At 49.0% G+C, this 230,686-nt stretch carries 166 protein-coding genes and 2 pseudogenes (2 of these 168 cut by a window edge); 104 read left to right on the plus strand and 64 right to left on the minus strand.

The features are described 5' to 3' along the window. From Q4E93_RS20510 to Q4E93_RS20525, 4 genes are all read right to left on the minus strand, one after another. Window positions 1-127: the 5' portion of a response regulator transcription factor gene (locus Q4E93_RS20510; RefSeq protein ID WP_303588421.1), read on the minus strand. Its footprint begins 521 nt before the window's first position; only the first 127 of its 648 coding nucleotides appear in the window; it begins with the start codon at window positions 125-127; its stop codon lies off the left edge, out of view. Between the two features lie 10 nt (window positions 128-137). Then, window positions 138-791: a sensor histidine kinase gene (locus Q4E93_RS20515; RefSeq protein WP_303588422.1), complete on the minus strand. Its 654-nt coding sequence runs from the start codon at window positions 789-791 to the stop codon at window positions 138-140. 104 nt (window positions 792-895) lie between these two features. Beyond that, a complete protein-coding gene (locus Q4E93_RS20520; RefSeq protein WP_303588423.1) occupies window positions 896-1,543 on the minus strand; it encodes a hypothetical protein in 648 nt (215 codons plus the stop codon). Between the two features lie 18 nt (window positions 1,544-1,561). Continuing rightward, the gene (locus Q4E93_RS20525) at window positions 1,562-2,113 is read right to left on the minus strand and encodes a hypothetical protein (RefSeq protein WP_303588425.1); all 552 of its coding nucleotides are present in this window, start codon (window positions 2,111-2,113) and stop codon (window positions 1,562-1,564) included. 362 nt (window positions 2,114-2,475) lie between these two features. Here Q4E93_RS20525 and Q4E93_RS20530 point away from each other — a divergent pair, with 362 nt between their 5' ends. The 5 genes from Q4E93_RS20530 to Q4E93_RS20550 are packed head-to-tail and all read left to right on the plus strand — an operon-like array spanning window position 2,476 to window position 14,379. Beyond that, window positions 2,476-4,005 (plus strand): hypothetical protein, encoded by a 1,530-nt coding sequence (locus Q4E93_RS20530; RefSeq protein ID WP_303588426.1) that lies wholly within the window; start codon window positions 2,476-2,478, stop codon window positions 4,003-4,005. A gap of 4 nt (window positions 4,006-4,009) precedes the next feature. Continuing rightward, window positions 4,010-8,536: a F0F1 ATP synthase subunit B family protein gene (locus tag Q4E93_RS20535; protein WP_303588428.1), complete on the plus strand. Its 4,527-nt coding sequence runs from the start codon at window positions 4,010-4,012 to the stop codon at window positions 8,534-8,536. Window position 8,537: 1 nt separating this feature from the next. Continuing rightward, window positions 8,538-12,911 (plus strand): hypothetical protein, encoded by a 4,374-nt coding sequence (locus Q4E93_RS20540; RefSeq protein WP_303588430.1) that lies wholly within the window; start codon window positions 8,538-8,540, stop codon window positions 12,909-12,911. Window positions 12,912-12,921: 10 nt separating this feature from the next. Beyond that, window positions 12,922-13,806 carry a hypothetical protein gene (locus Q4E93_RS20545; RefSeq protein ID WP_303588432.1) on the plus strand — a complete coding sequence of 295 codons (885 nt, stop codon included), beginning with the start codon at window positions 12,922-12,924 and terminating at the stop codon, window positions 13,804-13,806. A gap of 18 nt (window positions 13,807-13,824) precedes the next feature. Then, on the plus strand, window positions 13,825-14,379 hold the full coding sequence (locus tag Q4E93_RS20550; protein ID WP_303588433.1) for a hypothetical protein: 555 nt from the start codon (window positions 13,825-13,827) through the stop codon (window positions 14,377-14,379). A gap of 85 nt (window positions 14,380-14,464) precedes the next feature. Here Q4E93_RS20550 and ade read toward each other — a convergent pair whose 3' ends face one another. Next, on the minus strand, window positions 14,465-16,177 hold the full coding sequence (ade, locus tag Q4E93_RS20555; protein ID WP_303588435.1) for an adenine deaminase: 1,713 nt from the start codon (window positions 16,175-16,177) through the stop codon (window positions 14,465-14,467). A 77-nt stretch (window positions 16,178-16,254) separates the two neighbouring features. Between ade and Q4E93_RS20560 the strand changes: the two genes are divergently transcribed. The 9 genes from Q4E93_RS20560 (at window position 16,255) to Q4E93_RS20600 (ending at window position 27,029) form a co-directional block, all read left to right on the plus strand. Further along, window positions 16,255-17,001: a hypothetical protein gene (locus tag Q4E93_RS20560; RefSeq protein ID WP_303588437.1), complete on the plus strand. Its 747-nt coding sequence runs from the start codon at window positions 16,255-16,257 to the stop codon at window positions 16,999-17,001. A 110-nt stretch (window positions 17,002-17,111) separates the two neighbouring features. Further along, on the plus strand, window positions 17,112-17,351 hold the full coding sequence (locus Q4E93_RS20565) for a hypothetical protein (RefSeq protein WP_303588439.1): 240 nt from the start codon (window positions 17,112-17,114) through the stop codon (window positions 17,349-17,351). 10 nt (window positions 17,352-17,361) lie between these two features. Beyond that, complete coding sequence (locus Q4E93_RS20570; RefSeq protein WP_303588441.1) at window positions 17,362-18,165, plus strand: SAM-dependent methyltransferase; 804 nt, start codon at window positions 17,362-17,364, stop codon at window positions 18,163-18,165. Window positions 18,166-18,179: 14 nt separating this feature from the next. Next, on the plus strand, window positions 18,180-20,015 hold the full coding sequence (locus Q4E93_RS20575; RefSeq protein WP_303588443.1) for a RiPP maturation radical SAM C-methyltransferase: 1,836 nt from the start codon (window positions 18,180-18,182) through the stop codon (window positions 20,013-20,015). Between the two features lie 11 nt (window positions 20,016-20,026). Further along, window positions 20,027-20,257: a hypothetical protein gene (locus tag Q4E93_RS20580; protein ID WP_303588444.1), complete on the plus strand. Its 231-nt coding sequence runs from the start codon at window positions 20,027-20,029 to the stop codon at window positions 20,255-20,257. A gap of 30 nt (window positions 20,258-20,287) precedes the next feature. Further along, entirely contained in the window at window positions 20,288-21,124 is an 837-nt protein-coding gene (locus Q4E93_RS20585) for an SAM-dependent methyltransferase (protein WP_303588446.1), read from the plus strand. A 35-nt stretch (window positions 21,125-21,159) separates the two neighbouring features. After that, window positions 21,160-24,909: an ATP-dependent DNA helicase gene (locus tag Q4E93_RS20590; protein ID WP_303588447.1), complete on the plus strand. Its 3,750-nt coding sequence runs from the start codon at window positions 21,160-21,162 to the stop codon at window positions 24,907-24,909. Window positions 24,910-25,369: 460 nt separating this feature from the next. Then, window positions 25,370-26,605: an IS256 family transposase gene (locus tag Q4E93_RS20595; RefSeq protein WP_303588449.1), complete on the plus strand. Its 1,236-nt coding sequence runs from the start codon at window positions 25,370-25,372 to the stop codon at window positions 26,603-26,605. A gap of 91 nt (window positions 26,606-26,696) precedes the next feature. After that, entirely contained in the window at window positions 26,697-27,029 is a 333-nt protein-coding gene (locus tag Q4E93_RS20600) for a hypothetical protein (RefSeq protein ID WP_303588451.1), read from the plus strand. 11 nt (window positions 27,030-27,040) lie between these two features. Here Q4E93_RS20600 and Q4E93_RS20605 read toward each other — a convergent pair whose 3' ends face one another. Beyond that, the gene (locus Q4E93_RS20605; RefSeq protein ID WP_303588453.1) at window positions 27,041-30,301 is read right to left on the minus strand and encodes an SNF2-related protein; all 3,261 of its coding nucleotides are present in this window, start codon (window positions 30,299-30,301) and stop codon (window positions 27,041-27,043) included. 281 nt (window positions 30,302-30,582) lie between these two features. Here Q4E93_RS20605 and Q4E93_RS20610 point away from each other — a divergent pair, with 281 nt between their 5' ends. The 7 genes from Q4E93_RS20610 to Q4E93_RS20640 all read left to right on the plus strand — a co-directional run bounded on the left by Q4E93_RS20610 (window position 30,583) and on the right by Q4E93_RS20640 (window position 42,071). Continuing rightward, window positions 30,583-32,670, plus strand: coding sequence for a DUF5723 family protein (locus tag Q4E93_RS20610; RefSeq protein WP_303588454.1), 2,088 nt, complete (start codon window positions 30,583-30,585; stop codon window positions 32,668-32,670). Window positions 32,671-33,048: 378 nt separating this feature from the next. Continuing rightward, the gene (locus tag Q4E93_RS20615) at window positions 33,049-33,783 is read left to right on the plus strand and encodes a DUF4397 domain-containing protein (RefSeq protein WP_303588456.1); all 735 of its coding nucleotides are present in this window, start codon (window positions 33,049-33,051) and stop codon (window positions 33,781-33,783) included. A 363-nt stretch (window positions 33,784-34,146) separates the two neighbouring features. Further along, window positions 34,147-34,752 carry an RNA polymerase sigma-70 factor gene (locus Q4E93_RS20620; protein WP_303588458.1) on the plus strand — a complete coding sequence of 202 codons (606 nt, stop codon included), beginning with the start codon at window positions 34,147-34,149 and terminating at the stop codon, window positions 34,750-34,752. Window positions 34,753-35,184: 432 nt separating this feature from the next. After that, window positions 35,185-35,790 carry an RNA polymerase sigma factor gene (locus Q4E93_RS20625; RefSeq protein WP_303588460.1) on the plus strand — a complete coding sequence of 202 codons (606 nt, stop codon included), beginning with the start codon at window positions 35,185-35,187 and terminating at the stop codon, window positions 35,788-35,790. 119 nt (window positions 35,791-35,909) lie between these two features. Then, a complete protein-coding gene (locus Q4E93_RS20630) occupies window positions 35,910-37,121 on the plus strand; it encodes a FecR family protein (RefSeq protein ID WP_303588462.1) in 1,212 nt (403 codons plus the stop codon). Window positions 37,122-37,436: 315 nt separating this feature from the next. Beyond that, window positions 37,437-40,664 carry a SusC/RagA family TonB-linked outer membrane protein gene (locus Q4E93_RS20635; protein ID WP_303588464.1) on the plus strand — a complete coding sequence of 1,076 codons (3,228 nt, stop codon included), beginning with the start codon at window positions 37,437-37,439 and terminating at the stop codon, window positions 40,662-40,664. Window positions 40,665-40,682: 18 nt separating this feature from the next. After that, window positions 40,683-42,071: a RagB/SusD family nutrient uptake outer membrane protein gene (locus Q4E93_RS20640; protein ID WP_303588465.1), complete on the plus strand. Its 1,389-nt coding sequence runs from the start codon at window positions 40,683-40,685 to the stop codon at window positions 42,069-42,071. A gap of 9 nt (window positions 42,072-42,080) precedes the next feature. Here Q4E93_RS20640 and Q4E93_RS20645 read toward each other — a convergent pair whose 3' ends face one another. Then, complete coding sequence (locus tag Q4E93_RS20645) at window positions 42,081-42,383, minus strand: hypothetical protein (RefSeq protein WP_303588466.1); 303 nt, start codon at window positions 42,381-42,383, stop codon at window positions 42,081-42,083. A gap of 230 nt (window positions 42,384-42,613) precedes the next feature. Between Q4E93_RS20645 and Q4E93_RS20650 the strand changes: the two genes are divergently transcribed. The 7 genes from Q4E93_RS20650 (at window position 42,614) to Q4E93_RS20680 (ending at window position 50,269) form a co-directional block, all read left to right on the plus strand. Then, entirely contained in the window at window positions 42,614-43,096 is a 483-nt protein-coding gene (locus tag Q4E93_RS20650) for a hypothetical protein (protein ID WP_303588467.1), read from the plus strand. 81 nt (window positions 43,097-43,177) lie between these two features. Further along, window positions 43,178-43,549: a hypothetical protein gene (locus Q4E93_RS20655; protein WP_303588469.1), complete on the plus strand. Its 372-nt coding sequence runs from the start codon at window positions 43,178-43,180 to the stop codon at window positions 43,547-43,549. A gap of 60 nt (window positions 43,550-43,609) precedes the next feature. Beyond that, entirely contained in the window at window positions 43,610-44,119 is a 510-nt protein-coding gene (locus tag Q4E93_RS20660; RefSeq protein WP_303588471.1) for a hypothetical protein, read from the plus strand. A gap of 191 nt (window positions 44,120-44,310) precedes the next feature. Then, window positions 44,311-44,916 carry an RNA polymerase sigma factor gene (locus Q4E93_RS20665; protein ID WP_368501887.1) on the plus strand — a complete coding sequence of 202 codons (606 nt, stop codon included), beginning with the start codon at window positions 44,311-44,313 and terminating at the stop codon, window positions 44,914-44,916. Window positions 44,917-45,005: 89 nt separating this feature from the next. Continuing rightward, the gene (locus Q4E93_RS20670) at window positions 45,006-46,229 is read left to right on the plus strand and encodes a FecR family protein (protein WP_303588475.1); all 1,224 of its coding nucleotides are present in this window, start codon (window positions 45,006-45,008) and stop codon (window positions 46,227-46,229) included. Window positions 46,230-46,343: 114 nt separating this feature from the next. Then, a complete protein-coding gene (locus Q4E93_RS20675) occupies window positions 46,344-49,583 on the plus strand; it encodes a SusC/RagA family TonB-linked outer membrane protein (RefSeq protein ID WP_303588477.1) in 3,240 nt (1,079 codons plus the stop codon). Window positions 49,584-49,771: 188 nt separating this feature from the next. Continuing rightward, window positions 49,772-50,269: a DUF4143 domain-containing protein gene (locus tag Q4E93_RS20680; RefSeq protein WP_303588479.1), complete on the plus strand. Its 498-nt coding sequence runs from the start codon at window positions 49,772-49,774 to the stop codon at window positions 50,267-50,269. Between the two features lie 159 nt (window positions 50,270-50,428). Here Q4E93_RS20680 and Q4E93_RS20685 read toward each other — a convergent pair whose 3' ends face one another. From Q4E93_RS20685 to Q4E93_RS20710, 6 genes are all read right to left on the minus strand, one after another. Next, window positions 50,429-50,746, minus strand: coding sequence for a hypothetical protein (locus tag Q4E93_RS20685; RefSeq protein WP_303588480.1), 318 nt, complete (start codon window positions 50,744-50,746; stop codon window positions 50,429-50,431). A gap of 348 nt (window positions 50,747-51,094) precedes the next feature. Then, the gene (locus Q4E93_RS20690; protein WP_303588482.1) at window positions 51,095-51,352 is read right to left on the minus strand and encodes a hypothetical protein; all 258 of its coding nucleotides are present in this window, start codon (window positions 51,350-51,352) and stop codon (window positions 51,095-51,097) included. A gap of 865 nt (window positions 51,353-52,217) precedes the next feature. Further along, window positions 52,218-54,056: an ATP-binding protein gene (locus tag Q4E93_RS20695; RefSeq protein ID WP_303588484.1), complete on the minus strand. Its 1,839-nt coding sequence runs from the start codon at window positions 54,054-54,056 to the stop codon at window positions 52,218-52,220. Between the two features lie 3 nt (window positions 54,057-54,059). Then, window positions 54,060-55,289 (minus strand): hypothetical protein, encoded by a 1,230-nt coding sequence (locus Q4E93_RS20700; RefSeq protein ID WP_303588485.1) that lies wholly within the window; start codon window positions 55,287-55,289, stop codon window positions 54,060-54,062. A 310-nt stretch (window positions 55,290-55,599) separates the two neighbouring features. Beyond that, the gene (locus tag Q4E93_RS20705; RefSeq protein WP_303588486.1) at window positions 55,600-55,938 is read right to left on the minus strand and encodes a hypothetical protein; all 339 of its coding nucleotides are present in this window, start codon (window positions 55,936-55,938) and stop codon (window positions 55,600-55,602) included. Window positions 55,939-55,991: 53 nt separating this feature from the next. After that, window positions 55,992-57,158: a hypothetical protein gene (locus Q4E93_RS20710; protein ID WP_303588487.1), complete on the minus strand. Its 1,167-nt coding sequence runs from the start codon at window positions 57,156-57,158 to the stop codon at window positions 55,992-55,994. Between the two features lie 153 nt (window positions 57,159-57,311). Here Q4E93_RS20710 and Q4E93_RS20715 point away from each other — a divergent pair, with 153 nt between their 5' ends. From Q4E93_RS20715 to Q4E93_RS20795, 17 genes are all read left to right on the plus strand, one after another. Then, window positions 57,312-57,896: a Crp/Fnr family transcriptional regulator gene (locus Q4E93_RS20715; protein ID WP_303588489.1), complete on the plus strand. Its 585-nt coding sequence runs from the start codon at window positions 57,312-57,314 to the stop codon at window positions 57,894-57,896. 264 nt (window positions 57,897-58,160) lie between these two features. Then, window positions 58,161-58,499 (plus strand): DUF4134 domain-containing protein, encoded by a 339-nt coding sequence (locus tag Q4E93_RS20720; protein WP_303588491.1) that lies wholly within the window; start codon window positions 58,161-58,163, stop codon window positions 58,497-58,499. Window positions 58,500-58,509: 10 nt separating this feature from the next. After that, the gene (locus tag Q4E93_RS20725) at window positions 58,510-58,845 is read left to right on the plus strand and encodes a DUF4133 domain-containing protein (RefSeq protein WP_303588492.1); all 336 of its coding nucleotides are present in this window, start codon (window positions 58,510-58,512) and stop codon (window positions 58,843-58,845) included. After that, a complete protein-coding gene (locus Q4E93_RS20730; protein WP_303588493.1) occupies window positions 58,830-61,958 on the plus strand; it encodes a TraG family conjugative transposon ATPase in 3,129 nt (1,042 codons plus the stop codon). The genes Q4E93_RS20725 and Q4E93_RS20730 overlap by 16 nt, the downstream gene beginning before the upstream one ends. Window positions 61,959-61,969: 11 nt before the next feature. Beyond that, window positions 61,970-62,524, plus strand: coding sequence for a hypothetical protein (locus tag Q4E93_RS20735; RefSeq protein WP_303588494.1), 555 nt, complete (start codon window positions 61,970-61,972; stop codon window positions 62,522-62,524). 54 nt (window positions 62,525-62,578) lie between these two features. After that, entirely contained in the window at window positions 62,579-63,217 is a 639-nt protein-coding gene (locus Q4E93_RS20740; RefSeq protein ID WP_303588496.1) for a hypothetical protein, read from the plus strand. Beyond that, window positions 63,214-63,849 (plus strand): TerB family tellurite resistance protein, encoded by a 636-nt coding sequence (locus Q4E93_RS20745; protein WP_303588498.1) that lies wholly within the window; start codon window positions 63,214-63,216, stop codon window positions 63,847-63,849. Before Q4E93_RS20740 ends, Q4E93_RS20745 begins: the two co-directional genes overlap by 4 nt. Next, complete coding sequence (gene traJ / locus Q4E93_RS20750) at window positions 63,836-64,822, plus strand: conjugative transposon protein TraJ (RefSeq protein WP_303588500.1); 987 nt, start codon at window positions 63,836-63,838, stop codon at window positions 64,820-64,822. Before Q4E93_RS20745 ends, traJ begins: the two co-directional genes overlap by 14 nt. 2 nt (window positions 64,823-64,824) lie before the next feature. Further along, window positions 64,825-65,442: a conjugative transposon protein TraK gene (gene traK, locus Q4E93_RS20755; protein ID WP_303588502.1), complete on the plus strand. Its 618-nt coding sequence runs from the start codon at window positions 64,825-64,827 to the stop codon at window positions 65,440-65,442. A 198-nt stretch (window positions 65,443-65,640) separates the two neighbouring features. Further along, window positions 65,641-67,230 (plus strand): conjugative transposon protein TraM, encoded by a 1,590-nt coding sequence (gene traM / locus Q4E93_RS20760; protein WP_303588504.1) that lies wholly within the window; start codon window positions 65,641-65,643, stop codon window positions 67,228-67,230. Further along, window positions 67,217-67,564, plus strand: coding sequence for a hypothetical protein (locus Q4E93_RS20765; RefSeq protein ID WP_303588506.1), 348 nt, complete (start codon window positions 67,217-67,219; stop codon window positions 67,562-67,564). Before traM ends, Q4E93_RS20765 begins: the two co-directional genes overlap by 14 nt. After that, window positions 67,539-68,657 (plus strand): relaxase/mobilization nuclease domain-containing protein, encoded by a 1,119-nt coding sequence (locus Q4E93_RS20770; protein ID WP_303588508.1) that lies wholly within the window; start codon window positions 67,539-67,541, stop codon window positions 68,655-68,657. The genes Q4E93_RS20765 and Q4E93_RS20770 overlap by 26 nt, the downstream gene beginning before the upstream one ends. Next, window positions 68,654-70,618 carry a YWFCY domain-containing protein gene (locus tag Q4E93_RS20775; protein ID WP_303588510.1) on the plus strand — a complete coding sequence of 655 codons (1,965 nt, stop codon included), beginning with the start codon at window positions 68,654-68,656 and terminating at the stop codon, window positions 70,616-70,618. The genes Q4E93_RS20770 and Q4E93_RS20775 overlap by 4 nt, the downstream gene beginning before the upstream one ends. Window positions 70,619-71,010: 392 nt before the next feature. After that, a complete protein-coding gene (locus Q4E93_RS20780; protein ID WP_303588512.1) occupies window positions 71,011-72,297 on the plus strand; it encodes a FecR family protein in 1,287 nt (428 codons plus the stop codon). A gap of 223 nt (window positions 72,298-72,520) precedes the next feature. Further along, on the plus strand, window positions 72,521-75,916 hold the full coding sequence (locus tag Q4E93_RS20785) for a SusC/RagA family TonB-linked outer membrane protein (RefSeq protein ID WP_303588514.1): 3,396 nt from the start codon (window positions 72,521-72,523) through the stop codon (window positions 75,914-75,916). A 20-nt stretch (window positions 75,917-75,936) separates the two neighbouring features. Further along, window positions 75,937-77,346, plus strand: coding sequence for a RagB/SusD family nutrient uptake outer membrane protein (locus Q4E93_RS20790; RefSeq protein WP_303588516.1), 1,410 nt, complete (start codon window positions 75,937-75,939; stop codon window positions 77,344-77,346). A gap of 754 nt (window positions 77,347-78,100) precedes the next feature. Beyond that, window positions 78,101-79,471, plus strand: coding sequence for a redoxin domain-containing protein (locus Q4E93_RS20795; protein ID WP_303588518.1), 1,371 nt, complete (start codon window positions 78,101-78,103; stop codon window positions 79,469-79,471). 364 nt (window positions 79,472-79,835) lie between these two features. Here Q4E93_RS20795 and Q4E93_RS20800 read toward each other — a convergent pair whose 3' ends face one another. The 4 genes from Q4E93_RS20800 to Q4E93_RS20815 are packed head-to-tail and all read right to left on the minus strand — an operon-like array spanning window position 79,836 to window position 86,530. Then, complete coding sequence (locus Q4E93_RS20800) at window positions 79,836-82,484, minus strand: class III lanthionine synthetase LanKC N-terminal domain-containing protein (protein WP_303588520.1); 2,649 nt, start codon at window positions 82,482-82,484, stop codon at window positions 79,836-79,838. A gap of 2 nt (window positions 82,485-82,486) precedes the next feature. After that, the gene (locus Q4E93_RS20805) at window positions 82,487-82,972 is read right to left on the minus strand and encodes a hypothetical protein (RefSeq protein WP_303588521.1); all 486 of its coding nucleotides are present in this window, start codon (window positions 82,970-82,972) and stop codon (window positions 82,487-82,489) included. A gap of 16 nt (window positions 82,973-82,988) precedes the next feature. Continuing rightward, window positions 82,989-83,447: a MauE/DoxX family redox-associated membrane protein gene (locus tag Q4E93_RS34465; RefSeq protein WP_368501890.1), complete on the minus strand. Its 459-nt coding sequence runs from the start codon at window positions 83,445-83,447 to the stop codon at window positions 82,989-82,991. Then, window positions 83,444-86,530, minus strand: coding sequence for an NAD(P)/FAD-dependent oxidoreductase (locus Q4E93_RS20815; protein WP_303588525.1), 3,087 nt, complete (start codon window positions 86,528-86,530; stop codon window positions 83,444-83,446). Before Q4E93_RS20815 ends, Q4E93_RS34465 begins: the two co-directional genes overlap by 4 nt. Before the next feature lie 165 nt (window positions 86,531-86,695). Here Q4E93_RS20815 and Q4E93_RS20820 point away from each other — a divergent pair, with 165 nt between their 5' ends. Beyond that, a complete protein-coding gene (locus Q4E93_RS20820; RefSeq protein WP_303588527.1) occupies window positions 86,696-88,309 on the plus strand; it encodes a DUF8728 domain-containing protein in 1,614 nt (537 codons plus the stop codon). Between the two features lie 2 nt (window positions 88,310-88,311). On the opposite strand, the gene Q4E93_RS20825 is transcribed toward Q4E93_RS20820, so the two are convergent. Then, entirely contained in the window at window positions 88,312-89,916 is a 1,605-nt protein-coding gene (locus Q4E93_RS20825) for a hypothetical protein (RefSeq protein WP_303588529.1), read from the minus strand. 188 nt (window positions 89,917-90,104) lie between these two features. Then, a complete protein-coding gene (locus tag Q4E93_RS20830; protein WP_303588531.1) occupies window positions 90,105-90,494 on the minus strand; it encodes a helix-turn-helix domain-containing protein in 390 nt (129 codons plus the stop codon). A gap of 444 nt (window positions 90,495-90,938) precedes the next feature. Between Q4E93_RS20830 and Q4E93_RS20835 the strand changes: the two genes are divergently transcribed. Further along, window positions 90,939-93,635: an outer membrane beta-barrel protein gene (locus Q4E93_RS20835; RefSeq protein WP_303588533.1), complete on the plus strand. Its 2,697-nt coding sequence runs from the start codon at window positions 90,939-90,941 to the stop codon at window positions 93,633-93,635. Here Q4E93_RS20835 and Q4E93_RS20840 read toward each other — a convergent pair. Together Q4E93_RS20840 and Q4E93_RS20845 are read right to left on the minus strand one after the other, a co-directional pair. Beyond that, a complete protein-coding gene (locus tag Q4E93_RS20840) occupies window positions 93,632-94,600 on the minus strand; it encodes a helix-turn-helix transcriptional regulator (RefSeq protein ID WP_303588535.1) in 969 nt (322 codons plus the stop codon). The two genes, Q4E93_RS20835 and Q4E93_RS20840, sit on opposite strands and share 4 nt — an antisense overlap. 56 nt (window positions 94,601-94,656) lie before the next feature. Further along, the gene (locus Q4E93_RS20845; protein WP_303588537.1) at window positions 94,657-94,887 is read right to left on the minus strand and encodes an HTH domain-containing protein; all 231 of its coding nucleotides are present in this window, start codon (window positions 94,885-94,887) and stop codon (window positions 94,657-94,659) included. Window positions 94,888-95,235: 348 nt separating this feature from the next. Between Q4E93_RS20845 and Q4E93_RS20850 the strand changes: the two genes are divergently transcribed. The 6 genes and pseudogenes from Q4E93_RS20850 to Q4E93_RS34570 all read left to right on the plus strand — a co-directional run. Next, complete coding sequence (locus Q4E93_RS20850) at window positions 95,236-95,949, plus strand: LolA-like protein (RefSeq protein ID WP_303588539.1); 714 nt, start codon at window positions 95,236-95,238, stop codon at window positions 95,947-95,949. A 430-nt stretch (window positions 95,950-96,379) separates the two neighbouring features. Continuing rightward, window positions 96,380-97,600 (plus strand): hypothetical protein, encoded by a 1,221-nt coding sequence (locus Q4E93_RS20855; RefSeq protein ID WP_303588541.1) that lies wholly within the window; start codon window positions 96,380-96,382, stop codon window positions 97,598-97,600. Between the two features lie 975 nt (window positions 97,601-98,575). Then, window positions 98,576-101,488 carry an alpha/beta hydrolase family protein gene (locus Q4E93_RS20860; RefSeq protein ID WP_303588543.1) on the plus strand — a complete coding sequence of 971 codons (2,913 nt, stop codon included), beginning with the start codon at window positions 98,576-98,578 and terminating at the stop codon, window positions 101,486-101,488. A 189-nt stretch (window positions 101,489-101,677) separates the two neighbouring features. Next, window positions 101,678-102,310, plus strand: a pseudogene (locus Q4E93_RS34565) (IS256 family transposase); the annotation flags it as partial. 101 nt (window positions 102,311-102,411) lie between these two features. Beyond that, entirely contained in the window at window positions 102,412-103,623 is a 1,212-nt protein-coding gene (locus tag Q4E93_RS20865; RefSeq protein ID WP_303588544.1) for an IS256 family transposase, read from the plus strand. Window positions 103,624-103,737: 114 nt separating this feature from the next. After that, window positions 103,738-104,013, plus strand: a pseudogene (locus Q4E93_RS34570) (IS256 family transposase); the annotation flags it as partial. A gap of 120 nt (window positions 104,014-104,133) precedes the next feature. Here the strand turns inward: Q4E93_RS34570 and Q4E93_RS20870 are convergent. From Q4E93_RS20870 to trmD, 3 genes are all read right to left on the minus strand, one after another. After that, window positions 104,134-105,099, minus strand: a complete 966-nt coding sequence (locus Q4E93_RS20870; protein ID WP_303588545.1) for a glycosyltransferase family protein — start codon at window positions 105,097-105,099, stop codon at window positions 104,134-104,136. 368 nt (window positions 105,100-105,467) lie between these two features. After that, a complete protein-coding gene (locus Q4E93_RS20875) occupies window positions 105,468-106,268 on the minus strand; it encodes an MOSC domain-containing protein (protein WP_303588547.1) in 801 nt (266 codons plus the stop codon). Window positions 106,269-106,276: 8 nt separating this feature from the next. Next, a complete protein-coding gene (gene trmD, locus Q4E93_RS20880) occupies window positions 106,277-106,954 on the minus strand; it encodes a tRNA (guanosine(37)-N1)-methyltransferase TrmD (protein ID WP_303588549.1) in 678 nt (225 codons plus the stop codon). A 279-nt stretch (window positions 106,955-107,233) separates the two neighbouring features. Between trmD and Q4E93_RS20885 the strand changes: the two genes are divergently transcribed. From Q4E93_RS20885 to Q4E93_RS20925, 9 genes are all read left to right on the plus strand, one after another. Continuing rightward, window positions 107,234-109,342, plus strand: coding sequence for a hypothetical protein (locus Q4E93_RS20885; RefSeq protein WP_303588551.1), 2,109 nt, complete (start codon window positions 107,234-107,236; stop codon window positions 109,340-109,342). A 19-nt stretch (window positions 109,343-109,361) separates the two neighbouring features. Continuing rightward, complete coding sequence (locus tag Q4E93_RS20890) at window positions 109,362-110,201, plus strand: glycosyltransferase family 2 protein (RefSeq protein WP_303588553.1); 840 nt, start codon at window positions 109,362-109,364, stop codon at window positions 110,199-110,201. 67 nt (window positions 110,202-110,268) lie between these two features. Then, window positions 110,269-110,556: a hypothetical protein gene (locus tag Q4E93_RS20895; protein ID WP_303588555.1), complete on the plus strand. Its 288-nt coding sequence runs from the start codon at window positions 110,269-110,271 to the stop codon at window positions 110,554-110,556. Between the two features lie 142 nt (window positions 110,557-110,698). Then, entirely contained in the window at window positions 110,699-111,127 is a 429-nt protein-coding gene (locus Q4E93_RS20900; protein WP_303588557.1) for a very short patch repair endonuclease, read from the plus strand. Between the two features lie 4 nt (window positions 111,128-111,131). Further along, the gene (locus Q4E93_RS20905) at window positions 111,132-112,625 is read left to right on the plus strand and encodes a DNA cytosine methyltransferase (protein WP_303588559.1); all 1,494 of its coding nucleotides are present in this window, start codon (window positions 111,132-111,134) and stop codon (window positions 112,623-112,625) included. After that, window positions 112,585-113,712: a DUF3883 domain-containing protein gene (locus tag Q4E93_RS20910; RefSeq protein ID WP_303588561.1), complete on the plus strand. Its 1,128-nt coding sequence runs from the start codon at window positions 112,585-112,587 to the stop codon at window positions 113,710-113,712. Before Q4E93_RS20905 ends, Q4E93_RS20910 begins: the two co-directional genes overlap by 41 nt. 87 nt (window positions 113,713-113,799) lie before the next feature. Further along, window positions 113,800-115,263 carry a hypothetical protein gene (locus Q4E93_RS20915; protein WP_303588563.1) on the plus strand — a complete coding sequence of 488 codons (1,464 nt, stop codon included), beginning with the start codon at window positions 113,800-113,802 and terminating at the stop codon, window positions 115,261-115,263. 50 nt (window positions 115,264-115,313) lie between these two features. Continuing rightward, window positions 115,314-117,938 (plus strand): glycoside hydrolase family 78 protein, encoded by a 2,625-nt coding sequence (locus Q4E93_RS20920; protein WP_303588565.1) that lies wholly within the window; start codon window positions 115,314-115,316, stop codon window positions 117,936-117,938. Between the two features lie 273 nt (window positions 117,939-118,211). Continuing rightward, window positions 118,212-120,047, plus strand: a complete 1,836-nt coding sequence (locus Q4E93_RS20925) for an ATP-dependent nuclease (RefSeq protein ID WP_303588567.1) — start codon at window positions 118,212-118,214, stop codon at window positions 120,045-120,047. Window positions 120,048-120,175: 128 nt separating this feature from the next. On the opposite strand, the gene Q4E93_RS20930 is transcribed toward Q4E93_RS20925, so the two are convergent. From Q4E93_RS20930 to Q4E93_RS20975, 10 genes are all read right to left on the minus strand, one after another. After that, entirely contained in the window at window positions 120,176-122,941 is a 2,766-nt protein-coding gene (locus tag Q4E93_RS20930; protein ID WP_303588569.1) for an ATP-binding protein, read from the minus strand. Then, the gene (locus Q4E93_RS20935) at window positions 122,934-124,109 is read right to left on the minus strand and encodes a hypothetical protein (protein WP_303588571.1); all 1,176 of its coding nucleotides are present in this window, start codon (window positions 124,107-124,109) and stop codon (window positions 122,934-122,936) included. The genes Q4E93_RS20930 and Q4E93_RS20935 overlap by 8 nt, the downstream gene beginning before the upstream one ends. After that, on the minus strand, window positions 124,106-125,041 hold the full coding sequence (locus Q4E93_RS20940; protein ID WP_303588572.1) for a ubiquitin-conjugating enzyme E2: 936 nt from the start codon (window positions 125,039-125,041) through the stop codon (window positions 124,106-124,108). The genes Q4E93_RS20935 and Q4E93_RS20940 overlap by 4 nt, the downstream gene beginning before the upstream one ends. 9 nt (window positions 125,042-125,050) lie before the next feature. Continuing rightward, the gene (locus Q4E93_RS20945; RefSeq protein WP_303588574.1) at window positions 125,051-125,854 is read right to left on the minus strand and encodes a hypothetical protein; all 804 of its coding nucleotides are present in this window, start codon (window positions 125,852-125,854) and stop codon (window positions 125,051-125,053) included. Between the two features lie 6 nt (window positions 125,855-125,860). Next, window positions 125,861-128,260: a COR domain-containing protein gene (locus tag Q4E93_RS20950; protein ID WP_303588576.1), complete on the minus strand. Its 2,400-nt coding sequence runs from the start codon at window positions 128,258-128,260 to the stop codon at window positions 125,861-125,863. 1 nt (window position 128,261) lies between these two features. Then, window positions 128,262-129,428, minus strand: a complete 1,167-nt coding sequence (locus Q4E93_RS20955; protein WP_303588577.1) for a ThiF family adenylyltransferase — start codon at window positions 129,426-129,428, stop codon at window positions 128,262-128,264. A gap of 7 nt (window positions 129,429-129,435) precedes the next feature. After that, complete coding sequence (locus tag Q4E93_RS20960) at window positions 129,436-130,104, minus strand: hypothetical protein (RefSeq protein WP_303588579.1); 669 nt, start codon at window positions 130,102-130,104, stop codon at window positions 129,436-129,438. A gap of 31 nt (window positions 130,105-130,135) precedes the next feature. Further along, window positions 130,136-130,981: a CHAT domain-containing protein gene (locus tag Q4E93_RS20965; RefSeq protein WP_303588580.1), complete on the minus strand. Its 846-nt coding sequence runs from the start codon at window positions 130,979-130,981 to the stop codon at window positions 130,136-130,138. Between the two features lie 125 nt (window positions 130,982-131,106). Continuing rightward, complete coding sequence (locus tag Q4E93_RS20970) at window positions 131,107-131,652, minus strand: hypothetical protein (protein ID WP_303588583.1); 546 nt, start codon at window positions 131,650-131,652, stop codon at window positions 131,107-131,109. Between the two features lie 472 nt (window positions 131,653-132,124). After that, window positions 132,125-132,664, minus strand: a complete 540-nt coding sequence (locus Q4E93_RS20975; RefSeq protein WP_303588585.1) for an RNA polymerase sigma factor — start codon at window positions 132,662-132,664, stop codon at window positions 132,125-132,127. Window positions 132,665-132,831: 167 nt separating this feature from the next. Here Q4E93_RS20975 and Q4E93_RS20980 point away from each other — a divergent pair, with 167 nt between their 5' ends. Together Q4E93_RS20980 and Q4E93_RS20985 are read left to right on the plus strand one after the other, a co-directional pair. Continuing rightward, window positions 132,832-133,959, plus strand: coding sequence for a FecR family protein (locus tag Q4E93_RS20980; RefSeq protein ID WP_303588587.1), 1,128 nt, complete (start codon window positions 132,832-132,834; stop codon window positions 133,957-133,959). Window positions 133,960-133,964: 5 nt separating this feature from the next. Beyond that, the gene (locus tag Q4E93_RS20985) at window positions 133,965-137,141 is read left to right on the plus strand and encodes a SusC/RagA family TonB-linked outer membrane protein (RefSeq protein ID WP_303588589.1); all 3,177 of its coding nucleotides are present in this window, start codon (window positions 133,965-133,967) and stop codon (window positions 137,139-137,141) included. Window positions 137,142-137,144: 3 nt separating this feature from the next. On the opposite strand, the gene Q4E93_RS20990 is transcribed toward Q4E93_RS20985, so the two are convergent. Continuing rightward, the gene (locus Q4E93_RS20990; RefSeq protein WP_303588591.1) at window positions 137,145-137,528 is read right to left on the minus strand and encodes an RNA-binding S4 domain-containing protein; all 384 of its coding nucleotides are present in this window, start codon (window positions 137,526-137,528) and stop codon (window positions 137,145-137,147) included. Window positions 137,529-137,729: 201 nt separating this feature from the next. On the opposite strand from Q4E93_RS20990, the gene Q4E93_RS20995 reads away from it, so the two are divergent. Then, the gene (locus tag Q4E93_RS20995; RefSeq protein WP_303588593.1) at window positions 137,730-138,929 is read left to right on the plus strand and encodes a hypothetical protein; all 1,200 of its coding nucleotides are present in this window, start codon (window positions 137,730-137,732) and stop codon (window positions 138,927-138,929) included. A 24-nt stretch (window positions 138,930-138,953) separates the two neighbouring features. Next, window positions 138,954-139,997 (plus strand): M35 family metalloendopeptidase, encoded by a 1,044-nt coding sequence (locus tag Q4E93_RS21000; RefSeq protein WP_303588595.1) that lies wholly within the window; start codon window positions 138,954-138,956, stop codon window positions 139,995-139,997. Between the two features lie 15 nt (window positions 139,998-140,012). On the opposite strand, the gene Q4E93_RS21005 is transcribed toward Q4E93_RS21000, so the two are convergent. The 7 genes from Q4E93_RS21005 to Q4E93_RS21030 form a co-directional block, all read right to left on the minus strand. Continuing rightward, the gene (locus Q4E93_RS21005) at window positions 140,013-140,267 is read right to left on the minus strand and encodes a hypothetical protein (protein ID WP_303588597.1); all 255 of its coding nucleotides are present in this window, start codon (window positions 140,265-140,267) and stop codon (window positions 140,013-140,015) included. Continuing rightward, window positions 140,215-140,418, minus strand: a complete 204-nt coding sequence (locus Q4E93_RS34480; protein WP_368501892.1) for a nucleotidyl transferase AbiEii/AbiGii toxin family protein — start codon at window positions 140,416-140,418, stop codon at window positions 140,215-140,217. Before Q4E93_RS34480 ends, Q4E93_RS21005 begins: the two co-directional genes overlap by 53 nt. Window positions 140,419-140,427: 9 nt before the next feature. Next, window positions 140,428-140,556 carry a hypothetical protein gene (locus Q4E93_RS21010; protein WP_303588598.1) on the minus strand — a complete coding sequence of 43 codons (129 nt, stop codon included), beginning with the start codon at window positions 140,554-140,556 and terminating at the stop codon, window positions 140,428-140,430. Beyond that, window positions 140,537-140,953, minus strand: coding sequence for a DUF6088 family protein (locus Q4E93_RS21015; protein WP_303588600.1), 417 nt, complete (start codon window positions 140,951-140,953; stop codon window positions 140,537-140,539). Before Q4E93_RS21015 ends, Q4E93_RS21010 begins: the two co-directional genes overlap by 20 nt. A gap of 340 nt (window positions 140,954-141,293) precedes the next feature. Next, window positions 141,294-141,767 carry an RDD family protein gene (locus Q4E93_RS21020; protein WP_303588601.1) on the minus strand — a complete coding sequence of 158 codons (474 nt, stop codon included), beginning with the start codon at window positions 141,765-141,767 and terminating at the stop codon, window positions 141,294-141,296. A gap of 4 nt (window positions 141,768-141,771) precedes the next feature. Then, entirely contained in the window at window positions 141,772-142,920 is a 1,149-nt protein-coding gene (locus Q4E93_RS21025) for a hypothetical protein (protein ID WP_303588602.1), read from the minus strand. Further along, complete coding sequence (locus tag Q4E93_RS21030) at window positions 142,907-143,896, minus strand: DUF2157 domain-containing protein (RefSeq protein WP_303588603.1); 990 nt, start codon at window positions 143,894-143,896, stop codon at window positions 142,907-142,909. Before Q4E93_RS21030 ends, Q4E93_RS21025 begins: the two co-directional genes overlap by 14 nt. Before the next feature lie 171 nt (window positions 143,897-144,067). On the opposite strand from Q4E93_RS21030, the gene Q4E93_RS21035 reads away from it, so the two are divergent. Continuing rightward, the gene (locus Q4E93_RS21035; protein ID WP_303588604.1) at window positions 144,068-144,382 is read left to right on the plus strand and encodes a hypothetical protein; all 315 of its coding nucleotides are present in this window, start codon (window positions 144,068-144,070) and stop codon (window positions 144,380-144,382) included. Here Q4E93_RS21035 and Q4E93_RS21040 read toward each other — a convergent pair. Beyond that, window positions 144,370-145,182: a hypothetical protein gene (locus Q4E93_RS21040; protein WP_303588605.1), complete on the minus strand. Its 813-nt coding sequence runs from the start codon at window positions 145,180-145,182 to the stop codon at window positions 144,370-144,372. The two genes, Q4E93_RS21035 and Q4E93_RS21040, sit on opposite strands and share 13 nt — an antisense overlap. Window positions 145,183-145,522: 340 nt before the next feature. Between Q4E93_RS21040 and Q4E93_RS21045 the strand changes: the two genes are divergently transcribed. From Q4E93_RS21045 to Q4E93_RS21095, 11 genes are all read left to right on the plus strand, one after another. Beyond that, complete coding sequence (locus tag Q4E93_RS21045; RefSeq protein WP_303588606.1) at window positions 145,523-148,549, plus strand: RHS repeat domain-containing protein; 3,027 nt, start codon at window positions 145,523-145,525, stop codon at window positions 148,547-148,549. A 34-nt stretch (window positions 148,550-148,583) separates the two neighbouring features. Continuing rightward, window positions 148,584-154,325 (plus strand): T6SS effector amidase Tae4 family protein, encoded by a 5,742-nt coding sequence (locus tag Q4E93_RS21050; protein ID WP_303588608.1) that lies wholly within the window; start codon window positions 148,584-148,586, stop codon window positions 154,323-154,325. A gap of 9 nt (window positions 154,326-154,334) precedes the next feature. Continuing rightward, entirely contained in the window at window positions 154,335-155,066 is a 732-nt protein-coding gene (locus Q4E93_RS21055) for a hypothetical protein (RefSeq protein ID WP_303588610.1), read from the plus strand. A gap of 69 nt (window positions 155,067-155,135) precedes the next feature. After that, on the plus strand, window positions 155,136-156,551 hold the full coding sequence (locus Q4E93_RS21060; protein ID WP_303588612.1) for a hypothetical protein: 1,416 nt from the start codon (window positions 155,136-155,138) through the stop codon (window positions 156,549-156,551). Between the two features lie 52 nt (window positions 156,552-156,603). Next, window positions 156,604-157,104 carry a hypothetical protein gene (locus Q4E93_RS21065; protein WP_303588614.1) on the plus strand — a complete coding sequence of 167 codons (501 nt, stop codon included), beginning with the start codon at window positions 156,604-156,606 and terminating at the stop codon, window positions 157,102-157,104. A gap of 40 nt (window positions 157,105-157,144) precedes the next feature. After that, the gene (locus tag Q4E93_RS21070) at window positions 157,145-160,447 is read left to right on the plus strand and encodes an ATP-dependent helicase (protein WP_303588616.1); all 3,303 of its coding nucleotides are present in this window, start codon (window positions 157,145-157,147) and stop codon (window positions 160,445-160,447) included. A gap of 25 nt (window positions 160,448-160,472) precedes the next feature. Beyond that, the gene (locus Q4E93_RS21075) at window positions 160,473-160,889 is read left to right on the plus strand and encodes a hypothetical protein (protein WP_303588618.1); all 417 of its coding nucleotides are present in this window, start codon (window positions 160,473-160,475) and stop codon (window positions 160,887-160,889) included. Between the two features lie 74 nt (window positions 160,890-160,963). Continuing rightward, window positions 160,964-162,094, plus strand: coding sequence for a chymotrypsin family serine protease (locus Q4E93_RS21080; protein WP_303588619.1), 1,131 nt, complete (start codon window positions 160,964-160,966; stop codon window positions 162,092-162,094). Between the two features lie 9 nt (window positions 162,095-162,103). After that, window positions 162,104-162,346: a hypothetical protein gene (locus Q4E93_RS21085; protein WP_303588621.1), complete on the plus strand. Its 243-nt coding sequence runs from the start codon at window positions 162,104-162,106 to the stop codon at window positions 162,344-162,346. 21 nt (window positions 162,347-162,367) lie between these two features. Then, window positions 162,368-163,714 carry a phospholipase D-like domain-containing protein gene (locus tag Q4E93_RS21090; protein WP_303588623.1) on the plus strand — a complete coding sequence of 449 codons (1,347 nt, stop codon included), beginning with the start codon at window positions 162,368-162,370 and terminating at the stop codon, window positions 163,712-163,714. 507 nt (window positions 163,715-164,221) lie between these two features. After that, complete coding sequence (locus tag Q4E93_RS21095; protein ID WP_303588624.1) at window positions 164,222-165,139, plus strand: DUF4062 domain-containing protein; 918 nt, start codon at window positions 164,222-164,224, stop codon at window positions 165,137-165,139. A gap of 83 nt (window positions 165,140-165,222) precedes the next feature. Here the strand turns inward: Q4E93_RS21095 and Q4E93_RS21100 are convergent, their stop codons facing one another. The 6 genes from Q4E93_RS21100 to Q4E93_RS21125 form a co-directional block, all read right to left on the minus strand. After that, window positions 165,223-166,587 carry a dipeptidase gene (locus Q4E93_RS21100; protein WP_303588626.1) on the minus strand — a complete coding sequence of 455 codons (1,365 nt, stop codon included), beginning with the start codon at window positions 166,585-166,587 and terminating at the stop codon, window positions 165,223-165,225. 36 nt (window positions 166,588-166,623) lie between these two features. Continuing rightward, complete coding sequence (locus Q4E93_RS21105; protein WP_303588629.1) at window positions 166,624-168,135, minus strand: hypothetical protein; 1,512 nt, start codon at window positions 168,133-168,135, stop codon at window positions 166,624-166,626. 37 nt (window positions 168,136-168,172) lie between these two features. Then, entirely contained in the window at window positions 168,173-169,312 is a 1,140-nt protein-coding gene (locus Q4E93_RS21110) for an acyltransferase family protein (RefSeq protein ID WP_303588631.1), read from the minus strand. Further along, entirely contained in the window at window positions 169,309-170,673 is a 1,365-nt protein-coding gene (locus Q4E93_RS21115; RefSeq protein ID WP_303588633.1) for a DUF8728 domain-containing protein, read from the minus strand. Before Q4E93_RS21115 ends, Q4E93_RS21110 begins: the two co-directional genes overlap by 4 nt. A gap of 81 nt (window positions 170,674-170,754) precedes the next feature. Next, window positions 170,755-173,628 carry a glycosyl hydrolase gene (locus Q4E93_RS21120; RefSeq protein ID WP_303588634.1) on the minus strand — a complete coding sequence of 958 codons (2,874 nt, stop codon included), beginning with the start codon at window positions 173,626-173,628 and terminating at the stop codon, window positions 170,755-170,757. 66 nt (window positions 173,629-173,694) lie between these two features. Beyond that, a complete protein-coding gene (locus Q4E93_RS21125) occupies window positions 173,695-175,542 on the minus strand; it encodes a glycoside hydrolase family 9 protein (protein WP_303588635.1) in 1,848 nt (615 codons plus the stop codon). 85 nt (window positions 175,543-175,627) lie between these two features. Here Q4E93_RS21125 and Q4E93_RS21130 point away from each other — a divergent pair, with 85 nt between their 5' ends. Beyond that, window positions 175,628-175,987 carry a hypothetical protein gene (locus tag Q4E93_RS21130; RefSeq protein WP_303588637.1) on the plus strand — a complete coding sequence of 120 codons (360 nt, stop codon included), beginning with the start codon at window positions 175,628-175,630 and terminating at the stop codon, window positions 175,985-175,987. Here the strand turns inward: Q4E93_RS21130 and Q4E93_RS21135 are convergent. Then, window positions 175,965-177,326 (minus strand): hypothetical protein, encoded by a 1,362-nt coding sequence (locus tag Q4E93_RS21135; RefSeq protein ID WP_303588638.1) that lies wholly within the window; start codon window positions 177,324-177,326, stop codon window positions 175,965-175,967. The genes Q4E93_RS21130 and Q4E93_RS21135 overlap by 23 nt on opposite strands. A gap of 3 nt (window positions 177,327-177,329) precedes the next feature. Continuing rightward, window positions 177,330-179,477, minus strand: a complete 2,148-nt coding sequence (locus Q4E93_RS21140; RefSeq protein ID WP_303588639.1) for an ATP-binding protein — start codon at window positions 179,475-179,477, stop codon at window positions 177,330-177,332. A 309-nt stretch (window positions 179,478-179,786) separates the two neighbouring features. Here Q4E93_RS21140 and Q4E93_RS21145 point away from each other — a divergent pair, with 309 nt between their 5' ends. The 8 genes from Q4E93_RS21145 to Q4E93_RS21180 all read left to right on the plus strand — a co-directional run bounded on the left by Q4E93_RS21145 (window position 179,787) and on the right by Q4E93_RS21180 (window position 192,654). Continuing rightward, a complete protein-coding gene (locus tag Q4E93_RS21145) occupies window positions 179,787-181,400 on the plus strand; it encodes a DNA cytosine methyltransferase (RefSeq protein ID WP_303588641.1) in 1,614 nt (537 codons plus the stop codon). Beyond that, the gene (locus Q4E93_RS21150) at window positions 181,357-182,958 is read left to right on the plus strand and encodes an ATP-binding protein (protein WP_303588643.1); all 1,602 of its coding nucleotides are present in this window, start codon (window positions 181,357-181,359) and stop codon (window positions 182,956-182,958) included. The genes Q4E93_RS21145 and Q4E93_RS21150 overlap by 44 nt, the downstream gene beginning before the upstream one ends. 2 nt (window positions 182,959-182,960) lie before the next feature. Then, entirely contained in the window at window positions 182,961-185,597 is a 2,637-nt protein-coding gene (locus Q4E93_RS21155; protein ID WP_303588645.1) for a Z1 domain-containing protein, read from the plus strand. 156 nt (window positions 185,598-185,753) lie between these two features. Next, window positions 185,754-187,181: a hypothetical protein gene (locus tag Q4E93_RS21160; protein ID WP_303588647.1), complete on the plus strand. Its 1,428-nt coding sequence runs from the start codon at window positions 185,754-185,756 to the stop codon at window positions 187,179-187,181. 21 nt (window positions 187,182-187,202) lie between these two features. Next, a complete protein-coding gene (locus tag Q4E93_RS21165) occupies window positions 187,203-189,248 on the plus strand; it encodes an amidohydrolase family protein (protein WP_303588648.1) in 2,046 nt (681 codons plus the stop codon). Between the two features lie 51 nt (window positions 189,249-189,299). Beyond that, window positions 189,300-191,261 carry a T9SS type B sorting domain-containing protein gene (locus Q4E93_RS21170; RefSeq protein ID WP_303588650.1) on the plus strand — a complete coding sequence of 654 codons (1,962 nt, stop codon included), beginning with the start codon at window positions 189,300-189,302 and terminating at the stop codon, window positions 191,259-191,261. An 88-nt stretch (window positions 191,262-191,349) separates the two neighbouring features. Next, complete coding sequence (locus tag Q4E93_RS21175) at window positions 191,350-191,619, plus strand: HU family DNA-binding protein (RefSeq protein WP_303588652.1); 270 nt, start codon at window positions 191,350-191,352, stop codon at window positions 191,617-191,619. A gap of 558 nt (window positions 191,620-192,177) precedes the next feature. Next, entirely contained in the window at window positions 192,178-192,654 is a 477-nt protein-coding gene (locus tag Q4E93_RS21180) for a hypothetical protein (protein ID WP_303588653.1), read from the plus strand. 120 nt (window positions 192,655-192,774) lie between these two features. Here Q4E93_RS21180 and Q4E93_RS21185 read toward each other — a convergent pair whose 3' ends face one another. Next, a complete protein-coding gene (locus Q4E93_RS21185; RefSeq protein ID WP_303588655.1) occupies window positions 192,775-193,800 on the minus strand; it encodes a cation diffusion facilitator family transporter in 1,026 nt (341 codons plus the stop codon). Window positions 193,801-193,821: 21 nt separating this feature from the next. Next, window positions 193,822-195,603 carry an LptF/LptG family permease gene (locus tag Q4E93_RS21190; RefSeq protein WP_303588657.1) on the minus strand — a complete coding sequence of 594 codons (1,782 nt, stop codon included), beginning with the start codon at window positions 195,601-195,603 and terminating at the stop codon, window positions 193,822-193,824. A 41-nt stretch (window positions 195,604-195,644) separates the two neighbouring features. On the opposite strand from Q4E93_RS21190, the gene Q4E93_RS21195 reads away from it, so the two are divergent. Next, window positions 195,645-196,310: a hypothetical protein gene (locus tag Q4E93_RS21195; protein ID WP_303588659.1), complete on the plus strand. Its 666-nt coding sequence runs from the start codon at window positions 195,645-195,647 to the stop codon at window positions 196,308-196,310. A gap of 2 nt (window positions 196,311-196,312) precedes the next feature. Here the strand turns inward: Q4E93_RS21195 and Q4E93_RS21200 are convergent, their stop codons facing one another. Then, on the minus strand, window positions 196,313-196,693 hold the full coding sequence (locus Q4E93_RS21200; protein WP_303588660.1) for an START-like domain-containing protein: 381 nt from the start codon (window positions 196,691-196,693) through the stop codon (window positions 196,313-196,315). A 326-nt stretch (window positions 196,694-197,019) separates the two neighbouring features. Between Q4E93_RS21200 and Q4E93_RS21205 the strand changes: the two genes are divergently transcribed. From Q4E93_RS21205 to rimM, 4 genes are all read left to right on the plus strand, one after another. Next, window positions 197,020-197,895, plus strand: a complete 876-nt coding sequence (locus Q4E93_RS21205) for a sigma-70 family RNA polymerase sigma factor (protein WP_368501893.1) — start codon at window positions 197,020-197,022, stop codon at window positions 197,893-197,895. 317 nt (window positions 197,896-198,212) lie between these two features. Beyond that, complete coding sequence (gene ffh, locus Q4E93_RS21210; protein WP_303588661.1) at window positions 198,213-199,541, plus strand: signal recognition particle protein; 1,329 nt, start codon at window positions 198,213-198,215, stop codon at window positions 199,539-199,541. Window positions 199,542-199,760: 219 nt separating this feature from the next. Next, on the plus strand, window positions 199,761-200,213 hold the full coding sequence (gene rpsP, locus Q4E93_RS21215) for a 30S ribosomal protein S16 (RefSeq protein WP_303588662.1): 453 nt from the start codon (window positions 199,761-199,763) through the stop codon (window positions 200,211-200,213). A 90-nt stretch (window positions 200,214-200,303) separates the two neighbouring features. Beyond that, the gene (rimM, locus tag Q4E93_RS21220; protein ID WP_303588664.1) at window positions 200,304-200,822 is read left to right on the plus strand and encodes a ribosome maturation factor RimM; all 519 of its coding nucleotides are present in this window, start codon (window positions 200,304-200,306) and stop codon (window positions 200,820-200,822) included. Between the two features lie 389 nt (window positions 200,823-201,211). Here rimM and Q4E93_RS21225 read toward each other — a convergent pair whose 3' ends face one another. The 6 genes from Q4E93_RS21225 to Q4E93_RS21250 all read right to left on the minus strand — a co-directional run bounded on the left by Q4E93_RS21225 (window position 201,212) and on the right by Q4E93_RS21250 (window position 207,905). Continuing rightward, window positions 201,212-202,060 carry a nucleotidyl transferase AbiEii/AbiGii toxin family protein gene (locus Q4E93_RS21225; protein ID WP_303588666.1) on the minus strand — a complete coding sequence of 283 codons (849 nt, stop codon included), beginning with the start codon at window positions 202,058-202,060 and terminating at the stop codon, window positions 201,212-201,214. Then, window positions 202,038-203,060 (minus strand): type IV toxin-antitoxin system AbiEi family antitoxin, encoded by a 1,023-nt coding sequence (locus tag Q4E93_RS21230; RefSeq protein WP_303588667.1) that lies wholly within the window; start codon window positions 203,058-203,060, stop codon window positions 202,038-202,040. The genes Q4E93_RS21225 and Q4E93_RS21230 overlap by 23 nt, the downstream gene beginning before the upstream one ends. A 127-nt stretch (window positions 203,061-203,187) precedes the next feature. After that, a complete protein-coding gene (locus Q4E93_RS21235; protein ID WP_303588668.1) occupies window positions 203,188-204,333 on the minus strand; it encodes a S41 family peptidase in 1,146 nt (381 codons plus the stop codon). Next, window positions 204,330-205,055: a porin family protein gene (locus Q4E93_RS21240; protein WP_303588669.1), complete on the minus strand. Its 726-nt coding sequence runs from the start codon at window positions 205,053-205,055 to the stop codon at window positions 204,330-204,332. Before Q4E93_RS21240 ends, Q4E93_RS21235 begins: the two co-directional genes overlap by 4 nt. Beyond that, window positions 205,056-206,594 (minus strand): hypothetical protein, encoded by a 1,539-nt coding sequence (locus Q4E93_RS21245; RefSeq protein WP_303588671.1) that lies wholly within the window; start codon window positions 206,592-206,594, stop codon window positions 205,056-205,058. It abuts the gene before it with no gap. A gap of 96 nt (window positions 206,595-206,690) precedes the next feature. After that, window positions 206,691-207,905 carry a DUF4272 domain-containing protein gene (locus tag Q4E93_RS21250; RefSeq protein ID WP_303588673.1) on the minus strand — a complete coding sequence of 405 codons (1,215 nt, stop codon included), beginning with the start codon at window positions 207,903-207,905 and terminating at the stop codon, window positions 206,691-206,693. A gap of 159 nt (window positions 207,906-208,064) precedes the next feature. Here Q4E93_RS21250 and Q4E93_RS21255 point away from each other — a divergent pair, with 159 nt between their 5' ends. The 9 genes from Q4E93_RS21255 to Q4E93_RS21295 all read left to right on the plus strand — a co-directional run bounded on the left by Q4E93_RS21255 (window position 208,065) and on the right by Q4E93_RS21295 (window position 222,015). Beyond that, window positions 208,065-208,967, plus strand: a complete 903-nt coding sequence (locus tag Q4E93_RS21255; protein ID WP_303588674.1) for a hypothetical protein — start codon at window positions 208,065-208,067, stop codon at window positions 208,965-208,967. Between the two features lie 185 nt (window positions 208,968-209,152). After that, the gene (locus Q4E93_RS21260; RefSeq protein WP_303588676.1) at window positions 209,153-209,752 is read left to right on the plus strand and encodes an RNA polymerase sigma-70 factor; all 600 of its coding nucleotides are present in this window, start codon (window positions 209,153-209,155) and stop codon (window positions 209,750-209,752) included. Window positions 209,753-209,818: 66 nt separating this feature from the next. Then, window positions 209,819-211,072, plus strand: a complete 1,254-nt coding sequence (locus Q4E93_RS21265) for a FecR family protein (RefSeq protein WP_303588678.1) — start codon at window positions 209,819-209,821, stop codon at window positions 211,070-211,072. Between the two features lie 224 nt (window positions 211,073-211,296). After that, the gene (locus tag Q4E93_RS21270; protein ID WP_303588679.1) at window positions 211,297-214,662 is read left to right on the plus strand and encodes a SusC/RagA family TonB-linked outer membrane protein; all 3,366 of its coding nucleotides are present in this window, start codon (window positions 211,297-211,299) and stop codon (window positions 214,660-214,662) included. Between the two features lie 11 nt (window positions 214,663-214,673). Then, window positions 214,674-216,068, plus strand: a complete 1,395-nt coding sequence (locus Q4E93_RS21275; protein WP_303588681.1) for a RagB/SusD family nutrient uptake outer membrane protein — start codon at window positions 214,674-214,676, stop codon at window positions 216,066-216,068. Between the two features lie 23 nt (window positions 216,069-216,091). Further along, window positions 216,092-217,039: an ABC transporter ATP-binding protein gene (locus tag Q4E93_RS21280; protein WP_303588684.1), complete on the plus strand. Its 948-nt coding sequence runs from the start codon at window positions 216,092-216,094 to the stop codon at window positions 217,037-217,039. Beyond that, the gene (locus Q4E93_RS21285) at window positions 217,036-219,327 is read left to right on the plus strand and encodes a DUF4350 domain-containing protein (RefSeq protein ID WP_303588685.1); all 2,292 of its coding nucleotides are present in this window, start codon (window positions 217,036-217,038) and stop codon (window positions 219,325-219,327) included. Before Q4E93_RS21280 ends, Q4E93_RS21285 begins: the two co-directional genes overlap by 4 nt. A gap of 1 nt (window position 219,328) precedes the next feature. Beyond that, entirely contained in the window at window positions 219,329-220,699 is a 1,371-nt protein-coding gene (locus Q4E93_RS21290; protein ID WP_303588686.1) for a MutS-related protein, read from the plus strand. Next, window positions 220,696-222,015: a MutS-related protein gene (locus Q4E93_RS21295; RefSeq protein WP_303588688.1), complete on the plus strand. Its 1,320-nt coding sequence runs from the start codon at window positions 220,696-220,698 to the stop codon at window positions 222,013-222,015. The genes Q4E93_RS21290 and Q4E93_RS21295 overlap by 4 nt, the downstream gene beginning before the upstream one ends. A 227-nt stretch (window positions 222,016-222,242) precedes the next feature. Here the strand turns inward: Q4E93_RS21295 and Q4E93_RS21300 are convergent, their stop codons facing one another. Next, on the minus strand, window positions 222,243-223,331 hold the full coding sequence (locus tag Q4E93_RS21300) for an outer membrane protein assembly factor BamB family protein (protein ID WP_303588690.1): 1,089 nt from the start codon (window positions 223,329-223,331) through the stop codon (window positions 222,243-222,245). A 267-nt stretch (window positions 223,332-223,598) separates the two neighbouring features. Further along, window positions 223,599-223,910 carry a winged helix-turn-helix transcriptional regulator gene (locus Q4E93_RS21305; RefSeq protein ID WP_303588691.1) on the minus strand — a complete coding sequence of 104 codons (312 nt, stop codon included), beginning with the start codon at window positions 223,908-223,910 and terminating at the stop codon, window positions 223,599-223,601. Window positions 223,911-224,060: 150 nt separating this feature from the next. Here Q4E93_RS21305 and Q4E93_RS21310 point away from each other — a divergent pair, with 150 nt between their 5' ends. Then, window positions 224,061-224,813, plus strand: coding sequence for an SDR family NAD(P)-dependent oxidoreductase (locus tag Q4E93_RS21310; protein WP_303588692.1), 753 nt, complete (start codon window positions 224,061-224,063; stop codon window positions 224,811-224,813). Between the two features lie 62 nt (window positions 224,814-224,875). Continuing rightward, complete coding sequence (locus Q4E93_RS21315; RefSeq protein WP_303588694.1) at window positions 224,876-225,499, plus strand: NADPH-dependent F420 reductase; 624 nt, start codon at window positions 224,876-224,878, stop codon at window positions 225,497-225,499. 57 nt (window positions 225,500-225,556) lie between these two features. Here the strand turns inward: Q4E93_RS21315 and Q4E93_RS21320 are convergent, their stop codons facing one another. Next, a complete protein-coding gene (locus Q4E93_RS21320; protein ID WP_303588695.1) occupies window positions 225,557-228,004 on the minus strand; it encodes an ABC transporter permease in 2,448 nt (815 codons plus the stop codon). Window positions 228,005-228,143: 139 nt separating this feature from the next. Continuing rightward, the gene (locus Q4E93_RS21325) at window positions 228,144-228,692 is read right to left on the minus strand and encodes a CPCC family cysteine-rich protein (protein ID WP_303588697.1); all 549 of its coding nucleotides are present in this window, start codon (window positions 228,690-228,692) and stop codon (window positions 228,144-228,146) included. Window positions 228,693-229,481: 789 nt separating this feature from the next. On the opposite strand from Q4E93_RS21325, the gene Q4E93_RS21330 reads away from it, so the two are divergent. Further along, on the plus strand, window positions 229,482-230,686 hold the 5' portion of the coding sequence (locus tag Q4E93_RS21330) for a hypothetical protein (protein WP_303588699.1). 133 nt of this gene lie beyond the right edge of the window; 1,205 of the gene's 1,338 nt are visible here — the first part of the coding sequence; it begins with the start codon at window positions 229,482-229,484; its stop codon lies off the right edge, out of view.

Here is a 230,686-nt window from a genome sequence, read left to right on the forward strand (position 1 = left end):
CTTTCAATTGTATTCCACTCTTGGCCTGAAACAGCACTTCTATGAAATCATATTCTCTTAACAAGTTGACCAACCCGTCCCTGAAAAGTGTATGATCATCAACGATGGCCAGCGTTACGTTTTCCATACTTTTTGGTTTATAGAGGAATGTTTAAGGTTGCCGTGGTTCCTTTCCCTTCTTCAGAGGTGAGGGTTAGTTCACCTTCGATCATTTGCGCCCTCTTAAATAAATTATTCAAGCCCATACCCCGTGAATCGGCCACGGCCTGCCTGACGTCAAAGCCTTTTCCATTATCCCTGATCTGAATTTCGTAGGCTTTTTCGAGGTATTGGAAATCTACGTTGATCGCTGTTGCTTCCGCATGTTTGATGATGTTGTTCAGCAACTCCTGGATCAGACGGAAAGCAATCAGCTCTTTTTGGGGGCTTTGCATGGACTTTCGATCTCCTGTGCAGCGCCACGTGATCTCAAAGCGCTCGCTTTTAGCTAACCAGCCTAGTTCGTTCTCTATTGCTTTTTCAAGGCCCTCCTTCAGCAGGTTTTCGGCATGGACGACGGAGGCAAGCTGCCGGAGGTCTTTAATGGACATGCCTAGCAGATGCAGGGCGGTGTCGATCTTATGTTGCTCTTTAGGCGAGCCGCCGCCGATGGCGATAGTGCTTAAAGTCACTTTTGTAAGGCTTAACAGCTGGCCGATGTTGTCATGAATGTCTGAACCGATGGTTTGGAGGGTTTGCTCCTGTACTTCCATTTGTGATTTAACCAGCTCCTCTTCAAAAGACCGTTTCATTTTTTCTTTTTCTTCGGCATGCCGCTTTTTTCTTTTGTTGTACAAGCCGATATATAATATCAGGAAGCAGCCTCCCAAAAGGAAAATAAGCGTGATGATGCTTACTAAGAGGACAATTTGGTTTGTCGATACTTCCATCTGAACGCAATTATCCAGGACCCATAGAGGATGCCGTTTAAAACTGTCAATATTATATATCGAAGATAGATCCCTTTGGCGATGTTGATCTCCATCAATTCCGTGAAAAAAATATTGATAGCCGTGCTCACAAAATAAAACAAAAAAATACCAGTGACAAGCCAAAATGGCGGATGGGTGGTAAGATCGACAAAAGATTCTGCTTGCAGCAGCTGAAAAAAGAACAGCCCGGATGCAATTACAAAGATCACTGCAGCAAGGGAATCGCTGAGATCGATGTAAATTTCATAATTATAAAGGTATCCTTCCGACAGAAAGATGAAAGTGTAAAGGACGGCGGCCGCAGACAGCCAGAGTGTCTTGTGGAAGCTGCCTGTATATAATTTGTAAAATAGCCAGCCGATGAAAAAGACTTCCACCGGCTGCTCGATGTTGTAAACCCAATGATTGTGTCTTTTGAAAAAGACGGCTATCACCCAGCCCGCGCCGTCCAAAAGCGTCGTTGCCAACATAAACCAGATCAGGGCGTACCAATGAATGTCTTTATCCTTCCGTAAATATCGCACGGCTGCCAGAAAACAAATCAGCTCAATTAATAAGGTCGATGGGAACATACCAGGAATTTATACAAGTTAGGGCCAGAGGTGACCGGCATCATAGCCCGGAATAGTATTGGGGGTAAGGTTTACAGGGTCCTGCGCCGAATTTGTCCTTCGATATCTATGCGCACTGTCGATATAATCATACACTATGTGGTCAATAGTGTCATAGGCGGCAGGGATGACAAGAAAGTCCATTCTTTTGTGCGTGACAGAATCTATCTTTTTCATAAAATAGAACCCAACGACCCAGGTGCAATGATCGGGTAAGGTATATAAATTAGTAACACTGTCGTACGTAACGTTGACATAATGCAATATCTCTTCTTTCGTGTAATAAACACCATATGACCTTTTGGTGGTAACCGGAAACGAGGGGATATCACGGTAGTTCTTAACCATCTTATAGGCAGTAGCCGGGTCTACTGGGTCTACAAAGCTTGGTTTGTGGACGACGGAATATAAAAGCGCCTCCTTTCTGTATAGGTAATAAATGCTTATACCTAGTAAAACCAGCAATATTGCTATAACGATCAGCAGCTTTTTACTCAGCCGGCGGTAGAATTCGAGCGATACTTCAGCCATAGAATAGCGTTTAGAGAGTTAATAAAAGAAGAAAAACATGTTGCAGTAAAGGTATCGGCGTTTCGTTTTCGCGAATGGGGTATAAAAACTCATTTTTTAGGGTATAAATACGGGATAGGTAATATTTAAAGATGGCATTTTACAGTGGTGGACGAGGAGAAGGTATTCATTCTTCCCGGTCTGAAAAACGTGAAAAACACCCTAATTTCCTTGTCTCAAACCCTTTAAATTCACCGAATAGTCTGATATGTGCTCCTGTCATAACCGCTGTCATACGTCTGCCGTATCCCCCTGTGTAATTGTATCTGATCCAGCTCTGCCCGTCAGATGAATAATATCTCTAAACTCAAACCGACATCCATATGTTCCGGTACAGGATATTTTTATGTCTTTTACAGCTGGCCGTTTTGGCTGCCAAGGCCCAGGATGCTGACTACATCCGGGCGCTGAGAAATTATAGCACCGTCGACCTTTATTCCGGCAAAATGGCAGACATCGGCGGAAGTAACCACCTGGCTATTCCTGTTAAAATAAAAGCCGATTCCGTCTCCGACTCCTGGATCCTCTATGACGCCACGGCGCAGAAGCCGTTGATAAAAGACACCTTTGATTTTATTTTTGACTATTCCATCAGCAGCACTCTCTCCGGTGTTCTCTATAAAAAAACGATCCAGGGAAAACAAGCGCTATTCTATCGTACATGGCCCGGATATCCAGGTACAGCTGATGCTGCTACTACGATCGACATCGATGTGCTGCATCAAGATAAGTTTGTCCATGACTATATTGGAATAACCGAGACTGGGAAGCAGCAACCCTGCTACCTGCATATCAGTGGTAATCGCGTCCAATTACCCCAGGTACCCGACAGCGCCTACCTTTATCCTTTCAAAGATGATGTTTTCCAGGTTGTTGGCGTTCCGGCCGGCCCCCTGCTGTTGCTGGTGAACAAACTGAATTATACTACTTATACTTCCATCAGCGCCCAGCCTGATAATATACTGCTGGTGAACAAAAACAACAGGTATTGGTACCTCCGTTTTGCCGGGGGGCACCTGGATTCTATCGGCCCGTATACAGCCGCGCAGGATTTCGCTGAAGACCAGGATTACGGCATCGTCAAGGATGATAAGGGTGTTTACGAGATAGTTTCACTCAATAATTTCACGAGCTACCCTATTCCCTGGCAGGCTGGAGAAGAAGTCGATGCGTTGGTCAGGCTAAAGGATACCAATCTGATTGCCTGCAAGTACCGGACTCCTGCGCGTATCTGGAGACTGTTCAAATGGGCCGGCACCCATTTGGATACCGTGGATCGCGATTTGAAACTTTCGTATGACCAGGATATTTTCCCTGTGTACAAAGCTGCCGTAGTAGTTAGCGATCCCGGGGGAGACCCCTTGCTGTTACCAGCTATCGGCAAACCGGGGGGGGCGGCCGAATCCCTTCCCGGTGTCGCGTTCTCTTCTCTCGGCATATACCGGCACTATTATGAGATCCCACCCCCTATAAAGAAAAAAGGAAAACTCATGGCCGTGTCGATCGTCGTTACAGGGCAAAATGTCAATGACAACTCACTCAAAAATTTATATTTTATTCAAAACGGAAAGCTCCTGGCTCATAAGGACAGCGTCTCGGCGCTTTCTTTTCCGGGGGGACGTTTTTTGGTCTATAAAAGGCGGAATAACTGGCATTGGCAGGATGTCGAATCACCAACTACGAACCTGCGACAGGCGGGAACTTATAGGTGGATAACGCCCTTTATCGCCCTGGAAAGAACAGCCCCCAGATATTTTGCGACGGCGTTGAAAGACGATATTCCCGAACCCAAAGTCGTCTACCTGGACGAGAAGGAAGAACTGCTGGATACCAAAACCGAAGTAAAAAAATAACCCCATGCCTGGTAAACCTACTATTCATAGAAGAGCTTTCCTGAAAGGCATTTCGCTAACGGGTCTCACCATTTTGCCGGGTGCGAAAGTTATCGCAGGGCTTGTCGCGGGCGCTCACAAAGCCGATACTTCTAAATTCGTGCAACACGCTGTTCGTCTTATGCAATATGAGAACCTATTGCACCTGGAGTTCTATTTTATCAATGTCACCGAGAGCGAGGGTTGGATAAGCCCAAGAAAATACGGTTCGGACGATCCTTATTACGACCAACGTGAAAGTTATATGGTCGTGAGGCTGCCTCAGCAGCACATTGCCGAAGAATCGTTTAAAATCGACGGTCAGCATCCCCTTGCATCCCCTGTTTATGCGAGTACAACCATCTCCGGCTATAGCTTCCTGGTGTTCCGCATTTTCTTCGACCGCCTGCCCGCCAAATCCCAGGGCAGGCTCCGGCAGTCAGTTGAAGAGCTCATGAATTGGAACGCTGCGCATTTCAATCTTATCGTACGTAAAAATATAAGAGACTATATTTTCCAGTTGGATGGAACAAAGGCAGAGAATCAATACCCGCTTGGTTATACCAAGAATGCCGCCGGCGTAAATACGTTCGATCCAGAGAATATTCCAAAGGAAAAACACCTTTCCATTTCCTGGAAGGACCGGCAATTCGGCGATTCTTCTCCTTTTACGGCTATCGAAGTTCCCTGGGGACTTGTGCTCAGCCCGGCTTTACCCGACCAGACCCATTTCAGGTTTAGATGGAACTTTACGAGCAACGGCTTGAAAAAAATGCCGGCCGGCCCGGTGAAGGCCAGCGAGCTATGGATGGCCACCCTACAGGTGGAGCGAATCAAACAGGCAGCCTTGACCCTTGCAAAACCGGAAGTGAACAAGAATGCGCCCAACGCAACCAAGGAGAACCCTCTCGTGGCGGCGGAATTCCAAAACAGCGGCGACAACCTGATGCAATTGTTGCTTGTAGGAGTCTATTATGATGAACCGTTAAAGGGTCCCCAAGCCTTATACCTGCCCTCCAAGGACGACAGGAAAAACCTCGTCGATGCCTACCTCCGCTTCCACATAAAGGCCAGCACCCGAAAAATGGCATTTACACCCTTGGGTATCTCGACTGAAATGAAATTCCGGAATACCCATGCGGACACGGATAGCATCAATCTCTTCGGCTGGCGTCAATCCATTTCTTTTGGCAGAGACCAGGAGGTAAAAGTCGCCCACCTCTTTGTCGACTCGTGTTTTGGACTTAAAATGCTGGTCGTCTCCTGCACCAAGCGTCGCACCATACGAGGGGTGGCCATTCTGGAATACTATACGCTGCTGATGCCTTTGGAAATGGAGAAAGACTATTCACTTTATGACAATAATAAGAATATCAAGAGCTATCAGACCGACAATTACAAATACAACACTTCCTATAAAAAGATCACTTTTGGCAGTCTGACCCCCAAAAGGATACAGGACCCCAAGGATGATCGGATAAATAATGTACTGGATGGAGATACCGTCCTTGCATTTTGGGCCAAAACGCCTCAACTGCTGGACCTGGAATGGGATTTCATCGCAACAGACTGGCACGGCAAGGAACGTCCATTCAAAAGCAAACTGTTCTTGCTAAGTCAATCATTGGCGGATAAGGTCTCCGACACGCCCAAATACCCTCTTCAATTCGATAGGAACATTCTTGCTATGGGCGACGATATTAAATCCAGGATCGCCCAGTTAAGCGCCGGCACCCTGCTGGATCTTGAAAGCATTGACCATGCCATCACGGAGTATCAAGGCGCTATAGCAGCATCGGGCAATTTCTGGCATAAGATCGAGAACGCTTCCGGCCAGTTCAAACTTGGAATTGCAGACCAATACCGGGATATCCTCACGGCGCTGCTGGCGCAGATCGAGTCAGGTATCCGGGCCAAAGCCTGGCAGATCGAGGACGAGATCATGGAAGAGTATATGATCTTTAAGAAGCGCATTCTCGATATCGGCGCAGTCATTTGGGAAAACATCGGCGCCGCGCAACAACAGGCATTGGCGATCATCCAGGCCCTGCAAAATAGCCTCCACCCATTGCCTGACCCGGACGGGATCAAACGGTCGCTGCAGGGGTTGGCCGATGATATACAAACAAGACTTCGCACACTTGCAGACTGGGATGCCTTACAGACGGCTATCGATGATTATATAAAGAGGCTAAGCGACCAGATCAATGTCTTTCTCGCCAATGCCGATGCCGCCATCCGGCAGATGGTCGACGAAATGAATAATGTGCTTGCTGCCGCGAAGAGCTACCGGGTTAAGGATTATTTTGAAACGGAGAAACAACGGTTTCTACGTGCGATCCCGCTTGCCGTCAGGGGCAGTATTATCAAGGACTTTGACGCCAAAGGAGCGAAAATAAAAAACGCGCTGGAGACCATCCGGTCTACTGAAGCCGGCTTCAAAGGCCGAATCGATCTTTATGGGAAAGAACTAGGCTACGCCGTATACGGGGTAGAGGAGGAATTGGAGAAAATGAAAGCGGCCATTATCATTAAATTCCCGGATGACTGGCAACAACGATATGAAGATTTCCGGCAGGAATACCAAAAGGAAAATGCGAAGATCTCCAATCTGAAAACCGACTTTATTATCTTCCGGAACAACTATCGTCAGGCGGAAGGCCAGATCTTGTTCGATTTTCACCAGGACTATGCCTGCTTTCCGCAGATGCACACGGCCCAGGTGTATGTGCAGACCATCACGGATATAGTCCACAAGGAGATCCCCATCCGGATGAAGTTTGCCGAAGACTACTACAAAAACCAGGCAGACGATTTTGTACTCGAGACCAAGCATAATGTAGCCCGGGTGTTCGCAGAGATAAAAGCCGACACGAAAGAGCTCGTAAAAACCTCGATGCGCGAAATAGCGCATGAACTGGGCGGGCTGGTGAACCCCGAATTGGCCGCCGACTTTATGACCTATATGAAAGACGGTCGCGATGCCGCCACCAACATCCTGGCAAATGCACAGAAAGAAGGACGGCAGCTGGAAGACAGTGCAAAAGCGCAGCTGCAGGCTGCAGCCGATCATTACGCCAACAGTGAGGTGGTAAATAATCTGAAGCGACAATTCGGGGACCTGAAGTCCCTCATCGATGAGCACGGCAATGATCTCCGGCAGGCCCAACAGGCGTTGATCTTGATGGGCAAGGAGGCCAAAGAACAGATCAAGAGCAATGTGAAGGAGATCGAGATCCAGGCCCAGGATTATTTCAAAGGACTCGAGGCCAAGATCCTGGGGTCCATCCATCTCAAGGACATCCTGGGGGTGGGCTTCGAGTTGCCGAAGATAGACCGTCGAACGAAAGAAATATCCTACCAATTCATCACGGAAAAATTACAGCCCGTGTCTCTCGGGCCTTTTGCTTTCTACAACAAATCCGCAGGCAAAGCTTCCCGGCTGACGGCCTTCTTCAAAAAGCAGCTGACCACTGGCGGCCAGTTCTATTCCAGCACAGCGCTCACCGATTTCAGTGTCGGTATTTTTGACGACCGGCTGCTCGTGTCCTTTGAGAAGCTCGAGATATTGACGAACAACGATGTTAAGAACAAGGTCTCTGTGAAGATTGCCGACGTACAATTTCAAAAGGAATTGGCTTTTCTGCAGGCGTTGTCAAAAAATATCCAGGTACCCGGCACGGGCATCGTATTGAACATCACGCCTCAGCAGATCAGCGCGGAATATGCGTATACTTTTCCTGCCATCAGCGGCGGCGCTTTTACGATGGCCAATCTTAAATTCCGGGTGGGGGTGATCATTCCCCTGTCCATTGGCGGCAGCAAATCGACCACACCCATCATTGCTATGTTTGGAATCAACGGGCCGGATGATAAATTCGTCGTTGCGGCCGGCATCTATGGCGGGAGGGGGCATTTCGTTATTGAAACTACGCCAAAATACCTCCGGTCTATCGATACCGGCATTGAATTCGGGGGATATTTCGCTCTCGACCTGACCATTGCAAAAGGGGAGGCTTTTTTGATGGCGGGCATCCGCTTTGTATATACCCGGGATGATATCGGGAACACCACTATCGACCTTTATTGTACCCTTTCCTGCGGCGGCTCTGTTACCGTCTTCGGCTTTATTACGGTGTCAGTGCTCTTCATGCTTATTCTCCACTACCAGCAATACCAGGGTGGTTCCAGCCTATATGGCATCGCCAGCGTTTCGTATTCCATCAAGATCGGGTTTTTCAAGAAATCGTTCACGCTGAGCTATACCAAACGATTGGCGGGAACGGACTCCCGGCAGTCACCCTCCGATACCTCCCTGAACAGGCCGCCTGTCCGTTATGAGGCCTACCTGGTGGCTGGGAGGGACACTGACCCGCCTTTGTACATCGAGCAAGCGGACTACCGGGAAGAAGCGTGGATCAACAAAAAGCATGGGCTTAAGAAAACCTATGCCGGCAGCAGATGGACAAAATTCTGCCGGTGCTATAAATTAACCTGCAATACCAACCAGTAGTATGGGAAAAAATACAAAGATCATCGCTACAGCTATACCCACCAGGATGGGACCCAAACCGAATTGCATTACATTTCATGTATTTTTGTCTCCCCGGCTTCCGGACTCGGGTCTCCTCAGCGATTATTACGAGATCTATCATTGGCCAAAATTTGTCGATCATCTGAAAACGCGCCTCATCGGGCTCAACTTCTTTTTCCTTAAATACGTCGTAGCTGAAGATGGTACGGTGGGATATACCAATCCCATTGGAAGACCGCTGAAAGACGCCATCCATGTTGAAGTAAACCAGGATCCTCGCATCCGATACCGTTTTGATGACGGGTCTTTCTTTTATTCCGACAACGACGGCGGGTATCCCCTTTCAAAAGAAAATCCAATTTCCGAGGTGTTGTGGAAGCAAATGTTCCGGCCGGAAACTCCCGTCAGCGGATGGCTGACCAATGAGGTGGATTTCGAACTGGCTGATATCCTGGGAAGGAAACAACTAAAAAACAATATTTCGGCGGCCATCGACAGAACCATTGAAGAATTGCTCTCGTCCGGCGACTACAACGATACCCCGGACCCTTACCATCCTGACCATGAAGCTTTCCGGCAAACAAAAAGTGAGATCTCCTCGTTTATTTTTTACTTGCAGCAATTGAAGCAAAAAGAGCCGGAGGTTGTGCTGCAAGACCCCCTTTTAAAAGATAACCCGGTGAATAATATGCATCGCCGGCTGATAAAGAACCTGTCCGGCACGATGAATAGTTTAAACGAAGATTACCGAAGGCAGTTAATTGACCTTTCCATCCGGATCTCGGCGCAGGATCTGGAACAACAAAATAGTTATGAAATGGGAGAATTCCATAAGAAATTCTCCGCCTATTCCAATTATCCCTTCTTGCTGCGAAACACCGGGTGGATATGGGAAGTGACGGTCGACCTCGACAAGATACGCGACGAGGAACTCCTGCGTCTGCTTGACCGATCGGCGGATGATACCTTGAAATTCCTTCAGTTGGAGTTCGATGACAAGTTTCGGGACCAATTCGAAGTCGATGAAAAAACTGAACTGGATGTCCTGGATCCAAAGGACGTGCCCGGGCATATTCGCGAGGTCCTATTCGACCGGGAAATCGATGTCAAATGCCCGTACACTTGTTTTGAGCTCGACAGGAAAGAACAAGTATTTACTCCGGGGGTAAGTCCGGAATTTGGGCAGGAATATTTCCAGGTAGATCATGGATTTGTCCGGGTGCGAAACGATCAGAATAATGCCGGTGCTGATTACGGGCTGACCCCCTCCCTGGTGGATAAGGACCAACTTATGGCGAAGATCGGCGATATCGTGCGCAACAATAAGAACTTTTCCAAAGATGACGGGCAGCCTGCGGATGACCAGGCAAATTCCCAGGCGATGCAGGAGGAACTGAATACGATGGCGGGCCAGTCGCGAAGCTCTTCGGCGGGCAACGAATATGTATCCAACGGGATCGCCCTTTCCATCAAAGGGCTTAGGCACATTCTAGCCAGTCTGAAAAATGCCAACCCGGATGCCCAATCCGACCGTTTAAACGATGCCATCCGAAATGCCTTGATGGGAGTCAAGGAAGGACTGGTGTACTCACACAATTTGCACGTGGGCTACCGGGTAGACGTTGCTCGTGTCGAAGGACGAAAATTCCTGCTGATGGATTCGCTTTGCCGACGGGACGAGTTCTACTGTGTGTGTGCGAGTAAACGCCGTGTATGGGCCGAAACCCCCTTAGGCACTGCGGAAGGATGGCTGATGGAGTCCACGCAAGCCAGTCAGTCGGGTCTCACTTATGTGGATGAGGAGCTCTTCCGGTGGAATGACTGGAGTCTCGTCTGCCCCCAGATCGGCGATCATGAAGATGTCCAGCATAAGAATAATGACGACAGTGATCCCGCGCCGCTGGTGATCACGGAGGTGCCCCCCGATTGCAGCCTGGTTCCCCTACGGTTCGGCGGCTACTATCGGTTCCGGCTGCGGGTGGTCGATCTCTGCGGCAATAATTCGGGCTACCGGGAGGAGTACGTCATTCCGCAGGAAGAGATAGACAATTATTGGACTACCCCCATTCAATACCAGCGCCAGGATCCCGTCAACACGCCCATTCTTATCCCTGGCATGCGGATCTACAGCGGATACGAGCGCGTGGCCGGCGACCCGGAGAAAAAAAATCTCGTTTGGAATCATAAATGCTGGGGAGAGAGCGTCGAAAAACTAGTGATCCGGGCCTATTATAGCAATGGTAAATTAACGACCGAGCAGATCAGCATCCGATATATCGGCCCTCCGAAGGCCAACCTGCAATTTGTCATAAAACACGGCGTGCTGGATCCTTTTCTTGGCAACGAATTTAAGGCCGAGGCCATACGAAACGAATTATTCGAATACGCCGACCGGGAAACTATGCCTTCCGAGATCTATTACAAAAGGTCCCAGGAGGAGATCAATTATCTCTTCGACCCCATGGTAAGAGGATTTGAAATTCTTTACGACAGGAAACAATATCAAAAGGAAGTGACTACCCTTTTCCCTTTGCAGCCTACGGCTGACCCTTATTGGAAGAATTGGCAATATCTCAAGCTCAGCCTCCAGCGGTTGGACCCTGTTACTATAGGAAGCCCCGGGCCCAGGGTAATGACCGATCCTGGTGGTATCCGTAGCCATGAAATGGTTTTTGCGCTGAAACAAGGCGTCGAGACGGATTTCCTGCTGGGATGCCTCTACTTTCAACAGATGGAAGGCTGGCTGCATGAATGTGTGGACAAGGTCAAGAGATCACGGCTGCAGCTTGTGCACGCCGTGCAGAAACCCTGTCTTATCGACCATGATTATGGGCAGGGGTCAGGATCATTTAGTGAGCATATCCCCTGCCAGATCCTTAGCGATGCCGGAGCCCGGATGCCTGAGACAAAGGACTTTATTTTCCGGATGTATTTTTCCCTCTACCCGGTGTATACGGCCGAAGCTACTACGTTGGAAATACAGTACGTTGATATTGTCAGCGACCGGACCACGACAACGGGCTCCAAGCTTGAAATCGTGGAAAAGGTAGTAAAAAGCGGGCTGCAACCACCGGCCGGGGCCACGGAAAAGGACATTTTTTTCAATGGACTTGCCTTTACTTTCCCAGATACCAAATTCAGGCGGGTGAACTTCCGGCTCGAAATTCCGTCCCGGTTTAAACAATATTTTAAAAACGAGAATGACTTCAGCATTTTTGCCGGCGCCGCAACCTGGATAGAACCTAAGGGCTTTTCGTCGCCGGATATTCTGAGCGATGGGACGAGAGACAAATGGACAAAAGTGTTGAATACGAACCGCCCCGAACCTATTGTCATTGAACGCATCGTGCCTATCCTCTCCTGGGCCGTTGGCGGCGGCAGCAATACGATCGTCGAGCGGTATACGGATACCATCCGCATCTATTTCGACGGGGATTGGTATAGTTCGGGAGAGGGAGAGCAGGTAGCATTATTTTTCCTGGCCGAAGATGGCGTCAACAGTACCTGTGTCCCGATTGAATTCGAATCCATCATCAGCCAGTTTGGCGTCGACCCTGCTGCCGAACCCCAGGAACTGAGCGACCGGCTGGATATCCTGAATTTATTGAAGAGCCAGACGATGTTCCTAAACGCCGCCAGCTACCTGGACAATATTAAAACCGAAGGGCTGGAATTCGACCCCTCCCCCGATGCCAGCGGTCAGCTGTTTTGTCATCCTAAGGATCTTCCTTCTGCTGTCAGCGCGGCCATCTTTCCCGTCGACTTTGATCCGGCGGAAATACCAGGCCAGAACGGAAGATTCTTTATCGATGTAAAGATCAACAGGCTGCTGTCAGAAAACCTATATTTCCCTTTTATCCGCTTTGCCGTCGCCCGATACCAACCGAATACGGTGGAATCGCAGACCGCCCCGGACCAGACAACGAAAAATTACCCATTCTCGAAGATCACCATTACTGATTACGTGCAGCCCCTGCCTCATCGCAAGATCGAGATAAAAGACGGCATCCCTTTCAAATATCATGCGAAGGCGCGCAGAAAAAATTCTGATAGGGCCGGCACCAATAAGATCTATGTGTTTGCTGAACAAAACTTCGACGGTGGTGGGGAGCAGCTATTCGACCCGATGAAAGACCCTAAACTCCTGGTGATCTCCAAAGACGGCAACAGCCAGAGCAAAATAGTGGATCGCGACGCAACTGATATTGAAATCCAGCAGCCACAAGTGCGACCGTATAAATACATCGTTGAGGAATATGAGGAATATGAAACCAAGCTGACGGTGGACCAGAAGCCCGGACCCAGAAACGATTTTTCTCAACGCCTGGTGTTTTCTTATGTCATTGACCTATAAATCGAATATCGTGAAATCTTTTGTTCTGCTGATAGGGCTTTGTTCTTACCGATTGCTGCTTTGCGGCCAACCCGTCCAGCCTTCGCCGCGATTGGTGCTGCCCAAGCTAATGCATTGCCTGGATGATGTGACGGCAACGGTGGATCCGGCTCAGCCCGGCATACTTGTCCGAAGTGATGTCGACGACAGCAGCTTTGTAACTGATGGGGGCCTTCACTTCTACCTGGGACACTTGAAGGGGCCCGGGCTTTATACTATCCGGGAGGACAGCGTCGATTTTCATTATTTTGTTTTCAGCTGCCGGGATCATACGGCCAGCGATTCCTATTTCCCGCTGACCCGGCTGCCTCGCATTCAAAAGGATACGATCGACCTTGCCGGCGTCCTGGACTCGATGCGGGTGGAAGCATTGAAAGGAAAATCCGACTTTCTTTCCGATGTGGACAATGTTAATTCAACGTTGTCCAGCTTTGTCGATTCCGGGCAGGTGATGAAGCTCGCGGTTTTCTTCGATAAGGCCGCGGGTTACATCGGGGTGACGGTGGACAATTCGGCTTCAGTGGTCGTGCCGGACAGAGACAAAATCGTTGCCATCACCGACAGCTTTTTTATCCGGCTGTTCCGCCAGCGACACCCGGAGCGGGCTGATCTTAACAACCAGGAACTGGCTGTCTTAGATTTGGCTATGAACATCGTATTGCCTCCCGGAAGGGGCTTGGAGAGGTCGCCCAACTTCCGCTATTCGAAATATCTTGTTGACGATCTTCTTTCTTCCAGCCGACGCCTGCCATTGGACCCAAATTCGGCATTGGCGAGTGTGGGTTTCGACAAAAAGTATTTCGAGCAGATGGTTTTGTTAATCAGGATCTATCAAATTCCAAAGGTTCAACAATAATAACTAAATACATTCAACATGAAAAGTATCATTATCTTCTCCACTATCGCGCTATTGCTGTCCTTTTCGCCTGTTTCCAGCAGGCCGGATGACTGGCAGCAGGATGTCCAGTTGATGTTGGGCGAGTTCCTGACTTGCGGGGGGCCAACTCCGCCGAGCACTCCTTGCAATATGTTCCTGGCCAGGGCGCTTAAGCGGGTGTACAACATCAATGATTTCGATCGGCCGGGGGGCGGCTATCTCACCGCCAATGAAATGGCCGATTATGTGCTGATCCATACGGACCAGTGGACCTCGCTGGGAGATGCAGGTACACAGTCGGCACTGACCCAGGCACAAGGATATGCGAACCTGCAAAAGGCCGTCATTGCTGTCTTTAAAAATACAGCCGGAGTTGGACATGTGGCGCTGATCGTCCCGGGAGCGCTTCAGCATTCTGGCGCGTGGGGCCTCGATTGTCCCAATTCCGCCTCCTTCTTTTTGGACAGGCCGGCGAAATCCTATATATCGAAGCATCTTGGATATGCTTTTCAGCAACCCGACAACGTCGTCATCTATGGAAGGAATTATTAAGCGTCATTGAACCGACCAGGTGACCTTCAATGGCATGTAAAGAGTGGTTCGATGATAACATAGTGTTTTTTTCCGAATTTAAGTGTCACACCAACCTAAACCCATCCCCATCAAACAAACCCAGATCCCCCAGCTTCAAATGTGGGATGACTAGCAAAGCCATGAATGACAAGGTCATAAAAGGCGCCCGGAGCTTTGAACCCAGCTCCTTCGCCATATGATCAATAGCCGTGTAGGCTTCGGCTACGGCAAAGCCGTCATTCAGGCTCATGAGTCCCCCGACAGGGAGTGGAAGGATGAGCTCTTTGACTTCCGCGCCCGGGTCCACGCAAGCCAGGCCACCTTTCTGGGCGATGATGAGATTGACGGCTTTGCAAATACTTTCGTCATCTACACCGACGGCGACAATGTTATGGCTGTCATGGGCGACGGAAGAGGCTATGGCGCCCCGTTTTAAGCCGAAGTTTTTGACGAAAGACTTGGCGACGGGGGCTGGTCCATAGCGGTTGACTACCACTATTTTCAAGATGTCTTTTTCGACATTGCTTTCCAGCAGGCCGTCGTTGGGATTGACTTCCACCACGGGTGCAATGAGCTTATTGGTGATCAGCTGTCCGTCCAGGGCTTCGATGACGTAGACCTGCTCGACATTCTCCTGCTCCCCCCATTTATCCAGGGGGTAGGCGAAGTCGGCGACGGTGCGGGGCGCAGCATTGAAATTATTTATCGGATCAGCTTCCAGCATAGAGGGGCCTCCGAGAGGTGGGGCAGAGGGTACGAGGTGGGTAGACGCGATCCTGGGATTGCCGTTTTCCGCCACTAACTGGCCTTTGACAAAAGTCTTTAAGACTTTGAACTCCTTTAGGTCTTCCACCATGATGCAATCCGCCGGATCGCCTACGCGAAGGAGGCCGGAATCCAGCTTATAGTGCAGGACCGGGTTGAGACAGGCGGCTTTCAGTACATTGAATAAGGGGATGCCCTTGGCGATGGCCCGGGCACAGAGCTGGTCAATATGTCCCAGCAGGAGGCTGTCCGGGTGTTTGTCGTCACTGCAGAGCATCATCTGGTCGGAATGATCGTTTAACAGCGGCGCCAGGGCGTCGAAATTGCGAGCAGCGCTGCCTTCCCGGATGAGGATTTTCATACCGTATTTCAGCTTATCCAGGGCCTCCTCGGCCGTGACACACTCGTGGTCGGTGCTGATGCCGGCGTCGATGTATTGTTTGGCTTGCTCGCCCAGGATGCCGGGGGCATGACCGTCCACTGGCTTACCCAGGTCGCGGGCGGCAGCGATCTTAGACATGACTTCCTGGTCGTGGTTCAGCACACCGGGGAAGTTCATCATCTCGCTGAGGTATTTTATCTCGTTCCTTTGTAATAACTCCTTGACTTTCACGGCGGATAAGGCAGCCCCGGCCGTTTCGAAAATGGTGGCGGGCACACAGCTGGGAGCGCCGAAATTGAAGTAAAAAGGGACCGTATTGCCATTGCGGATCATAAATTCCACGCCGGGCAGGCCACAGACGTTGGCGATCTCATGGGGGTCGCTCACCGTGGCGATGGTGCCATGGATGGTGGCCATGCGGGCAAATTCAGAGGGTATCAGGAGCGAACTTTCGATATGGACGTGTGCGTCGATGAAGCCGGGGAGAATATAGGGGGATTGTTGGGAGTATCCTTCGTCACCGGGTTTCAGTGGGGTGATGGATTGGACTTTTCCGTCTGCTAACACTACTTCTGCGGGAAAGATCTTCTCTGCGAAAATGTCTACTAACTGGCCTGTGATCCGGATCATGTAAGTTATTTATATATATGTAGCTTTCTGAGTGGAAAATTAAAGAAATAATATCTTAGTGGCATAAATCTTATTACATGAGCGTGTTTAGAATATCCATAGCTTTTTTTGTATGCTTATTAGCAGTAGCGGCTAAGGCCCAGACGGCCGACGAGATCGTTGCCAAACATATGGAAGCCCTGGGTGGGAAAGACAAGTTGCTATCCATCAAATCCATCTACATGGAAGGAGTTGCTGTCATGGGGAACGGGAATGAGATCGATTCCAAAACATGGCAAGTGAAGGATAAGCTGTATCGGCAGGAGATCTCTTTCGGCATGGGCAATGTGGTGGTTATCGTTACGCCTACCAAAGGCTGGCGGTCCGACCCCAGGAATGGCGGCGCTTTTTCGCCTATCCCGGATTCAATCATAAAAAATATGCAGTCGCAGCTCGACCCGGCGGGTCCGCTGGTGGACTATGCGGCCAAGGGAAGTAAAGTCGAGCTGTTGGGTAAGGACACGGTGGGGGGCAAGGCCTGCTATAAATTGAAGCTGACTTTCGCCGCGGGCAATTATGCTACTTATTTCATCGATGCGCAAAGCTATTATGTGCTTCGTGTGGCTCGCAAGGGTGGGGGCATGATGGGCGGAGGCGGTGGTGGCGGCCGCCGGGACCCCAATGCAGAATTCAATATCGACTTTGGCGACTATCAGAAGACCCCGGACGGGTATATCTTTCCTTTTACCATCGTGGCCGGAGGGTTTGGAGCGAAATCGAGCGTGGAGAAGCTGGAGGTGAATAAGCCGGTGGATGAGGAGAAGTTGGGGAAGCCGGGGAATTAAGGAGCTTCTTTGGAACGGATATAAAAAAGGGTGTTTTTCCCGTTGTAGCAGAATAGGAAATCTCATAGCTTTCAGGAGTCACTAATTACTTCACCATTCAAATCAAAGCTATGAGCCAGTTAACGAATTTCCTATTGAAAATGGCTACCGATGAAACGCTAAGAAAAGATTTCAAGCATAATCCTGACGCTGTTATGGAAAAAGCCGGACTATCGGACATGGATAGGAAGGCTATTCTTTCAAAGAACAATGACGCCATTTCAAAAGCCGTCGCCAAGGAGAATCAAATGACGGAAGACGCCAGCGCCTTCAACTGGGTAATAGGAATATTTATTACGATCAAGTTCTAATTCTATTCTTATGCCATTGCAAGGAAAACTTACCGTCGTAGGGACGGGTATTACTTCTTTTGCTCATATTAGTGCAGAAACCAAATGGGCCATTGAAAGCGCAGATAAAGTATTTTTCATCGTTTCTGATCCCCTCACCCAAATTTGGATAAAACAATTACACCCGCAAGCGGTAAGCTTGAGTACGTATTACGCCGAGGATAAGAATCGATTTGAAACTTACCAGGAAATGGTTCAGACAGTTATAGATGCACTGGTGGCCGGAGGAAATATTTGCCTGGTCTCCTATGGTCATCCTGGGGTTTTCGCTTATCCTACGCATGAGTCAATACGACGAGCTACCAGCATGGGCTTCGAAGCCAAGATGCTTCCGGGTATTTCCGCGGAGGATTGTCTCTTTGCCGATCTGGGGATCGACCCCGGATCATCCGGATGTCAAAGTTTTGAAGCCACCGATTTTCTAGTTTATACAAGGAACTTTGATCCCTATGCCTCATTGATATTATGGCAGCTTGGCGTCATAGGCGTGCAGGAATATCGCTATTCCAATGAATTGTGGAATCGACGAGGCGTTCAAATCCTTACCGACTATTTGAAACAGTACTATCCTGGTTCTCATGTGGTCTATATTTATGAAGCTTCTATTTATATGGTAAGTGATGCGAAAATTGTTCCTTCGACCTTAAATGACCTGGCAATCAGTGATATCAGCGCGATATCCACACTCTATGTACCCCCGGCGGGCAAAAAACAACCTAACCAGGAAATGATGGATAAGTTGTTTGTAAAGCAAGGTGCTGCTTCAACGGTTTAGCTAAATATTTTTACGTGAGACTTCCCCATATCAGATTTGTGGCGACTCCATTCCTGCCGGAATACCAACCTGCCCTTGGGATAAGCAATTTGCTGTCAATCGTAAAAAGAAATGGTTATCAAGGCGATATTAAATACTTAAACCTGGATTTCGGTAAAAAATTCGGCTGGGATCTATATAATTTCATCGCGGTGGAGACGCCTCCTGAACTACTCATTGGAGAATTTCTTTTCACCAAGGCATTGGGCATTTGTGACGACCATGCTTTTGAAATTTATTTTCAAACGCTTTTTGAGCAATGGGGATCGACATCGTCGCCTCGCATCCCTTTTTCCGAGTTGAAGATCGGAATGAAATTCTTGTTTGACGTATGTCCAAGAGTCGTTGAAAAGTGGGCCGATGAGTTGTTGGCGGACGACATTCAGGTGGTGGGTTTCACTTCTACGTTTCAACAAAACGTTGCGTCTCTTGCCGTCGCAAAGGTTATTAAGCAGCGTAAGGGAGACCGTGTCAAGATCGTATTTGGCGGCGCCAACCTCGAAGACATAATGGGGAAAACACTTTTTAAAGCATTCGACTTCATCGATTATGTCATCTCGGGTGAAGCGGAAAGTAGCATCCTCCCACTCCTTTTTCGATGTACGCAGTCTTTGGGGGGAATGGATCGAGCCTATATCAATGGCGAGATGGTAACGGATATGGATTCGATCCCCCTTCCGGATTTCGATGATTTTTTTTCATCCCTGCCCAACTCAAAAGTCGAAAGAGATGTTTACTTAAGCTTTGAATCCTCCAGGGGTTGTTGGTGGGGAATGAAATCGCATTGCACCTTCTGCGGTTTGAACGGGAATACCATGCAATATAGAAGCAAGAGCCCTGGTTTGTTTGTTCAACAAATAGAAAACCTAAGTACGCTTTATGGAAATAATAGTTTCATGATCACCGATAACATTCTTGATCTATCTTATATTAAGAATGTGTTTCCAGCCATCGCCGCGTCGAAACATCGGTATAGTTTATTTTATGAAACCAAGAGCAATCTCAGGAAAGATCAATTACAAATCATGGCGGCTGGCGGGGTCAACTGCTTGCAGCCAGGCATCGAAAGTCTGAGTACTTCGATACTTAAGTTAATGGGGAAGGGTACGACCAAACTTCAGAATATCCAGATTTTAAAGTGGGGCCGTGAGCTCAATATCAACATGATCTGGAATCTTCTTTTTGGTTTTCCCAACGAAGATGTTGAAGAATATTCAAAAATGGTGCAGCTCATTCCTGCATTGGTGCATTTGACACCTCCCGTGGGATATGGAAAGATCAGGATCGATAGGTTCGGCCCCTATTGGAAGGAGCCGGCAAAATATGGCATTCATCATTTGCGGCCTGTATGGTCATACGAACATGTGTATAGGAACTTGCAAACTGACTTGCATGATATCGCTTATTATTTTGAGTTTGATTATGCGGATGAGCAGCACAACTTATCCTATGTCACAAGGTTAGTACAGGAGCTCAACATTTGGAAAGAAAGCGGGTCTGACGCCGTATTAGAGCTTGTTCAAGAGAATGGAACTGTATACATATCCGACACAAGGCCATGCGCTTTGCATCCAACTTATTGTTTGAATGAATTGGAATATGCCATACTTCTTTGCCTGGATGCTGCTATGACGGGTGTCGCTATTACCCAGCATATTAAAATTGAACATCCTTCTCTGGCGGCCTGTGAAATGGAAAATGAAATATCCTTCGTGCTGACCCGGTTCCTGCGCTATAACTATATTGTCGCCGAAGGCAATAAATATTTCAGCTTAGTCTTGAATCCTTCTACAATATTTTTCACTCATTAAAAAAAACAATCATGGCACAGCTATTGAAATTTCTAAAAGACACAGCCGGCAATGCTGAATCCTTAACAGCATTCCAAAAGGATCCCGAAGCCGCAATGACAGCAGCGGGTCTTTCCGACGCGGAAAAGAAGGCGATTAAAAGTGGCGACAGGGCCCAAATTGCCAGCTTGATCGAACCTGGCGCACATGCGGAGGGCGCTTTTCTCAATGTTACAGTTCAACTTATAATACAAATTAGTTAAACTTCATTTAACGCATTTAAATCAGAACCAATGAATGGATCGATCATTGTTGCCGGGAGTGGTATCACTTTAGGGCAAATGACCATGGAGACTCAGAACTATATTAAAACAGCAGATGTTGTTTATTATGTACTTACGGATATCGTTACTGAATCTTGGGTGACTGAAAATGCCAGGATCGCCCACTCTATGAAAGAGTATTATGAGGAGGGGGTAGGTAGGATCCATACTTACATCAAAATGGCCAATACCGTTCTTGATGCAGCGCGTCAAGGACACAACGTATGTGCGCTGTTTTATGGGCATCCTGGCATATTCGTCACTCCATCCCATGAGATTGTCAGGATTGCAAGGGCAGAGGGCATTCCTGCGCGAATGCTGGCGGGTGTGTCTGCCGAGGACTGTCTGGTTGCAGATTTTGGATTTGATCCGGGGAAGACGGGTTGTGCTGCTTACGAAGCTACTCAGTTGCTTGCCTACCCTAAAAAGTTAGACACGGCTGCGTGGTTGATCATATGGCAACCTGAAGCTACTGGCGATGTAGCCTATACAAAAAATCGGCAGTATGCCCAAAAGGTTCAAATATTGCGGGATTACTTGTTGAAATTCTATCTGCCTGATACAAAGGCGGCTGTCTACGAGGCTAACACTTATTCAATTGGCGCGCCTAAAATTGAATGGAAGATGATCAAGGATCTATGTGACTTTGAATTATCGGGCATTAGTACGCTCGTAATACCTCCTGCGACCAAGGCCGAAATGGATTTGGAGAATGTTTACGCTTTAGGTATTCCGGAGGTTGTTAGCAACAGGCATACGTCCGACTATTCGACGGAGTCTGAAGCAGCCGAATGGAATACACCGTAAATTCAGGCCTAAAACTTAGGCAATAACATAAACTTATGAAGAAGAATACCAGATACCAGCTGAAACACTTAAGTATCCGTGTGCCCTGGCATGATAATGCCTGGAATGGAGCAGTGTGTACAAACCCCAAAGCCAATGGCGCCTGTCTTACCCTAAGGAATTGTGCTCTTAGCCGGAATGATGAGCAGGAAGAAGCAGTAAAAGGGCAATTGTTAAAAGACCTGGACGAAGAGCAGTATCCGGCATGTGTGGGTGAAAGAGCTACTTTTATGGCTCCCTTTCCTTTTTACAAAACCTTAAGTCATCCGTATGCCGAAAGTTCGCCTGGTACGCATGGCCATCTCAAACCCACCAAAGTACAGTTTCCCGCATTTTCAGCCGCCGCCGTCCCTTATCATTGGATGCTAAAGGAAAATGCAAAAGAGAAAACAGCGCTATATGCTCTGAACTACGAAGAAAGCAAAGAGCCGCAACTCGACTGGGCGGCCGATGGCAATGACAACTGGGTGCAGGAAATAAACAACCAACAAGCCCTTCTCAATTGCTTTTTTGAGCATTTGGAAGCAGAGAAGTCGCTGGTATTTTTCTATGCCAAGCAAACCCCGTTTGTAGAAGAATCGGGCAGGGTACTGGTAGGCGTAGGCAAGATCAATAAGATCATTCCTTCGGAAGCATACGATGGGAGCAACAGCCGTTTTGGGGCAGCTTATTGGGAACATATGATTCTACATTCTATTCGACAGGGGAATTCAAATGGGTTTTTACTACCTTACCACGAAGCCTTGGCGTATCAGAAGGAAAATCCCGGTTTTGATGTGGCGAATCTGGCGGTAACTGTCCCAAACGACAAACGGTTTGAATTTTCGTATGCGGCTGAACATGTAAGTAATGACAGCTCAATAAGAGTCCTATTGGAATGCCTGCGTTCATTAGAACGAGCTGAAGCATTGGGCATTGGCGAGAAAAATGTAGCTAAAATCCAGTGGATACATAATGAAGTCGCCGCGCTTGAAAAACTAAGGGGGGCTTATCCTGGAATGGGAGCCGCCCTTTGTGCATTTGGCATAGAAAAAGGGCATTTCGTGGCTGCCGAGATTATCAATCAGTTGCAGAACCTGGAAGACAATCCATGGCATTTATTTGAAAAGGCATTAGACGATTCTAAAGGCATCTTATCCAATGCGGTGGCGGCATTAATTCCTTTTAACAGCAAAAAACTATATCATCTTTTAAAGAACAAAGGTACACCAACTCGGATATGGTTTCTGCATTTATTGAGTCGTTTTGACCTTAGCATCGAGCAGACTAAAACCCTATATGTGCAGGAAGTAAGAGAAGAAATGGGTATTGAACGAAGTGATGAACAATATCTTGAAAATCCTTATTTGATTTATGAAGACCTGCGATTAACAGCGGATCCCATTGCACTAAGTACAATTGATTTGGGATTATACGTTAAAAATCCCCCTAACAATCTCTTGCCCAATGGCCTGGTATTCCAGGACCCGTTTGAATTTGCCCGTATCAGGGCACTAACGATCCAGCAATTGGAGAGGGCTTCATTGGCAGGACATACACTGTTGCCACGCCAGGAGATCATCAGGCAAATCCGGGAGCTTTCAATAACACCTGCCTGTGCTGTCAATAGTGATTATTTTGAATTGGCTGAAGAAGTGTTTGGCGGCGCTATTGTGTTGGAAGAAATGAAAAAAGGTGATCGGGCTTATCAGTTGCATCGGTTTTCCGACACACGAAAGATCATCAATGAAAAGGTTACTCAACGTATCAACGCCAGGCGACTTGAATTAAAAGCGAATTGGACTGCCTTAATGGATAAGGCATTAAAACCTTTTACGAAAGGAAAGCCTGATGAACAGGAAATAAAAGCCCGCAAAGAAAAAGCTGCAGCCCTGAAAGAAATTGCCGAAAGCAGGTTTTCAGTACTGATAGGTCCTGCTGGGACCGGCAAAACAACCCTACTTACCATTCTGGCAGGGCAGAAAGAAGTGGAAGAAAATGGAGTATTGCTATTAGCGCCTACCGGGAAGGCAAGAGTGCGTATGGAAGAAGTTGCAAAAGACCTTTCGGTAACAGCAAAAACATTGGCTCAATTCCTTTCCGGTTTTGGCAGATACGATGGGGATATTCAACAATATGTTTTCTCGGACCAACATTGTGAACAATATGAGACCGTAATAATGGACGAAGCTTCTATGCTTACGGAGGAAATGCTGGCAACAACCCTGGATTGCCTAAAAGGGGTAAAACGCTTTATTCTGGTAGGTGATCATAGACAATTGCCGCCTATCGGCTCAGGCAGACCATTTATAGATATCATCCATTTTCTAAAACCTGTGGGCATAGAAACAACCTTTCCAAGAATTGGAAAAGGATATGCCGAATTAACCATCAAACGTAGGCAAGGCGGTGGGAAAAGAGAGGATATGCAATTGGCGGAATGGTTTAGCGGTGAACCGCTGGAACCAGGGGCAGATAGTATCATAAATCACATTATCACTACTCCCGATTCTGCATATCTTCGGATCGAATATTGGGAAAATGAAACAATCTTCGAAAAGAAATTCGAAGAAGTATTGGTAGCAGAACTGGGAATGGAGTCGTTGGACGATGTGGAAACATTCAACAAAACATTAGGCTCTGCTGATGGTACGTATTTTAATTTCAAAGAAGCAGCCAATAAAGCAGAAAACTGGCAGATACTTTCACCGGTGAGGGAGAAAGCATTTGGTGTAAGAGCGCTGAACAGAAAAATACACAAGCATTTCAGGAAGACCAACGTGGAATTTGCCCGAAATCGGAATGGGAAGACCCCTGCTCCCATTGGTTTGGAAGAGATCGTTTATGGAGATAAGATCATAAATCTGTATAATAGCCGCAGATATTTTAAAGATGTCTATCCGCAGGAAGATGCATTGAATTTTGTTGCCAACGGTGAGATTGGAATGGTGATTGGGCAATTTAAGAAGCATTTTCATACATTTCCCGGTAGGCCTAAGAACACCGAGATTGAATTCACTTCACAGAAAGGATATAAATACACCTTTAAGAGCAAAGAGTTTTCCGAAGAAGCCAATAATCCACTGGAATTGGCTTATGCGCTCACGGTTCACAAGGCACAGGGAAGCGAGTTTGGAAAGGTCTTTATCGTCATTCCCAACCCTTGCTTCCTATTGTCAAGGGAGATGCTTTATACAGCCCTTACAAGACAGAAATATAAAGTAATATTGCTGATACAGGGCAATGCATTTGATATTAAAGGGTGGGGATCTCCCGCCAGATCAGATGCGCTTAAAAGACTAACCAACTTGTTCCACAAACCCGAATTGGTCGATGTTGACGGACATTACTTAGAGAGAAATTTAATACACCAGGCAAGCGATGGGAAAATGCTTCGTTCCAAAAGCGAATTATTGATTTATCAACGATTAGTAGATAAGAAGCTGAACCCCCTATATGAGAAGAAGCTGACGATCAAAGAAGTGGAAAAGCTACCCGACTTCACCATCGAAAATGATGACACCGGCGAGGTGTATTACTGGGAACATTGCGGCATGCTTTACGATATAGAATACCAACAACGATGGGAAGAAAAATATGCCTGGTACAGAGAGAACGACATACTACCATTTGAGGAGGGTGGAGGCAAAAATGGAATTCTCCTTGTTACTGAAGACAAGCCCATTGAAATTGAAGATGGCAGTATTCGTGGCGCCATCTCCGTAAAAGAGATCGATGAGATCATAAAAAAAGTATTTGATAGATAAACAGTTGAAAATAACTTCTTCCGCATTCTCATGCGCAATACACTTAGACCTTAAAAAAATAGCATGGTAAATATAACGGAAACGATCAGAATCAATTCCGAACATTCTATCGAGTTTGGATCAGCGCGTTGGGACCACAGTGTTGCGACGATAAGGAGAAGAAAAAATAGAGCAGATGGGTCTTATGATCCAATTAGTTCAAGTGAAATCCCTATTAATGAGGGCTTCCTTGATATTGGGAGATTGGTTTGCGAGTGCTTACAGAGGGATTTGATAACCGGAACTGATATGGCGGAAATTTTAAGAGAAACATTAGCCTCTGCCGTAAGGCAGGGAATGGTAATTTCTTTGGTATGAAGAGATTATATGGGATTCAGTGAAGCTGATTATTTACGGCTTTTTCCGAGAGTGTAAAATAAACTGTGTCGAAAGTTAAATTCTTAACTTCAAACACAGTAAAATGAAAAAGAAAGTCCCATCACCTTCGGAACCATTCGATTACGAATTAGCCAAGCAAAAGGTAAAGGAACAATTACGTAGTGGCAAATCTTTATTCGGTAAAGATGGTGCCTTTGCGCCGTTATTGCAAGAGATGCTCAACTCGATCCTGGAGGGCGAGATGGAGGGCCACTTGGATGAGGAAGAACGGGATGCCGGCAACCGCAAAAATGGGAAGACCAAGAGGCAACTGAAGACGTCCTCCGGCACTATCGAAGTAACGACCCCGCGGGACCGTCTGAGCAGTTTTGAGCCGGAGATGGTCAAAAAGCGGGAGACGATCATGGCGCAGAACCTGGAAGATAAAATCGTTGGCTTATACGGTTTGGGAACAAGCCTCCGTGATATCAGCGCCCACATCAAAGAGACATACGATACGGATATCTTTGCAGCTACCCTGAGCGCCATTACCGACAAAGTCATCCCCCTGGTGAAGGACTGGCAGCAGCGACCGCTGGAAGAGCTGTATTGCATTGTATGGCTCGATGCGATGTACTACAAGGTAAAGGAGGAAGGCCGTGTCCAGACGCGGTGCGTCTACAATATCCTTGGAATTAACAAGGAGGGCAAAAAGGATGTGTTGGGGATGTACGTTTCCCAGAGCGAAGGGGCGAATTTCTGGCTCGGGGTGATCACCGATCTGAAGCAAAGAGGAGTCATCGATATCCTGATCGCCTGTATTGATAACTTGAAGGGCTTTGAGGAGGCGATCCGGACGATCTACTCTGCTACAGAGGTCCAGACCTGCGTAGTGCACCAGATCCGCAATTCACTGAAGTATGTGGCCAGCAAGGACCAGAAGGTATTTATGGCTGATTTAAAGCCGGTTTATCAGGCGATGAATAGAGACCAGGCCGAGGCCAACCTGCTGGATCTGGAAGAGAAATGGGGCAGGAAATATCCAGTGGTGATCGATTCCTGGAGGCGTAACTGGGATAAGCTGACCACCTACTTCCGGTATCCAGATGCGATTCGAAAAATGATCTATACGACCAATACGATCGAAGGTTATCACCGCCAAATCCGGAAAGTGACTAAGAGTAAGGGTGCCTTTACCGGTGATATGGCCCTGTTGAAATTGATCTACCTGGCTACCGAGCGGGTTGCCAAAAAATGGACCATGCCATTACAGGGATGGGCCATATCCGCCTCACAGCTAAAGATTATATTTGGCGACAGAATGAGTACCGATCTATGATAAGGCTCCGTAAAAAAGAGGCGGCGACTTGCTCTTTGGATGGAGCCGTCGCCGCCTCAATTAAACTAGTCCCAGTTACAAAAGATGCATCATGAAATTTAAATGTCACTTCCCTGCTGGTTATACTGCAACAAATATTAGCAATGACAATATTGACATCAACGTCGTAACGGAGGACGAAAATGTCTATTTTGCTACCCTATTTACTTTGGAGAATATTCACTCACTGATGGCAAAAGACGAATCTCCTTATTTTTGGGCCACCAATATGCTGATCGTGAAAGATTTGAGTTTATATTCAATTAGATCAGCAATAGACCGTATTGTAAATGATGGTTATTTAGAATCAGCTGCCTGTAAAATTGGGGACACACAAAAAGTATTCGGTGAAACATATACCTTTGATTCTTTGCCAGATAAATAAGCTGACACAGTTTAATTTACACTCCCCTTTTTCCTCTCTGCAATTCCAATTATACAGGAAGCTATTTTACTGTCGATATCATCTGTAGTGGGGGCGTTTTCCAAAATGGCAGCAAAAATATCCGCTGAAAAGTCAATTTTTTTATACTCACTCTTCAAACTGGATAAATTTATTACTGTACGTTTGCGTCTGAGGTTGTCCCTTTTTTCATTGAGATAAGGTTGCAGGATCGAAATCCATTCGTCGGCCAGCCATTCATAGTCTATGGCAAATTGATTGTGAGGCTTAAGCAGCTCCAAATGTGATTGAATGATTCTTTTCGTAACTATATTTATTTCCCGTCGTCTTAAACTGCGTTCCAGTATGTACTTCGCTACATCCAGCGCCCGTTTCTTTTTGGGTGGCAAAAGAGCTCTTTCTTTGACTTTAAAATAGACGATGTACCTTTTTAGGGCTGCGTCGTTCCATTCTAGTCCCTTCGATTTCTTTGTGAGGTGTATTCTCAGCTGTGCACAAACATCCGAAAATTCAGTATGGATCGTGTCTTCATCGTCGATGAAATACCATTTGGGACTGCGATTTTTCTCTCCCCTTAGTGCAATGAAACACCAGTTTTTGTCGTTGCCCACGAAACTGACACGCGTTCGAACAGAAGCCTGCACCCCCTTATAGGCTTCATAGGTTTCCTTCCGGATAAGGGGATTGTCGCCCTCTTTCAATTCTATAATTGGCTGAAAACTATCGGTTAGACCTTTCCAGGATTCGTCTTTATCAATAAAATCCTTGTATTCCTGGATTATGCTGGATATATTCTCCACATTTTCAAAGTGCCGTTCCCGTAGTTCTTCCGGCACATTAAAATTTGACCCGTATATCTGATCTACCCAGGCGTTAGTTTGAACGAGCCGACGATCTGCCTTTAAGGAAAACTCTTCCGAGTCTTTTGGCCAATAAATGTCTATTGCTTCATGCACACTATCCATCCTGTCAGCGCGACCTATTCGCTGCTCCACAATACGTAATACGCTGGGCATGTCCAGGAGCATGACGCAAGACGCCCTTTGAAGGTCGATGCTTTCGGACATTTTATCGGAGCACAGGGCAATTGTCTTTACATTAGATCCGGAAGTGATGTTAAACGTATCCATTACTTTACGGCTCTCCTTGTCACTATCGCTTCCAGAGGCTACGAGAACATTTTGTTTCGGGTATTGGTTGGAAAAAAGATGACGGAGGTAGTGTAACGTGATAACAGTGCTATCGAACGCAAGAATGAATTTATGCTTTCGGGCTATTTGCTCTAGTTGCTTCACTTTACCCAGTTCTCTTTTACCTGAAAGTCGTTTGGCCAGCTTGCTGACATCTTCATAAATTTTCAGATCACTTGAACAAGCGTCGATATATTCCTTATTGTTAATAAGCCAGGAGGGAAAGTATTCATCTTTAAACAGTTTATTCCTTGAAGGTAGTTTGCCAGTCGCTATCAAATCTTGTAAAATCTTAATTTTATTCCCTGTTGAAGTTGTTTTCCCTTTGAACTTAAAAATGCGCATTGCTTCTTCCGTTCCTTCAATATGCTCTACCAGTGCTACATGAGAGGAACGAAGCGCAGACCGGATTATATAAATTGACAAGGCCTTGGCTGCGCTAAGACGTTTGTCGATATACCCTCTAATGCTCTCTTCGTTTGTCATCTCAAAACTCGGTTTATGAAAAGTGGTGAGATAGGTGACACCTTGCAAGCGTGACACTAAATTGCTAATTTCCATGACAATTTCTAAGTCTCCAGAAGTCTCTTCGGTGTCATATGTTCGCTCCACCTGACTCGGGAACTTACAGGTTTTGTTGAGTTTGTTTTTATACATCTCCGGTTCCTTGTCAATTTCTGCATTCAACGACTTTTTCGTTCTGCGGACCATGAACTGGCTGATGAATTTGCGTAGTTTTCTGATATGTTGTTCCTGGTTTCTCAATTGGGGATTCCGTATCAGGTCTTCATAGCTTTTAAAATCGCCATCCGACAGATTATCCAGGTCGAGTAAATCGATCAGCCGCAACAAGTCTTCTACTTTTTTGCTAATTGGCGTTGCCGTCACCAGTATCTTGTACTCCGCGCGATTGCCTTTAATGAGACGAGTGCGGTTTGAATTTTCCGACAGGTAATTATGAGCTTCGTCGACCGTTAAGATCTTAGCAATCTCGAGGCTTTCTTTTACTTTCTTTTTGTTTGGGCCACCGGCATTGCTCAATAAGCCCATTGATAACTGGGACGAATTGAGCTTTTTTAATGAACGGAACTCTTCTTCCCATTTCGACACTACTAAAGGCGGACAAATAACCAGTGAGCTAGTACTGTAGTTTTTACCCACTTGGTAAAGCCAATGTTTTAGAGCCAGAATCAGTGAGGTGCTGAGTTTGGTTTTGCCAGCTCCCGTGGGATCGGCCAGGAGTACATTATATTGGCTTTGCAGGATGGAAACTGCCTGTGCAAGCCCCTTCCACTGGGTAGGCCATAGATTGCTGCTTTTCAGCTTATCCAGGATTTCGCGATACTCGGCCAGCCATTCTCCGTCTAGAAGTTCCGCTATAGCCCGAGCAAGAGCTTCTTCCCAATCCGTGTGTTGAATCAGCTCCTTCAAGAGTTCCTTAATCTTATCGTTGTATTCATGGGCTTCTTCAAAATAGTTTTCAGCTATTTTCTTAATTGAATTATATTGGGTGTATTCATGCTCATTGATTCTACCAACTCTTATATTGGCTTCCTCCTGGATTGTCAATCCTGTTTTACTGAAATTTGAGGAACCTAAAACAACAAAGTCATCTCCAACATATAGTTTTGCATGTTGCTTATCACGATAACGAAATATTATCAAACCCGTGTCTATTTTTTGAATGAGCTTCATTACAGCACCACCGGACATTATGGAAAGCCCCTTTTTCAGCCAATATTCCTTAATTTCCTTATCTAACTTAACAGTCTGATATTTTCTTCGCCCTCTTATATTTGGCTCAAAACCTATGAGAATTCGGATGGTTTTCAACTTTGCAAATTCATTGGATCCGAAATAGTCAACCAGGTTGGAAAGAGAAGTGAAGCCGGTGATGATCAAATAATTTGTGCTGGTTTCTATGTCTGTGTAAATAACATCTTCGACGGTTGCATTCCCAACTTTCTTGTTAAGAGGGAAAGATGTATGTTCAGGCCATTTGACTGCTTCAAAGTCCAATGAAGTCTGTGAGGTATTAGGTGTCGCTTTCTTTATTCTCTCCATATGAATAAATCCATTACCGAAAGTGATGATTAGTCGAAGGATTACTCAACATATTCATAAATATAAAATCTAATTATACTACATTAATGAATCTTTGACCCATTTCCGGCCCTTGGGAAACTTTTGGAAGAAGCTAAGCAAGGCGTGTCCTGCTATCCCCCCGTAACCCTACTACGTAATTCCCCTATCTTTCCAACAATAGAACCACGCATTTTTCGTTTAAAAGAGTTCAGAGAACCCGGTGAGGGTGAATATCCTATACAAAAACCAAGACCCGTAGTATGAACACTGTGAAGTCCTATATCCTTGTGCGTCAAGGAAAAGCGATGGCATCCCTCCTGGTGGCCCTGGCGATCGGCCTGTCTGCCTCCTCCCAGTCCTTTATCGGCTACGGCTATGATAACTATTCGGGCGTCAACAGCATCATCCTCAATCCCGGCATGCTGGCAGGCAGCAAATACAAAGTCAATGTAAACATCATATCCGCCAGCGCGTATGCAGGCAACAATGCGTATGAGCTGGACCGGAAAAAGCTTTTTAGCCTCAAATTCGATCACCTTGAAGAAGGCAATGGGTATTATAAGTCCACCAATAAGGACTATAAGTATATGTACCTCAATACGGACATACTCGGTCCTTCCGCCATGTTCAACATCGACAGGAAGGATGCCATCGGCATCATCACCCGGGTGCGTAGCCTGGGGAATGTCTTTAATCTGAGCGACCCGGTGTTCCGCCTGTTGGGGAATACGGACCCGGCCTATTATAATACGGATATCTTCAACCGGAGCCTGCAGGTGAAGACCATGGCTTTTGCGGAAGTCGGGTTGTCCCTGGGCAGGATCCTCATGCAGAATGACCATAGTTTGTTTAAGGTGGGTGTCACGGGTAAATATATCTCCGGCATCTCCTATAGCAGCTTGTCTACGGGACAGGTGAATGTGAACATTGATCCTACTAATACCATCTTTAACCTCCAGGCGGATGTGAATGCCCGGTACTCCCCCAATCTGGATAACCTGGGTAATGGCGGAAGCATCAAAGATGCGCTGACGAAGCAGCAGGGTAAAGGATGGGGCCTGGACCTGGGAATGGTGTATGAGTGGCGTCCCAAGGGAGATAATTACAAGTTGCGGCTAGGACTTTCATTGACGGATCTGGGTTCTGTGAATTACAATAACTCACCTAATGGCAAGATCTATACGGTGACGGCGGACGGCCATAATACCAGCGAGCTGCAGAAAGTGTCCAATGAGACCTTCGACCAGTATTTCAATCGCCTGCAGACGGCGGGCCTCGTGGTATCTAAGGGTAATTCCTCGAAGATCAATGCAAAGCTGCCTACGGCAGTGCATCTGAATGCCGACTACAATATCTATAAGAAATTATATATCAATGCGGACGCCATGATCAATACGGTGGCGAATACCAACCAGGTCACGCCGAATTATGTCAGCAATTTCACGGTGACACCCCGGCTGGAAAAGAAATGGTTCAGCATTTATTCGCCCGTGTCCTATAACGCCAACGGGCAATTGGCCTGGGGCGCTGGGGCCAGGATGGGCCCTTTATTTGTAGGCAGCGGCTCGGTGCTGAGCAGCCTGTTCAAGAACAGGATCCAGCACGCGGATGTGCATATCGGTCTCACCATCCCCATCTTCCAGCATAATAAGGAAGACGAGAAGAAGAAGAAAGACAAGAACAAGACGGATACGCTGTATAAGAAAATTATTATCACCCATGACCGCGATAGTGATGGGGTGGTGGATGAGAAGGATCTCTGCCCGGATAGCGCTGGTCCGATCCAGCTGCTGGGCTGCCCTGATGACGACGGTGACATGGTGCCGAACAACAAGGATAAATGCCCGGGTGTCAAGGGTTCAGTGAATTTCGAAGGCTGCCCTGCGCCGGATACGGATGGGGATGGAGTGAACGATGACGACGATAAGTGCCCGCTGGTGAAAGGATCGACGGGGAACCATGGATGTCCGCCCATCCGACCGGACTTGATCATGAAGGTAAACCGGGCGGCCGACCGGATCTTCTTTGTACGAGCAAAGGCCAATATCGAGAAGAACTGTCTGCCGGAACTGGACCGTATCGTCACTATCCTGAAGTCGGATTCGAGCTTACGACTGGTGATCCAGGGCCATACGGATAGTGAGGGAACGGTGGAACGGAATGCGGCACTTTCTGTAAGGCGAGCCAAAGCTGTAAAACAATACCTTGTATCACAAGGCATTGCGCCTGACAGGCTGGAGACCCATGCCTATGGCGCCAACAGGCCCCTGGCGTCCAATGAGACGGCGGAAGGCATGGCCCAGAACAGGCGTGTGGAGATGGAGTTGAGGAACTGGCAGAAAAAATAAAATAGAACCTGAAGTTAGAATAGCCATAACACGGGCGGGGTCTTTTGGCCCTGCCTTTTTTTATATAAGAATTAAAATAATCTATAGGTTTTCTTCTAGACGGATAGTTCAATATCCTGGGATCCGTGTTTTATATAGACAATGTAGATAATGCCGGGAACGACCGTTTCCAACTCCATTAAACCTTCTCTCCGGAATTAGCAAACCTAAAAGTGATTTTAAAGTTCAACCAGATAAGTGGAACTTATCCTCTGTTGACCGGACCTTACTACCTGCTGACCGGGACAAACGATTGCCCTGCCTGTGAGCCGCCAACTGCCGGTTTGTGGCTGCGTGTGTCAATGGTGCAAAATCTTAACATTTATAACTAACTATTCAATGAGAGTCTCCTACCTGACCTTCGTAGTTGCATTCGCATCGGCCACTGCCATTTTCTCGTGTGAAAAAACGAAATACATTGCTCCACCAGTCAGCTTCGTCGTGATAAACGCAATGCCCGGCAGTAACGATATTGTCCCTAAATTGGGGGCGGACACAGCCGGAAGATATTTCAACAGCCCTGAAAGCGGCAGAAATATAGCAAGAGTCAGTTATGGTACGTCTCAATTATATTCCATCGGACCTGGTCAGACTTCGCTCACGGTGGTTCCCATTACTGACACTACGTTCAATATTTTTAAAACTGATCTGACGCTGGAATCCGGCACTATCTACTCTTTCTACCTCTCCGGCGATACGGCCCATGCCGACACGATGATGGTGAAAGAGAACCTTCCGCCTATCACGGACAGTAGCGCAGGCGCACGTTTTGTCAACCTGGCCTCAGGAGGTAAGTCCCTTACTATCAACCTGGCATCAGACAATACACATACACCGATTGCTTCGCTGGCTTATCACAACCTCTCTGATTTTAAGAATTATGACGCGGGGATGAACGTTGGGGGGCACTACGATTTCGAGATCAGAGACCAGGCTACAGGAGATTCCTTGACGACGTTTACCTGGACCTATGCAAGGTACAGATGCACGACCATTGTCATTTCCGGATCCACGGATCCTTTAAGTCCGACGCCACTGAATGTTTTCGCCGTAAATAATTTTGTAACTTATTAGCCCTCTAACTCTAAGTACCCCCTTACGGATTTTTCCGGAGGGGGCTTTTTTAGTACAATGGATACAAGAAAAAGTGAATGTTTTTGCAATTTGGGAAATGCCCCGAGAGGACATTTTTTTTGCCATTTCAGGAATATTTAGGTAGTTTAGAGGCACCACATCTGAACACAAAAATTTTGTACGATTGCCATCTTTGAAAAAGCCTTGATGGATTTTGTGTTTCTGCTATAATGATTATAAGGCCTTATTTGTAAACCTTCTATTAGATAAACCACCTTTAAGTGTAAGAACGAACTGGATTTTCCACCGAGGAGGATCCGCTGATAACAATCATTATAAAGTAGCTAAAACCAGAGATTACACATGGACCATCCTGAGTTAAATCCGGATCTCATCAATGAATTTCAAAAGGGTGATCCACATGCATTCACGTACTTCTTCCAGCTGCATTATCGCCCCCTCTGTTATTTTGCCAGTCAGCTGGTAGGGAGTCAGCAGGATGCCGAAGACATCGTAAAAGATACTTACGTGAAGCTTTGGCAGAAGCATACCGATTTTGCCACTCCCCAGAATATAAAAGCATTCCTGTATATTACTACCCGTAATGCCTGTCTCAACTTCCTCCGGCATCTCCAGGTGAAAGAATCTTCCCGTAAAGAGCTGCTGTACCTGGAAGCAGAAAAAGGCCAGGAACTGGTGGTAAATCAGATGATCCGGGCGGAGCTGATGCAGGAGATCTACACCGAGATAGAGAAGCTGCCCGAAAAACGCCGCATGGTCTTCAAGATGGCCTACCTGGATGGCCTGAAGAACGACGAGATAGCCGATCAGATGCACATCTCCATTCACACCGTAAAAGAACATAAAGGCAAGGCGCTGCAATTCCTTCGGCTACGCTTCTCCGACAAGAACATCATCCTGTTTATCCTGCTTTGTAGCCAATGCATGGAGGTGGTGGAAAAGCATTAGGGGACAGACAGCCAGGAGCATCAGCCCGAAGACTAACGGTTTGAACACCAGCCTGTAAAAGAGGAACCCGCAGCAGGTGAGCATGAATCCCCCGGTACAGAGGGCCAGGAACCCATAGTATAAAATATGCTGTGTTATGGTGGATGGGCGTGCCATGGATAAGGTGTATCCTAAAGTTCGTACTTCGTAATAATCCATCCGGGAAAAAGGATGGTCGCAATGGTAATGTTATTTTTTGACAGTAACGGCAAACCTTTTAGGAGGTCTTGTCGTTTTTTTATTACTTTTACGGCTCGTCGCAAATCAGTCAATCTCCTGTTACAGCACCGGTCTTCCGCCGGAGGTTTAGTTTTCTCTCGTCTTTGCTTTATGTTCCAGCTCAACCTTGTCCTGTCAGGTATTGACATTAGTAACCAGAACTGTGAATCAACCATGGAACAGGAGTACGCAGACCCGCTTTTGATCGAAAAGATCCGCAGGGGGGAAAACCAGGCTTTCAAGGTAGTAATGGATATGCTCAAAGACCGGCTGGCCGTCATGGCCTATGCGCTGTTGTCCCACCATCAGAATGCAGAAGACGCTGTCGCTCACGGCTTTTTCAAATTATTCCAACACCGGGAGAAAATGGAATCCATGCAGCATGTGGAAGGCTTCCTCCATGACACCGTACAGCATAAATGCCTGGAAGGGCGGCGTAAGGACCGGCGGCGCAAAGAGTTGTGGGCACTGCGGCCTGCCTGGATGGCCCGGAGTGAAGCAGCGGAGAAGGGTGGAGAGGCTGACCAGAAAGTGCTGAAGTCGGAGTTAGTGTATTGTATACAGTCAGCGTTGGACAGGATGCCGGCGCAATGGCGGGAAGCCTACCAATTATATATCGTGGAGGATCGCAAAGCTAGAGAAGTAGCTGACCGGATGGGGATCAGTGAGCAGACGGTCCGGCAGTATGCCCACCGCGCCGCCGGGGAAATATATGGGGAGGCCGTGAGTAAGGGATTGCATATCCTGCTGATCCTCTGGATCTTGAAGATGCTGTTCTAAAAAATTTAAAAAAAGTTCGTTTTTCCGTATCGTTTTGGTTCCGTCGCGCGTCTTTATCATCGTACAGGACGATTGTCTATCCCGTATGAAAGCTATCCATTAAACCATTTAAGATCCTCATGGCGAATGAATCCCATATCGCGAACCTGATAGCCAGGCAATTGCGCCGGGACATCACAGCGACTGAAGCGCAGGAGCTGGAATCCTGGCGGGACGCCTACCCTTCACACCGCACTTTCCTGGAGGAAGAGACGCGGGAAGAGGTGCTGATCGGGACGTTGCGGGAAGGGCGCCAGATGAGCAAGGACGCCACCTGGAGGAAGTTCGAAATATTGAGAGACCAATACCTGTTGTCTCAACAGCGGGCTCCTATAATACGCCGGTACTGGCAGATGGCGGCAGCCGTACTCATCGTTCTGGCTGGTATCGGCCTGTATCTTTGGCGGAGTGCTTCGAAAGATGGAATAACGGAAACACCCAATCCCCTCCTGGCAGCATTGCCAGTGACGGCCGACAAGGCTTCCTTATTCCTGGAAGACGGGACTTCCATCGGGATCGATCCGGCCCTGCAAGGTTGGGTAGCTATACAGAGAGCCACGGTTACTGCCGTAGGCGACAGCAACCGGGTAAGCTACTCTTCTGACGTCCTGAACCTGCCGGGTTTTCTTTTCCGTACTACATCGCCCTCACCTGCGATCCCGTACAATGTGCTGCACGTTCCCTATGGCGCGAAATATGAGCTGACATTGCCGGACGGCGTGCAAGTGATCCTGAACGCAGGATCAACCCTTCGATATCCTATCACGGGCGCCGGCCACCAGCGCAACGTGGCGCTCACCGGCCAGGCTTACTTTTCCGTACCGCATGACCCCCAACATCCTTTCATTGTCAGGACGGGTGGACGGCAGATAGAAGTATTGGGGACGGAGTTCGCCGTACGCAATTATCCCGGCGAACAATTGCAAACCATCACCCTGCAGAAAGGGAAGGTAAAAGTGCACAGCGGGAAACAAATTGTCGAACTGCATCCCGGCCAGGAGGCGCAGGTGAGCGACAACGATGCCGTAAAAGTCATCAACGTCAATCTTGATAATGCCCTATCCTGGAAAGAAGGCTACTTTAATTTCGACGACCTGGACCTGCGTGCCGCCGTCTGCCAGTTGGCGCAGTGGCACGGCATGAAGGTCCGCATAGAAAAAGACGTTAAGACCAAATCCTTGGGCATTGGCAATATCGCACAGGGTATCCCCCTGCCGAAATTGCTGAAGCTGTTAGAATTACCTGATTTGCATTTTGAGATTCGCGATAGTACGATCATCGTTAGAAAGTAATTTGGGGTTGCCAATCAGTTCCATTGCCATTAAACCTTTACTCGAACATTGACCCAGACCAGACCAACTCCTGTCGTAATTAGCGCATAAACCTTGGCGCTGTAATCTTATCCAATCGGAATTTCCTATTAGTAACCCAACTGCCAGGCTCGTCTCCGGTGAATTTACCGGAGCGCCTGGTAATTTTTGTAAACCAAACTTTAAAATGTCAGAATGGCGGCTACCGCCCAATGCACACCGTCGCGAAAGTATGGGTGTTGTATACTGGCTGTGTTAGTAGTGTCCATATGCTTGTCATCTTCCGTCAAAGCACAGATGGATCCTGCGCATGCCGTATTCACCATCAGTGAGCAGGATCTTACGCCGGCGAGGCTCCGGCGTGCCCTGGAGAAACAGTGTCATTGTGAAACGCATATTGCAGGGCTGGACCGCAGTCTTCATTTCCCCCTTCATGTTCGCAACGCCTCCATCGAGGTGCTGAACCAGCAGCTGAAACCTTACGGGTTGGTGCTGGTGCCCGAATATCCCATGATCTTCATCAAGCCGGTGGCAGTGAAGCCGGCAACTACGGCACCCCAGGGTGAGGCCGGCGCCGACAGCATCATCACCCTGCATGTCTTCAATGACCTGCGGGAACCACTGGCAGGCGCCAACGTGAGCCTCAAAGGTCCCGGAAAAGTCTCCCGTACCTCCAGGGATGGCGTCTTCATCCTCACCAATGTAGTGAGAGGCGACAGCATAGAAGTGACGCACATCGGGCGAAAGACGATCGACACGATCCTGGCCGACGCGGCAGTCATGCAGGTGGTCCTGCGTTCCTATCCCAGGGAACTGGGTGAGATCCAGGTCATCCACTATTACAAGGATTTCCCGCGCCTGTCCACGGGGGACATCGCTACGATGAAGGCCCATGAATTCGAGATCCAGCCTGTGTCGAATTTTTTGCTGATGCTGTCCGGCTGGATGCCCGGACTTTCCGTGACACAGACCAGCGGGGTGAATGGCGCCGGCGTGAAGATGGTGGTCCGTGGCCCCGGCTCCATCGCCAATATCACGGACCCTTTGCTCCTGATCAACGGTATCCCCTATGCGCCCAATAATATTAGTCTGAGCAACCTGCCCATCGGCAATGCAGCGGGATCGCTCAGCCCGGCGGTGGTCATCAACCCTGCCGATATCGAAAGTATCAAAGTATTGAAAGATGCGGATGCCACCGCCATCTACGGCTCCAGGGGCGCCAACGGTGTCATCCTGGTCACTACGAAAAAAGCCAGGAAAGGAGAGCCGGCATGGAACCTGCAATGCAGCATGGGAGCCAGCCAGGTGACCCGGGTCCCTGCGTTGTTGAATACGGAAGCCTATCTCCGTATGCGGCGGGAAGCCCTGGCCAACGATGGGATCAAGGAAGACATCGTTCATGCCCCGGACCTTATCGCCTGGGACACGAGCCGATATACCAACTACCCCCGACAGCTGATCGGCCATACAACACCGCGGGTGACGGCAGATGCCTGGTATGCCCATGCCGGCACGTACACGGGACTCCGGGCGGCCCTCCATTACCTGCGGGAGACGAATGTCTTCCCCGGCCGGCCATCGAATACGCAGGGCGCCCTCACTTCCAGCCTGGAACATTGTTCGAAGAATGGGTTGCTGAATGTGCAGGTGACGAGCCTTTTGGGCCTGGATCATAACCGTCAGTATATCGGCGATCCCAGCTCGCTGATCATGATGGCGCCCAATACACCTTCCCCGTATGATTCCACCGGACATCTGCAATTCGAACCCGGGGGCATCGCCGTCACCAACCCTTATGCCGCCATGCTGGAGACTTACGAGGCGAGGACCAGCAACGTGCTGATGAATGTCCGCATCCAATATGACCTTTCGAAAAGCCGGCGTTTCTGGCGGCATTGGTCGGCGCTGGTCAACGGGGGCGCCAACAACGTCCATGTGGAAGAGAACGGGATCATTCCTATCCTGGCCCAGGATCCCGCCTTTCAACCCACTGGCAGCAGCTATGCGGCGACGACCAACTACCGCAGCTGGATCATCGAACCGCAGCTGGAGCGGAAGGACACGGTGGGTAAGCTGGCCCTGAATTTCCTTGCCGGCAGCAGCTGGCAATGGCTGCGCAATACCATTTCCACGCTGGCCGCCACGGGCTTTACCAATGATGCGCTGCTGGGTACGCTCTCCGCTGCCGGTCAGACGTCGGATGACAAACAAGTAACTGACTACCGGTATGCCGCCGTATTCGGGAGGGCACATCTCAACTGGGACAATACCTATATCGTGAACTTCACGGCGCGAAGGGATGGCTCCAGCCGATTTGGTCCCGGGAGGCAGTTTGGCAATTTCGGGGCCATCGGGGTGGCATGGATCTTCACCAACGGGAAGTTCTTCCAGGAAAAGCTACCCTGGTTCAGCCTGGGCAAACTGGTCGGCAGCTATGGCGTGACGGGCAACGACGCCATCGGCGATTACAGGTACCGTACTGCCTGGGCTGCTACCAACACCGTGCCTTACCAGGGCGTCACGGGGTTTTATCCCACCACCCTGGCCAATCCCAACCTTGCATGGGAGAAAGTAGTGAAACAGGAAGTGGGGATGGAGATGGGGTTCTGGCAGGAAAGGGTCTTCCTGAAAGCGGCGCATTTTGTCAATACCTGCTCGAACCAATTGATACCGTATTCCTTGCCGTCGCAGACAGGCTTTGTATCGGAGATCCGTAATTCGGAAGCCGTGCTCAGGGTGTCGGGCTGGGAGCTCAGCCTGCGGGCGGACCTCATTCGTACGAAGAAAGTACAATGGACGATGGGGGTCAATGGCAGCGCGCCCAAGACCCGGCTGGTGGCTTTCCCCAACCTGAAATTAAGCGCATATGCCAGTACGTTGGTGATCGGGCAATCCCTCAACGTGCTGAAGACTTACCGGCTCCTGGGTGTGGACCGCCAGACGGGCCTGTACCAGTTCAAAGATGTCATTCGTGACGGCGAGATCAACGACTCGGACAGGATTGTTGTCGGGGATTGGGACCCGCGCTGGTATGGCGGCGCCTTCAGCAGTCTCCGCATCGGGCATTGCCGGATCGATGTGCATATAGAAGGCCGCGTCCAAAAAGGCGTCAGCTACGAAGCCTTCATTTATACCAATAACCCGCCGGGGATGCTGGGACCCGGCATGCTGACCAACCAGTCGACGGCCGTAGAAGACCGTTGGACCCATGCAGGGCAATCGGCGGCTTACCAGCAATTGACCACGAGCCCGGGCACTGCGGCCGGCGCGTTGCTGAGTAATTATACGGCCAGCAGCGCCATCATGACGGATGCCTCCTTTTTGCGGCTGAAGACCCTCGCCCTGTCATGGCAGCTGGCGGATGCATGGATGCGATCCGTGCACTGCTCCGGAGGACGGCTGTTCCTCCAGGCGCAGAACCTCCTTACGATGACCCATTATAAAGGAACCGACCCTGAAACGCAGGGATTGGTGCTGCCGCCCCTGCGAACCATGGAGGCGGGGATCCAGGTGACATTCAAATAAACAAACAATGCGCGCAAGATGCTGAAAAAATATATGGTATGGGCGATGATCACCGGGATGCTATTGCCGGGTTGCCGGAAGTTCGTCCAGGTGGGAGACCCGGAGACTTCGCTCGGGACAGCCACGGTCTTCTCCGGAGATGAGACGGCCACGGCGGCACTCATGGGCATGTATAGCCGCGCCATGACGGCACAAGGATCTTTTTTGAATGGAGGTAATAGCCTCTATCCTGCTTTGTCTGCCGACGAATGCGCGTTGACACAGGCATCTCCTGGCCTGGAAGCTTTCAGGGACAATGCCCTGGCCAGCAACAATACCTATATCGCCCAGCTGTACAGCTCCGCCTACAATACTATCTATAATGCCAACATGCTGCTGGAGAACGTGGACCGCAGCAAGCAAAAACTGTCCACCTCCGTATGGCGCCAGATCAAGGGAGAAGCCCTGTTCGTCCGGGCACTCGTGTACAGCCGGCTGGTGGTGCTATGGGGCGGCGTGCCGCGGGTGATCACCACGAACGCAGATGATAATGCCACCAAGGGAGGCAGCGTTCCCGACAGTATTTACAGCCAGGTGATCGGCGACCTGCAGGGAGCGGACAGCCTGCTGGATATAACGTATGCCTGGGCAGGGTCCGGACCGCCCGAAAGGACAAGGCCCAACCGGTGGGCGGCGAAAGCCCTGGCTGCGCGTATCTGGCTGACCATGGGCCACTGGGTGGAGGTGGAAGCCGCGGCCACCGCAGTGATCGAAAGCGGCGACTACCAACTGGAAGCCTCCCCCGACAGCGTATTCCTCAAAGGCAGCCGGGAGGCCATCCTGCAATTCCAGCCCGTCGGCAACAGTATCAACAGTGCGGAAGGCTATTCTTATCTGCCTGCGGACAACCCGCTGGCCAAACCCGCCTTCGTACTCGATCCTGTCCTGCTGGCGGCATTTGAACCCCAGGACATAAGATTGCCGCACTGGGTGGGGACAAAGATCATCAACGGAGTGACCTATGCCTATCCCGCCAAATACAAGGTGAGAGCAGCTTTTCCTTACCGGGAGTACGAAATGGTGATCCGCCTGGCGGAGGTCCTGCTCATCCGGGCAGAGGCAAGGGCGCAGCAGGGCAGGCTGGATGATGCCATCAGCGACCTGAATCGCATACGGAGCCGCGCGGGCCTGGCGGACCTGCTGACCGGCGTGCCACAGACGGACATATTAGCGGCCATCGCACAGGAGCGCCGCATCGAGCTTTTTACGGAATGGGGCCACCGGTGGGCGGACCTGAAACGCTGGGGACAGGCGGATGTCATTCTTGCCGCAGAGAAAGCAGGCTGGAAGCCATACGCCAAGCTGTACCCTTTTCCTTTGAGCGATGTCCTAAGGAATCTGAACCTTACACAGAATGACGGATATTGAAACAACGGCCTAGTGCGTGTAGAGCTTTTGTGCAGGCAGGATGGTATGCGGATAGTTGTTATTGGTATAGCCATTAACTATCAGAGTACCTCCGCCCTGTTGGGTATTCACCAGCAGGCCTGTGGCGTTTTCCAGGTCGTTGATCTCGGTGGTGGTGGAAGCCCATTGGTGGAACATGTCCGAATCCGCCCAATACCAATAGTAGAAAGTTTTTTTGGCGACGGGGACGTTGTGTGAGTGGGCAGGCGCTGTGCTGCCAAGAAACATCCATACACATGCGAGTACGCAAAGGCGTGTGAAGTAAAGCTTCATACAATAAAGTTTTATACCGTGAAGAATAGTGCCACTAGTCAATAAGCCTTAATGAGGAAGCTGTGGTTGAAATAGCGTAGGTCACGAATGTGGGAAAGGATATAACTAAAAGGATGGTAGCTAAATGTAAGAACGTATTCTAAAAAAAGATTATTTGGGCGTTGGACTTAGGTCAAAATACATATTTTCATGTAGGTTATGCTCGTAGTAAACCCGTAAAAAACTATAACATGCTATCGACTGGCACCCATGCTTTTTTCCGACAGGTGGAGGAAGGCGACCTGGCCTACTTTGCTCATTGCATTGGCGTAGGCGCCGGTCTGCCCTATGCGAAGTGGGAAAAGATCTTAGGAAGCCTGGAGCTCCAGTTCCGGGATAAGGAAAACTGCTGGCGTCCCCAGGCCTGGGTGATGGCGGTGGAGGACCGGCCTGTGTTCTTACTGGAGGACACAGGTGACCAGGTCTTTCTCACGGGGCCGCCCTCCTGGGGAGGGCATACCCGGCGAATGGCATTGGTCTGGCAAGCCGCGCTGGTACATTTTTTCTTACGGTTGCAGCGGGCCGAAGTGCGCATGGTCGTCCAGGCGAGTCGTGCCGCGGAGGTGAAAGCCTTGGAAAACCTCGGTTGCCGGAGGGAAAGTGTATATACCGACCGGAGTGGCACCCACTATTTTTATGTATGCCGGCCGGAGGACCTCCGGGCTGTAATTTGACGGCTGCGGTCTAATTCAGGTGTTTTCACGCTTTTTCGGTTATTCCTGCTGCGTTATATTTGGCGTCCATAACTAACCTGCATGAAAAATAAGAAAGGCGGAGGGGCCCAACTGTGGGGCATGGTCCTGTATGAAATTATTGGCGATGGCTGCCTGAATGGGGTTTGGACGAATACCCATACGGACAGCAGGAAGATGATGAATGAGATCGCCCGTAAGAAGAAGGGGGAAGAGAAGGATCCCATCGCAGGGGAATACTATGTTTCCTGGATCGAGGAAAAGGGCGGGCCGGTGTCGGGTACGCTGAAGGTGGAGTCAAAGATCACCCATTATAGTTTTGAATGGATCGTCAGCGGGAAGGTGAGCTTCAAGGGGGTAGGGATCCTGATGGGCGCAGATAAGCTGGCCGTGACGTATTGGGATGGGGAAGGGATTAGTTTTCCGGTGGGGTGAGACGCAATAGTATTTTTGTGTCATAAGCGTGTTTTTGGATAAAATTTCAAACATCAGCTTATGAAAAGGATACTCCTCGTTCTTTTTGTCATTTCCTCCTTTCAATGTTTACAAGCGCAGTCTGCCAATGCCACATCCGCTGAAATGCTGACCCGGCAGCGCAATGACAGCATCATCCTCGCTGATATCATCATGCCTTTAGTGGAGAAAAGTACTGCGGTTCCGGACTGGGATGGACTGGGCGCTACCGTCAAGGAAAAATATGGGGATACTTATGTCGACCGTTCAGTCACGAAAGCGCAGATCTACTATTATTTTAATAAGGACTGGCCGATGTTCTGCAAGGCGCTGGTGCATTATACTGAAGCTTATGAAAACAAGGATGATCTGCGCCGGATGAATAAGAACGCGAAAATGGTGCTGGAATATAGCCAGAGCCCCGAAGAGCTGAAGACTGCTGCGGGCTGGGTAAAATACGCAATGAATAAGGAGCCCGATGACCATGGCTATAAAGACACTTACGATGCCCTCACGACAAAAATAAAAGAGAAGGTATTGGGAGGGCAGTAAACATACTCCCACTACATAAAATATTCCCGGGCCGGCTAGTTCATCTTGCCGGCCCGGTTGTTTCTATTTACGACGCATTCTACCGATGCGTGTCTCATACCACGTTTTCCCACCTGCCGGGCACCTTCCACGGTGTCCATCTACAGCAATCAGATTACTGTCCAACGACAGCACTTTAAATCTCATGGTAAATGGTTTTATCAGTCTCTGATTTAGCGCAATTCCGGCTAGGTGATGAAATGATTTTTAAAAAGGCTTACGAGGCATATAAGTCAAGGATCTATGCAATGGCCTATGGGATGCTGCAGCGCAGGGCCGATGCAGAAGATGTCACCGCCGAGGCATTTTTTGAGCTTTGGAAAGTACGGGAAAAAATAAGGGAAGACGGCCATATCCCTGCTTTCCTCTATGTCGCTGCCCGTCACAAATGCGTAAATATCCTGCTTAAACGAAAGCGGGCGCCGCATATCAGTATCGAGATCATTGGGCAGCAGGAAGCAGTGGATACTTCGCATGAAGAGATCGATTATCTCAAAACTATCAAGGCATTGGAGATTGCTATAGAACAGTTGCCGGCTCAACAAAAGGAAGTGATCCGCCGGTATTATATAGAGGGGCTTAGTATGGCAGAGGCAGCCCATAAAATGAACATCGATATCAAGACAGCCTATACACACCGGAAGAGGGCGGTAGCGTTCCTGCTGAAACTAATGAAAAATAAAAGATCCGGGCTTTTCATTTCCATCCTTCTTACAGGCATTTGCGGAATTTTTTTAAAAATTATGCTGCGGATGTAAGAATTCTGAAGATCTGGTTGTGTAGATAGAGTAGGTGTTGATTCAATGGTATGAGACATCACCAATAAACCGTACAAAAATATATTCATATGGCCGAAGAAGAAAGGATCGCTGAGCTGATCCTCAAGCAATTGCGGCACAATTTGTCTGTGGAGGAAAAAGTAGAGCTCGATGCATGGACCTATGCATCCGATGCCAACCGGCAGTATATGGCTCACGGGGCGAGTCGCGAGCACGTGTTGTCAGCTATGAAAGCGCTCCTGACAAGAAATGACAAGGCCATCGATAAGAAGCTCAAAAAACTTCGAAGGAAAATTAGAAAATCGGCGGAGGCACCTGTTTTACATGCATGGAGCTGGTATGCCGGAAGGGTGGCCATATTTGTCCTGCTGACAGGAATGGTAGCGGTTACATTTTTTTACTTCCACCGGGATCGGGCGCCCGCGGTCAGCAAAACACACATTGCCCGGCAAGATCTGGACTCCGGCAGGATCACATTGACCTTGCTGGATGGTACTACCCTATATATGGATGAAATGCCTACCGGAAGTAATATTGAAGGGAAAGGCTGGCGCATCATAAAGGTCGACAGCCAGCATATTGCTTATTCAGATGTCCATGTTTCCCCTGCAAATGGGGCGGGGGAGGATGTGCCGTACCACCTGCTTTCCACACCATATGGGCAGGGCTTTTATGTGTCGCTGCCGGATAGAAGTGAGATCCAGCTGGGCGCAGGCACATCCATCAAATATGCTGTCAGGAGCGCCGGTGGTACGAAGGGAGAGCGGGCCGTGATGCTTAATGGAGAGGCCTACTTCACGGTAGCGAAAAATAAGGATGTCCCTTTCATCGTATCTACGCAAAAGGCAAAGGTCACCGTCCTGTCCACTGACTTTTGCGTGCATGATTATCCCGGGGAGAGCGGATACCTTGCTACTGTTGTGAGCGGCGCCATCGATGTGAGTGATGGGAAGACCAGCGTGCATGTGGTGGCAGGAGAGGCTGCGAAGATGGATAGCTCGTCGGCCGGCATACGGGTCAGTAAGTACGATGCAATGAAGGGATTGGCTTGGAGAAGTAATTTTTTCGATTTCGCCCATCTGAATCTCCGCCAGTCGTTGATGCAAATAGGCGATTGGTATGGCAAGGGCGAGATTGTCATCCATCCCGGCGTCGATACGGTAAACTTAGGTGTTTTAAGTACTGGCCTGATCAGCAAGAACGTAAAACTGGATACATTATTGAAAAAAATAGGGGAAGCGCGCCATCTTCATCTCCGGGCCGAGGGGAACAAGATCATTGCGGGACCCTGACACCATATCCGGGTCATCAGAACCCACCATGTACCATTAAGCCCATCCTTGCTTTATTGTAACCGGGGAGTAACCATTCTCCCCGGTTTGTTCACAACCCGTCAATTCCAACCAATGACTAATTGCAATCACCGGAGTCCGGTGGCGGTCTATCGAATGCTGTCATTCGTATTGCTGCTATTGATCTGCCTGTCTGGAAAAGCACAGCGGGATACCAGTTTGTATCTCCCGGGCGGAATAATGTCGTACGACGCGATCAAGGAATGCATCGCCCGCCAGACAGGTTACGGATTGGACCTGGAAAGTAAGGTCTTCGCGGGACGTTGTATCTATATGCCTGTAGGGAAGAGCTCTTTGCTTCGTATCCTGCGGTATTGTCTGGGGCGGCTGAACATGATCTTTAAATTCGAGGGCAACACTTTCTGGCCTATTCCACGTCCAGTGGGTCTGCCGGATGCACCTGAGCCAATCATTCAATTCCGGCTGGTGGTGATGAGCGACTTCGGAGAGATCCTGGCCGGCGCAACCGTGCAGATGGATGATGGATCGGTCTACCAGGTGAAAGATAATGGGACACTGGACATCCGGGCCTATCGGGTGCCTGTCCTGGTGGGCATCTCCTTTGTCGGATATAAGCCACAGTTATTGGAGGTGAATGAAAGCAAGGAGATCGTTGTCCGCCTGCAGAGGCAGGACAGGATACTGGACGAAGCCATTATAAGAGGATATTACGTAGAAACCCGTCGACTTTCCACGGGAAGCTGGAGCTATGTCGACAGGCGTATCCTGGACAGGCGGGTCACCAGCGATTTCTCCGGATCATTATCCGGCAGGATCGGCGGACTCCTATACACGCAGACCAGCGGCGTGGCCGGCGCCTCCTTCAAGGCATCTTTGCGGGGGCGTAATTCCATCATGAATGGCAACGACATGTTGTATATCATCGATGGCGTGCCTTACGGACCCGGCAATCAATCCCTTGGTAATAATCCATTGGGCAATTCCGCGGGATCGCTGAGCTCACTCTCATTGCTACCCATCGGTGACATTGCAGACATAAAAGTATTGAAGGATGCGGACGCCACGGCCATCTACGGGTCCAAAGGCGCCAATGGAGTGATGCTGATCACCACGCGCCGGGGTGCAGCCGGAAAGTGTCGCGTGGACCTGGACATCAAGGTGGGATATAGCCAGGTGACCGTCCGACCAAGCTTGCTGCATTTTTCGCAATATTCCGCCGTGCGCAGGGAGTATTTACGCAACATGGGCCTTCCGCTGGACGGAATACAAGCGCCCGATCTGAAATTGTGGGATACAATGCATCCTAAGGATTGGAGCAAATGGGCCATTGGCGGATTGGGATTCAGGGCTGACGGACATGTGTCGGTCTCCGGTGGGAGCAAAAACAATACTTATTATGCGGGAGTGGGTGTATTGGAGGAGACCAATGTATTTGCCTCCCATCCCGCGCATACGGCTTTGAGCGTGGATGGAAGGTTCAGTCATTGTTCGGGTGACCGGCGTCTCCATTGGGAGATCTCCGGACAACTGGTGCGGGATAAGAATGAGCAGCTGAATGAGGATGTCACGCGTGCCCAATTCTTTACTCCAGTGGCCCCGGATCTATGGAAGGATAGCAAACCCGTTTTCCATGCGCCTGGCGCCAGCTTCACCAGCCCGCTGTATTACACGGGAGGCACGTATGGGGCGCATTTACAGCATGCGCTTCTCAGCGGGGCCATCAGGCGGCGTTTCTTCGATTCATTGATGTTCCGGATAACCGGCGGCGTCAACAAGGTGCGGGCAAATGAACATAGTATTCATCCGCGATGGAACTTAAATCCCGATGAAGATACAATGAGCAGCAGCTCTTGGGCCAACACACGCTATCTCAGCTGGATCATCGAACCACAGCTGGAGTATACCCTGAAAAAAGGCGAATGGATTTTCAGCGGCCTGGCGGGCAGCACCTGGCTGGGGCTGCATACGGAAGCGTCCAGCGTCCTGGCGCAAGGGTTTGCCAATGACGCCCTGTTACCCTATCCTTCGCTGGCGGACACTATTATACCCGGCCATAACGGGACCGATTATCATTACACTGCGGTTTTCGGTCGGCTCCATGTCAACTGGCGCAACCGATATCTTTTCAATTTCACGGACCGACGGGACGGCAGCAGCCGATTTGCCAGCGGCAAGCGATACGGAAATTTTGGGGCTTTGGGCGTGGCGTGGGTTTTTTCGGAAGAGCACTTTTTCGATAGTCTACGCTCCGTCGTCAGCTTTGGAAAATTAAGGGCCAGCTATGGAGTCACAGGCAATGACCAGATCGGAGGAGGCAACCATTATTTACAAGCCTGGGCGCCCGGAGCGGCCATCACTTTTCAAAATACGCCGGGTACCCTTTCTCCCGGGCAACTGAATCCGGCTATTTCCTGGGAGCAGGTGAAGAAACTGGAGATCGCCCTGGAGGCTGGACTATGGGATAACCGCTGTTTATTCACGGCCAGCTGGTACCGCAATCGCAGCGATCATCAGCTGTTGCCCGACCGGTTACCCTCCTCTACCGACCTTCTGCGATTGCTACAGACATCCGTTGTCGTGGAAAACCGGGGTTTTGAGTTCAGTCTTGTTTCCCAAAACATAGATCACCGGGCGTTTGGTTGGACCACTGCCTTGAACGTCAGCTTCCCCCGCAATAAGCTGGTGACCTTCGGCGGGTTTACGGGGATGCCCTTTGTCAAACAACTGACACTTGGCAAGCCATTAAGTGCATTACGCACCTTCCATTACCTGGGGATCGATCCCCTGACGGGGCTGTATGTCACCAGCGCAGGCAAGTACCCGGCAGGGTCGCCAGACGTCACTTGTTTCGGGGGGATGGAGAATGTGATTCGTTATAAACAGTGGGAGCTGGCAAGCTTTGTGGAAGGAAGGGTACAGCGCGGCGTACGTTATGAGATGGGCATTTTGAGCGCCCAGCCGCCGGGCATCGCCGGGTCCTGGTACAACAACCAGCTGACGAATATCGCCAGCCGATGGCGGCATCTCGGTGACAATGGTGTTTACCAGCAACTTTCTTCCAGCGACAGGGCTATGGATGCGCTTAGTCGCTATACCGGCAGCGACGCGATGCTTACCAATGCTTCTTTCATCCGGCTGAAAACCCTGTCCCTATCCTATGAATGGCCTGCCAAGGCCCTGCGGAAGATGCCTGTCAAGGGAATAAAAGTGACGCTGCAGGGGCAGAATCTTTTTACCGTGACACCGTATGAGAATGGAGATCCGGAAATACAAAGTGCGGTGGTGTTGCCGCCGCTACGGACGGTGGTTGTCAGCTTGCAGGTGAGGTTTTGAGTGATCTTGCCAGGATTGCTGGTTATATATATGTAAGCCAACTATTTATGTAAAAATTCTGCAATCAAACCCTGAATTTCCTCTATCACTTATCTTAGTTTCATCTTTTATGCAACGGCATTTTTTACATATTTGTCTTTCTATGAAAGATATAATTGACCCTTGAATTTCATCAATTAGATTTGTAATTGCAGGCATGGCGAGAACCCTATCCCGATCGGGCTTTAAAACATGAATGGCTTTTCTTTGGTGAGGTACAGGCTGCACTTGGCTGCAGATTAACAGTCTCCGGATATCCACCATTTGTCAGGTATTCCTGGAAAGATGCAATTAGCGCACTATACGGGCAAAACAAGGGGCTACTCCTGGAAAATGCCCTGTTTTTGGAATTGTACCGCAGATTTGGAAACATATATAATCAAAGCATCTTCTATTATACTAATGGTGTAGCCGAGTGCGATTTTATCATTTATGCTGAAGGCGCTACAACGTTACCTATTCAAGTATCATGGTCACTTGCTGACCCAATTACCCGGCAAAGAGAGCTACGGGGATTACTAAAAGCCTGTGAATACAGCAAGGTTAAGGAAGGCTGGATAATTACTTCTGATGAAGAAGATGAATTTGATTTCGAAGGTGTGCAAGTATTGGTGAAGCCAGCTTGGAAATGGATATTGAGAAAATGAGATTGCAATAACACCCAATAAAATTACTTTTAATGACCCGGTTTGGATTCAAATCTCAATTGAATTAATACCTGATCTAATGGAGGAGTTACTAAAAGAAATTACAATAGTTGCCAGCTTCCAGGTGAAGTTCTAAGTGCCCGGAAGCCGGCAACCGGTTTAATTGTGCAGGTAGAGATAGGACGAAGGCCAGACATTATGGGGGACCACATTATTGGTGTAGCCCTTTGCCAGGATGGTACCCCCGAAAGGATTGGTGTCTACGTACTCGCCGGTGAGGGTCTGCAGGCGGGCAATCTCGTCCGCCACCGTATTGAACGCGTCGTAGGTGTCGCCGCTGGCCATGTAGTAATAGTAATGGGTGTTGTCCCCCGATACAACTGCGAATCTGTTAGCCTGTTTGCCAGTAGTGAAGGCGCTGAGCATGATGAGCCATGCGGTTGCCATAGCAACCTTTCTAAAGGATGAAGGTTTCATGATTGTTGGTTTTTATGAAAAAATAAAAAATGCAGCTTCGTCAGCAGGGGTCAGTTTCCGGAAGTGGGGCGGGTTATCGTTGAGAAAGATATATGAATATAAATTATTATTTGTATAGATAGAAACCATTGAGTGGTTTTTTAGATGGGGTACATGGTTTTGTTGATGATATGCTAAGGGTAGCCATGAACAAATGCCTCTATAAATAACACAAGGAATCCGGAAATATTCTTACGGACGTGTGAAAATAAAAGTTGATTATAAAGTGCCAAGGAGGGTTGTGAATACTTACGTTCAGGGAGAGACCGGGAATAAATCGAAGGTCCCCTACTGCCAATGATAACTGCGCTAATCGACAAATACGCTGCTAAAGGTCGTCGAACCTGCAGGCTTTTGCCAGTCATCACGAATATAAAGACCAATGCATACTTGAAAAAGGCCGCGGAAATATGCTGGATCAATAAGAATCTTACCAAATGTATCACCATTTTCATCATAAAAGATGGAATACCCTAATGGGGACAATTGCCGGGCAATACCCCTGGCGAGGAAGCGTTGTTCGCCGGCAAAAGTCAGTGCGGCATCATAATTGGGGTTTGGTTTCATGCTGTTAAGATATGAAGAAGAAAATCACAAAAAAACGGGTGTTTTCACCTTTTCGTTTCTCCATCCAAGACCCATTCACCGGCTATTCCTTTTGCGATGAATTTTTTTTTGGAAAAATCGAATAGTTAAGATAGATTCAATCGCGTTCGATTAAGAGCAAGTCCTTTTTGAGCTGAAATTTACCACTGACAAGGAATCAGTATGGGAACAAACATTTATTGATCCTTACATAATTTAATCGGCATTATATCTTGCTATGGCTCCGCATGAAGTGGCAGAAACCTGATTTGTATACAACGTTAGTTTAGCAGATCCAGGTCCAGGAGACGTGACATAATAACATTTTATCGTCTGTCCACCCGAACTGGCTCCGCCCTTTGTAGCAAAAGGAGCTTGCAGGCATTTGTGCACGTTGGGCTGCATGCCGGAATAGTACCATAACCTTGTTGAGGGGCTCCGATGTGCTCTTACGACGATCATACCAGAAATGGCGAGCAAAGTAGTAGTAATGCCTGAAAAAGCTTCTGAACGTTTCACAAAAATATAATAAATGTAGTGATTAAAGTTAGTTAGCCTTTAGTCCCATGATGACACGATCATTCCATCATGAGGCCTCATTTACAAAATAATGTACTTGCATATACCAATCAATCTACTTAATGTTCTGTTTCAGGAATTCCCGTCAAAATGGATTCAGTCCTCATGCCTGATCGTTTCAAGACGTTCGAAGAAGGTATACGTCTGTATCCAGCTATTTCCAACAGTATCCTTCGCGGGTGAATATCGGGGCCCTGGAAGATTGTGTGCGCCTTTGCCCTTTCCTGATTGTCTTATGCACTACTATTTTGGATTCCTCCAATTATCTTTATTTCCACTTGTCAATAACCCGCATCGTTTTGTTGTCCGGTTCAAATTGCCGCTCAATAGCTCCAATATCTATCATTACCGGAACCTGCGCAGACAGTCCGGCCAATATACAGGTGCCGGTGGGTAAGATGGGCAACGAATCAAAGGACAACCGATCTAAGTAGGAAACCGACCTTTCGACTGCATGGATGTCATTGTTGTTGATCAGCCGGTGCAAAAAGAAGTTGTGTAACTGGGATATGATCGTTGCAGAAATGTCATACGGCCGCTGGCTGGCTATTGTCAGGAATACGCCAAACTTTCTACCCTCCTTAATGATCTCTTCAAACGTCTCCAGTCGATAGTCCTTCCAGGTCTCACTTTCCCGATCGGATGTGGAAGACAGGATATTGTGTGCCTCGTCAATAATGATATTTAGATACTTGTCTTTCTGATTTTCCTCCTTTTTTGTTTCATACAATTGCTTACAGATGATCAATGGCAGCATTTTCCGCATATGAATGTTGACGTCCCGGAAAGAAATTACGGTAATATTTTTTTTGGGTTTTACGTCCTTCACCTCGATCACCTTTCGGAGATCGCTGATCCTGGGACCGATTCGCTTGAGCAGCGGAGCCAGGTGTTCGCTAGACGAAAAGCCGCTAATGATCTCATGGTGGTATTGCAATACAATCTTCAATCTTATCTGCGTCAATACATCGGAGTTGATTTCGGCGATATCCAATTCATCCAACACCTCACCAACGTAGGGAATGGCGTCTTTGTCCCAGTGTGCCGCTCCAAACCTATCCGTAAAATAATAGACATTGCTTTTCGTATGAAACTGCAACCTTTCCCGTAGGGTGCCCATCACTGCATTAAGATTGTTGCTTTCTATGCAATCCCCGACATTATTCAACAAGTCGATCACCACTCCGGACTTCAGGTTCTTATCTTCCTTGTCGATGACCTTGGCTATCAGTTCCTTTATAAATCGTTGCAATGCCTCACTCGACGCGATCTTGTCATCCAGCCACTCGTTGTTGATCGACCGCTTCAAGAAAGGCGTCTGCGTCTTCTCCGTAGCTTCCAGCAACAAGGCCCAGAAGCCGTAGTCATTAATAAGGGATTTTGCCACCGGAATCTTGTCCTTTGCCTTCCTTGTATTCAAGCTGTAGATATTCTTATACGTCTTGCCAATGATCGCGTCTTCGGCAACGTATTCGCCATTAAAGTCGAGAAAGTAAAATTGTGCGTTCTGTTTAAATTTCGCCTCGTCGCAATAGAGCTTAAACAGCTCCCGATACAGCTTTGCGAGCGTATACGACTTGCCGCTTCCCGTATTCCCAAAGATGCCGATGTGGCTGGCGAATAAATCGTTCACGCCAACCGTGATCTCCTGCTCCCGTTCATGGGTCAATGTGCCTATTGCAATCGGCACATCGCTGGTCTTTATGAAATTATGGACGGAGTCAAATTCTGCTTTCTCCAGCAGGAAACAATCGTTATTGATTAGTGGCAGCTCTTTTATGCCCCGTTCAAAGCCCTTTCGGCTCAAAAACCCCAGCAGGCTGACTTGTAGGATCCTCTTGATCTTTTTCTTTTCACTGGTATAATTCTTTTCTGCATACATCTTGTCTTCGATGATGAACTCGCCTTCTACTTTTCCAATGATGGAGGTAAATCCCTTGGTGATCTTTACATAGCTATTGACAGAAATGTTCCGGAGCAAGGTGCCATTATAAATCAGGTGGCTGCTGTTTTTGGTTTTATCCACTTCCACCTTCACCGTTCTTCCTTCTACGGAGATAACCTTTCCTACCTTAAAGATGGAGTCCTTTTGTATAGCAAGGTGCATGCGTTAGAATTTAAAGTCCCGTTTAAATGTAACCCGATCCAACAGCGGCCTGAACAGATAATCATTCGCTTTTCTCAGGTCAAACCCGTCTTCCGGATTGATCAACTCGACGTTTGGCAAATATTCTATATACCGCTGATCTTTCTTCAGATTTTCCTGGATATCCTTCGCTGCATGCGTATATGCGCAAATAAATACCTTCAGGGTAGGATTGGATTTAATCGCCCGAAAGGTGATATCCCGAATATGCTCGTCGGCCATTGAAAAGCCCATGACTACCAGAATGGAATTCTCCTTTTCCAGCTCATTAGCGTACATTCTCAGTATCTCATAGTAATTCTTATTGAAGGTCGTGTCTCTGAACTTGTCTTTTGTTGGATTAACGACCTGCAGCTTCTCGTATCTGTCTAAAAAATTGATAGCGTCTGGAAATTCCTCGAGCTTGTCAGCCTCACGCTGGATCTCCAGGAGGGTTAAATCCCTTTTTTTTCGCTTCCACATGTCGTCATTTAAAGAGAGAATATCCAGCAGATCAAGCCCTTCGAGCGCTTCTTCGACCTTCTTTATCCCTGCCAGACTGGTAAATAAGATATTTCCTCTTCTCAACTGCCAGGTTACCGAACCATGTATCTTGAGTATATTGAAAACCGGTATTTCCGAGATGTTATCATACTGCAGGCTCTTCTGGTAATACGACTTCTTAAAATTGCTTAAACTGAATCGTTTGGTAAAGATTCCATTAAAGCCATCGTTGTATTGAAGATCCAAATCCTCGATGACCTTCTCCATGAAAATGTCAATATTGGTGGTAAACAAATTAACTTGCTTGCTCACAGTGTTACTGCGCCTTAGATACAAGATGCTATTGAGAATGCTGATAAAATCTTTATACGCCTTATAGGTATTATTCAGGATGGCATCAGGATCAATCCCTTCGTCCAGATATTCGTTCTTATCCGGGACAAAGTCTCGTAATTGAATGTTGCCTTGCATAGATGCGTTGAAATACGCCTTGTATAAGGAGGCTTTAATAAAGGTCTTCGCTTCTTCTTCGAGGTCTACATTCTCCAGTTCTGTCAGCCAGATCTCAATCGATCCCAGTGTACGGAAGTAAGGACAGGACAACCCTGAACCGATCAGAAAGCTGATATTGGCGTCCTGGAAAATGTCTTTGAAATTATCAAGTTTAGGTAGTAGTGGGTTTTTAGGCTCTTCAGCCAACAGATCCTCCATTCAAGACTAGGTTTATGGGTTAATGGTTCTGGTTCTTTGCCAAATTTACATAAATGATTAAAATTACGCACCCGAAACATATAAAACACCGAGCCGGCCTATGATTTTATGGATGAAAGGACTCTTTCCTTGGTTTAAAAGAAAAGGTTTTTTATGCAGCATTTCTCCTTACTCCTCTTAGTGGGCGGGCTTCCTATCTATCTCCGTGTTCCCATCACATTGGACTGGCGCGTTATTTCTTCGTTTCACCGAACCCCATTCGGTCATCGCGTGAAAGATAGGCACAAGCGTGATACCGTCGATCAGTGGCTCAAGGCTTGCGGCCAAAACGGCGAAAGGCCTGGATGGTCTGGTAAAATCCATAGGCAATAATGATCCGGGAGACGAAATCGATGAAGTAAGAAATTGGAGATAGTGTGAGATAAGAGTTGTTATTACAGGGACGGAAAAGGAATTCGGTTTCGTAGAATCGAAGGGGGTTCATAAATTTAAGGAAAGAGGCTATAAGGCGAGTGTCGAGTGGCGATACTTCCCGGGGGAATTCTGTGGAGGAGAAGAGCAAGACATTATAAAAGAGAAGGCCCGTGCCGAAGGAAAATATGACGCCTCGTATCCAGCTGCGGCCGAAGTCATTCGACCATTTGTTCATCCAGAGACTGACTTTGGTGAAGCTAAATGTTCTAAAACCATCGGGAAACCATCTTAACTGATGGTAGTGAGCTCCGCCTCGCGAGCCTGGCACTCTACGGCCCTGGCCGTATCACCTTGCCGCTGGAAGGCGGTGCTGAGTTGACCAAAAACCAACTGCTCCTGGGGATACTTTAGACAATCTATATCAATCGCTGTAGGGAAGTCTGTCTGCGCGGCAAAGATCTTAGTCATTTTACTATTTTCAAAATGAAAAACTGCTTTTTTAAAATCACATAAAATGAAGTCCGTTTCTCCGAGGTCACATTCATAGAACATCAAAGCTCCGGCTTCCGGGATATGGATTTCTTTTAGCGAAATAGTCCCGGTATTAATGACTTGATGGAAGTCCATATAATCGAGAATAACCCTGCGAAGCTGGATGTTGCAATCCTTAGCTGTTTTGCCAATCAGGTGGAGAACTGCGAATTTAGTATTGGAGATAAGCACATTTTTGATGTTGGCTAAGAACAGGTCAGCGAACCTGATCTTACAATCTTCCATTTTATAAAGGTTCAGCTCATCAGTTAATCTTGTAAGTTTAAAAGATTCAACGATGCTTTTGGAAAGATGCAACAGGTGGTTCACCTTGGCGCGGGAAAATTCAATGTTTGCAATGTCGCTCTTGTCAATATAGATATCTGAAATAGAAACTTCAGAAAAAATAATACACTTCAACTTGCAGGATTGACAATTTAGGGCACCGGCGCCCCGTATTAAACGTATTTCTCCGCATCTTTCTTTCTCTTCTATGTTTAGGTGAGAAATGCTCATCCTGCATTGAGTGAAGAAACTAATATCCAATTTATCCCTAACCACAATATTCGTTAACTCCTGATCGTGGTCCATTGCCATGCTGCAAGAAGATTGAAACTCAATTTTTCCGCTGAATAGAATCTTTTCGGAAGATGTAAAGAATGCCGGATTTTCAAAGATGCAGTCGGAAAAATGAAGAGGTCTGGTGAGTCGCTTATTATCAACGTTGACAACTTCTTCAAAGATACAGTTTTTGAAAATAAGGACTGACAGATCATGATGTTGTACTGTTTTATCGTTTAGATTCACTGAATCTATAATGATCTTATCTGATATCAACACCTCATGAGCATCAACGGTTTCATTATGTTCGAATAGCATCTGTTCGATCCACTTAAAATTGACAAACTCTCTGTTTTGTGGCATAAAATGAGGGAATTATTTTGTCAAGGTTATGAAATACTAAGAATAGTTATCCGTGGCATCCTTCAGGATGGTATGCCGGCAATATAAGGGAAAATATGTATAAGAATTCTGGTAAGGTTTTTGCTATTCGAAAAACGATTAAACCTTATCGTTATGGAACAGCTATTTATCTTATTCAATGGTATTGAGAAAATGTCTCCCGAATTGATAGCGCATCTTAAGAAGATCCTTAAGAGAAAGCTAATCAAAAAGGGAGAATTCATGCTAATGGAAGGGCAGACCAGTAATTACATCTATTTTCTTGAATCGGGACTGGTGCGCATCTATCATGTCGAAAATGCAGAAGTTACATCCTGGCTTCTTCCTGAAGGGAATATTTTTATGTCCGTCTCTAGTTTCTTCCAAAAGCACCCGTCTTATGAGAATATTATCGCTCTGGAAGATTGCGTCTGCTGGTGCATTTCATACAGGGAGCTGGAAGAAACATTGGAACTCTTCCCGGAATTTGAGATACATCATGGTCGGATCCTGCGTAATTATTATAGCTTTTCGGAACTACGGAGATTCAGGCTTGCCAAGCAAGACAAGTTGGAGCGCTACACAATGCTTGAAGAAAAAGAGCCAGGGCTGCTGCAACGAGTATCTCAGGAAATCCTTTGTACCTACCTGCAGATGTCGTTGAATTCGTATAAACGAGCCCGGGATGAATACTATGCTTATAAAAGAAAAGGAAAATAATTCAAATAAACAAGGCCTCAGGGCCTTATTTTGTTTTTGGGCTTTATAGAATTTTATTTAATAGAATAAAATTCTCTAGCCAATGTTACACTTCATCACCTGGGCCGCCTTTGCCCGGACAGTCCTTGTTTTGACCATCGCATACTACGCCGCGATAGGCCTGGTATTTTACCGAAAGGAATTGCTCCGCTTTTTGCGTCGACGACGATGATGGTGGGCAATGCGTTAGTGTGAACCTATTCCTCTCATTTAAACTTTATTCTTATGTATTCCTTGCTTATAAAGCCTTGCAAAAGGCACTCCTTCTTTTTCCTTTTTCTTACCACGACAGCCCTGCTCTATCAATTCACATCGTATGCCCAGACAGCAGATGGAAACAATGGGTTGAGTCAAGCTAACACAATGATCCGCAGCTACTTCGACATATCTACCCAGTTGCTCTATGGGGTCGGGGCTCTTTTAGGGCTTTGCGGAGCCGTGCGTGTATTCACAGCGATGTTGGCAGGTGAGCAACGCTCCAGGAGTGAGTTAGCTGGCTGGTTTGGCTCCTGCGTCTTTCTCGTCATCGTCGCCTCTGTCCTGAAATCCTTTTTTGGCATTTAAAACAAGGGATATGCACACCTTATACCAGGTACACAGACGTGTAAATACCCCCATCGAGTTAAATGGCCTCAAAGGACAGTATATCCTTTACGCCGGAGGGACCGTCTTAGCCGATCTTTTCCTATTCGCCATTTTGTACATCGCCGGGGTGAGCAGCTGGGTCTGCCTGGTGCTGTGTTTTGGAATGGGCGTCTTAGGGATCGGGACCGCCTATCATTTCAGCGGCCGGTATGGCGTGTACGGATGGCGAAAACAACAAATGGCAAAGCAATTCCCCAAAGCTTTACGCTCCGCAGGCCGGAGCCTGTATGCACAACTAAAAAACAGACAATGCAACACAGTATAGAAGAATTCCTGCACATCGGGGAGGTGGCGAAAGATCACCTTGTCAGTAAGCTGGGGGATATCACTTATGGCTACAGGATCATAAAACCGGGACTGTTCACCCTATCGCCGGAAGGCTACCATCAATGGTGTAACCGTGTGTTGAAAGGACTGGAGGTCCTGCCCCCTGATACGATCTTACATTTTGTGGACAGATTCTGGCAAATAAGCTGGCAGGGTAATTTCGAAAATGGGTCGGATGGATTACTTGCCATCAGCAGTGAACGGCATCATCACGAGCGCCCCTTCATGGAGCAAACCAGCTATCTCTACATCACCCGGCGGCCGAAGCGCCGGCGGGTCATGACCCGGAAAATGTTGTTACGTAAGCATTTTTCCCCCCAGGATACCCTTTCTTCACAGGCAAAGCAGGAGCTGAGGGTCAAAGTGAACCAGTTCATCCAGATCCTGACAGACGGGGGCCAGGTGAGAGCGGAGTTGCTGGCAGCCGAAGACTTCACAGGCACCCCGGAGAAGCCGGGCCTGATTGAGGAATATTACCAGCTGATCAAGCCGGGGGAGCGGCGCGAGCTGCGGGATATTGAATTTGGGGAAAAGGTGCGCATCGGAAATAATTTTTGCATGTTCCATAGCATCGCCGATCCGTCCCATCTGCCTGCGCAGTGCAGGCCCTGGGTGGAATATGGTCCTTACTCTACGGAACATACTGCTTATCCCATCGGCAATGCATCCTGGCTGGGCGCATTGGTACCACGTAATCATATTTACAATCAGATCCTGATAAAGGAGGATCCAGCAGAGGTCCGGAAAAAACTGGAGCGGAAAAGGCGGTTGTTGCAGTCCTTGTCTGCCCATTCCCGCGAGAATGCCCTGACCTGTGAGGCTGTTACGAAATTCCTGGACGAGTCAATGGCAGGCGACAAGCAGATCGTCAGCGCCCATTTCAATATCCAATCCTGGACCAACGATATCAGCGATGTACCGGGAATGTCCGACGAGGTCAGCACTGCCATCGGAAAAACCGGGGCTACACCCTACCTGGAAACTGTCGGGGCGCCACAGCTATGGAGCGCCAGTGCGCCCGGCAATGCAGCCGATCTTCCGCCCGAAGAGACCTACTTTATGCTGGCCCACCAGGCGGTCTGTATGCTCCTGCCCGAGACGAACTACCTGGAAAGTCCTGGTTTCAGAGGGGTGCGGCTAGGTGACCGGCTCCATGGCCGTCCCCTGCAGGTGGACCTCTCCGACGAACCCAAACGGATGGGATGGATCGTTAACCTCAATAAGATCGTCATCGGTCCCTCTGGTAGTGGTAAATCCTTTGCGATGAACCTCCTGCTATACTGGTATGCCATGCAAGGGTTTCACATCGTCATCGTGGACATCGGCAATAGCTACCGGGGCCTTTGTGAGCTGGTGGGTGGATATTATTTCACCTATACGGACGCCCATCCCCTCTCGTTCAACCCTTTCAGGTTGGGACCGGGAGAGATCCTGGACACCGAAAAGAAGGAGAGTCTCAAGGCCCTGTTGCTAACCCTTTGGAAAAAAGAGGATGAGGCTTTTATCCGTAGTGAGTACGTGGCGTTGTCCAATGCTGTCCAATTGTACTATGGAAAGTGGGCGGCAGACAAGGAGTTGTTCCCCTGCTTTGATAGCTTTTACGAATTCCTTCGGGATGAATTTGTGGCAATACTGGCATCGGACAAAGTAAAGGCAAAAGACTTCGACCTGGAGAACATGCTGTATGTGCTGCGACCCTTTTACAAAGGAGGTGAGTTTGACTTTCTGCTGAATGCCCGGGAGCAACTTGACTTATTGCAGCAACCCTTCGTTGTTTTTGAAATTGACAATGTCAAAGACCACCCGATACTTTTCCCGGTCGTCACCATTGTCATCATGGAAGTGTTCATCGGCAAGATGCGCAAGTTGCCTGGGCTAAGGAAGGTGATCATCATCGAAGAAGCCTGGAAAGCCATTGCCCGGCAGGGAATGAGTGAATTCATGCGCTACCTCTTCAAAACAGTGAGGAAGTTCAATGGGGAAGCCATCGTCGTCACGCAGGAAGTGGAGGACATCATCTCCAGTCCTGTGGTGAAGCAGGCCATCCTGAATAACGCCGATTGCAAGATCCTGCTGGACCTGAATAAATACCGCAACAGGTTTGACGAGCTGCAGCAGGTGCTGGGACTGACGGATATGGACAAGGCGATGGTGCTGTCGCTCAATCAGCACCGCGACCTACAGCGGAAATACAAGGAAGTGTTCATCAGCCTGGGTACCAGCTGCAGCAGGGTATACAGGGTGGAAGTCTCCCTGGAAGAGCACCTCACCTTCACGACAGATGAGACGGAAAAAGTACGGGTGCAGGAGTTTGCCCGCAAATATGGAAGTCTTCAGAAAGGGATCGCCGTCCTGGCGGCATCCATCCGGGATGGGTCGGTGAAATGGCTGCTGATGGGAGCAATGATGCTGTTGTCCATACTGACACCCTCCAAGACCCAGGCGCAATTCCCCATTGCGGAGATAATCAATATGGCCGTCAAAAGAGTGATTGTCGCTACCGACCTGGCCATCCAGCGCCTGCAGACGCAGACCATCGGCCTGCAGAATGCCCAAAAATCCCTGGAGAACATCATGCAGCTGGAAAGGCTGACGGACATCGCGGACTGGGTGCGGCAGCAGAAGCAACTTTTTGCAGGCTATTATCGTGAGCTCTGGGAGGTGAAGAACGCTTTGACCAGCTACCACCGGGTGAAGGACCTCGTGGAACAGCAGGCACAGCTGGTAAAGGCTTACCAGAAGGCCCTCTCTCTCTTCAGACAGGACCCTCATTTCAGCGCGGAGGAACTGGAACATATGGGCAAGGCATATGGGATCCTATTGGACCAAAATATCCGGAACGTAGGGGAGCTGACCAGTGTGGTCACCGGCTTTGTCACGCAAATGCAGGACGGGGACAGGCTGGCCATCATCGACAGGCTGTGGGAGGAGCTGGATCAGCAACGACGGGATTTCCTGGACTTTACGCAAGACAATATCCTGCTGAGCCTGCAACGGAGTAAGTCCCGACAGGAAATCCGGTTTATTCAAATACTTTATAACATTCATTAAACCAATTATGTATGAAAAAGAAGGAAATTAATAAGGAGCTTCTAATGAAGCAGGTAACTACTCTGGAAGCCGCGAAAGCAGCTTTAAAAGAGGAATGCGACAACGACGAATCGACCATGGATCTGGAGGCGGTCGGGAAAATTTTGGAAGAGAAAGAGACAGATCTTTATCTCACCAGCTTAGGTAATGTCAAGCCCATTTATCTGAACAATTCGGATGCCCGGGCCGGATACGGGTTTGCAAAAGCTAACATAGAAATGGCGGCGGAGGAATTAGCTGCCTATGAAAAGAGCCCCTGGCTGAAGAAGGATGAGATCGTTACGCTGAGGTCGCGGCTGGAGAGGTTGCAAAGCACTTTGCAACAGACGATAAAGGATATACGGCTCCTGGTCACAGATGGGAAAGTGACAATGAACAATAACGACAGGCTCGACATGCTGGCGGGGATCGAGGAGCATGTCGAGATCGCTGGAAATTATCTGCTTGCAATATTCCGTGAGACTAATGCACTTATAGCAAAGAGACAGCAGCAGAAAGCCAGGGAGGAAAAGTTAGAAACGGCCTGAATTGAAAAAGGTGACCTTCTCAACTATTGTATAACATGTATTAAACACTTTTTTATGAAAATATTCATATTGATCACTATCTGCATTTGCTGCCTGGGCATTGGCGCTTACTGTCAGACTTTTTCGGAATGGTTCTTTCAGAAAAAAACAAGGATCCGGCGCTTGCAGCAACAAATAGCTGCACTGGAAACCTTAAGTGCCACACTCAAAAAGGGATATGCCCTGGCGGAACAGGGGGTGGATTCCGTCCGTATCCCGGAACGGGAAGGGTTGGTAATGGACGATGATTTCCTTACTCATCTCAGAACTGTAAAGCCGGCCTTTAAATATGGAGCAGAAGTAGTGTCATGCCATGAGTTGGTACGCGTCATGGAAAAGCGCCTGGAACGATGGAGTGAAACATACGCTCAAAGCCCCTGGCTCAAACCACGGGAAAGCGATCTCATTTGTGGGGTAATGACAGGGATTATCAAAACGGCGAATTATAGACTGGACCACCTGCATCAATTGATCAGCGACGATCAGATGGAAATGGAGGATGGGGCACGATGGGATGCCATCAAGGAGGCTGAAGTCGATATCAGAGCCACTTATGAGCTCAGTAACCGATGTATCGCGGCAAGCGGGCACCTCATCGAATTCAGGGAGCAGCAAGCTGCCAATGACGCCTACCTCAAATCCATTTTGCAATGAAACGGGTTGCCTTAATAGCATTGCTGTTCGCCGGATGCACGATGGCACCCTGCCATGCCCAATCCACTGCCGATGCCATCAAACAGCTGTTGCTGGATGTCCAGAAGTTGCGGGATCTAAAGTCTATTCTCCAGGAGATGAAAAATGGGTACGAGATCCTGGAAAAGGGCTATACGGAGATCAGGAATATTGCTAAAGACCGTTTTGACATACATAAGGCCTTTTTGGACGGACTTTTAGTCGTATCACCCTCTGTGCGCAACTATCACCGTATCGGGGCGATCCTGGATGCAGAGAACAACCTGGTGCGGGAGTTTGATCAGGGACGCAGACAGGCCTATGCCGGTGGGCTGTTTACAGGACAGGAACTGGGATATTTCGAGCGAATGTATGCCACACTCTACAGACACAGCCTGCAATCCCTGGACGAGCTGACGATGGTGATCGCGGATGGGGCACTGCGGATGTCCGATGCCCAGCGGCTGCGTAGCATTGACCGCGTGTATAGAGAGATCAACGGGCAGTTGAGGGCCTTGCGGCAGCTGAACCAGGACACTGCGCTGCAGGCGGCACAGCGGCAACACGAAAAAGATGAACTGAACTTTTTAAAACTATGGTATGATAATCCTTGATCTTCCTGCGGGCGGAGTGGCTGACGGGATAGGAGGCCTGCAGACTGTTCTGCAGAACGTGTACAGCACCATGATGGTGCATAGCAGCGAGTTGACAGAAATAGGACAGGGCATCGCGGGTTTTGCCGCCATATGGTTTATAGGGGTGCGGGTATGGCGGAATATAGCGCGAGCCGAGCCGGTGGATGTCTATCCACTGCTGCGCCCCTTCGTCATCGGGTATATGATCATGCTCTGGCCCGCTGTGCTGTCGCTGATCAACGGGGTGATGTCACCTACAGTGAGTGGCACCGCATCCTTAGTGAAAAATAGTAACCAGGCTATCACCACCTTATTACAACAGAAAGAGGAAATCCTCCAGAAGAGCAATGACTGGCAGATGTACATAGGGCCGGCAGGCAGTGGCGACCTGGACAAATGGGAAGCCCTGTCGGGACAGGCGGACTCGGGCGTATTCTCGGGGATCTCCAACAGGGTGAGGTTCGAGATGGCGAAGATGACCTATAACATGCGCAATTCCGTGAAAGTGTGGCTATCGGAGATCCTGCAGATGCTATTCGAGTCAGCATCGCTGTGCATCAATGTGGTCAGGACTTTCTTTCTCATTGTGCTGTCCATCTTCGGTCCATTGGCCTTTGGCCTCAGTCTATTCGACGGCTTGCGACATTCCCTGGACAACTGGCTGGCGAAATACCTGAATGTCTTCCTATGGCTGCCCGTGGCGAATATCTTCGGGTCCATCATCGGGCAGATCCAGCAGGAGATGATCAAACTGGACATTGCCCAGGTGAGCAGCACTGGACAGACCGTATTCGGACCTACGGATACCGCCTACCTCATCTTCCTGGTGATGGCCATTGCCGGCTATTTCACTGTACCCGCCCTGACCAACTATATCGTAAGGGCCAGCAGTGGGGGCGTCCGGTATGTCTGGGGCGGTATGACCCATCAATTCATCAGTAAAATGACATGATCATGTATGACAAAGCAAAAAACCTCGACACGGCCTTTCAGCAGCTGCGCCAGTTCTGTATCCTCTGGATGCTGGTGTGTAGTGGATTGTCACTGTTCGCCCTATATAAGACTTTCGCCATTCTGCAGGCTTCTGAGCGTAAGGTGTATATCCTTTCGTCCGGGAAAATACTTGAGGCCCTGGCCGGCGACCGCAAAGAGAACCTGCCCGTGGAGGCGAGGGACCATGTACGCAGTTTCCACCAGTATTTTTTCACCCTGGACCCGGATGAGAAGGTGATCAATGCGAATATCGGCAAGGCTCTCTACCTGGCGGATGGATCGGCGAAGCGGCTGTATGACAACCTGAAGGAGAATGGCTATTACGCGGGCGTGATCTCAGGGAACATCAGCCAGCAGGTGACGGTGGACAGTGTTGCGGTGGACATAGGCAGCTATCCTTATTATTTCAGGTGCCAGGCGACGCAGAGGATCATTAGACCTACAAGCATAACCACCCGCAATCTTATGACAGAGGGATGGCTGAGGAACTGCAGCCGCAGTGATAATAATCCACACGGATTCTTAATTGAACGCTGGAGAACCCTAGAGAACAAAGACCTCAAGGTCGAAGCCCGCTAAATAAAATCCCGAAGAACCGTAGGTAGCTATATGCCTGAAGCTCGCCTTACATTGGGCTAGCGCATTCAGCCACAAAAGCCCAATAGCACTTCACGCTCAGCACAGAACAAATGCTCAATGGTACCCAATGTACAGCGACGGAAGGCCATATAGCTACCGAAATAATCACTTAAATAATCCATTCTTAAAACATTTACTATGTCTTTCAAAGATTTAAAATTCCCCTCAAAAGAGGAAGCGGCGGAGCCTATGCATTCCCCGGAATTCCTCCGCAAACGCAAAGCCTTCATGATAATGCCCATATTTGGACTCCTCTTCCTCGCCCTGGCCTTCATATCCATGGGCGGCGGCACAAGCACAGGGGACAAACAACAGTCCGCTAGCCAAGGCTTCAACACAGAACTACCCGGTGCAAGATTCGACAAGAAAAAACCAGCCAGCAACAAGCTGGAGTTTTACAAACAGGCCGACCAGGACAGCCTTAAGAGAAAGGAATTCCTGCGGCAGGACCCCAACTATCACAGAATGGGAGATAGCCCCATCCTGGAAGATCCAAGACAGGGAGAATTGCAAAAGAAATTGGACCAGCTAAAAGAAGCAATAAACCAACCTGTGATTCATTATCCCGAGCCGGTCGCACCTAAAATAACTTCCTACACCCCTTCTTTACCCCTAGGACCCCGCCATATACAACCTCCCTCCGATGAACCCGAGCCCACGGGTACCACAACCACGGACCCCGAACTGGAAAAGCTCAATGGCATGCTGGATAAGATCATAAAGATCCAACACCCTGAAAAGACAGCACTGGAAGCTGAAGCCAAAGCCTGGGGAACAGCCGACACACTATCGGGGGCTGACACGGTGGCTAATAGTTTGCCTGCTGTTGTACAGGAAGATCAAATCCTGACTGCCGGTGCTACTATTGCCTTACGGCTAACGGAATTATCAAAAATCAACGGAATTTCATTCCCAAAGGATCAACTGGCCTATGGGGTAGTATCCATCAACAATGACCGGATGCTGATCACCGTCAATTCTATCCGGAGGGGGCAATCTATCTATTCCACCGCCTTGCAGGTATTTGATATGGACGGCCTACCCGGCATTCATATCCCTGGCGACCTGGGAAGGGAGACGGCCAAACAATCCGTTGACCAGAGCATCAATTCCATGGGATTAATGAACCTGGACGCCTCGCCTGCGGCGCAGGTGACCAATGCCGGGGTGCTGGCGGCGAAGTCCTTGTTAACCCGTAAAGTGCGGCTGGTCCGAGTGGCGGTGCGTGCGGGGTACCAGGTGTTGTTGCGCAGCACCAAAGCAAAAATACAGATCGCAAACACACAGCATGCTGCTGATAGTGTAATCATTGCCCCTGAACCAGGTACATTCATTCCTTTCCTCCACCGGACCATCAGGCATGAAAAAATGGAGCTGACGCTGCAGGGCGTATACCTGCGTGACAGTCTCTTATGGTTGAGCCTGCGGCTGGAGAACCATTCGCCCATTGGATATAAGCCGGAATATATACGCTGGTGCATCCGGGATCGCAAGCAGCAACGAAGGACAGCGATCCAGGAGTTGCCGTTGAAGCCAATGTATGTTTCGCCGGTGGAGGTCCTGGCCGGGGATAGCAGCCGGATACTATTGGCGGCTTTCAGGCCTTTTGCAATACCACATGATAAGGAACTGGTGTTGCAACTGGCGGAAGGTAATGGAGCCAGGGAACTGGTGATGGAGATAAGAGGGAAGCAACTTTTAAAAGCGAAAAATTATGACACGCCGTAAACGAAAGAAGGTGATTACCTATAGGCTGGAGGTCGCTGTGTCCAAAGAGGACCTTGAGAGGGTAAAGAAAAGATTGGCCAACAGCACTTGCCGGAACCTTACCGAACTTGTCCGAAAATCAGTGTTGGGGAAACCTGTCATTACTTTCACCCGCAGCAAATCCTTCGACGAATTTATCGAAGAAGCAATAGCCCTTCGAAAGGAGATGCAGACCGTCAGGCAAACCCTTCCATTTACGCCGGAAGGTGAAATGCGGCTGATCGCAATACAGGCAGAAATTAAAACTTGTATCAATAAAATATTCGACCATGTTAGCCAAAATAAAAGCAACTAAATTTATTCGGGCTGCGCTAAATTACAATGAAAAGAAGCAGGCATTAGCAAAGGCGCAATGCATTGCAGCCGGGAATTTTGTGAAGGATGTGGATGAGTTGACTTTTGAAGATAAGCTTTACCATTTTCGGCGTCTTACTTCTCTGAATGAGAATGTCGCTCACAACGGCCTTCATATTTCAATAAATTTTCATCCTGAAGATAAGCTCTCTGACAAGGATCTGGTACAGATAGCCACCACGTATATGGAGCGCATGAAATTGGGTCATCAGCCCTATCTGGTTTATCGTCATTCGGACGTAGCTCACCCGCACGCGCATATCTTGACAACCACCATCCAGAAAGACGGAACACACCTGAACCAATACTTGAATTACGTCCGAAGCAAGTCCATTACAAAAGAGCTGGATCAATCCTGGCATCTTGTCCAATCCCAGGAAAAACACACAGAAAAAAAGACTTTACGTCAGGCGCTGAAAGTAAAGTATGGCGAGACGGCGACCATGCCGGCCCTAAGCAATGTCCTGGACAAGGTGTTGCCACACTATGAGTATACTTCGCTGGAAGAGCTCAACGCCGTCCTGCGCCTCTATAATGTAGAAGCGTACCGGGGCAAGGAACAATCACATCTTTATCAACATAGAGGGATGATCTATTGGGTCTTGGATGAAGACGGACGCAGGACAAGCACATATATCAAGGCCAGTCTTTTCAACAGTAAGCCGACCCTGGACAAGCTGGAAAAGAAGTTTGAGCTGAATCTCGCAGAGGCGCAGCGCCAACAGCACCGTCAGCGGGTGACGGCCAATCTCGAATGGAATCTGGCTAGAAAGAACATGGACCTGCCTTCGCTGCAAAAAGCGCTGGAAAAGGAACGTATCACGATGGTATGGATGGAATCTAAAGAGGGGAAAAAACAGAATATTTTTTATGTCGACCACGAGACCAGAGCTGTTTTTGACGGCAACAAGCTGGGTGAGCGCTATGATGCCACTGCCCTCCATGAGCGGTTGGCACCCACGGCAATGCAGGAAGAAAAGCAGGCATTAAACCACCGGCAGCGGCATCATCACACCATCATGCATGATCTATGAATACCATCAACAATACCCGCGACTATCGAATGGTCTTCGATCTCTGTCTGGCAGTCAGCGTTTTCCTACTGCTCCTGCATAGCTATTATTATTGTAGCCATGCTTTTTTAATGTGGCAGCTAATGCCAGATGCAGCCGTAGAAATCCTGGTAAAGATCCAAAAGACAGGACTTTTTAGAAATATCTATTTTTCGAAAATAGGGTCCCTTGTTTTCATGGCATTATCGTTAATGGGTCGTACGGGACGGAAAAGTGAAAAGGTCCAATGGACCACCTGCCTGGTGTACATCCTTATTGGCGCAGTGATCTACTTTCTCAGTAGCACCCTGCTACAGGCAAAAGCTATTGACCCGGATATAGGCTATATGGTTGCGAGCGCCGCGGGATATATCTTATTTTTAATAGGCATATCCAGACTTGCACGTCTCTTACCTTCATACTTTCGGGGAAACGACCCTTTCGGACAAGCGCAGGCCGGATTCCCCCAGGAAGAGCGGAAGATCACGGCGCCTTTTTCCATCAATCTCCAGGCTAAATATACATTCAGAGACCGGGAAAAGCGAAGCTGGATCAATATTGTCAATGCCCGTAGAGGGATCCTGATCATCGGTTCACCAGGATGTGGCAAATCCTGGTTTATTATAGAGCCTTGCATCGGGCAATTGATGAAAAAGGGTGCGGCTCTGTTCATTTATGATTTCAAGTCGCCTGCATTGACGCGACTGGCTTACAACTTATTCCGAAAATACAAAGACCAATACCCGCCTGCGACCGCATTCTACTCCATCAATTTTTCAGATATCTCCCGGAGCCATCGTTGCAACCTGCTGGCGCCATCTACTCTGCAATGGATGTCCGATGCGCTGGGCGTCAGCAGGACCCTGCTCTACAGCCTCAATAAGACCTGGATCCATAAACAAGGGGAGTTCTTTGTTGAGTCGCCGATCAATTTCCTGGCAGCTCTGATATGGTTCTTAAAAAAATATGAGGGCGGGCGGTTTTGCACCCTGCCGCACGTCATCGAGCTGGCGCAGGTGAGCTATGATAAGCTGTTCAGTATCCTGTCCCTGGAGCCCGAAGTAAGGACCCTGATCAGCCCTTTTGTCGGGGCATTCCAGGATGGGATCATGGATATGCTGGATAGCCAGGTGTCTTCAGCTAAGATACCGTTGGCCCGGCTGGCTTCCCCGGACCTGTATTATATCCTCACCGGCAATGACTGCAGCCTGGATATCAATGATCCGGCGGCTCCCAAGGTCCTTTGTTTAGGAGGCGACCCGCCGCGGCAGGAGGCCCTGGCGCCTGTATTATCCCTCTATATCGACCAACTGAACAAACTCGTAAATCAGAGTGGCAAATACCCCTGTGCCTTGATCTGCGATGAATTTGCCACCGTGCGGGCCTTTAGCATGAATGCGACCATGGCTACGGCCCGGAGCAATAATATTGTGCCCATCCTGGCCATCCAGGACATCAACCAGCTACGTACCCAGTACTCCCGCGAAGAGGCCGATATGATACTCAATATTGCCGGTAATGTCATTTGCGGCCAGGTGGGTGGTGAGACGGCCCTGAGGATCAGCGAGCGGTTTCCCAAGATCCTGCGGGATCACAAGACCATCTCTACGAATAGCAATGATACATCCTTCAGCCATTCCCAGCAATGGATCGAAACCATCACGCCAGCCAGGGTAGCCACGCTTTCTTCCGGGGAATTTGTAGGCGTGGTTGCGGATGATCCGGATAAGCCGTTGGAGCTGAAGGCATTTCATGCGAAACTTATACGGGAGGCTACCTCGTCTAAAAATGACCCATTGCCTCTTGTCCGGGATATTTCTGTAGAGGAGATCTTGCAGTTATTTCAAGGGGTGAAATCAGACATTGAGGTACTGATAAGTGATGAAATGCAACGGATGGTGACAGATAATGATTTGAGAGGTTTCCTGGTAGGAAACTTTTAAGATATGTCTTTTTTCATGAATGCGACAGGGAGGATCCGGTGATCGTGCGACCATTCCTGGTTGTGCTGCCAGGTCTGTACCCTGTCGTTTTATTTCTAAAAAAGTGTCGTTTTTGTTTAATAAAATCTATACTCAGGCCCAGAACCTTCGTCACATATTAAATTCCAACATGCAACCTTCCCGTAAAAGATATTATTTCCAGCCCTCCTAGTACCAAACCCCCACCAACTTGTTTCTATTAACATAATATACTGGTAAATACCTATCATCATAAGTCTTACTAAGTATAGGCCCTAAACAGCCCCCATTGACCATTAAGCCCTTCCTTTTCATTCTATTATTACACCAGAGCTGACTGTTGCTATGCCATTAGTGAACACATAATCCTATTTATGTCTATCAATGATCAACAGTTATTAGAAACCATGCAGGACATCGGGGGACTACTCTTCCGGCGTCTTACGAATGAGTTAACCTTGCACGAGCAGATAGAGCTGGACAATTGGCTGAATCAACAGGATCCAGCCAGCAGGCAGTTCTTTGAAGATTGTTCCGACTGGGACCAGGTACATGCCGCCCTTTCTGAACTGTACCAATTTGACGAAGCGGCAGCTCTGGCCGACATCCAAAAAAAAATTCAACTGGAGATTCAGCCTGTTGCGCCAGTAATTGAGATGAATGAGTCCCGGAGCATGCGCAGGTATTATTGGATCGCAGCTGCAGTATTGCTTCTGATTGCCGGGGCAGCGGTCTTCTTCAATCTGAACAAAGCAAAGACGAATTTCGCTCAACTGCCTGTGGAGCAACGTTTTCATAACGATGTATCGCCGGGAGGCGACAAAGCAGTACTGGAGCTGGCAGACGGAAGCAAGATAGTATTAGATAATGCTTCCAATGGAGCCCTGGCCCAGCAAGGGGGGACCCAGGTGATGAAACTGGACAATGGGCAGCTGGCGTATCATGTCGGGAAAAAGGGGGCAGAAACTTCAAATACTATCCCTGAATCCATCAAATACAACACGGTCTCTACACCCCGTGGCGGACAATACCAGGTGGTGTTGCCGGATGGAAGTAAGGTCTGGCTGAATGCGGTATCACATCTACGATTCCCAACTTCCTTCACGGGGAATGAAAGAAAGGTTGAATTAAGCGGTGAGGCATATTTTCAGGTTACGAAAAATGCCGCGATGCCCTTTAAAGTACTGGCTAATAGTCAAGCCGCTGCCGACGGGGCTAAACCCGGTCAACTGGAAGTAGAGGTCCTTGGTACTGAATTCAACCTGATGGCATACCAGGATGAAAATCTCGAAAAAGCCACCTTGATCAGTGGCTCCGTAAGGATCAGAACAGGAGATAAAGAAAAAACCTTAGCACCTGATCAACAAGCCTTCCTGGATAAAAAATCTTCCTCTTTAAATCTTATCGATTCTATTAACGTTGAAGAAACGATTGCCTGGAAAAACGGCTTCTTCCAGTTCCGGGACGCCTCTATCGAGTCAATCATGCGCCAGGCAGCCAGGTGGTATGATGTGGAGGTGATCTATGATGGAAAGGTGAATCAGCAGTTCATCGGGAAAGTCCGAAGGCAGGTGAATCTATCCACGTTGCTGAAAATCCTTGAAGCCACCGGCTGGGTGCATTTCCGGATCGATGGCAAAAAAGTCACTGTATCACCTTGATATTCATTCTATTCCTTCCTGTTAGTTAAGAGAACTCTATTTTAGTAAAAGCTCAAGCCACCCACCATGAACAAAAGTTTACGTCCTCCGTCCACCGGCTAACAGGCCCTAATGGGGAATCTAAATAAAAACCGGCCACCATTGCACCGGAGCCGGCTTTTGTCGGGTTACCCCATTTCGTGAAATCTGCATCCCACCATTTCAAGTAACCCAAAACAAATTTATGAAATATATATTTCATGAACCAACTGCTTATTGCAGGTGGCGAAAATGCCTGCTGATCATGAGATTGACCTTAATAATGTTAGTAGCTTTTGTTTTGCATGCTGGGGCCCGCGGAACGGCCCAGACTGTGACGCTGTCCGTTTCGAACATGCCGTTGGAAAAGGTATGTAAAGAAATCGAGAAACAAACCGGGTATTCTTTCGTATATACCAGGGATATGAACAGAGTGACGCAATTAGTCTCCGTGAATATCGAACATGCGGATATTAATGAGACCTTGCGGGAGGTGTTCGACAAACTGCCTTTTACTTACCAGGTAATTGATAAAGTAATCGTTGTAAATACAGCAAAACCATCCATTTCTTCGGCGGCTGTCATCACAGCATCATCCCCCGAACCCTCCTTCAAAGTTTCGGGCGTCGTGCTAACAGAACAGGGCCAACCTTTGTCCGGAGCGTCTGTCACGGTGAAATCCACCAAGCATGTGGTGCTAACCAATACGCGCGGAGAATTTTCGCTGGTCGTATCTGATAAGGACGAGTTGATCATTACATATGTAGGCTATGCTCCCCAGACTGTACTCATCAAAGATGGGACAACCATCCAGGTGCGCTTGGCAATAGCAAAGAACGAACTGGATGCTATGGTTATAAAGGGATATTATTCCACTAATAACCGGTTGAATACAGGAAATGTTTCAACCGTAAAAGCTGAAGATATCCAGAAACAGCCTGTTACAGATCCTTTACATGCGCTAGAAGGACGTGTACCAGGTCTATATATTCAGCAAGCTTCGGGATTGCCTGGTTCTTACAGTACTATTTTATTGAGAGGTCAGAATAGTATTCCTTCTGATTTTAAGCCGGTGACACTTAATGATCCACTTTTTATTGTCGATGGAGTGCCATTTAATTCGGGAACATTAACAAATCCAAATATAGGAGGAGGACCTTTAGGCGGCGAACTATCGCCGTTAAGTAGGGGAGATGGATTAAGCCCATTTAATAGTTTGAATCCAGCCGATATTGAGAGCATAGATGTATTAAAAGACGCGGATGCTACAGCCATCTATGGATCACGTGGAGCAAATGGTGTGATTCTCATTACTACTAAGAAAGGCAGGGCAGGACCGACTAGGATCGATGTGGATATATTTACAGGATTTAGCAAACCTGCAAGACTATTCAAACTGCTAAATACTCAGCAATATCTTGAAATGCGTCATGAGGCTTTTAGAAATGATCAAGCTGCGTTACAGGCTACGTTTCCTGATTTTGTTTACACTCCTAACCCAAACTCTGATTATGATCTAACCTATTGGGATACAACTCGCTACACGGATTGGCAGAAAGTGCTAGTTGGTAATAATGCTCATTTTAGTAATGCGCAGGTATCTCTATCCGGTGGCAATATGAATACACAGTTTGTGGTAAGTGGAGGATACAGTAATCAAGGAACGGTGTTTCCGGGAAGTTATGGAGATACCAAGGTCTCTATACATTCCAACCTGACACATACATCTTCAGATCAACGGCTTCGTCTGCAATTGACAACAGGGTATACAAATGAGAATAACAATTTACCCCGTGGAGATCTTACAAGTTATATTTTCCTTCCCCCCAATGCGCCGAAGATTTATGATGGAAATGGTAACCTGAATTGGGAAATAAAAAATGGTGCAGGAACATGGAGCAACCCACTGGCAGAGAATTATAATAAAGCTAAGGCAATTTCGGACAATCTCATTTCCAATCTGGTATTAGGGTACCGTATTTTCAAGGATCTGCAGATAAGCAGCAGTTTTGGTTATAATCGCAGTCAAATGAATCAGTCTTTACTTACTTTCGGTGACCATATAAGGCCTCCTACAACGGATAATAATTATGCCAGGAATAATATATTTGCTATCAACGATCGAAAAACATGGATTGTAGAACCGCAGGTTAATTATCATCATCAGACAGGCGAATTAAAAATTGAAGCATTGATAGGATCTACATTGCAGGAAAGTATACAAACCGGCACTTCCCAAGCTGTAAATAATTTTATCAGCGATGCATTAGTCGTTAATCCAGCAGCCGGAGCAGATTTTTCTAAACCGCAGTATATTTATACTCAGTATAAATATACCGCTTTATACGGGCGTCTGGGTTTAGACTGGGACCAAAAATATTTACTAAACCTAACTGCGCGGAGGGACGGCAGTAGTCACTTTGGACCCGGGAAGCAATTTGGTAATTTCGGAGCAGCAGGGGTGGCATGGATATTCTCTAGCGAAAAGTTTATGGCGGGTAGAATGTCTTGGTTAAGCTTTGGCAAGTTAAGAGCAAGCTATGGTATCACAGGGAATGACAATCTGACTGATTATCAGTTTTTAAATACTTATTCTGTTAATAATCAGACTTACCAAGGAACTATAACCTTATCTCCCACCCAAATTACGAATCCTTATTATGCATGGGAGGAAAATAAAAAACTAGAGGGGGGCCTGGAGCTTGGTTTTTTTAAAGATAGAGTAATGACGACTGTCAGTTATTATCGCAACCGTACGGAGAATCAGTTGGTTGGATATCCCTTGCCATATATTACAGGATTTAACACTGTTCAATATAATCTTCCAGCGGTTATACAGAATACCGGGCTTGAATTAACATTGCGAGCGGAGATCGTTAAAAGTGCTGATTTCAAATGGAGTAGCTCTTTTAATATCAGCTTCCCCAAAAATAAATTAGTAGCGTATCCTGGTCTTGCAACTTCAAGTTACAGACGACAATACGTTGTTGGCCAATCTTTGTTTGTCCGATATATGTACACTTACTTAGGTGTAGATCCGCAAAGCGGAATCTATACTTACGCGTCTAACAATGGAAACGGGAAACCTCAGGACGGCATTGACTATATTTTAAAGCCTGTTACACAATCATTGTATGGAGGATGGCAAAATACATTCAATTATGCAGGGATACAACTGGATCTGTTTGTGCAATTGGTAAAACAGTTGGGGACAAATATTTTGGGTAGTTCTTTACCGCCCCCCGGAACGATGAACAATCAGCCTGTTGAAATATTGACAAGGTGGCAGCACCCTGGTGATCACAGTAATGTTCAACAATTCACTACGGGTTTTGGCCCTGCCGGTGATGCTTTCAATATAGTTGGTTTGAGCGAAGCTGGCTATACGGACGCTTCATTTGCCCGGATAAAAAATCTGTCATTATCCTATCAATTACCTAAAATATGGATAAATAAAACGCACCTGCAGGGCTGTCAGCTCTATTTCCAGGGACAAAATCTCTTTACGATTACACATTTTAGAGGTTCCGACCCAGAGACGCAGGGAAAGGCTCTTCCTCCTATGAAAGTATTTACTATAGGTGCGCGCATATCTATTTGAGTTTATTAAATATTCATAAAATGATTAGTATACATAATAATATTAAATTATCATTGCTATTTCTTTTTATTTTTCAGGGGTGCAGAAAATTTGTAACAGTAGATCCTCCGATCACTAAATTGATTTCAACCAGCGTATTTGCCAGTGATGCAAGTGCAACATCTGCACAGTTAGCAGTATACGCTTCTATGATTAATGAATCTTACAATATGGCCTTTAATTGTGGGCTTTTAAGTGATGAACTTAAGAATTATTCTAATAATCCGCAGCAAAAAAGAGTATACATAAACAACTTGGATGCAATTACTCAGGAACGAACTGGCCCTTGGATACGCGCCTACAATTATATTTATAATGAAAATGCTCTTATTGAGGGGCTTAGGTCTACAGAAGGCGTGAGTAATGCTGCAAAGCTGCAACTACAAGGAGAGGCTAAGTTTATTCGTGCATTCTGGAATTTTTATTTAGTCAATTGTTATGGTGATGTACCTCTTGTTACAAGTACCGATTATAAGATCAATAGTACAATGCGCCGTATTTCCAAAACGGACGTATACAAACAAATAGTCGCAGATTTGACTGACGCTGCAAGTACGTTAAACAGTCAGTTTGTAGACCTCACCGATTCTATGTCAACAGATGAAAGGGTAAGACCTACGAAGGCTGCAGCCCAGGCTCTATTGGCAAGGGTATACTTGTATCTTGGAAAATATGAGCAGGCGGAAGCTTTGGCATCGGCGGTGATCAATAATAGCGACGTTTTTCAGTTGTTAAATGATTTGAATTTGGTATTTCTGAAAAATAGCGCTGAAGCTATCTGGCAGCTTCAAATACCTTTGCCTTCGGGATATAATACTCCAGATGGAACTAGATTTATATTGAATAGCGCTCCACAAAGCGTATCGATAAGTTCAACACTGCTGGATAGTTTTGAACAAGGGGATTTAAGAAGGTCGTTATGGGTCAGAGATACTGTTTTTAGTGGTAAAACCTACTCCTATGCGTATAAATATAAGGTATTTTCATCATCCGACATCTCTGAATATGTGATGATGTTGCGCCTTGGGGAACAGTTTTTGATAAGAGCAGAAGCAAGAGCTGAGCAAGGAAATTTGACGGGGTCGAATAGTGCTCAATCTGATTTGGATACTATTCGTAAAAGAGCAGGCCTGCCGGTTTATTCGGGCGCTATAGACAGATCTTCTTTGCTTAATGCCATTTTACATGAGCGGAAGGTAGAACTCTTTACGGAATGGGGACATAGATGGTTTGACCTGATACGGGCAGAAAAAATAAATGATGTAATGGGGAAAGTTACGCCCTTAAAGGGGGGAGTCTGGAATAGTGACGGGCATCAGGCACTATTCCCCATTCCACGAAGCGAAATTATTAAGGATTATAATTTGTTGCAAAATCCTGGCTATCAATAAGTATATTTTTTAGCTACTTCTAGATTCGAAAGATGGCGTGAGTTATTTATACGAGATGAACAAACCGATGTGTTGACCAATAGTTTCAAAAGAAGAGGTTTCTCCTCTGGATAAGAAAAGAAACCTCTTGAGATCTACTTATTCATTGTTGTATCTTGCTAGGGTTTTGCAGTTTGTTCCACTCCCTTGTGTATACAGAGTCAACTTAGTTGTACCTGTGACTCCGGGACTTGTGATATAAAAACATTTTACCGCTTGGGCTGGAGTAACTTGGCAAGATGTTGCGAATGGCGCTTGTAAACAATGGTGTGTGGCAGGAGTAGATCCAGTATAATACCATAGTTGGCGAGGTTGTACACGGTGCGATTTTGCCGCGGCTATACCCGCAATAGCAAGCAAAGCAGTTGTAGCACCTAGGAATATTCTTGAACGTTTCATAATGATAAAATACTTTTATAAATCAAAAAGTATCAAAAACTTTGGTAAAAAAAATGGATGTTTAATATCGGCATTTATTGATAGTGCACTATCTGGGAACCGACAACTTATATGCAAAATAAGCTCCTCTGGTTTGCTATTCAATCCAATTTATATCCTATTTGTAGAATTTCGGACTTTAAGTCGGAGAATAGTTCATTGCGACAAGATGCGGTGGTAATTTATAGTCTATTCGGATAGTTTTTCTTATGAATTGGAGTGTTTCTTTTTATTAGGAGAAAAAATTTAGACTAATAGTATTAAAAAAGGAATTTGTATGAAATTGATCAGTTTGTTGTTAATTGGAGTGCTTCCATTCATTCATACCTTTAGCCAGGATAAAGAAGATTCTGAATATCCCCAGATTGGAAAATTGATGCCTGATTTTGAACTTACGAATATTGTCAATTTCGAAAAAAAAGAAATGCGAAGGGATGATTTCAAAGGCAAATGGCTGATTTTAGATTTTTGGAACCGAACCTGTGGTGCCTGTGTGGCAAGCTTTCCAAGGATGAATAAACTTCAGCAAGTGCTTGGAGATCACGTTCAGGTAATGCTAGTAGGTATTCAGGATCGGGAGAATCAGATACAGAAAATATACTCAAAATTTAAAGTTCACGAGGATCTTATATTGCCCTGCGCCTTTGATTCTTTAGTTCCCAGACGATTTGATATATTAATAGCTCCCCATATTATTCTGCTGGATGATAAAGGTATAGTTCGTTGTGTAACATCCTCGGTACGCATCGAAGATATGAAGGATTTTCTAGCGGGGAATAGTCCTGAAATGCCGAAGCCCCCTGCCAACATGGGGGAGGAAGAAAAAGAAACACGCATTCCTTACGATTCTGAAAAACCATTTTTGATTGCGGGCAATGGTGGGCGAGATTCTGATTTTTTATTCCGGTCAGTGTTTTCAGTCTTTAATGTAAAAGAACAACATTTTACTTTGGAGGGAGATATTGACAATCATAAAGATAAAGGATGTTTTCAGGTTTTGGGGGTAGATATACCAACGCTATTTAATTATGCTTATTTTGGCGCTTGCTGTGGATGGGATAGTAAGGATACGTCCCATTACGGGAAGGTATATCAACATCTAATTTTACAGATTAAGGATACCTCCCGGTTTAAGCCGATCTTTAAAAACGGGCAGTATACGGATTTATATTCATATAGCCTGATAATGCCCTCTGCCAGTTGTACAAAGGAGAAGTTACAGCAAGCTATGCAACGGGATTTAGCGACTTATTTTGGATACGAAACTATTCTTGAAAACAGGCCTTGCCCTTATTTGAAGTTAGTAGCAGCCCCAGGCACCTTGGAAAAGCTAAGAACTAAAGGAGGTGCAAGGTCATGGGAATCGATACGGCATGCCGGTTTTATAGCAAGAAACATATCCTTTAAAGACTTCCTTAGTTGGCTAGATTCTAATATTTCGGATAAGTGGTATTGGGAGGACGAAACAGGCTTAAAAGGGAACATAGACATTGATTTGGACTGTATCCCTTCTAATCTAGGGGACCTGAGAAAAGCTCTCCAGCGAAATGGATTGGATCTTGTAGGAGCAAAAAAAGATATGCAGGCTCTGGTGATAAGAGACGGAGGGAAGTCTCCGACTCAAAAGGATTTGGTAGAGGCTCGTTAACCTGGGGGTTTTCTTTCTATTCAGCGTTGTGTCTTGCTACGGTTAAGAGGAATTCTGCAGTCTCCTGTCGTATGTCAATCTAGTAGAGCCGATAGTTCCTAGGATTGTAATGTAAAAACATTTTACACCCGTCTCGTTTGGAGCATATGCGCAGGATGTTGCTAATGGGGATTACAGGCAATGATGTACGTTAGGAGTAGATGCAGTATAATACTATAATGCGCGCGGTTCTACACGGCGCGCTATTGCAGCAGTTACCCCTGCAATAGCAAGCAATGCGGCCGTAGCGCATAGGAAAATTATAGAACGTTTCACAATCGTAAAATATTTTTGTAAATTAAAAAATTTGGTGAAGTAATTGTTATTATACAGGCCACGAAGAATGAGGCCACTTATCAATGGTGTGACAACCTATTAAAAAGTATACAATACCAGCATTCCCGACGAAAAGATCTGCAGTAGAGAAGTTTGCGGCAGGGATCCATCGCAAGGAACCATCATCATTTGTTTTGACCATATGATGCAGAAGTCCCGTTATCCAATTGGACCGTTCCAGCCATAAGGACTCCTTGAATACCCGCCAGGCTTCCAGATAGACAGTTCCTACTCCAGCAAGGCCATTACCAAGGCTGAATTCCATGTGGACAAGGTGTGGTTGAATGCTTTGAAGAATTCCTTCTGCAGCTTCTTTGTAAGATAAATCCTCGAAAAGTTCATAAGCCTTTATGAAACATAAGGCGATGCCAACCATTCCGATGCTGCTGCTGTAGATATTCGTCGTTGGGTTCGATTCACTGATCCTCCACCATCTTTTTATGCCTTTCCTGCTTTGCCCAGCCTCCAAAAGCCAGTTGAGAGACAAAAGTGCAGATTTCCTGACACTTTCGTCATCATATTTTTTAAGAAAGGCCAGAAGGTAGAGCGTTATACCTGCGACACCCTTATCAAGACCTGTGAAAATATCCCTTTTCTTCCCTGCGTCGGTCTGTACAAACCAGGATCCTTTCTTTTCCTGGGTGCTTAGTATTTTATTGATAATTTCGGAATGCTTCGTAGTTACAAAACCTTGGTCAAGAAACGGAGCACAGTTAAAGAGTGCCATCCCTTGGCCTGCGCATCCATTTGCCAAGGTAACATTGTCGGCAATACTGTCAAAGCAGGACACCAGCAACTGGATGTTTCCATTTTCGGGAGGCAGCAATTGGTTATTAAAACCTTCCGCCATTGCCATAGCTATTCCGGCGCCGCCTGAATATAAGCCAACAGACATATTTTTGCTATTAGCAAAAAAATGGCCTCCGATGTATGTCCATCCGGCCCTATATGCCGGCAGGCAGTCCTCTATATCAAAACCAGCATCTTTTGCCTTGGCTATCAACCACAGCGGACCTGCCAGCCCTGTATGCCATCCTTCATAGATGGCAACCTCCATCTGGGCATTGCCGATATGGGCTTCCTCCCTTTGCATCAACGACATCCAGGTTTTATTTGGGGTCATCATATCCGGGTGAACAAGTCCTCGCAGGGCTGCCTTAATGGTGTTTTCCAGTTGTGTCTCAGAAAGGAATGGAATTGATTTATTACCTGGAACATTTACCTGCCGCCTTATCCGATCGATAGTATCATGCAATTCCTGCAGAGAAGGTCTCTTTCCGGAATCCTTTTCCAGGCAGGCACTTAACATCTGCGCAAGCAGTTTTTCCCCTGTGAGATAAAAGACGGCTTCATACAGATGTCTGGGTGATTTTTCATCAAATTTGTCTGCATAAAGGTTCGTGAAAACTTCGATGGACAGCGCTCCCAGGCCATAAATGTCTTCATGTATTGTAGGGATTTCCTCCGCCAACTGTTGCGGCGACATGTAGCCTTGGGTACCAAATGAGTACGGTGGGGTCGGATATTTTTTATCTATTGACCAGGCCAACTCCATATCGATGGCCCATATCTTCCCATTTTCATCGATGAGAAAGTTGCCTGAGGTGATGTCACGGTGCACATATCCTCTTGTATGCAGTTTCTGAATGATCCTGATTATTTCCAGCAGACGGCTTATTAAGGATTGTCTTGCAGGCACCGGAAGGTCTCTCCAGCTTGAATCCCTGTAAACTTTTTCCAGCCATTGCCGCAGGGAAATACCTTTTATGAAAGCCATGGCAAGATAGGTATCATCGTATTCCACGAAATAGTCAAACACTTCCGGCATAGGGATATCATTGTGAAGCGTCTGATAAAGTTCATATTGCCATTGGAGACGATCCTGTATGTCACGGCCGTGTGTATCCACATGCATATGGCGTCGCCCTTGCTTTATAAGGCAACTCCGGATGCTCCAGAATTTCCGGAAATACAGCGCTTTCAATACATCCCCCTTGACATCCGGCTTAAGCGTAAGTAAAGGGTAATAAGCAAAGTTCAACAACTTCCTGCGAGGGTGGGGGAGTGGGGTCGTTATTTCTGCAAAGGGCCAGCCGACATAGGAAGGGGCCTGAAATGGGACATAACATGGGTCTTGTGTCAGCTGCCCGGCTTGGTCATAAATATGTTTGACCGAGTCTCCCTGTAAGTTGGGAATCATTACGGGATTAAATGAACCATACCGCGTATAGACAATGGCGCCCAGGTGACGGTCTGTAGGGATCACTGGGCCTTTAAAAGCTTCAGTAAGACGGATCAGTTCCTTTGCAAGAGAGGGAGTATCCTCCTCATTTTCTTGGTAAATGCAGATCAGTTTTCCCAGATTGATATATCCAAATCCGCCCGTGAGTAGCTGGCTAATGGCGTACAGATCCCGGGGAATTTTAAAGGATGCGCCGTGTTGTAAAAGTGTGGGAATCACCGTCTCTAATATGCGGATAAATGCCTCTTTGGTTCCCGAAATGTGAATTATCCAACCCTGGGTCTTTGTAATGCTACCTACGCGCCAATAATAATTGTCCGGGACGTATTTCAACCCGAATGTTTTTAGTACTTCCCCGTAATCCGTTATTTCCTGCATAAGTGTATGGTTTTCCATAGTCAGAGGGTGTTAACAGAGGAAATGATCTGGCGGATGGGTGTTTCACCCATAAAAATTTCCTTTTTTATTCTGTCCGGGCCATAAGTGACAATATAGGGGGGCGACACTTTCTTAAAATGAGCCGGGAAAAAGAATTTTGTATCCCGGCCAAGGACAATATTGGAATAGTTATACAGTTGGAATTTCTTATTATACTCCCTCATGTTATCCAAGGGATCATTCGAGATAAAATAGAACCGAATTTGTTTCAGCGAATCCATATGCTGCAGGATTTCCTTTGTTTCTTTTTGACAATGTTCACAATCTGGACTGAAATAAATCAGCGCTATCGGAGCTCCGGCTGGAATTGCTGCTGTATTAAAATTGGTCACACTGTCGATCAGTTGCAGATCAAAGGCAGGTAATTCCTCTCCAGCTTGTTTTTTTTCCCTGGCGGCGCAACTGTATAATAAGATGAATAAAATAACAATATACCAGGATTTCATAATGGGTAATTTAAGATCAGGTGAATGATAAATTGTTATGACCCTCTTTTTGCTGCCGGTTGTTTAGCCAGATGGCCGCAAATACCAGGATGGTGAATAAGGTATTAAAGTACATATGCTGGTGCCAGTTCATCTGTGAAATAATGCCGCCACAGGTGCAGGGACGGTCTGTCCGGAGCTCCACCATATAGGTAATGTATACAGTAAATATGGACATTAAGACTGCTGAACCATACAGCCCCCATTTCTGCAAACGAGGTGCGTCTTTAAAAAATGATATGAGTAACAGCAAGGAAATTATTACTTCAATCGGGGGGATTGTATAACCTAATATCGCATAATACTGGCCAATCAACGGTGATCTTGAAAGTGCCCATCTGAAATGATGAATATCCAGGATTTTCGACATGCCTGTATAAAGAAACAGGATAATGCAAAGGCCGGAAACAATGTCAATAAAAAGTTTCTTTTTCATATTACAAGACTTTTATTTGAGGATGTAGATGAATAGATTTTTTCGCCCGCCAGTAAGGCGATGGAAAAGCTTAGCAGAACAGGAAACACCTGGTAGCGCAATACAATGGGAGAAGCAAAGATGCTAAACGCCGAATTCATCAACCACAAGGTAACGGTAACCAGCAGGAGGCGAGTACCAGCCTCACTCAGCCTGAACTGCCCGAAGAATATGAGACCTGCCAGATGGATCAGCAGAAGGAGGTTGGCAAGGGCCGCAAATATGGGATACCACTCCACGAGCTGAAAAGATGCGAACTTTTTATTATTTTTTTTGACCTGCTGACTCTTATAATGGAACCAGCTTTTTGCCATCGGCCTTACACTGTCGTCCCCCATATTATATACACCGAGAAATTCAGTAGGCGGTACCGCGAACTTCATAGCATTAGGACCAAGAAAATTTTCCATAAAGGACCAGGGGTACTTCCGAATCAGGTAGAAAGCATAATCCAGGTACAAGGGAGCTTCCGATGCCCAGCGGGTGAAATAGGGTGTCGTACTGTCTTTCTTATACTGCCTCTCCAGGTACTGATGCAAGGGGCCGCGGCCACTCCAAAGGTAGAAATAGCCGTTTGCTGAATCTTCCCAGGTGAGCTTCACTTTTTTAAGTGTGTCCATATGCTGCCTCACCATGCTATCCAGCCGGGCAAAACGTGCCGGAACGGAAGTCCTGGAAGATGGGGGTATATGTTCATACATGTAGAGCGCATTATTGGCAATCTGCCAGCCGCCGAAGGCAGAAAATTGCCTGGTGCCCGTCGTATCTGCCATTTTCTGGCTCGTGTACAGGAAGGAACAAAGCACCAGTCCGCAGCCCATGGCAATGCCGGCCATCTTCACTTTCCAGGATTGCCAAGAAAGGAGGTAGGCCAACCCTGAGATGAATGGATAATAAATGGCATTATAACGCAGCACAAAACATATCAGCAGCAAAATGGCTTGCAGAAAGATCTGCCAGCGACCCGGGCGGAATAAGATCCAGATGAGGGTCGTAAACCAAAGGAGGCTGGCGCCAATGAACAAGGCATCGGCTGAAATATAATTAGCTACATACAGGGGTATTGGGTTAAAAAGGAAGAATACAAGAAGGATATTACGGATGATCCTGCCAGGTCGCAGAAAAAACAACAGCGTAAAAAGCAAGGACAGGGCCGATATCTGCATAAAAATGTACTGAAAACCTACCAGGAATTTATCGGAATGAGAAAATACGCTGAACATCCGGAGGAATTTGGAATAAGCTACGGGCCACATATTCACATCGACATTGCTGAAGGCTGCATCCAGGTAAGAATAAGAGTCGGGCATATAATTGGCATAAGGGTATTGTATCTTAAAAAGGATAAATTGTACTATAAATGAAATGGCCGCCACGATGCAATACGCACGGTTCCATTTATTTCCCCATATATAATCAATAAAGGCAAGTCTTGGCCTTCGCCCGGGGATTGGAGGATTTATGACAGTTTCGGAAGCGGTCTTTTCTTCGTGATACTCCTGCTCTGTATTGATTGCCCACAAATTGTCTTTAGAGAGAGCCCCTGCGCAAATATTGTCTACAGCGACCATGGCGGTCAGCATACTATGGTCGGCATTATTGTACTTATGCATGCCGTTGCGACCTACCAGAAACAAGTTTTCGTACTTGTCGACAAATTCTCTAATTTCTGAAAAACGGGTATAGGTCCCAAAATAGGCGGGATAGGTCTTCTCCATCCGACGGACCGTAGCATCCAGGACATCCTCCACGCAGGCGAGTCCCATTTTTTCCAGCTCTGCAATCGCATGCTGCTGGATGGTGCTGTCATTCAGGGCCCAGAAATCATCTGCTTTGTTACAGAAATATTCCATTCCAATCCACACCGTATTGGGGTCTTTAATCATCCCTCCTCCCCAATTATTATAAATCATAAGCCGCCCCACTTTAACATCCCTTTCCTGGATATATATCCAGTTATCCTTCAGCTCAATCTTTTCGTATTTTCCATCTTTGCCTGGTGCGGACATGCGTTTCAGTAGGATACCGACGTTGATAAAGTCCCTGTACTGCAGCCCTGATGCTACTTCCTGTACGTTGAGAGGAACCTTTTCTCCCATTCCCGCAATCAGCTCCTTGACCGGCATTGAGGAAAAGAAATAATCGCCTTCGAATAACCTGCATTCGCCTGTCTGCGTGTCCAGGGTATGAATAGAGCAGACCTCATTATTTACCGTGTAGATATCCTGTACCTGTTGATGCAGATAGACCTTCCCTCCCATATCCTGTACCTGTCTCGCCACTTCTTCCCACAGCGATCCGGGGCCGTATTTAGGATATAGGAATTGTTCGATCAGGCTTGTTTCTCTGCCTTTCTGGCCCAGATCGGAGCTTTTCCCCTTACGCATTGATTTTACCGCCTGGGCAATCGCCTTGCTCAGCGATACGCCTTTAATGCGTTGGGCTCCCCATTCCGCCGAAATGTCCTGACAAGGAACGCCCCATACTTTTTCAGTGTAATCTTTAAAGAACAGAATGTAAAGTTCTTTGCCGAACTGATTGATGATGAAATCGGCCAGACTCACTGCCTTTCGGGGAAATAATCTGGCTACAAGGAAGGAGAATAATATTTTAATGGTTCTCAGGAACCCCAGGATTTTCAACGTATCGATGGAAAGCTGTATGGGGTAGGCAAAAAATTTCCGGAGAAAGTAGATCCTCGTCAGCCTTTGAATCACGAGCATGCGTTTATCCGGGTCAGTAGCGGTTGTGATACCCGGCGCAATGGACCGGGACTTGTTCTGGTAGCTTATCGTAAACGTTTTATCCGCTCCTTCCTGCAGAGGCATCATATTCAGCCACCATTCCATTACACGATCTGACTTGGAGAAAAACCGGTGGGGGCCCATATCCATCCGGTTGCCCTTATAGTCGATGGTCCTGGAAATGCCGCCTATATCCCCGCTTTTTTCCAGGATGATGGGCAGAATGTCCGTTCGTTTCAGGAGCTCATATGCAGCTGTCAATCCAGCCGGTCCGGCGCCTATAATGATAGCTTTTTTCATATGAAAATTTGAGAGATGTGGTAACTCAGGACAGGCAAATTACCCAGGCTATGTATTCCCTTCAACCTGATTTATGTTCTGTTCACCGATTGTTTTCCCATGAAGTTTCACTGCAGTGCCTGATAGTACATTTAGTCATTATTCCTTATCCAAATTTTAACGGTTATGCCATCTACGACATGGAAATTGCCTCAGCAATGGGTATATGCATCAGCGGTTCTTTGCTTTTTGATTATCTTTTATTTCTGGGCAGAACCCATTGTCTACCAGAATAATGGTATATTCATATACCCCCTGGACGAGGCTTATATCCGTATGGCCATTGGAAAGAACCTGGCGCTGCATCAATACTGGGGCTTATCGGGGCAGGAATATGCGCCAGCATCCTCTTCACTGCTGTACCCCATTATCCTGGCTCTTTTTTTCAAAATATTTGGTATACACGCTGTCTTTCCCTTTATTATTAATCTTGCTGCTGCATCGATATGGCTTTGGGTTGTCCGGCGATGGCTGCAAAAAGAGGGGCTGTCGCCTGTGCTGCAATTGCTGGCCCTGCTGATCCTTGTCATGCCCATCCCTTTGCCCGTCATTGTAATGACGGGCATGGAACATACATTACAGATTTTGTTTTCCTTCCTTTTTATTTATGATTTTTTCGACTGGTGGGGTGATGAAAATCCATTCTCCCGGAAGATGCCCTGGCAGGTATACCTGTATGGGTTACTGAGTGTCGCTATCCGGTATGAAGGATTGTTCCTGGTTGGCATAGCCTGCGTTTATCTTATGCTCAGAAAAAAATGGCTGACATCCCTTGCTTTGGGACTGATATCTTTACTGCCTATTGTCATTTATGGGCTGTATGGCCTTCGTCATGGTGGATATTTTCTGCCGAATTCCATCATACTGAAGGCGCTGCCCATACCTTTTGATGGGGAGCATGTAAGCCGGTTTTTTAATAATGAGCCGGTCAACAGGCTGTTCTTCCCCATGATTACGCCGGGAACCGTGGCGACCGGGCGATTGCTGGTCATTTTACCCCTGACTTATTGTATGATACTAAATTTCCCGGGGAAGCACCGGAAGTATCGCGCCATTCTTGTATTTTGCCTCGCTACTACCATTTTACACATGGTTTTTTCAAGTTCGTTTTTTTACTACCGCTATGAGGCCTATCTGTTTGCCTGCGACCTTGTAGTACCTGTATTACTTATTGTCCTTCGTGCAAGAGCTATATTCCTGCAAAAGGGGCCTGCAAAATGGGGCATCATACTGGCGGGAATCATATTTTTTTATCCCCTGGCTCATAGAGCATGGTATGCATTTAAGGACACAGCAACGGCCTGCAGGTACACTTATCAACGCGATTATCAGGCCGTGACCTTTCTTAAGAGGTACTATGACCATGTTGTTGTACATATGAACGATCTTGGGATCGCTTCTTTTTATACCGAGGCTGGTGTAGCGGATATTACGCAAGGATTGGCTAATATGGAGGTGGCCAACAGCCTGGAGGACGAGTATTTTAGGCCGGAATTTGTGGATTACCAGGTTTCCAAATTAAAGCCCGCTGTCGCACTTGTATCCGATGCAGGGCTTTTTTATAAAGTACGTCAGCACTGGACCAGGGTGGCAAGCTGGAGAGCTTATGATTTTGTGGCTACGAGGGATCCGGAGATAACCTTTTATGCAGTAGATCCTGCCGCGGCCTCCCTGCTGAAACGGAACCTGCGGCAATATGAAGCCTCCCTTCCCGGGCAGGTCCGGGTGACATATTATTAGTTTCAGGAGTGTGCGGGTTGTGCAATCATTCTAGGCTCTATGGACGTGAAAAGTTTCTGTCCTTTGACTCCGTCGGGATCTTTTGTCGCCCACTCGAGGTAGTCGGTCAGCAGCATGGTGAATGCCAGGAACATGATCATCGGGAACACCTGGTAGCGAATGACGATGATATTGGCAAAGACACTAAAGACGCAATTCAGCAGCAGGAATGCGCTGACGAGGACAATTGTGTAATTGAAGTTCCTGCCCGCCTTTTTCAATCCTTTTTTTCGCAGGTATAAGATCAGAGCTATCATAAAATAGAGGTTCAGGACGGCAAATAAGGCCGTATACATAAAGAGCAGGGTGCCCTGAAATGTCTTCGAAAAGACTTTAATCTTCTCTGATGGGAAATCAAACCAGTATACACCGATGGGCCAGATATCGTCCAATCCTAGGTTGTAAATTTCCAGCTTCTCAAGGGGTGGGAGGAAATAGTTTTTGGTGTTCACCAGGAGATAATACCGTGCATAGGCCAGCGGATGCCGTTTAATGAGAAATAAACCATATTGCCCGAACACGGGCGCCACTTTACCCCAATTCTCCACACTTCCCTGAGTCTTGTATACTCTTTCCATATATTGCTTCAAAGGCGCCTCCGGCTGCCGGATAAAGAAATTTGCGACATAAGAGGACAGCTGGTCCTGCGGACGGGAGGGCTGACCGAAGTATGCCCGGGCTATGCGATCCAGCTCCGCAGTCTCGGGCGTGGGGAATGCTGTACTGTCTTCTTCAATAAACCCCCTCATATACAAAGCATTATTGCCCCATTGCCAGCCCCCTAAAACAGGCGGAAACTGTGGGGTGCCTGTCATTTTCTTTGCTGCATTGGATGAAAAAATAATAAACGGGATGATGAGCAACGGTCCGGAAATGATGCCTGTAAGCTTATACCAGATGGATTGTTTTGACAGAAGAAAGGCTGCCGCGGCAATGATGGGATAATACATCGCATTGTACCTGAACGTAAAGGCGATGAAAAAAACCACCGCCTGTACGGCAATCTGATGAGGGCGCGGACGGTGGATGATCCACAGTATCTCCGTCAGCCAGATCAGGCTCAGCCCGATGAAAATGGCGTCTGTTGTTACATAATTGGCCAGATAAAGGTTTAAGGGATTGAAAAAGAGAAAAAGACAAAGTAATATCCGTGTATTTTTCCCCGTAGGATAGAAATATACAAGTGTATGGTAAAAGTACAGTGCAGATAATTCCAGGAAAATAAACTGGAAAAAGTTCAACGCCAGGGCTGAATGAGTGAACCAGTGGAAGAAAAGAAGGAATTTACTATAGCCGATGGGCCAGATGTTCACGTCCAGATGCCGGTACGCAGCGTCTATATAGCTATAGCTGTCGGAGAAAAAATCAGGGAAAGGATAGAGAAGCTTAAATATGATAAATTCGACAATTACCAGGAAGAGTATAGTGAAACTGTAGATTTTATTTTCCACATACAAATACGTGAAAAAGCTTTTTTTACTGGGCGCCTGTTTCAGCAGCGCATTTGGCAGATAGACTTCCGGTCTGGACTGACCAGGGGCATCGATGTTGGAATTGAATATCTTCATACTGGGAAGTTTTAACAACCTGCCGGACAGCCTGCAGGCAGGCTGCCCGGATGACAGGTTGTATATATGGGATTGCTAGTGATCAGAAAGCCTCAGCCTATACACAGATGTAGATGACAGAATTTAATCTAAGGTATAACGCGGCAATATTCATTTCAACCCGATGTTTGTTCTTTTCTGCTTTCGTTTCAGCTGACCTGCTGATACCTGTACTGTACGGGGCTAATGAGGTGCATCTTTTTAAAGACCTTACAGAAATGGCTTTCGTTTACAAATCCTGAGGCATCTGCTACAGACTTCAGCGGGTCATTAGTGTTTACAAGCAATTCGCGGGCATTTTCCAGCCTCACCTGCTGTATGTATTTGTGAAGTGTTTTGCCTGTACGGTGCTGGAGACCTGCCTGCAGTTTGTCTTTACTGAGGCCGACCTCCATCGACAGATGTTCGGCAGAAATTTTGTCCGAATAGTGCTTTTCAATATACTGTATCGCACAGTCGATACAGCGAAGATCATAAGGGCTAAGCCGGAGGATCTTATCAGCCTTCATACGATGGTTGCTGCTGGTGGTTTTTTCCATGATCTCATGCTTTTAAAGTGGATATAATCGGCAGGGTTATAGGTGGTCATGCGTGGCATTCTCCGGCGGTGAGCAACCGGTGACGAACTGAGGAATATAACAGTTGTAGAAAGGCGCAATCGCTCGCAATTGCATGGTGCTCTTTTTATGAGGCATAGTGATAAAGGTTTAACGGTGCATTTGTCCCACACGCGATGCTATCAACCGGAGCTCTGGCGACAATTTATCAAAAAGGAAATGATTTATTACAAATTTCTATATTCAGAGTAATCCTCCTTTCTTAAATAATATTCCTGCCGGTAATATTTAAGTTTTTCTGTTCCAGCAGGCTCCTGCATTTCCGATGCAGTGATCATGGATATCTTTCCGGGTGATTTTTCTAATGGGGTGCGTACGAAAATAAATGATACTAAACCTTTATCTTATATTCCAAAATGCCTGCTGGTGATTTTGGTTCTGCTGTGTATGCGCCACGGCACGCTTTATGGACAGACCTTTGTAACAGGCCGGCTGCGGGATAGCCTGTTTAGGAAAGATTGTTCATTTTGCGTCGTGTTGCTGTTGCGCCCGGATTCAACCATCGAACGTTTTGTCCGCACCAGGAAGGATGGATCCTTTAGTTTGACAGGGATTTCTGACGGTAGTTATTTGTTGCTGATGACACATCCTTCCTATTCGACCTATAGCATGCCGGTGGAAGTCAGGCAACAGGAGAAGATAGATATAGGCACATTGTTTTTGTCTCCCAAGTCGGAATTGCTGGCAACAGCTACCGTAACACCCAGGAACCTTCCACCAAGGATGCATGGTGATACTCTGGAGTTTAATACGTCAAACATAAAGACAAGGGTCAATGCCACGGTGGAAGAATTATTGATGCGTCTTCCCGGCGTAAGAGTAGACGAGAATGGTATCATCACCGTAAATGGCGTGAAGATCGAACGTCTGCTGGTAGATGGGCAGGATATTTTCAGTGGAGCGCCTGCTATTGTCACAAAAAACTTTAATGCCGACATGATTGCTAAAGTGCAGGTACTGGACAAAAAGAGCAGACAGGCAGAGTTTACAGGGGTGGCCGATGGAAAAACTAAGAAGACAATGAATCTCACGCTGAAGGAAGACAGCAAAAGAGGTGATTTTGCAAAAGCGGAAGCCAGCGCCGGCCCGGGAGGATACTACAATGTCAACGGTCTTTTAGGCGCATTCAATGTAAACAGACAGCTGGTGATACTGGGAATGACGGGCAACGTCGGCAGTACGGGCTTCAGCGGCAATGTCGGCTCTTCGGGATCTGGCCTGAATATTAACACCAGCAGTGGTGACGCATTAGGTGCATCCGCAGGAGCGGGAGTTCCCCGGGTAACAGGAGGGGGTATGCATTATGGCGACAGACTGAATGCGAATGGCGACCATATTTCCGGGGACTATACTTACGGCGGCGTCCTGACGCGCCCATTCTCCACCGTCCTTACCAGTCAGATACTCCCTGATTCCGTATATACCCAGGAGCAAAGGAGCAGCTCGGTAAATATACAGGACCGGCACGAGCTGAATACCTCTTTTGACTATAACCCGGATTCTGTGTCGGCCTTCAGCTTTTCCCTTGGTGGCAGTAGTCTGTGGGGAAAAAATAATCTACTTGCGAGTTCCGGCAGCAGTTTTAATGATACGGCGGTGAATAGCAGTCTCCGCTCCCTGCATTCGGACGTAGAAAACAGGGGTTTCCAAAGTTCCATTATGTGGAGGATACGTGCAAAAAGAAAAAAGGACCGGAATTTTTCTCTCCTGGCCGGTTTCGACAAGCAGGACAATACTACCAATGGATTTGTATATTCTCTGAGCAAATTTTACCAGCGGGATGGCGGATTGAAGTCCGCAGATACTCTGGACCAGCGTAAGGCCATTACTTCGGATAATCTTATTGTAAATAGCGGGCTTTTTTACACGGAACCATTTGGGAAAAACATGGGATTGAGCGCCAACTACGGTTTCACCTACAGCCGCAGTCAGTCCGTGCAATCAACTTACAACCGGGGAGACAGTAATAAATACGAAAAATACATCGACAGTCTTAGCAACCATTACCGAAGCGAAGTACTGACACAGGGCGTCACGGTTAACCTACAAGGGCAGGGTAAAGAATTTTCATATACCGTTGGGGGTGATATCAGTCATTATACCTATCGACAGCATGATGTGCTAAAAAAATCATTACTGGAATATCACTACCTCATTTTTTCTCCACGGATCAATGCAAGGCTGAATATTGACGGTTACAAAGGACTTACGCTTGAGTACAGAGGAAACACGCAGCAGCCATCAATCACTGAACTGCAGCCTGTACAGAACAACAATGATCCCTTGCATATCGTGATCGGCAATCCGGGACTTCACCCGGGCTTTTCCCATAGTCTTAATGTCGCTTTCTACAAACTACAGCCTTCAGTTATCAATGCAGGATTGAGCCTGGCAATGATGACAAATAGCATCAGTACCCGAATTGTGACGGATGATCAGGGCAGACAGATAAGCCAGGCTGTGAATGTAAACGGATCTGGTAGCACTGCGTTGTTTTTTTCCGTGAATCGAAAGTTAAAGTCGCTTGATCTCGATGCCGGCTGTAATACCACCCTTTCTTTTAGCAGAAGCGTCAATTATGTAAATGAGTATTTAAGCAACAATGATAGTTATTATGCTTCTGGAGGAATCAATCTCGGAAAGTTTGTCGTAGATAAATACAGTATCAGGCTTAATTCAACATATCTATATACTTACTCCCGCAGTTCTGTGAATTATTCAGCATTGACCCAATACTGGTCATCTTATAATGATCTTGCTGTGTCCATTTATCTTTTGAAGGGGTATGAGATCAGCACTAATGCCCAGTACAACTGGCGCCAAAAGCAGGGTGATTTTGACAAAAAAAATTATACATTATTGTGGAACGCGTATGTCAGCAGGAACTTCTTCAGCAACCGCCTGGCGCTGCGGTGGCAGATAAATGATATCCTGGACCAGAACGTATGGATTGGCCGTATTGTCAATGGTAACCAGGTTACGCAAACCACACTTAACACTATCGGGCGGTACTGGATGGCTTCTGTGAGCTGGAGATTTATACGGCACAGAAAAATAGGCTAGGCTCTTTTCCTGAAATCTCCTGGCGTCACCCCATACATTTTCTTAAATGCCTTGATAAAGCTGTTGACGCTGCGATAGCCCGTGAGGGAGGCGATCTCCTTGATACTTCGGCCAGACTCATTCAGCAGCTGGCGAGCAACCTGCATGCGCTCGCTTCGGAGGTATTCATAGACACCATTGCCAAACAGCTCCCGAAAGCCATTCTTCAGCTTGAACTCATTCATGCCCACTTTCTGCGCGATCTCCCGGATGACAAAATGGTAGCGTATGTTCTTCCGGATCATATCCCTGGCTGCCTGGATACTGTCGATCTCGTAATGATTGTAATTGCTGGCGGGCTGCTGCAGGACGGCCTGGTGGAGGAGATGGAATAAAAGTGTATTCACCAGGAGGGTGAAATATTTTTGATTGGATTGGTCTTCGAGGGACACATGGAGGAGCCTGTAAATGACATCCTGCATTTCCTTGGTGATCCATTCGGGGCGTGACAACAGAGCGGTAGGTTGACCCTCCTTCATTTTTTCCAGGAAAGTGGTCAGTACTGGAAAATAGGGCGCCCACTCCTCAAGCAATGCCATATCGTATTGGATCCCCAGAGTGACATATTCCCGAACGCCATCAAACTGATCCATCAGGTCGAATTGAGGGGAATAGATGAGATTGAACTGGCCTTCCCTGATCAACATTTTACCCAGTCCGGCAATCTCCGTAGGCCTGTCATGCTGCAGGGCCAGGTATGCCCTTAAATAGGGAACTTCATCACGGACGCGTAGGCTGGCTTTTTTATTCACCAGGTATACGGAATAAAATACTCTCGACCCGCCGGCCGGCATTTCCTGGATAAGAACCTTCAACTGTTCGTTGGTGAGAGCAGATGCGTCGCTGCCCGGCAGCTGGTACCGGGTCAGCTCCGTGGGAATTTCCCTGGACAGGCTGTAATCCTGTTGATTGAATGAGAAGACCATTAGCCTTTGGATAAGGTGATTTTAACAATGTTTTATCCAGACCAACCCGGCATGGGTCAGTCCATTAAGAAACTAATCAGGAATCTGCCTTCTTGTTTGTAGTAATAACTCTTTCGTTGCCGGGAGTAGAGAACGGGCGCTCCGAAATCTTTCATGAGCTTGATATATTCGTACGTGCTTCTCTCGGAAATTCCGATCTTATCGGCGAGCTCCGACGGCGTACCTGTCCCTTTTATCCGGATGAGCTGATCAATACGACCCAACCGGTGAAAGATCTCTTTCTGCATAGAATAAGGTTTAATTTTTCGAGATCAAATGAACTGTTAAATCTTCTACAAAGATCGGACAGCTTTTACAAGTTGCCTACTTGACCAGGAACTTTATACTATCCAATCAGGAATATTTTGCTAAAATAACCGATACTTTCTGTGTAGGATACACGAAGAAGGACTTTTTTTCGCACAGTGAGGCCAAAAGGATACAAGGACCCTGTATGCGGGTGTTTTTATAGATCGTCCATGGAAAGATCCATCCATCTATAAAAAATAGCAAATAACGGATGAAAGGTAATGCTATAGCAACAAATATTATATATGTTTGCCTTATCTTAAATATATATTTTAAAAAATCACTACATGAAAACACTGATGAAAGGGGCAATATTGGTATTTGCAACCCTCGGAATAGTAACAACACAGGCACAATCCGTCGATGAGATCATCGGTAAGCATATCCAGGCACTGGGTGGGAAAACCGTACTAAATGCTATCAAGTCCGTATATGTGGAAAGCACCGTCGAGATCATGGGGAACGAGGCTCCGTCTATTACGTATATCCTCAATGGCAAGGGATACAAGAACGAGCTGGATTTCAATGGCACCAAGATCATACAATGTGTCACTGAAAAAGGTGGCTGGGCGATCAACCCTATGGCAGGATCCACCACGGCACAGGCTATTCCCGCGGATCAGTTGAAAAATTACCAGCTGCAACTAAACGTCGGCGGCCCCCTGATGGACTATGCAACTAAGGGTTACAAGGCCGAGCTGATCGGCAAAGACAGCGCTGCTTATAAGATCAGGCTTACCACCACTGATGGAATCAATATTGTGTATTTTGTCGACCAGAAGACTTATCTCATCGACAAGGCTGTCAACAAGGTGAGCATGGGAGGGCAGGACATTGAGACGACCGCTGTCTTCTCCGATTACAAAAAAACAGATGCGGGTTATGTCGTAGCGTACTCCCAGCAGGTGATTTTGCCCCAAGTGACCTTAAACATCATCAACAAAAAGGTCGAATTAAACAAAGAGGTCGACCCGGCAATTTTTGAGATGCCTAAAAACTAGTCAATAATTGTTCGTAACAGGGGCCCGCCATCTACTATTGGCGGGCCCTTGTATTTTACCATAGGGAGTATAGATTATCCCAACCGGATCATTCCCGTCGTCGAAATTTATAGGACAACTTTGTCATGACATGGTAATCAACAGTACCGATCCGACATTTTTAAATGGCAGTTTCCGCCATTTTATATGGTCTTCCCGTAGAAACCGGAGCTATTTAATAATGGCCACAGTCTGTAGCCTGACCCTGTTTTTTGTATTCAAGTTGTTCTATCCCTATCCTAATATGGTAATGGATTCCTATGTTTACATTAAAGCCATGGCGCAGAACCTTGGTGCAAATTCCTACCCCATCGGGTACTCAAAATTTCTTCAGTTGTTCAGTTTGTTTTCAAGAAGTACAACCTTACTCGTGTGGTTTCAGTATTTATTCTTGGAATTTGCCTGTCTGCTGCTGTTTTTTTCGCTTCTTTTCTTTTTCCGGCCGGGGAAGTGGGCTTCTATTGCCTTATTTGTCTTTCTTTTTTTTAATCCGCTGTTGTTCTACATCAGCAATTTCATCATGGCAGATGCGCTTTTTACGACTTTAAGCCTGCTGTGGCTTGTCCAGCTGATCTGGATCGTCGGACGCCCCAAATCTTACATGATAATTGTCCATGCCTTAATACTGGTGCTGGCTTTTACAATTCGTTACAATGCACTGTACTATCCCATTGCAGCCACTTTTGTACTATTGCTCAGCCGCTTGCGACCCTTGCTAAAAGTGGCAGGCATCGCCCTGCAGTTTACATTGGTAGGGCTTTTTATTTTTTACACCAGCCTGCAGATGGAACAGCTGACAGGAGTGAGACAATTTTCTCCTTTCGGGGGCTGGAAAATGGCCAACAATGCTTTGTACATGTACGAGCATGTTTCCGTGAAGAGAAATGACCCTATCCCGGCGAGATTTTCAAGGCTGGATGAGATGGTCAGGAGAAATTTTCATGGCTGGCATGTGACCGACGATCTATTGGATTATTTTTCAAGACCAACGGGCAGCCTATATATGGTGGATTATCAGTCTTCTCCGTTGATACGTTATATGGATCAAAAATATGGATCTGATACCGTATTTCTGAATTTCAAAAAATGGGGCCCGATGGGCGCCTACTGTGGAGAATATGGATCATATCTGGTATGTAAATATCCACTTCAATATGTACGATATTTTGTATGGCCTAACCTGATCAGGTATTTTGCTCCTCCTACAGAAATATTTTGGTATCCAAGCCCCTACTATCTCCGGGATGATGCTATAGGCCAAATAGCCAGCCAATGGTTCAGACTACATACGTTATCTGTCGATCAATCTTATATTGATTTCCGGAATTCCGTACTGTCCCCCTATCCAATTATAATAGCGATTGTACATGTGATTTTTATTGCCAGCGTTGTTGGCTTTTTTCTTTTTAGAGGACATAAGAAGGTAATGAAGCCGGTCTTTAATATTGTACTCGCTGTTGCCTGTGTCTGGATATGCGACCTTCTTTTCAGCGTTTCAGCAGCGGCCGTTGTATTGCGATATCAGATATTCGTAATGATCCTGGAGTTTGCATTTGCGGTGCAGTTCATCGATTATATTTGCAGGAATGATGAAGGCCCGGTCAAGCAGTAGTATTGTAACAATATTTGCTAATGATAAGGAAATCCGGATTTTAAAATTTTGTTCTCCGGCAATGTCGTTGGTTACTATGGGCAGCCATTGCTATGATGATTCCTAATTTCGCGAGCTTAAGATTTTATAAACGAATGCCATTTCTCAGGGGGACTCCATTTTATATATCCATGCTGCCATTTAAAATTTCAATATTCATTTCAGACCTGTTGCTTATTCAAAGATGTTCCGGAGCCTACATTTTATATCTACGAGCGATTGGCCGGTCGTAATTTTACAATACGTGTTGTTGTTAGGGGCAGCGATCCTGCATTTTATTTTACGGTGTTATATCTCCTGATTCCCGCGAAATGGGTGCCAGACTGATCATTTTCTGCCAGACGATGAACCCATTAATTATGTCTACTACCAATTATATTTACAGTGATAGACATATTTGCAGCCCTGATATTGGCCTGGTTCGGTTGTGTGTTGTACCTTTTCATGTTTATGCGGACGAAGAGAATTTCTTCCATTATTTTCGGACCGAATGGAATCATAATCGAATTGTTCATATGCTTATGGTATATAAAAAGCCACTTGAACCGGTATAAAGGAATGCTCTTGATGTTCAGGATCATACTACAAGGGCTTAGGATTTTTCCAATAAGTTCTCTTGGGTAAGATTTTTATTTGAATAGTACTTTTAGGGAGCTTGCTTGTTTCTTTATTAGAACAATTTAAAATTATCTGAAAATTGGATTGTTTGTCATTTAAGATATAGAGCGCGTTGTCGTATTTAAAAATCATAGATTTAATATGAATCGAGAAAAAAGCGTTTTCGACACTGAATGTTCTATGCAGGGAAAGATAGTAATTTACTTCCGGATTTTGGTATAATTTGCTATTGAGTGTATTCTCAATGAGATATATTCTGCCGGCTATTTAGCCGCATTTTCATTTAATGAAAATATTAAAATAATTGTAGTTAGTCATATGAAAATTATTATTGGGAAATTATTACTTGGGCTAATAGGATTGCTGGTTTCCGGATTCGTGTCGGCTCAAAAGCCTTCAATTGACACCTCCATGCTTGACAAGTGGCCGTCAGTAAGAAACCCTTATATCACTGCCGATGGTCAGTATATGATGTATGAAATTAAAAATGTGCCGAAATGGAATTATACTTTGGAAATACAATCAACCTTTGGAAATTGGACTAAAAAGATTGAAGGTGCAAAAGACGCTCAATTTTCGCCAGATGGGAAATGGCTATTGTATAGAAATGGGCATGACAGCCTTTGTCTGTTTCTCCTAGGTGAAGAAAAGACTATATGGTTCAGCCATGTACATACCTATAATATTTTGGGAGATTTGGATAGAAATAGGCTTATATATTATATGGCAGATTCTGGCAAACCGGGTAAGTTAGTATTAAGGGGCTTGTCAAGCGATATTGAAAAAGAATGGGATAATGTGGTGCAATATTCATTGTCTCCTGGCAATGGAAAATTGGTGTGGGAAGAGATAGCGGAATCAAACAAAAAGGAACACCGTCTTCATTTAGTGGATCTAAATGGGGACAAAGAAGACGTGATTTGGAAAAGTAAAGAAGAAAAGGTGGGCGATATCTTATTTGATAGTTCAAAAGACGTGCTGGTATGGCAAAGTTGTAGAAAGGATACAGATCATAGAATTGCTAACCTTCATTGGCTGGATATGCAAAAAGGAAATGATGTCATAATCTGGCAAGGTTCTCACCCTATTACAGGTCAGTGTATGAATAAAGAAGGAACACAGTTAGCTTTTATTGTATCGGCACAAGTAGAAATGAATACTGTGAATACCATTTGGTACTTCAAGCCCGGGATGAGCGGGGCTCAAATTGCAGTAATGAATGAAAGTGTGGGAATAGGGAAGAATTTGAAAATAGGGAAATCCGGAATAGCATTTAGTAAAAATGGTGAGTATATTTTGTTTAATTTGGATTCATTAACTGAGCATTCTTCACCCAGCAAAGATGTTGCTGACGTTGAAGTTTGGAGCTATCGAGATGCCAAAGTACAGTCTGAACAGGTTGCCGATTTTTTCGAGACGTGGACATTTAAAGCAATCGTGAATATTCGCAGTGGAAAAGTACTGCAATTAGAGGATCAGAATAAAGTACTGATAACGCAACCCAATGAAGCAATAGGTAAAATGGTGGTTGTGACGCTTCGAGATAAAGTTGACGAAATTCCTTGGTGGAAAATATGGTCATGGAAAAGTATTTATGCACAACCTAAGCCTTTTTGGGTGGTCTCCCTAGAGGATGGATCTTATAACCTATTGGATAAGTTAACATATGGGGAGAGGGGAATTTTTGTTTCACCGTATGAAAATTACATCATTTATTATAATTCAAGAGAGAAAAACTATTTTAGCTATGAAATAAAAACATGTGATGTACGAAATATATCGAAATTTGGATCCACGCAATGGGAGAATGAATACCATTCCTGGAGTGATTCATCCGTTCTTGGTGTGTGCGGATGGCTTGAAGATGGTAAGGGCATACTAGTCTATGATAATTATGATATTTGGTTGCTGGATCCGTCCGGGAGAACACGAGCAATTAATATGACAAACGGTTACGGTAAATCACACAATATTAAATTAAGGTTAGTATTCGAAGATGCGGCAATGAAGGGCATCAATATCAAAATGAAGTTGTTGTTGACTGCATTTAATATAGAAAATAAATACAACGGATTTTATCTTATGTCCGGCATCAAAAGTAATCCTGTTTTGTTGACGATGGGGCCTAACGTTTGGTATAGGACTACAGGACAAGTTCCTGATATGAGTGATGCATTTAGCAACGGAATGCGCCCTATAAAGGCACTTGTAAAAAATGTGTGGGTGGTTAGACGCGAATCGGCGCATGAGGCACCCAATTATTTTGTTACTTACGATTTCATGCATTTCAGGCAAATTAGCCATATAAATCCCGAGGAAAAATTTAATTGGCTTACAACTGAACTATTTAAGTATAAACAGCTAGATGGCTCATTTACGCAAGGGATTCTCTATAAGCCGACCAATTTCAATCCTAATAAAAGATATCCGGTAATTATCCAGTTTTACGAAACATTTAGCTTTCGAATGTTTGAGTACCCTTCTCCTGAGTATACTACTGCCAGGATAAATATTCCATGGATCGTTAGTCAAGATTATTTGGTCTTCACGCCGGATATTCATTTCACTCGTGGTTCTGTTTCAGGAAAAGTTGCAGGTGAAGCCGCTTACAATTCCGTCGTGGCAGGGGCGCTATGTCTTGCAAAACTGCCTTACGTGGATGGTCAACGAATAGGTATACAAGGCCACAGTTTTGGAGGTGGGGAAACCAACTGGATAATAGCCAATACCGGTTTGTTTGCCGCAGCTTGCGAAGCCAGCGGTACAGTATGCGATGAAATCAGCGCTTATTTAAGTTTAATAGATGTAAATGGAAAATTGGGGGGAGAATTCAGGTCTCAACATTCGGAGATTTACCATGATCGGATTGGCGCAACCTTATGGGAACGCCCGGATTTATATTTTAAAGCATCGCCAGTATTAAGAGCTAATTTCATCAAGACTCCATTGTTAATAATGGATAATAGAGCTGATATTTATTGGCGGCAGGGCATGGAAATGTATTTGGCCCTGCGACGCTTAGGTAGAAAATGTTGGCTCCTCCAATATAATAATGGAAGACACGATGTACGAGGTATAGATGCCATTGATTTTACTATTAGGCTTGGCCAATTTTTCGACCATTACTTAAAAGGTGCACGACCTCCGAAATGGATGACAGAAGGCATTCCTTATTCAAGGAAAGGGGTCGACAATGGTCTGGAGCTTGATTTGTCGGGCAAACAGCCGTAAAAAGACCGGTATTGAATTGGAGCGATTATCAATCCTGAGATTGGTACAATCGTGGCGTCAGTTTAAAATTTTGTAAATTTATACTGATAACATGGAAAGAAAAGCTTTGGCTTTGAAGCTTTCAAGAAGGATGCTGCAAGTCGTCTAAAGAACGGGTGAAGCCTTATCAGCGAAGGCTACATGCACACCCGAGACTGGAATGGCACCTTTGAGCCAGAACTCGTTCCCAAACGCCATAAGACCTTGGGACTGGCTCTTGATCGGGAGATCATTGTCTTATACGCTCGTGGCGCCAGCTGCAGCGATATCCAGGCCCACCTCATGGACATGTACGGTCGGAAGGCATCAACAGCTACCATTTGCCGAGTGACAGACAAAATCCTTCCATTGATCCAGGATTGGCGTAATCGACCCTTAGAAGCGGTCTGCCCGGTTGTTTGGCTGGATGACATTCATTACAAGGTTCGTTACGAAGGGCGCGTCGTCAACCGGGCTGTTTACTGCATAATTGGACTGAACCAGTAGGGCTGCAAAGAACTATAGGCCTGTACATTGGCGATAACGAAGGTTCTAAGTTCTGGCAGCAAGTGCTTACTGATCTGCAAACGAGGGCGTAGAAAGCATTTTTATCGCTTTCGTTGACAATCTGCAAGGCTTTGCGGAAGCTATTGAATCTGTTTATCCGCAAGCCGAAGTACTACTTTGTATTGTCCATCAGATCAGAAACTCACATAAATAACTTTCCTATAAAGACACCAAGGCCTTCATAAAGCCTCTACTCGTGAGCAGCTGGAGAAAAACGTGGAACAACTGGAGGCTAACTAGGGCACTAGGTATCTCAAGGTTATTGAATCATGGCGCAAGAAGAGAGTATTCCAATAAGTGTGTCAGTTTAAAATTTTCGTAAATTTAAACTGATAAACATGGAAAAGCAATCATTCGATTTTGAAGCCTTTAAAAAGCAAGCTGCGAGCCGGATCAAGAACGGCGATACCCTGTTGGGCAAGGAGGGTGTGCTGACACCTTTACTGAAAGAGTTCCTGGAAGGAGCCTTGGAGGGAGAGTTGGAGGCGCACATTGAGGAGAATGAGGACGCCAACCGAAAGAATGGCAAGGGCAAAAAGAGGGTCAAGACACCTGTAGGAAGTGTGGATATCAACACGCCGCGAGACCGGAACGGCAGCTTTGAGCCGGAGATCATTCCCAAGCGGAATAAGACGCTGGGCGTCGATCTTGACCGGCAGATTATCGCCTTGTACGCCCGTGGCGCCAGCTACGGCGATATCCGGGACCATCTATCTGAGATGTATGACCTGGATGTTTCCCCCGCCACCATCAGCCGCGTAACGGACAAGATCCTGCCACTGATCCAGGAGTGGCGGAACAAGCCACTGGAAGCTGTCTACCCCTTTGTATGGCTGGATGCGATCCATTACAAGGTTCGTCATGAAGGACGTGTTGTGAGCCGGGCGGTCTACTGCATCATCGGTCTGAACCAGGATGGATACAAGGAACTCTTGGGTATGTATGTAGGTGAAAATGAGGGCGCTAAATTCTGGCTGCAGGTATTGACAGACTTGCAAAACCGGGGAGTCAGTGACATCTTCATCGCCTGCATTGATAACCTTCAGGGCTTTGCCGATGCCATAGAAAGCATCTTTCCCCAGGCTGAGGTCAAGCTGTGTGTGGTTCACCAGATACGTAATTCTCAAAAATATCTTTCCCACAAGGACGTCAAAGCCTTTATGAAAGACCTTCAGGGAGTATATCGGGCGACGACCAAAGAGCTTGCCGAGCGCCATCTGGATCAATTATCGTCCAACTGGGGCGCCCGTTATCCTAAAGTCATAGAGTCCTGGAAGAAGAACTGGCCTCGTCTCAGCAGCTATTTTCAATACAATAAAGAGATTCGCAGGATAATGTACACTACCAATATCATCGAGGGCTTTCATCGGCAGCTTCGCACCGTTACCAAATCTAAAGGCGCCTTCCAAAGCGAAGATGCCTTGATGAAACTACTGTTCCTCGTGCAGGAGACTATCGTTGCCAAGTGGAATAAGCCTGTTCATAACTGGAATCAAACACTTGCCCAGTTGTCTATTATCTTTGGGGATCGTCTAAAATTGAACATATAAACAACACCTCATTGCCAAATGACATTTTGCGCAGCATCTTTAGAATATAACCAGGCCTTAGATCGTCAAAATATCATTTACCAATGAGTCTGACACACTTTATGGAATACACCCCGCAAGAACTGGCCCCGGCTGTCGAATTACTTCCATTACAACAAGGATATCCGCAGGATCAGGTACACCACCAATATCATCGAAGGCTTCCACCGGCAGCTTCTGTCCATCACAAAGACAAAGGGAGCTTTCCAATCCGATGATGCGCTACTGAAGCCGCTGTTCCAGGCCCAGGAGCACATTACTGCGAAGTGGAATAAGCCTGTGTTTAATTGGAACCAAACACTGGCTCAATTAATGATTATCTTTAAAAACAGGCTGAAACTAAATCTCTAACAATGTTCCCTCATTGCCTCGTGATATTTTGTGCGGCGTTAGAATATCACCCGGTCTTATCAGACAAAATATCATTGGCTAATGAGGCCTGAAACACTTAATGTGATACATCCTCAATCTCTACTTCAGCCTGTAATTCTTAAAACTAAACAACTGCCTCCCTCCCAAAAAGTGCTGTTCGATAAAGGTCAGGATTCGGTATTTCATCCTTTCATGCTTATGTTTATTTAAGGGTTTGCCCTCTTTACGTGCCTCTTGGAGATGGTTTTGTTGACGTTCCAGCTGATCGGTCCAATTGCATAGCTGAATGCGCTCATCCATAACGGAAGGATGAGTTCCCGTAAATTTCGTTAACAGGCTGATGTCGCCAAAGTGAAATTCCGGTTTTTCCTGTTTAAACCGAGCTTCGGCTACGTCCTGCCCCCGATGAATGACCTCCATAGCCTTGCATTTGTTCTGCATGTATTGTGGTGGACGAACCCAGCCATAGTGGTTGATATAGGCGTCAACCCGGGCGACTTTTAGTTTATAGGTGCCTTCCTTTTGCCTGTAATGGATGCCGTCGAAGTTCGGGATACGCCGGAAGGATTGGGCCGATTCCCAGGAGTGAACATCCGGGTCGTTGCGAATAACACGGATCTCGTTGGCGTACCAGGCGTGAGAGGTAATATAATGGTCATAATCCCCCCAGAAATGTCTGTATTTGAAGAGCAGGCCTTCGATAGATCTGTCGTGAAGGAGTTCTTCACAGCGTTGGCGTATCTTGGGCAAGTCATTCTCATGCACCACTTCGTCACTCTGCACATAAAAGAGCCAGTCGCCCTTGCAGGCATTCTTGGCGATGTCCGTCTGATGGGCGTGTTCCATGCCCCGGGGATATTTTTCCAGGTCCCAAACGGTGTGAATAATTTTTATCTTGTCGCTGCCGATGCTTTGGATCTCTTCGAAGGTGCGATCGTCCGGATCACTGGCGCCCAGCGCCACTACAAATTCGTCGACAAGGGGGAGAATAGATGCGATTGCCTGTTTGATGGGGTAATAGTATCTGGTGCCATTGCGCACCATGGTAAAGCCGCTGAAAGTCATAGTCCAATTTTTAGGTCAGTTGGTTAATTACATGTTATACATGCAAAAGTTATGCACGGTTGCTTGCAAAGAATTAAGGCGAGATTAAAGCAGGTAAATGGCTAAAAGTTATCGGTGAATTGACGGGATCAACGTAAAATGTATTATCAAATTTGCCCTGCTGTTTTCACGAGCGTTTTTTCATGGCTTGACGGGTAGAAATCCTATGTGGAGAACGACTATTTGGTATTATTTTAGTATGGCTATAGAGGCTTAAAAAAATATCCTGTTACCTGCGCAAAAATCCGTCGCTATGAAGAAAACCATACTCATCAATCTGCTGCTTATCCTGGCATATTACCTGTTCTTACAATTGTTGGTAGCTGCCTTTATAAGAGGATGATCGTATCTCCCACGGAGATACTACTGGCTTTTACTGCAGGCACTATAAGGAGGTTTTGACCGAAATAGATCTTGTTACCTCGTTGTCGATACTTGCTGAGGGTCTTCAGCGGCTCCTTACCTTTTTCACCTGTAGCCATATCGATGGTCGTGATGACACATCGGGCACAAGGTTTTACGCCATAAAATGTGATCCCTGCAATATTAAATACCCTCATTTCATCTTCCTGAAAAGGAGTGCCTCCTATGAAAACAATGTTTGGGCGGAAGCGTTCCATAGAGAGAGTGTGGGACAGGCGGCTGTTTAAGTTATCCAATGATGCCTGGCCAATGAGGAGAAGAGGAAAGCCATCGGAAAAGCTGGTGATCTCTTCGCCATGGGCGTAATCAGGATCTACCTTACGCTGGGAATTTTCCGGCATATACACCAGCCGGCAGGATAGGGACAACATGCGGGAAAACCATACATCTGCATTTTCGCCCACATATTGGGCTTCACAGACATCTTCCCAGACCGTCACTGTACAAGCTTCGCCAGCGGGCACAAAAGGGACTAAAAAAGACTCCCCTGTATGCTTGTGCTGCACCAATAAACCATCACCCTGTAACTGCACCCGAAGCAACGCCATCTGCGGCAACTCCCGCTGCGTCAAAAACCGGTTCTGTTCATCCACCAGCATCCAGCGCCGGTCATGTTCTAACCCCCGGTCGGTGACCATGGCTGATTCGAGGGAAATCCCCCCAAGAGATTTGACGGGATAAACATATAATGCACTGACAGTCAGCATAATTAAAATTAAGGTTCCAGGAGGTCCGGTCTCCTTTCCTGCGTCCGTTGTAAGGACTGCTCATGCCGCCAGTCCTCGATCTTCTTAGGATCGCCGCTCAGGAGGATCTCGGGCACCTTGGCGCCCCTGAAATCGGCCGGACGGGTGTAGACCGGCGGCGCCAGCAGGTCGTCTTGGAAGGAGTCGAAAAGGGCGGAGGTTTCATCGTTCAACACCCCTGGTAGTAACCTTCCGATGGTGTCCACTAATACGGCGGCTGCCAGCTCGCCCCCACTGAGGACATAGGAGCCTATGGAAACTTCTAACGTGACAAACTGGTCCCGGATCCGCTGATCGATGCCCTTATAATGCCCGCAAATGATCAGGATATTCTCTTTCAGGGACAGCTGGTTGGACATGCGCTGATCCAGCAGGGACCCATCCGGGGTCATATAGATCACTTCATCATAGTGAGCTTCTTTCGACAGAGCTTCGATGGCATTGGCCAGCGGCTCGGGCATCATGACCATTCCGGCCCCGCCACCGTACTGGTAGTCGTCCACCTGCCCGTACTCATTCACCGCCCATTGCCGGAGATGATGGACCCGGATCTCCAGTAACCCCTTCTCCTTCGCCCTTTTAAGGATGGAATGCTGAAATGGGCTCTCCAGGAGCTCCGGGAGGACGGTGAGAATATCAATCTTCATGCGATAAAATTAAAAAAGTTTAATGCGGAAAGACTTTGTTATCGAAATATTTTCTAAATTTGCTATAGAACGTGTCCAACTAAGATATTTTTAAGGCGCATCTTAAACCTTCAGCGCTACTTCAGAACGCCGGTGTCCCCCATAGAACTGTGTCCTGCTATTCCTTTTTAATACTGACAGAATAACTTTTTCCATTCCGTGGATTATTATTCAGTCCGAAATTTATGAGCATGCTTTTTAAAGAATATGCTCATAAATGCTGAATTATCCCCGAGGACTGTGACATCTACTGGCAAGATGCTGACCTCCCTGTGCATCTACCTGTTCCTGCTATACGCCACAGCCGTCCTGCTGTACCCGGTGATCTTCACCAGGGAGTACTCTTTTTGCGTAAAACAGGACAATCTGCACCAGACCTATCCTTATTTCAACAAGCTCGCCAGTTCCTTGCACAAGGGCTATCTCCCCACCTGGGATGCCAATACCTCTGGCGGAAAAAGCTTCGTGGGAGAGATCCAGCCAGGGATCTTTTACCCCCTGAATATTCTCTGGTGCTTCCTTTTCGGCTCCGCGAGCGGCATCAGCGTTTATTATATCGACCTGCTTACAGCCCTGCACTTCCTCATCTGTCTCATTGGGATGTACAAAGCAGCCAGAACATTTCTCCTGCCGTCTTTCCCGGCCATCGCCACGGCACTGATCTTTACCTTCACCGGCGCCGTCGCCGCCAGGGCAGGGGGGCAGACAGGCATTTTTTTCGGGCTCACCCTCCTTCCCTGGAGCGTTTATTTCACCGCCCGGTACTATATGGACAGGAGGCATAAAAAATTCCTCCTCTTTTCCGGACTGGTCGCCGGCCTGGAAATCCTGGCTGGTCATATGCAGCCGTTTTTTCACACCATGATCATCAATGGGATCATCATCCTCTTTTTTGAGTTTAAGGATCGCAGGACCTGGAAAGCATTTCTGGTGGCTTCCGGCATCAACTTCTCCCTCCTCCTGGTACTTGCCTTTATCGTCACTCTCCCGCAACTGTATTACTCCTCCCAGTATCTGAGTGATGTGTACAGGTCGGTAGGCCCGGGCGGCATCCTTGCAGCGCCGGGTGGGAAAGTGCCCCTCGACATCTATACTCACCGGCATATCATCAACCTTTACAACCTGCCCAACCTGCTGGGACAGGATTTTACAAAGCCCGAAGATGATAATATCATTTACATGGGGATACTGCCCCTGCTCCTTTTTATTCTCTACCTCGTGCGTCACAGGCGGCTGACACTTTCCCCGGCACATGCAGCCATAACGAGATTGTTGCTCATCATCCTGGCTGTCGGTACTGTCTGCGTACTGGGCTACCTGACCTTCATCCCCTTTATCCTTCATCAGCTGCCCTTTGTCAGTGTTGTCAGACAACTGGGAAGATACATGATCCTCATTAGTTTCAGTGCTTCCCTGCTGGCCGGCCTGGGCATTGCCTATATTTCACAGATCAAAGAATGGTTGTTTCAACATCATACGAAGGTAAAGTTATATGTATTGGCATTCCTGGGCATTAATGCGCTGTACTGGATCATCGTCCAGTCCAATGTTATTCCCATCGCTGTATCCATCCCTTTCCTCTGCTGTTTCCTTTTTCTCATCGCAGGGATGAAAATGAAAAAGATCACCGAAATCACCGTGCTGGCAATTGCCGTCATCAGTATCGACCTGTATGTCAACAAACCCAGCTATTCTCCCATAGACAATGAGTTTTATGCCGACCGCTATTATGGCCGGAACAGGATCATCGACAGCCTGGAACACACCTACGGCCAGTACCGCGTGGCTTTTGATATGAGCAACTACGCCTTCGAAAGGCGTAACCTGGGCAATATGTACAATATCCAGACCACCTGGGGTTACAGCGCTACCTACAACAAGGAATACCTCGACTTCATCAATACGGACCCGCGCCCGGATTCCGAGACAGGAGATCTCCTGAATATCAGGTACATCATCTCGGACAAGACGCAGGGCGCCGGCTTCGTATTGAAAGATTCCATAGAAGGAATGAAGCTCTATGAAAAGAAGAACTATTATCCTCGCATGTATTGGCAACATCAGTTGGGGATGCCCGGTCCGGCCATCGAGGCGGCCAATAAAGGGACGATCCGGCAGACGGCGTACTCGGACCTTTACCAGCGGATAGAAATCGATTGTCCCGCGAGAGATACCCTGATCATTTCTGAAAACAGCTATCCCGGCTGGAAATGCTTCGACAATCGGAAAGAGATACCCATCCGGCCCGCAAAGATCAAAAATTACCCGCCTTTGTTCAGGTCTGTTGTCCTGGACAAGGGGCATCATATAGTAGAGTTCAGGTACAACAAAGTATTCTATTGGTTCTAACAATCTAAACCATCCTATTATGGAAAGTAGTCATGATACCGCAGGATTGGCCCCTGCCCGCAAAACACCCCGGCACGTCAGAAGGCCGGATGTCAACCAGCAGATAAAAAAACTCTCCGTCATCATACCCTGCTACAACGAGGCCGCCACCATTGCCGTCATCCTGGATAAGGTCACCGATGTGGAGCTGATGCACCACATCGAAAAAGAGATCATCGTCGTCAATGACTGTTCCAAAGACGATACGGACCTGATGATCCGGGAATACCTGGAGGACAATCCCCAGGCGCCTATCCGGTACATCTGCAAGGAAGTAAACCAGGGTAAGGGTGCTGCCGTCCACACAGGGATGGCAGCCGCCACGGGCGACTATATCATCATCCAGGACGCGGACCTTGAATACGACCCCCGGGAGTACAATATTATGCTGGCCCCCATACTATCCGGGGACGCGGATATCGTATACGGCTCCCGCTTCATGGGCGGCAATCCCCACCGCGTGCTGTTCTTCTGGCATACCCTGGGCAATAAAATGCTGACTTTCTTCAGCAATCTGTTTACCAATATGCACCTGACGGATGCGCACACCTGCTATAAGGTGATCCCCACCAGCATTACCCATCAGATGTCCCTGAAGGAACAGCGTTTTGCTTTTGATGCCGAACTGAATGTAAAGATCTCCTCCCTTCCCGGTCTCCGGGTCTATGAAGTGGGCATTTCCTATTATGGGAGGACTTTTGCCGAAGGAAAGAAGATCCGGTTCCGTGATGCCTTGCGATCCGTATTTTGCATCCTGAAATATTCCCTGGCCTCCCCTGCACCCAGGCTGCAGTCACAGCCGGAAGAAGTGGGAAAATAAGATTATGTGTACCGGGCTAGTACCGCCGGGGTGTTTTGTTGTTTTAAGGTTTACCAACTCTACAACTATGAACGACAATCCCGAAGAAAACCTCCGGAAGGAGCTGATAGAAGACTATTTTCTGGAGATAACCGAGCTCATCGGCGGTGAAAACCTGCGTACCGAAATAGATTTTAAGGATGATGATGTCTACTCTGCAAGATTACAGATAAACGTTTCCGGTCTCACCAACGAACAGGACCTGGATCATTTTATTGCCGGGCTCAAGTCTATTATCCGGAGAATTAATATCATTGAAAAAGATGTAAAAATAGGCCTTGCCATTGAACTGGAAGGTCTCAACAAGAATGGATAATATTACTTTTTCCATAATAAGGCTGCATCCTCATGCGCAGCCTTAACTATTGATAGCCAGCCTCATAACAAGTTATGCACATGCCTGCTTTCCTTAATGTGCGCATTTATCCAATTCTTCGATATTATTGTACTTTAATTCCATGGCAGATGTACATGATGCAGTAACGCGTAGTTACAATATGAGCCGGATCAAAGGCAAAAACACCAGGCCGGAACTGGTGCTGAGAAGGATACTGCATGCTTACGGGTTCAGGTATCGTCTGCATGTCGCCGGTTTGCCGGGCCGTCCGGATATCGTGATGCCGGCATACAGGACCGCTATTTTTGTCCACGGCTGTTTCTGGCATGGCCATCAGGAGTGCAGGTATTTTGTTATTCCCAAGACACGCACGGAATGGTGGACGGATAAGATCAACAGGAACATTGCCAATGATAAAAATGCAACGGAAAGACTCAAAAAACTTGGGTGGAAAATCGTGACGATCTGGGAATGTGAATTAAAGCCCGATAAAATTCAGAAAACATTGGCTAAATTGTTTGGCAATCTACAAAAAAGAAGGGAAGCATAACGTTATGAGCAAGATCGATAGAATTAAAAATGGCGGCAAACCCCGGGTGTTGGATCTGTTTGCCGGCTGCGGAGGTATTTCCCTTGGTTTTCTGGCGGCGGGATATGAGATCATCGGGTCCATCGAAATTGACCCCGATGCAGCCAGGACACATGCCATTAATTTTTACAGAGGCGCTCCGGAAGAGGTCATTGACACACACAGTAAGCCGGGCGATATTACACAACTGGAGCCTGCCGATTTTATGGCGGACCTGGGATATGAAGGAGATATTGCAGATCACGTGGACGTCATTGTCGGAGGGCCTCCCTGCCAGGCATTTGCCAGGGTTGGCAGGGCCAAGCTCAGGGAAGTAGCCGAGCATCCGGAAGCTTACCTGAACGATCCCCGGGGTAATTTATACCTGCGATACCTGGAATATGTGAGAAAGCTGAAGCCTCTGGCCATCCTGATTGAAAATGTTCCGGACGTACTGAACTACGGCGGGCATAATATTTCAGAAGAGATCTGTGAAGTGCTGGAAGAACTCGGGTATGATTGTAAATACACGTTGTTGAATTCAGTGTACTATGGTGTTCCCCAGATGCGCGAAAGAATGTTTTTACTGGCGTATCACAGAGATCTCGACGTCGAACTCAGATTCCCCACTCCTACGCATTGGGTCGACCTGCCGATCGGCTACCATAATTCAAGAAAAGTCGCCCTGAAAACATTGAATTTCGACCTGTTCACGGAGCATCCGGATAATTATTACGAGGCGCCCCCCAAAGCCGCTAAGTCATTACCCAAAGCCATTACGGCATACCAGGCAACGGCCGACCTGCCCGTCATAAAGGAGCATTTAAATGGGGGGATCAAAAGAGGGGCCAGGAGGTTTGATGAACTGATGCCCTACCCCAAAAATCAGAAGCTCAATGCCTATGCAAGACTGATGAGAAACTGGGTAGGGTTTGAAAACACCGGGGGGATAAAAGATCATGTCATCCGGAGTCTGCCCAGGGATTATAAGATCTTCGCTAAAATGAAGGCGGGCGATCAGTATCCGGAAGCTTTCAAGGTGGCCACAGCTCTTTTTCAGAAAGAGATTCAGAAGCTGGCAAAAAAAGGAATCACGTACAAGGAAGATTCGGAGGAATATAAAGCGCTGAAGGCAGAGTTTGTGCCTCCTTATGATCCGGGAAAATTCCCGAATAAATGGAGAAAAATGGAAAAGGACATGCCTTCCAGGACCTTACTGGCGCATCTGGGAAAAGATTCCTATTCTCATATTCACTATGACAGCGACCAGGCCAGGACCATCTCTGTGAGGGAAGCCGCCCGTTTCCAGTCATTTCCCGATGGGTTTGTTTTCAGCGGCACCATGAATCCTGCTTTTAAGCAGATCGGAAATTCCGTTCCGCCCCTGATGGCAAAAGCCCTTGCCGACCAGATGCTCGTAACATTAAATGAAACAGTACATGTCGAGGAAGTTAGCCATCAAGCGATTGACGTCATCTGATCTGACCATTTTCAAATGGCATCATAAAACATTGCATGAGGCCGGCAATCAGAAAGCAATTAATTTAAATGCCAACATTTTTATAGACAAACTTTATCCTGGCCTGCCCTATTCGGCGATCGGCAGACAGGGAAGGATACCGCTGGACCTTTTTATTTACGGGCCAGGCACCAATATATTGCTTAACCTGCAGCGGAAAATCATCAAGAATGAAACATACAAGAACTGGCGCTTAAACGGTGAGTTTATCGATAATCCGGAAGATAACCCGGATAGATTTAATCTATTGAAACCGGAAGATATTGTCGTTTTCGAATTCAACGGCAACGATGTACCTGTTTCGGCAAGGGCAATATTTATTTCGGATTCACTGGCGGACGATAAAGCGATATTCGACAGGCTGAATGCCAGATTACCTCCATCCGGCAGCAGGGCCGCCATGGTAACCATCACCAGCCAGGAAATGGATGAAATAATAGCTCAGGCCAATCCGTTGCCGGATCATCCGATACGCCGGTTGTCCGTGGATGTCGATCTGGAAGAGGCTGTTATCACAGGCGATGTCGATCCGCAAAAAATAGCCCGGAACCCCTCCCTGCGGACCATCACAAAGGAAGACTTCGAAAAAGCCAAAAGGAACGCTGAAGACAACGGGCAGCGGGGAGAGGAACTGATCAATGACTTTTTGAAGATGTTACAGGCTACCGGCGTGATAACTTCTTTTGAATGGACGTCCAATATCCATCCTGTCTATCCGTATGATTTTAAGCTGGAGAAGGACGGTGTGACAGCGCTCGTAGACGTAAAATCAACGCAGGGGGAATTTGAAACGCCCCTTTTTATTTCAATCAATGAATTAAAACAGATGGCTCAATGCAGGAGCTATGATCTTTACAGGGTATATGCATTGGAAGAAACCAGGGCAAAACTGCGGATTGCCAGGAATATGCAGCCCTTTGCGGAAGGAATCCTTGACATTCTTAGCCGGCTGCCCGAGGGCATACAATCCACCGTTATTTCCGTTGCGCCGGAAACACTCCCCTTTGGGGGGGAACAATCTATCGAGATCGACCTTCCCGAAGACTAGCCGGCTGATGTTATTTCTCCCGTGGAGATCATGTTTTATACCGGATGGATTATCCCAGGTAGGGAGCTTTGCATAAAGCTCCCCTTCATGAAGGCCTACAACCGGAAATATGCGGCGCTGGCCCTTGGTATAAGCGTAACGATGCTGGTGGTATTCAAGGTTTTATATCCTTTCCCGAACCTGGTTTACGACTCCTATTTTTATGTGCAGGCGGCAGTATTCAACTGGCCCGTCAATGCCTGGCCAATCGGATATTCCAGGTTTCTCCGGCTGCTGGGTTTCTTTTCCCATTCCCCCCTGTTGTTTGTCTGCGTGCAGTACCTGTTGCTGGAATTGTCGTGCCTGTTTTTCTTTTTCACCTGGCGCTATTTCTTCAGGCCTGGTAAGATAATTACAGCTGTCCTGTTTGCCCTTCTTTTTGTGAATCCGCTGCTGCTGATTACCTGCAATTTTTTACAATCCGATGCATTATTTATCAGTCTGAGCATTCTATGGGCAAGCCAGCTGTGCTGGATCATCTGCCGGCCCCGGCCCTATATGATCGTAACCCATGCGATCCTGCTTGCGTTAGCCTTTACGGTGCGGTATAATGCACTATATTATCCTTTGATAGGAGCGCTGGCTTTTCTCCTCAGCAGGCAACGCTTATGGCTGAAACTGGCCGGAATAGGATTGCCATTGCTATTGACGGCCGCCTTCGTGGTCTACACGGCAGGCCAGGTGGCGGCCATCACCGGCGAAAAACAGTTTTCGCCCATGGGGGGATGGAAACTGGCCAATAATGCTATATATGTGTATCCTTATATCACCCCTGTGGAAAAGCAGCTGGTGCCTGCAAGGCTCTGGCCCCTGGACAGCGTCATCCGGCAATATTTTTTAAAACCCTGCGGGGATGATCCTGCGGGATTAAATAAGATGGATTTCGCATATGGTGGCTATTATACCTTTGTTCCCTGTTCGCCCCTGGTCCTTTATATGCGCAAAGTATACGGAAGAGAGGAAGATCACATCAATACACAAGGATGGATGGCTGTGGGATCCGTGTACCAGGAATATGGCACCTGGTTCATGCGTCAGTACCCCTTGGCGTATGCGCAGCATTTCATGGCGCCCAATCTTTTCAGGTACCTGAAGCCCGTCCCGGAAATTTTTGAAGAAAAGGGCTCCTTTCACCTGGATGAAAGGTTTGGCGGGGGAGTGGTAGGCGAATGGCTTGGGTTAAATACATTGTCAGTCAGCCAGTTCCGTATTAACCTTTGGCTCCGCGTGCTCGGGCCTTTTCCGGCGCTTTTCTCCATTGTGCACTTACTGTTTGTCCTGGGAATGGCAGGGTTTGCCTTCAGCGGCGGCTTCAGAAATGTGAAAAAGCCTTTTTCAGTATGCCTGTTGATGATGGCAGCGCTATGGCTGGTGGATCTTATTTTCAGCCTGTCTTCGTCCGGAATCGTATTACGGTATGAGATTTTTATGGTCGTCATCGAGTCGGCCTTTGGCCTGTATTTCCTTGAATACGCCTACAAACATTTAGACAGGCCTGTATTGGCAAAGTAAATCGGCCCCTTCTTTTTATCCACTCAGGTGTTTGTACCATTTCCTTTGCTATGAAGCACTTGTTCCCTGTTCTCTTTTTCGCCCTTTACCAGCCGGCCATCCATGCGCAATCACCCTGCATCCCCGTTCAGCTGAAATGTGAATATTCCCTGCACCCCCTGGGCATCGACCGGCAGGATCCGCGTTTCTCCTGGCGGCTGGAAGATGGCAGGCAGGGTACTGCACAGATAGCTTTTGAGATCCATGTTTCCACGGACTCTTTGTCTTTATTAAAAGGGCATGCCGACGCCTGGCATTCCGGAATCAGGCGTTCTTCCAGGACGAATGGCATCGTCTATCAGGGCAAACCCCTTCGCAGCCGTACCCGGTACTACTGGCAGGTGACCGTATGGGATAAAGACAACAAGCCTTCACATCCTTCTGCCATTACCTCCTTTGAAACAGGCATATTCACCTATCCTGAATGGAAAGGCGAGTGGATCAGCGACGGCCAGGACACTGCCTACAGGCCGGCCCCTTATTTCAGAAAGACATTCACTGTGCAGGGCCGGCTACGTTCGGCCCGTGCTTACATCTGCGGGCCCGGATATTATGAAATGAGCATCAACGGGAAAAAGGTAGGGGACCATGTGCTGGATCCGGCCTATACCCGGTACGACAAGAAGTCTTATTACTGTGTCTACGACCTTGCACCTTATTTGCAAGAGGGGCAAAATGCCCTGGGCGTCCTGCTGGGCAATGGCTGGTTCAACGAGCAATCCAGGGCTGTCTGGTTTTTCCATAAAGCGCCCTGGCGTGACAGGCCCAAATTATTGTGTAATCTATACCTGGAATACGAGGATGGGACTACTGACTGCGTGGCCACGGATTCGTCCTGGAGGACTGCCGCCTCGCCCGTCATTTTTAATAATATCTACAGCGGAGAATACATCGACCATCGCGCCATCCAAAAAGGCTGGGACCAGCCTGGCTTTGACGATGCACAGTGGAAAAAAGTGCGATCCGTGGTACCTGCACCGGGTGAACTGCGTGCACAGCTGATGCCACCCATCCGGGTGAAAAAGGAAATAAAGCCCGTCTCCATGCAGAAATGGAGCGACAGCCTTTACGTTTTTGACCTGGGGCAGAATTTTTCAGGACTCAGCCGCCTGCGGGTATCAGGAGAAAGAGGAACCATTGTCTCGGTCAAACATGGGGAGGAGCTCAGCCCGGAAGGGCGGCTGAACCAGGAGAATATCAGCGTGCACTATCGTTTTGCAGATCCGGAGGAGTCCGCACAGACGGATAAGTACGTGCTGGCGGGGGAAGGCACGGAGGAGTTCACCCAGCATTTCACGTATCATGGCTACCGTTACGTAGAGGTTCGGGCTGACGGGCCGGTCCGGATAACCCCGGACGGGCTCACCGGACTCTTTATTCATACAGACGTCAGCCCGGTCGGATCTTTTTCCTGCAGCGATACCCTGATCAACAGGATTTATTCTGCGGGGATCTGGTCCTATCTTTCCAATATGCAGGGCATCCCCACCGATTGTCCCCAGCGGGAGAAGAATGGCTGGACAGGTGACGGTCATATTGCCGCGGAGGTGGGTCTGTATAATTTTGATGCTATATTATTCTATGAGAAATGGATAGCGGACTTCATCGATGAGCAGCAACGAAACGGAGAGATCGCGCCCATAATCCCTACATCCGGATGGGGATATAATTTTCACAACGGCGTCGGCCCTGTCTGGGATGCCGCCCTGTTATTGATCCCCTGGTATATTTATGAATATTATGGGGATGATTTTTTGATACGCAGCTATTATGACCAGTATAAGAAATATGTCGATTACCTGCGTTTCCGGGCCGACAGCAATAACATACAACACTTTGGACTGGGTGACTGGAGCCCATACAAATCCCGTACCCCTATCGAACTGACCTCTACCTCGTATTATTACCAGGTAACCCTGCTGCTATCAAAATTTGCCCGCATCACGGGAAGAAAGGATGACGCGGCTGCGTACAGGCAGCTGGCGGAAAAAATACGCAGTTCCATCAATACGCATTTATTCGATAAGGCCACGGGGCTCTATGCCAATGGTACCGAGACCGCCCTCAGCACCATGCTTTGCCAGGACATTGTGCCTGTGGCGGAGAAGCAGCGGGTATTGGACAACTTGGTCAGGGCCATAGCGCAGAATGATAACCACCTGGACGTAGGCATGATCGGCAGCAAACATCTGCTGAATGCGCTTTCCTCAAATGGAGTGGCCGACCTGGCGTTCACCATTGCTTCCCAGCGGACAAAGCCTTCCTGGGGATGGTGGTTGTTACAGGGAGAAACTACTTTCCAGGAAGAATGGGGGATCGGGCCTTCCCGCAATCATATTTTTCTGGGGGAAATTGTGGCATGGTTTTTCAAGGCGCTGGCGGGGATACAGGTGGATCCGGACAGGCCTGGATTTGAGCATATCATCATCAGGCCCAGTTTTGTGCATGGATTATCATTTGCGAATGCGTCGGTAGAGACAGTGCATGGTAAGGTGAGTACAGCCTGGAAACGAGTGGGGGGGGCGGTGATCTTTGATCTTGCAGTTCCGCCTAATGCTACGGCTACGGTTTATTTGCCTGGAGGGAGGGTACATGAGGTGAAGGCGGGGAGATATCACTTTACAGGGAAATATTAAGGAAGAGGCGAATGGAGCAGAGGTGTTATAGGCCGGATGCGCCGGGGAAGTAGTAGAAAAGCTACGGTTGATTTTGGCTGTGCTTTAATTTTTAGATTTAAAGAAGCGTTACGTTTCTATTAGCTAGGATTGTTCACAATGAAATGGGTGATTCAACGGTATCCTGTTCCGTTTTTATTTGATACTTTACCGCCTTGGTGGCTTGTGGGATCGAACCTGTGTCCATCCATATAGTCATCCATGCAACATTAATCAATCTCTAATTAAGAAAGAATGAAATTCGGACAATTTGAAATTTTAAACTTTAAGGGTATTGAAAAATTAACTTTTGATTTGGATAAATCTCCTGAAGCAAATATATATACGCTTGTAGGGCTAAATGAAAGTGGAAAAACAACAATATTGGAAGCTATCAATATTTTTAATTCAAATGACAATTTGAGTTTTCTCGATATTCCAGGTTCCATTATTAAAGACTTAAATAATCTCATCCCAATTTCTAAAAGAGATAATTTTAATGGTAAAATAACAATCAAGGTAAAAATACTAATTGATCAATCGGACTTAGTAAAGATTAACGAATTTGTAAAGACGAATACAAGTTTTAGGAAGGTCAGGCCGATATCGGCTCTAAACTATACTCGCCAATATGTATTCGTGAATTCGCAATATAAAGAATACAACTCTACCTGGGATGGCTTCTATGGAGTTTTGAAATCAGTTCCAATAGATTCATATATACCAATTTTTGGAAGCCCATATTTAGAAGAAAATTTAAAACTAGCCCGATTCTGCTCAACCCTAATTCCAAGTATCTTATATTTTCCAAGTTTCTTTTTTGAATTTCCCTCTAAAATTTTACTGGAAACTGAAAAGGAACCAACATTGAAAGAAACGTTCTACATCGAATTGATTCAGGATATTCTGTTTTCTTTGAATAATGGCACTGATGTAAAAACGCACCTGGTTGGCAGGATCAAAAGTAGTGAAGTAAGTGATAAAAGAAGCTTAGACCGGCTAATCCAGCTTATGGAGAAAAAAGTTAGCGAAGAGGTATTTAATGCATGGAATACCATATTTAGACGAAAAATTACTGATACAAAAATTATTATAAATTACGATAGGGACGAAAACGGATTCGCATATTTAGAATTTCAGATTGAGGCCTCTGATGGCATTTATCAAATAAATGAACGTTCTTTGGGATTTAGATGGTTCTTCATGTTTTTGCTTTTTACCCAATTCAGGCCCTTTAGGCAAAATGCTCCGAAAAATGTAATTTTTTTGTTTGATGAACCTGCATCCAACCTTCACTCATCTGCTCAAAAGCAACTTTTAGAGAGCTTTGAGAAAATAATTGGTGATTGCAAAATAATATATACTACCCATAGCCATCATTTGATAAACCCAAAATGGCTTGAAAGCACATATGTAGTGAAAAACGAAGGCTTGAAATTAGAAGACCCTGATATTTATAATATTAGAGAAACTAACATTAGAATTGAATCCTATAGAGATTTTGTTACCAAACACCCACATAATACCGCCTATTTTCAACCTATACTCGATGTACTGGATTATAGACCTAGTAATTTAGAGAATTTGCCCAATTGTATTTTCCTGGAAGGGAAAAACGATTTCTATATTTTGTCTTACTTTCAAAATATCATATTTAAAGCAGCGTTCACATTTAATTTTACCCCCAGTACTGGATCTGGAAATTTAGACACTTTAATAAGTCTCTATATTGGATGGACAACCAAATTTATGATACTCTTAGACTCAGATAAAGAAGGAAAAAAACAAAAAGAGCGATATGTAAAAAACTTCGGGATTTTAGTTGAAAAGGTAATCTTTACGCTGGAAGATATTAATCCCTCTTGGAAGGATTTCGAAATGGAGGATCTTTTTGAAAAGTCAGATCTTATCTCCTTTCAACAGACTTGTTACCCTGTATCGGTAGAATTCAATAAAACACATTTTAATCGCGCTATTCAGGAAAATTTAACAAATAAAATATATTTCCAATTTTCGGGAAACACCATTGCTAATTTTAATGTGATTTTCCAACATTTGACAAAAGAGATAAAAGCATTAGTATCGCAATAGCTAAAGAAGACCGAAAAGGCTGTTTGGGCGTGGCTAGTTCAAGTTCGGCAATTCCTATTGATTGATGAAAATGTGGGCGCTTTCTATCGAGGTTTGGACACAACTTTATAGTGCTACGCGCCATTAGTTCATGGCTCTTTCATCGCCTTGATCACCCCGATCTGCTCCCCGAAATACCGGGGCGTCAGCAGCCTGCCCTCGAGGCTGTGCGCGATCAGCGCCTCTTTGAACAGGCTGCCGATCTGGTCGTTGTTACACCCCTCCGTAAATTCCGCGATCAGGTCGATCAGGAAGGTCATGTAATCTTTCGTGATAAATGCCGGGTTCTCGGACACTTCACCTTGCAGGAGCGTATAGATCTCCTCGAACTCCCGCTCCAGCACCGTCTTCGGGCTGAACTGCAGATCGGGGACCGCAGTTCCGGCAGGCTGTATCTTGCTCTTCATCGACTCAAAACGGCCCGCGATGGCTTTGACCAGGGTCGTATCGCGTGGTTCCATCCCGCCTTTCTGCTCCAGCCCCTGCAGGAAGGTGAGAAACCCTGCAATTTCAGAACGCAGTTCCAGCTGCGCCGACTCATTTTTCAACCGCATGGCGATGGACGGGAACGTTGCAGTGATCTCGGAAAAGAAGGTATCGGAGATCTGCCGTTCCTGTCCGTCCTCCGCACTTTCCTGCCACGCTTTAAAATGCTTCATACAGATCTCCAGCGTAATGGCAACGATCTTATCGATCTTATAGTGCTGCGCATGAAGACTGGCCACTTTCTTTCTCGCGTCCAGGTCGGGCAGGCTGATCAGCACGCGCCGGAGCCTCGAAGGCCGCATCAGCGCCGGATCGATGTCCTGGATCCGGTTCGTCGTAGCGATTACCAGCACCCCATCGATCGGCCGGAAGCCGTCCAGCTCCGTCAGCAGCTGCGCCATCAGTGAATTGGCCACCATCGCCCCTCCCGTGTTCACGTTGGTCCTTTTCCTGGCAATACTGTCAAACTCGTCAAAAAGGATAACGGAAGGCGCATTCCGGCGCGCAGTTGCAAAGACTTCCCTGAGGTTCTCCTCACTTTTTCCTACCCACATTTCGATGATCTCCGGCCCGCTGATCATCTGGATCGTTGCATTGAGCTTATTCGCGATGGCCTTGGCAAACATGGTCTTTCCTGTCCCGGGTGGTCCATGAAAGATAAAGCCCTTGGGTACCGTGTCCTGCTGCTGCTCCTTTGACAAATTTTCCTCATCCTGCTGAAACAGCGACAGAGAGATCTGGATCTGCTGCTTGACGTCTTCATATCCGCCGATGTCGGCAAAACTGACCGTGGGCAGATCGATGTCGTTGCTGTTGGAGTGCTGTTTAAAGACCCGCAGTGTCTGGTAGATGCTCTGTGAGCTGGCAGATTCCTTAAAGACACTTTGGATATATTTGAAAGCATGCCGGAACTGCAGGATGTTGAGACCAGCCACCTGTTTGTAAAGTTCGTGCTCGTTGAAGTCATTAAAAAGTGCTTTCTCATCGCTGGTGATCAGATAAGGCAATGGATTGCGCATGACTCCGTTGATCTCTATTTCACGCGGGATACCCTGAACCCGTTCTGGCAGTGCAAACCTTCTCCTCAGCACCGGCTTGATAGGTGTGCTGGCGTCACAGAAGGCCATGATCTGCGGCAGATTGCCGGTCTTATCGGGCTGGAAAAGGATGCTGCTTCCCACCAGCGCATCGGACAGGACCTCCAGGGACCGAAGGATAAGGATCTCACCATCCACGAGCCGGTGCATCCGGTTGATAAAATCCTTTACATCGAAATTGAAATTATCGAGGATGGCCGTCTTGTTGGCGCGCCAGCAGACCTCTTTGTAAATAAGCTCGGTAATCACCTTGTCACAGATGATCAGCACCGACAGGCCATTCCGGATATAGCCCGTAATCCTTTCCAGGTCTTCGTGGTAGGCGATTCTGATAGCGGACTTGTCATCAAGCGTGGCAGGGAAGACGGGATTTTCACTCAGCAGGGGTATGCGCGTAAAAGCATTGGGTTTCTTTCTGGCCTTCTCTATCTCACCTCTTTTTGTGATCACATGCGGATCAGTTTCCAGGTGGATGCCCCCCTGCTCTTCTGTTTCCCCGAAAGAAATGTAACATTCCGCCACAACGGTTTCCATAAAAGACACCAGGATCCGGTATGTTCCTGGCCGCCAGAAGTTTTCCTCCCCTGTCCCTAACCGGCAGGAAACCGTGAAGTCAGTGTCTGTATCCCTGATTACCTGCAGCACCGACTGCTGTTCTTTCAGCTCGCCTTCTTCCGTATAGCAGGAGACAAAAAGTTCGCAGAACCAGGAACCTTCATAGATTTTGTTCTTCAGGTAGACTTCCACATCCACCTGGCCGGTCTCTGAGAGGGCAAACTGGCTGACGGATCTTTTAGAAATGCCAATGGTCGAGGTTTTCTCCTCGTTGTAGACCTTTACGTCATTGACAGAAAAATATGGGTTGTGATTGATCGTAACGTTCCCGAGGTTACTGACAAAGAATGTATGCGTCACCAGCGTCTGCTCCTCCACGGAAACCAGTACTGCATAAGGACCATGGGTGGGGAGCTCTTCGGAAACAGGAAAAAGCGGCATTTCGAAGTCCACAGACGGCATATCATGCCCGACCAGTTTCCTGATCGTGTTGCTCCCTATAACCTCCAGCTCTTCCGCGATCCTGACAATTTTGAATGTTACGTCTCCTATCCAGTTCTCTGCCCCCGCCTGCCCGTTGCCAAGCGTCACCAGGATCGAAGCGGACTCCACCCTCGACCGCTCGAATACCCGGCGGGCTTTCCTCCTGCCTTGATCAAATTGCTCATACATATAGTACGTAATAATACGCTGAAACGTAAAATGGTTCTCAGACATAGACCTCGTATTTTGTTTCCTCCAGCCGTCCGTTGGAGTCGTTTTTCTGAAAGCAGCGCAGCTCCCGGCCTGTCTTATCGATATTTAAAAGCAGCGCTGCCTGCCAGGGTTTCGTAAAAAATTGCCGGTGCAGGGACTGGTCCAGCTCCGAGAGCCCAAAGCTGTCGCTTGCTGCAAAAAGATGCGTATGGTACCAGCCCAGCAGCTTCTGCGTAGGGAAATCCCGGGAGATCGCCTGGTTGAGCTTGCTCCACGTCTCGCTGGTGAACAGCAGGAGCAGCGAATTGCCAAATGCGTGTTCAGCCGGCACGATCGCCGTGATTTCTATTATCCACCTGAATCCTTTTTCCTCCTCGTTCTCAGGTCCCTCCGCCTGCCTGTAGGCATTTCCTACCAGGTAACCTCCGTTTTCCTCGGACTGACTTAACGGAAGCGTTTCTACCAGCTGGTGATAGACGTCAGGCGTCAGGACAACCCGGCTTTCAGCATACCTGCCCCGGCCCCTGGTTTGCGCACCAGAGGGACCGGAAGGAGTATACAATGGGAGAACATCGCTCTTTACTTTACTGAAAGAAATTCTGGTCCTGTCGCTTTTTAGCCTGGGAAGCTCAAAAACATCTTTACCTGAAAAGGTTTCAGGCACTACCAGTGTGGCATCGCCATCCGGATCGGAAAATGCGGCATTGTCGTCCCTCGAGAGCATCAGCTCATAATAAACTATGGAACCACTTTTCAGCCCGGGACCATATGCCAGCGCCGCGACCTTATCGATAAAGTACATAAAAAGCTCCTCTACAGACAGGTGACAGGAATAGATCATCTCGTTCATCTCGTTGACTTCTAGCCGCAGCCATTGAATCGCCGCGCCGGGGCCGGGCAGAACAAGGGAAGAAAAACGGGCTGGTCTGTCAGATCCTTCTTCCCCATGGAAACCGGCGCCTGGCGACTGCGGGCGCCGCAGTTCACCCGGCGTGATGCCGGGTTCGGGGATAAGCATAAACCAGGCCTCTTTCAGCCGGATGCCCGCGGCCTGCAGGACAGGGCCTATCAGCTTGTCAATCGAGGTTGCTACAAAGGAATAAGGGATGAACGCAAAGCGTCTTATCTCCTGGTCCTGCTGTTTGTATACGATCAGAAACTGGTAACCGGTGGGGATAGGACTGATCATGAGATAGCTGATTGGTTAATACGATTGAACCGGATCTTCTGACGGAGCTGGTATTCTTTCCATTGCGCCAGCAGGTGCGGAGGTTGGGGGGTACCTTTGAAAAAAGCGCCTTTCTTTTCAGTATCCCCCCAATTCTCCGGGTTGATCAGCTCTTTATAAGGAACGGTGAACCTGATTCCCCCGATCTCCTCGATGTACGGCCAGTTAGCGGGTTTCATAGCCCATTCGGCTGCTTCCTGGTTATAAGGCTCCCAGAAATCATAATTCCTCCAATGCAACATCTCATCGAGCAGCAGGACGATGCGTTTCAGCCCAAGGCCGGGCAGGTAACGCTCGCGCAACGGGCCAAGGCATACCAGGCCATCTGTATTGACATTGGGATGGAACAGCTTCGTCATCCATTCCAGCAGCGGGGCTTCCCGCGGATATTCCCCTGTCAGCAGGATCTTCACCTGGTGAAGATCGGAGAACTCAGGACGTTCACCCTCATGGATAGGAGGGGCTGCAAAGCTCCTGCAGTTAAAAGTAATAGTATACTCATCCGGTTTATCGTCCCTGTTGGTCTCATAGGAAATATGCGGATAGCCGTCCGGAAGACCGCTCATATCCTCCTGGTCAGATTTCATCGCCGCCAGTCTTCTCCTCATATCTATCGACCCGGCAACTGCCTCCGGATAGATATACAGCATGGCGCCATCGGGCAGATTGGCCTGTTCAATCGACTGATCGGCACCCAATCGTATATTCTTACCGGTCCTGGGATCTACATATTCCACCACGGCTCGCTGGCCGCTGCCATAAGAGTCCTGCTGCGGCCAATCTCTGGCTTCAAAGAACTCGGCGGCAATAGTGCCGATGGTGGTGGCGGGATCTATCTCGCATTCGTACGCGCTCTCGGAGGTATCCCGGATATATAATTTTTTCCCTGGCATAAGGATGATTTATTGAATTTTTGTAAAAATGATTTTTTTCTTCTTTCCGTCATTCTGTGTGCTGGCCACATCGATCGATACCTGTCCCTCTTTTTGTACCTGTTCCACCACCTCCCGGACCCTGCTCATAAAATCAGGCGGCCCGTCCTGCGGAGCGCTTCCCGGGCCCATAAACAACAGTCCCAGCCATTTTTGCAGCAAATCGAGCTCCTTCGCTTTATCGGAAAGACCATTGAATTGCTGTTTCATTTCCTGGTGCTCAAGCTTCATTTCCTCATAGGCCTCCAGGTGTCGCTGACTGCTCTGCAATTTTCCCTTTGCGTCCTGCAGCTCGTCCAGCACCTGCTTGTACTGGCCTTCGGAGATAATCCTTTCCGGCAGGAAATCCCACACAGGATTATTCGGGCGGAGGCTCCATTCTTCGACACTGGCGATCTTCTTTTCCAGCTGCCTGCGAAGCTTTGCGCCGCCGGAGATTGTATTCTCATAAACAATCACCTGGTAGCCTTGCACGTCGAAGGGAACCTCGTGGATATCCTGGGCGATAACGATGGTATTGTTACCCAGGGAGTTCGCGATCCCCAGCTCAAAGAAGACATTGGGGTTCCTGTCCGTCAGGTCCGCAATGATCACCTTGGCACGCCTGATATTTTCGATGATCCGTTTAATGACACTGCCGGGCTGTTCATCTTCATCCACGCGGATACATTTAAGCCCTTTGTTCTCCACCGCTGGTTTGATGGCGTCAAAATAAACACCTGACAGCTCGTTGCTGAAAGGCATCATGACAAAACAGAAATCTTCCTTTATCATAATTTTCTATTTAGAGAGATGGCCATTGCGATCTTCCAATGACCTGATAAAATCAAGTAAGCTTACAATACATGTATTTTGCGAACGGTCATACTCTTCCCTTGGCAGAGAGGCCCTTTCTTTCCAGACTCCATTAAACCTGGCATGGATCATGATCCATTCATGCACCTCTACCTCTGAAAGCGCATGTGCCTTCAGGACCAGGTCCATGTGCCGGACTGCTTCGCGGACCTGACCTTCCTTAACCAGTTCCACTACTCCGGCAAATCCTTTATGGTCCTTTCCGTTCTCACCATACAGCAGCCTTTTCACCGACAGGTTCCTCCGAAGGGCCGGAATAAAGATCTCATCCCGGCCTTCCTCCTCGTAGATCGTCAGATCGTTAAAATCGATGGGGACCGTGCCCGTGATATAGTCTACAATAAACTCCCTGACACGGGTATTTACAAGCGTCCGGTTAATCCGGTAAAGCTGCTCGCGCAGGACCTCCAGCAGCAGCCGCTTCCCTCCCTTTCCGGTGATCTCGATGGCTATCCTCCTGGCCAGTTTATCCACCGTGATCAGCGCAGACAGGTGTTCGTTATTCTCCGACCGTACGTAGACGCAGCCCCCTTTCCAATACTGTTGCAACCGGTAAAAGTTGGTGACGATGAATCGCAGGAACACCTCTTCCGGCAGCAATGAATATTCGAAGAAGAAACGCAGACAGTCCGGCGATGTCACATAGCCCAGGATCGCCGGCCTGTCGGGTGGAAAATGAGAGGGGAAGTAATACGTATACCTGGGCATTCCGTTTTCAAACGTTTCTTCGTTGATCCGGTAACAGAAATTAAAATGGATCATCAGGTTGAGCACGATCCTCACATCGTTCACTGTAGGGCATAGGCCTTTATCCAGGATGGGCATCACCTCTTCTTCGCCGATCCTGCCATTCCTGCGCTTGAGCTCGTCGGAGCCCATGATCTGGTAGATTCCTTTGGTGATCCATTCCGGCTTCAGCACATGGCTATCCTCCAAATGGCGGTTGTTTGTTATGTTCACGATAATCCCCAGATCATTCAGTAGCCTCAGCAGGCTTCTCATGTCTTCATCGCTGAAGTCGGCATTTATTTTTTTACAAAGGGTCTTATACCGGGGATAGTCCACGTAATTTCTCCGGTTTTTTTCCAGCGCTTTTTTTACCCGGAAATAATGAGCAGGCAGCAGGTCGTCCAGGTGCGGCATACTTTTGATCGCCGCGGCAATCAGCTGCTGCAATGTCCCCATGCCCTTCCCGGTGGCACAGGAAGTCTCGACAAACCCGATGATCTGCGGATATTTTTCCCGCAGCGCATTTTGCGCGATCCTGATACTCTGCTCGTCGGATTTGTTCAGCGCAATTACCACCGGAGACCGCGGCGCAAAGCCTTTTATCAGCGAAAGCCAGTACTCTAGGTCCATCTCGCAGTGGTAATCATCTATCTGCAGTGAAGTGACAACCACATACGCTGTCCGCTCGGTGAGGAAGAATTTGTGTGTGGCATAATTGATCTCCTGCCCCCCGAAATCCCATACATTCACTTTTACGGGAGAATGTTCGTCCCGCAGGACCATCCAGCCGAGGATATCGATGCCCTCTGTTTTCATTGTGAGAGGGTCGAAGGTGTTGGTCCGTAACCGTTCGATCAGTGACGTTTTCCCCACTGCCCCGGAGCCAAGAAATGCCAGTTTGCATTCCAGCAGCTTATGCGCATGCCCATCCCGGTCCGCCCGCAGGATCTCCAGGTACTGTAATACAGGCCTCGATCCTTGCTGGATCAGCTCATTGGGCACTTTTAACAGTAACTCCGACTGGTCAAGCAGATCCAGCATCTCATCAATCGGCCCCCAGATCAGCGTTGCATTGTCTGGTATTTCTTCCCTTCCGGCAGGTGACACCGGGTTGATGATCTTACGGCTTTCCTTACAGAGGATGACACCGGAAGTAATAGGCCTTTTTTTATGCAGTTGAAGGGCGGCGCTTTCAATACTTTCATCCGGACGCAGCCGGATGGTATAGGCATTGTCCGGGAACGGGTCAAAGAGAGAGATCAGCTTGAGAAGGATCATAGCAGGCGCCGGAAAAATATCCTGGACAGGACGGCCCGGATCGCCCGCGATTGCTGCCGGGTAGATATGTAACATGGCTCCATCAGGCACCATGGCCTCCTCCAGCGACTGATCGTCGCGCAGCCTGATGTGTTGCCCCGTTACCGCATCTATATATTCGACAACCCCTCTATGCTCAAGTCCATTAGCCTTACTCATCCCCCGCTCGTTCGCCTCGAAAAATTCTGCCGACAAAACAGCTATCAATGTATCCCTGGAGACCTCGCACGCGTAAAGACTTCCGGCGGCATCCTTTATATAAAGCTTTTTTGTGACCATCTCAGTTTGGAAAAAGTTTTTTAATATCCCCTGTCAGCTCATAAAACCCTGTACCCCGGCCGGACCACACGGTTATCACCTCTCCCTGCGGTATGCCCAGCGCAGACAACGACCGCTTCGCCAGCGCATGGCTTAATCCCACCGAACCGACTGCGTTCTTCCTCCTTATCGCCCCGCAGGCAGGGCAATGGATTTTCTCTTCGGGCACCCTGGCAATCTGCTGGCTGATCTCCTCAATTGCCCCACAGCCCGTACAGCGCAGATCGACGAGGAAATGCCTGCCCAGCTCCAGGATTACCTCCGGCCCAAGCTTTTCGGCCGCCAGCCCCAGCAGCTCCGATGCGGAAAGATCATCCGCACGACGCATCAACGTCTCCACGGGATCGTAAGGCCGCGCCGGGTGATTGAGACAAGTTGGGTTTTCCGGGAGGACCGACCTGTGCAGACCCAGGTCAAGACCATTGTAGACGATGGCTTCACCCGGGTGGATCGCCCGCAGACCGGTGAAATAATAACAGGCCTCCTGCGCTATGATCCCCCCTACGATGGCGATCGGCGCAAGCGTAGTGGGTAAAACCTGTTGCATAAAGGGAGATGGTGAAGCAATAAAACCGGTGCAGGAATATCGTTCAGCCATATTATGGCGGTCGCGCTCGCTAAGCAGGCAGTCATAGCAGGCACCTTTTCCAGGAAAGAACCACTTCACCTCGCCTCCGTGCTCCCATACGCCCCCGTCCAGGTACGGCTTACCGGCCAAAGCCGCATAGGTGCCGGCATGTGAACGTGCCGCCAGGTTATCCAGCCCGCCGATGACCAGGTCCACATTCCTGTAAAAACCCAATCCCAGGTCGAATAGTACGTCCCCATTGATATAGCGGGACCGGATGGATGGATAAAGTTTTTTTGCAGCCCCGGCCAGCCGCTCCGCCTTATATTGGCCAATATCCGAAACCGAAAAAAGCGCCGTGCGGCTGAGGTTGGAAGGTTCCACTTTGTCGAAGTCTACCACCAGCAGGTTGCCTATACCCATCAGGGCAAGGTTTTTAACGATCTCGTTTCCCAAAGCGCCCGCGCCGATGACCATGACGGTTGCCCGTTGAAGACAGCCCTGGTCCCATCCCCTGATACGCGTCTGTCTGTCAAAGCGGTCGATTACATGGGTATCCATATCAGTGCTAGAATAATTTTTTGAATCTGGTTTTTACCTCGTACTCTTTGGAAGAGACCGGGCAATAATTTTTGCCCAATTCTCCGTTCCATTCATTCCAGCACGTGAGGTCCCTCAATATGTCACTGTGAAAGTATTCTTCGCAGCTGCTGCTGCAAGGGCACTTAACGACCCTGTCGCCTTCCCGGAATTTATACCGGCACATGTGGCACCGGTTGCCTATTATCAGGTCTCCCCGTCTGACGATCCGGATCGGGGCATTCCCAAACGTTTTCCAGGTGCTGAGCAGTCCGGTGAAGAATTGTTCCTCCATCAGCGGAAAAGGACGCCGCTCTGTCTGGGAAAAAAATTCCTTAGCCGGCAGGATACCGTTCCATGTAAATTCATGGCATTGAAGGCACGTATCGCCTGCAGAAAAATGGTTGCCCCAGCACCGCAGGTTGAACGCAGCATCGTCATGATAGGCTTGCTTGCATACCGGGCAGATCCTGACCAGGTCATTCTCCCGGAACAGATCGCGGCAAACCGGGCATTTTTTAACCCACCAACCGGACCTGATAGTCGTTTTCAGGAGTGCCAGGTCCGGAAGGATATTATTTTTCCGGTCCTGGGCTATCTTCTCGCCGCTCCTAATCTCTTCCCTGAACAATTGTACCAATACATCTTTTCTGAACATAGAGCAGATAATTGAATGAATGAAGCGAGGCTCATTGGCCCGGATCCTTACATAGCAATACGGGGATCGTGCTGCCCGCTGCCCCTTCCAATGCTATGGCATTTATGCCTGTCCGGAAAGCAAACGGGACATCATACCCCGCACCCAGCGCCCGATAGAAACCAGTAGCGAACAAAATAGCCGCATGATCAGTGATCGCATTGTTCATCCCAATCACATACGGAACATGCCTGGCTATAACCGCAGCCTGTGGCGCGGAACAACAGGCATTGAGGATCACGCATTTTATCCTGCCGGAAAAAAGCCACAATAGATTATCCAGCGCATCCTCAGTCACCGGTCTGGCACATCCATTCCCATCTTCCAGTACAATGCTATTTTCTGTCCCATGGCCTGCAAAATGCAGTATGTCTGCCTGTTCTGCCAGCATCGCCTGTTGAAGATCGGCAGGTGTGATGGCCCAACGGCTTTCCAGCACGTAGCGCTCCCGTTCCTTTGCTGCAGTAAGCGACTGTCCGATGGCCCTGAACTCCCGATCGACGCGGATCCTCACCTCGTCCGACGGCGCCGCGGCCAGGAAGAGTATTTTCAGCGGAAGGTTAGCGGCCAGGTTCTTTTCGTATGACTGCTCCCGTTCCGCCTCATCGATCAACGCGAGGACGGCGCTTCGTAGCCGGGCTTTGGACTGCGCCGCATCCTCATACCTGATGAGGCCCTGCCGGAATTGACGGCTTATATCCGCTAAAGAAGCTTTGTGCAACAGGATCTCATTGGAATAATGATCCTCTCTGCGGGCAGAAAGATCGCTTAGTAGGCTCTCCAGCGCGTTTTCCAGCTGGTCTCTTTCGATCAGCCGGCGGATAGTATTATATACCATTGTAATTCAATGAATGTTTATGTTTTACAACTCCAATTCCGAAAATGTACAGATGTAAATAGTAGTATTGCAGAGAATATTGGGATCCAGGATTTGCAGCGATGGAGGCGTGCTCATGAAATATGCTACATAGGATTGTCCGGGTCCTTCTTTTCCCTGTTGTGTATTTTCCTTTCCGGATTCCCGAATTCTTTGATAAGGTCTGTTAATAATATTTTTAATTTCTGCTTTTCGACCTGTCCCATTTCCTTGGTAACCTCTTCTTTTTGTTCCGGGGGCTCTTTGCTCTCTCTCAGCGATGCTTCCAGATTTCTTCCGGGGGCTGTAGGCGGTGCGCCACGACCGGTAAACCCTTCAGTCCCGCACCGTCGCGCAAGGATTATCCTTTCCGCATGGTAATGTTTCAGCTGCGCCCAGCATCTTGAGCACTGCAGGCTGCAAAAAGTAGTCACTACTCCTGTAAAGAGCAACAAGGGGGATTTACCGGCCAGTATGACTGAACATTCGGATAATGTCTTTGCCTTAAATTGAAGCGACAGGCTATAGATAACCCATCCCGTTGCTGCCCATGACAATACCGTGCAGGTCAGAAGTGACGCCACAATTATATTGAACATCATTATTTGCCGGTCCAGCAATTCCAGCCCGCCGAAATCTGATTTTTTGCTCACAATTATTGACGATGTTTAGGCAATAACCATCCGATATGCCACTCCAGGGCATTCCCGGGCGCTATAACACTCAGCACAGTACAAAGTACTATCCTGACCTGCCTGTTCAGGTGGTATCTGTGAATATCATTTCCAGGACATAGAGGGATAGAAAGACGATAGAATGGAGTAAGGTATGTAAGAGCGGAATTTTAAAAGTGACCGGATGATGCGAAAGGACGACCCCTAGACCCCTGCTATTGCTCATGACCGTTGTTTTAAAGTTTGATTGCTTCAATGGAAACACCAGGACAAGAAAATGGTACTAGCCTGTGCAGAAACAGGCATTCAGGAACCTGAGAGATTCCTCTGATCGGGGTAAACGTAGATCCCGGCTGAGACGCCGGGCCATATTATATAGTGAGGAAGCAGAAAAATTACCAGTGAGTTTTTGAAAAAATACACGAACCCCCTAAAAAAAAGGACGAATACTTTAAATGGACAAGCGGAGCTTTGATGGTGCTTCTTCCGGCAGAACCTCATTATTATGCAGGGATGCGCGGATTCTTTCTTTTGCCGCCGCCCAGTGAAAGTATACTGCCTTTACACTTATCCCCATCATGGCCGAGGTCTCGGCCGCGGATTTATTGGCCAGATAGTATGTAAAGGCCTCCCTGCATTGAGTGGGTAGCATATCTGCCTTACAAAGGAGCATCTGTACTAAAAGGTCTTCCAGCTGCTCGTTCTCTTTAATAGCAATTTCTTCGTCGGCAATATCCGAAAGGGCGTCCCCCACAAAAAATACAGCTTTACGTTTGTTTTCCTTGTTTAATGCCGACACTTTTTGCCGGGCAACGAGGTATAGAAAGTTTTTTACATGTTCATTGCTTATCAACTTCTTTTTATTCTTCCAAAGGGCAAAAAAGGCTTCTGCTGTCGCATCTTCCGCGTCCTCTTTCTCCAGCTGCCTGCGACAGTATAAATAGATCTTCGATTTATATTCATGATAAATTGTATCAAAGGCAGGGAGCATGCTGATTATTAAGGTGTGGTAAATTGAAAACCTTTCATCGGGATCCAGTGGGGTGTGCCACGGAACTTTAACGTAAATTATTTCCCGGTGCCGGCAGTTCTTTTCTTAATATGATGTGTTTCAATACCGCTTTTCCCCGACCAAGCTTATAACATCAACTAACCTGCATGCCCGACCAATCACGGATTTCCCAACTGAAGATGCTGCTAGAAAGAGATGACGAGGTCATTCTTGGAAAAATGGATGATAAGATCAAAGAGAATGAAAGGCAACAGGTAAAGGCGCCCCCCAGGACCCGCATGACCAGGCTGTTCAGGGGCGCTGCTGTTATTGTACTTGTCGCAGCGATACCCTATACAGTGTATAAATTTTCTATTTCATCTGCTGCACCGGGTGAAGATGCGCTCAGAATTTGCAATTTTGGGAATATGCCTGTCGGTGACACCTCGGTATATCCATCCGTTTTTGCCTGCCTCACCACTTTTGGTGACAAGAAGGTCCGATTGGACCAGGTGCCTGTGGGTGATTCGATTGAAAAAGACGGATGGGTCATAAAGAAAACGGACTTGCATGTTCTGACTTACATTGGTTGTAATTGTTCAACCTCAGGATTTGCGCCACCAGGTTCGGGCTATCATAGTATCTCCGTTCCATATGCCGAGTCCTGGCATGTACATCTGCCCGATGGTTCGGAAGTGGATCTTGGCCCGGGGTCGAGGCTTTCCTATATGTTGGATTTCCCGAAGGACATGCCTCCACAAAGAGTAGCTACGCTGGAGGGGGAGGCTTTTTTTGATATTGCGAAGGATGCCTACCGTCCATTTGCCGTCAGGACGGCGACAGGCGTCACTACTGTTCTGGGCACCCGCTTTGCCCTGCGGGATTATGCCAGGCAAGGTGGCTTGCAGGCAACCCTGATGTCCGGAGCCATCCGGGTATATTATGGGGGTAAGTCGATGTCTATGGGACCAGGTGTGGAGGCATGGATCAATAGAAATAATATAGAGAATTGTACGGTAGAGCACGTGGATACATTGGCGTCATTAGCCTGGCGATCACCCTATTTCAATTTCACCAGCAAGGATATTGAGCAGATAATGGATGAGATAGCTGGATGGTATGGAATAAGAGAGATCTGCTTCGACAATGTGCTGGACCCGATCGCTCCCGGAGCGCTGGGCGGGGGGCATGTAAGCAAAGATCTGCCGCTAGGGATGTTGCTACACCTCTTGGAATCGGGCAAAATACATTTGAGCACGGAAGGAAGAAAGATCATTATCAGGCAAGACCATTAAACAATATGAAGGTCCAGGCTCATATCATCCCGGTATTTATTATCCTCAACCTGGTGTGCGGGGATGTCTGCGGACAATCGAAGTTCCACCAATCGATTATCATTCCAGACAGGGCCATAACAGTCGGGGATTTACTGAATGTTATCGAGAAATCTACAGGCTTGTGCATACATTATGAGGATGGTACCCTGGATCCGCGCCGCAGGCTGACGGCTGGCTATAAAACACTGTCTCTTGAAAAGGCATTAGGCCTGTTATTCAACGACCGGGAAGTACAATATTCGATCCTGGGTAGTACCATCTGGATCGAAAGAAAACAGAACCTACCTGTCAGATATACAAGCCATTCGTTCCAGGTGATGGTCGTAGACGACGATGATGAGGTGCTGCCTGGCGCCAGCCTGCAATTGAAGGGCAATGGTCAGATATTCAAAACGGGCGCTGATGGGATAGCCGAAGTAGAGATCATAAAATTACCCGATACATTACTTTATACTGCTGTTGGCAGGGAGATGGGGACTATTTCAATTGAGGGGTATCAACCCATGCGGATAAAGATGCGGCACAGGAGCGAGCCGCTCCTGGAGACGGTGGTAACCGTAATTGATGATGGTTATATAAAGGCGCGGCCGGAAGTTGCCATGACAAAGATGGATCGTATAATACTGGCGGACCAGCCTTCATCAAACATACTTTCGGCATTGGGAGGACAAATACCTGGTTTACTTGTCACCCGATCCAGTGGCGTGCATGGCGCCTCCATGAATATTGTCCTCAGGGGTAGGACTTCGATCCTCAATGGCACCAGTCCGCTGTTTATGATAGATGGAATTCCTTTTGCTGCCGGTAACCAATCGGTCTCCAATATTACCACAGGTAATGCGGCCGGATCTCTCAATCCATTCTCCTTCCTGCTGACAGATGACATAGAAAGCGTTGAAGTGCTGAAAGATGCAGATGCAACGGCCATTTATGGCTCACGTGGTGCCAACGGCGTAGTCCTTTTTAAAACCAGGCATAGTGTGTCAAATAAACCGTCATTAAAGCTGGAGATGTCAAATGGTTTTTCTGCGGTGACTACACGCCCTTCTTTAATGAATACAAAGCAATACACTGCCATGCGGCTGGAAGCTTTACGGACGGATGGCCTGGAGCCCGACGCCATACACGCACCGGAGCTGATGCACTGGGACACCACCCGTAATACGGATTTTGGTAAATATTTTATTGGAGGTGTGGGGCGTAATACAAATCTGCAGGTATCCCGGACAGGAGGCAACGATCGGATGAACTATTTCTTAGGATGTCATGGTCTGTGGGAAACGGACGTATTCCCCACCCATCCGGCGCACGATGTATTTTCCACGACAGGGAATTTTAATTACCGATCGGGGGGCGGAAGCCTGAGTGTCAGGGTCAACGGATTGTTCGGGTTAGATGAGAACCGCCAATATATTACGGATATCACCCGCCTTCAGTTCCTGGCTCCCAACGCGCCTTCTCTGCAGTCAAAAGATGGTGAGATCGCATGGAGTGAAGGAGGTCTGACTTTTGACAATCCGCTGTCGTATATCAACAATCCTTATAAGGCCCGATCCTTCAATTGCCTTGCATCGGCCAACATTGTCTACCGGGCAGGCAGCAATTTTTTTGTGACGAATAATGTGGGCTATAGCAGTGTGCGTGTACATGAGAATAGCAAAATACCTGCCTGGACACTACCGCCGCCTGGCGATTCCATCGACCGTAATTATTTTGCCTCCTCAGGCTATAAGAGCTGGATCGTGGAACCTCACCTGGAATATCGCAGGCATACCGGCCCATGGCAGATCGGCGTACTTGCCGGCGGCTCCTGGCAGGGCTTGTACAGTGATGTCTATGTTTTTTCAAATATAGGTTTTTCAATTCGTGAATTAACCAATGAACTGCATGGAGCAGTGTTCACAAAGCTCAATCTGGAATGGAAAGAAAAATTTTCGCTCCGACTCACTGGCAGAAGGGATGGCAACGCCCGTTTCAGCCAGGGAATGCAATTTGGTAATTTCGGAGCTGTTGCCCTGGCATGGACTTTTTCAGCAGAACCTTTTGTCCGGCGGAACCTGCCTTTTATCAGCTTTGGCAGATGGAGGACCAGCTATGGCGTGACGGGTAACGACCAGTTGGGAGAGGGATATCGCTCTGGAAATTCCCTGGCTCCCATACAGAAGGTGAATGGTGGCATCACCTGGGAAAGTGTTGTCAAGAAGGAAATAGCACTGGACCTGGCGTTTTCTGATAACAGGTGTACTTTGACGGCGGCCTGGTACCGTAATCACAGCTTAAATCAATTGTTACCTGAAATGTACCCCGCGATAGGCCCGATGATATATAGCAATCATCCCATCGTCGTGCAGAATAGTGGTTGGGAATTCACCGTAACGTCAAGAACCATCGACAATAAGCATTTCAAATGGATCACATCCGTCAATGCCAGCTTCCCCGTAAACAAACTGATGGCCTTCCCGGACCTGGCCAGTTCTCCATTCAGTTGGAACCTGGCTGTTGGCCATTCTCTTACAAATTTCAACGCATTACGTTATCTGGGTGTCGACAGACAAACGGGTGTTTTCCAATTTAGTGATAAGAACGGCGATGGCAAGCTGACGGCTGCCGACCGGGAAATTGCCGGGAACCTGGACCCTGTTGCCTTTGGTGGGCTGGTCAATACGTTGGTATGGCATGGCTTCCGACTTTCAACCACAGTAGAATGGAGAATACAGCAGGGCATCAATTACCAGGCAACCTTGTATGCCCATAACCCGCCAGGCTCCATATCATCCGGTCTATACAGCAATCAAACGACTGATATGTTGAATGTGTGGCGCCAGTCGGGTGACGCGGCCCGCTACCAGCGCCAGACGACGCGGATCACTTCCATCGCGGGACAGGCCATTAACTATTACCTGGCGTCCAGCGCCATGCTGACCAACGCCTCTTATGCGAGACTGAAGTCTGTGTACTTGTCTTACCAGTTGCCGAAAGCACTGGTGCATAGGATGCCTTTTGCAGAGGTGAAATGCTTCTTACAGGGCGAAAATATGCTGACCCTGACACCTTACAGCAATGCCGACCCGGAGATCCAGAATATATTGATCTTACCTCCTTTAAAGACATTCGTCGCCGGCGTCCAGATGAGCTGGTAGTAACTACTCCATAAAATCATCCAGCTCCCTCCTTTGCTTCTTCGTCGGCCTGCCGATCTTGCTTTGCCGTTTGCCTGTATTGAAACTGGCAGACTGGAACTGCAGGCGTTCGATCTCTTCGGCAGGGGTAATATCGATGTAATAGTTGATGGCCTCGGAATATTGCAGCCGGTGGTCCAGGAGCCCCGTGACTTTGATGCGCCAGCGCTTATGTTCCGTCTTCACCTCGTACTCGTCGCCGACACTGACGGACTTGGAGGCTTTGGCGGCATCCCCATTGTATTTTACTTTTCCTTTGCCGCATGCGTCCGTCGCCTCCGCCCGGGTCTTGAACAGGCGGATGGACCAAAGGTATTTGTCCAGTCTGAGCTTTTCTTTTTCAGGCATAGTCTTAAAATGGGCGTTGGGCGCCCGGGAGGCAAATTTACGAAGAAATTGTGCTTGCGGCAGTTGGGATAAAATGGGTGTTTTTCCCCTATCGTTTCGGTTGAGGCAAAATTGGGTGTTTTCCCCGTTGTTTGCTCTGCAGGTATTGAGTAATTTGCTTTGCAAGTCATTTTTATGAAGTAATCAATTAAATCTTATAGTATGCGCGAACTTAGCCAGGAGGAATTGGAATATCGCAAGCAGCTTGCGAGGCAGCTTCTTTCGGCGGGCAACGCTTTGCCCGACAGTGAAGGGGCGATCGGGGGCACATTCCTACCAGAGGAGTTTGTAATTGCTGCAGCTAGTCCTATTCCGTTTCCGGGGGGGCTGACGCCTGTGCCTCAGCCGATCAACCCTGTTCCTGGATCTGATGCAAAATTGCCCAAGGCGGATATAGTGATTGTGACCTGGACGGTGGATGAGCAGGATGGGCTGGCTATGGTCATGACACCCAAACACAGCAGCGCGGCATGGTATAAATATGACCGTTTTTTTAAGGAAAAATACGCAATGCAGACACGCAAAGGGTCTCCAGCCTCCCATTCGCAAAGGCTGGGCAGTTATTTTATGACCAGTATCAAGGATAAAAAGGTGCTTTGCTTTAAGTCCGAGCTGCATCTGAACCAGGACGGCATTAAGAATTTTAATGGCACGCAAACCTCGCTGCCCGTCCGGGATATGTTCAAACAGATCATTGAGGAGACAAATTGTACACATATCTTTTCTGTAGGCACCGGGGGAGGTATCGAGCTCGAACATGACCTTGGCGATGTACTGGTGACACGGGCTGCCCTGTTTCATTGTAAACAGGAATTTGCTAACGCATCTTTTAATAATAAAACCTATAAATCTGACTGGAATATTCCGATTACCTATTTTGACGAGGCGGAAAAACTGATGAATATTTACGTTGACAAGCTGGACGATCCAGCAACCTTTGGGCCCCCGACACTCCGGCATACTGGCACCAATTGGCAACTGAAAAGAAAATTTGCGCCGAACATCATTCATGAAAAAGCGAGCGCTGCCAATGCAAAACTTAGACCATTCCAACCTATTCTCACAACGGATTATTTTGAATACGGTAATTCAAACAATGCGCAGGAGTTATGGAAAATTGGTTGTGGCGTAGAAATGGGAGATGCCGTCCTTGGCCTGGTTTGCCAGGATGACGTTACAGATCCTCCTAAATGGCTCATTATTAGAAATGTTTCCGATCCCCAGATAAATGGCACCTTCGTCGCGGATACGGGCAAAAAAAATATGCAGACGCATTGGGCGGTTTGGTATTACTCATGTTATGGCAAATGGACCAGCGTCATGAGCTCTTTTGCGGCATGGGCGGTAATAGCCGGTCTATGAAAGAAAAACTTTAAACAGGACAGAATGGAACTCATCACTGCAAAAGTATATGCACACGCCACTTACAAAAAAGACGAAGCGGCTTCGCTGATCTTCGAACTTACCAATCATTCAAAGGAACCTGTCCATATCTTAAAATGGAACACTCCCCTGGAAGGGATGAAGACGGATTGCCTTGCTGTCCAGCACAATGGAAAGAGGATTGCCTATGACGGAAAGCTTATCAAAAGAGGCAAACCGGGGCCGGAAGATTTCATTTCGCTTGATCCAGGCGAGTCAGCCAGCGCTAAGATCGACGTGGGCGAAAGCTATGATATTTCGAAGCCCGGCAGGGTAAAAGTTGCGTATAAGGCGGAGAAAATGGTGTACTTCCGTCAACCGGTGACGGAATCGCTCCTGCTCACGGCGTCCACCAGTAATATCAGTGGCAAGAACCTGAAGGTTCGGAGTAAAGAAGCCGCGTTCATGATTTTTGGAGGCGTAAAGCCCAGGCTTACTGCGGGGGAAATGGTGCGGAGAATGGAGCTCAAAAGCGATGCTGCCCAGAGACCTCAGGGTTTGATGGCGGAAGGGCTTGCCTTGTTGCCATGTACCTGCAAGGGTGGCACGCCCGCGCAGCAGGCAAAGGTCATTAAAGCGCATGAAAATGGCTATCGTATAGCGGTGAAGGCCCTGGAAGGAATGAAAAAAGGATCATTCTATAACACATGGTTTGGTGTTTATACCCAGGCGCATTTCGCACATGTAAAGAAGAATTTCCGGAAAATAGAAAAGGACTTCGAGACCAGGCATTTCATATATGATCTCAGCAAGGAGGGCTGCGGGAAGACCGATTATGCCTATACGTATCCACGGACAAGGACTATCTGGATATGTCGCGCCTTCTGGAGCGCACCGGATACCGGGGCGGATTCAAAGGCCGGAACGATGGTGCATGAACATAGTCATGCTTCGGCCCTGACGGAGGATAATGCTTATGGCGAGCAGGATTGCATGAAGCTGGCAGTGAAACAGCCGGGCAAGGCGATCAGGAATGCGGATAGTCATGAGTTTTTTGCGAGGGGGTGATTTGACTGATAGTACCTAAGGTTCGAGTAAGTAATCTGCCAGTTGTTTTAAGCTCTGTACTGCCTCTGCGAAGTTGGGCACCTTTCCAATGGCATAGGACATACCATGAACAAAACGATTATATTCAGCGGTATACTCAACGTCTTTTTCAAGCGTATCAACAAGAATAGTCATTTTGTCCTTTAGGGGCCGCCCAGAAATCTTAGGGCTCCGATAGTCATCCCGGGCGATCATTTCGATCGCGAGGCGTTTGAAATCTGGATGCGCCATAGCCTGCTGCTGCTAGGCTACCAGGTCGTGGATATGTCGGACGAGATCGGGGTCGTCGTGTTGGGGCCACCAGTCGAAAGTCGATGTCTTCGGAGAATCGTTGTAGAATTCGATGAGCTTTTGCAAGTGCGGTACCGCCAGTGAATATCAATTTGCCACCTTACAAATCCATGCCTGCTATTAGTTTAAGCATCTGCACCACATACCAGTCCTTTTCGACAAAGGCCGGATCTATGCCCAACTCCAGTGCTACTTCTTCTATGACGATCTTACTGGGAACGGCGTTCATAATTGACAGCTATATTGTTGTAGCCAATCTTGCGGCTGATGCGTTTATTCACGCCGATCAACCGACCAGTAGGTACCTGCGTAGAACGTCCTTGCTGGTAGTCGATCTCCGCCTGGGAGGGAAGTGCGGCGACCCCTAGTCTGTCTAATGCTTTTCTGGCCAGGCTAGGCAAGGGCTCTACCGGGATGGTATTTCCAGTTAGAGAAGAAACCTTTGCTTTTGCGTAGAGCCCGTAACCGATCTTGATCAGCTTTCCCTTTTTGGTAAGCGAAAGCAAGGCCCTTCCGACCTGGTCATAGCCGCCCAGATTATCAAAATCTTCACGTAGCAAAACCGACGATTGCTTTCGGGCAATCCGAGTGGCTATTTTCCCTTCTAATGTTTTGCTGTATTTCATTGATAGATAATGTATAATTAAGGTGAAAATAAGACAATTTTATCTTCCCGTAACACCAACATTAAAGCAGATTAACCAATAGTTTAACTCAAACAAATAAGTCATATTTGGGCTATATAAAAGAACCTAAAGGCGTTGATTTTGTAGTTGAACCCACCAGCAAGACAAAAAGCTCTTCAGCGAAGTCATTGCTAGGTACAAAGCCACTGGCAAGATCACCCGTGCACCCAAGAAGAAGACCCGGAGCATTGGTTCACAGGCCACGGCTAGGAAAAAGAAAGCAAATTAACCTGTTGCTAAACCGAGGGAAGCACTCGACCAACTATTCACAGATTATTATTCATCCCCTCGTCACCGACGTCTTTTCCACAATCACATAGGTATCCGTCCATTTGTCGTGCCAGGGACGGGGCCAGTCGCCGCCGAAGGCGGAGAACGGCTCGAAAGGCACCACGCGGGACAGGCCGCGGAGAAAGGCCGTCTTCATGGAAATGGGACTGCCATCCGGATTTACGGCACGCGTCCCGGTGAAAACCTTGCCCAGGGTCTTGCCTCTGAACAGACCTTCTGTCAGCCCCATGAAGAAGGCATACAGGAAGAGTGCATAGAGGAGGTTGATGGTTAGCGCGGTATAACGGTCCGTTTCCGTTTCATATAGCGCTATCCGCAGGAATTTACCCCAAAGGATATTGAAGGCCCTGGAAAAGAAATAGAACAGGAGCCTGTCCACAATGAAATTCACAAAACGCAGATTGCGATTAGCCGGGTCCAACTCCACTTCGAAATCGGATAATATATGTTCTTCTGGTTCCATCATTTTAATATTCCCCTCCGGCTCCGCCTCCTCCACCGGACCCGCCGCCAAACTGGAGTCCGGCATCGGCCGGCTGCTGTGGCTGGAAGGTTTCCGCAACGATCAGCCCTTCCACCAAGGGGGTGTCCAGAGGATGGGGCTCATCGGCAGGAGCGGAAGTAAAGCCGTTGCGGGGTATGCGCAAGTATCGGATCAGTAGATACGCCAGTACGATCAGCACCACTCCGGCAATGACCATGGCCAACTCCGCCGGCAGTACATGATAATAGTATCGGAAAGTGAAGACGGCCGCCGTCACTAGCGCCATGCCCACCCAAAGAAAGATCGGGTCTTTTTTTCGGATGCCCCAGGTAATATATACGAAAGGGGTAAGGACGGTCAGCGTCCACCAGAGCCAGGCCATTGGAATGGGGCCAGAGACACCGGAGATCAGCGCGTTCGCCTCCCGGACGACATAATAATTGCCCGCCAGGTAAAAAGTAACCAGGGTCGCGGCTTGCAGCAGGTGCAGGGTGTACCGCCAGGGAAGGGCGACTTCGCGCCTGACTAGTTTGTTCAGCAAAGGACGGGGCGCCAGCGAAGCGATCATCAAGATAAAAGGCAGCAGCGCCCGGCCCGTGTCGCCCCAATGTACGGCGTTGGAATAGATGAACCCCAGGAAGGCGCCATAAGCCACCAGCCCCATTAGTGCATCTACATAACGGATACTGCAGACCAGTGCGATGACCAGCAGGATCAGGCATTCAAGGGTGGGACCGAAGTTTTGGGTTTCGAAAGTTATGCCAAAGTATATTAGGCAGACGGCAGCGTACAGCAGTCCATCATCCAGCCCCGCACGAAAAGGGCTGCGACGCTGGATAAACAACTCCAGCGCCGCGATTGTGCCAAAGCCGGCAATGATCACCATCGCACGGAATGCTGTCTCACTACTTAAGCCCATCAGCGCCAGTAGCCCCGATCCGCAGGCCGCCGCCAGCACGGCCAGTAGGAAAAGCCCCATGCGAACAAAGAAGTTCGGGGTATAAAGCGTGTCGGGGTAAGCTTCGACAATACGATCATGCGTGGCCTTGTCGATGACACCTTTTTGCAAGGCTTCGGTTGCCTGGGAATGAATGTGGTGATGATCAAATGCTCCGGGTTTATAGGCGTTCATGGTTCTTGAGCTTTCGGTTTAGACGGATGAGTAATGAGCCCACTCCCACGGCGGACAGGATGAAATAAAGAAGTCCCAGGACAAGGATATTGAATCCGTTACCCTGGATATTTTCCAGCAACTGGACGACGACATAGCTCAACGCGATATAAGTATATAATACAATGAAGACGACAAAGTAAAAGGATCTGCGTGCCATGGCCTGCGTGTAAAGGAACCAGGCGATGGCTGCGAATACCAGGAACCAAAGCAGGTAGAGGCTGTCATGCGTGAAGAGCCCTGCCAGCGCCGCCACGAAATACAAATGAAAGCCAAAATTCGTATAGGTGGGCTCGAAATGCGCCTTGCGTCCGCTTTGCGAGGACCATCGGCCCGCGGCCATCAGTACCCAACCCAGCAAGATACCCGTGTAGATCACCTGGTCATTGGCAAAATTGCTGTCCTGCAGCAGGTGGAGGGGCGTGATGGCGATGCCCGCCCAGGCGGCGAGGTTGGTGACCGCCAGGCTCAGTACCCCCAGGTGATCGAAATAGTAGGCGCTGATGAAGAGCAGGATCATCGGGATAAAAGTGGCCAGCCCGTAATGGTGGCCGAAGACTTCGTAGGCATATTGCAGATAGCCCACAAAGGTCAGCAGGCTGAGACAGGCCAGTAGCAGGATGTAGTCGTAGACGGCATCGGCTGCTGCCATCTTTCCCCAGTGGAAGGAGGGCTTCTTGCGGGCGCAGTACAGGAAAGAACCTGCACTTACGAGTGCGATGAAGGCCAGCACGGCCTGGTGCCCGATGGTGTCGATGTGCTTATAGACCAGGATACCCAGTCCGCCGCTGAGCAGGACCACGCCCAGGTAGAGCAGCAGTTTCAGCTCCCAGTGCAGGGAAAAAAGTCGTTGGCTTTCCAGGGTCTCGGCCTTTCGCAAAGACTCCTCCGGGATCAGCCCTTCAACATGGAGCTTTCGGAACAGGGGGATTTCCATGGGGTTAATATAGGAAAAATATAACGGTTGCGGAAGGTAAATCTTCTCTGACAACATTCCAGTGATGAAATAGTACTAGTGATGCATGCGGAAAAATAAAAAATAAGATGCGACGTTTTGTTTGTGGAAGGCCGGAATTGTTGCAAATTTAGGTCGTGTAAAAAATACTGCATGAAATGTTGGACAGTTGCCACCCTTTTGCTTGCCGTAAGTTCACCCGCTGTCGCACAAAACTGGCATGCCGCAGGCGATACGCTCAAACTGCCTGAAAGTCCCGGTCACGTCTATTCTTCTATTGGCAGTTTGAAAAGTTATGATACGGTGCCGTGTACCTACACCGTATCCGGAAGCACTGCCTTGCGGAAAGGATTCAAAAAAGTGTATATCCGCCATGGGTTCTATACAGACAATGCCCGCACATTATATGTCTTCTTTGACGACGGCCTGCGCAGGGTCAGGCATGTAGATCGATTCTATTTCCATTGAAGCAGCGTCCCCAATTCAGCGCCCCTGACTATCAGGCTGTGGCTATTATCTTCACTGTTGCCCGATTGGATGCCGGCGAATTCAATCGTTCTTTTATGGGTGCTGTCTGACGTTATCATGAATATGGGGGCCCCGGAAAATCCCTCTTTGTAGGCAGGGCGGACTGCCATATAGGTCTGCCCGAGTGCGCGAATCCCGTCCGGCACTTCAATAGCGTGACTGGTATAGCCGCCCGGCATTACCCGGGCGTCTCCGTCTTTGGGAGGAAACTTTGCAGAACGATGCTGGGAGTATCCATAACAAGCGACGGTGTCCCCTTTAATGGCGACATCGGGTTTTTTCCAGTGATGAGGCGCCAGGTGTTCGATGGAATAGATCGCACCATCCCTGAACCAGGCAGTTACCTCCATGGTGTCCACATCCGGCAAAGTAACCGCAGACTTGCAAGGCTTTTTCAGATGTGCCGTCAATGGGAGCTTTGTGAATGTATACCTGCCCATGGTATCCGTGTACCATACTTTCAAAGTGTCTGGCCGGCGTGCCTGAAAAGTGTCCGGGTAGATGTCGCATCCCGTAAAGACATGGTAAGCGCTGACGAGAAAAAGCTTGTCTCCTGCGTCCCTGATAAAAAATCCCGTGGAATTAGTGATCTCCTCCCCGTTGTGCATACCAATGATGAGGTAGCTGTATTTTGCCAACGTGTCGTATAAAAGTCTTTCCGTTGCATGGACGCGTGCGCCGGGGTGGCAGGAAGTGAACAAGGATAATGATCCCAATAGCAACAGGCAGGCAGATCGCATTGGATAGGTTTAAGTTTGGCTAAAAAAGGAATAGGATATTTCGGGGGCTTAATATATAGCAAGTTTATTGAATTAGTTATTTTAAATATGTCTAAAATAAATATGTAAATAGAAGCACTTATAGGACCGATCAGGCATTGCATGTATTGAGGGGGCTACATCTGCACAGTTATTGCCCAAATCAACACACCTATAGCTATAACGACACGGATATGAACTCGTGCCCCGCCCTCCCGGGATCTTATCTATATTTATAACACCAAAGCTAATCCCCCCTTCGAATTCCTTTTTCCAAATTCACACTTTTCAAACGCATCAATAACCCTTAAACCGGCTTCTCATGCAAGAACCCCGGACCACAAATCCATTGCCTCCTATCCGTTCTACCTGGCGGATGATGTTAAGAACAGGACTTTTTTATCTATGCATTGCCTCCCTTTCGCTGCGACATTCGTTTCTTGCGGCCCAAACCGCTTATCCAAATCCCATGCTGGATGCCGGGCTCATTGCCTCGTCACCCAATACACAAGGCTTCGAGAACAATGGCAACATTCCCGTGTCCTTATATGAAGGCATTCCCGCCGTCAATCTGCCGGTGTACACGGTAAAATGCGGCTCGCTTTCCCTGCCTATATCTTTATCCTACTATTATAACGGCATGCGTCCTTTACAGGATGCCGGCTGGGTGGGGCTGGGGTGGAATTTAAATGTCGGCGGAGTGGTTAGCCGGATGGTGCAGGGGCAGGTGGATAGCTCGCAGCAGTCGGGGGTTAACTATGGGCAGTATTCGCTCTATGACAGCCTGTTCCGAAATAACTATGGACCGCAAAATTTCCTCAGTCACGCTTATTCCACCTCTTATACCGTAGGTCCTTATTTCTATGATATGGCGCCGGACATCTTCCAATGTAATTTTAATGGAAATTCCTTTAAATTCTACTGGTACAACGGTAAGGCCTATATCTTCCCTTATACAAAAGGCTTTTCCATCAACTGGCCGACCGTCACGGGCGGGCTTACGATCACCACCCCTGATGGCATTGCCTATGCATTCAATACGAATGAGACTACTTATACCTATTATTCGGGTAACGACATAAATACCGTGTTTACCTCGGCCTGGTATCTTACCACCATGATCTCGCCCGACAAAAAAGACACGATCTCATTCAACTACGGGTCGTATATGTGGAGCCAATATCAAACGCCCTTCGACTTTACTTATGTCAAGTCGAATACCACCGGTCAGTCAGACCTTGTAGGCACCACCTATATCAGAAGCCCCAGGGTCCAATCCCAGATCTTGCAATCCATCACCTGCCGCAGCACGCAGGTCAATTTTATCCAGGATGCAACGGCGCGCCTGGATCTCAGCGGCACTTACCCCAGTCTCCATGAGATAGATGTGATAGACAGGGCTACGGGAAACACTGTCAAAAAGAATGTATTCGGCTATGAATATTTCGGCCAAACTGCTACCGATGGCCGGACATATGCCCGGCTGAAATTAAAGAATTTCAAAGTATTCAATCCACAGGTAGCTGCAGATTCCCAGACCTATAAGCTCTGCTATATGCATGAGTATGAGACCTGGCCCTCGAAAGGCACCGTAGGTATCGATTACTGGGGATATTACAACGGCGCCGATGGGTCGGATGGATCGCTTCCCAACCAGTCGCTGATCAATACCACCAGTTCGGGCGTTGTATCGAATCGTAATCCCAATTTCCGATACTGTTCCCTGGGCGCTTTGGATACCATCTCCTATCCTACGGGTGGCTATACGACATTTCAGTATTCCGGAACTTCCGGCCCGGGTATCCATGTCGACTCCATTGCCAGCTTCCTGCCGGGGTCAGCTACTCCCGTATCTCAAACGAATTATTATTATGGAGGTGGAATTCTTTTATCTCCCCCTGACTTTACGGGTCCGGCCTATTCAGCCGGGGGAGTCAATTATACTACGTACAGCGCTTATAACCTGGCGTCGGGCCGAAGCACGATGAACAATGTGTTCTATTATGACAATGTCACCGAGGTAAGATCTTCGGGAAAAGAGATACAGCGATCCAAATATGAATATGCCTCTTTTTCGAACTTATTTCCTGATATCCGGCTGGCTAAAAAAACGCAATGGATCTACAACAGCGTTTCCGGCCTATATGTCCCCGTGACGTCCCTGACCAATACCTACGCTACGGTGAATGATACGACCTTTAATACTGCCACGGCTTATCTCCAAAGCTCCAATACCGTGGGGGGTGTAACTACCTACACCTACGGGGCTACTTCAGGGAGCTTAGGTTCTTACTGGACCTACCTTGCATCCCAGTCACGAACCCAGTATGACCTGCAGGGCAACTCAGTCACCAGCGTCACGAACTATAATTATAATGCGGCAAGGAATCTTATATCAACGGTAGATGTCCTGCCGGATGGCAGGACCTTCACCGAGAAATATAAATACCCGGAAGATTATACCAGTACTCTCACGGGCAATATGGTGTCGAAGAATGTGGTGGGCCCTGTGATCGAAAGGCAGACATGGCTGCAGAATGGCGCATCCAGTCCTAATCTCATATCGGGACAGGTGACCAATTATGATCAGAGCACTTTTAAACCCGTTGGCACGTATGCGATTGAAACCACAGCGCCCATCGCCAGCCTGAATAATGAGACACAATCCGGGAATCTCTTTTCTACGCTTTTGCCGGACTCGAGATACTTTATAAAGGAACAGTTTGCGTATGGCGGGGATGGCAATCTGAACCAGTACAATAAGGCTGCCGATGTGACGACCAGCTTTATATGGGACTACAATCATTCCTGCCGGATCGCGGAAGTGCGCAATGCGCTGGCCGGGCAGATCGGGTACACCAGTTTTGAAGCAGATGGCGGCGGCAACTGGACCATCGCTTCCAGCACCCGGGACCAGACATCCTCCGTCACCGGGACCCGGAGCTATAACCTGACAGGCGGCGCCTGCACGCTGGCAGGATTGACGAGCGCCAATACCTACATCGTCTCTTATTGGAGCAAGACGGGCAGTAGCTATACTGTCGCCGGCAGCACTTCCGTCAAGCAAGGGAAAACCATCAGCGGCTGGACCTATTTCGAACACACCGTTACGGGCGTCTCCTCGGTGTCCGTATCCGGCGGCGGGAACATCGATGAACTGCGACTATACCCGCAGGCTGCGCAGATGACCACTTTTACGTACAGTCCCCTGACAGGAATGACCAGTCAATGCGATGTGGAGAATAAGGTCACTTATTACGATTATGATGGAATGGGCAGGTTGAGCACGATAAGGGACCAGGACAGGAACATCGTCAAAACAATGGAATACCATTTTCAGCCACAATAGAATTTATACAGACCCATTTCAAAAAGGTGAAAAAATGCCACGTACTTTACAATATATCCTTTCATTACTGGTCTTGTCTTTGATCTCTTCTACGGACTATGCCCAGACCTATACCATTACAGGGCCTACCAAAGTGGATGCGGGAGGAACCTATACCTACGCCGTTCCGGGGTCGAACATTTTTTGCTGGAGCGGGAACGGGGGCACTCCATCTTGTACGGGGGGAGAGCAGCCCAGCTCATGCCGTTGTTCCGGCACGGTGTCCGTCCATTTCAATACGGTGACCTCGGTCACCGGGGGGTCTTTGGTTGTGCTGGATGCCAGTTCGCATTCGGGCTCGCTGCAGATCAGCATTATCCCGGCCCTGGTCAATAACGTTACCGTGAGCCCTTCCACACAGAGCGTCCTCTGCGGGAATACGCCGGGGCTGCTTACCGCCAGCAACCCTTCCGGGGGTGACGGCACCTATTCCTATGTCTGGCAAAGCTCGCCGGATAACGGCACCTGGACGACTATTAGCGGGGCTACCAGCAAAACCTACACGCCGGCGGCCCCGACATCGGCAGGTGTCATTTACTACCGTGTTAGAGTGATCTCTTTCGATTATACCGTCAGTTCTCCCGGTGTAACGGTGAATGTAAGTACGCCTGCTTTGTCCGGCGGCGGCAGCGTTTCGCCTTCGACACAGACCATCACTTACAGTACAGTGCCAGCCGCGTTGAACTGCAGTGTGGCCAGCGGCGGCGCCTGCGGTACAGTGACTTACCCTTACCAGTGGCAGCAGAGCACGGACAATGTCAATTTTGTTCCTGTAGCTTCCGGCGGCGGCGGGCAAAATTTCTCTCCGACCGCAGCCCTGACCGCGACCACCTATTACCGCAGAATGGTCACCATCAACGGGCAAACGGCTTATTCGGGGACGACCACGGTGACTGTCACGCCGCCTCTTCAGGGAGGCACTATCGGTGCACCACCACTCACGACAGTGAACTATGGCCGGAGCCCTGGAACATTCGTGAATACCCAATCCGCCACGGGCGGAAATTGCGGCGGGAATTATACCTATTTCTGGCAGCAGAGCACGGACAATATCAACTTCACCTACGTTGGCAGTGGGACGTCCGGTCCTGCCGCCGCCGACCCGGGCAACCTGGTCGCCAATGTCTATATCCGCAGGAAGGCCGTTTGCGGAACGGAGACCGCTTATTCGAATGCAATCCTCATCAATGTCAACCCGCAGGTGTTCCCCGGGACACTAACACCGGCCACCATTGCAATAGCTTCCGGAACAAGCCCGGGCATGCTGACGGCCAATGCGGCCAGCGGTGGGATCTGTGGACAGAACTTCTCTTATCAATGGCAGGTCTCCTCGAATGGAACGGCATTCAGTGACATTGCCGGCGCCACCGGCCTGGTCTATACACCCGGAGCGCTGACCGCTGCCACTTATTACCGCAGGAGGGTCATCTGCGCTACGGATACGGAATATACCAACAATTGCCAGGTGACCATCGGCGTCATCAATACAGGCCTCAACTATATACGGGTGAGGACCTTGCAGAAGCCTGGTGTTACGGATACGGTGACGGCCAATCATCTGACCAGTCTCCAGGATGTACAGCAGGCTACTTTATACTTCGACGGATTGGGAAGGCTTTCCCAGACAGTGAACAAGCAGGCAAGCCCTTTGCAGAACGATATCGTGACCTTACATGTATATGACCTGTTAGGCAGAGAGTCTCTCCAATATATGCCCTATGTATCCCCGTCCGCCGACGGCAATTATAAGTCGAATGCATTGTCGGAGCAAAATGCATTCAACAGTGCCCAGTTCCCCAATGAGCAGTTCTATTACGCGCAAACGGATTATGAGTCTTCCCCTCTAAGCCGCCCCCTGGCCACTTATGCTCCCGGCAGCAGCTGGGTGGGCGGCAGTAACGGGGTATCCGCGCAATACCTGATCAATACGGCTGCCGACAGCGTCCGGAGCTGGACTGTCAACGCAACACCGGGTAGCATCCCGACCACTACGACCCTATTCCCTGCGGGTTCCTTGTTCAAGACGATCTCGGCGGATGAGGCGAAGCACCAGGTGGTGGAATATAAGGATCTGACGGGCCGCCTGATCCTGAAAAAGGTCCAGTTAAGCGGAACACCGGGGACGGCCCATGCAGGCTGGCTTTGCACCTATTATATTTACGATGACCTGAACAATTTGCGGATGGTGGTGCCACCGGCTGCCGTCAATCTCATCAACAGCAGTTGGGTGATCAGTCAAACTGTTGCTAACGAGCTGTGCTTCCGATATGAATACGACCAACGGAAAAGGATCAACAGCAATAAAGCCCCCGGAGTGACGGCGTCGGTGATGGTATTTGACGCCCGCGACAGGCTGATCATGACCCAGGATTCGAATTTAAAGGCATCGGGCAAATGGGAAGTGGTCGAGTACGACAGTATGAACAGGTCCTGGCGGACAGGCCTGTTGACGGACGGCAATGATCAATCCTACCACCAGGGGCAGGCTTACAATAGTGTCAGCTACCCGAACACCAGCGGAGGGAACTACGAAGTGCTGACGCAAACTTATTATGACGACTACGCCTGGGTCAGTGGGGCAACCTCCGCTCTTAGCGCGTCGATGGCTACGAATTACACCAGCAACAGCAGCTATTTTATCACGACCTATAACCAATCTCCGACCTATGCATTACCGCTCACTCCATTTCCCATCACAAGGGGCCTGGTGACGGGCATGAAGACTAAAGTCCTGGGGACGGTCAGCCAATATTTATATTCCGTCAGCTTTTATGACGACTGCGGACGTACGATCCAGAGCAGGAGCGTAAATTACACCGGCGCTGTGGACACCTTGACTGTCCAATATAATTTTGCCGGCAAGCCATTGCGTAAGCTGAGTAGCCACCGCAAAGGAGGGTTCAATGCCCAAGGGCATACATTGCTGACGAAAGTGAACTACGATGCGGGGCTCCGGGTCAAGAGCATTTGGAAAAATATCGACGGCGCCTCCGCCGATCAGCTGATCGACAGCCTGCAGTATAATGAATCAGGCTTACTCCGCGTGAAATACCTGGGGAATGGTGTGGATAGCGTGGCGTATGACTATAATATCCGCGGCTGGCTTACCGGGATCAACAAGAATTACGTGAAGGGAACGGCCAACCATTATTTTGGGTTGGAGCTGAGCTACGACAAGACTACCTCTGTCACAGGGACAACCAGCTATGTAAATCCCGTCCTCAATGGCAATATGGCCGGCGAGATCTGGAAGAGCGCGGGCGATGGTGTTGGAAGAAAATATGATTACAGTTATGATAATGCCAACCGGCTGACGGCAGCGGCCTTTGTACAGAACACCAGCGGACAAGCCTGGGACAGCGCATACATCAATTACAGCGTCAGCAACCTCACCTATGATGCGAACGGGAATATTCTTACGATGAACCAAAGCGGCTTTAAATTGAGCGGTTCTGCCGCTGTGGATCAACTAACCTATAGCTATTCCGCGAATGGGAATAAGCTGTCCCAGGTGTCAGACGGCGTGAATGACCCGAATTCAAAGCTGGGCGATCTCCATTATAACACCGCCACGAAAAGCGGTACGGACTATAGCTATGATGGCAATGGCAATCTCGTCTCGGACAATAATAAGGCTATCAGCAGCATTAATTACAATTACCTCAATCTTCCCCAGCAATTGCTTGTAAAAGGGAAAGGCATTGTCACCTATATTTATGATGCAGGAGGCGGCAAGCTCCAGAAGATCGTTACAGACAGTACGGTCATACCCGTGAGGGGAGATACCACCACCTATATGGGAGGATTCGTATATCATAATGACAGCCTTCAATTCATTATCCACGAGGAAGGAAGAGCCCGCTGGGCGTCTCATAAATACCTCAATGGCACTACAGCCTATGGATTCGAGTATGATTTCATCCTCACCGATCATCTGGGGAATGCACGGGTGCTGCTGACCCAACAGAAAGATACAGCCCAGTATATTGCCACGATGGAGGCGGCCTACCGGGCTACGGAAAGGCAGCTGTTCTACAACATCGACTCCACGGCCTACCCAGCGGCTTCGGTGCCGGGGGGATATCCGGCGGATAACACCACCGTACCCAACGATTCCGTCGCCCGTGTCAATGGAAGCGGCCATAAAATGGGACCGGCCATTCTGCTGAAGGTGATGACCGGGGATTCAGTCGTCATTGGCGTCAAATCTTTCTACCGGTCTGGAGGCAGCGTAGGTAGCCCCAACAATTCTTTCACCGATGTGTTGAGCTCGCTGGCCAGCGGCCTGGCGACCGTCACCGGCGGAAGTCATGGCAGCTTCACAGAACTGAATACTTCCAATAGTCCTGTATACACGTCGTTGAATAGTTTCTTGCAGTCCAATGATACGGCTACGACCAGCCGGCCAAAAGCCTATCTGAATTGGATACTGCTGGATAACCAGTTCAAATATGTCAGCGGCGCTCCGCAAAGTGGCGCGATCCCTGTAGGGAGCGCGGACGTATTGAATCCCCTGGCCAATGCAGCGAAGATCACCAAAAGCGGATATCTTTATGTCTGGGTGAGCAATGAGACTCCCAACCGGGATGTCTTCTTTGACAACCTGACTGTAAAGCAGTTCAGTGGCCCCATGCTGGAAGAGACACATTATTACCCGTTGGGGCTGACGATGGCGGGGATCAGCGACAAAGCGCTGAAATTGAACTATGCGGAGAATAAGTATCGATTCAACCAGGGGTCTGAATTGCAGAATAAGGAATTTTCGGATGGGACGGGATTGGAGATGTATGCAACCGGGTTCCGTATGCTGGACCCGCAGCTGGGCCGTTTTTTCCAGGTGGATGCGATGGCGGGTAGTTTTAGCTCTTATAGTCCTTATACTTATGCAGCGAACAACCCGGTGCGATATGTCGACCCGATGGGGCTGGCGCCCAAGGATGACAGACCGCCTTCCGACCTGATGGCGGGATACTACCGTAATCCATTGATGGATGCTGTAGACCAGGCGGTGGCCGAATCCCATAATCGTATTATGGCGGAATTTGCGGCCGACCGGGCGGCGTATAACACGGGTGGCTATACCAACAGCGGCACTTTGAACCAGGTGATCTCCTTCCTGATGGCGAAGGTGGGTGATGATGGAAGGGCGGATGCGACGTTCTCTTCGGTGAATGGGAATCCTTCGAAGATCAGGATCGATTATGGGTATGGGATCAGTGATGGCGACGGGAACACGCTGAATACCTATGTCCGGGCGGTTGCCACATTTAGTTCGGATGGGACGTTCCCGAGTTTTGAAACTTTACTGAAAAACTATCCTATGCCTTATAGTCCGGGTCCCTATTCTCAGGATCTTTATATAAACCAATGTGCTATAAGAATGAGTATCGCGTTAATGAAATCGGGGGTAAATTTAAGTGGCGTAAGAAACAGGACAAATCCGGGAGGGCCTACTTTCACCAAGAAAGGAGAGGTTCTCGGTGCATATAATCTGGCGATGTTCTTGCGAGGACCTAACATGCTGGGCTCTCCTGAGGTTTATAATGGGACTAAACAGGATATACCGACTTTGCTAAGTGGACGAACAGGAATTATGTTTTTTCAAGGGTTTATAGAAGATGGAGCCCGTACCGATGAAGCAAGGCATATTGATCTGTGGGATGGAAGTGATATAAGGGCGCCTTTTTTTGAGCAAATGATGGACTCAAGAACGATCTGGTTCTGGCCTGTCAAATAAGTCAATAACATGAAAAAAGCTATTGTATATTCTGTAATTGCCGTCCTTTGCGCTTCTGTTCAAGGTCAAATTGCCCGTGCAAAAACGATAACAGGAGCCTGGATAAATGTTAATGTTGCCGGATTTTATGAATCCGGGGAAGGGCATGACTGCAGTATTAAATATTTTGACCATGAGAAATTTTTGCCATTATACCTGTCATTCGAAAATGACAACCAGGTCAAAGTAACTTTTAGAATCGAGCAAAGGGTATTTACATATAAAGTAGCGCACACCGGCCCTGATTCAATGTCTATCTCGAGAGAGGATAATGTTTACAGCCTTTATTTGGTAAAAGAGGCCCTTAAATTACGGTACAAGGGTGATCTGATCACCTTTAAAAAAGTGTCAGAAAATTATTCTGCGGACGTGTTTGGTGAATTTATAAAGGGCATTGTATTCAGAGATAATAAGACCTATAAAGTTGCATCATTTATAGAAAGCGGAAATTACGGCAATTGGGTGTTCGACAAAAGTAATTTTAAGCTGAAAATAAAAGCGCTCTTTAAATGCGACCATGTCGATGTCGTCCAGCTTGGATCCTTTAAGTTCCAGAATACCTGCCTACCTGAAATAGCGCTATATTATGATTCCAATAGTAAATGGAGCGGTCCGCGGGTATTGGGTATTATTATAAATAAGGATGCTATTAGATTTATCGACAATAAAGGGGGAGATGTTTTAACGCTTAAGCCAGGTTAGTTCTGCACGCCGGGGGCAAAACGCCTATTAGACTAACTGACATCCTCCATTTATTAATATCGATCCATTATGCTGCAAAAAGTGGCTTTGGGCATGCTATGTCTGACATTGCTGAGTGTCTGTTCGTACGGGCAATCCAGCGGGCCTGACGACCCGGTGCAGGGACTTCCCGGCAAATGGCTCAATGGGCTCAGCCGGAAGATAGCGGGCGCGGAGAAAGACCTCACCAGCCAGACGGAGAAATACCTGGAGCGCATGCGACGCCGGGAGCAGCGCATGTATAAGAAACTATACAAAAAGGATTCCGTGGCAGCAAAGGCATTGTTTGCAGGGTCTGCCGGGCAATATGCTGCGCTGGGTCAGCGACTGGCCAATGACACAGGCAATGGCGGCTTGCATCTTTCGGGAGAGTACCAGGCTTATACTGACTCATTGCAGGGCATGTTGAAGTTCATGAAGGATCCCCGGGCGGCCGGGGCTTTGACGCAATTGACGGCGCTGGAGGCGAAGATGCAGGATGCAGACCAAATAAAGGAATTCGTCCGGCAGCGTAAGCAACAGATCTCCCAGTATATCCAGCAGCATACGAATCTTGCCGGTCTCCTGGGTAAGGATTACCAGGGGCTGAACCAGGATGTCTATTACTATTCCCAGCAGGTGCGGCAGTATAAGGAGATGCTGAATGACCCGGACAAGCTGACGAAACAAGCCCTGGCTATCTTGAATAAGCTGCCCGCCTTTCAAGCATTTATGAAGCAAAACTCGCAATTGGCGGGCCTGTTCAATTTGCCGGGGAACTACGGCGATCCGGCCACTCTGAGCGGTCTGCAGACCCGCGACCAGGTGGCGGCGCTGATCCAGCAGCAGGTGTCGGCGGGCGGTGCTGCGGCCTTGCAGGCCAATCTTCAGTCGGCCCAATCCCAATTGGATGGATACAAGGATAAGCTCAGCAAGCTGGGTGGCGGCAGCGGTGACATCGATATGCCAGACTTCAAGCCCAACGATCAGAAGACAAAGACATTCTGGAAACGACTGGAGTATGGGACGAATTTCCAGACGACGAGGAATAATTACTATTTCCCTACGGTGTCGGACTTCGGCTTGTCGGTAGGGTATAAGTTAAGTGAGAAGAGCATGGTGGGTGTCGGCGCCAGTTACAAGCTGGGCTGGGGCAATGGCATCCAGCATATCGCCTTTTCCAGCCAGGGGATGGGATTGCGGTCGTTCGTGGATGTAAGGCTAAAGGGGAGTTTTTCTGCTTCGGGAGGATTCGAGTACAATTATACGAAGCCGTTCTCTTCATATCAGCAGTTGCGTACGTGGAATAACTGGACGAAGAGTGGATTGATAGGAGTGAGCAAGACAGTGTCCATGAAGAGCCGGGTATTCAAGAAGACGAAGCTGCAGCTGCTATGGGATTTCCTTAGTTACCAGCAGGTGCCGAGGACGCAGGCGGTGATCTTCCGCATTGGGTATAATTTCTAAATTTTCTAAGGGTTTGCAAAAAAGACATGTGAGATCAATACTGATAATTACAATGCTTGCAATTCTTTGTTCTTGTAATGCAGGCAAAACAGCCGCCCGAAAGTATTATTACGTCGAGGCATTTAAAGAGCAAGAGGTAATACTATTATTGAATGATGACCTGACTTTTGTATTCCAGGATCTGACGGGATGCAATCAATTTAAGTTTACCGGGAAATACAAACGGGAGGGTGATAGCGCTTTTATCTTCGATTCGGTGAAGTTCCAACAAATACATTGGAGTATGGATCCTGCCAGATTTTTCTCCATTAAGAGTGGCGATACTGCCTGTTTACTAAACCGGGAAAGGCTCATCATTCATCATGAGCCTTTTATATTGACAACTGCCAGGCATATCGACTTGCCGGAGATCAGGTATAAAAAACTGAAGGAGTTCTATCTCAATTTACTGGGGCGGGAGGAGTTCATAAAGATATTAGGGGGAGGTAAGAGTATGAAGGAGGCTAAGAAGAATATGATGGAGTGCCGGCTTCCGGATATCAATATAAGATGAAGTTTAGTTACATTCGGGGTTTCAAACCGGATCAACCTCCATGTTGCACCCCGTCAAAGCTGAACAATACCTCTCCGAGCTGGAAATGATCCGGAAGTCGAGGGCCGACCTCACGCCCCGGATGATCGCCCTGGCCAAGCTGTTCGACCGGCTGGTGAAGTCTATTACGGCTGACGAGCGGATGGTGTTCCGGAACTTCTATGCCCGTTTCAGGTATTTATTAGCCACCCTGCCCATGCGGGATGTGGAACAACGTAACCTGGAGAATTTCCGCCGGCTGGTGAATGAAGGGGATGAAAGCAAGGTGAATGAAAAGGCGCTGGAGCAAGGCATCATGCTGCTGAAGAATGTGGTAGCCATGTCTTTGGGTGGGGCTGTCGTAAGGGATGAAGGCTTCAGGGAAGGGTATTTTACAAGATTATATCCAAAAAGGAACTATGCGAAGCTGACCGAGTTGCGGCTGTTGTGTTCATCCTGGACGGAAATGGAAGATCTGGGTGGGAAACAGGGCTTTGTGCTGCATGCGTATGATCTGAAGGACCTGGAAGAAGCCGTGCAGGTTCGAGTGCGTAAGGAAGAACATTATGATTACACCGTCATCAGAAGCTGGCTGAAGGAAGACGCCGTTCTGCATGTACAGCATGTGCGGGCGTTGGGCGACGGGACGAATTCCTACGAAACGACCTTCGACACCCTGATCACCCTGGAGCCGGACTTCCTGGTGGATGCCACGGAGATAGGGGAGTGTTATACTTTCTATGGCGCGAATAGTGATTTGTTCTTCTTAAATAGATTGGTCAGCGATCTGACAGGGGCAGCGGCTTTAAAGGGTAGTATTATTGGTTACTATCTCGATGAGCTGGTGCGTGACCCCAACCAGGACAAGAACGATATTTACCGGGCAGCCATGAAGCAGCACGCCATGAAAGCCGCGCAGCTGGGCCGTACCGAGATGCTGGCCATCCACCGGAGCATCCACACCGAGCATCTGCCGAATATCGTGGAGCTGGTGCGGCGAGAAAAGAAAAAAGACATCTGGATAGAGCCTACCTATTTTTCCACGGATTATGGTTTACAAGGGCGATTGGATCTGCTCTGTAAGAATGAAGATACCCGCACCCAGGATATCATCGAATTAAAGAGTGGCAGCTCGCCGAATCCTAATCCCAACCGGCTGGCCTTTCCCAATCACAAGATGCAAGTCGTTTGTTATGACATGATGCTGGAAAGCACGTATGGCAAGGACAGGAAAGGCTTCAATGCCGTCTTCTATTCCAAGTGCCCGGATTCGCCCTATCGCAACCTGGTGAGTGAACACCTGGAAAAAAGGCAGGTCCTCCAGGAGAGGAATGAGATCGTGGCGCATATCTATCAATTGGCCGGTGGGGACTTCTCCGTTTTGCAACGGATCAAAAATGAAGGCGTACGGGGCCTGCCGGTATTCAAGGAGACGATCCTCGCCCAGTTCCGCGCGTCCTATGAGCCGGGAAGGATCGCCACAGAGTATTACCAGCAGATGATCGCTTTCTTGCTGCGGGAGTTCATCAATACGAAAGTAGGACATCAGTTGAAGGAAGAGCAGGAAGATCAGCTGAATGGATTTGCGGGTCTTTGGCTGGATACCCGTGAGCGTAAAGAGGATGATTTCCGGGTGATCTACGATCTTGAGACGGTAGAGATAAAGGAGGGGCTGGGGTATATTCGTTTGAAGTTTACCAAAAAGATTGATCATGCATTCCGGAAAGGTGACCTGGTCATTCTTTATCCGAAGATGGGCGAGCACTATGAAGCGCTCCACCATCATATCCTGAAAGGCAGCCTGGATGAGATCCACCAGGACAGCCTGGTGGTCTGCCTGAACAACAAACAGACCGATTATAATTTTATCAAGACATACAGCCACTGGGCCGTGGAACCGGACATTTTCGAAAGGAATTATTGGAGTGGCATTGCCTGCCTTTTCAATGTGCTGACGGCCAGTGCGCGCAAGAAGCGTGTTTTGTTCGGACATGAGCAGCCCGTGTTTGTAAGAGAGGCGAGGTATTCTAATGATTCGTTGACGTTGATTCAGCAGACCAGTATCCAGCAGGCATTGGACGCGCGGGATTATTATCTCCTGCAAGGACCGCCTGGCACTGGCAAGACCAGCACTTTCCTCGTGCATTATGTACGGGAAAGTCTGCTCCGGACTTCGGATAAGCGCGTCGTGGTGCTGGCGTTCACCAATAAGGCCGTGGATAAGATCTGCGAGCATTTCCGGCATCCGCGGCAGGGAGCGCCTGTGTCGTATTTGCGCCTGGGTAGCCGCTATACGGAGGATGAGTTTGTTTTTTCCCGGCAGATCCAGGGCGACAATCCCGACAATTGGCGGAAGGTGATCGACGGCCACCGGGTTTTTGTCAGCACCGTCACTACCTTCCATAACAACTGGCAACTGCTGCGGCAGTTCATCCCCTTCAGCGAAGTGATCGTGGACGAGGCCTCTCAGCTGACGGAGGCCGTACTCAGCAGCGTGCTGGTGCTTTTCGACAAGTTCGTGCTCATCGGCGATCACAAGCAATTGCCGGCGGTGATCACCCAAGATGATAGTCTTTGTAAGATCGAGAGTGTCTATTTGAATAAATTAGGGATTGCGGACCTGCGCAAATCGCTCTTTGAGCGCCTGGTGGAAAATGCCACCAGCAAGCAATGGTTAGAGGCTTATGGGCAGCTGCGGGATCATTACCGGATGCACGAGGACATTGCATCGCTGATCTCCCGGCACTATCGTGCGGGGCTGGAGGCGGCATTGGAGGCTCAGCGGAATGGCGGCCTGGTGTATGAGCTGCCGGCAGGGCATTTTTTGCGGGATTATGGTCATCATCGGGTGTTGTTTGTCGAGACACCCAGTGAAGGAGGGCCGAAAAGGAATGAGAAAGAGGCGCTGATAGCGGCTACGATAGCCAATGCGCTGGTGGGAGCAGGGGTGGTACAACCTTCGGAGATCGGTATCATTACTCCTTTCCGGGCACAGATCGCAGCCATCAAAGAACATCTGCGGGACGGCTTGCTGGAAAATGAAGCCTTTATCATCGACACCGTGGAGCGGTACCAGGGGGACGAGCGGAAGATCATCATATTCTCCACGACGATCAGCGATGCCCGGCAGATCCGGACGATCCAAAGTGTGGCGGAGGATGAGGTATCCGTGACGGATCGCAAGCTCTTGGTCAGCATCTCCCGCGCTGTAGATCAATTGATTATTTTGGGGAATTCGGCGGCCTTGGGGAGGTCGGAGCTTTACGGGGAGATGATCGGGCAGATCAAAGAGAGGGGTGGGTATTTTGAAGGCATGCAACGATGAGGAGTGGAGGGTTGTCAGTGCTCTTATGAGGCAATATATCTTTTCTATCATTATACTGGCCGTCCTTGGCACCGGATGCGGGAAAAGCAGCGAAGACGGCCAGGTTTCCATCCAAAAGAAGTGGGCGCTTGTCAGTGATTCCAGCTACAGCTCTATCGGGATCGTGTACCAGGTCGGCGGTCGTGCCGGGACGCTTACCGACTATTGGGATTTCAGGAAAGACGGGCATGTTTACGTGAAAGAAGGGACGAGTCTGGATACGATGGCCTATACATTGAATTCTCCTGGTTCCATCACCATCACCGGCTTCTCCTTTTCGTTCGACGGGCCGATCAGCGCCTGCACCATCAAAACCCTGACGGCGCATGAGGCAGTGATCCGTTCGGACGAGTCATTGTCTCTGGGAACGTCCGTTCTAAGGGTCTTGCACCTGAGACGGTAGCAAAAACAGGTGTTTTTACGGGTATTTTCTTCTTGCCAATAGATTAGATTTGATGAAGCTAAAGTCAATCTGTTATGGCATCCGAACAAAAGATCAGGCAGGTGCTGGATCTGCTGACCATCGCACCGGCAGCACAGGCCGAATCCCTCCGGGCCGTGCAATCCCCCGCCTCCAAAGAACATTCCAAAAATCTTCGGGACCAGATCCTGCTCCAGGATAACATCGTGGGCGTGGGCATCGCGGAAAAAGTGTCCAAGGGCAAGAATGTCAAAAAGCTGGCCCTCACCTTTTACGTGGAAAAGAAGATACCCCTGCAGGACCTGCGGGCAAGCGAGGCCATTCCCCCCACGGTGCCGGAATCCATCTCAGGCCCGAGCGCTATCCCCACTGATGTGGTGGTAGTGGGAAAGATCAGACCCCAGGCCCAGCCCTTCATTACACGCCACCCCGTTCAGCCCGGCTTCAGCATCGGGCATAAGAATATCACGGCAGGCACGCTAGGCGCCGTGGTCATGAAAGGGAAAGACATTTTCCTGCTTAGCAATAGCCATGTCTTTGCCAACAGCGGACTAGGCAAGAAAGGCGACGCCATTCTCTACCCCGGACCCGCCGACGGTGGAGCCGATCCCACCGACACGGTGGCCATCCTGGAAAAATTCCATCCTTTCGTCAATACCGTGCAATTCGTCAACGAAGTGGATTGCGCCATTGCAAAGCCGACGGCGGCAGGCCTGGCAAAGATCAACCGGCAGATAAAAGACCTGGGATTCCCCAAGGGGACCATCAAGGCGAAAAGGGGCATGAAGATCGTCAAAGTGGGACGCACCACCCGTAAGACGGTGGGTGAGATCAAAGATGTCAATTTCAGGACGCAGATCACCTATGAGGGGGTCGGCAAGATCGGCTTTATGGAACAGATCTTTTGTACCCGCTACTCCGAAGGAGGCGACTCGGGCGCCCTGGTCCTGGACCAGTCGACAGGAAAAGCCGTGGGCCTGCATTTTGCCGGGTCGGAAGAAGGCAGCATGTGCAACCCTATTGATACGGTGCTAAAGCATATGGGTGTACAGCTGGTCCTGAAAGATGATGTTGCCGTTGTGAAAAAGGCGATAGCAAAGAAGGTGGCTGTGAAAAAGACGCCGGTGAAGAAGGCGCCTGTGAAGAAGAAGGCCCCGGTGAAAAAGAAGGTGTCAAAAAAGTCTTAATTTCATAGGATGGCTACGGAAAAGGAAGCAAATCTCGCCCGCGACCTACACGCCGACACCCTCGCGGAGCTGGGTGCTCATTCCATTGGGGTGGATGAGTTCGAGCTCGAAGGCAAAAAAACCTTTGGCGTGGTGGCTTATGTGGAAAAGAACATCGACGGGCTTCCTACCCATCTCTCCATCAAGAGCGGGAAAAAAGAGACACAGGTCCCGCTGCTGGCAAAGATCGCATCCCCCTTCAAACCAGAATAATCACCGTTAAATCTTTCCATTATGCCTTTTATCGTACTGCCCAAAGCCCGATTGAGAACCGTCAGGGCTGAAGCCCTCACCGTCGTGGTCACCCCGGAAATGGTGCCCCGCAACTGTCACCTGGAAGCGCCGGCCCTGCTGAAAAATATTAAGGCCATCCCCTGCAGTGATCAGTTCATTGCCTATGCTTCTCCCGACTCAACGTATGCCGTCACCCGCAGGCTCTTCGACGCCGCGAAAAAGAAGATCCTGATCGGAATCTACGATTTTACCGCCACCTACATGAAGGAGTTGGTCATCAACGCCATGAACAGGGGCGTCAAGGTCTCGCTCATGCTGGATGTGGACAATACGGATGAGGAAAAATTGATGAAAGACCTCGCCAAGCTGGGCGCCCAGACGGTGAGCGCCCCTTCCTGCGCCAATAAGATGCCCACGCACTACTTCGCCAGCTCGCATGAAAAAGTGATCGTGATAGACGACACCTGGTGTCTCGTGCAAAGCGGCAACTACTCCAATAATTCGATTCCCTTCAATGAGAAGGATGGCGGCGACCCTACCCACTTTATCACAGGCAACCGGGACATGGGGGTCGCCATCAAAAGCGCCGCGCTCTCTGCTTTCTTTACGAAGGTGCTGAAGGCCGATATTAAACTGGAGCTCGGCATCGAGGCGGCCCAGGCACTGGTGGCACCGCAGCCAGAGCTGCCGGAACTGTTCGAGGCGGTGCCGGAGCTGTTGCCGAAGCAATTATTTCCCAGCAAGACGCTTACGCCCAAAAAACCGATTGATGTGTTGCCGATCCTCAGCCCAGACAATTATATGGATGTGATCCCGAAAATGCTTGCTGCCGCGAAGACATCCATCCTGATAGAAAATCAATATATCCGGAGCAGCCAGCCACTGATCGCGCAATTGCTGGAGGCTATCAAGACGGCTGTTAAGAACAATCCGAAACTGGATGTCAGGATCATCCTGGGCAAGCTGTTCAGCCAGGCGGACGTGCCCAAGGAGAAGGCGAACGTGGCGAATATGAAGAAGCTTTACAAGCTGGCCTTAGGGACCAACATCCGCTATATCGATGTTAAGCGTTTTGTGCATTGCCATAATAAACTCATCATCATAGATGGAAAGACAGTGTTGACCAGCTCTCAAAACTGGAGTGACAGCGCTGTCAGCAAGAACCGCGAAGCAGGCGTGGTGATGACCTATCCGGACCTTGCGGCGTATTATACGAAGATCTTCGAGTCGGATTGGAGTACGGCATCGAAGACCATTCCTATTCCGCCTAAGAACGTGGCGGCGCCTGAGACATTGATGACCGGGAAGTTTGTGAAGGTGGTGCCGGCGGATTATGAGGAGGTGTAAAATAGGCTTTTGAGGAGATCTAACTGGGGAAAGGCTATTTATATAGAGCGGATCTTGGTGTGATGTAATGAGATTGTTACAATAAGTATGTCAGTTTTAAAATCATGTAAATTTAAATTGATAACATTGAAAAGAAAACCTTTGCCTCATGTGACACGGGAACCTTCATCATAAACACCAACTGTTCGATAAGAGAATAAGTATCGATAGAGTGTAAGTACCCCTTAGCTTAAAATAAAACCACCTTGACACAAACACTTTAATTGTAACGAGATTAACGTCGCTAATCACAGTCACCTCTACTATATTGGTGGCATTATTTGGATATGCGATAAATCGACACGAAACACATAATATACACGACAAGCTTTTGATAATTTCTATCTGCGGGGTTGTTTACCTTTTAACGATGCAAGGAGGGACCTGTAGAGAGCTCTTATTCTCCTTTGAATGGGACTTAATCCCGCCTAACACGCTATCTTTGCGCTGCATTGCCAATCAGCACATATGAAAGATAAAAAGCTACAGGTATTCGTTTCATCTACCTATTCCGATCTTAAAGAGGAGCGGCAGGCAGCCGTAGAAGCCATCCTGTCCTCCGGACATATCCCCGCCGGTATGGAGCTATTCTCCGCCGGCGATGAATCACAACTTGCCGTTATAAAACGCTGGATTGACGAATCTGACATTTATTTGCTTATTCTTGGCGGGAGGTATGGTAGCATCGAACCTCTTTCCGGGAAAAGCTATACCCAATTAGAATACGAGTATGCCGTCATACAAAGAAAGCCCTTGTTTGCCGTCGTCATGAATGAAAAGGCTTTAGAGGAGAAAGTCAAAAGAGAAGGGAGTCATGTATTGGAAAGAGAGAACCCCAAACTTCTACAAGCATTCCGCGATATCGTTCTTTCCAACCTGGTCAGATTCTGGGACGACAAAAAAGATATCAAACTTGCCATCCACGAAACGATAAGCGAATTTAGTTACACAAAGGTACTCGTCGGTTGGATCAGAGGAGACAACCAGGTCAATACGGGCATTCTAGCCGAAGAAATAGCGCGATTAACAAAAGAGAACGGTGAATTGCGGGTAAAGCTACAAGATCCACAGGGAAGAGACACCGCGCTATATTCTGGCATGACCTATGAACAGTTGCGAGACCTGCTAAAAAAACAAACTTTCGAAGATAATGTTTATGCTTCTAATCTTTTTGATCTAATTTTTTACATCGGGGCCAAAATAGAGAGCGATCACAGGGTACACCTCCCCAAATCCAACAAAGGCGCACAAAAGTTGGAATTATTTAAAATAATTTATCGGACAGGGTCAGATCTTGAAAATGCCTCTTTCCTCTTTACCCCTGATGGACATAACTTTTACTTAAAAGCGCTTCTTTTAGACAGCCAAGGTCAAACCACACAGTAAAAGACCTTTCCCACATGAAAAGGCGCCTGTGCCTAGAACAGGGATCGAACCCGCACATTGTTGCCAATAGCAGATTTTGACCCTCACTTCTCCGCAAAAAACTGATGAAAATAAGGTATCGTTTCGATCCCTTTGTAAAAATTTGCCAGGTCGAACTTTTCGTTGGGCGAGTGAAGGTTATCGCTGTCCAAGCCGAATCCCATAAAGACAACTTTTATACCCAGTTCCTTTTCGAAAAGGGAGCAGATAGGAATACTACCTCCACCCCGTACAGGAACCGGTTCCTTCCCAAAAGTCGCCTTGATGGCCTTCGCCGCGGATTGATAGGCTTTTGAATCGATGGGGGTCATATAAGGTTCGCCGCCGTGGTGTTCTTCAGCTTTCACTGTCACACCTTTGGGGGCGATCTGCTGAAAATAGTTCAGCAGCTTTTCCGTGATCTTCACCGAAGACTGGTTAGGCACCAGCCGGGCAGAGATCTTGGCCGTCGCTTTGGACGGCAGGACGGTCTTCGCACCTTCGCCCGTGTAGCCGCCCCAGATGCCGTTGACCTCGATGGTGGGGCGGATGCCGGTGCGCTCGTTGGTGGTATATCCTTTTTCGCCCCAGAGCTCGCTTACGCCCAGGTCTTTTTTATATTCTGCTTCATTGTAAGGTGCTGCGGCCATTAACTTGCGTTCTGCGGCTGTCGCTTCCACCACATCGTCATAAAATCCGGGGATGGTGATGTGATTATTCGCATCATGACAGCTGGCGATCATTTTGGCCAGAATGGTAATGGGATTGGCTACCGCACCGCCGTATACGCCGCTGTGGAGATCGCGGTTGGGACCGGTGACTTCCACTTCTATATAGGAGAGCCCTCTTACGCCGATGTCGATGGAGGGATTTTCCAGGCTGATCAGGGCGGTGTCACTGATGAGGATAACGTCGGCCTTCAGCAGGTCCTTATGGGAGGAAACGAATTTCGCCAGGTTGGGGCTGCCGATCTCTTCTTCTCCTTCGATGATGAACTTAATATTGGTGAGCATAGTACCCGTGTTGACCATGGTCTCCAGGGCTTTTACGTGCATGTAGAATTGCCCCTTGTCATCGGCGGAGCCACGGGCATAGATCTTGCCGTCCTTGATCACGGGATCGAAGGGGCCGCTGTGCCAGAGTTCCAGGGGGTCGGCAGGCTGTACATCATAATGGCCATAGACCAGGACTGTGGGAAGGGATGCGTCAACGATCTTTTCACCGTATACAACTGGATGACCATCTGTGGGGTAAATCACAGCCTCATCGGCGCCGGCTTTCAGGAGAGACTGTTTTACGGCTTCCGCGCATTTGGCCATATCGGGCTTGTGCTCGCTGCGGGCTGAGATGGAGGGTATGCGAAGAAGGTCCAGCAGTTCATCGAGAAAGCGCTGTTTGTTCTTTTCCTGGTAGTCTTTCCAAGCTGTCATGAGGATGTGATTTTTGGAAAGGCAAATATAGGGGATTTAGCCAACTGTGACCGGGGAAGGGGGTACCGCCGGTGCGGGGCTGTCGGCATGGCGGTATATGTATTCCAGGAAGAATAAGGATAAGGATACCTCCAGGATGACGATGAAGATCTGGTACCGCATGACAATGGCGGCGGCAAAAAGACTAAAGCCAAAATCGCAAAGCCAGAGGAAGAGGATCGCCAGAAGGCAATAATTGTATGGTTTTCCAATGCGTGACCATCCTTTGTTCAACAGGAAGCCCAGCAGGCTCAGGATAAAGGCGAGGTGAATCAGCCCGAATAATATGGGATAGAAAGAAGATATCTGCAGGCGGAGGTTGATATATTCCGGGTTGACCATGAGGGTGGTAAGCCCAAACCACCGGGTGGCTTCCGGGCCCAGTTCATCCGGCCGCAGGAAAAAAGGCGTGATTGTCTCATAGATTTCCCGTGGAGGGAATGCATATCGTTGCAGGTTGGGCCATAGGAACCAGCGGGCAAAGTGTATGGGATATTTCCGTGCCAGGTAGGACCCGTAGGCCGTATATAGCGGCCCCATGCGCGACCACTTTTTGAAGTTGAGAAAGGAGGCGGTGTCCTGACCATACTGCAGGACCATGTATTGCATCAGGGGGGAATAGCCTCCGAACATAAATGGGCTGCCATGAAAGACATCCGGTGTATTCAGGTCGCCCGGATCATGGGAGAGGTCAAAATACCGGCGCGCCATCCTGTCCAGTGTGCGGAACCGTGCCGGCACCGTATCAGACTTACCGGGATGTACATGGGCATACATATACATGGCATCATTCGCCAGCTTCCATCCGCCAAAAGGGGAAAATTGCCTTACCCCGCAATATTCTTCCATCTTGTGGCTGCTGTAGGTGATAAAGCCGGCCACCAGTAGAATGGGAAGGCCGATGCCGGCCAGTTTTAGCCGGATGTTTTGGCGGCTGAGCAGAAAGGCCAGGGCAGCTACGACAGGATAGTATAAGGCGTTGTAGCGGACTGTGAAAGTAACGAGGAGCAGCAGGGCATGAGTAAAGATCATGTAAGGCCGGGGTCTGTAGATGATCCATAGTAGCTGCACGACCCAAAGGATGCTGAGGCCATTGAACAGGGAGTCCGCCATAATGAGATTACCGGTATAAAGCAGGAGGGGATTGGCGAAGAAAAAGATGAAAAGGATATTGGAAGTAAGATTGCCAAGATTAAAAAAGAACCGCATGGTAAAGAAGAGGACCAGCAGGGAGAGCTCCAGGAACAAATACTGAAAGCATACCAGCACCAGCGGGGAATGGGTGAATAATCCCATCAGCTGCAGAAATCTGGAATACCCGATGGGCCATGCATTGACATCCGCATTGTTGGCGGCAGCCCGGATGTAGTAGTAACTGTCCATCACAAGGTTGGGATATGGGTAGAGGATCTTGAAAACCGCCAGCAGGATCAGGCTTACCCCTAAGGCGCTCCACAAGTAAAAGCGGTTTCTCCGCTGGCTCCATATGAAGTTGACCAGGTCAGGCATTGGACAAATATCTGCTGACGGGATGATCCTTTTGGGATCAATCCTGCGCCGGCCGGGAATATTTCCTGTAATTCCTGTTGATGAAATTCCGGCAGGGGTTTTCTAATCCATTGTATGTAACCGATGAGAGTATCACCAGGATAAACAGGTAGGTGAGTGTATAAAACAACCCCGGGAAAAATAATCCGGATTTTAGAGGAGGCAACACGGATTTTAAGCCGGGTAAATCCAGGAAGTCTATAAAAAAAAGCGTCACTATCGTTTGCATTAAATAAATAGAATAGGACACCTTACCGATAAACTGGGCCGGCCGTAGGGAGCATGTTTTATGAATAGCGCCACTGTTGGAGGCAAAAGACAGTGTCAATCCGACAAATGATGCAATAATTAACAGGTCATTTAAACCGTTGTGCATACAAAGCAGCGCTGCCGCAATGAAAAATAAAGCAATAATATCTTTACTGAACAAACTCCGGATTGAACTTTTTTTATATAATGCATAGGCCAGCATGCCCAGCGTGAAGCCTGCTATACCACGCAGAAATGCATAACTGTTGATGACATCTAATTTGTGTTGCACCGGCCTGTGCTGGTTTGCCCCGGATTTTGAAGGCAGCCAGTACACGAGGAATAAATAAGTGATGATGACGAAAACAGTCAGGATAAGGCGGGCCGGCTTTTCTGTCTTATGCATAAAAACAGCGAGCAAAGGAAAGACCATATACGCGGCCCATTCGGCACTAAGGCTCCAGGAGGGCGTATTCCACGTCACAGTATTGTGAATTCCAAAAGACTGCAGCAAAAAAATATTCGTAGGAATGGCGGCAGGATCGTTGGTCTCATTCCACTGCCAGGTGAAAATAGTTGTAACTACTAAAAACAACAGCGTGAAAATATGCAGCGGATAAATGCGGGCGACTCTTGCTACCATAAACCTTCTCAGGTTTTGCCTGGATATATTTTCAGCAAAGCTGTCGCCGTAAACATGCAGAATAATAAATCCGCTCATTATAAAAAACAGGTCCACCATCAGGTAGCCTTTTCTTAAAAGCATGACTGTAGTAAGGCGGGCAAAAATATTTCCATCATTTCTGAAATGAAAGACAGCCACCCATATTGCCGCAATGCCCCGCAATGGGGTGAGATTATTCAGATAAGGATGGTGCGCATTCGTCATCGTGGAGGAAAATAATAATATTGCACAGTGATGTCCCTGGACAGGTACGGTGCATAGTTTTCCAGGTTTCGTTTCAGCGTGATGGCCACACCTGAATCCATGCCATAGAAATTAAAAGTCTTTTTCCCGGACTGGTCATATGCGGGTATTTCCCAGCTGGCAGTCCTGACCCACCTTTCGGGCAATCCATGATCATACCGGTCAGTGATAATGGCCACCTGCGTGTTTTGTTCGTCGCTCAGCTGATGGACGAGCCGTGGGCTGAAGAAATGATGGACCTTGCTTCTGGCAACTTTTACACTGGCGAGTCCTGACAGATCAACATATTGCCCTTCCGCCAGATAGGACAGGACACTCATATCGTCAGACACAATGGACTGATGGTAGTAGTAGCGCCGGACAAACTGCCCCGCAGGATATTCCTGCCGGTAGATGCGGACGCTGGAACGGCTTGTCTCCCTGAAAGCATACAGGTTCCTTGTCATTATCAAAAGGGAAAAACACAGCGCTGTCAGCCCTGCAACCCAGGTGGTTTTCCGGTCCAGGCGTTTTATATGCCAACGGGACAGCAACGGCAGGGCCACAGCAAGGCCGCAACCCAGCAGCCAGTCGTAGCTCAGCATTGAACCTGCCGGCCCGACCATGAATGGATTGGGCAGGAAATAACTGCCTTTAAAGACGGAGACGATGCCAAAAGCAAGGATGGGCAACAGGCTCCATAACACCAGCTCAAAAGCTTCCAGCCATTTCCGGCGGAATATCAGCAGCAGGCTTGCACCTGCCACCAGAAGGGCGCCGTCATATCTGGAGGCAACCAGCAATGCGCCATATATCAGCGTCCGTCTTGAAAAGGCTGGCATGGTCCATTCATCCGACAGCCTGCTGACAAACAGAAAGGCGAAGAGCAACAGGAGGGGGCTTTCCATGCCGGAGATCACCATGAGCGGTAATGGCGTTAAAACAATTACTGCCAGCAGGACAAATAACTGATTCACCGGTCTGGTGCCCCTTTTGCTCAGCCATTTTTGTATGGCAGACAGAAGAATGATACCAATCACTGCATTGAGGATGGGGATAATCACCAGGTGAGCGCCGAAAATAAAAAAGACGGCTGCCAGCAGCAGGGGATAGAGCAGGGAGGGGGAAGCTGATTCGAAATTAAAAAGGCCGACACCCCATATATGCCGGAAGGCCAGTGCTTTGGCAGTGGACAGCTGCAGAAAGGATTCGTCGCGGGGCAGCGAAAAGGCACCGCCGGTCTTTTGCAGCAGGTGCCAGGCGGGGACCAATACAGGTAGGAGAAAGACCGCCGCCGCAATGACCAGGATCAGTCTGCCTTTGCCAGGATTGATAGCGCGCATATGGACAAGGTTTTGTGGAAAATAAAAATAAGACAACACCCTGTTATCACATTGCGGCGAACATAGAACTAATAAGATGTTTTACTGAACGGGAGATGACAGACAGACCCGCACAGGTCCCAGCAGTCCCGATTCCAACAGCGGGGAGTCTTTGTCGAAGGGTTTGATGATCGCAAAAGTGAATGGTTTTGTCACGCCGGGCTGCTGATCGCCGATCATGCGGTTGGGCCAGAGGTTGGTGATTTTTATTTCGATGTGATTCATCCCGGGTTTTAATACGTCTTTTGTGTTCACCCGGAAAGGGGGCTTCCAAAGAATACCCAGAGACTTTCCATTTATCGATACTTCAGCGATCTCTTTTACGATTCCCAGGTCCAGGATTAACCTGGTGTTCGAACGAAGCCATGAGGCAGGCACGGAGATGTCGCGGGTATAGGTAGCAGTGCCGGAGAAATATTTTACACCTGCATCTTTTGAACGGGTCCAGGATTGAAGGCTGTCAAGCCTGATCTGTATGGGCGCCCCCCAATCCGGCGGAAACCTGACTATCCATGGGCCGGCGATTTTAGCCAGCAGCGTCTCTTTAAATTTCGGGGTTAGCCGGGTAGTTACCGACGCCGGACGGCGGAATACCACAAAGACAGATCCACGCGGATCTAAATGTAGTGGAACTGTTGTTCCCAGGCTGTCGCTGGTATATCCGGCAGGTTCGGTACTACCGTCATCAGGATGCCATAGCTCAGGTGATTTGTGCGCCACACGGAACCTCGCTTCAAAGTCCATGGGGACGGGGCGTTGATTGGCGATAAAATAAATATCCTCATCATTTGTCCGGCGGTGGATCCAGACAAGCGTGTCGTCTATTGCGACCCGTCCATAGCGAAAATCAGGCAGAACACCGAGTGAATCGAGCACCTCCTGTACAGGCGGACCGGAAAATACTTTTCCTTTTCCGTACGGATGACCCACCGGTTCATGATATCTTCTGATACCTCCGGCCCTGCCCCACACCGCTTTGACGATGGCGCGGATGCTGTCGTCTCCTGCCGGGTAGTCTGCCAGGCTGGGAGATTCGCCGGGCCGGGGCGCCAGAATAGTTGCGCCCGCTGCCACCAGTTCACGCAGCCTGCGTACGACGGGCAGTGTCAGTCTGGTAACATCGGCAGGAATGACCAGCAGCCTGTAGCTCATCCCGTCAGGGAGGACCAGCTGTCCGTCTCTTACCGAGAGGCGGCTCAGCAACACTTCCGTATTCAGCCAGTCATAGTCATATCCTATGGGCGGAGCGGGTGTGATGGCCTTCCAGTAAGGCACCACCACGGGTGCATCTTCGCCATAATAGTACAGGAGGTCGGCGGCAAACTGTCCCCGCTGAAGGAGATAGGAGCTTCGCGCCAGGTAGGAATTAAATGCGAGGGATTGTTCCCCCCAGGTATTGTTGCGGGTATAATTCTGGCCGGCACCGCTCAGCGTTACACCGGGCTTGTGGCTGTCATCTGTAAAGGGTTGGTGAGCGGAGGTATGGATCACAAACTGGTTGATTCCCTGGGCCATGGCCCAGTCGGCATAGGGCTTCAGGTCGTAAGGGCCCTGTGCCCACGGGGTCGTTTCGGTTGTCGTGAAAGCCTCGGCCGCAGCCAGGTTTTTGCCATAAATATGTGCGGCGGAGGCGGCTTCGCGCATGTCGGCCCTGTTTGTCTCCCTTCCACCCGGCAGCCGCCATGGCTCCAGGACGAATTCACCCATGGGGATGGCAACCTGCCCTTTGGCCTGCAGGCCATCGCCTGTAGTCGGTTGTTCAACCCCGATAGCTTCGGCATAGACACCACGCAACCCTTTCATTTGAACATAATTGCTGATCACTCCAAAATGGTTCTCTGCTACCATGTCGGCGATGGTCCGGCGGAAGTCCCACAGGAAGCGGTCGCTTTCACCGGCACTGCCGGTGATAAAGCCGGCCAGCACAGGCAGGTAGGGTATGGGGTTATAGCCGCGCCTGCGCTGGAATTCCGGGATCAGCTCCTCTGTCCAGTTGCCAACGCCGACTTCCCAGCTGTCCATTAAGAAATATTGAAAGCTTTTGCCAAAGGCGGGCCCCAATGCGTCCGCGACGCGCCCCAGGTATTGGTCCAGGTAAGTTTCTGTATGTTGTCTGCTTAGTTTGTCCACTTCCAGGCCGTTTGATCCGGTTGAAGCAAAGCGGCTCTTTGTCCCGGTCAGGGCATACCCCATCCGCAGCACCACCCATCTTCCGGGAGGTATGGTCCATTGCAATGTCCCGTCGGTCTGCATATTTGCGGTGATGTCTGTTACACCGTGGGGATCGATTGCCTTTTCTGGTCTGACTGGCGGGGTCGCTGCCCGCTGTGCATCCGGTGCGCTGACCCTGTATTGCGCTTTGTCCAGCAATGCCCAGACCCAGTCAGAAGGAGCGTCTGTGGTATCAGGGAGGCGGAACGCCAGTATTTTTGTGTCTGCATACCAGCCCGTTGGCTTCGGCAATATGCCGGAAAAGCGCTGTGGCCCTGCTATCATAGTATCGCTGGATACGATCTGTTTCATTCCTTCTTCCGGCTTTACCCAGGGACTGCCGGACTCGCTCCAGCCGCCGCTGGAGGCAATGCCCAGGTCCAGGCCTAAGCGGTCTGCTTCGGCGCCTGCATAATGCAGGGCGTCTTTCCATCCGGGCGTCATAAAGGGAATGGGTTTGTCCACTACCTGCGGCGTTCGCAGATCCACATCGAAGATCTGGGCGCCACCGATGCCGACCCTTTTCATCCATTCCAGGTCTGCGGTAATACCGGATTTGCTGATATTGCCATTCATCCAATGCCACCATACACGGGGCCTGGCTGATGATGGGGGCGTTTTAAAACCACTGTCAGGGGGGATTGTCTGCGCAGAACAAAATATCCCTGCAGTTATGGCTACGGACAACATCATTATCCTCTGCATAATAATTTAATTATCAGGTACAAGAAACAATCGACAATAAAGAAAGTACTACTTGCCCGGTGGCAATTATTCCCGTAGTGCTACTGCCATCATATACCATGCAGCATGCGGCAGCCATTGCTCCGCCCATCGCCAGTCAGAGTCTTTGCCTGTGATTGCATAGGGAAGGTTCAGATCAATGTCTTCCTCATCATAAAGTCCGGATGTGATGCCGTTGACGATCCCGCCCGGCGCATTGGTATACTCGAAAGTGCCGAAGAAACCATAGGTGGGGTTGTTGCGGCCTGTGCCCTGAAGCATCGATGCGTCGAAGGGATTGAGGCCCAGTATCCAGTTCAGCTGATCCAGGGCGAAAGATTCTAATGAGTCGTGAAGAGGCTTGTCTTCCTTAAAGATGTTTGATGCCAGCCTGGCTGCCGCGGCCATGGAACCAAGCCGGGCATTCTCGCCCTGCCACCAGGGTGAAGCGTCGCTGCCGTGAGGAAAGAAAAAGGCGCTATGCCTCTTACCCAGCGTGTCCTGCGTCAATTGCCGGCTGTAGCCGAAGGGGTTGTTGACTTCGTTGGTGATGGTGAGCTCAAAGTTAATAGATCGTTTTACGGCGGCTTTGATCAGTTCCTGGACGGTTGGTTTTGCAAAGGGGTAGTAGGTCAGGAGACTTATCAGCGGGAGGCCGGCATCAGAGGGGTGGAAAAAGGGGCGATCGCCATCATCGGCACGCCAGTAGTCTTTGTAGTTTTGCCATTCAGTGAGTCTGGCCATAAGGTTTTTGGCTCTTTTTTCGGCGGCATTCTTGTAGGCTGGTTTATGGGTTGCTATGTACAGCTCTGTGGCCGCGCTGAGGGCGCAATAGTCGTCCAGGATATTCTCTTTCCCGTCATTGGTCATTCCGGCATTTTCTTTTTCCAGGAAGTTGAAAGCATTTTCGGCTGCTTTTAAGTAGTCCTGGGTGGTGTATTCTCCCGATATGCTGTCAGTTGAAGCTATGGCCAGGGCTGCAATGGCCATTCCCGCGCCGCTGCGGTAGCTGGATTGGTAGCTCCGCCAGGTATCTTTAACAGGGTCGTTGCCCCAGGAAGCGTCTTTGGAAACTTTGATCCTATAGCTTTTTTGTTCAGGTGAGATGCCTCTGTCTTTTGCCAGCTTGCCGGCGCCTGGAGCGCCGATGCTGCGATAGAACGATCCGTTCCTGGCCTGCACACGGACCAGGTAATCGGCTCCGTACATGGCTTCGTCCAGCAGTCGTCTGCGGAATTGACGAAAGTCCGTGCCTGGTCTTTCGCCGAGGAGCTTTTCGGTCTTTAGCAGGCTCCATACTGTCAGGGATACTTGCTGCGGATTGAAGTAAGCGGAGAAAGAGAGGTGGGAAAGGTGAATGCCATAGTCGCCTGTGGCGTCATACCAGCCACCGTGGACGTCCAGGGTGGCTGCGGTGATAGGGTTAGGGCCGGGCGCCTGTGGCGGAGCGGGCAGGTGATGGTCGGCCTGGTCGATCAGGCCGGCGCTGCGTTGTCCTTTAAAGTAGTAGATCACGTCAGAGAGGGTGGCTTTTTCCAGGACGTTCCTGCCAATGATGAATGGGTAGGAGGTGGTGGTCTTGCCTGGCAGGGAGAGCCGGATGGTGTAAGTGCCTTCGGTTTGCTGGCTGGTAAAGTCCAGGATCCAGAATGTCCAGTTCTTCCATTTGCTAACGGAGCCTTTATAGACGGGGATTCCCTGATAGATGGATTGGCCTGTTCGGGTGTCTATAAGATTGAAAGCCGTTATTTCCAGCTTTTCTTCGGCCATGATGACGGCGTGCTTGGGAAGCGTGGCTTCATAGCCTACCTGGTTGGTGAGAATGCGCTGGGCTTTAAGGTTAAAGGCGATCTGGAGAAGGCATATGACTATGGTGGAACGTTGAAATAGGTGCATAAAGAGGATGTTATAGCAAATATATAGGTGTTTTTGGAGGCCTGATTGTAATGTATGATGGCACGGGTTTTTAGTAGATTGCAGGATGATTTATCCCGAAAAGATAAAAAGCCGGAGAATTGTCCATGGGGCTGCTATTGCCGGCGCCCTGGCCGCTCTTCTTATGGCGCAGCTGCCGGCCAGTGATAATATCATTCTGGTGCCCATCGAGGTTATCATGGTCATCCGGCTGGGTGCGGTATTCCAGGTGGGTTTAAAAGATTCGATCTCGAAGGGCCTCTTCATCGGCAGCATTGCTACGATGATAGGTAGGGGTATTTCTGAATTCCTGATAGGATGGGTGCCGGTTGCCGGCAATATCATCAACGCGCTGACGGCAGCTTCTGTTATTGAGTTTCTGGGTTGGGCGGTGGTGAAGGATGCTATGAAAAATTATCGTCGATGAACAATACACCCTGGCGGCTGAGATGTCTGGCGAGTCTGGACTGGATCTCTGCAAGTAATGATTGCCTTACGCGGAACAGGGGGGTAAGGCCTTCCTGATTCAGCTCTTCAGGGGTGTCAATGGTATAGAAATATCTTAAATTTAAAACGAGCGCGTATACCTCATTGGCTATCTGAAATTTAGGCGAAATAAAAACCGCTTCAGATCTTTCATCGATATTTTTTATGAGGCCACCAGGTATTAAAAAGCCTGAAACGACTTTGATATTCACGGACTTTTTCTGCACCACATCACACAGGGGTGTCACAACCAGATGTAGCCTTTTCCACGACGATCTGATGGCATCTCTTATCTTGCTGCATATGCTTTCGAACTCTTTCTTCGGTGTGTCGGGATCCATTGCCTCTTTCACTCTGGCCCTGTTGAAAGAACTATTTAGTATTTCATTATACAACTTGTCTGCTGATGATCTGCTATTTTGAATTACCATGCCGGAATATTCAATAATATTACTGTCATCCGAGAGTAAAAGCTTTTTATTGACTTTGTAAATACTGTTGGTGGCAAACTCCGGGTTATAGGACATCTCCCCAGGAGATGAAATGGTTGTATTGTTAACCGAATATTCTAAAGTGTCCGCAAAAACGTTATTCAGCGTTTGAAAGGCACTTCTGATCATTCCTTCCGGGGTGTCTGTTAAAGAAGTTTTTCCCGCAAAGCTCTTTCCCAGTCTTTTTATCAGGTAATTGGCATTATTCTTCCAGTCGGTGTGATAAGTGCTGAAAATATCCTGCAAAGTTTTGTCGGCGGCATTGTGCAACAGATTTTCCCAGTCAATCAGATGCCTGTAAGCGGGCTCTTCCTGCAATTTCAGGGATATTGCCGCAAAGAGACCCTTTACTTTAGCGTCAAAATCTGGCATCCTGCTGCCGTCCATGGAGAAGTAGTCGGATTTATTCTGAGACAGCGTGGCTATCGGTTTCCTGTCAGACAGATCATTAGCGAAGATTTCATCTACCAGACCACCATGTTCTTCTTCGTGCCGGCTCCAGTAGATCAGCACCCAGGGGAAGTTCGATTTTGAAATAACTCTTCCCAGCACGCCCACAAGTGGGCCTTTCAGCTGTTTAGCACTATAGCTGGCATTGCCGAGTAAATTGATATCCAGAAAGAGGATGCGGATATCATTGCCTGCCTGATCTGGTTCCGGCAGATTGCGCAGCTCTCCTGTATAATGCATACAGGCGCATCTTTTTTGCGCAAGCACGTTCATCAATGGCTGAGCCTGCTCAACCTTATCATCAATAATGGCAATGCGTCCGTTCAGGGGGATGTTCATAGCTTATTTTTTGAAAGTCAACTGGATAATAGCTCCATTTTTAAAGTCCGGGGGAATGTCCAGATCTTCCGGGGACGGGAATAACAGTTTCCCGCCCTGCGAGGCCATGATCTCTCCCGCAATGTGCAGGCCCAGCCCCATGCCCCCCGGCTTGGCCGAGACAAAGGGCTCTGTGATATTCCCGGTCGGTATGAGAAACCCCGTTCCATTGTCAGCCAGAATAAGATGGAGATAGAGATCATCTTCCGACAGACCCAGGTAAATTTTCTTTTCAAAAGACTGCTTTATTTCCTCTGCCTTTACTGTCTGCTGCTGCAGCCAGTAGATGGAATTATCTATCAGGTTCAGCAGCGTGCCTATCAGCAGGTTCCTGGCCACTTTTATCTGAACAGTTCCTTTGTAGTTTTTATACTCTTTGACCACCTCGATTTTATGAGAGATCAGCCGGTATTCCGTATTGAAAAGGGACTGGTCGATGATCTCAACAATATTTTCACTGGTCTGCGCGGATCTCCTGACGATCTCCGCATATCCGTCTATCAGCGAAGACAGGTGCTGTACCAGGTGTAATGCCCTCTCTGTAGTGCCTTCCGACTTCAATACCTTCTCTACCTCATTGATGATCTTTTCTGCCTCGTGCACCACTACCGACAGGCTCAATCCTGCGCCGGCAGCCTTCAGCAGATTGTTATTTACGAGCGTATAGTCAGCCTCTATTTTGTCGAGGTATTCCAGGATGCGCCGTCTGACGGTGGGCTTTGACACATTTTTCTCGACATACTTTCTGGTTTCCGCGAGGAGGCTGGCCACAGGCTCGGACTTAGCTGTCGGGCCATATATCTCCTTTAACGCCTTTTTATCATCCGCCCTCAGAGTTTCTACCAGGCCAAGGGCATGAAGTATGGCTTTCTTAAATGCCTGATAGGCGTCATTGTCCACAAAACCTTCCCGGTTCGTCTTTTCCTCCAGGTCCATGCTATCCTTGCGGTCTATGTGAACGACGCCCAGGATCAGGTTGTTACTGACGGCCTTGGCAGGTTGCTGAAACCTCCGGTAATCCAGTCCCAGCCAGTCGTTCTCCGGCTCCCCGTAGTCATATACACGCAGCCCGTCACGGAAGACCTTTACGCCGCCATTGGTGCGCATATAGTCTCTGAACCCTTTTTTGTCAGAGACACCCAGCTTCAGCACAAAAGCATCCAGGTCGAAAATGTACCCTTCAAATGTGATTTTTCCTATTCTGTAGTCCGATAGGGTCACATAGGCATCTTTCTGGTCTTCGTCATGGATTTTCAGGAATGTTTCGATCAGCGGATCGCCATCATTGATTTTCCGGGGGGAGATTTTAGGCATAGTGGGCCATGGAGTGAACTGGTAGTCGAAGGATGTAATCGACGATCCTTCCATGTCCACCTTGAATCTGAACAGCGCATATTCCCGGATGTCCTCCCATTTCAGCAGGCCCTGGAACCAGCCGGGCTTGTCGATGATCGAAAAGGAAGGCCTGAAGGTATCTATTTCATCAAAGGGGGAAGCCAGCGCTGTGATGGCTCTTTTGACTTCCCTGGCCATCGCCTTGTCCCATTGCTTCCTCAGCCGCCGGATGACTATCCGGGTACCGGTCTTATCGCCAGGGAAATCCTCGGGATTCTCCCGCTCGAATATTTTTATGGGCACCTGTTCCAGGTACTTATGATTGTTGAAATCCGTCCAGTCTATGCGCACATAGACTTCCCTGCTGCCGGCGGACCTTGTGGTCATTTCTATGACGTTTCCCAGCTTATGGGCGCCAAATCTGCCGATGCCTTTTTCGCCGATGGGCAGCCTGTGGTATCTCGGCGAAACCTCCAAGTTCTTGATTTTCTGTGATTTGAAGTCGCTGCCCGGCTCCAGCCAGACATTCTGCACCGTGTCAACGGTCATGCCATACCCGTCATCTTCGATAATGATAGTCGCCTGATCCGGGATGTCCGGCTGGAACATAAGAATATCCACGATGGTGGCATCAGCATCATAGGCGTTTTTCACCAGTTCAACCAGCGCAATGCTCTCATTTTTTATCAGCTGGTCACCCAACTGAATCAGCAATCTGGCCCTTGGCCTGAATTGCGCCTTTATTTCCTTCCCGTGAGAATCCATTTCGTTTGCCATACTGCGTTACATTGATCGATCCTGCTGAAAATTTGCGACCAATCTACGATTTACCTGGTTTTATAGAGATGATTGTTGTTTTTTGGCGCCATTTAATACAGTACAAAGATTATAAAAATAAATATATATGCCGGCCCCTCGAATTTACAAAATGAGTAATTTATCATCCGTACCGGATTCCCCTTCAGGTGTTTTAACGGTATTTTCGGTTATGTACGCCATTTCTTCAATGATAAAAAGTAAATTCCGTTTTCGTCTCAAAAGAGTAATATTTGCCAAATTTTTTAAGAACAACTAAATCGCACCAGCTTGGCAATACCTGTGATTGACCTGTTTGCAGGTCCGGGCGGACTCGGAGAGGGGTTTTCGGCATTGCCGGACGCTAAGGGTGGCAACGCTTTCAAAATTGCCCTTTCAGTGGAAAAGGAGCTCAATGCTCATCAGACGCTGACGCTCAGGAGTTTTTTTCGCCAGTTTGATCCCGGCGATGTCCCGGATGATTATTATGAATTTTTGAAAGGGAAGCTTTCGCTTTCAAATTTATATTTTATGTGGCCCGAGCAGGCTGAAGTTGCCCTGGATGAAGCATGGCATGCAACATTGGGTGAAGGTAAGGGCGCCGTAGCAACTGCCGAAGTGGACAGAAGGATCGAAGCTGCGCTGGAGGGCAGGAAAGACTGGCTCCTGATTGGGGGGCCACCTTGCCAGGCATATTCCGTAGTAGGCAGGTCGAGGCGGCAGGAGAAGATGCTGGATGAAAGCAAGGATGAAAGGGTAGGGCTTTACAAGCAATATCTGAGGATACTTGCGGTTCATAGTCCTTCGGTATTTGTCATGGAAAATGTAAAAGGACTTCTGTCGGCGGAGACCAGGGAAAGTCCGATGTTTGATAAAATGCTTGCAGATCTTTCAGATCCGGCGTCCGTGGCATTACGGGATAAGTGGAGGAATGGCAGACTGCTCACCTGCCCGGGATACAGGATTTATTCCCTTGTAGTAAAGTCCGGGAGTGACGATCCGGCGGGCAATCCTGCATACGGCAGACAGATGGATTATGTGATCATGACTGAAAAATATGGTATACCGCAGTCCAGGCATAGGGTCATATTACTGGGCGTACGTAAAGACATCAGTGTGATACCTGATATCCTGGAAGATGCGGACGAGGTACCTGTTTCAAAAGTGCTGCAGGGACTTCCCAGGATCAGAAGTGGTATTTCGAGAGGCAATGACAGTAATGAATTGTGGAAGGCGGCGCTTGCCCAGGTTGCCCGCGAAGGCATTCTGGACGGTGTGGATAATATGGTATGTCAGGAAATATACAGGAACCTTGATCAGGTGACGCTGCCACAGAACGGTATGGGCGCGGATTATGTTCCCTATCCGGCAGTGAATGTCAGTTACAGACCGGATTGGTACTTAGACAAAAGATTAGGAGGGGTATGTAATCACTTATCCAAGACGCATATGGAAAGCGATCTTCACCGTTACTTTTTCATATCCAGTTTTGCGAAAGTCCGGAAGGTTTCGCCAAAGCTGAACGAGCTTCCTGAGTCCCTGCTGCCGGCGCATAAAAATGTAACCGAAGGCAAGGACCTTAAGACATTCTCAGATCGTTTTCGCGTACAGGTGTGGAACAGGCCATCGAAGACGATTACGAGCCATATTTCCAAGGACGGGCATTATTTTATTCATCCCGATCCCACTCAGTGCCGCAGCCTGACAGTGCGGGAGGCCGCAAGGATCCAGACCTTTCCCGACAACTATTACTTCTGCGGAACCATGACGGCCCAGTTCACGCAGGTAGGTAATGCGGTACCACCGCTGCTGGCGCATCAGATAGCAAAAGTCGTTCTGAAAATATTTAAATCTCCCCTGAATGAAAGTAATAAAAAGCATCCCCAACGCCTTAAGAACGTTTGAAGCTTTAAGGGCCATTGGTTATGACCTCAATTCCGCGGTAGCGGATGTAGTAGACAATTCGATTACGGAGAAAGTGGCGGCCGGGAATGTAGCCGTGACCTTCAGGTTCCGGAGCGGTAAGGTAATCTGCAGAATTCTGGATGATGGATGCGGGATGAATGAAAAGGAGCTGGAAGAGGCGATGCGCCTGGGTGTCGAGACGGAATATAAGCCCGGCGACCTGGGCAAATTCGGCATGGGTATGAAGGCGGCTTCCCTGAGCCATTGCAATGTCCTGACGGTGATTTCAAAAAAGAGCAGATCGCTGGTGTGCGGATACAGATGGGATATCAGTCATATAAGAGAGAAAGGGTGGGAGCTGATCCAGCTTGAGCCGAAAGAGATAGAGGAGATACTGCTGAAGGAGAAAGTGGTACTTAACCAGGCCGGAACACTGGTGCTCTGGGACGACCTTTTCTATATCGACAAGGAATTCAGATCATATACCGTTGACAAACTGGCCCAGAATTTTATTTTCAGGCTGGAAGAAGACCTGAAACTGCACCTGAGGATGGTTTACCACCGGTTTCTGGACGGCAGCCTTGGTAAGGGGGGCTCGGTCGATATAAAAGTCAACGGGCAGACATTGAAGCCCTGGGATCCTTTCTGCAGAAGCGAGCCGGAGACCGAACAGATTGTTTTAAAGAAGGAAGATGGAAAGTTTAAAATACCTGGTTACAGAAGCCCGATAGCTATCGAAGCCTATGTGCTGCCCACGCAGGAGGGTTTCTCCAGCGAGTCCGCGTGGAAAGAAGGAAGAGGACTGCTTTCCTGGAACGACGGCCAAGGTTATTATATCTACAGGGCCAACCGGCTTATACGGTTTGGGGGATGGCATGGCACCAAGGCTAAGGATGAGCATGACAAGCTGGCCAGGATCAGCATCGATATAGACCCCGGTCTCGATGAAATCTTCCGGATTACAGTGAATAAATCCAGGGTACAGTTTCCGGAGATGTTGTTCCAGCACCTGAAAACTATTGTAAACCCGCTGGTCGTAAAAAAGGCGAAGTCGAAGTATAAGAAATCCGACGATCATCTCACCGTCAGCAATACGATCCGGAAGAACACCGGCAATATGAACCGCATCTCCCGTAAACTGATCGAGGAGGCCGGCATCCGCACAAAATCTTCCAACGGAAAATCTGATCCCGAGGTGGAAGTAGTAAATCCATCCGGCTCGTGGATGTCAAATAAAATAAAAGAATTCCTGAAATACGGCGGCGAACAGGATTATGAAATTGTCTCGGGCAAACTGGACAACGGACAGTTGTGGAAGATCATTTGTAACGAGGGAGCAAAATTCAAGGTAATCGTCAATGCCGCGCACCCTTTTTATACAAACATCTATAAGTCTGCAGCAAACAAGGCTGCAACCAGTGCGATAGATGCGCTGATCTTTTCTCTTGCGTTTGCAGAGCTATACAACAAGACTGAAAAAAATGCGCATTTGTTCGAAACATTCAAGACTGTTTCCTCGCAGGCGCTGGCAAGGCTGACGAAGGAGAAAATCTTCTGATTATGAATGAAGCCGTCCTGAGAATAATTGATATCCTTGCTAAACGCTTCCGGCTGAAAGGCAGCGAATTCAACCTCGCGCAGGAACTGGAGATAAAGGACCCGGTTACTGAAAAGGGCCTGACGGAAGAAGAGAAAGTTTACGTGAAGAAAAACCTGCTTACCATCATCCAGTATAAGGAATCACATGATGGCACTTCCCTCGTTCCGGTGTCTGTGGTCACCGACCCAAAGAAGCATGAAGAATGGTACGGTGACTGGCTGCAGGAAAATAACAATCCCGCCGACAGCTATTACTGGCACAGGCTCGAGGACTTCCTTTCCATCGAGCTGACAGAAAAATACGGCTATGAGAAAGCCGGCAGGATCATCAGGTCCATCGATGAGGCGACCAGGGTCATCATGCGTAATCTGGCTAATCCGCACAGAACTGAATTTTCCTACAAGGGTCTGGTGGTGGGATATGTTCAGAGTGGAAAGACGGCCAATTTTACGGCGCTGATCGCCAAGGCTGCAGATGCAGGGTACAGGCTTATCATTGTTCTGGCGGGGATTCATAAGGTACTGCGCAAACAAACCCAGGTGCGGCTGGATAAAGAGCTGACCGGATACAAGGAAGTCGACACCGAAGAAAATTACATCGACCCGCCCGGAGCGGCGCATCGCTGGACACGGCTGACTACGGCCGAAAACGATTTTTCCGCGAAAAGCCAGGCTGCTTTTAATGTATTGGGCAGGCATGAAACGCCCACGCTGGTCGTGGTAAAGAAAAATACAAGGGTCCTCAACAGCCTGATCCGCTATTTTTCCAAGGCATCACCCGACCTCAGGGCCGGCATTCCCGTGCTGGTGATAGACGATGAAGCCGATCAGGCATCCATCGATACCAATGCCAATAATTCCGACGCGGATCTCAGCAAAACGAACGACAGTATCAGAAGGCTGCTCAAACTATTCAGCAAAAAGGCGTACGTAGGCTATACGGCGACACCTTTCGCCAATGTCCTTATAGACATGGGCAGCTTCCTTGATACGCATGAAGATGATCTGTATCCGCGCAACTTTATCGTGTCTCTTCCGGAGCCCCAGGGATATTTCGGCTCTTCCATGATTTTCAGCGGCGATCTTGCGGAAAGGTTTGTAAAAAACATACCCGACGAGTCCGGTCAGCTGATCCGCGAACGTGCAATGGGCGTCCATCTGTCGGAAGCTATCGACCTTTTCCTCCTTTCCTGCGCTGTCCGGAACCTGCGTGGAGACAGCCGGAAACCCATGAGCATGCTGGTGCATGTGACGCACATCGTGACCCAGATGTCGGCGATCTATGAGCTTATATATGACTATGTAAGGATGATCACCGGGCGGTATGGAAACAACGAGCACGCTGCTGTGCTGAAAGAGGAATATGCTCAGCTCTGGGTATCCTTCAGCGCCGACGCGGAAGCTATCAATAAAGGTTTGCATATTGACAGGTCGCTGCCGGCTTTCGATGAGGTCTGGGAGGAACTGGCGGACGTGCTTTCCGCCCTCAGAATCCTGGAGCTTAACAGCAGCAGTTATGACAAGCTGGACTACTCCACCGATGAAGAAGTAAAAGTCATTGCTGTGGGGGGCAACCAGCTGTCCCGGGGGCTGACGCTGGAGGGGCTGATGATGAGCTATTATCTGAGGGCCAGCAAACAGTACGACACTTTACTGCAGATGGGCAGGTGGTTCGGATACAGACAGGGTTATGAAGACCTGACAAGGGTATTCACCACTGGGCATATCTGGGAATCTTTCGAACACCTGTCCCTGGTGGAAAGCGAATTGCGGAGCGAGATTTACCGGTATGAAGACGATGGGCTGACTCCTTTGGATATGGCTGTGTCCATAAGAGCGCATCACACCCTCACTGTAACGGCTCCTAATAAAATGGGCGCCGCCAGGTTCAGAAAGATATCCTACAGCAAATCCATTAACCAGACCATCTGGCTGCCCCTGGATAATCCGGACATGCTGGAAGAAAATTACCGGCTGGGCGAAAGTTTTATCGCAGCGATAGGAGGGGCCGGCGGGTTCAGGACTGTATCCGGCAGTGGCGTTTTTCTGGCAGACAGGAAGGCCGACGGGCGCCAGGTGCTGGAGGATTTTCTGGCCAGGTACAGATTTGTCGGTAAGGAAGGCATGTATGGACCTGGCCTGGATCATGGACGGCTGCTGGAATACATCAACAGGAGAATCACCGGATTCAGCCCGGAGCTGACACAATGGTCTGTGGCGGTAGCAGGCAACCTGAAACCACAGTATAAGGGAGACCCTGTTCTTTATGGAGGACTCCGGATCAACAGGCCCGGAAGAAGCAGAAAGTATACGGAAAAAGGTTATAACATCGGCGTACTGACTGAGTCCGACCATTTAAAGATAGACTTAGGGCATGATGCTGCCGATCCTTATGATGGCAGGACGGCTCAGAACCCATTGCTCCTGCTATACCTGATTGCAAAGGATAGCAAATCATCAACTCAAAAGCCCAATCCCACTGTCAATGAGAGAATTGATCTGTTTCAGGGGATTGAGACGGAACATAAGGATGTGCTGGGCATTGCCATAGTTCTGCCGGAAAGTCCGCAAGAGCCCAGTGATTACATAGGGCAGTAATCGCTCCCGAATGGATAACAGTTGGGACAGGACAAGATAATCTGCAAGTTTAACTTTGTCCAAAACGCTTTCAGAATGACTACCTCCGGCTCTTTCAGGAACTTCATTTTTAAAGAGAACGCAGACCTGTTACTTTGGGCAGGCTGTCTGCTGATATTGCATTTTATCCTCCTTAAGATTTACTATCCATACGCTGTTATATTTGGCGACAGCAGCGAATATGTCCGGGCTGCATGGCATAATACACAACTGACGGCCTGGCCGATTGGCTATTCAAAATTACTCGGATGGATACATACGCTTACCAGAAAAGACTGGGCAATCGTGATTTTTCAATACCTGCTGCTGGAAGCCGCCGTCCTTTACCTCTATTTTACTGTATTGTACCTGCTGCGTCCGGGGAAATGGGTGAAGCTGCTTATTCTTTTTTTCCTGGTAATGAATCCTTTTATCCTGTCCATAACAAATTATATTTTATCGGATGCAATATTCGCCGCCCTGACGATTTTCTGGTTTTCCATAATGATGTGGTATCTGCATAAGCCGCGGCCAATCCTGGTGTACCTGCTCGTATTTGCTAATTTACTGTTGTTCTCTTTAAGATATTATGCCGCCTTTTATCCTTTGATTACTGTCCCTGTTATTTTGTTTTCAAAAGTGCGCTGGTGGGTAAAGGTATCCGGACTAGTCCTGGGTTGCCTGCTGTTTATCGGATTTATCTGGTATACGGCATCATTATTTGAAAAACAATCAGGCATCCGGGATTTTTCTCCCTTTTCCGGCTGGCAACTGGCAGGTAATGCGTTGATCATGTACCGACATATTTCTCATCGGGAACAGGATACACCACCGCCGGCCCTGCGATCATTGCACCAGCTGGTTTTGAAGGAAATGAACAATCCGGAATCGCCGATCAATGGGATTCCGGACAGGCGGCTGGTGATTTATTTCACCTGGGATGCACGTAGTCCCTTGATGCAATATTGTGGTATGAAGTTAAGTATCCATCCGCTGACTTCGGATCTGCCGAAGTGGTCCTCGGTAGGAAAGCTCTATCATGACTATGGCGTTTATCTCATAAAAAGACATCCTGTTGAATACATCAGGTACTATGTCGGGCAGGGCTTAGACTGGTTTATAAGCCCCAGAGCAGAATTTACCAACGTTTATCCACAGGGAGGATATGAGATCCCTGGTATTGTAAATGACTGGTTCGGATATAATTCAGACTGGCTGCCATGCAGCCCGGATTCCCTTTATTCAATTGCCATGTTTCCACAAATAATTACCATACTTAATGCGCTGGTATTAATCGGGGTAATTATTTTTTTCTTTCGCAGGTGCCATGTTGCTGAAGGTAGTTTAACTACTAAGGTTCTGATTTTTTTTATGACATATTGGTCGGGGAATTTTCTGTTTATTATATTTTCGGCGCCTGCAACACTCAGATATGCTTTATCTATCATGATCCTGGATATAGTGTTTGTGCCAATGCTTTTTGAGTTTATTTTGCGTTCGGCGAGGAAGAAAATAGCCCTGCAACACACAATCGGGGACAAACGCCGGTCGGAAATTTTTGTGTAGATTTGGTTCACAATACAAACAATGGGAAAGCGTCTCTTACTCCTGTTTTTAGCTTTACGGGAATTTGCCGCTATGGCGCAAAACCCCGACAGCGCCACGTTCCTCCTGCATAAATTCGCCCAGAACATCGGCAAGGAAAGCTATATCGTCCATCACACCGACTCTGGTCTCTTTTATGACGTAACATTCAAGTTCACGGACAGAGGCACCCCGGTGCCCCTGAAAGCCCGCCTGGGGATCACTGCTAAGTACGACCCCCTGAGCTTATGGATAAAAGGGAATACGTCCCGGTTTTCTACGATCAACGATAGCATCGTCATACACGGCAGGACGGCGTCTATCCGAGTGGATGACAGCACCTATAGTCGCGATCTATCGAAGCAAAGCTTTCTTGTCGCCGGCTATGCGCCTGGCACGGTGCAGATGATGCTGCTGAAATACTGGGAAAGCCATGGCAAACCCGACAGCATCTCCATATTGCCCAGCGGTACCGTGAGGATCCGCAAGGACGGGGCGGATGAGGTAGGACCCATGCTTCTGGACCGCTATGTCATCAGCGGCCTCGTATGGGGCAATGAGCTGCTGTGGACAGGCCCTGGCGACCAGCTGTTGTGTATTATCACCAATGACGCGGAAGGGGATAAGCTGGAAATAATGCAGGAACAATATGAATCCTTGCTGCCCCGATTGCTGAGATCCGCGGCCATGCATGGGATGCAGCTGTTTACAAAGGAAATGGCAGGCGCACGGGGCGGAAAAGCGTCCGGTGTGGGTCAGGATGTGTCTTCCTTCTTCGGCAAGGGCCCCTCTTCCCTTTCCGGCAAGTATGGCGCGTCCCTTGGCAAAGCACAGCCCACGGCCATTGTAGGCGGTACCCTGATAGATGTCGTGAGTGGGGTGGCGATGAAGGATGCTGTAGTGTTAATAGATGGCGGATTGATCAAGGCTGTCGGAAAAGCCGGGGAGTTGGCCGTTCCGGCTGGGTACACCGTCGTCCACGCTGAAGGCAAGACCATCCTGCCCGGCCTCTGGGACATGCATGCCCATTTCGAGCAGGCCGAATGGGGACCGGCCTACCTGGCGGCGGGTGTGACCACCGTGCGGGATTGCGGCAACGAATTCGAATACATCGATGCTATCCAGGGAGCTATCGATGGCGGGAAGGGGGTGGGACCGCATATCTTAAAGGCAGGCATCATCGACGGACCTGGCCCCATGGGCTTAGGGATCGTACGTGCGTCAACGGCTGAAGAGGCCGTGGCCATCGTGAGAAAATACAAGGAGCATGGATTTGTTCAGATCAAGATCTATAGTTCGGTGACCCCGCCCGTGGTAAAGGCCATCTGCGATGAGGCCCACCGGCTGGGCCTGACGGTGACAGGCCATATCCCCGAGGGCATGACCCTGCAGCAGGGCGTCGATTCCGGCATGGACATGATCAATCATATCCAGTATGTCTACCAGGTGATGAAGAGGAATAAGGACAGGAGCGTGGACCTCACGGACAGCACGAACCAGGAGGTGCTGCGGTTTGTCAAGGCGCACGGGACTGTGATCGACCCGACCCTAGGCGTTTTCGAGATGATCTTCCGCAATACAAAGGACGATATCACCCAGATGGAGCCTGCCTACCAGACCCTGCCCCTGCCACTGCAGGCGCTGTTCAGGAACATGGGCATGGCGCCGGATGTGGCGCCCCGTTATAAGCCCATCATGGCCAGTGCGGAAAAGATCACCAAGGCGCTGTTTGACGCAGGCGTTCCTATAGTGGCCGGCACAGACATGGGATTCCCCGGCTACAGCGTGGCCCGGGAGCTGGAACTCTATGTGGACGCGGGCTTTACCCCCCTGGAAGCGATCCAGTCCGCCACCATCGTTCCGGCACAGGTGATGAAGCTGGATAAAGTGACAGGCCGCATTGCGCCCGGCTTTAGGGCGGACCTGGTCATCGTGGAAGGAGACCCATTGGCCCGCATACGGGATATCCGGAATGTGCGTACGGTGGTGAAGGATGGCCGGGTGTATGATCCGGTGGTCCTTCATGGATTGGCGGGATTTGGAAAATAGGCCCCGGGCAATAAGCATGCGCCAACGGACGTTCTCTTTTTTTTTAATATTATGTTATATAGGGGACCTATTCTGTTAATAGCCTTATTAACATTACTATCCAATATCCCGCCCACCGACTTTGCGCTTTCCCTGACAACGACGGTGCGGCAAGCCGACTGTGGCGGCAATGGCGCCACGATCACCATCAATGCCAGCGGCGGCACGATGCCTTATGCGTATAGCCTTGATGGCGTCAATTACCAGCTAAGTAATCTTTTCAATGTATCGGTGGGGGCTTTCCAGGCCTATGTTAAGGACGCCAATGGGGTTGTCAATTCCACCAGTGTGACTATTTCCAAGCATTGTCTCCAGGTCATTGCCGACGGTACGGACCCCGACTGTACGAATACAGGGGGTAAGATCACGGCAGTGGCTTCCAATGGCGTCGAGCCCTATACGTATTCCATCGATGCAACGAACTGGCAGGCCTCTCCGGACTTTACGGGCCTGGTGGCGGGCAGCTACACCGTATATGTGCTGGATGGCGCGGGACAGGGGAGCGCCGGCTTTGTAACGCTGGCGGTCGTCTGTATCCAGGCTGTCGCGACGCCTACCGATGCTACCTGCGGAAAGAACAATGGCACGATTAGTGTTCTTGCCACGGGTGGCCAGGGCGCTTATCATTATTCGCTGGATGCCGTGAATTTCCAGGATGATCCTCTGTTTACGGGCCTGGCGCCGGGACCTTATTCCATCACCGTGAAGGATGATAAGGGGCACACCGGCACGACCAGTGCTGTTGTTGCTTCTGCTGTGGGGCCAGGTATCTCGACTTCACCCGTGACGGCTTCGTGTGCGGATAATGATGGCTCGGTGTTAGTGTCAGGGCAAGGAGGGGTGCCTCCTTTTCACTTTTCGCTGGATGGCGGTGGCTTTCTGAGCTCGGGCGCCTTTGACCATCTGCGCTCCGGCGATCACGTGGCAGCCGTAAAGGATGCCAACGGCTGTACTGCTACGCAGACGGTGAATATACCTTTGATCAATACATTGACGGTGGATGGGGGGGCAGACATACCCATTTGCGAGGGAAAGGGCGCGATCATCCAAGCATCGTCCAATGGCGCCACTTTTAGCTGGTCGCCTGCCGCAGGCCTGGATAATCCCTCCGTAATGCAGCCGAAGGCTTCACCTATGACAAGCACCACCTATTATCTAACGGCCCATGACGGGCCTTGCCAAAAGACCGCGTCCGTAAATGTCGTGGTAAGCCCCGCGCCCGTCGCCAGCGCGGCCGCTGTAGCGCCTATCTGCTATGGCCTGTCCACGCAGCTGCAGGGCAGCGGGAGCATGTATTTTAGTTGGAGCCCTGCGGACTACCTCAGTGATCCGACAGTTGCGGACCCCGTGGTGAGCAAGCCCGCTCAGTCCATGACCTATCGTCTGACGGTGAGGGATGGGAATGGCTGTCAGTCCCTGCAGTCGGCTGTGGTGACCGTCGCCGTTATCCCGCCGCCAAGGCTATTTGCGGGCAATGACACCTCCATCCTGGCCGGACAGCCCCTGCCCTTGCACGCGGTGGATGTCGATGGTATCGGCTTAGGCCAGTGGAACTGGACCCCCCCGGTGGAGCTGGACAATGCGTACATACAGGACCCGCTGGCGCGGCCTACGCAAAGCGTAACCTATACGGTGACGGCCTCGACGGCGGCGGGGTGCGAAGCCACGGCGAGCATTGCCGTAAAGATCTTCAGCGCCTCGGATATTTTCGTCCCAAATGCGTTCACGCCCAACAGGGACGGTCATAACGACCTGCTGCGGGCCCTGCCCGTGGGGATAAAGGAATTCCGTTATTTCGCCGTCTTTTCCCGGTACGGGCAGCGCATTTTCTATACGACAGACCCTTCCGCCGGCTGGAAAGGGGACATCAACGGGCAGTATCAGCCGGCGGGAACCTATGTCTGGATGTCCGGTGGCGTGGACTACAGAGGGGTGCTGGTACAGCGGCAAGGGACCGTCCTGTTGATAAGATGAGATGAATTTTCAGTCGCAGGATTATTTGGCGAACCGCTGAAAGCCCTATATTTGCTGATTCTATAACCATTTTAAAACATAAGGACACATGAACAAGGCCGAACTTATCGACAAGATTGCTGGCGACGCGGAAATTTCGAAGAAAGAAGCTAATGCCGCATTGGACTCTTTTACAGAGGCTATTGCCAAGACATTAAAGAAGGGTGATAAAGTGACCCTGGTTGGTTTTGGTACTTTCTCCGTATCTAAACGTGCTGCACGTACGGGCCGCAATCCTCAAACAGGCGCAACGATAAAGATAAAGGCTAAAAAAGTAGCGAAGTTCAAGGCTGGTAAAGAACTGGCTGGTAAGATCTAGTTACATAAGGCCATTAAGACATGTGAAGCAGCTGGTAAGACCAGCTGCTTTTTTTTATGCCTGGGATGGGTACCATACCCCCCAGGTAAAGAGAGCCCTCCCGGCATTGGGAATGATGTAAGAAAGATGCTTTCAGGCCGTTTTATTATGGTTGACTCAAAATGTGCTGGCTTCAATTTTATTAACAAGAAAATAGTTCTTTGGACGAATGAGATAGCCTGTAACGATCCAGATACCCTGCTAATTCGCTGGCTTGACAACAAGACCTTCATGACAAAGAGTACTCAGCGATATAGCGAGCATTGCCCCCCTTCAATTGATTTATATAGAGTTATTTCTTTCGACGGCCGGCTATTAACACTGAAGCGAATCTGGACAGGCTGGAGTAAGCGGGAAGATAATATTAACTCTGAAGACTATACGTTGCAGCTTGTCAAAAAAGGTTAGGGGTGGATCCACGGATTTAGAAATGCTTTCGAGACTGGCAATTTTCATAAGTGCGATTTTGATACCTTGGTAAGCCGTTATTTGGTATATTTCGGGGTAATAATTCAAAATATGTTTACAGCAAAGTGGTCGTTTTTATTCATAACCTGTTTTTTTTCGATGGTTGCCACTAGCCAGACTGTATCACATTCTGCCGTCGATACCTCCCTTTATGCGATTCTTGACTATGATTCAAGCGTCGATATGGCAATGATTACGGGGTTTTATAAGGCCAGGACGACTACTCTATCGATTGACGAGATAAATGACATGGAGCAAATAGTCGATAGTTCCTATCAGGAATATAATAGAAAAAATCCGCGCAGACAATTATTGGGACCGCTTTCCACATATAAAAGACAATATGTTGCTATTGTCAATGAGAAAGGGCAAAAGGAGGTATGGATCAACTTCTTTTGTTCTTCCTTTGGTGCTGGTTGGAAGCATCATGTACTCATAGTTGACGATGGTGGGGTTTGTTTCTTTCAATTGACAATCAATCTCTACAGCAGAAGGGCTGGCGAGCTTATTCCCAATGGCGTCGCTTAAAGAGAGATGGCGTCCAGGATGGCTAGACTGGTTAAGGGTAGAAATGCGCAATTGCGTTTTGGTTGCGGCTATGGAATGATTTTCGAAATGGCGAAGCGAATTTCTAACGGTCCTGCATTTTTAAAACCCCAGGTTTAGCTGGTTCTCTGCCACACCTTTCGCCACCCTTTCATGCTTCTTATTCGCCACCACATTCTGCAGGGTCCATTCGATCTTTTCTTCGAAAGCATGCTTGCGCACAGAGCAATTCTCTTTTGTACAGATGGAACATTGAAAATCCATGCAGGCGTCCGTATGGACGAAGAACTCGATGGACTCCCCGAACTCTTTGCGGATGAGGGCCGTCAGCACGTCGATCTCCGCATGGGCTTCCACGAGGTTGAGGTACCAGGGCAGGGTGAGGTGGCAATCGACGTGCAGGAGGCCGCCGTATTTGATCACCCGCAGGTTGTGCAGGTCTACCCAGTTCTCCCGGCGGTGGTTGTTGAGATAGGCCACCATATGGCGGAGCAGCTGCAGGTCCGCCTCGTCCATGATGCCGGCGATGGAGCGGCGCAGGATGCGATAACCCGTATAGATGATGATGCCCGCGAAGAGGAGGGAGACGAGGGCATCCAGGATGACGAGCTTCGTGTACCAGATAATGACGAGCCCGATGATGATGCCCGCCGTGGAATACGTGTCAGTCTGGAGGTGCCGGCCGCTGGCCTGCAGGGCCATAGAGCCGTTCTTCCTGCCTTTATAGATGCTGAAGGACCCGACGATGAAGTTGACAATGGCCGTGAAAGCCACCAGGTAGATGCCCTTGTCCAGTTTCAGGATGACATGAGGGTGGATGAAATCCATGATGGCCTCGTAGATGATGATCAGCCCCGCCATGATGACCAGGGAGCCTTCGACGGCAGCGGAGAGGAATTCGGCCTTGCCGTGACCATACGGGTGGTCTTCGTCGCTGGGCTTGGCCGCGATGTAGAGGCTATACAGGCCAATGAAGCCCGCGATGACATTCACCGTGCTTTCCAGCGCGTCGGTCAGCACGGCGACGGATTGGGTAAGGTAATAGGCCGCCAGCTTCACAAAGAAGAGGACGACCGAGATGGCAGCGACCCATTGCTGCATCCGGATATTTTCTTTTCCTTTTTCCAAGGTTCCTGAGAAATGGTTTAATTAAGATTGCGCTGTCTCTTTGCGACGAAGACGCTGGAAGAACAGCCGCACGGCCTTTGCCATGCGAAAATAGAATTCCTTATTGAACAACTGCGAATCATGCAGCGCTTTATACACGAGGAAGATCCCTATCGGGGTCAGGACATAAGTGGCCATCCACATGCCGCCAAACGGCGTCAGGACGTCCTCTTTGGCGAATTTCTTACCGAAATTGTTTAGCAGGAAGAAGATGACGAAAAAGACCACCGCAAAGATCAGGGGCATACCGATCCCCCCTTTGCGGATGATGGAGCCCAGGGGCGCCCCGATGAGGAACATCACCAGGCAGGCGACAGAAAGGGTCAGCTTCTCATGCCAGGCAATGCGATGGACCACCAGCTCATTCTCCTGGTTGCCATACAGGAAAGCAGGCTGGTCCAGCTGGATCTTGACGGAGCTCAGCGCTGAAATGGCGTGCTCTACCACGGTGCTGCGGGTACTGTCCGGTAGGTAGTCGCGGAGGGTGGGGTCGGGGGGAGGAGGGGGCGGCTTCGAGCTTTGAGCTGTGAGCTGCGAGCTGCGAGCTTTGAGTTTTGAGCTATCAGTGGGGTGTTTGGAGGTGTCCTTATGGTTGGCATTGTTATGTGCAAGGTCTTTGTGGGTGCTGTCTTTACGCGTGCTATCCCTGTGCGCAAGGTCCTTGTGGGTACTGTCTTTATGGGCGACGTCTTTATGTGTGCTGTCTTTGTGGCTGGTGTCGGGCCTGGCGGGAGGGATGGAGGTGCCTACCGGCGTCGTCACGGGAGGGGTTGGCAGGCTGGCCTTGGCCAGGAGGTAGCGGGATTCGATCTTAGGCAGCTTCTCCACTTCGGCCCAGCCCGTGGTGTCCAGCATCCGGGAGAATTTTAGACCATTGCTGAGGTCGGTGGCTGCCCTTTTACGATAGATCTCGTTCTGCTTTTTCAGGCTGTCGATGTTCCGGCCCAGCTGGGTCATGGTCAGCATCTGGTAGTTGTTCTTAAAAGCGCTGTCTTCGGTCTTGTTGAGCTTGAAGGAGCTAAGGTCCAGGATCTTCGTGTATTCCTTAAAGCCCATCCGGATGAAGTCGTTGGTAGTGGACATCCTGTCCCCCTTGCCTTCCTGGTAGATCCACCCGTTCTGGAGAACGAACATCAGCGAGTGTTTATCCGGGGTGACCACCATCTTGCCTTTTTCCGCGATGATGATATCGTCCTGCTGGCCCGAGTAGTTCTGCTGGTAGATCACCACGCTGCGGATGGTGGAGTCATCCTTTTCCTTTTTCCCGATCTTGATGACATACCCTTCGATCTTATCGTAGAAAACGCCCTCTTTGATGTCGAAGGCGGGCTTGCTGACGATGATGTCGTATTTCAGCGTATTCATCTTCAGGTTAGCCACGGGGATGATGTTGTTGTTGAAAAGAAAGGCCACATAGCAGATGACGAGCGAGATAAAGAACAGGGGCCGCATGAAACGCAGGAGGGAGATCCCTGCCGACTTGATGGCGATGAGCTCGAAGGTCTCGCCCAGGTTGCCCAGGGTCATGATAGAGGACAGCAGCACGGCCAGGGGGAGGGCCAGGGGCACTAAGGTGGCGCTGACATACAGGATCAGGCGGGCTACCGTGATCATGTCCACGCCCTTGCCTACGATGTCGTCGATGTACAGCCAGAAGAACTGCAGCACCAGCACGAAGAGGGTGATGAAGAACGTGGCGATGAAAGGCCCGACGAAGGCCTTTATGATCAGCAGATCCAGTTTTTTGAGCGGACTTTTCGGCACAGGAACTACGCTTGGTGAATTGATGGTATCTTGTGTAACGTATGGACGCCGCAAAAGTACAACTTTCAAAAGAGGAATTGGCGCTGGTGAGTGATCCCGGCTGGATTTTAACGAAGAATTCAATCATGGGGCGGGCGGTGGCGCTTTTTGCCGAGCTGAGCGGCGAGATGCAGAGAGCTGCAAGCTTCAAGCTGCAAGCTGCAAGCGTCTGGGAAGCTATCAGCAGTGAGCTGCGAGCTGCGAGCCAGGGATTGGATAAGTGGCCGGCGAATTGGGATACGCCTAAGATATCAAAAGGGGAGAATTATCTGGGGTTGCCTTACGTGATGCTGGACTATCCCCGCCTGTTCACCCGGGAGCATGTGCTGGCCATCCGCACCATGTTCTGGTGGGGCCATTATTTCAGCGTGACCTTACACCTGAAAGGACGGATGCAGGAGATGTTCCTGCCCGTTATACAGCGACATACGCAGGAACTGGCGGATGCGGGCTTTCATATTGCCATCTCGGAGGATGAATGGCGGCATGAGGTGGAGGGTGATAACTATCGCCCCTTAGAGGAAGCTACAAGCTTCAAGCTTCTAGCTGCAAGCGAAGGTCGTCCCTTCCTGAAGCTGTCCGCAACCTGCGGCCTCGATAAATGGAATAAAGCCCCGGAGATCCTGATGGGGCTTTATAAAGTATTGATCAACGCTTTGTCGGAATGACATTAATTCCCCAGGCGATGGAACAGGTCTTTTACCTGGTAGCTCCACAACTGACTCTGGTCTTTGATCTCCGTCTTGTTGGCAAAATCTTTTATAACGAGGATGGTCTGATTAGTGACCTCTGATTTTTCTATGCGGAACTCGAAGAACTCTTCCTGGGGCGCATGCTGCCAGTGGAAGCGGATGTATTTCTCTACTTCGCTTTCCATCACATCCGCCCTGTCTGTTGAACCATTCCAGGAAAAGCTGAAAACATTATCCCGTTCATCTACTTTATCTGCAAACCACTCCTGCAGCCCGGCGGGAGTGCTAAGGAATTCGTATAATATCGAAGGTGAACATCTTACAGGGTATTCTAACGTAAAAAGTTGTTTCTTACTCATCTATTGATCATATTGAATCTGTATACCAAACGCGGCATGTGCAATTATAGACAAATAATCGTACCGTCAAAATTTTTTTTAACCCCCTTTTAAGGCCTTAAATCGGTTGAAACCAGTACTATTTTGCCATAAACCACCTGATATCCAGCTTCTTACCAAAAAAAATTTGGTTTCGTGACCGAAAAATGATATATTGGTGTTTGCATCTACCTGAAAATAAAGTTGACGGCATTGGTATAAGAAAAGCACTATTTATTCGTTTCTAATTAGTTCGACACTTAAAACCTTAAACCTTAAAAAAAACCCTTTAAAAAAGACCTCTGCCTATGAGTATGCGTCAACTCAAGATCACGAAGAGTATAACAAATCGTGAGTCCCAGAGCCTTGAGAAGTACCTGCAGGAGATTGGAAAGGTAGAGCTGATCACTCCCGAAGAGGAAGTAAAGCTCGCTGTCCGTATCAAGCAGGGCGATCAACCGGCCCTCGACAAGCTAACTAAGGCCAATCTGAGATTTGTGGTATCTGTGGCTAAACAGTACCAGAACCAGGGGCTTTCCCTACCGGACCTCATCAATGAGGGGAATCTGGGTTTGATCAAGGCGGCACAACGCTTTGACGAGACCCGGGGTTTCAAATTCATTTCTTACGCAGTATGGTGGATACGTCAAAGTATCCTGCAGGCGCTGGCCGAGCAATCCCGTATTGTCCGTCTTCCGCTGAATAAAGTTGGCCTGACCAACCGTATTCAGAAAGCCTATTCCACCCTGGAGCAGGAATTCGAGCGGGAGCCGTCTGCCGAAGAGCTGGCCGAGCTGCTGGAGCTGGACATCGAGGAAGTTTCGTCCACCCTGGGCATCGCCGCCCGGCACGTGAGCATGGATACGCCCTTGTCCGAAGGGGAAGAAAACACCCTGATCGACGTCCTGGAGAATCCCAATGCAGAAAGGGCCGAGACCAACATCGAGCACAAGGAATCCCTCAAACAGGAGATCGACCGCAGCCTTAAAACGTTGACGGAAAGGCAGAAAGAGGTCATCTGCTTCTTCTTCGGCATCGGGGTGGACCATCCCATGAGCCTGGAGGACATTGGGGAGAAGTTCAACCTCACCCGGGAGCGCGTCCGCCAGATCAAGGACAAGGCGATCACCAAGCTGAGGAGCAACACCAGGAGCAAGATGCTCAGGAGCTATTTGGGAGTGTAATTGGCTGCAAGCGACAAGCTTCAAGCTACAAGTTGGATTGTTTAAGTAAAAGATATAAATATTGAGATAAAGATTTACTCTACAGAACGAACCGGAGGTTCGTTGTCCATACACGAGCGAAGCGAAGGGTACGACCGAGGAGGAGCGTGACGAAGCAGCTCTGACGAAGGTCTCAGATATTAGATTTTTCCGGAAAATGAGTTACATTTTTTTAGAACTCGTTTTCCGGACATTTTTTTGTAATTTTGGCATCCTATTTTAAGTGAATACGTGGTTGTATTCACTTTTTTCATTTTTACAGTCAAAGATGCAAAAATATGTTTGAAAATCTCAGCGAACGGCTGGAGTCGGCATTTAAGCAGATCAAGGGCGAGGGCCGGATCACCGAGCTGAATATTGCGGCAACGGTAAAGGACATCCGCAGGGCGCTGATCGACGCGGACGTGAACTATAAGATCGCCAAGGATTTCACCGACGTCGTGCGGGAGAAGGCCATGGGCCAGAAAGTGCTGACGGCCGTAAGTCCCGGTCAGCTGATGGTGAAGATCGTCAAGGACGAGCTGGCAGAGCTGATGGGCGGACAGGAGAGCGAGCTGAACGCTAAGGGCAGTCCCGCCGTCATTCTCATCGCCGGCCTCCAGGGTAGCGGTAAGACCACTTTCAGCGGCAAGCTGGCCAATTACCTGAAGACCCGTAAAGGCCTGTCCCCCTTGCTGGTGGCAGCCGATATCTACCGCCCGGCGGCTATCGAGCAGCTGAAAGTATTGGGAGGCCAGATCGGCGTGGACGTCTACAGCGACCCCGAGAACAAGGACGCCGTCAAGATCGCCCAGGACGCCATCAAGGAGGCCCGGAGCAAGAACAAGAATGTAGTCATCATCGATACGGCCGGTCGTCTCGCAGTGGACGAGGCCATGATGAAAGAAGTCGCCGCCATCAAAGGGGCCGTCAATCCCGGCGAGATCCTCTTTGTCGTGGACTCCATGACCGGTCAGGACGCCGTCAACACGGCCAAAGCCTTCAACGACCGGCTTGATTTCTCCGGCGTGGTGCTGACCAAGCTGGACGGCGATACCCGCGGTGGGGCCGCCATTTCCATCAAATACACCGTCAATAAGCCCATCAAATTCATCAGCAGCGGGGAAAAGCTCGATACTTTGGACGTTTTCTACCCCGAGCGGATGGCCCAGCGTATCCTGGGGATGGGCGATATCACCACCCTGGTGGAGAAGGCCCAGGCCCAATTCGACGAGGCGGAGGCCAAAAAGCTGGAGAAAAAGATCCGCAAGAACCAGTTCGATTTCGAGGATTTCAAGCAGCAGCTGGAGCAGATCAAGCGGATGGGCAATATCAAGGACCTGCTGGGGATGATCCCCGGGGTCGGTAAGGCCGTCAAGGACATCGACATCAGCGACGACGCTTTCAAGGGCATCGAGGCCATAATCAACTCCATGACGCCGTTTGAAAGGGCAAACCCGGACGTAATTGACCAGAGCCGACGGAAAAGGCTCGCCGGGGGCAGCGGCAAGGATCTCAACGAGATCAACGCTTTTCTGAAGCAATTCGACCAGATGAAGCAGATGATGAAAATGATGAATAAGATGCCGATGGGTATGGGGGGCAGAATGGGAATGGGGAAACGGTAGCCGAGTGAATAACTGGCGGAAAAACAGCCATTTTGGCGGTGAAAATGCCACGATCCGAAAGGTTAATTTTTTCCACCATTTATAAAATTCCGGGTTTAGGATTCGCAGAAAAGGTTTCGATGTATTATTTTTGAATTATTACTTGCAGATCGCTACATTTGCGGTCCAAAAAAGAAGAAAGCAACCTTATTTGTTCACGCATTTAAATTTCTATTTAAGATGCCAGTTAAAATCAGACTGCAACGCCACGGGTCTAAGAAAAGACCATTTTATTTCATCGTAGTAGCCGATGCCCGTGCGCCAAGGGATGGTAAATTCATCCAGAAGATCGGTACGTACAATCCCCTCACTGTTCCTGCTTCCGTTCAATTAGATCGCCAAAAAGCGCTTGATTGGCTGCACAAAGGTGCTCAACCCACTGACACAGTGAGAAGGATCCTCTCTTACAAAGGTGTTCTCTATTTGAAACACTTACTGCGTGGTGTCAAATTAGGTTTATTCGATGACGCGGCTGCCATGGAGAAATTCCAGAAATGGCATTCCGAACACGAAGTACAGATGAAGAAGCGCCAGGAAGAGAACAGGCGCGCCAAGGGTGGTCCCAGAAGGGGTCCCGGCGGTCCTGGTATGAGAAGGCCGGAGAGAAGGCCTGAAGGTCCTGCACAAGCTTAGGCTAAGTGTAAGAAGGCTTTCAGCTTCGATTCAAACATGTAATTTTTTCAGGAGGCCTCCCATGAGGCCTCCTGTTTTTTTCGTTTATCTATGAGCGATAATTATAGAAATATTGGCAAGCTGGTGGCTGTCTTTGGCTTGCAGGGCGAATTGGTGCTACAGCACCGCCTCGGCAAGAAAACGGGCCTGAAGGGGCTGAAAGCATTCTTCCTGGAAGAGAAGAAAGGGGAGATGCTGCCCTGGTTCATTCAGGGGGTGCGGCCGAAGGGGCCCGAAGATCTGTATGTGAAGCTGGAAGGCATCGATACAAAGGAGGCAGCCCGGCGGCTGGTGCAGAAAGAGGTTTGGCTGCCGGAAGCGGAGGTCCTGCAGTTTGCGGGTAAGTCGGCGCCTATTTCTCTGGTGGGGTTTCATCTTGTTCAAGGGGATGAGGACCTGGGGGAGATACTGGAAGTGATCGAGCAGCCGCACCAGGTGTTGTGCAGGATCGATCTGGAGGGCAAGGAGGCGTTGATCCCTATTCATGAGGAGACACTGCAGAAGGTGGATAAGAAGAACAGGAAGGTGTATGTGGAGCTGCCGGATGGGTTGTTGGATGTGTATCGGTGAGATGCTTATGGGTTATTGGGTTGGAAAGGTTTGGAATAGTTGGATAGGTCAAGTTGTCTGCGGGTAAAGAGCTTTGTGTTCTCAGATGCTCTCCCCCTTTTGTTTACAACAACGGAATATGGAATAAAGCAATCTGAGGTAATCTCAGTCAGTTTTTCCATTAAAGACAACCCTATACTTTCTTTATTCTCGTATTTTATAACTACGCACATTAAAAGGAATAGAAACTTTGTATTCGGGTGATACAGGTTCAGAAGGTCGATGCCGCAGCTAAAATGTAAAAGTATCGTTTATAGCGTAGGATTGATCGAAATCGAAATGGATACTTTGCCCATCGGGGCTGATTTCTGATGAAAACCCCTTTAGCAGTCTTTTTTACTATTTCTTACTTATTTTTTCAATTCTTCTGCCATTTTAGCAAAGGCCGTATATACTTCCTCATATTTCTTTGATCGATGAGCTTCCAGGATTTGATTGATCAACAGGCTATTCTCATTTTTGGTAAGTTCCTCCTCTATAATTTGCAGACATTCGGCCAATATTTCTACGCTGTCTGATAGGATCACATTAATATCCCTGCCCATTAATATTGCTCCGGCAACAAAAGTGGTGAAGCCGTCCTGGTCATAGATGTCATAGTGTTCATTTACAGCCCTTTCCAAATTTATTTCCAGGTATTCTTCAATAAGCAAGGCAATGTCTACAGCATCTTTGTCCGTCTGTCTGCTTCGATCACGCCAGGCGTACAATTTCAGGATCAGAATTGCGGGTATGGATGCGACAAGTATTTTAATCTTTCCATCTATTGTTACTGAAAGGGCTTGTTTTGCCATTTCTATAAACCCGGAGACAGACATTGCTGAAGTGCCGTCAGGAGGCCAATAGATGTTTTTATCAGATGCAGCGATTTCCCCAAAGGGGACAATATCTAATATCAGATCTTCTTTATAGATAAAGCGCTGCTTTTGTTTTTGTGACCTTGTAAATTCCGGCATACGGCATAGGTCTGTTGCTATTTCTTCAAACTTATGCCAATTGGGTATCATAATTGCGATATCCAAATCTCTGGTTACTCTTCCTATCCTTCGGCCATGAATTCCACCTAAGACAATATCCCTTGCTGCTGCGCCAATGACATAAAAATCTGTATCTATAGCTTGAAAGTATTTGGCTAAGACAGCCAAAAAATCGGCTAAGGATGGATTGTCAAAACGGTCACTGGAGATATGATAGCTCATTTTCAAGGATCATTTTTGCGGTCTCGATATTTCTACCAATATTACTCCCCATTAGATCTGCATAGACCAGTAATGGATGTACGACATATTTCTCCCTGGGTATTTCCGTTTCATTCCAAAAAAGCCTAAGTATTTCTATGGTCCCATTGTCATCGGGGACTATTTTTAAATCTCTTATCAGGCCTTGCCAGGAATTATTGGTATAAATTGTAAATTTCTCAGGAGAGAGGTAGTTTGTCAGTAACGCGGCAGCAGGCTCCCCTCCCCATAACACAACACCATCAGCATTTTGGATGGGAAGATGATCCCATTCATTATACTGCTCAGGATTCATGAAACGCATTTTCTTCATTAACAACCTGGGTCTAAGTATATCATGATAGGCAATTATCCACCGTTCCAGAAGCGATGGAATATTTTTAAGAACTTTTCTTTTGTTTGTTACCAGAAGGAAGTTAAGCTCAACGAGTTCTTGCATTATGCTGCCTATAGATCCTAATGATACGCCGGCTAATTTAGATAATTCCCGGTAAGTCAATTCAACATTTTGAGGATTGAGTAATAGCTGGAATAATAGTTTAATGCCCGCTTCCTGGAAAGCTCTTGATTGATTTACTTTCGCAACCTTTTCTCTTTTCTTCCCTTCAATCCGGATAACCAGATCCTTATATACTATGCTGCAATTGCCCGCTATATCAAGATAGCTGATGCCATTGTTTATGTACTCATTCGCGATCTCAGAAGGGATATATTGTGTAACAAGAATAACGGGTAGTCGACTTTCATCAGATAGATGGTTCAACTGGGAAAATATAGAAGCCTTGTTCCCTTTAGAAACGAGTGGTTTTACTTCTGCGATAAAAGCTTTTTTTGCTATGTTTAGATAGGCATCAGTTTGTTGCTTTTCTTCGCCTGATATTCCATCAATTTCTACAGGAAGTCCGGTGTATTCCTGCAACTTAGTAATCGCTTCCTCAAGTATTGCTTGTTCTTTTCTCATTTTTGTTCAGTAAAACAACATGTTCATTTTAAATGAACAAGCAAAAATAATGAACAAGTGTACAATAACCAAATTGTTCTTTTTTATTATATTGTTGATTGTTAATTATTTATGAAATTTTTTAATATCATTTGACCATGGATACCGCCTTCTCCAACGCCGGATCCTTCCCGGCCGTCAATTCCACCAGGTCAAATGAGATAGGAATATCCGGCGGAAATCCCTTCCCCTCATAAACCCGCCCATCCAGGTATTTGAATTCAGCGGAAGCCGTATATACGGATAAAAAACCGGGCACGGTGAATGGTCCCGCATTATAGACATCGTTTGCCGTGATAGCCCCGGTGGCGCCCCGGGTGGTCTCGCCTATCACTGTAGTGCCCGGCAGCGAGCGCAGGGCCATCGTCATTTGCTCCGCCAGGGAGGCCGAAAAAATATCCGCCAATACCATCAGGGGCAGCTGGAACTTTTGTGCGCCGGGTACAGGGGTCACGACGGCATCCACCCAGGGGGTGTAGTCGAGTCGTCCGTTGCCGCCTTTGGAGCGGGTATAGCCGAAATGCAGCGGTTGATCGAAGAGGTGGCCCGCCAGGAAATTAAGATCGCTTAAGTCTCCGCCGGTGTTGCCCCGCAGATCGATGATCATGCCTTTCAGGGAGGGATCGCTCAGACGGGAGAAGAAATATTGCAGGACGTCCTGGGCGGCGTTGTGCACCGGCGATACACTGGATTTGAACAGTGAAAATTCGTTGCACGTAAAATACAGGATGGTATGGTCGATGGTACCCGAAATAACATGCAGGAGATGGGAGGGGTACTCGGAGCTGTCATATCCCTCCTTATACCCAGCGTCGAGATAACCGATGTCGTTGGCGGCATAGGGAAAGAGGGGGTGGAAGTCGGGTCGCTTCCGGAGCCGTTCATAGCCGGGGGAGATCGCCGATCCCGCGATGAAGGCATTGCTGAAGGTGATCGAATAATGCCCGTCCAGCAGGCCCTGTGTCATATCCCGGAAGTATTGCAGGGAGGTCTTCACATCCTCGGAGCGCTGCAGGTCCAGCCGGGCGAATAAAGGTTGATAGCGGGTGTATACGGCATCCCACCGGGTGGTGTCGAGGTCCCAGAAAACATAATTCGTATTCATGTTGTTCCAGAACATTTCGAAGACGCCGTTGAAGTCTGACGGCGGGCCGGTGGATGAAGCACCCGGCGGTAGCTGTACTTTTTTGCAGCCGATGAAGAGGAGGGCGAGGATAAGAAAGATCCTGTTCATAAGCGGAATAAAATACCCATGGTGATATAATAAGTTTCGTTGTAGCGCGGCGCCTGGTTGGCCATATACTTTTTTTGCTGATCGGTGAGAGACTGGGTGTACCTGGCTTGAACAAAGAGACTGTAGTGGCGGGACATTTGATAGCTGATGCCCGCGCCGCTGACCCAGCCGGATTCGAAGCGCTGGTCCCTGCGGGTGTCGAATTGTTTTTTTGTGTCGTACTGCACCAGCCTGAAATATTCATCGATCTCACCGTTGGCGCGGACACTGTCGTAGATATTCAGGATGGCGGGGGTGGCGCCGTTGGTCCTGCCGCCGGACCAGTAGGCAGTGTACAGGCCAAGGTCGACGTAAAAGCCAAAGGCGGCAGCATGGGCGAAGGTGAAACGGATCATGACGGGCAGCTGCCAATAGTTGTTGATAGTGGATGCGTAGATGCCAGTGAAAGGCCCCGTTCTTTTGATGAGGCTGTTCTTTTGTGCAAAAGAAGGTTCGGCCAGCAGGGCGATGCGGCTGCTGAAAAAGTATTGTAAAGGGATGCCGGCAAAGAAGCCAGCTTTCGGGTGGTTGCTGGTGTAAGATCTGTTGGAAACGTCTGTATGAAGACGATTGTGATCATACCCCAGGTCCAGGCCCATCGAAAGCTGGCCTTTTGCAGTTATGATGGATGCAGGTGTTTGCAAGAGGGTAAGGACTATATATATGGCCCATGTGTTGTTCATTTATTGATATACTTCGGTCATATAGAACGTTTTTACGATCAAAGGACTGATGTTCGTGGGGTTGGTATTGGGCACGACGTTAAAGGATATCCTGACGGCAGTAGCGCCATGGCTCTGGTGCAGCGGAATGCCAGGGCCGAACCATTGATCGTTGTCGGAATAGGTGCAATTACTTTGAATGCTGACGGCGCCGACGGTCTCGGTGGTGCCATCCGCAGTGATCCAGGTACCGATGGGCCCTATTATCGGTCCGAAATAGATCAGCTCCTTTTTGAAATTCTCTATATGGGCGCCGGAGGAGCTGCTGTTGATCACGTCAGGATTGTAGACAACAGAAAAAGAGTTGTTGTCGATGCTGTAATTATGTCTGACGACATTTTGATGGTATCCCTGGTAGCTGTTGATCACTCCCCCTATCGCCTCTGTAATATTTACTTTAGGCTTGGCCGACAGGTAGAACACGCCCATTCTGCCGAGGTATCCCGGCACATAGCCCGGCGCGGTCTGGCTGTTGAGGCAGCCGGGAATCACCAGCGAGGGATTGCCAAGCCCGGAAGTGCTGGTGAGCGTGCCTGTCAATGTAACGCTGGCACTGAGGGATAATTGCACCTGCTGTACGGTGGGTGAACTGGAACCTCCGAAGATGCCGCTGAAGATATTTTTAACGATGTTGTTCAGGCCGCTCTGTATGGCGGACTTGCCGGCATTGAACATGGCTGTGGAAAGGCCCGCGGCGGCGGGGGTGAGGTTCACCAGCGATTGACCCATGCCCGTGTAGGCTGCGTTGATGGCCGAGGTCACCGTACCCGACAGATCAGGCGAGGCCGCCTGTTGCGAGATCGTGCCGGCAATGGTACCGTTGATGGCCCCTGACACATTGAATTGCGAGACGTCTACCGCCTGCATGTTCCAGATCATTTTCAGCTGATCATAGCCGACAGTCTGGATATTGGGATCGAAGGCGACCTCATACTGGCCCACTTGCCAGCCACCGGAAGCCTGGATCCTGAATGGTTCCACCTGCGTGGTGTTGCGCACATTATTATTGTAGTCGATGGCCTGCGCCACGCCGATGTAGTTCAACATCGGAGATACGCCGACGCCCGACAGGCTCAATCCATCATTGAGATAAGTGGAAGGAGTGGGCGTGCTGGGTGGAAGATAAAGATACAGGCGCAACAATCCCCGCCATTTGTTATACAGCGCAAAGAAGGCGGGAGAGGTGGTACCTGTGGTACTGAAAGTGTTGAACACCAGTTCCCAGCCATCTGAAACTTTATAATCGAAAGCGATGTCCGAAATGAATTCCTGGTTGCTGCCGAAAGCCCAGGGCGCCAGCAGCGTGGTGGGTGACGGCATGTACTGGTTGTTGGCGCCTTCCCAGTCCAAAGGGAAAGGAAGGATGGAGGCTTTGTTGGGCTTGCTGTCCACCTTGACGCCGGAAGGAATTGGGTGAATGTCTTTTTTGCAGCTGGAGAAGAACAGGAGGAGGATCATAGCCCATGATAGGCTACGCCCGGATAGATTTAAATGTGGCATAGTGATAAGGTTTGTGTATACTCCTAATTTATCACAATTGCAGAAAGAAAGCAATGTCCGCCACGATATATTTGTTTTTGTAATTTATTTTCCGCCTTACGTATCCGTGCTCACATCGTCCCATTCCTGGTCCAGGTAAGTGGTAAGCCAGTTCAACGCGTAGTGCCTTTCATATACGATGCTGGGATTGAGGTCCCCGGCCGGCTCCTGCTGTTGCAGGCGTGCCTCCACACAGGCCCAATGCATCCGGTAAATTTTGTCCAGCTCGTCGAGGATCTCTTCTTCATCCCTTACGACGGCTTTTTGCTCCAGGTCTGCGCGCGGTTGATCGATGACGTTACCCACGAGGGCGGGTACATCGCAGATCTCCGAGGGATAGGTCAGCGTATCGACAAATCCCAGGGCCCATTGCAACACATTCAGGCTTTCATAACGCCAGGTCATGATGGCTTTGTCTTTATCCGAAAGTTCCACCTTGGCGTATAATTTTTTTTCTTCTTCGGTGAAGCCTTCGATGGCATAGTCCCTTATGAAAGTGTCCAATCTTTCCAGCGGCACTCCTTCTCCCCTTGCCGCCAATATCGTGAGACAATACACTCTTTCGATGATGGTCTGCTTGTCCCGCAAAAGGCTGGTGCTGCTGTCTTCCGTCATGGGCAGATGCGGGTTGATGGGTATGCCCTTCAGCCGGAGGAAGGCTTCGGTACGGGCCTTCCGGTCCTGTTGCAGCCAGGTGGGAGGAGTGAGATCGTCATAATATTTCGACGCTATTTTTATTTCCACCTTACCGTCACCCGTATTGCCGCCCAGGTCCATCAGCAGGCGGAACGAGCTGTCCATGAAATGCAGGTCGGAGGATCTTGAAAGCGTAAGCTGCGGCGGTGCGAAAATGAGGGCGCCCAGGGATTGCGCCAGCTCGCTCAATGCGGCCTGCATTTCCGCTGTCAGCATGGGGTCGGCAATGAATACGGTCTCGGAGTTCACCGTCTCTATCTTTTTCAGCAGGAGCCTTTTTACATCGTTCTGCGGCATGGGCAGGGCTTCCGTAAAATTGTAGAGACCGCGGAGCTGTATGCTCACCGGGCAGTCATCGTTGTTCAGCCGGTAGGAAGGTGTTTGCCGTTGCCGGTATTTGATCGTCAGTGTCCTTGGTTTGGAGAAGAAGCCGCCGCCCTTGACGGAGACGACCCATTGCCTGGACCCTTCTACCTCCCGGAAAGAAGGAGTAGACTTGGGAAAATGTTTTTTCAATGCAAGCAGTATCGTGTCGTCCAGGTCGACATCGTGGGAATACAAGGTGTAGTTTTCCATGGTTAAGGTGAATGGGCCCACAATATCCGCAATAAATCCCAATTTGTAAAGGGCGTTCAGGACAGGAATTTATCGTATTTTGCAGGAAGTTTACCTGTTATAAGACTACAAAGAGAAGGATTGCGAGCCATAAACCCTTAAAAATGGCGACAGGTGAACATGATCTTTAATTGGATCTGGCTGGTGGTTTTGATAGCTGCCGGATGCAAACGTGATAATACACTCCCTGACAAGTCTCCTACCAAGGTAGTGATACAGGACAGCCGGCTGAAAGAGCTTTCCGGCATAGCCGCGTCTATTGCTTCTCCCGACGTATTGTATGTCCATAACGATTCCGGTGATTCTGCCCGGTTTTTTGCGATCTCCCCCCAAGGGCAGCTGCTGCGGATCTGCTATTTCAAAGGCGATCCCAAATTGGGAGCGCTGGGTGTGAAGGATTGTGAGGACATCGCCGTGAGCATCGGCCCCGTCGCCGGCGCTTCCTATGTATATATGGCTGACATCGGCGACAACGATCACGTGCGGAAATATATTACGATCTACCGGATCAAAGAGCCGGGAGGAATTTCTTTGGGTTCGGCGACGGCTGCGGCCTCCTCCCAGCACCTGGACGCCGACCCGCTGTTCCTGCGCTACCCCGATGGTCCGCGGGATGCCGAGACCTTACTGGCGGACCCCATCGACCAGCTGCTGTATGTGGTATCCAAGCGGGAGGACTCGGTGTCAGTGTATAGTACTCCATTGAATTTCAAGGCCCACGACACACTCACCCTCACCTGGCGGGCAAAACTGCACTTCGAAGGATCGGGGCAGGCTAAGTGGATCACGGCGGGGGATATATCGCAGGATGGGGGTAAGGTGTTGCTGAAAAGCTATTCAGCCGTCTATTTCTGGCAGCGGAAGGCGGGGGAGGCCGTGTGGCAGACCTTGCTGCGCTCCCCGGTGGAGCGGAATTATGAGGTGGAGCGCCAGGGGGAGGCGATTGGGTTTGCGCGGGATGGGAAGGGGTATTATACGACTAGTGAGGGGGTAAGGCCTTTTTTGTATTATTATGCTTTTTGAGGGATTTAGGTTTATTGATGTGCCGACAGCTATATGGTCTTCCGTCGCTGTAACCGGCGCAAAATAAGGCTCCTACAGGCATATAGCTGATCGGCGGGTTTTTGCCCCCGACAATGGCCATTGTGTGGCAGTGGAAAGGGATGAAGTTTCCATAAAAGTTTACATTTGCGATTTAGCTATAGATCTTGTCAACAGACCCCTCATATCATGAAGACAACGTCCTCTTTCTAGGGATCGCGGGCGGAGATGAAACGGCCTATACCCGGATATTCCACCTCTACACGCCCCGGCTGCTGCCCTTCATTTACAAGATCACCCGGGACGAACACCTGGCCCGGGAACTGCTGCAGGAGACGTTCCTGCGGCTGTGGATGAAAAGAGAGGACCTGCTCAGAGTGGAGCGGCCCGCGTCCTGGCTTTTTCGCATCGCCGCCAATATTTGCCTCACCTACCTGAGGACCCAGGCCACGCGCCATCGGCTGCAGGACAAAGTGGAAGAGAAAGCGGCTCCCCCTACGTACAGCTCCGCCGTGGAAGTGCTGGAAAGCAAGGAGATGGCCCTGCTGATCCGGCAGGCGGTGAACGCGCTGCCGGCCCGGAGACAGGAGATCTATCGCCTTAGCCGTGAGCAAGGCCTTAGCCATCAACAGATTGCCGATCAATTGCAGCTCTCCCTTTCCACCGTCAAAAATCAGCTGGGGTCGTCCATAAAGTTCATCCAGGAGCATCTTCACAACGCCACCGGACTCTCGCTTGCCGTAATTTCCGCCCTATTCCTCTGTTAGGCCCCAGAAAAAAAATTTTGGGACAGGATGGTACGATCCGCCTGTTCGATCATCTTATGGTAGATTATGACCCAAGCAACCAAAGAGCGTATTCAATTCTTACTGATCCGGTACCTGGAAGGAAAAGCTTCGCCGGAGGAGCGGCAGCTGCTGTCACAGTACCTGGCGGATGAGCGGGAGGACGACGTGTGGATGGAGCTGATGGAAGAGCTCATGGCCACCGAGGAGCCTATGACGGAATACGATCCGGCGGAATGGCAGTCGTTCGTAGAAGGCCTTCGAAGGAAGAATGCGGGTGTCGGAAGGCCTAAGGTGGTCATGTTCAGGAAATGGGCGGTGGCTGCCGCCGTGCTGCTCGTGCTCGCCGGCGGGGCATGGTGGTGGATGAAGTCGGACAGTAGCGTTCGCAAGGCACAGGCGAGGCAGGAACAGGGTATCGCCGACCTGCAACCAGGATCCAACAGGGCCATATTGACTTTGTCAGGTGGCCGCCAGATCGTGCTGGACAGCGCCGCGAATGGTGTGCTCACGCAGGAAGGGAATACGCAGGTGCAAAAGTTGTCGAATGGCCGACTCGAGTATTCAGCTACAAGCGACAAGCGACCAGCTACAAGCAACAAGCCGCAAGCTGCAAGTGATAGAGTAAAAGCTGCAAGTGACAAGCGGCAAGCTGCAAGTGAGGTGGTTTATAATACGTTGTCTACGCCCAAAGGTGGCCAGTACCAGCTGACCCTCCCGGACGGCACCAAAGTCTGGCTGAACGCCGCCAGCTCCATCACCTATCCCACCGCTTTTACCAATACCGACCGGACTGTGAAGATCACCGGCGAAGCCTACTTTGAGGTCGCGCACCATGCACGCCGGCCTTTCCGCGTACAAACATATGGTCAGCTGATAGAAGACATCGGCACTGCTTTCAATGTCAACAGCTATGAAGATGAGCCATGGTTGAAGACGACGCTGGTGGAAGGTGCGGTGAAGGTGAGCAAGGGCGCGGGTTTCCGCTTGCTGTCGCCGGGTCAGCAGGCACGGAGCCGGGCTCAGGGCGACATCGACGTCATCGCGCATGCAGATGTGCAGCAGGCCCTGGCCTGGAAGAATGGCGCTTTCTCTTTCCGCGATGCGGACCTGGCCACCGTCATGCGGCAGCTGGCAAGATGGTATGACATCGACGTGGAATACGAAGGGGCTGTGCCTGCGGGGACTTTTGACGGAGAGATCGGAAGAGGGTTGACGTTAAGACAAGTGCTGGAAGGCCTTGCACAAACAAGGATCCACTATAACATCATTAATAACCATAAAATCATCATTACCAAATAGAAAAGACTCCGGGCCAGCCGGTCCGCTATGAAAAACTAAAAGCCGGGTGTAAGATTGGACCCTTCCCCGGCTTTCGTTCAGATCAGGCATAAACAAGTTTTTTACGACTGCTTATTAATTAACCTAAACATTGTAAAGGTATGCATTTTACCAAAACGCTGTTAGTGATGAGATCGACCAACGGGAGATCCCATGGCTCAACTGGGAAAACATTGATATTGTCCATGAAGCTTACTGTCATTTTCTTTCTGGCCGGTATGTTGCAGGTGAGCGCCCGCACCCACGCGCAGACCGTGACCTACACCGGCAAATCCGTCCCCCTGACGGCTGTATTCTCAGCCATCAAAGAACAGACGGGTTATTTATTCTTCTATAGAAAAGAGGACCTTTCCGGCGCCGTCCCCGTCACCCTGCAGCTACGAAAAGTACCCCTGCAGACGGCGCTGGAGCAGGCCCTGGCGGATCAACCCCTGATCTTCCAGATCCAGGGCAACACCATCTTCATCACGCTGAAGCCGCCCCCGGCGCCCATCCCGGAAGAGGCGGCCACGCCGTCCGCCGTCATCAACGGCCGGGTACAGGACAGCCTGGGCACCCCCTTGTCGGGCGCCTCGGTCATGGTGAAAGGCAGCCGGCGGGGAACGACCACCGACGCCCGCGGCGACTTCGAGATAAAAGGCGTTGGCGAAAACGTGACCCTGGTGATCTCCTTCACGGGCTATGTCACCAAAGAATATAAGGTGAAGGATTTCGACAATAAATTCTTCGTCATCCTCAGCCGGAGCAACAGCCCCCTGGATGACGTACAAGTGGTGGCCTACGGCACCAACACCCGCCGATTTAACGTGGGATCTGTCTCCGTCGTCACCTCCGAGGATATACAGCGGCAGCCTGTCACCAATGTCATGCTGGCCCTGCAGGGCAGGGTGCCGGGCCTTACCGTGGATCCTTCCAGCGGGATACCGGGTTCCAGGGTCAATCTGCAGGTGAGAGGGCAAAACACCCTGCTGAGCGTCTTAGGCGATAGGGACCCTTTCGATGAACCGCTGTATATCGTGGATGGCGTCCCCTTCGCCAGCCAGAACAGGAACCTCAGCAGCATGATCTCTACTTTTTCGGGTACCACCAACACGCCCACCAGCCCGGGCATCTCCGGCCTGAACGCGCTGAACCCCTCCGATATCGAAAGCATCAGCGTGCTGAAAGATGCGGACGCCACGTCCATCTACGGCTCCCAGGGCGCCAACGGCGTCATCGTCATCACCACGAAGAAAGGCAAGTCCGGCGCCACCAACCTGGGTCTGCGCGTGAATACGGGCCCCAACAAGATCGCCCGTCAGCTGGAAATGCTGAATACGCAACAATACCTGGCCATGCGGCATAAGGCGCTGGCTAATGACGGTCTGACGCCGGACGTGGACCCGGGCATGTTCCCGGACCTGCTGGTCTACGATACGACGAAATACACCAACTGGGCAAAGAAATTTTTTGGCGGTACCTCTAATAACACCGATGCCTATGCGAGTCTGTCGGGCGGCACGCTATACACCACTTTCCTGGTGTCCGCAGGCTTCACGCGGAGCGTCTACAATTTTCCGGGGAACTTTTCCGACCAGCGGCTGACCCTGCACAGCGGCTTCCACCATAGCTCCCTGAACCACCGGCTGAATATCGACTTCGGCAGCGACCTCTCTTACGACCGCAACAATTCCTCCAGCGTGCCGGATATTACCCAGGCGCTGCGGCTTTCTCCCAACCATCCCGACATGGTGGACGCAATGGGCAAGCTGGTGTGGAACTACAAAGGCGTGAGTATGGGCAACGACCAGATGATGGCGTATCTGCAGCGGCCTTTCAGCCTGCAATCCTATGAATCGAACAACTCCCTGCGCGTATCCTACCAGGTGATGACGGGACTCAACGTGGGCGTCGGTCTCGGCTATAGCCTCATCAATACCAAGGAATTTGCCGCCAATCCCCTAGGCACGCAGGACCCGCATGACTATCCTTTCAGCTCGGCCAATTTCGGCAGAAGCGATTTCCAGACGGTGAATGTGGAGCCGCAGATCGATTACCGGCGGACCATCGGCAAAGGCGTACTGACGGCGCTGGCCGGCGGGACCTATAAGAAAAGGACCAGTTCGAACGATCAGCTGGAAGGGACCGGCTTCCCCGACGACGCCCTCTTACATTCCATCGAAGCGGCGCAGACGATCTCCGGCAGCAATACCTCTTCCATCTATAAATATGCCGGCGCCTTTGGACGCGTGGGCTTTATCTACGACAAGGAATATATCGTGAATTTTACCGGTCGCCGCGACGGATCCAGCAATTTCGGGCCTGGCCACCAGTGGGGTAATTTCGGATCCGTAGGCCTGGGCTGGATCTTCTCGGAGGAAGAGGCGTTCCGGCGGACCCTGCCTTTCATCAGCTATGCCAAGGTATCCGGTAACTATGGCACCAATGGCAGCGACGGCGTCGCGCCCTACCGCTATCAGCCTTTCTGGCGGGCGGGTAATCCATATGTATTCCCCCTGTTCCAGGGCACCCGGAGCTATATCCCTTCGAACCTGTACAACCCCGACTATGGATGGGCATCCAAACATGCGCTGAACCTTTCACTGGACCTGGGCTTTTTGCAGGACCGGCTGCTGACGAATGTCACCTGGTACCGGAACAGGACGGGCAACCAGCTGACCAGTTCCCCCTTGCCGGGCCAGACAGGCTTTACGTCTGTGGTGGAGAACTTCCAGGCCACCTTACAGGATGCAGGATGGGAGCTCAGCATTTCTTCCGTCAATATCAAGACAAAGGACTTTCGCTGGTCGACGAATTTCAATATCTCCGCCAATCGGAATAAGCTGCTGTCCTTCCCGAACATTGAAAAGTCCGCGTATGCCACGATCTATACGGTGGGTAAGTCAACGACGCAGACCTACGGGTTCAAATACAAAGGCGTGAATGACACCACGGGCATCTTTGAATATTATATGGGCAAAGGCGGCGTGGGCTCCACCACCATGAAGTACACGCGTGCCGAGCTGGGCGGCGACATGGTGCCTATCGCCGATCCGCAGCCGAAATATTTCGGCGGCATGGGGAATACCCTCTCCTACAAAGGCTGGAGCGTATCCTTCTTCTTCAATTTCACGAAAAGGGTGGCGCGTAATTACCTGGCTGGCGTATATGGAGGCAATCTACCGGGCAATATGAGCAATCTGCCCGTGCTTTTGACCGATAAATTCTGGGAAAAGGAAGGCGATAAAGCGCTGCTGCAAAGACTGACCACGGGATCCTATTCAGCGAATGCATCCGGCTCCAATGCGGTGCGGGCCGCGCAATATTTCGGCACGTCCTCTGCCATCTGGGGCGATGCGTCCTTCATCCGATTGAAGACGGTGTCGGTCTCTTATAGTGTTCCGGCCGACCGGCTGAAGAAGATAGGGTTGAAAGGCTGCAATATCTATGTGAATGCGCAGAACCTGTTCACCATCACAGGATATAAGGTCGGCGATCCGGAGACGCCGGGCACCTTGTATGCCGTGCCTTTGCAACGCACCGTTGTGGGAGGTTTATCTTTTGACTTTTAAAAATTATGATCATGAAGACATTCAATTCCATATATACCATCCTTTTGACGGCACTCGTGGTTGCATTGCTGACGGTGTCCTGTAAGAAACTGATTGAAATACCCGCGAATCCGCCGGACCAGATCCCCCAATCACAGGTGTTCTCCGACAGCGCGGATATCATGAGCGCCCTGACCGGCATCTATGGTAATTTCAAGGTCACCAGCGGCGGGACTACTTTTACCAATGGGGCTATCACACAGTACACCGGTATGTCCGCCGACGAGTTGCTCTATGCCTCCGTCTCTTCGCCAGCCAATAACCAGTTTGCCCTGAATGCCCTGACGACAGACAACGGCACCATCGTGAGCCTCTGGCAGAATGCCTATAATAATATTTACCAGATGAACACCTGCTTACAAGGTATCGGGGGCACCAAGGCGATCAGCGATTCCCTCCGGCGGCAGCTGCTGGCGGAGATCAAGGTGGTTCGCGCCTTGTATTATTTCAACCTGGTAAACCTGTTTGGCAGGCTCCCGATCATTACTGGTACGGATTACAAACTGAATGCGGTGGTGTCGAGAAGCTCGGTAGATTCGGTGTATGGGCTGATCAGGTCGGACCTGGCGGAGGCGCGCGCAGTGCTGCACCCTACCTATCCTTCCGCGGGCCGGGCCCGGCCCAACCTGCATACGGCAGAAGCCTTGTCAGCAAAGGTGTTCCTCTATCTGAAGCAATGGGACAGCGCCGCCCTCATGGCTGGCAACGTCATTCAGTCGGGCAACTATAGCCTGGAGAGCGATCTGAACCGGGTGTTCCTGGATGGCAGCAGCGAAGCCATCTGGCAGCTGCCGGCGAATGGCTCCTACAACCAGACCTCCGAAGGCGCCACGTTCGTACCTTATACGGGATCGAGGCCGATGTATACACTTACCAATTTCCAGCTGAATGCATTCGAGACAAATGACAATCGCCGGAGCACATGGGTAAAGGACGCATCCGCTTACGGTACGACCTATTATATCCCCTTTAAGTATAAGGAGAGGTCCGTTTCCGGATCGACGGTCGAAGATTACATGGTCTTCCGGCTGGGCGAGCAGTACCTCATCCTGGCGGAGGCGCAGGCGCAGCAGCAGCATCTCAGCGATGCGCTGGACAATCTGAATGTGGTGCGCGGCAGGGCCGGTCTCGCTGCCAGTACGGCAGCCACCCAGGAAGACTTGCTGGCGGCCATTATGCACGAGCGGCAGGTGGAGCTTTTCTGTGAGTGGGGAAACCGCTGGTATGACCTGAAAAGAACGGGAACCATCGATGCCGTGCTGGGGGCCGAGAAGCCCAATGCATGGCAGCCGTATGCCGCGCTGTATCCAATTCCGCAGGCGGAGATCCAGTATAATTATTTGTTGGCTCAAAACGACGGGTATTAACTAAGCTCCCAAACATATATCTCATGCATGAACAGAACGGTCAGACGCCGATCGTTAAGATCGAGCATTTGTCCCACCGGTACAGCAGCAGCTGGGCCATCAGGGACATCAATATGGTGATCCACCAGACAGGTATTGTTGGATTGCTCGGCTCCAACGGGGCGGGCAAGTCCACGACCATGAATATCCTTTGCGGGGTGCTGAACCAAACGGAAGGCAATGTATACATCGACGGTATTGACCTGCGGGAGGCCCCCGAGGCCGCCAAGCTGCAGATCGGCTTTTTACCACAGGCCGCGCCCTTGTACATGGACCTCACGGTGGATGAGTATCTCACGCACTGTGCCTTTTTAAGGAGCATGGAGAAGGCGAAAGTGCCGGCCGCATTGGAAGAGGCGAAGGCCCGTTGTGGCATCGCGCATTTCAGCAAGCGGCTGATCCGGAACCTCTCCGGCGGCTACCGCCAGCGGGTGGGGATCGCGCAGGCCATCATCCATCGACCCAAACTCGTCGTGCTGGATGAGCCTACGAATGGACTGGACCCCAACCAGATCATCGAAGTACGGGCCTTGATCCGGGAGATCGCCCTGGATAGGGCCGTCATTTTTTCCACGCATATCCTGTCGGAGGTGCAGGTGCTCTGCAAGGATATACAGATGATCGAGGGCGGAAGGATCGTATTTGCCGACACGATGGATGCCTTTAACAATTATGTGGCGCCGCACAGCGTGCTGGCCGTGATGCACGAGCCGCCGGTGGTGGAAGAGTTGCTGAAAGTAGAGGGCGTCGTCAAGGTGGATTTTTTGACGGAGCGGCAGCTGCGCATGTTCTTCAACGGGGACACGGATGTCACGGAAAGGATCATGGCGGCCAGTATCCGGCATGGCTGGCGGCTGAAGGAGATCAGCCTGGAAAAAAGCTCCCTGGACGAAGTATTTGCACAATTATCAAAAAAACAGCATTTTTCATGAAGAAGACAATACGGATAGCTAAGCTGGAACTGAGCACCCTGTTCTATTCGCCGATCGCGTGGTTCCTCCTCATCGTATTTATATTCCAGGTGGCGCTGGGCTATACGGAGACGATGGAGCAATACGAGATGTCCAAACAGATCTACAATGGCTTTGGCTTTCTTTCATACAATATTTTTTCCAGCGGGATGGGAGGGCTGTTGTCGGCGATCTTATCCAAGCTGTACCTCTACATACCCCTGATCACCATGGGGCTGATGAGCCGGGAGACCAGCAGCGGGACCATCAAGCTGCTGTATTCCTCTCCCGTGAAGGTGCGGGAGATCGTATTTGGCAAGTTTGTGTCGATGATGGTCTACAGCTTGTTCCTCATCGGCGTGCTGGTGCTGTTCATGATCGCCGGGGCGATCACCATTCCGCATTTCGAATGGCCCCTGATGTTCTCGGGCCTGCTGGGGATCTATCTTTTGCTGTGTGCGTATTCGGCCATCGGGCTCTTCATGTCCTGCCTCACCTCTTACCAGGTGGTGGCGGCCATCAGCACGTTTGTATTATTTGCCGCCTTGTCTTACGTGGGGGATATGTGGCAGGATAAGGACGTATTGCGCGACCTCACGTATTCGCTGGCGTTTCCGGGCCGCGCGGAGAAGATGATCGGCGGGCTGATCACGACGCGGGACGTGGCTTATTTCCTTGTGATCATTTATATTTTTTTGGGACTCGCGATCTATAAGCTACGGGGGGCGCGGGAGTCGAAGCCCGTACTGCTCCGGATCGGGCAATATACTTTTATTGTCGTTTCGGCCATCGCTATCGGCTATCTCACTTCCCGGCTGGGTTACATCGGCTACTACGATGCTTCGGCCACAAAGGCGAATACGCTGAGCGAGAATGCGCAGAAGATCCTGAAAGAGACCGGTGACGCACCGCTGGAGATCACGTACTATGACAATTTCCTCGACAGGACGTATAGCCAGGCCGCGCCCGACCGGCGGAATTCGAACATGGAGCTGTGGGAGCCCTACCTGAGATTCAAGCCGGATATGCACTTTAAGTATGTTTATTATTATGACAGTGTCGTGGATCCTTACCTGTATAAAGCAATTAAGGGTATGACGTTGCGGGAGCTGGTGGAGAAGCGGACAAAAGGGTTTAAGGTGGATGCGGCGAGCCTGATGACCCCCGAGCAGGTGCGGAAGATCATCGATCTGGGGCCCGAGCAGCGCCGGCTGGTGATGCATGTCAAATACAAGGACCGGAGCACCTTCCTGCGTGTGTTCAATGATAATCAGTTCTGGCCTTCGGAGACGGAGACGATGGCGGCCCTCAAGCGGATGATGATGCCATTGCCCCGGATCGCGTTCCTGGATGGCGGGTTCGAACGGACCATCGACAAGGTAGGTGACAGGGACTATGAGACCCTTACGACCAGGGTCTCATTCCGGTATGCCTTGATAAACCAGGGATTCGACGTTTTTTCCGTGACGCCGGACAAGGAGCTGCCAACGGACGTGGCTGCGTTGGTGATCGCAGATCCGAAGAAGGATTTTTCTTTGGAGGAGCTTTCCAGGATACAGCGGTATATCGATGCAGGGGGGAATTTACTCATCGCGGGCGAGCCGGGCAAGCAGGCCGTATTGAATCCGTTGCTGAAGGGATTGGGCGTGCAGATGACGGGCGGCATGCTCGTGCAGAAGAGCAGGGATTATTCGCCCACCCTGGTGCTGCCTTATTTGCAATCCGCGGCCGGCGCGTTTTCAAGAACGCTGCAAAATGATCTTGAGGACAGCGCGCGGGTGTCCATGCCTTCTGCTGCGGGATTGGTCTATGACAGTACCGGCCCATTTACCGTGCGGCCATTGTTGATGACGGATCCCAAGGTCAGCTGGAACAAGCAGGGACAGTTGGTCACCGACTCGGCAGAGATCGTGTATGCGCCGGAAGCCGGGGATGAGCGGCGGGCATTTGCCACGGCACTGAGCCTGACCCGGAAAGTAGGGGGGAAGGAACAAAGGATCGTCGTCACCAGCGATGCGGATTTTATCAGCAATGCCGAGCTGAACAGGAACAATGTGCGGACGGATAACTTCCGTTTTAACACCGGCATTTTTGGATGGTTTAGCTATGGGGTCTTCCCCATCGACACCAGCCGGCCGAGGTCGAAGGACAACCGGCTGAGACTTTCAAGCGGCGGGGTACTGGCGTTGAAAGTGATCTACCTGGGCGTCTTGCCTGGTTTTTTCCTGGTATTCGGAACGGTATTATTGATCAGGCGTAAAAGGAAATAGCATGGGGTTTATTACAGACAGCCAGACATTGGAGGACCTGAAGATATTGGGACGCGGCGAGCATTCCGTGATAGGGCTGTTCAACCGAACGCTCACCCGGGGCGGCGCGGAGCTGCTGGAAGAGATGTTCAGGTATCCCTTGTCGGATGCGGCGGCCATCAATCACCGGAGCCAGCTGCTGGCGTATTTTGCTGCGTCAGGCCTGCACTTCCCGTTTGCCGTGGAGCTTTTCGATGTGCTGGATCAGTATCTGTCGAATACGGATGAGCGGACAAGGCTGGCGCCGGAGGAGCATTCGTTGGGGAAGAAACTGACGAACTTTATTGCAGAAGATGTACAATATAAGAATATTTATAAGGGGGTGACGGCGGCGATCGAGGTGCTGCAGGGGTTGAGGGATTTTGTGAATAGTGTGGATGGGGTGGGGGGAGTGAGAGGAGGCGTAGGGACGGACGGTCACCCTTACCATGCTGAGAAGAACGCCATCACCAGCCTACTGCTGGAACCCGCGTTCGAGCCATTGATGAAGGAGCGGGCAAGCGTCAAGCTGTCGTATAATAAGATAGCTGCGTATGATGTGTTGTTGCGATGGCGGCACCGGGAGGATCTCCGGCGGATCCTGCGGCATATTTATTTCCTGGATGTGTATTTGTCCGTGGCCGGGGTAGCGACGCAGAAAGGGTATGTGTTTCCTGGTGCGGTCGCGGACCAAGGGGCTATGCTGGAGCTGTCGGGCGTATTTCATCCGCATCTGAAGAACCCCGTCCCCCATTCGATTTCTATGGGACCGGCCGGCCATGTCCTCTTCTTAACGGGAGCCAATATGGCCGGTAAATCCACCTTCATGAAGTCCCTGGGGATCGCCTTGTACCTGGCGCATATGGGATTTCCCGTGCCGGCGGCGCGTATGACCTTTTCCGTCATGGACGGCATTTTCACCACCATCAATTTACCGGACAATCTGGGCATGGGCGCCAGTCATTTTTATGCCGAAGTGCTGCGGGTGAAGAAGCTGGCTAAGGAGCTGGGGCAGGGCCGCCGGCTGTTCATCATCCTCGACGAGCTCTTCCGGGGCACCAATGTAAAGGATGCCTGTGAGGCAACGATAGCGGTGACGGGCGCTTTTGCGCAGCAGGGCAGCAGCATGTATGTGATCAGCAGCCATATCATGGAGGCCGGGGAGGTCTTACGAGAAAGGTTTGATACTATCCGGTTTGCTTATTTGCCGACGGTGATGGAGGGGGTGACACCGAGGTACACCTATGTGTTGAAGGAAGGGATCACGGCGGACAGGCATGGGATGGTGATCGTACAGAATGAAGGGATCATCGGGATCCTTCAAGGCGGGAAAAAGAAAAAATATTCAACATGAGCTTTACGGTGGACAAGCAGACATTGGATGATCTCAACCTGACGGGGAGGTATAAGCCTGACTCGATCTTCAGTCTTTTTAACCGGGTGAATACCGCTGGGGGCGAGAAAAGGCTGGACGCCTTGTTCAATGCACCTTTGAGGGATGCGGGCGAGATCAATAAGCGGAGCGGGCTTTTTCAATATTTTCAGCGGAAGGCGTTGGCCTTTCCGTTGGCGGGGACGGACCTGACAGAGATGGAAGGGTATTTAAGCGCCGGCCGGGGTTCGGGGCTGTTGGGCGTTGTGGTGGATACGGGGCGGAAGAAGTTGATGGATATGATCTTGCGGGATGAAGGTTTTTCTAAGATCAAGGAAGGACTGGGGGCATCGGTCCGAGTATTGAAAGCGTTGTATGCGTTGGTTTGCGGGCTGGAGGAAGATGCCCCTTTTGGCGAGCGGGTCTGTGAGGTGAAGACCATCTTTCATGACAGGCGGTTGACCTGGCTGCGTTCCGTGGATGTGCAGGGATTGTCGTGGTGGCGGGTCGCGCGGTATGACCATGTGTTGAGGAGCTTGTTGCATACGGAGATGGAGACGTTGATGGAGATCATTTACGAGGTGGATGTGTATATCGCTGTCGCGGAAGTGGCTGCGGCGAAAGGGTTTTGTTATGCGGAGGCTTTGCCGGCAGAGGGTGGGGTGGTGCGAGTGCAGGGAGTGCGGCATCCACGACTGGATAAGGGACTGGGGAATACCGTGACGTTGAGTTCATTACAAAATATGTTGTTCCTCACCGGGGCCAATATGGCCGGTAAATCCACGCTCATGAAATCAATCGGCATTGCCGTTTACCTGGCACATATGGGATTTCCCGTGGCTGCGGACGAGATGACTTTTTCCGTGCGGGATGGGCTGTATACTTCCATCAATGTGCCGGATGACCTCAGCCTGGGGCATAGTCATTTTTATGCGGAAGTGCTGCGGGTGAAGAAGGTGGCGCAGGAGGTGGCTCTCGGGAAGGACCTGGTGGTGATCTTTGACGAGCTGTTCAAGGGGACGAATGTGAAGGATGCGTATGATGCGACATTGGCGGTGACCCGGGAGCTGGCGGAGTACAGGGATTGTTTCTTCATTATATCCACGCATATCATAGAAGTGGGGGAGGCGTTGCGGGAAGGGGGTGATAATATCCGGTTTGTTTATCTGCCGACGGTGATGGAGGGGATGACGCCGAGGTATACGTATGTGTTGAAGGAGGGGATCACGGCGGACAGGCATGGGATGATGATCATTGAGAATGAGGGGGTGGTGGGTATGATTGGGGGGCGTCATTGACCTCATCCTCCGGCCGGAGCCGACGTTATTCTTTTAGGCGGCGCACAGACTCCGCAGGTGCCGCTGCCACTACAATATTTACATTGAATGCAATTGGAACAGGCCCTGCAATACGGTGATCCTGTGCATCTTGCCGCCAAAAGACATTTATTTCGGGTGTTTTCACTAATGTCGTTGACTTAGTCCAAAATGGGTGTTTTAACGGGGGAATAATACTTGAAAGTCAGTTATTTCCTATCGATTTCCTTTTTTATGTTGATATTAAAAGTCTTGGCGTTGCCGTCGGGGGCTTCCAGGCTGTCAGTTACACTGACAAAATACCTTGTGTGGTTGTCAGCGCCCAAAATCTGGTATTGAGATTTCACCACTTTCAGTTTCTGTTCCCTTAGAAGCTTTTCATAATCAGATGCCCTTAAAATTTTGCCATTTTGACTATTGAATTCGATAATTCTAGATAAGTCAGTATCGTAAAACAATATTTCGTCCCTATTAAAAACTAAATGCGGGTGCAAAACTTCAGAATCTCCTTTATAGTTGCTTAATGAATCCGAGCGCCAGATTAGAATCCCTGTTGTAATATCCAAACAATTTAATGTTCCTGAAGAGTCAAAAAAATAAAGTTTGCCGGAATTGGCGAATATTTTGTCACTGGGAATTTCTCCGATATTTTTTTGCCACAATGCTTCGTTGGTATTGGGTCTTTTGCAAACTGCATGCGCCCCTCTTATAGATGAGTCTTTGTCGATCTTCAATCCCGCAAAAACACTGATGTCTTTGTAAAAGACGGGCAAGGGTACACCTAAGGTATTTGCCCCAATGTGAGAAACGATTTTACCGGATTGTGCGTCATATTCGAAAACACCATTCGTTACCGTTGCAACAAGTAAATTGTTGTTGATACTATTTAGAGAATGTCCTCCGTAGGGGTTTTGCAGTTTTGATTTCCAAATCTGGTTACCTTGGGTGTCAAATTTATAAATATCGCCTACATAGCTACAATAGTAGATAAAACTATCGGTTACAATTGCCGGCATAGCAGCCCAACTATCGACCAACGTTGCCCATTCTACCTTTCCGGTCTTCAGGTCGAGACAGTAAAAATGATTTGGTTTTCCGCTGCCTATTTCCAGGCTGCTGCAATAGATCTTATCTTTAGAAATAGTTTTAGAGGGAAAATTGCCATTTCTGAAATTATCAACCCACCAATCCCCTTTTTTGTATTCGATACTGACGATATTGCCATTGTAACGACAACCGAAGAAAAATAGAACTATCGGGATCATTGAGTTTCTAAGCAGAAATTGTAATTGTTGCATGCCGAATTGGGCTTTTATAAAAATAGTAAGCCTGGGCGGTCATCGCTTTCGCTTGTGGTGCCTGCCAGGCATCGATATACGTTTCTGGTCAATCAGATACAATACCGAAGAGCCATGCTCAGTCATTTGCGACTGAAGGTGAGCGGCAAGCGCATGAACTGCAACAACTGTTTAGGGATCACTACAAGCCTCAACGCTATCCGCAATTTGACGGAGCTATTACCTGGGTGGCCCAAGGGACCTATCGGTTTGGATCAAGAACGAACTTTATTTCCCGACAACTTTCTTTCGGTGAACAATTCCCCAGGCTGTCAGATGGCTGATGATGGTTTGTAACGTATTGCCATGTTCCGTCAATTCATATTGAACCGTTATAGGTTGCGTATCTAAAACGGTTCGTTTGACCAACTGGTTTATTTCTAACTCCTTTAATTCTTTGCTCAACATTCTGTTGGAAATTCCTTCTATATCATTCAAAATATCGGAAAATCGCCTCTTGCCGTAACAGCAAATGGACGAAATAATGGGAATTTTCCATTTCCCATTCAGCGCGTCCATTGAATCCTGAACGGCTCTCATTCTTCTCTTTTGGTCCTGTTGGAACTCTTCTATTTTACACCCCATAATGTTACCAGGTTACACCGATGTTACTGTTATTATTCAGTACAAAGTTACTAGAAATAACTTAAGTAGTCTACCTTCGTCGCTCAATCTTTTAAAAAAGAAATAATGAGCAGATTAAAAAATAAAGTAGCAGTAGTTACAGGTGGTAATAGTGGCATTGGGTTTGGCATTGCCCGGGAATTTAAAAATGAAGGTGCTAAAGGAGCTATTGTCGGCAGAAATCAGGAAACTTTAGATCGTTCTGTGGCTCAACTGGGAGATAATTTTATAGCCATCAATGCCGACGTAACCAACCTGGCCGATCTGGAAAGAGTGTTTAAAGAAACATCCGAGAAATTTGGTAAAATAGACGTGATGGTTGCCAACGCGGGTGGCGGAGCGGTAGGAACGGTGGCAACTATGGACGAGGCCGACTATGACAAGACAATGGATCTAAACCTGAAAAGTGTTTACTTCACTGTTCAAAAAGCACTGCCCTATATGAATGATGGTGGTTCTATTATTCTTATCGGGTCAAATGCAGCGCATCGGGCTTATTCCTCTTTTACGCTTTATGGCGCTGCAAAAGCGGCCGTAATCTATTTAGCAAAAGGATTTTCAAGCGACCTTTTAGAGCGAAAGATCAGAGTAAATGTAATAACGCCAGGTACAACGGATACGCCTGCATTTGAAAAGTTTGTTCCCGCAGCGCAAATTGAAGCTGTAAAAACACACTTTGCAAGCGTAATGCCGACGGGCAGGATTGGGCAACCAGCAGACATTGGTAAAACAGCGGTTTTCCTGGCCTCTGATGATTCCTCGTTCATGCTGGGCGCTGAGATCCTTGTTGATGGTGGTATGACCTATTTGGCTAAATAATTAACCTCACACTGGCGCGGGTTTGTACCTCGTGCCAGTAAATATTTAAAATAATTTTCAAAATGAGTAAGTCAGGAAACAACGCTGCGAGCTACGCAATTATCGGCTTCGGCAGTATCGGCAAGGCGCTGGCCAAGGCGTTTGCCCGCAAAGGCATCAAAGTATCCGTTGCAACCACGCGCGACCCGAAAAGCTTTGCACCCGCGGCGGCCGCGATCGGACCCGGGATCATTCCCACAACATTGGCGGAAGCCGTCAAGGCGGACGTCCTCTTTTTGGCCGTGCGTTTTGAATCGCACCCGGATGTCGCCAAGGCGCTGCCCTCCTGGCAGGGGAAGACCATCGTCGATGTGACCAATGCCTACGGCGTGCCCCCTGAAAAGCTGGGAGGACTGCCTTCTGGCAAGGTCGTCGCACAGGCCTTCACTGGTGGAAAAGTGGTTAAGGGCTTCAACCATTTGGTCGCTGCCATTCTTGACCAGGATCCGGCCGTACACGGTGGCAGGAGAGTCGTGTTCATGGCGAGCGACGATGAAGGCGCGGCAACGGAAATAGGTGCGCTTGCGGAAAAACTCGGTTTTGCACCCATCCAACTTGGCGGGCTTTCGGAGGGCGGATTACTTGTACAGGCGCGCGGAAACAGCTGGGGTCAACTGATCTTTAAGGACCTGGTCAAGTTCGATTGATGGATCGTGATCGCAAAAGGAAGGGTGGAAAGGGTGAGGTTTAGGGTGGTGCGGTAATCATTCCGCCTTCAGGCTTTTGGTTGGGTTCATGAGGGCGGTCCTGACAGATTGAAAGCTCACGGTGGCCAGTGCGATGAGCAAAGCGCCAAGCCCTGCCACTACGAAGGTCCACCAACTGAAGCCTGCACGGTCAACAAAGCCCTGCAGCCATTTATGCATGACCCACCAGCCAAAAGGCGCGGCGATGACAAAGGCGATGGCCACGAGCTTCATGAAATCGAGGGAGAGTAATTTGACGATACCCTGAACGCTTGCTCCCAGCACTTTGCGGATGCCGATCTCCTTGGTCCTTTGTTCTGCGATGAAGGTAGCCAGTCCGAATATACCCAGACATGAGATGAGGATAGCCAATACGGAGAAGATCATCGCAATCTCTCCTACACGCTGCTCGGCCCGGTACATCTCATTAAAGGATTCATCGAGGAAACGATAGCTGAATGGCATACCCGGCGCCATGGTTTTCCATACACTTTTCACCTGATCGATCAGGGGGCTGACGTTGGCTGTGTTTACTTTGAAAGAGGCGAGACCCGTGCTTCTCTGCAAGGCAAATATGAGGGGTCCCACCGGCGAGTGCAGGGATTCATAATTGAAGTTCTTTACAAGGCCGACGATGGGGTGGGCGGTGGCCTTCCCGTTGTCGATGGTATATATATTCTTTCCCACCGGATCTTCGTAGCCCAGTGTCCGGGCCGCCGCTTCATTGATGATCCACGCGGAGGAGTCCATGCGGAAGGCGGGCGAGAAATTCCTCCCTTTCAGGAGCTTGATGCCCATCGTTTCCAGGTAGCCGTCATCAATGCCCCAGAATTGCGCATTGAAGCTATTGTCCGCGGTGGCCACGGGATCTTTGAAAACATTATACGCGTTGCGCGAGGAATTGGCTACGGGCAGGTAGGCGCTGAGGGCGCCGCCCCTGACGCCGGACAGCTGCATCACCTGTTTCTTAAAAGGCCCGGCGTTATTACCCAGTGCATCTGCGTCGTTGATGACGAGGACCTGTTCTTTACTGAATCCGAGGTCACGGGTTTGAATGAAGTGAAGCTGTCTGTACACGACGATGGTCCCAATGATCAGCATGATAGAAGTAGTGAACTGGAATACGACCAAGGTGCTGCGCAGGCCACCGCTTTTTGTACCCATGTTCCATTTTCCTTTCAACACTTCGATCGGCCGGAACCCGGAAAGAAAAAAGGCGGGGTAGCTGCCCGCGAGCAGGCCCACCGCAAAGGGCAGTGCCAGCATCAGGGGTAAGATCACCGGGGAGAAAAGGCGCTGTATGTTCATGGACTTGTTTGCCACCGAATTGAACAGGGGCAAGATCAAATAGGCGATGGCGATAGCGATCACCAAGGAAGACAATACCATCAGCGTAGATTCCGTGAGGAACTGCAGGATCAATTCTTTCCGCCGGGTGCCCAGCACTTTGCGGATACCTACTTCCCTGGCCCTCCCTGCGGAGCGGGCTGTCGTCAGGTTCATAAAATTGATACAGGCGATGAGCAGGATCAACAGGGCCACGGCCGAGAAGATGGCCACGTATTGAATGCTGCCCGAGGGGCTCATCTCTTCGCCTGCCTGCCTGTCGGAATACAAATGGATGCTGGTGACGGGTGTCAGTTTGAAATGGATGCTGTTGCCGGCTTTCTCAAATTCCTCCATGCTGCTCATATTGAAATCCTTCAACACGGGCGTATAATATTTCAGGATATACCCGTTCAACTCTTTTTCGAAGCGCTTTGCATCCGGGCCTGGTCTCAGCACCAGGTAAGTATAAAAGTTGCTGTTGCCCACCTGTCCCCAATGGTAAGGCAGGCTCTTCATCGAGAACAGGATATTGAAGTTGAAATGTGTGTTCCCGGGGATATCTTTGATGACCGCGTTCACTTTATAAGGAACATCCCTGCCATTCTCCTTTACGGCAAGCGTCTTTCCCACCGCGCTTGCAGAACCAAAATATCTGGTCGCGGTGGAGGCGGTGATCACCATGGTGCCCGGTTCATTCAACGCAGTGCGGGGATCGCCTTCCAGCGCAGGAAATGTAAAGACGTTGAAGAAGGTGGAGTCCACATAGGCCGTATTGGCCTCCGTGATATATTCATTGCCTTTCCCGATCAGTTTGTTCGCCAGGCCGGGGTCATTGCGGCTATAAAAGATCCGCGTATATTCTTCCACCTGGGAATAGTCATGCTTCAGCTGGGGGCCTATGGGGTCTCCTATCTGGGCCATTCGCAAGTCCAGACCACCCCAGCGGGTATCCAGCTCGATGCGATAGATGTTCCCTGCCTGGTCGTAGTACCTGTCGAAGCTCAGCTCATCCATCACGTACAAAGCGATCAGCAGGAAACTGGACAGACCGATGGCCAGCCCAACCATATTGATAAAAGAGAATGTTTTATTGCGCAACAGGTTTCTACAGGCGACTTTCAGATAGTTTTTCAACATACGCAAAGTGTTTCAAAGGGAATGCCCGTTTTACATCGATCTGATAATCAAACGCATGAATTGTAATAAATTAGGCGTCGTTGTTCGGTTTCGATACATCGGGAGTTCGGTTCCGGTCGCCCATGTTATGTTGCAGCAACTAAAACAATTTGGGTGTGGTGGATGGATCATATGGGAAATGGGTGGAGACAGCTAGTGCACGTTTCAAATCTTCCCTGAGGTTCTTTAACTCCTGCCAAGCGGGATCTGTGATTTGGGCATCGGGTGAAAGTTTTTCCTCGATCTTTTCGCGTTTTGTTTTGAAGACGTCCAACGTCTTCAAAACGCTCGCTGGCTCGAGATCGGGGACGCCGTGAGTGGCGGCAGCGTTTTCTTCAAGTTGACGGCCGATATTGAGCCGGTTTTGAGTCAGGGTCAATTGACCGTTAGGGCCGCTGACCCCGCCGAATGCAGTAAGTGCGTCCGCGACTACACTGGTTGTTTCATCATCCTCGCCATCGTCTTCCCAAAAACAAACCTCGCAAATCGAGAAATCGCCGCGGCGGTGCAATGTAGGATAACCACAGCCGGGGCAGGTGAAGAGCCCCAGGGCGCGAACGCGTATATAGTCGTCGAATAACTTCCGTTTAGCATGGAATGCCGCGATTAGTCGATTGTCGTCCTCAGAAAGGCCAGTTTGGAGATGCATGTTGCAAATATAAAAAACCTCCAAGGCATTATTATATGAACTACAAGGATGTCTGATCTTTAAGTAAATGAACCCGGTGTTTTACCCCAATAATTGAAGGCAGTATCGTAGATTTATCAGGTATTTAACAAGGGACCGGCAAAGTAAATCGAAATCATCAAACACGCCCCTATTTATGCCCCGACATTTGTTGCTCTTCCTGTCACTTTTGATCTTTCAGTATCTTGCTATTGGGCAGGGTACAAAACAAATCCTCCCCGCTTTTAATCCCACGGGAACGTATAAATTGAATAGCAAAACCTATATCAGGCATGGGGAGACATACGGATACAACGGGCGCGTCCGGGTTAAACTCATCAGTCCTGATCAGATTGCTGTGAGCTTATATATCTGTATCGGCGCACCCAGCTATAACTCCGGCACTTTGGTGGACACACTATTATACCGACACAATCGGGCGATGTATCATCCTGGGGATGACACTACTTGTCGGATATCCTTTTATTTTACAGACAAAGGGTTGACTGTAAATCAGGCGCGGAAGAATCTATATTCCGGGTGCGGTTTTGGATTTAAGGTATTTGCTGATGGATATTATAAGAAGGTGTCGGGCAGGGTTCCGGTAATCAAAGATGAATCCAAGGATTAGGAGTACTATAGGTAGGCTTTAATTTGTTGATTGTTATGGTGCAGTCTTTAGCTCCAGGGAGGTGTTTTTGCCTTTTTTCCTTAACTAAACGATATGGGTGTTTTAACGGTGCCTGGAACAGGCTAAACGGCTTACCTTTAATGACAACCCATCTTATGCCCAACAATGACAACGGCCGGCTGAAAGGCCCCGAGGAGCTTGAATTGGAAAAACAGGCCGCCATGGCCAAGCTGAGGAATGAGATCGCCCAGGGACAGGCGGATTCGCAAAAAGCTATTGCTGAGGCCGGCAAAGCCACAGTGCAGGCGCAGAAAGAGCAGGTGAAAGGCCCGGATATCACCGCCCTGGCCGGCAATATCACCAGCGACGGCACTTTCGTCGAAAGCCGGATACTCGCCCGTAAATCCCTGAAGGCCGCGTTCGCCGCCCTGGGAAAATCGATGAAGAGCGGGCCCGTCTTCCAAAATAAGCACGATATCAGGCTGGTGATCTGCAACGCGGCCGACCTTTCCCTTATCGAGCTCTATGTGGGACTGAAAACGCAGCTTTCTGTATTGGAGCAGCATATGGCCTCGGCCAATCAGCATACGGCGTGGCTGCTCGATGCGACAGTGGAAGAAAAGACCGTTCCTCCACTCCCGGAAAGAAAGCTGGCTTTCGAAACGGCTACCGATGGTCCCCACCCGGGCGGCGTCCCGCCAGCCGCTGCGATAGGATTGGCAGGATTGGCTGCCATCGCCCCGGGCCCCGTGATGGCAGGCTATGCCGGAGCGGCTATTTTACGGACGGCCGTGGACATGGTGTCTTTGTTTCGCGTGAACACGGATTATAAGAATTTTGACCTCACCATCGATGACGCCGCGCTGGCGGCCGAATTCAAGGCCGTACTCCCCGCCGGCTGGAAACTCTGGCATCCCGCCATGTTCCCTGTAAACACCATCGTACAGCACTACGCAGCCGCTTCCCCCTTCCTCTCCCTGCTGGAAAAGCTGGAAGGAAAGAATAAGGAAGGCGCCACGCTGCTGCACGCCGTCAACGATATGATCACGGGCCTCACCGATGCCCTGGCGAAAGAAACGGACCCGGGCAAGAAGCAACGGTTGCAGGGACGGCTCAACGAACTTTCCTCTTGTCCCGATGTGATCAATACACTGAACAACGCGTATACCCAGTTGAAAGGAATGCTGGCAACCGCAGACCCCACCTCCCATGCCACGCTCCTGACGACGCTGCTCCGGGCGGAGCGGCTCACCAGTGTCCTGAAGGACGGATCTGTTTATTTCGTAAAGCTGGCCGCGGTATCCAAGGGCAGTAATAAGGTGAGCCAGCGGCTGTGGTCCAGCGC

Origin of the sequence: Flavitalea plasmicola (genome assembly GCF_030546645.1) — a bacterium.
Classification (GTDB): domain Bacteria; phylum Bacteroidota; class Bacteroidia; order Chitinophagales; family Chitinophagaceae; genus Puia.

Excerpts from the sequence above, each read along its gene's own strand:
- Q4E93_RS20515 (WP_303588422.1), bottom strand. The coding sequence starts at position 791 with ATGAAACGGTCTTTTGAAGAGGAGCTGGTTAAATCACAAATGGAAGTA.
- Q4E93_RS20520 (WP_303588423.1), bottom strand. The coding sequence starts at position 1,543 with ATGTTCCCATCGACCTTATTAATTGAGCTGATTTGTTTTCTGGCAGCC.
- Q4E93_RS20525 (WP_303588425.1), bottom strand. The coding sequence starts at position 2,113 with ATGGCTGAAGTATCGCTCGAATTCTACCGCCGGCTGAGTAAAAAGCTG.
- Q4E93_RS20530 (WP_303588426.1), top strand. The coding sequence starts at position 2,476 with ATGTTCCGGTACAGGATATTTTTATGTCTTTTACAGCTGGCCGTTTTG.
- Q4E93_RS20535 (WP_303588428.1), top strand. The coding sequence starts at position 4,010 with ATGCCTGGTAAACCTACTATTCATAGAAGAGCTTTCCTGAAAGGCATT.
- Q4E93_RS20540 (WP_303588430.1), top strand. The coding sequence starts at position 8,538 with ATGGGAAAAAATACAAAGATCATCGCTACAGCTATACCCACCAGGATG.
- Q4E93_RS20550 (WP_303588433.1), top strand. The coding sequence starts at position 13,825 with ATGAAAAGTATCATTATCTTCTCCACTATCGCGCTATTGCTGTCCTTT.
- ade (WP_303588435.1), bottom strand. The coding sequence starts at position 16,177 with ATGATCCGGATCACAGGCCAGTTAGTAGACATTTTCGCAGAGAAGATC.
- Q4E93_RS20560 (WP_303588437.1), top strand. The coding sequence starts at position 16,255 with ATGAGCGTGTTTAGAATATCCATAGCTTTTTTTGTATGCTTATTAGCA.
- Q4E93_RS20565 (WP_303588439.1), top strand. The coding sequence starts at position 17,112 with ATGAGCCAGTTAACGAATTTCCTATTGAAAATGGCTACCGATGAAACG.
- Q4E93_RS20570 (WP_303588441.1), top strand. The coding sequence starts at position 17,362 with ATGCCATTGCAAGGAAAACTTACCGTCGTAGGGACGGGTATTACTTCT.
- Q4E93_RS20580 (WP_303588444.1), top strand. The coding sequence starts at position 20,027 with ATGGCACAGCTATTGAAATTTCTAAAAGACACAGCCGGCAATGCTGAA.
- Q4E93_RS20585 (WP_303588446.1), top strand. The coding sequence starts at position 20,288 with ATGAATGGATCGATCATTGTTGCCGGGAGTGGTATCACTTTAGGGCAA.
- Q4E93_RS20590 (WP_303588447.1), top strand. The coding sequence starts at position 21,160 with ATGAAGAAGAATACCAGATACCAGCTGAAACACTTAAGTATCCGTGTG.
- Q4E93_RS20595 (WP_303588449.1), top strand. The coding sequence starts at position 25,370 with ATGAAAAAGAAAGTCCCATCACCTTCGGAACCATTCGATTACGAATTA.
- Q4E93_RS20600 (WP_303588451.1), top strand. The coding sequence starts at position 26,697 with ATGAAATTTAAATGTCACTTCCCTGCTGGTTATACTGCAACAAATATT.
- Q4E93_RS20605 (WP_303588453.1), bottom strand. The coding sequence starts at position 30,301 with ATGGAGAGAATAAAGAAAGCGACACCTAATACCTCACAGACTTCATTG.
- Q4E93_RS20610 (WP_303588454.1), top strand. The coding sequence starts at position 30,583 with ATGAACACTGTGAAGTCCTATATCCTTGTGCGTCAAGGAAAAGCGATG.
- Q4E93_RS20615 (WP_303588456.1), top strand. The coding sequence starts at position 33,049 with ATGAGAGTCTCCTACCTGACCTTCGTAGTTGCATTCGCATCGGCCACT.
- Q4E93_RS20620 (WP_303588458.1), top strand. The coding sequence starts at position 34,147 with ATGGACCATCCTGAGTTAAATCCGGATCTCATCAATGAATTTCAAAAG.
- Q4E93_RS20625 (WP_303588460.1), top strand. The coding sequence starts at position 35,185 with ATGGAACAGGAGTACGCAGACCCGCTTTTGATCGAAAAGATCCGCAGG.
- Q4E93_RS20630 (WP_303588462.1), top strand. The coding sequence starts at position 35,910 with ATGGCGAATGAATCCCATATCGCGAACCTGATAGCCAGGCAATTGCGC.
- Q4E93_RS20635 (WP_303588464.1), top strand. The coding sequence starts at position 37,437 with ATGGATCCTGCGCATGCCGTATTCACCATCAGTGAGCAGGATCTTACG.
- Q4E93_RS20640 (WP_303588465.1), top strand. The coding sequence starts at position 40,683 with ATGCTGAAAAAATATATGGTATGGGCGATGATCACCGGGATGCTATTG.
- Q4E93_RS20645 (WP_303588466.1), bottom strand. The coding sequence starts at position 42,383 with ATGAAGCTTTACTTCACACGCCTTTGCGTACTCGCATGTGTATGGATG.
- Q4E93_RS20650 (WP_303588467.1), top strand. The coding sequence starts at position 42,614 with ATGCTATCGACTGGCACCCATGCTTTTTTCCGACAGGTGGAGGAAGGC.
- Q4E93_RS20655 (WP_303588469.1), top strand. The coding sequence starts at position 43,178 with ATGAAAAATAAGAAAGGCGGAGGGGCCCAACTGTGGGGCATGGTCCTG.
- Q4E93_RS20660 (WP_303588471.1), top strand. The coding sequence starts at position 43,610 with ATGAAAAGGATACTCCTCGTTCTTTTTGTCATTTCCTCCTTTCAATGT.
- Q4E93_RS20665 (WP_368501887.1), top strand. The coding sequence starts at position 44,311 with ATGGTTTTATCAGTCTCTGATTTAGCGCAATTCCGGCTAGGTGATGAA.
- Q4E93_RS20670 (WP_303588475.1), top strand. The coding sequence starts at position 45,006 with ATGGCCGAAGAAGAAAGGATCGCTGAGCTGATCCTCAAGCAATTGCGG.
- Q4E93_RS20675 (WP_303588477.1), top strand. The coding sequence starts at position 46,344 with ATGACTAATTGCAATCACCGGAGTCCGGTGGCGGTCTATCGAATGCTG.
- Q4E93_RS20685 (WP_303588480.1), bottom strand. The coding sequence starts at position 50,746 with ATGAAACCTTCATCCTTTAGAAAGGTTGCTATGGCAACCGCATGGCTC.
- Q4E93_RS20690 (WP_303588482.1), bottom strand. The coding sequence starts at position 51,352 with ATGAAACCAAACCCCAATTATGATGCCGCACTGACTTTTGCCGGCGAA.
- Q4E93_RS20695 (WP_303588484.1), bottom strand. The coding sequence starts at position 54,056 with ATGCACCTTGCTATACAAAAGGACTCCATCTTTAAGGTAGGAAAGGTT.
- Q4E93_RS20700 (WP_303588485.1), bottom strand. The coding sequence starts at position 55,289 with ATGGAGGATCTGTTGGCTGAAGAGCCTAAAAACCCACTACTACCTAAA.
- Q4E93_RS20705 (WP_303588486.1), bottom strand. The coding sequence starts at position 55,938 with ATGAACAAATGGTCGAATGACTTCGGCCGCAGCTGGATACGAGGCGTC.
- Q4E93_RS20710 (WP_303588487.1), bottom strand. The coding sequence starts at position 57,158 with ATGCCACAAAACAGAGAGTTTGTCAATTTTAAGTGGATCGAACAGATG.
- Q4E93_RS20715 (WP_303588489.1), top strand. The coding sequence starts at position 57,312 with ATGGAACAGCTATTTATCTTATTCAATGGTATTGAGAAAATGTCTCCC.
- Q4E93_RS20720 (WP_303588491.1), top strand. The coding sequence starts at position 58,161 with ATGTATTCCTTGCTTATAAAGCCTTGCAAAAGGCACTCCTTCTTTTTC.
- Q4E93_RS20725 (WP_303588492.1), top strand. The coding sequence starts at position 58,510 with ATGCACACCTTATACCAGGTACACAGACGTGTAAATACCCCCATCGAG.
- Q4E93_RS20730 (WP_303588493.1), top strand. The coding sequence starts at position 58,830 with ATGCAACACAGTATAGAAGAATTCCTGCACATCGGGGAGGTGGCGAAA.
- Q4E93_RS20735 (WP_303588494.1), top strand. The coding sequence starts at position 61,970 with ATGAAAAAGAAGGAAATTAATAAGGAGCTTCTAATGAAGCAGGTAACT.
- Q4E93_RS20740 (WP_303588496.1), top strand. The coding sequence starts at position 62,579 with ATGAAAATATTCATATTGATCACTATCTGCATTTGCTGCCTGGGCATT.
- Q4E93_RS20745 (WP_303588498.1), top strand. The coding sequence starts at position 63,214 with ATGAAACGGGTTGCCTTAATAGCATTGCTGTTCGCCGGATGCACGATG.
- traJ (WP_303588500.1), top strand. The coding sequence starts at position 63,836 with ATGATAATCCTTGATCTTCCTGCGGGCGGAGTGGCTGACGGGATAGGA.
- traK (WP_303588502.1), top strand. The coding sequence starts at position 64,825 with ATGTATGACAAAGCAAAAAACCTCGACACGGCCTTTCAGCAGCTGCGC.
- traM (WP_303588504.1), top strand. The coding sequence starts at position 65,641 with ATGTCTTTCAAAGATTTAAAATTCCCCTCAAAAGAGGAAGCGGCGGAG.
- Q4E93_RS20765 (WP_303588506.1), top strand. The coding sequence starts at position 67,217 with ATGACACGCCGTAAACGAAAGAAGGTGATTACCTATAGGCTGGAGGTC.
- Q4E93_RS20770 (WP_303588508.1), top strand. The coding sequence starts at position 67,539 with ATGTTAGCCAAAATAAAAGCAACTAAATTTATTCGGGCTGCGCTAAAT.
- Q4E93_RS20775 (WP_303588510.1), top strand. The coding sequence starts at position 68,654 with ATGAATACCATCAACAATACCCGCGACTATCGAATGGTCTTCGATCTC.
- Q4E93_RS20780 (WP_303588512.1), top strand. The coding sequence starts at position 71,011 with ATGTCTATCAATGATCAACAGTTATTAGAAACCATGCAGGACATCGGG.
- Q4E93_RS20785 (WP_303588514.1), top strand. The coding sequence starts at position 72,521 with ATGAAATATATATTTCATGAACCAACTGCTTATTGCAGGTGGCGAAAA.
- Q4E93_RS20790 (WP_303588516.1), top strand. The coding sequence starts at position 75,937 with ATGATTAGTATACATAATAATATTAAATTATCATTGCTATTTCTTTTT.
- Q4E93_RS20795 (WP_303588518.1), top strand. The coding sequence starts at position 78,101 with ATGAAATTGATCAGTTTGTTGTTAATTGGAGTGCTTCCATTCATTCAT.
- Q4E93_RS20800 (WP_303588520.1), bottom strand. The coding sequence starts at position 82,484 with ATGGAAAACCATACACTTATGCAGGAAATAACGGATTACGGGGAAGTA.
- Q4E93_RS20805 (WP_303588521.1), bottom strand. The coding sequence starts at position 82,972 with ATGAAATCCTGGTATATTGTTATTTTATTCATCTTATTATACAGTTGC.
- Q4E93_RS34465 (WP_368501890.1), bottom strand. The coding sequence starts at position 83,447 with ATGAAAAAGAAACTTTTTATTGACATTGTTTCCGGCCTTTGCATTATC.
- Q4E93_RS20815 (WP_303588525.1), bottom strand. The coding sequence starts at position 86,530 with ATGAAAAAAGCTATCATTATAGGCGCCGGACCGGCTGGATTGACAGCT.
- Q4E93_RS20820 (WP_303588527.1), top strand. The coding sequence starts at position 86,696 with ATGCCATCTACGACATGGAAATTGCCTCAGCAATGGGTATATGCATCA.
- Q4E93_RS20825 (WP_303588529.1), bottom strand. The coding sequence starts at position 89,916 with ATGAAGATATTCAATTCCAACATCGATGCCCCTGGTCAGTCCAGACCG.
- Q4E93_RS20830 (WP_303588531.1), bottom strand. The coding sequence starts at position 90,494 with ATGGAAAAAACCACCAGCAGCAACCATCGTATGAAGGCTGATAAGATC.
- Q4E93_RS20840 (WP_303588535.1), bottom strand. The coding sequence starts at position 94,600 with ATGGTCTTCTCATTCAATCAACAGGATTACAGCCTGTCCAGGGAAATT.
- Q4E93_RS20845 (WP_303588537.1), bottom strand. The coding sequence starts at position 94,887 with ATGCAGAAAGAGATCTTTCACCGGTTGGGTCGTATTGATCAGCTCATC.
- Q4E93_RS20850 (WP_303588539.1), top strand. The coding sequence starts at position 95,236 with ATGAAAACACTGATGAAAGGGGCAATATTGGTATTTGCAACCCTCGGA.
- Q4E93_RS20860 (WP_303588543.1), top strand. The coding sequence starts at position 98,576 with ATGAAAATTATTATTGGGAAATTATTACTTGGGCTAATAGGATTGCTG.
- Q4E93_RS20865 (WP_303588544.1), top strand. The coding sequence starts at position 102,412 with ATGGAAAAGCAATCATTCGATTTTGAAGCCTTTAAAAAGCAAGCTGCG.
- Q4E93_RS20870 (WP_303588545.1), bottom strand. The coding sequence starts at position 105,099 with ATGACTTTCAGCGGCTTTACCATGGTGCGCAATGGCACCAGATACTAT.
- Q4E93_RS20875 (WP_303588547.1), bottom strand. The coding sequence starts at position 106,268 with ATGCTGACTGTCAGTGCATTATATGTTTATCCCGTCAAATCTCTTGGG.
- trmD (WP_303588549.1), bottom strand. The coding sequence starts at position 106,954 with ATGAAGATTGATATTCTCACCGTCCTCCCGGAGCTCCTGGAGAGCCCA.
- Q4E93_RS20890 (WP_303588553.1), top strand. The coding sequence starts at position 109,362 with ATGGAAAGTAGTCATGATACCGCAGGATTGGCCCCTGCCCGCAAAACA.
- Q4E93_RS20895 (WP_303588555.1), top strand. The coding sequence starts at position 110,269 with ATGAACGACAATCCCGAAGAAAACCTCCGGAAGGAGCTGATAGAAGAC.
- Q4E93_RS20900 (WP_303588557.1), top strand. The coding sequence starts at position 110,699 with ATGGCAGATGTACATGATGCAGTAACGCGTAGTTACAATATGAGCCGG.
- Q4E93_RS20905 (WP_303588559.1), top strand. The coding sequence starts at position 111,132 with ATGAGCAAGATCGATAGAATTAAAAATGGCGGCAAACCCCGGGTGTTG.
- Q4E93_RS20910 (WP_303588561.1), top strand. The coding sequence starts at position 112,585 with ATGTCGAGGAAGTTAGCCATCAAGCGATTGACGTCATCTGATCTGACC.
- Q4E93_RS20915 (WP_303588563.1), top strand. The coding sequence starts at position 113,800 with ATGAAGGCCTACAACCGGAAATATGCGGCGCTGGCCCTTGGTATAAGC.
- Q4E93_RS20920 (WP_303588565.1), top strand. The coding sequence starts at position 115,314 with ATGAAGCACTTGTTCCCTGTTCTCTTTTTCGCCCTTTACCAGCCGGCC.
- Q4E93_RS20925 (WP_303588567.1), top strand. The coding sequence starts at position 118,212 with ATGAAATTCGGACAATTTGAAATTTTAAACTTTAAGGGTATTGAAAAA.
- Q4E93_RS20930 (WP_303588569.1), bottom strand. The coding sequence starts at position 122,941 with ATGTCTGAGAACCATTTTACGTTTCAGCGTATTATTACGTACTATATG.
- Q4E93_RS20935 (WP_303588571.1), bottom strand. The coding sequence starts at position 124,109 with ATGATCAGTCCTATCCCCACCGGTTACCAGTTTCTGATCGTATACAAA.
- Q4E93_RS20940 (WP_303588572.1), bottom strand. The coding sequence starts at position 125,041 with ATGCCAGGGAAAAAATTATATATCCGGGATACCTCCGAGAGCGCGTAC.
- Q4E93_RS20945 (WP_303588574.1), bottom strand. The coding sequence starts at position 125,854 with ATGATAAAGGAAGATTTCTGTTTTGTCATGATGCCTTTCAGCAACGAG.
- Q4E93_RS20950 (WP_303588576.1), bottom strand. The coding sequence starts at position 128,260 with ATGGTCACAAAAAAGCTTTATATAAAGGATGCCGCCGGAAGTCTTTAC.
- Q4E93_RS20955 (WP_303588577.1), bottom strand. The coding sequence starts at position 129,428 with ATGGATACCCATGTAATCGACCGCTTTGACAGACAGACGCGTATCAGG.
- Q4E93_RS20960 (WP_303588579.1), bottom strand. The coding sequence starts at position 130,104 with ATGTTCAGAAAAGATGTATTGGTACAATTGTTCAGGGAAGAGATTAGG.
- Q4E93_RS20965 (WP_303588580.1), bottom strand. The coding sequence starts at position 130,981 with ATGGTATATAATACTATCCGCCGGCTGATCGAAAGAGACCAGCTGGAA.
- Q4E93_RS20975 (WP_303588585.1), bottom strand. The coding sequence starts at position 132,664 with ATGCTCCCTGCCTTTGATACAATTTATCATGAATATAAATCGAAGATC.
- Q4E93_RS20980 (WP_303588587.1), top strand. The coding sequence starts at position 132,832 with ATGCCCGACCAATCACGGATTTCCCAACTGAAGATGCTGCTAGAAAGA.
- Q4E93_RS20985 (WP_303588589.1), top strand. The coding sequence starts at position 133,965 with ATGAAGGTCCAGGCTCATATCATCCCGGTATTTATTATCCTCAACCTG.
- Q4E93_RS20990 (WP_303588591.1), bottom strand. The coding sequence starts at position 137,528 with ATGCCTGAAAAAGAAAAGCTCAGACTGGACAAATACCTTTGGTCCATC.
- Q4E93_RS20995 (WP_303588593.1), top strand. The coding sequence starts at position 137,730 with ATGCGCGAACTTAGCCAGGAGGAATTGGAATATCGCAAGCAGCTTGCG.
- Q4E93_RS21000 (WP_303588595.1), top strand. The coding sequence starts at position 138,954 with ATGGAACTCATCACTGCAAAAGTATATGCACACGCCACTTACAAAAAA.
- Q4E93_RS21005 (WP_303588597.1), bottom strand. The coding sequence starts at position 140,267 with ATGGCGCATCCAGATTTCAAACGCCTCGCGATCGAAATGATCGCCCGG.
- Q4E93_RS21010 (WP_303588598.1), bottom strand. The coding sequence starts at position 140,556 with ATGAACGCCGTTCCCAGTAAGATCGTCATAGAAGAAGTAGCACTGGAG.
- Q4E93_RS21015 (WP_303588600.1), bottom strand. The coding sequence starts at position 140,953 with ATGAAATACAGCAAAACATTAGAAGGGAAAATAGCCACTCGGATTGCC.
- Q4E93_RS21020 (WP_303588601.1), bottom strand. The coding sequence starts at position 141,767 with ATGGAACCAGAAGAACATATATTATCCGATTTCGAAGTGGAGTTGGAC.
- Q4E93_RS21025 (WP_303588602.1), bottom strand. The coding sequence starts at position 142,920 with ATGAACGCCTATAAACCCGGAGCATTTGATCATCACCACATTCATTCC.
- Q4E93_RS21030 (WP_303588603.1), bottom strand. The coding sequence starts at position 143,896 with ATGGAAATCCCCCTGTTCCGAAAGCTCCATGTTGAAGGGCTGATCCCG.
- Q4E93_RS21035 (WP_303588604.1), top strand. The coding sequence starts at position 144,068 with ATGAAATGTTGGACAGTTGCCACCCTTTTGCTTGCCGTAAGTTCACCC.
- Q4E93_RS21040 (WP_303588605.1), bottom strand. The coding sequence starts at position 145,182 with ATGCGATCTGCCTGCCTGTTGCTATTGGGATCATTATCCTTGTTCACT.
- Q4E93_RS21045 (WP_303588606.1), top strand. The coding sequence starts at position 145,523 with ATGCAAGAACCCCGGACCACAAATCCATTGCCTCCTATCCGTTCTACC.
- Q4E93_RS21050 (WP_303588608.1), top strand. The coding sequence starts at position 148,584 with ATGCCACGTACTTTACAATATATCCTTTCATTACTGGTCTTGTCTTTG.
- Q4E93_RS21055 (WP_303588610.1), top strand. The coding sequence starts at position 154,335 with ATGAAAAAAGCTATTGTATATTCTGTAATTGCCGTCCTTTGCGCTTCT.
- Q4E93_RS21060 (WP_303588612.1), top strand. The coding sequence starts at position 155,136 with ATGCTGCAAAAAGTGGCTTTGGGCATGCTATGTCTGACATTGCTGAGT.
- Q4E93_RS21065 (WP_303588614.1), top strand. The coding sequence starts at position 156,604 with ATGCTTGCAATTCTTTGTTCTTGTAATGCAGGCAAAACAGCCGCCCGA.
- Q4E93_RS21070 (WP_303588616.1), top strand. The coding sequence starts at position 157,145 with ATGTTGCACCCCGTCAAAGCTGAACAATACCTCTCCGAGCTGGAAATG.
- Q4E93_RS21075 (WP_303588618.1), top strand. The coding sequence starts at position 160,473 with ATGAGGCAATATATCTTTTCTATCATTATACTGGCCGTCCTTGGCACC.
- Q4E93_RS21080 (WP_303588619.1), top strand. The coding sequence starts at position 160,964 with ATGGCATCCGAACAAAAGATCAGGCAGGTGCTGGATCTGCTGACCATC.
- Q4E93_RS21085 (WP_303588621.1), top strand. The coding sequence starts at position 162,104 with ATGGCTACGGAAAAGGAAGCAAATCTCGCCCGCGACCTACACGCCGAC.
- Q4E93_RS21090 (WP_303588623.1), top strand. The coding sequence starts at position 162,368 with ATGCCTTTTATCGTACTGCCCAAAGCCCGATTGAGAACCGTCAGGGCT.
- Q4E93_RS21095 (WP_303588624.1), top strand. The coding sequence starts at position 164,222 with ATGAAAGATAAAAAGCTACAGGTATTCGTTTCATCTACCTATTCCGAT.
- Q4E93_RS21100 (WP_303588626.1), bottom strand. The coding sequence starts at position 166,587 with ATGACAGCTTGGAAAGACTACCAGGAAAAGAACAAACAGCGCTTTCTC.
- Q4E93_RS21105 (WP_303588629.1), bottom strand. The coding sequence starts at position 168,135 with ATGCCTGACCTGGTCAACTTCATATGGAGCCAGCGGAGAAACCGCTTT.
- Q4E93_RS21110 (WP_303588631.1), bottom strand. The coding sequence starts at position 169,312 with ATGACGAATGCGCACCATCCTTATCTGAATAATCTCACCCCATTGCGG.
- Q4E93_RS21115 (WP_303588633.1), bottom strand. The coding sequence starts at position 170,673 with ATGCGCGCTATCAATCCTGGCAAAGGCAGACTGATCCTGGTCATTGCG.
- Q4E93_RS21120 (WP_303588634.1), bottom strand. The coding sequence starts at position 173,628 with ATGCAGAGGATAATGATGTTGTCCGTAGCCATAACTGCAGGGATATTT.
- Q4E93_RS21125 (WP_303588635.1), bottom strand. The coding sequence starts at position 175,542 with ATGCACCTATTTCAACGTTCCACCATAGTCATATGCCTTCTCCAGATC.
- Q4E93_RS21130 (WP_303588637.1), top strand. The coding sequence starts at position 175,628 with ATGATTTATCCCGAAAAGATAAAAAGCCGGAGAATTGTCCATGGGGCT.
- Q4E93_RS21135 (WP_303588638.1), bottom strand. The coding sequence starts at position 177,326 with ATGAACATCCCCCTGAACGGACGCATTGCCATTATTGATGATAAGGTT.
- Q4E93_RS21140 (WP_303588639.1), bottom strand. The coding sequence starts at position 179,477 with ATGGCAAACGAAATGGATTCTCACGGGAAGGAAATAAAGGCGCAATTC.
- Q4E93_RS21150 (WP_303588643.1), top strand. The coding sequence starts at position 181,357 with ATGAAAGTAATAAAAAGCATCCCCAACGCCTTAAGAACGTTTGAAGCT.
- Q4E93_RS21155 (WP_303588645.1), top strand. The coding sequence starts at position 182,961 with ATGAATGAAGCCGTCCTGAGAATAATTGATATCCTTGCTAAACGCTTC.
- Q4E93_RS21165 (WP_303588648.1), top strand. The coding sequence starts at position 187,203 with ATGGGAAAGCGTCTCTTACTCCTGTTTTTAGCTTTACGGGAATTTGCC.
- Q4E93_RS21170 (WP_303588650.1), top strand. The coding sequence starts at position 189,300 with ATGTTATATAGGGGACCTATTCTGTTAATAGCCTTATTAACATTACTA.
- Q4E93_RS21175 (WP_303588652.1), top strand. The coding sequence starts at position 191,350 with ATGAACAAGGCCGAACTTATCGACAAGATTGCTGGCGACGCGGAAATT.
- Q4E93_RS21180 (WP_303588653.1), top strand. The coding sequence starts at position 192,178 with ATGTTTACAGCAAAGTGGTCGTTTTTATTCATAACCTGTTTTTTTTCG.
- Q4E93_RS21195 (WP_303588659.1), top strand. The coding sequence starts at position 195,645 with ATGGACGCCGCAAAAGTACAACTTTCAAAAGAGGAATTGGCGCTGGTG.
- Q4E93_RS21200 (WP_303588660.1), bottom strand. The coding sequence starts at position 196,693 with ATGAGTAAGAAACAACTTTTTACGTTAGAATACCCTGTAAGATGTTCA.
- Q4E93_RS21205 (WP_368501893.1), top strand. The coding sequence starts at position 197,020 with ATGAGTATGCGTCAACTCAAGATCACGAAGAGTATAACAAATCGTGAG.
- ffh (WP_303588661.1), top strand. The coding sequence starts at position 198,213 with ATGTTTGAAAATCTCAGCGAACGGCTGGAGTCGGCATTTAAGCAGATC.
- rpsP (WP_303588662.1), top strand. The coding sequence starts at position 199,761 with ATGCCAGTTAAAATCAGACTGCAACGCCACGGGTCTAAGAAAAGACCA.
- rimM (WP_303588664.1), top strand. The coding sequence starts at position 200,304 with ATGAGCGATAATTATAGAAATATTGGCAAGCTGGTGGCTGTCTTTGGC.
- Q4E93_RS21225 (WP_303588666.1), bottom strand. The coding sequence starts at position 202,060 with ATGAGCTATCATATCTCCAGTGACCGTTTTGACAATCCATCCTTAGCC.
- Q4E93_RS21230 (WP_303588667.1), bottom strand. The coding sequence starts at position 203,060 with ATGAGAAAAGAACAAGCAATACTTGAGGAAGCGATTACTAAGTTGCAG.
- Q4E93_RS21235 (WP_303588668.1), bottom strand. The coding sequence starts at position 204,333 with ATGAACAGGATCTTTCTTATCCTCGCCCTCCTCTTCATCGGCTGCAAA.
- Q4E93_RS21240 (WP_303588669.1), bottom strand. The coding sequence starts at position 205,055 with ATGAACAACACATGGGCCATATATATAGTCCTTACCCTCTTGCAAACA.
- Q4E93_RS21245 (WP_303588671.1), bottom strand. The coding sequence starts at position 206,594 with ATGCCACATTTAAATCTATCCGGGCGTAGCCTATCATGGGCTATGATC.
- Q4E93_RS21250 (WP_303588673.1), bottom strand. The coding sequence starts at position 207,905 with ATGGAAAACTACACCTTGTATTCCCACGATGTCGACCTGGACGACACG.
- Q4E93_RS21255 (WP_303588674.1), top strand. The coding sequence starts at position 208,065 with ATGATCTTTAATTGGATCTGGCTGGTGGTTTTGATAGCTGCCGGATGC.
- Q4E93_RS21265 (WP_303588678.1), top strand. The coding sequence starts at position 209,819 with ATGACCCAAGCAACCAAAGAGCGTATTCAATTCTTACTGATCCGGTAC.
- Q4E93_RS21270 (WP_303588679.1), top strand. The coding sequence starts at position 211,297 with ATGAAGCTTACTGTCATTTTCTTTCTGGCCGGTATGTTGCAGGTGAGC.
- Q4E93_RS21275 (WP_303588681.1), top strand. The coding sequence starts at position 214,674 with ATGAAGACATTCAATTCCATATATACCATCCTTTTGACGGCACTCGTG.
- Q4E93_RS21280 (WP_303588684.1), top strand. The coding sequence starts at position 216,092 with ATGCATGAACAGAACGGTCAGACGCCGATCGTTAAGATCGAGCATTTG.
- Q4E93_RS21285 (WP_303588685.1), top strand. The coding sequence starts at position 217,036 with ATGAAGAAGACAATACGGATAGCTAAGCTGGAACTGAGCACCCTGTTC.
- Q4E93_RS21290 (WP_303588686.1), top strand. The coding sequence starts at position 219,329 with ATGGGGTTTATTACAGACAGCCAGACATTGGAGGACCTGAAGATATTG.
- Q4E93_RS21295 (WP_303588688.1), top strand. The coding sequence starts at position 220,696 with ATGAGCTTTACGGTGGACAAGCAGACATTGGATGATCTCAACCTGACG.
- Q4E93_RS21300 (WP_303588690.1), bottom strand. The coding sequence starts at position 223,331 with ATGCAACAATTACAATTTCTGCTTAGAAACTCAATGATCCCGATAGTT.
- Q4E93_RS21305 (WP_303588691.1), bottom strand. The coding sequence starts at position 223,910 with ATGAGAGCCGTTCAGGATTCAATGGACGCGCTGAATGGGAAATGGAAA.
- Q4E93_RS21310 (WP_303588692.1), top strand. The coding sequence starts at position 224,061 with ATGAGCAGATTAAAAAATAAAGTAGCAGTAGTTACAGGTGGTAATAGT.
- Q4E93_RS21315 (WP_303588694.1), top strand. The coding sequence starts at position 224,876 with ATGAGTAAGTCAGGAAACAACGCTGCGAGCTACGCAATTATCGGCTTC.
- Q4E93_RS21320 (WP_303588695.1), bottom strand. The coding sequence starts at position 228,004 with ATGTTGAAAAACTATCTGAAAGTCGCCTGTAGAAACCTGTTGCGCAAT.
- Q4E93_RS21325 (WP_303588697.1), bottom strand. The coding sequence starts at position 228,692 with ATGCATCTCCAAACTGGCCTTTCTGAGGACGACAATCGACTAATCGCG.